Annotated in this window: 81 protein-coding genes and 3 pseudogenes (1 of these 84 cut by a window edge); 28 read left to right on the top strand and 56 right to left on the bottom strand. The window is 74.7% G+C overall.

Annotated features, from left to right (window positions below; translation table 11 throughout):
• Positions 1 to 237: 237 nt before the first annotated feature.
• The gene (locus ACFVUY_RS08190) at positions 238 to 1,023 is read right to left on the bottom strand and encodes an SDR family NAD(P)-dependent oxidoreductase (protein WP_387728206.1); all 786 of its coding nucleotides are present in this window, start codon (positions 1,021 to 1,023) and stop codon (positions 238 to 240) included.
• A 157-nt stretch (positions 1,024 to 1,180) separates the two neighbouring features.
• On the opposite strand from ACFVUY_RS08190, the gene ACFVUY_RS08185 reads away from it, so the two are divergent.
• A complete protein-coding gene (locus tag ACFVUY_RS08185) occupies positions 1,181 to 1,816 on the top strand; it encodes a TetR/AcrR family transcriptional regulator (protein ID WP_387728204.1) in 636 nt (211 codons plus the stop codon).
• A gap of 131 nt (positions 1,817 to 1,947) precedes the next feature.
• Here the strand turns inward: ACFVUY_RS08185 and ACFVUY_RS08180 are convergent, their stop codons facing one another.
• From ACFVUY_RS08180 to ACFVUY_RS08155, 6 genes are all read right to left on the bottom strand, one after another.
• The gene (locus tag ACFVUY_RS08180; RefSeq protein WP_387728202.1) at positions 1,948 to 2,949 is read right to left on the bottom strand and encodes a phospholipase; all 1,002 of its coding nucleotides are present in this window, start codon (positions 2,947 to 2,949) and stop codon (positions 1,948 to 1,950) included.
• A 255-nt stretch (positions 2,950 to 3,204) separates the two neighbouring features.
• Entirely contained in the window at positions 3,205 to 3,789 is a 585-nt protein-coding gene (locus ACFVUY_RS08175) for a hypothetical protein (protein ID WP_387728200.1), read from the bottom strand.
• A complete protein-coding gene (locus ACFVUY_RS08170) occupies positions 3,789 to 5,180 on the bottom strand; it encodes a hypothetical protein (RefSeq protein WP_387728198.1) in 1,392 nt (463 codons plus the stop codon). Before ACFVUY_RS08170 ends, ACFVUY_RS08175 begins: the two co-directional genes overlap by 1 nt.
• Positions 5,177 to 5,986 (bottom strand): ABC transporter ATP-binding protein, encoded by an 810-nt coding sequence (locus tag ACFVUY_RS08165; protein WP_387728196.1) that lies wholly within the window; start codon positions 5,984 to 5,986, stop codon positions 5,177 to 5,179. Before ACFVUY_RS08165 ends, ACFVUY_RS08170 begins: the two co-directional genes overlap by 4 nt.
• A gap of 46 nt (positions 5,987 to 6,032) precedes the next feature.
• Positions 6,033 to 6,860 (bottom strand): zf-HC2 domain-containing protein, encoded by an 828-nt coding sequence (locus tag ACFVUY_RS08160; RefSeq protein ID WP_387728195.1) that lies wholly within the window; start codon positions 6,858 to 6,860, stop codon positions 6,033 to 6,035.
• Positions 6,857 to 7,417, bottom strand: coding sequence for an RNA polymerase sigma factor (locus ACFVUY_RS08155; protein WP_350597094.1), 561 nt, complete (start codon positions 7,415 to 7,417; stop codon positions 6,857 to 6,859). Before ACFVUY_RS08155 ends, ACFVUY_RS08160 begins: the two co-directional genes overlap by 4 nt.
• 146 nt (positions 7,418 to 7,563) lie before the next feature.
• Here ACFVUY_RS08155 and ACFVUY_RS08150 point away from each other — a divergent pair, with 146 nt between their 5' ends.
• From ACFVUY_RS08150 to ACFVUY_RS08140, 3 genes are all read left to right on the top strand, one after another.
• Positions 7,564 to 8,142 carry a TetR/AcrR family transcriptional regulator gene (locus tag ACFVUY_RS08150; RefSeq protein ID WP_359898998.1) on the top strand — a complete coding sequence of 193 codons (579 nt, stop codon included), beginning with the start codon at positions 7,564 to 7,566 and terminating at the stop codon, positions 8,140 to 8,142.
• A gap of 230 nt (positions 8,143 to 8,372) precedes the next feature.
• Positions 8,373 to 9,410: an agmatine/peptidylarginine deiminase gene (locus ACFVUY_RS08145; RefSeq protein ID WP_387690079.1), complete on the top strand. Its 1,038-nt coding sequence runs from the start codon at positions 8,373 to 8,375 to the stop codon at positions 9,408 to 9,410.
• 84 nt (positions 9,411 to 9,494) lie between these two features.
• Entirely contained in the window at positions 9,495 to 10,655 is a 1,161-nt protein-coding gene (locus ACFVUY_RS08140; protein WP_387690077.1) for an agmatine/peptidylarginine deiminase, read from the top strand.
• A 94-nt stretch (positions 10,656 to 10,749) separates the two neighbouring features.
• On the opposite strand, the gene ACFVUY_RS08135 is transcribed toward ACFVUY_RS08140, so the two are convergent.
• Complete coding sequence (locus ACFVUY_RS08135) at positions 10,750 to 11,937, bottom strand: agmatine/peptidylarginine deiminase (RefSeq protein WP_387728194.1); 1,188 nt, start codon at positions 11,935 to 11,937, stop codon at positions 10,750 to 10,752.
• A gap of 142 nt (positions 11,938 to 12,079) precedes the next feature.
• Between ACFVUY_RS08135 and ACFVUY_RS08130 the strand changes: the two genes are divergently transcribed.
• Positions 12,080 to 12,748, top strand: a complete 669-nt coding sequence (locus tag ACFVUY_RS08130; protein ID WP_387728193.1) for a TetR/AcrR family transcriptional regulator — start codon at positions 12,080 to 12,082, stop codon at positions 12,746 to 12,748.
• Between the two features lie 108 nt (positions 12,749 to 12,856).
• On the opposite strand, the gene ACFVUY_RS08125 is transcribed toward ACFVUY_RS08130, so the two are convergent.
• The 9 genes from ACFVUY_RS08125 to ACFVUY_RS08085 form a co-directional block, all read right to left on the bottom strand.
• Positions 12,857 to 14,038, bottom strand: a complete 1,182-nt coding sequence (locus ACFVUY_RS08125; RefSeq protein ID WP_387728191.1) for an agmatine deiminase family protein — start codon at positions 14,036 to 14,038, stop codon at positions 12,857 to 12,859.
• Positions 14,039 to 14,139: 101 nt separating this feature from the next.
• Positions 14,140 to 15,063 carry a DUF4436 family protein gene (locus tag ACFVUY_RS08120; protein WP_387728189.1) on the bottom strand — a complete coding sequence of 308 codons (924 nt, stop codon included), beginning with the start codon at positions 15,061 to 15,063 and terminating at the stop codon, positions 14,140 to 14,142.
• A gap of 122 nt (positions 15,064 to 15,185) precedes the next feature.
• Positions 15,186 to 15,983, bottom strand: coding sequence for an ABC transporter ATP-binding protein (locus ACFVUY_RS08115; RefSeq protein ID WP_387690068.1), 798 nt, complete (start codon positions 15,981 to 15,983; stop codon positions 15,186 to 15,188).
• Complete coding sequence (locus ACFVUY_RS08110; RefSeq protein WP_387728187.1) at positions 15,976 to 16,956, bottom strand: ABC transporter ATP-binding protein; 981 nt, start codon at positions 16,954 to 16,956, stop codon at positions 15,976 to 15,978. The genes ACFVUY_RS08115 and ACFVUY_RS08110 overlap by 8 nt, the downstream gene beginning before the upstream one ends.
• Positions 16,953 to 17,807, bottom strand: coding sequence for an ABC transporter permease (locus ACFVUY_RS08105; protein ID WP_359898980.1), 855 nt, complete (start codon positions 17,805 to 17,807; stop codon positions 16,953 to 16,955). Before ACFVUY_RS08105 ends, ACFVUY_RS08110 begins: the two co-directional genes overlap by 4 nt.
• Complete coding sequence (locus ACFVUY_RS08100) at positions 17,804 to 18,763, bottom strand: ABC transporter permease (RefSeq protein ID WP_387728185.1); 960 nt, start codon at positions 18,761 to 18,763, stop codon at positions 17,804 to 17,806. The genes ACFVUY_RS08105 and ACFVUY_RS08100 overlap by 4 nt, the downstream gene beginning before the upstream one ends.
• A complete protein-coding gene (locus ACFVUY_RS08095; RefSeq protein ID WP_387690062.1) occupies positions 18,760 to 20,406 on the bottom strand; it encodes an ABC transporter substrate-binding protein in 1,647 nt (548 codons plus the stop codon). The genes ACFVUY_RS08100 and ACFVUY_RS08095 overlap by 4 nt, the downstream gene beginning before the upstream one ends.
• Positions 20,407 to 20,434: 28 nt before the next feature.
• Positions 20,435 to 21,526 (bottom strand): agmatine/peptidylarginine deiminase, encoded by a 1,092-nt coding sequence (locus ACFVUY_RS08090; protein WP_387728183.1) that lies wholly within the window; start codon positions 21,524 to 21,526, stop codon positions 20,435 to 20,437.
• A 135-nt stretch (positions 21,527 to 21,661) separates the two neighbouring features.
• Positions 21,662 to 22,873, bottom strand: coding sequence for an agmatine deiminase family protein (locus ACFVUY_RS08085; RefSeq protein WP_387728181.1), 1,212 nt, complete (start codon positions 22,871 to 22,873; stop codon positions 21,662 to 21,664).
• A gap of 158 nt (positions 22,874 to 23,031) precedes the next feature.
• On the opposite strand from ACFVUY_RS08085, the gene ACFVUY_RS08080 reads away from it, so the two are divergent.
• On the top strand, positions 23,032 to 23,685 hold the full coding sequence (locus ACFVUY_RS08080; RefSeq protein ID WP_387690057.1) for a TetR/AcrR family transcriptional regulator: 654 nt from the start codon (positions 23,032 to 23,034) through the stop codon (positions 23,683 to 23,685).
• A gap of 129 nt (positions 23,686 to 23,814) precedes the next feature.
• On the top strand, positions 23,815 to 25,629 hold the full coding sequence (locus ACFVUY_RS08075; protein ID WP_387728179.1) for a serine/threonine-protein kinase: 1,815 nt from the start codon (positions 23,815 to 23,817) through the stop codon (positions 25,627 to 25,629).
• Between the two features lie 77 nt (positions 25,630 to 25,706).
• On the opposite strand, the gene tatA is transcribed toward ACFVUY_RS08075, so the two are convergent.
• The gene (gene tatA, locus ACFVUY_RS08070) at positions 25,707 to 26,057 is read right to left on the bottom strand and encodes a Sec-independent protein translocase subunit TatA (RefSeq protein WP_387728177.1); all 351 of its coding nucleotides are present in this window, start codon (positions 26,055 to 26,057) and stop codon (positions 25,707 to 25,709) included.
• A 259-nt stretch (positions 26,058 to 26,316) separates the two neighbouring features.
• Between tatA and ACFVUY_RS08065 the strand changes: the two genes are divergently transcribed.
• The 3 genes from ACFVUY_RS08065 to ACFVUY_RS08055 all read left to right on the top strand — a co-directional run bounded on the left by ACFVUY_RS08065 (position 26,317) and on the right by ACFVUY_RS08055 (position 30,096).
• Entirely contained in the window at positions 26,317 to 27,525 is a 1,209-nt protein-coding gene (locus ACFVUY_RS08065; RefSeq protein WP_387690052.1) for an agmatine/peptidylarginine deiminase, read from the top strand.
• Positions 27,526 to 27,592: 67 nt separating this feature from the next.
• Entirely contained in the window at positions 27,593 to 28,390 is a 798-nt protein-coding gene (gene ureA / locus ACFVUY_RS08060; protein ID WP_387728175.1) for an urease subunit gamma, read from the top strand.
• Entirely contained in the window at positions 28,387 to 30,096 is a 1,710-nt protein-coding gene (locus tag ACFVUY_RS08055; protein WP_387690049.1) for an urease subunit alpha, read from the top strand. Before ureA ends, ACFVUY_RS08055 begins: the two co-directional genes overlap by 4 nt.
• 112 nt (positions 30,097 to 30,208) lie before the next feature.
• Here ACFVUY_RS08055 and ACFVUY_RS08050 read toward each other — a convergent pair whose 3' ends face one another.
• Entirely contained in the window at positions 30,209 to 32,269 is a 2,061-nt protein-coding gene (locus ACFVUY_RS08050) for a phosphocholine-specific phospholipase C (RefSeq protein ID WP_387728173.1), read from the bottom strand.
• A gap of 395 nt (positions 32,270 to 32,664) precedes the next feature.
• Positions 32,665 to 33,630: a LuxR C-terminal-related transcriptional regulator gene (locus ACFVUY_RS08045; RefSeq protein WP_387690045.1), complete on the bottom strand. Its 966-nt coding sequence runs from the start codon at positions 33,628 to 33,630 to the stop codon at positions 32,665 to 32,667.
• Between the two features lie 290 nt (positions 33,631 to 33,920).
• Between ACFVUY_RS08045 and ACFVUY_RS08040 the strand changes: the two genes are divergently transcribed.
• Positions 33,921 to 35,165: a hypothetical protein gene (locus tag ACFVUY_RS08040; protein ID WP_387690043.1), complete on the top strand. Its 1,245-nt coding sequence runs from the start codon at positions 33,921 to 33,923 to the stop codon at positions 35,163 to 35,165.
• Here the strand turns inward: ACFVUY_RS08040 and ACFVUY_RS08035 are convergent.
• The 6 genes from ACFVUY_RS08035 to ACFVUY_RS08010 form a co-directional block, all read right to left on the bottom strand.
• Positions 35,143 to 35,352 carry a DUF3050 domain-containing protein gene (locus ACFVUY_RS08035; protein ID WP_387728171.1) on the bottom strand — a complete coding sequence of 70 codons (210 nt, stop codon included), beginning with the start codon at positions 35,350 to 35,352 and terminating at the stop codon, positions 35,143 to 35,145. The two genes, ACFVUY_RS08040 and ACFVUY_RS08035, sit on opposite strands and share 23 nt — an antisense overlap.
• Before the next feature lie 27 nt (positions 35,353 to 35,379).
• The gene (locus ACFVUY_RS08030; protein WP_387728169.1) at positions 35,380 to 36,039 is read right to left on the bottom strand and encodes a response regulator; all 660 of its coding nucleotides are present in this window, start codon (positions 36,037 to 36,039) and stop codon (positions 35,380 to 35,382) included.
• Positions 36,036 to 37,244 carry a sensor histidine kinase gene (locus ACFVUY_RS08025; RefSeq protein WP_387728230.1) on the bottom strand — a complete coding sequence of 403 codons (1,209 nt, stop codon included), beginning with the start codon at positions 37,242 to 37,244 and terminating at the stop codon, positions 36,036 to 36,038. Before ACFVUY_RS08025 ends, ACFVUY_RS08030 begins: the two co-directional genes overlap by 4 nt.
• Entirely contained in the window at positions 37,244 to 38,077 is an 834-nt protein-coding gene (locus tag ACFVUY_RS08020) for a CPBP family intramembrane glutamic endopeptidase (RefSeq protein WP_387728167.1), read from the bottom strand. The genes ACFVUY_RS08025 and ACFVUY_RS08020 overlap by 1 nt, the downstream gene beginning before the upstream one ends.
• Before the next feature lie 98 nt (positions 38,078 to 38,175).
• Complete coding sequence (locus ACFVUY_RS08015) at positions 38,176 to 38,382, bottom strand: hypothetical protein (RefSeq protein WP_387728228.1); 207 nt, start codon at positions 38,380 to 38,382, stop codon at positions 38,176 to 38,178.
• Positions 38,383 to 38,564: 182 nt separating this feature from the next.
• Positions 38,565 to 39,236, bottom strand: coding sequence for a TetR/AcrR family transcriptional regulator (locus ACFVUY_RS08010; RefSeq protein WP_387690034.1), 672 nt, complete (start codon positions 39,234 to 39,236; stop codon positions 38,565 to 38,567).
• Between the two features lie 140 nt (positions 39,237 to 39,376).
• On the opposite strand from ACFVUY_RS08010, the gene ACFVUY_RS08005 reads away from it, so the two are divergent.
• Positions 39,377 to 41,626: an MMPL family transporter gene (locus ACFVUY_RS08005; protein ID WP_387728165.1), complete on the top strand. Its 2,250-nt coding sequence runs from the start codon at positions 39,377 to 39,379 to the stop codon at positions 41,624 to 41,626.
• Positions 41,627 to 41,729: 103 nt separating this feature from the next.
• Here the strand turns inward: ACFVUY_RS08005 and ACFVUY_RS08000 are convergent, their stop codons facing one another.
• Positions 41,730 to 44,210: an FHA domain-containing protein gene (locus ACFVUY_RS08000; RefSeq protein WP_387728163.1), complete on the bottom strand. Its 2,481-nt coding sequence runs from the start codon at positions 44,208 to 44,210 to the stop codon at positions 41,730 to 41,732.
• Between the two features lie 386 nt (positions 44,211 to 44,596).
• Between ACFVUY_RS08000 and ACFVUY_RS07995 the strand changes: the two genes are divergently transcribed.
• On the top strand, positions 44,597 to 47,113 hold the full coding sequence (locus ACFVUY_RS07995; protein WP_387728161.1) for a SpoIIE family protein phosphatase: 2,517 nt from the start codon (positions 44,597 to 44,599) through the stop codon (positions 47,111 to 47,113).
• Between the two features lie 22 nt (positions 47,114 to 47,135).
• Here the strand turns inward: ACFVUY_RS07995 and ACFVUY_RS07990 are convergent.
• The 7 genes and pseudogenes from ACFVUY_RS07990 to ACFVUY_RS07960 form a co-directional block, all read right to left on the bottom strand.
• Positions 47,136 to 47,645, bottom strand: a pseudogene (locus tag ACFVUY_RS07990) (transposase); the annotation flags it as partial.
• A 57-nt stretch (positions 47,646 to 47,702) separates the two neighbouring features.
• Positions 47,703 to 47,831, bottom strand: a pseudogene (locus ACFVUY_RS07985) (family 1 glycosylhydrolase); the annotation flags it as partial.
• A gap of 378 nt (positions 47,832 to 48,209) precedes the next feature.
• Complete coding sequence (gene drmB, locus ACFVUY_RS07980) at positions 48,210 to 50,045, bottom strand: DrmB family protein (RefSeq protein ID WP_387728159.1); 1,836 nt, start codon at positions 50,043 to 50,045, stop codon at positions 48,210 to 48,212.
• A 1-nt stretch (position 50,046) separates the two neighbouring features.
• Positions 50,047 to 53,316 carry a DNA helicase gene (locus ACFVUY_RS07975; protein ID WP_387728157.1) on the bottom strand — a complete coding sequence of 1,090 codons (3,270 nt, stop codon included), beginning with the start codon at positions 53,314 to 53,316 and terminating at the stop codon, positions 50,047 to 50,049.
• Complete coding sequence (locus ACFVUY_RS07970) at positions 53,313 to 55,211, bottom strand: UvrD-helicase domain-containing protein (protein ID WP_387728155.1); 1,899 nt, start codon at positions 55,209 to 55,211, stop codon at positions 53,313 to 53,315. Before ACFVUY_RS07970 ends, ACFVUY_RS07975 begins: the two co-directional genes overlap by 4 nt.
• Complete coding sequence (locus ACFVUY_RS07965; protein ID WP_387728153.1) at positions 55,208 to 59,905, bottom strand: helicase-related protein; 4,698 nt, start codon at positions 59,903 to 59,905, stop codon at positions 55,208 to 55,210. The genes ACFVUY_RS07970 and ACFVUY_RS07965 overlap by 4 nt, the downstream gene beginning before the upstream one ends.
• Before the next feature lie 863 nt (positions 59,906 to 60,768).
• Entirely contained in the window at positions 60,769 to 61,173 is a 405-nt protein-coding gene (locus ACFVUY_RS07960; protein ID WP_387728151.1) for a hypothetical protein, read from the bottom strand.
• Between the two features lie 104 nt (positions 61,174 to 61,277).
• Between ACFVUY_RS07960 and ACFVUY_RS07955 the strand changes: the two genes are divergently transcribed.
• The gene (locus ACFVUY_RS07955) at positions 61,278 to 61,658 is read left to right on the top strand and encodes a tyrosine-type recombinase/integrase (RefSeq protein WP_387728149.1); all 381 of its coding nucleotides are present in this window, start codon (positions 61,278 to 61,280) and stop codon (positions 61,656 to 61,658) included.
• Between the two features lie 191 nt (positions 61,659 to 61,849).
• Here ACFVUY_RS07955 and ACFVUY_RS07950 read toward each other — a convergent pair whose 3' ends face one another.
• The 3 genes from ACFVUY_RS07950 to panD form a co-directional block, all read right to left on the bottom strand.
• On the bottom strand, positions 61,850 to 61,969 hold the full coding sequence (locus ACFVUY_RS07950) for a family 1 glycosylhydrolase (RefSeq protein ID WP_387728147.1): 120 nt from the start codon (positions 61,967 to 61,969) through the stop codon (positions 61,850 to 61,852).
• A gap of 96 nt (positions 61,970 to 62,065) precedes the next feature.
• Positions 62,066 to 63,406, bottom strand: a complete 1,341-nt coding sequence (locus ACFVUY_RS07945) for a GH1 family beta-glucosidase (RefSeq protein ID WP_387728145.1) — start codon at positions 63,404 to 63,406, stop codon at positions 62,066 to 62,068.
• 300 nt (positions 63,407 to 63,706) lie between these two features.
• A complete protein-coding gene (gene panD / locus ACFVUY_RS07940; protein ID WP_387690000.1) occupies positions 63,707 to 64,129 on the bottom strand; it encodes an aspartate 1-decarboxylase in 423 nt (140 codons plus the stop codon).
• Between the two features lie 413 nt (positions 64,130 to 64,542).
• Here panD and ACFVUY_RS07935 point away from each other — a divergent pair, with 413 nt between their 5' ends.
• Complete coding sequence (locus ACFVUY_RS07935) at positions 64,543 to 65,715, top strand: helix-turn-helix transcriptional regulator (protein WP_387689998.1); 1,173 nt, start codon at positions 64,543 to 64,545, stop codon at positions 65,713 to 65,715.
• A 13-nt stretch (positions 65,716 to 65,728) separates the two neighbouring features.
• Here ACFVUY_RS07935 and ACFVUY_RS07930 read toward each other — a convergent pair whose 3' ends face one another.
• The 6 genes from ACFVUY_RS07930 to ACFVUY_RS07905 are packed head-to-tail and all read right to left on the bottom strand — an operon-like array spanning position 65,729 to position 74,392.
• A complete protein-coding gene (locus ACFVUY_RS07930) occupies positions 65,729 to 68,899 on the bottom strand; it encodes an amidohydrolase family protein (RefSeq protein ID WP_387728143.1) in 3,171 nt (1,056 codons plus the stop codon).
• A gap of 11 nt (positions 68,900 to 68,910) precedes the next feature.
• The gene (locus ACFVUY_RS07925; protein ID WP_387728141.1) at positions 68,911 to 69,786 is read right to left on the bottom strand and encodes a N5-glutamine methyltransferase family protein; all 876 of its coding nucleotides are present in this window, start codon (positions 69,784 to 69,786) and stop codon (positions 68,911 to 68,913) included.
• The gene (locus ACFVUY_RS07920) at positions 69,783 to 71,033 is read right to left on the bottom strand and encodes an aminotransferase class I/II-fold pyridoxal phosphate-dependent enzyme (RefSeq protein ID WP_359898889.1); all 1,251 of its coding nucleotides are present in this window, start codon (positions 71,031 to 71,033) and stop codon (positions 69,783 to 69,785) included. The genes ACFVUY_RS07925 and ACFVUY_RS07920 overlap by 4 nt, the downstream gene beginning before the upstream one ends.
• Positions 71,030 to 71,926, bottom strand: coding sequence for a prephenate dehydrogenase/arogenate dehydrogenase family protein (locus tag ACFVUY_RS07915; RefSeq protein ID WP_387728139.1), 897 nt, complete (start codon positions 71,924 to 71,926; stop codon positions 71,030 to 71,032). Before ACFVUY_RS07915 ends, ACFVUY_RS07920 begins: the two co-directional genes overlap by 4 nt.
• Entirely contained in the window at positions 71,923 to 74,034 is a 2,112-nt protein-coding gene (pabB, locus tag ACFVUY_RS07910) for an aminodeoxychorismate synthase component I (protein ID WP_387728137.1), read from the bottom strand. Before pabB ends, ACFVUY_RS07915 begins: the two co-directional genes overlap by 4 nt.
• Before the next feature lie 37 nt (positions 74,035 to 74,071).
• Positions 74,072 to 74,392, bottom strand: coding sequence for a chorismate mutase family protein (locus ACFVUY_RS07905; RefSeq protein ID WP_387690103.1), 321 nt, complete (start codon positions 74,390 to 74,392; stop codon positions 74,072 to 74,074).
• A gap of 214 nt (positions 74,393 to 74,606) precedes the next feature.
• Between ACFVUY_RS07905 and ACFVUY_RS07900 the strand changes: the two genes are divergently transcribed.
• A complete protein-coding gene (locus tag ACFVUY_RS07900; protein WP_387728135.1) occupies positions 74,607 to 76,277 on the top strand; it encodes a class I adenylate-forming enzyme family protein in 1,671 nt (556 codons plus the stop codon).
• Between the two features lie 63 nt (positions 76,278 to 76,340).
• Here ACFVUY_RS07900 and ACFVUY_RS07895 read toward each other — a convergent pair whose 3' ends face one another.
• On the bottom strand, positions 76,341 to 76,922 hold the full coding sequence (locus ACFVUY_RS07895) for a GNAT family N-acetyltransferase (RefSeq protein WP_387728134.1): 582 nt from the start codon (positions 76,920 to 76,922) through the stop codon (positions 76,341 to 76,343).
• 107 nt (positions 76,923 to 77,029) lie between these two features.
• Here ACFVUY_RS07895 and ACFVUY_RS07890 point away from each other — a divergent pair, with 107 nt between their 5' ends.
• The 7 genes from ACFVUY_RS07890 to ACFVUY_RS07860 all read left to right on the top strand — a co-directional run bounded on the left by ACFVUY_RS07890 (position 77,030) and on the right by ACFVUY_RS07860 (position 85,376).
• On the top strand, positions 77,030 to 78,268 hold the full coding sequence (locus ACFVUY_RS07890) for an MFS transporter (protein ID WP_387728132.1): 1,239 nt from the start codon (positions 77,030 to 77,032) through the stop codon (positions 78,266 to 78,268).
• A gap of 244 nt (positions 78,269 to 78,512) precedes the next feature.
• Positions 78,513 to 79,826: a phenylacetate--CoA ligase family protein gene (locus ACFVUY_RS07885; protein WP_387728130.1), complete on the top strand. Its 1,314-nt coding sequence runs from the start codon at positions 78,513 to 78,515 to the stop codon at positions 79,824 to 79,826.
• The gene (locus tag ACFVUY_RS07880) at positions 79,823 to 81,187 is read left to right on the top strand and encodes a hypothetical protein (RefSeq protein ID WP_387728128.1); all 1,365 of its coding nucleotides are present in this window, start codon (positions 79,823 to 79,825) and stop codon (positions 81,185 to 81,187) included. Before ACFVUY_RS07885 ends, ACFVUY_RS07880 begins: the two co-directional genes overlap by 4 nt.
• Positions 81,188 to 81,391: 204 nt before the next feature.
• On the top strand, positions 81,392 to 82,597 hold the full coding sequence (locus ACFVUY_RS07875; RefSeq protein WP_359898873.1) for a cytochrome P450: 1,206 nt from the start codon (positions 81,392 to 81,394) through the stop codon (positions 82,595 to 82,597).
• Between the two features lie 15 nt (positions 82,598 to 82,612).
• Positions 82,613 to 82,825 carry a ferredoxin gene (locus ACFVUY_RS07870; protein WP_387728126.1) on the top strand — a complete coding sequence of 71 codons (213 nt, stop codon included), beginning with the start codon at positions 82,613 to 82,615 and terminating at the stop codon, positions 82,823 to 82,825.
• 272 nt (positions 82,826 to 83,097) lie between these two features.
• The gene (locus ACFVUY_RS07865; protein ID WP_387728124.1) at positions 83,098 to 84,336 is read left to right on the top strand and encodes an esterase/lipase family protein; all 1,239 of its coding nucleotides are present in this window, start codon (positions 83,098 to 83,100) and stop codon (positions 84,334 to 84,336) included.
• A gap of 11 nt (positions 84,337 to 84,347) precedes the next feature.
• The gene (locus tag ACFVUY_RS07860) at positions 84,348 to 85,376 is read left to right on the top strand and encodes an alpha/beta fold hydrolase (RefSeq protein ID WP_387728122.1); all 1,029 of its coding nucleotides are present in this window, start codon (positions 84,348 to 84,350) and stop codon (positions 85,374 to 85,376) included.
• A 248-nt stretch (positions 85,377 to 85,624) separates the two neighbouring features.
• Here the strand turns inward: ACFVUY_RS07860 and ACFVUY_RS07855 are convergent, their stop codons facing one another.
• From ACFVUY_RS07855 to ACFVUY_RS07830, 6 genes are all read right to left on the bottom strand, one after another.
• Positions 85,625 to 109,870, bottom strand: coding sequence for a type I polyketide synthase (locus ACFVUY_RS07855; protein WP_387728120.1), 24,246 nt, complete (start codon positions 109,868 to 109,870; stop codon positions 85,625 to 85,627).
• 15 nt (positions 109,871 to 109,885) lie between these two features.
• On the bottom strand, positions 109,886 to 120,946 hold the full coding sequence (locus ACFVUY_RS07850; protein WP_387728226.1) for a type I polyketide synthase: 11,061 nt from the start codon (positions 120,944 to 120,946) through the stop codon (positions 109,886 to 109,888).
• A gap of 75 nt (positions 120,947 to 121,021) precedes the next feature.
• Positions 121,022 to 158,779 carry a type I polyketide synthase gene (locus ACFVUY_RS07845; protein ID WP_387728118.1) on the bottom strand — a complete coding sequence of 12,586 codons (37,758 nt, stop codon included), beginning with the start codon at positions 158,777 to 158,779 and terminating at the stop codon, positions 121,022 to 121,024.
• Positions 158,780 to 159,086: 307 nt separating this feature from the next.
• Positions 159,087 to 159,923 carry an ABC transporter permease gene (locus ACFVUY_RS07840; protein WP_380350910.1) on the bottom strand — a complete coding sequence of 279 codons (837 nt, stop codon included), beginning with the start codon at positions 159,921 to 159,923 and terminating at the stop codon, positions 159,087 to 159,089.
• Positions 159,923 to 160,930 (bottom strand): ATP-binding cassette domain-containing protein, encoded by a 1,008-nt coding sequence (locus ACFVUY_RS07835; RefSeq protein ID WP_359915576.1) that lies wholly within the window; start codon positions 160,928 to 160,930, stop codon positions 159,923 to 159,925. The genes ACFVUY_RS07840 and ACFVUY_RS07835 overlap by 1 nt, the downstream gene beginning before the upstream one ends.
• A gap of 101 nt (positions 160,931 to 161,031) precedes the next feature.
• Positions 161,032 to 162,270, bottom strand: a complete 1,239-nt coding sequence (locus ACFVUY_RS07830) for a cytochrome P450 (protein WP_387689965.1) — start codon at positions 162,268 to 162,270, stop codon at positions 161,032 to 161,034.
• Positions 162,271 to 162,533: 263 nt separating this feature from the next.
• Between ACFVUY_RS07830 and ACFVUY_RS07825 the strand changes: the two genes are divergently transcribed.
• From ACFVUY_RS07825 to ACFVUY_RS07810, 4 genes are all read left to right on the top strand, one after another.
• Positions 162,534 to 163,451, top strand: coding sequence for an ABC transporter ATP-binding protein (locus tag ACFVUY_RS07825; RefSeq protein WP_387689964.1), 918 nt, complete (start codon positions 162,534 to 162,536; stop codon positions 163,449 to 163,451).
• Positions 163,452 to 163,505: 54 nt separating this feature from the next.
• Complete coding sequence (locus ACFVUY_RS07820; RefSeq protein WP_387690099.1) at positions 163,506 to 164,234, top strand: ABC transporter permease; 729 nt, start codon at positions 163,506 to 163,508, stop codon at positions 164,232 to 164,234.
• 111 nt (positions 164,235 to 164,345) lie between these two features.
• Positions 164,346 to 165,581, top strand: a complete 1,236-nt coding sequence (locus tag ACFVUY_RS07815) for a sensor histidine kinase (protein WP_387689962.1) — start codon at positions 164,346 to 164,348, stop codon at positions 165,579 to 165,581.
• Positions 165,578 to 166,216 carry a response regulator gene (locus ACFVUY_RS07810; protein WP_387689960.1) on the top strand — a complete coding sequence of 213 codons (639 nt, stop codon included), beginning with the start codon at positions 165,578 to 165,580 and terminating at the stop codon, positions 166,214 to 166,216. The genes ACFVUY_RS07815 and ACFVUY_RS07810 overlap by 4 nt, the downstream gene beginning before the upstream one ends.
• Positions 166,217 to 166,241: 25 nt before the next feature.
• On the opposite strand, the gene ACFVUY_RS07805 is transcribed toward ACFVUY_RS07810, so the two are convergent.
• The 3 genes and pseudogenes from ACFVUY_RS07805 to ACFVUY_RS07795 form a co-directional block, all read right to left on the bottom strand.
• The gene (locus ACFVUY_RS07805) at positions 166,242 to 177,200 is read right to left on the bottom strand and encodes a type I polyketide synthase (RefSeq protein WP_387728116.1); all 10,959 of its coding nucleotides are present in this window, start codon (positions 177,198 to 177,200) and stop codon (positions 166,242 to 166,244) included.
• Between the two features lie 19 nt (positions 177,201 to 177,219).
• Positions 177,220 to 182,619, bottom strand: coding sequence for an SDR family NAD(P)-dependent oxidoreductase (locus ACFVUY_RS07800; protein ID WP_387728114.1), 5,400 nt, complete (start codon positions 182,617 to 182,619; stop codon positions 177,220 to 177,222).
• A gap of 5 nt (positions 182,620 to 182,624) precedes the next feature.
• Positions 182,625 to 198,281: pseudogene (locus ACFVUY_RS07795) on the bottom strand (type I polyketide synthase); the annotation flags it as partial.
• 280 nt (positions 198,282 to 198,561) lie between these two features.
• Here ACFVUY_RS07795 and ACFVUY_RS07790 point away from each other — a divergent pair.
• Entirely contained in the window at positions 198,562 to 199,785 is a 1,224-nt protein-coding gene (locus tag ACFVUY_RS07790) for a cytochrome P450 (RefSeq protein ID WP_387728112.1), read from the top strand.
• Between the two features lie 66 nt (positions 199,786 to 199,851).
• On the opposite strand, the gene ACFVUY_RS07785 is transcribed toward ACFVUY_RS07790, so the two are convergent.
• The 3 genes in view from ACFVUY_RS07785 to ACFVUY_RS07775 are tightly spaced (at most 48 nt apart) and all read right to left on the bottom strand, a layout consistent with a single transcriptional unit that may run on beyond the window.
• Positions 199,852 to 214,437: a type I polyketide synthase gene (locus tag ACFVUY_RS07785; protein ID WP_387728110.1), complete on the bottom strand. Its 14,586-nt coding sequence runs from the start codon at positions 214,435 to 214,437 to the stop codon at positions 199,852 to 199,854.
• A 48-nt stretch (positions 214,438 to 214,485) separates the two neighbouring features.
• Positions 214,486 to 219,354: a type I polyketide synthase gene (locus ACFVUY_RS07780; protein WP_387728108.1), complete on the bottom strand. Its 4,869-nt coding sequence runs from the start codon at positions 219,352 to 219,354 to the stop codon at positions 214,486 to 214,488.
• A gap of 30 nt (positions 219,355 to 219,384) precedes the next feature.
• Positions 219,385 to 224,288 carry the end of a type I polyketide synthase gene (locus ACFVUY_RS07775; protein WP_387728106.1) on the bottom strand. Its footprint extends 19,969 nt past the window's final position, so 4,904 of the gene's 24,873 nt are visible here — the last part of the coding sequence; its start codon lies beyond the right edge, outside the window; the stop codon is at positions 219,385 to 219,387.

Genomic DNA, 224,288 nt, shown 5'->3' with positions numbered 1-224,288 from the left:
CGGACCCTCCGGGCTTCGTTCTTTCGTGTTTCCAGCTTATCAGATGTTTTCCGCTCCGTTTTCCGGAGTTTCATTCATTCGATTCGCTTTCGCCTTTCGGCGCTCCCGAACTCTATCAGAGCTTTTCGGTCCGTTTTCCCCGGTCATTCTCGAATTCAGATTCGAACTCGTTCCGAGGGGCCGTCCCGTGGGGCAACCCGGAGAACACTACTCCCCTCCGGGTCGGAGACCAAATGCTCAGACCGCCGGGCTCGGCCGGGTGACCCGCTCGGCGACCGCAACCGTGGCGCGTCGCGGCAGGAGTCGGGGCGCCAGGGTCCCGAGACGGTTGAGGAAGCCGTCGACGACGCTCGGCCGCCCCTTCTCCAGCGCTGCCAGCGTGGTGGCGACGACCTGCTCGGGCCGCCGGCGGATGCCCACGGCGGCCTGCTCGCCGGCGACGTCGAAGAACGGGGTGTCGGTGGCACCGGGGCAGATCGCCAGGGCGCGGACGTTGCTGCCGCGGAGTTCGTTCGCCAGGGCTTCGGTGAATGAGAGCACGTACGCCTTGGTGGCGCCGTAGACGGCCATCCGGGGAATCGGCTGGAATGCGGCCGTACTGGCCACGTTCACCACCGCGCCCCGGCCGCGCTCGACCATGCCGGGCAGCAGCCGGGCGGTCAGGTCGGTGAGCGTGGCGCAGTTGAGCTGCACCTCCTCGGCCATCCTCGTCGGATCGCTCGTGGCGACGGCGCCGAAGGTCGCGAAGCCGGCGTTGTTGATCAGGACGTCGACCGTCACCTGCAGCTCCTCGACGCGGTCCTGCAGCTCCGCGGCGGCGCCGGGGCGGGCGAGGTCGAGCGGGACGACGTGCACGGTGACGCCGTGCGCCGCCCTCAGCTCCTGCTGGAGGCGGTTCAGCTTGTCCTCGCTGCGGGCGACGACGGCGAGGTCCGACCCGCGGGCGGCGAGCTCGCGGGCGAAGGCGGCCCCGATGCCGGTGGACGCTCCCGTGATCAGGGTGGTCTTGCGGGCGAAGTCCATGACTCTCCTCGATGCGACGGGGTTCGGTTGCGGTTGGCGGCCGGCGCCCGGCAGTCGGCGCTCGGCGGTCGGCGAAGACCCGGGTCCGCTCCACGGGCCCCAATGTAGACACCGCCAACAATGTTGTCAACGACTACATGCTCGTATGCTGATGCCCATGCGAACGGGCCACTACCACCACGGAGACCTCCGCGCCGCGCTACTGGAACGCGCCGAACAGACCCTGCGCGAGCAGGGCGCCGACGCGCTGTCCCTGCGCGAGCTCGCCCGCTCGCTCGACGTGAGTCACGCCGCGCCCAGCCGCCACTTCAAGGACCGGCGTGCCCTGCTCGACGCCCTCGCGCTCGCCGGCATCCAGCGGCTCACCGCCGCGGCCCGCAGCGGTCTGGCCAGGAGTGGGGACGGCTTCCGCGAGCGGGCCTTCGCCGTCGCCCGCGCGTACGTCGACTTCGCCGCCGACCACGGCGCACTGCTGGAGCTGGCCTTCGCCCGCAAGCACGACCCCGCCGTGACGGACGGACTGGAGCTCGCCTGGCAGCCGCTGAAGGACGACCTCCGCGCGCTCATCGCCCTCGGCCAGGCCCAGGGACTGATCCGGGCCGGCGACGCCGACCGGATCGGCGCCATCCTCTTCACCGCCGTCCACGGCGTGGCCGCCCAGACCGCGAGCGGTCGGCTCTCCGGCCCGGCCCTGGACGAGGTCTTCGACGACCTGCTCACCCACCTGCTCCGCGGCCTGGAGCCGGGCACTGACGACGAACCGCTGGCCGAGCCCGCCGCCCCGACCTGCTGACCGTCGCCCAGCGGCTGCCACCCCACCGACCGCCACCCCACCAGCGGCCGCCCGCCAAAGAGCGGCCGCCCCGCCGAAAGGCAGCCGACCGCACCCGGCCTGCGCCGGGTGCGGTCGGGCCGGGCCGTCTCCTACTTGAACAGGCGGTCGCCGCTGGTGGCCATGCGGTGGGTGCCGCTGTGGTGGTTCACCCAGTCCCTGACCAGGTTGACGGCGTTGGCGCACTGCCAGCTGTTGTCGTACTCCCGCACGCCGGTGAAGGCGCCGTAGCCGGCGATGATGCCGTCCACCTGCGCGTCGCCCAGCAGCTTGTCGACGTACCAGGGGTCGTTGTAGGTGGTCGTCCAGGAGAGGGTGGCCGCGAGTCGTCCGGCGGCCCGGTCGGCGGCTCCCTTCTTCAGTTCCGCGCATGTGTTGTAGGTGGCCTCCGTGCAGTTGCCGAAGCCCTTGGTGATGTCGCTGTCGCCGTAGTCCATCGCCCGGCGGCCGGCCGGGAATCCGGTGCCGGACTTGGCGAAGGCGCTCTGCACCTGGTCGCGGGTGCCGGTCGTGGTGATGCCCTCCAGCGGGCCGAGCCTGCCCTCCAGGCTCTTCCAGCCCCGGCCGCCGACGTCCGGGGTGCTGCCGCCGTGGTACTCGTAGAAGCCGTAGAGCACCTGGATGCCGGCGGCCGTCAGCCGCTGGGCCTTGTCGCGCAGTCCGGCGACGCTGCAGGTGCGGTTGGGCTCCTCGCCGCAGTAGTTGGGGTCCTTGATGTCCAGCCAGACCAGCGACAGCCGGCGCCCCGCGTTGGCGTTGGAGACGATGCGGTCGAGCATGCTGTCGAAGCTGGGGCCGAGCCGGTTCTCGCCGGCCGAGGAACAGTCGTGGTAGGCGCGCCACTCGTTCGGGTTCCACCAGGCGCAGACGTCGATCTCGATGGAGTTGGCGCCGTGGTTGATCGCGGCGTCCACGCCGTCCAGGGTGTCGACCCGGTGCGCGATGGCGTAGATCGGGTGACGCTGGTCGGCGGCGGCCGCCGCCGGGGTGGTGCCGAGCGCGGTGGCACCGACGATCCCGCACAGCGCCGCCGCCAGTACCGGGAGGGTTCGCGAGCGGGTGCCGCGCCTGGGGTGAGAGGTCAAGGGGGACACTCCTTCTTGTCGGTGTACTGACAGGACGATCCCACCAACTGCGCCTCGGCGTACGGCAAACGGGCCATGAACGACATCCGGGGGGACTCGGCCGGGACACCGGAACGGTCGTCCGTCAGCCGAGCGGCGCCAGCACCCCGTGGGCGTCGGAGGAGTACGCGTCGAGGCCGGGGTGCCGCTTGAGCAGGTCCGCCACGCCGCCGAGGGCCCGGCCGGCCGCCCGCCCGCGCCCGGAAGCCGCGGGCGGGCCCTGAGTCAGCGCCTCGGGCCGACAGCGGCGTACAGCGCGCCGCCGGTCACCAGCAGCACCACCGCGGTCCAGGTGGACGCCTCCGTGCCGGGGGGAAAGGTCATCCAGCCGAAGGCCTTCCCCACGGTGGTGGGCGGCAGCGGCGGGACGAGGACGGCGAACGCCAGCCAGCCGGTCGGCAGGGCCCAGGCCAGGTGCGCCCCGCAGAGCACCGCCCCGAGCGCGGCCAGGCCGACCAGGCCCGCACTGTCCCGGACGACGACCTCGGTGGGGACGAACGTCGGGCCCACCGCCTGGACCGCCAGCAGCGCCGCACCGGCGACCGCGCCGATCAGCACCGTGTGCGCGGCCCGGCGGGGCGCCCACCGGATCGCGGCCGTCCGGTCCAGTGCGAGGTCCTGTCCGCCGAACCCGACGGAGCCGGCCGCCACGCCCGCGGTGAGCACGTAGAACGCGGTCGGGTCCATCGCATCCGTCGCGCCCGTGCCGTAGCCCCGGGTGAGGGCCCACACCGCCAGCGCGACGAGCACGACCGCGGCGGCCGAGGCGGGCACCTGCCGTGAACGCGCGTACAGCATCAGCCACCTCATCACGACACACCTCCCACCGGCACCTCGCGCAGCCTTGCCGTGCAGGAGAGGGCCGCGGTGCGCAGCTCGGCGATCCGCGAGCGCTGCTCGGCGGGCGCCAACCCCTTCAGCGTATGCCAGAGGGCGTCGGCGTCCGCCCATGCCCTGCGCGAGAACGCGTCGGTGTCCTGCTCCGCCATCGGCCGGAGGGCGGGGTCACCGAGGGCCCAGCTCACGACGGCGCTCTGGAGGGCGATGTCGTTCTGCGACCCGCCCTCCCGGGAGGTGCGGGCGTGGCAGCTCGGTGCCAGCCCCTGGGCGACCAGCGCGCGGGTCAGGTCGTTGCCGGTCGCGTCGATGAACAGCTGATCGTCGAAGTCGACCAGCACCGCGTCGGCGGGGAGCGAGCGGGGATCGCCGAGCGCGCGCAGCGCGGTGTCCTCCCGTACCGAGGTCGGTGCCTTGTCGCCCAGGGACTCGTGCAGCACGCGCAGTGCCTCCCGGCCGCGCGGCGCGAGCTCGGCCAGGTGCGACCGGCTGGCCTGGGTCACGCACACCGGTCCGTCGCACACCATGGCCGCGGCGGCCTTGTCGACGACGTAGCTGTCGCGCGCGGCGGCCGGCAGGACCAGCAGGGCCACGGCGGCGCCGGCCAGGACGGGGGTCACCGCGAGCAGCCGGGCCCGGCGGGTGGCGGCCGCCAGCAGCGCGAGGCCGGTGGCGAGCAGGCCGAGCAGCCAGACCGTCTGGCCGAGGTGGACGGAGTCGGAGAGGGTCAGCAGCATCTGCCGCGGGTCCGCGGTCACCGGGGACAGCAGGCCGATCCGGTTCGACGTCCTGCTCTCCGGCACCTCCCCTTCGATCCGTATCCGCAGCATGCCCGTCACCGCGAGGCAGGCCACCACCAGGGCCGGCGGGGTGAGGACGGAGGGCAGCGTCCGCGCGACGCCCATGGCGAACACGGCGGCCGCGACGAGGCCCAGGACCGCCACCAGCGAGATCGGCAGCCAGCCGACGCCCATGTAGGTGGTCGGGCCGAACGCCACCTGCGCTCCGCCCACGACGACGAGGAGGCCGAAGCCCACCGCCAGCGCGAGCCCGATCGCACCCGCCGGCAGCGCCGCACGGCGCCAGGCCGGCAGCGGCGTGGTCGTCAGCAGTTCGGTCATCCGCGAGCGGGGCTCACGCAGCCCGTACACCGCCCCGATGCCGACCACGAGCGGCAGCCAGAAGACCAGCAGGGAACGGGTCCACATGGCCATGGTGGTCCACTGGGCCGTCCACCCCGCGGTGCCCCTCGACCAGATTCCGTCGTACAGGAGGAAGACCGCCAGGCTGCCGCCCAGGACGACGGCTCCGGCCCACGGGGCTGCCGAGCGCTTCAGTTCGGTTCGCAGCACACGTCGGTTCACCAGGCGCTCCCCTGCTGTCCGGAGGTGCGGAGCAGCGCCGAGTAGCCGCGCTCCAGGGGGCTGTCGCCGGGGTGCTCGGTGCTGCCCGCGGCGGCCAGTTCGTCCGGCGTGCCCTGGAAGACGAGGCGGCCGTCGGCGAACAGGACCACGTCGGAGCAGGCCGCGGCGACGTCCTCGACGAGGTGGGTGGAGACGACCACGCAGGTGTCGCGGCCCAGGTCGTTCAGCAGCTCGCGGAAGCGCAGCCGCTGTGCCGGGTCGAGGCCGGCCGTCGGCTCGTCCAGCAGCAGCACCGCCGGGGAGTTGACGATGGCCTGGGCGATGCCGGCCCGCCGCACCATGCCGCCGGACAGGGTCTTCATCCGGTGGTCGGCGCGGTCGGCCAGGCCGACCCGTTCCACGGCGCGCTGGACGGCCTCGGGGACGTCCTTCTTCGGGACCTCCTTCAACCAGGCCATGTACTCGACGAACTCGCGCACCGTGAAGCGCTTGTAGTAGCCGAATTCCTGCGGGAGGTAGCCGATGCGGCGGCGCAGGGCCCGGTGGTCGCCCGCCCTGCCCAGGGAGGTGCCGAGCATCTCCAGTTCGCCCTCGGTGGGGCGCAGCACCGTGGCCAGGGTCCGGATCAGGGTGGTCTTCCCCGCCCCGTTGGGCCCCAGGAGGCCGTGGGCGCCGATGCCCAGGGAGAGGTCGAGGCCGTCGACGGCCATCTTGTTCCGTCCGACGCGGACCTTCAGTCCGTCGGCCCGGATCTCCCAGGCGTAGGTCTTCGGCGCGGTGTCGGCCGCGCTCGTCACGGGTGTCATGCGGTGGTCCCTTTCGATGGTGGGCATTCGAGGGCGGACATGGGTTTCACAGCGTCGAGTACGCGTCCCTGCGGGCGATCACGGCGCCGGCGCCGAGCGCGAGGAGCAGCCCCCACAGGGGCAACCGGTCCGGTTGCAGGGCCAGTTGCAGGACGGAGGGGACGCGGCCGGTGAGCGACGCGGGGGCCAGGACGACGGCGCCCCAGGCGAGCGCCAGCCCGACGGCGGCGCGGGTCACCCCGATCACGCTGCCCAGTGCCAGGGCGGTGGAGGTGAAGGCCAGGGAGGGCAGCAGCCACTGTGCGGCCGTCATGGTCCCGGTCAGCCATCCCCCCAGCAGCAGCGGGGGCAGGACCACCACGAGGACCGCGGTGGTGCGCCTGAGCAGCAGGGGCAGACCGGCCCGGGCGGTCGAGGCGGTCAGTTCGTGTGCCGGGTCCAGGCCGCTGGACCACGACGCGGCGACGCCGCACAGCGGCAGCACCGGCGCGATCAGCGACACCAGTGAGGAGCCGCCGAAGCGCTCCGCCGGCGCGACCGCGTCCAGCAGCAGCGCCAGCAGGGTGACGACGGCGGTCATGGCCAGCCACGGGGTCATCACCGGCGTCAGCCAGGACGACACCCATCCGGGCCGGTACCGCCGCGGGGCCACTGCGGCGGCCGCGTCCAACTGCGGTTCCAGGCCGGCCCGGACGGTGTCGACGAGCGCGGCGATGCCGGGCACCCCGGTGGCCACGGAGGCCGCCAGCCGGCTCCGGCAGGGCGCGCAGGTCTCCAGGTGGGCCTCCAGTGCCCAGACCGTGTCCGCCGCGATCGTCGTGTCGCCACGTGCGTAGTCGTCGATCAACTGACTGGACGCGTGTTCCCTGCTCATGCGAGCGCCTCCCGCATCGCGATCCGGGCCCGACGGGCACGGGTCTTGACCGTGCCTTCGGGCAGTCTGAGCAGGACCGCGGTCTCGCGGACGGAGAGCCCGTCGAGCACCGTGGCCTGCAGTACCTCGCGGAGTTCCGGCGCCAGCCGTCTCAGGGCGTCGCCGACGTCGCCGCCGACGGTCCCGGCGAGCGCCTCCTCCTCCGCCGCGGGCACCACCGCCCGCTCGGCCGCGGCGACCGGCGGTTCGGCGTGGTGGGCGCGGCGCCGGAACGCGTCGACGAGGCGGCGTGCCGCGATCGTCCACAGCCACCCGACGGCCGTCCCGCCGACCGCGCTCCCGGCGAACGCGCCGGCCGCGCGCCACACCGCGAGGTAGGTCTCCTGCATGACTTCGGCGACGATCTGCTCGTCCGCGCAGCGGCGGCGCAGCCGCACCGCCAGCCATGGCGACGTGCGCCGGTACAGCTCGTCGAACGCCCCGCGGTCTCCCCTGGCCACCAGCCGGAGGAGGCGCTCCTCGTCCAGCTCGTCCAGTGCTCTCCTGCGTGATCTCACACCAGCCAGACGCGCGATCCGGCGCCCGGGTTCTGGATCCGGCGTGACCTGCGTCACATTCCGTGCCGGGGCCGCCGGCTCCGGCTGATCGGTCGGTCAGCCGGAGGGCGGGACCGGCGCCCGCGCCGCCGGTAAGGTGGTCGATCGTGGCCAGTCGTAAAACGTCGATCATGGAAGCAGCGGCGCGGGTGATCGCGCGGCGCGGGGTGCGCGGACTTCGGGTGGAGGAGCTCGCGGCCGAGGCGGGTGTGTCCACCGCGCTGATCTACTACCACTTCAAGGACCGTACGGGGATCCTCCGGCAGACGCTGGAGTTCATCAACGACCGGGCGGAGCGGTACACGACCGAACGTGCCGAGGACGCCCCGCCGCTGACGCCCCGCGAGGAGTTGGAGCAGACGCTGCTGCTGGAGCTCCAGGACACCCCGGAGGTGCGGGAGAACAGCACCGCCTGGGGCGAGCTGCGGGCGAGCGCGGTGTTCGACGAGACGCTGCGCGAGGACCTGGCGCGGGCCACCCGGATCTGGGTGCAGGAGGTGGCGGAACTGCTCGGCGACGTGCGGCCGATGGCCTCGGCGGTCGCGCTGGCCGGCGCGGCGGAGCGGCTGACCGCGCTGCTGGAGGGGCTGAGCACGCGCTGGCTCAGCGGCAGCCTGCCGCTGGCGCACGCCCGCACCCTGCTGACCGAGGCGATCGAGGTCGAGGTGGCCCGGCTCGGGTCCTGAGCCGTACGGACCGCGCAGGGCTTGTCACGCTGCGCGGGGATCCCGTCAAGGATGCGTTATGGCGCGCCCATGAGTTTGACTGAACTTTCAGTCAGTGCGAGCCTGAAGCCGCAGGAAGGGTGCTGCCGCCGGCCCGTCCCCGTGGTGCGCCGCCGCGTCGCGGCGCGAAGAGTGGGATCCGGCGGCCCTCGGCGCCCTTCCCGGCACCGTCGCACGATCTGGAGACCCTCATGACCCACTACCCCGACGACCGCTCCACCGGGCCGTACCCCTGGGTGCCGGCGGACGACGTGCCGCACGCGCGGACCTGGATGTCCTGGCCCTCCCGCAGGGGCGTGTGGGGACTGCGCCTGGGCGGCGTCCAGGAGGACATCGCCCTGATCGCCCGCACGATCGCCGAGTTCGAGCCGGTGGTGATGTGCGCCCCCGACGACTGGACCGCCGACAAGGCCCGGTCCCGGTGCGGTTCCGGGGTGGAGGTGATCACCGCCATCCCCACCGACGACCTGTGGATGCGCGACACCGCACCGGTGTTCCGCCGGGACGGGTACGGGGGCCTGGACGCCGTGATCCTCAACTTCAACGGCTGGGGCAACAAGCAGGTGCACCACGACGACGCCCGGGTCGCCGAGCGCCTCGCCGCCCGCCGCGGCCTGCGCCACACCTACGCGGACTTCGTCGGCGAGGGCGGCGCGATCGAGACCGACGGCGACGGCACGGTGATGGCCACCGAGAGCAGCCTGGTCAACAAGAACCGCAACCGCGGCATGAGCCGGGCCGAGATCGAGGAGTCCGTCCTGGAGGCCTACGGCGCGGACACCATGATCTGGCTGCCGGGCATCAGGGGCGAGGACATCACCGACGACCACGTGGACGTCACCTCCCGGTTCGTCCGCCCCGGCGTGGTGATGGTGCAGCTGCCGCCGGCGGACCGCAACGACTCCTGGGCGCGGGACGCCCGCGAGCAGTTCGCGATCCTCTCCGCCGCCACCGACGCCCGGGGCCGCCGCCTGCACGTCATCCCGGTGCACGGCCCGGACACCGTCCGCTCCCGCAGCTCCAAGTTCGTCGACTCCTACCTCAACTTCGTCCTCGTCAACGGGGGCGTCATCACCGCCGAGTTCGGCGACGCGTACAAGGACGCCGCCGCCCGGGAGACGCTCGCCGCGGCCTTCCCCGGCCGCGAGGTGGTGCAGATCGACGTCGACCGCCTGATGGCCGGCGGCGGCGGCATCCACTGCTCGACCATGCACGAACCGCTGCCGTAGCCACCGGGCGGCCCGCGTCGCAGCCGCGGCCGCCGTACCGCACATCCCGTCCACCGCACCGACCACCACAGCCGGAGTGCCCGTATGTCCCCTGCCCTGTCCCGCCGTACCCTGATCCGCCGCCTCGCCGGTGTCGGCGCCGGTGTCGGCGCCCTCACCCTCGGCCTCACCGCCTGCGACCCCAACGCCATCGAGGACGGCGGCGTCGTACCGCCCCCGCAGCCCGGCGGCACCCCCGGTGTGCGCCGCTTCGGCGCCGAGTGGGAGAAGCACCTGCGCACCGTGATGTCCTGGCCGGCCTCCGAGAACATCTGGGGCGAGCAGTTGCCGGACGTCCGCCGGGACGTCGCCGGCCTGGCCCAGGCCATCGCGGCACGCGAACCGGTCGTACTGATGGCCCGCCCCGAGCAGCTGGAAGCCGCCCGGAAGGCCTGCGGCTCGGCCGTCGAGGTGGTGCCGATCGCCGTCGACGACCTGTGGGCCCGGGACACCCTGCCGGTGTTCGTCGAGGAGGGCGGCACGATCAAGGGCGTCGACTTCAACTTCAACGGCTGGGGCGGCAAGCAGCAGCGCGGCAACGACGCCAAGGTCGCCCGGACGGTGCTGGCCAAGTACGGCGTGGAGCGGGTCGAGACCCGGCTGGTCGCCGAGGGCGGCTCCTTCGAGACCGACGGCCAGGGCACCCTGATGGTGACCGAGAGCTCCGTCGTCAACGACAACCGCAACCCGGGCATGACCCGGGACCAGGTCGAGGCCGAGCTGAAGCGGGTCCTCGGCGTGAGCAAGGTGATCTGGCTGGCGGGCGTCAAGGGCAAGGACATCACCGACGCCCACGTCGACTGCCTGACCCGCTTCGCCGCCCCCGGCGTCGTCCTGCTCGACCAGGCCTTCCCCGGCACCCCGCCGGACGTCTGGTCCCGCTCGGCCGACCAGGCCCGCGCCGTCTTCAAGGACGCCACCGACGCGACGGGCCGCAAGCTCCAGGTGGTGGAGCTCCAGCAGCCGGACCCGGACAAGATCACCGGGCGCGGTGACGCCTTCGTCTCCTCGTACATGAACTTCTACATCGGTACGAAGGGCGTCTACCTGCCGAAGTTCGGCGATGCCAGGGCCGACGACCGGGCCCAGCAGATCATGAAGCAGTACTTCCCGGGCAGGGAGATCGTGCCGGTCAAGATCGACGCGATCGCGGCCGGCGGCGGTGGCATCCACTGCGCCACCCACGACATCCCCGCCCTGGGCTGAGCGGGCGGCGGGCCGGCTCCCCGGGTCGTCCCGGAGGGTCGGCCCGGCGCCCGGGGCCGGGTCCGGTCGGCGGGCCGGACCCGGCCCCATCTCCTCACGCCGCGGGCTGCTGCTGGGTGACGCAGTGGATCCCGCCGCCGCCCGCGCCCAGGCTGTCGATGTTCAGCTGTTCGACGGTGCGGCCGGGGAACATCCGGGCCAGGGCGGCCCGGGCGGCACTGTCGGCCTTGGTGTCGCCGAACTGCGCCGCGATCACCGCGTTGTTGCACAGGTAGTAGTTGGCGTAGGAGCCGACGAAGTTGGGGTCGGTCGAGCGGATCAGGTTGTAGTCGGGCCCCTGGATCTGGCTGACCCCGAACGGGGTTCCCTGGGCGCTGGTGGAGGTGGTCAGGATCCGGTACTGCTGCCGTGCGTCGTTCGACCAGGCGTCGGTGTCGCTCGCCAGCGGCATCTGGACCGCGGCCGTCCCCGCGCCGAGGAAGCGGGAGGTGGCGTCCACGTGGTCGTCGGTGATGTCCTGGCCGGCGACACCGTTGAACCAGATCACCTTGGTGGCGCCGTAGGCGGCGCACATCGCGCTCTCGACCGCGGCCTGGGACATGCCGGGGTTGCGGTTGGCGTTGAGGATGCTGCTCCGGGTGGCCATCAGTGTCCCGGCCGCGTCGGTCTCGATGGCGCCGCCCTCGGCGACCAGCCCGGCGGCGGTGAACGGCAGGCCGAGGTAGGCGGCGACGCGCTGGGCGACCAGGGCGTCGTTGCCGTGCGGGTTCTGGTGGTTGCCCCAGCCGTTGAAGTTGAGGCCGATCGTGTCCAGGCCGCCCGCGCCGTCGGTGCGGAAGACCGGGCCGGTGTCGCGCATCCAGCAGTCGTCGACCGGGACGTCCCCGATGACGGTGACGGTCGAGCCGCACATCGACCGCGCCTTGGCCACGCCGGCCGGGTTGGCGCACATGGTGACCGGCTCGTACTTCGCGATGGTTCTGGCGATGAGGGCGATGTTCGACTGGACACCGCCGAGCTTGTTGCGCCAGATGGTGCTGCTGTCCGGCCAGGCCATCCAGGTGCGGGTGTGCCGGACGGTGTCCAGCGGCACCCGGAAGCCCGCGGCGAGGCCGGCGCCGGCGGCGGCACCCGTGGCGGTGCGGCGTTGCGCCGCCTGGGCCGGGCCACCGGTCGCGGCCGTCAGCGCGGTGCCGGCGACGACGATCCCGGCGGCCGTCAGGAACCGGCGGCGGCCGAGCCCCTCCGCGGCCGTCGTCTCGGTTCTGGAGCGGTCGTCCATCACTGCCTCCATGTCAATGTCCGCTGCTTGTGCAGCAGTTGACCGAAAAGGTAAAACTGGCCAAGCGCTCGGTCAATACTTTGCGCAGCCATCGTTCCCGATGCGCCCCTGCGGCACTCCCCCGGTCGTTACAGTGACGGCCATGGCGACACAGGCGACAGGCACGGCCGCACGAACGGCCTCCGCGGCGGGCGGCCCCGGCCGGACCCGCGCTTCCGCCAAGGGCGAGCAGACCCGGGCCCGGCTGATCGCGGCGGCCCGCACCCTGCTCGCGGGCGACGGCGCCGGGCGGTTCACCACCCGCAACGTGGCCGCGCTGTGCGGGGTCTCGCACGGGATGTGCCACTACCACTTCGCGGACCGCACCGACCTGATCGTCGCGGTCGTGGCGGACATCCGGCCCGAGTGGATCACGCCACTGGAGGAGGCGGTCGCCGGCCCCGGCGGCTACGCCGAGCGCTCCGAGCGGGTCCTGACGCTGCTCACCCGGCCCGAGAGCCCCGACCTGGCCCGACTGCACGCCGCCCTGCACTGGCTCGCCCTCAACGACGAACGCGTCCGCGCGAGCCTGGAGGCCGAGTACGCGCGCTGGCGGGCCTCCTTCGTGGGCCTGTTCCGCTGCCTGCTGGAGGAACGCGGCGACGACGGCGACCCGGTCCCGCTCGGGGAGGCCTTCGCCGCCGCCGTGGACGGGCTCGCCGCCATCGGGTCGCTGGACGGGACGGTGGACGCCGAACGGGTGCTGCGGACCCTGCTGGAATCGCTGTCGTCCACCCCCCGGCCGTCCACTCCCCGGCCGTCCGGCGCCTGACGGTCCGCGGAGGGACCGGACGCCGCCCGGACCCGCGTCACCCGACCGTCCGGAGCCCGATCCGCGCGGCCCGCCCCCGCGCCGCCCGACCCTCCGCAGCCCGACCGGTCACGGGGTGGAGCCGGGCGCCACGGGCTGCTGCTGGGTGGCGCAGTGGATGCCCCCGCCGCCCGAGGCGATGTGGTTGATGCCGACCTGGGTGACCTTGCGGCCCGGGTGGAGGTCGCCGAGGATGCCGGCCGCCCGGTCGTCGGTGGCCTGGTCCCCGAAGCGCGGGACGATGACGCCGCCGTTGCAGACGTAGTAGTTGATGTACGTGGCCAGGAAGTCCTTGCCCGCGCCCGGGATCAGGGCGGTGTCGGGCTCGGGGAGGTCGACCACCTTGAGCGTGCGGCCCTGGGCGTCCGTCTCCGTCTGCAGCACCTGCAGCGCCTGCGCGGAGGCGGTGGTCCAGACGTCCGGCGGGGCGTCGGCGGCGGGACGGTGCAGGACCACGGTGCCCGGCTCGGCGAAGCGGGCGAGGGCGTCGACGTGGCAGTCGGTGATGTCCTGCCCGGCGACGCCCTGGAACCAGATCACCTTCTCGACGCCGAGCAGGTCCTTGAGGCTCGCCTCGATCTGGTCGCGGGACTTGCCGGGGTTGCGGTTGCCGTTGACCCAGGAGCTCTCGGTGGCCATCAGCGTCCCCTCGCCGTCCACCTCGATGCCGCCGCCCTCGCCGGTGATCGGCGCCTGGATGCGGGTGATGCGGTAGTGGTCGAGGAGGTAGCGGGCGACCAGGCTGTCATTGGCGTGGGTCTGCTTGTCGCCCCAGCCGTTGAAGTTGAAGTCGACCCCGGCCAGCCCCTGCGGGCCGGTGACGAAGGTCGGGCCGGTGTCCCGGGCCCACAGGTCGTCGACCTTCAGTTCGAGCACCTCGACCGAGGATCCGACGGCCTGCCGGGCCTGGGCCGCCTGGTCGGGGCGGGCCAGCAGGACGACCGGTTCGAAGCCGGCGATCGCCTGGGCCAGCCCCGCGATGTCCTGCCGGACCCCGGGCAGTTGGTCGCCCCACACCTCCTCCAGCGCCGGCCAGGCCATGAAGGTGCGGGTGTGCGGGCCGGACTCGGCCGGCATGGCCCACCCCCCGGCCACCGGGCTCGTGGACGGGGCCGCGCCCGAAGCCGTACCGCTCCGGTCGGACTGCTCCTCCGGTCCGCCGTCGGAGGAGCAGCCGCCGGCCAGGGCCAGCGCGGCGAGCGCGGCCCCGGACCGCAGGAGTGAGCGGCGGGACGGCCGGGGGTGAGCCATGGGGCCTCGTTCCGGTTGTGTGTCGGGGTTCGGCTCCGCAGGCTACTGACCGGAAGGTCAGATTCCGGCGCGGCACGCACCCGCCGTTCGGGGGAATCCGCTCACGGCCCCTCGGCAGCCGCCTCCCGCTCGCGGCGCAGCCGGTGCTCGGTGCGGATGCCGGACCAGGCGGTGCAGGCCAGGCTGGCGGCGATGATGCCCTCGGCCCAGAAGAACGCCACGTAGTCGATCAGTGATCCGATCGGCGGCGACCCGGGGGCCGCGTTGCGCATGCCGATCAGGGCGAACAGGCTCGCCGCCATCCAGCCCAGGGAGGGCCAGACCAGCCCCTCGCGCTTGCGGTACAGCACCTCGGCGGCGCCGAGGACGGCCAGGGCGATGGCCCACATGGCCGCGATCATGAACCAGGAGAGGATGAAGGTGCTGCGGGACCGGGTGATCCGCGCCTCCAGGGTCACGGCACCGGAGCTCGCGGTGGTGACCTGCGGGCGCAGGACGAAGAACGGGTCGGTGTCGGTGAGGACCAGGCCGACCGGCACGGCCGCGCCCCCGCTGGTGGCGGTGAAACCGGCCTCGGCGCGGTAGCGGTCGAACGGGTAGTCCGTCTTGGTGCCGTCGTACGTCCCCACCTGGACGAGCTGGGACGCCGCGGCCTCCCCCTCGGCCGCCCGGATGGTCACCTTGGGGGTGCCGGTGACGGTGATCTCGACGGGGCGGGCGAAGGTCTGGGAGTCCGGCCCGGCGGCGAACCTGCCGTGCGGGACGGGGGTGACGTAGAGGGTCAGCTGCTGGGCGGTCGGGTCCACATCCTGGGCGGTGACGTCCAGTTCGATCCAGTCGGGCGTCGACGGGATCGCCAATTCCCTGGTCTGTTCGCGGGTGTCGCGCTCGTTGAGGTACAGCCCGATCCCCGACCCGCAGAGGGTGATGACCACCGCCAGGACGGCGGCGAACCGCCAACGGCGGCGGGGGGCTCGGTGCGCGGCCCGGTCGGTCGCGCTGGTGTCGTCGGTGGTGACCTGCACGGTCGTCCTTCCTGCGGCGGTGGCGCCGGGCCGGCAGGTTCGCTGCCGCCCGGCGTCGCCCGCCGGTGTTGCTCGGTCGCCCCGGCCCGGCGGGTCCCACCACCTGCCGGGCCGGGGCCGTCTTACAAGGCGCGGCGCGCGGCGGCGATCCGGTCGGGATCCCAGCCGGGCCGGGGGACGGACTCCAGCAGCAGCCGGGTGTAGGCGTGCTGCGGGGAGTCCAGGACGTGGGCGGTGGGGCCGGATTCGACGATCCGTCCGTGGCGCATGACGACGACCTCGTCGGTCACGCAGCGGACGACGCCGAGGTCGTGGGTGATGAACAGGTAGCCGATGCCGGTCTGTTCGCGGATGTCGGCGAGCAGGTTCAGCACCTGCGCCTGCACGGACACGTCCAGGGCGGCGACCGCCTCGTCCAGCACCAGGACGGCCGGCTGGACGGCCAGCGCCCGGGCGATGGCGACGCGTTGGCGCTGGCCGCCGGAGAGCTGCCGGGGCAGCGCGTCGGCCGCCCGGGTGCCGAGGCCGACCTGGTCGAGGAGCTCCCGGATCCGGGCCTCGTGGTCGGTGCCGGGGAAGTGCAGCCGCAGGGTCTCGCGGAGCGCGGCCTCGACGCTGGTGCGCGGGTCCAGGGAGAGGTACGGGTCCTGGAAGACCATCTGGACCTCGCGGGCGCGGGCCAGCCGCTCGGCCCTCCCCCGCACCCGGCCGCCGCGGGCCCGGCCCCGGACGGCGACCCGCCCCTCGTCGGCCTGTTCAAGGCCGACGACGATCCGGGCGGTGGTGGTCTTGCCGGAGCCCGACTCGCCCACGATACCGAGCGATCCGCCGGCGGCGAGGGTGAAGGAAACGTCGTCCACCGCCCGTACGGTGCCGAAGGTCCGGCACAGTCCGGTGACCTCCAGTGCGGCCTCAGGCATCGGCGCGGCTCCCTTCGAGCGGGTGGTGGCAGGCGACCGGGAGCGTCACCGGGGTCTCCTCGCGGCACCGGGAGGTCGCGTACCGGCATCGCGCGGCGAACGCGCATCCGGTCAACTCCTGGCGCAGGTCCGGCGGTTGGCCGTCGATCGCGGCGAGGCGGCGGCTGTCGGACTCCACCCCCGGGGTGGAGGCCAGCAGCGCGGCGGTGTAGGGGTGGCGGGGCCTCTCGAAGAGCGCTCCGGCGGGGCCCGTCTCGGCGATCCGCCCGGCGTACATGACGTAGACGCGGTCACTGATGGCGGCGGCGAGGCCGAGGTCGTGGGTGACGAACAGCAGGCCCGTGCCGAAGCGTCGGCGCAGCTCCCCGAGGAGTGCGATGACCTCGGCCTGGCTGGTGACGTCGAGCGCGGTGGTGGGCTCGTCGGCGAGCAGCAGGACCGGGTCGCCCATCAGCGCGGCGGCGATCATGACGCGTTGGAGCATGCCGCCGGACAGCTGCCCGGGGTGGCGGTTCAGCAGTTCCGGGCCGAGGCCGACGGCGTCGAGCAGTTCGGCGGCGCGCCGGTCGGCGTCCTCCCGGCCCATGGCGCCGGTGAGGCGGACGCTCTCGGTGAGGAAGTCGCCGACGCGGCGCAGCGGGTTGATGGCCGCCCGGGGGTCCTGGAAGATCATGGCGGCCCGGCCGGTGCGCAGGGCGCGCAGCCGGTCGGGGCCCATGGTCAGGACGTCCTCCCCGTCGACCAGGACGCTGCCCTCGGCGGTGGCGCCGGGCGGCAGCAGGCCGAGGGCGCTGCGGGAGGTGAGGCTCTTGCCGGAGCCGGACTCGCCGACCAGGGCGACGGTCTCCCCCGGGCCCACGGTGAGGTCGACGCCGTCGAGGACGGGTCGGGCGGTGCCGGGCAGGCGGAGCCGCAGGCCCCGGACGTCGAGGGCGTTCACACGCTGCTCCGGTTCGTGGCTGCTGCGGTTCATGGGGTCCTCCGGGCGACGCGGTCGGCCCAGCGCTCGCCGACGACGTTGAAGGCGACGACGGTGAGCACGATGAGGACGCACGGCAGGATCGCGGAGAGCGGGTAGCCGTGCTGGATCGCGGTCTGGCCGTCGAAGACCATCCGCCCCCAGTCGGGGGTGAGCGCGGGGACGCCGAGCCCGAGGAAGGAGAGGCCCGCGAGGTCCATCAGGGCGTAGCCGAAGTTGATCGTGGACTGGGCGAGGACGATCGGGGCGATGTTGGGCAGGACGTGCCGCAGGCAGATCTGCAGGGTGGAGTGGCCCTGGACCTGGTAGGCGCTGACGTAGGGGCGGGACCGTTCGGCGAGGACGAGCGAGCGGGTGAGCCGGGAGACGTACGGCAGGTAGGCGACCGCCAGGGCGACGACGGGGGCGAGCAGGCCCTCCCCGTACACCGAGACGATCAGGATGGCGAGCAGCATGCCGGGGAAGGCGAAGACGAGTTCGGTGCTGCGGGAGAGGACGGAGTCGAGCCAGCCGCCCCGCCAGCCCGCGGCCAGGCCGACGGCCACGCCCGCGACGGTGGAGAAGGCGACCACGCCGAGCGGGCCGAGCAGGGAGGTGCGGGCTCCGAGCAGGAGCCGGGAGAGGGTGTCGCGGCCGGCGGTGTCGACGCCGAGCAGGTGGTCGGGCGAGGGGCCGGCCAGGGCGTTGCCGAGGTCGACGGCGTTGGGGTCGTCCGGTGCGATCCAGGGGGCGAGCAGGGCGGCGAGCACCACCAGGGCGACGATGCCCAGGCAGGCCAGGTGGAGCGGGGCGCGGGCGGCCTTGAGACGGCCGAGACCGGGCCGGCGGGCGAGGGCGACACTCATGCGTCGGACCTCCTCGTGCCGAGGGCGACCCGGGGGTCGACCAGCGGGTGGAGCAGGTCGACGACCAGGTTCACGGTCATGAACAGGGCGACGACGAGCAGGGAGATGGCCTGGACGGTCGGGAAGTCCTTGGTGGTGGTGGACAGTTCGAGGAGCTGGCCGATGCCGCCGACGCTGAAGGCCGACTCCACCAGGATCGTGCAGACCAGCAGGGTGGAGACGATCAGGCCGCCGGTGGTCAGCACGGTGCCCAGCGAGTTGCGGAACACGTGGCGGCGGATCACCTCGCGTTCGGGCACGCCCCGGCTGCGGGCGACGGTGACGTGCTCGCCCTCCAGGGCGTCCAGCATCGCCGAGCGGGTGACCCGGGCGAGCATCCCGATCAGGTACAGCGCGAGGGCGACCGCGGGCAGGGTGAGGTGCCACAGCAGGTCGGCGAAGCCGTCGCCGGTGCCGCTGGTGGGGAACCAGCCCAGCTTGACCGCGAACAGGCCCTGCAGCAGGACGGCCGCGACGAAGGAGGGGGTGCCGACGGCGAGCGTGGTGGAGAGCAGGATCGCCGAGTCGGTCGCGCCGCCGCGCACCGCGCCGATCCAGCCGAGCGTCAGACCGATGACGACGACCACCACCAGGGCCATGGCCACCAGCGTCAGGGTCGCCGGCAGGCGGTCGGCGAGCAGCGTGGAGACGTCGGTGCGGTAGGTGATGGAGCGCCCGAAGTCCCCCTGCAGCACCTGACCGAGCCAGCGGAAGTACCGGACCAGGAACGGGTCGTCGAGGTGGTACTGGTCGTTGATCGCCTGGAGGGCGGCCGGCGAGGCCGACCGGCCCGACAGGAGGAAACTCGCCGGGTTGCCCGGCGCCAGGTACATCGCGCCGAAGACCACGAAGGAGGCGCCGAGCAGGGTCGCGGCCATCTCCACCAGTCGCCGGGCGGCGAATCTCAGGAAGTTCACCGGGCGGCCCCCACGTCGGCGGCCCACGGGTAGTACATGTACGCGATGGTGGTGGGGGCGCCGGTGATGCGCTTGTTGAGGAAGACGGCGGTCGGCCACTCGGCGACCGGGATCCAGAGCAGCTGCTGGGAGGCGGTCTGCTGGAGTTTCGCCTCGATCGCGCCGCGCCTGGCCGGGTCGTACTCGGCGGTGGCCTGGTCGACGAGGTCGTCGTAGGCCTTGTCGCTGTACCCGGCGAAGTTCTGGTAGGCGCCGGTCCGGAAGTTGACGAGCAGGTCGAGCGGGTCGGTGATGGAGTCGTAGTACGTCTCCGGGAACAGGTCGATGCCCTCGCGCGCCTTGGGGTCGGTGAACAGCGCGGTGAAGGCGTTCGGGGCGATCGTCTTCAGCTGGACGTCCAGCCCGATCCTCGCCCCGGCGGCCTGGACGGCGGTGGCGAGCAGGGAGACGTCCTGGCCGATGGTGCTGGTGGCCATGACGATCGTGCGGCCGCTCGCGCCGGCCTCCTTGACCAGGGCCTTGGCCTTGTCGATGTCCTGCGCCGTGGGGGTGAGGCCGTCGAAGGCCGTCCTGCGGACGTCGTCGGGGGCCGCGCCCCAGGCCGCCCTGGTGGTGAGGGAGCCGGTGACGGTGCCGGCGCCGGAGAGGCCGGTCTTGACGAAGCCGGAGCGGTCGAGGGCCAGGGACAGGGCCTGGCGGACGCGCAGGTCGCCGAGCGGGCCGTGCATGCTGGTGACGTTGACGTTGACGGTGCTCAGGCCCTCGCCGAAGTAGAGCGTGCCCGGGCCGTCCTTCTTCAGCCGGTCGTAGCTCTCGGTGGGGATCAGGTAGCCGCCGTCGACGTCTCCGGTGAGCATCGCGTTGGTGCGGGCGGACGCGTCGGTGAGGAAGCTGAAGACGACCTTCCCGGACTTGGCCCTGGTGCCCCAGTAGCCGTCGAAGCGCTGGAGTTCGATCGACTGGCCCTTGGCCCAACTGCCCAGCTTGAAGGGGCCGGTGCAGTCGAGGCCGCCGCTGGTGCCGTAGTCCTTGCCGGCCGCCTCCACCCCGGCCCTGGCGGCGACCACGCCGGCGGCCGTCGCCATGTACTGGGGGAACTGGGAGTCGGGCTGCTTGAGCTTGACGGTGACCTGGAGCGGGCCGGTCGCGGTGACGGAGTCGACGTTCTGGAACACCTGCGCCCAGGCGGAGGCGTTGTCCGGGTTGGTCTGCCGGCCGAGGCTGTAGACGACGTCGTCGGCGGTCATCACCGTGCCGTCGTGGAAGTGCACGCCGGCCCGCAGGTCGTAGACCCAGGTGGTCGGGTCGGGGCTGGACGCCTTCTCGGCCAGGCCGGGGGCCAGGGTGAGCTGGGGCGTCCAGCGCATCAGGCTCTCGCAGACGTTGGCGAGCACGGTGTTCTGCGGGTAGTCGAAGGCCTGGACGTAGTCCAGGGTGGGCGGTTCGGCGTAGGTGGCCCAGGTGAAGGAGTCGAGTTCGCCCTTGGCCGGCGGGGTGTCGGCGGAGAGCTGTACGGCCGACCCGCCGGCGCCGCGGGGCGGGCCGGAGCAGGCGGCGACCAGGGCCGCGGCCGAGAGCAGGGCGGTGGCGAGGACGAGCCGCCGCCGGGCCGCGGTGCGTCTCGCGGGCGCGGTGGGAGTCATGAGGGTTTTCTCCGTTCGCTGGCGAGGGTCAGGCGCGAGCAGCCGCGGACGGCGTGGCGGTGGTCTGCGTGGCATCGGTCTGCGTGGCATCGGCCTGGGTGGCGGCCGGGATCTGCTGGGTGATGCAGTGGACGCCGCCGCCGCCGTAGGCGATCACCCGGGCACGCACGCCGACGACCTTGCGGTCCGGGTAGGCGGCGGCCAGCACGGCCAGCGCCGCCGCGTCCTCGGGGTGGTCGGCGACCGGCACCACGACGCCGCCGTTGGCGAGGTAGAAGTTCAGGTAGCCGACCTCCACCTCCCGGCCGTCGACCTCGACGAAGGCGGCCTGCGGCAGGTCGACGATCTCGAAGGGCCGGCCCTGGGCGTCCGTGGAGTGCTCCAGCACGGCGCGGTTGGCCCGCATCCGCACGTAGTCCGGGTGGCCGGGATCGGCCGGGAGCTGCACCACGACCTTGCCGGGGGCGACGAAGGCGCAGACGCCGTCGACGTGCCCGTCGGTCTCGGTGTCCAGCGCCCCGCCGTAGGGCAGCCAGACGATCGTGGTGACGCCGAGCCGGGCCTTCAGCTCGGCCTCGATCTCCTGCCGGGTCATCTCCGGGTTGCGGTTGGGGTGGAGCAGGCACTGCTCGGTGGTGATCAGCGTGCCCTCGCCGTCGACGGTGATCGCGCCGCCTTCGAGGATCATCTCGGAGCGGATCGCCGGGGTGCCGAGGTGCTCCAGCAGCAGGCCGCTGATCCGGTCGTCGGCGTCCCAGGGGCTGTGCTTGCGGCCCCAGGCGTTGAAGCGGAAGTCCACGCCGGCCCGGCGGCCGTCGCCGTCCAGGACGAAGATCGGCGCGGAGTCGCGGAACCAGGAGTCGTCGGTGGGGAGTTCGACGACGGTGATGCCGGTGCCGGTGCCCGTGCCCGTGCCCGTGCCGCAGTGGGCGCGCGCCTCGTCGCCGTGGCCGGGCGGGGCCACCATGGTGACCGGTTCGAACTCCGCGATGGCGCGGGCGACCGCCGCGTACTCGCGCTTCACCTCGGCCAGGGTGTCGCCCCACAGGTCCGGGCGGACGGGCCAGGCCATCAGGCAGCCCTCGTGCTCGGTCCACTCCGCGGGCATTCGGTACGTCACGGGAAACCTCTTCTGATCGGTCCCCGGCCGGCCCGGCGCGTTCGGGGCGCGGGCCGGTCGAGGGGAGGGTGGTGGGAGCGGAAGGATCCCCGGCGGCCCGCCTCCGTGGGGTACCGGACGGGCCGCCAGGGGGTCTCAGAGCGCCGGCGGGACGGCCGGCTGGGACTGGGTGGCGCAGTGGATGCCGCCACCGCCGGAGGCGATGGTGTCGATGTTCAGCTGGACGACGTCGCGGCCGGGGAACTCGGCCCGCAGGATTCCGTAGGCCCGGGCGTCGGCGTCGGCGTCGCCGAACTGGGGGACGAACACCGCGCCGTTGGCGACGTAGAAGTTGGTGTAGCTGGACAGGAAGTCCTTGCCGCGGCCGCGGATCCGGGCGCGGTCCGGGCCGGGGAGTTCCACGACGGTCAGCGGGCGGCCCTGGGCGTCGGTCGCGGTCCGCAGGACCTGCTTGGCCTGCTCGTAGACGTCGATCCAGATCCGGTCGGTGCCGGGTCCGGGCCGGTCGAGGAGCACCCGGCCGGGCGCGGTGAAGCGCGCCAGGCAGTCGATGTGGTAGTCCGTGATGTCCTGGCCCGCCAGACCGGCCAGCCAGATCACCTTGTCCATCCCGAGCGACGCCTTCAGGGCCTGCTCGACCTGGTCCTGGGACATCCCGGGGTTGCGGTTGGGGTTCACCAGCGAGCTGACGGTGGCCAGCAGGGTGCCCTGGCCGTCCGTCTCCAGGGCGCCGCCCTCGCCGACGAAGGGGGCCCGGACGCGGTCGACGCCGTACTCGGCGAGGAGGGCGGCCGCGACCGCGGCGTCCTCGGTGTAGCGCTGGTAGTAGGGGGTGCCGGTCTTGCCCCAGCCGTTGAAGTTGGTGTCGACGCCGGCGACGGTGCCCGGTGCGACCACGAAGGTCGGGCCGAAGTCGCGGATCCACAGGTCGTCGTTGGAGATCTCGACCACGGTGATCGCGTGGTAGGCGCCGGGGCCGCAGTAGTAGCGCGCGTCGGCCGCCTGGCCGGGGCGGGCGACCACGACGACGGGCTCGTAGCGGGAGATCTCGTACGCGACGCGGGCGATGTCGTCGCGGACCGCCGAGAGCTGGGTCCGCCAGATCGAGGACAGGGCCGGCCAGGCCATGAAGGTGCGGTCGTGCCGGTCGCTCTCGGCGGGCATCCGCAGCCGCGTGGTGCTGCCCGCCGCGGCGGGGGCAACGGCGTCCGCCGCGGCGGGGGCACCTGGCGGGCCGGCGGTCGCGGCCCGGGCGGTGGCCGGAAGGGCCGTCCCCAGGGCGATCAGGGGTACGGCGGCGGCGCCCAGCCGGAGCAGGCCGCGTCGTGAGGGTGTGGGGGTGTGCATGGCGCTCCCTGGATGACGTGGGAGGTGGGGGGGTTGCCCCGCATCCTCTACCGTACTGAAAATTCAGTCAAGCTTTTGATGCAGGACTCCTCGAAAACCCTGAAACGATCATCAGGCAGCTGGCCCGACCAGCCGAGGAGCACATAGAGTGGGCGCCCATGTCGGACCGTCGGACAGAAATACTCAAGGCCGCCACCAGGGTCATCGCCCGGCGCGGCGTACGCGGACTGCGGGTGGGCGAGCTGGCGAGCGAAGCCGGGGTGTCCACCTCGTTGATCTACTACCACTTCACCGACCGGGCCGGCCTGCTGCGCCGGACGCTCGACTTCATCAGCGACCGCGCCGACCACTACACCGCCGAACCGGACCCGGTGCCCCGGACCGACGACCCCCGCGCCGACCTGGAACAGGTGCTGCTCCTGGAGCTCCAGGACACCGTCGAAGTACGGGAGAACAGCACTGCCTGGGGCGAGTTGAGAGCCACCGCGGTCTTCGACCCGGAGCTTCGCGAGGACCTCGCGCGAACCACCCACACCTGGGTGCACGACGTCGCCGAACTGCTCGCCCGGGCCGATCCGGGCGGTACCGCGCCGGCGCACGCGGCGGCCGCCGAACGGCTGACCGCACTCGTCGAGGGCCTGAGCGTGCGCTGGCTCAGCGGCTCGCTGCCGGTCGAGCACGCCCGCCGCCTGCTGCGCGGGGCGATCGACGCGGAGCTGGGCGACCCTCGCCGAGGCGCCGGGGGCGGCGGGGACGCCGGAGGCAGCGGGGGCCCCGGGCGAGCCGGCGGCGACGGATTCGGCCAATCCTGACGGAACCTCTAAACTCTGCGAGGCCGTGCCCGCCGCACGCCGTTCCGCGGCCGTCGGGTCCCGCGCCCGAGTCCCCGACCGCCGACGTCCCGCCCGCCGACGCCCCGACCGCCGAGAGAGGCAGCCCGCATGTCCGCTGACCGATCCCCTTTCGCCCTCCAGCCGGTCTTCCAGGAGCTGACCCCGGACGACCCGCGCGAGGTCGGCGGCTACCGGCTGTACGCGCGGCTCGGGGCCGGCGGCATGGGCCGGGTCTACCTCTCGTACACCCCCGGCGGGCGGCCGGTCGCACTCAAGGTGGTGCGGCCCGAACTGGCCGAGGATCCGGAGTTCCGCGCCCGGTTCGCCCAGGAGGTGGCCAGCGCCAGACGCATCCACGGACTGTTCACCGCCCAGCTCGTGGACGCCGGCGTGGAGGCCGCCCCGCCGTGGCTGGCCACCACGTACGTGCCGGGCCCGTCCCTGCAGCAGGTGGTCCGGCGCTTCGGGCCGCTCCCCGAACGGACCGTCCTGCTGCTGATCGCCGGCATCGCCGAGGCGCTGCAGGCGATCCACGCCACCGGGGTGGTGCACCGCGACCTCAAACCGGGCAACGTGCTGATCGCCCCGGACGGCCCCCGGGTGATCGACTTCGGCATCGCCCGGGCCGCCGACGCCACCGCGCTCACCGGCACCGGGCTGCGCATCGGCTCGCCCGCCTACATGGCGCCCGAACAGGCGATGGGCCGGCCCGCGACCCCGGCCACCGACGTGTACGCCCTCGGCGCCCTCGCCGTCCACGTCGCCGGCGGCAACCCGCCCTTCGGCGACGGACCGGACCCGTCGACGCTCTACCGGACCGTCCACGAGGAGCCGGACCTCACCCCGGTCCCGGCGGGCCTGCGCGAGCTGCTGCTGCACTGCCTCGCCAAGCGGCCCGAGGACCGGCCGACCACCGCCGAGGTGATCGCCGCCGCCCGGAGCCACCCGGCGGTCGGCGGGCACCTCAGGTTCGGCGACGACTGGCTGCCGCACCATCTGACCAGCCAGATGACCCGGCACGCCGAGCTGCCGCAGGTACCGGCCGAGGCCGAGCGGGGTGATGCCGGCGAGCAGGGCAGTTTCGGTGATCCGGGCGAGCGGACGGACGGGCCGGGCTGGGCCTCGGCCCGTACGGTCCTAGCCCCGGCGGCCGTCCCGACCCCCACCGTCGTCGTGTCCGGGCCGGTGCCCGAGCCCGCCGCGGCCTCCGGGCGGGTGCCGGCGCTCTCGGCGTCCGGCTCCGTCCCGGTGCCCTCGGCCGGGGGCGGCCCGGCGGGACGCGCCCGGGCCGGAGGAGGCCGCAGACGGGCCCTCGGACGAACGGCGCTGACCGCCGCCGTGGCCCTGACCGTAGGCGCCGCGGCGGCGGTGTTCCTGCTCGACGACCCGGACCACGTGGAGGCCGCCACCGAGGAGGCCCCGGTGTCCGGCACCGCCGCGCCGGTCACCCCGGCCCCGCCCGGCCCGTCGGCCCCCAGCGGATCCCCGTCCCCCACCCGGTCGGCCCCGACCGCGCCGACCGCTTCCGCATCGCCGCCCCCCGTCACCGACTACGCCACCGTCTACCGCGGGGTCGAGCTGACCTCGGCGGACTCCTCCTACGAGTTCGACCTCGCCACCGGGACCGTCGTCCCGGTGGACAGCGCGATCTGGTACGTCGGCCGCGGCGACGGCGAGTTCCTCGTCCCGGAGGCCGCCGACACCTTCATCGGCCGGGACGCCGGCCTGAGCGTCGCCGACTGCCTCAAGGGGCTCGGCTCCCGGCCGGCCGGCCGGGTGCCGTTCGGCGCCCTCGGACCGCGCGGCGCCTTCTGCGTCCGGTCCGCGGACGGCCGGGACCTCGCCGTGGTGAGGGTGCTGTCGACCGCCGGCGCGGACGGGCCGGTCAGGGTGTCCCTGGACCAGTACCGCCGCAACGGCTGAGAGCCGCCGCTCCCGCACCGACTGGTGGGGAGCGGCGGCTCTCGGGCGTCCCGGGCGGCGCGCGGCCGGCGGGACGGTCAGGGGTGCCGGGCCGGCTCGGCCGGGCCGCCGCCGACCGGACCACCACCGGCCGGACCTCCGCCGGAGGGGGCGGTGCCGGAGGGGGCGGTGCCCGACCGGCCGATACCTGACGCGGCTCCGCCCGACGGGGTCCCGCCGGAAGGGGCGGTGCCGGACGGGCCCTCGCCCGCCGGGGCGCCGCCGGGCGGGGCCGCCTCCTCCCGCAGGGCCGCCGTCTCGGACTTCAGGATCCGCATCGACTTCCCCAGTCCGCGCGCCATGTCGGGCAGCTTCTTGGAGCCGAACAGCAGCACCAGCACGGCCACCGTCACCAGCACGTGCCAGGGTTCCAGACCATTGCGCAGCATCGCCGCCTCACCCGGCCTTTCATCGTCGTGACCGGGCCGTCCGTTCGGTGGCGCGGTCGTCTCGGGGTGGTTTGGGTGACTTCACCGTAAAGCTTGACTGATTTTTCAGTCAATGCGAGAGTTCAGTCTCGGTGATGCCGGACGACCCCGTCCACCGGGACGACCTCGTCCACCGCCCAACCGGCGCCGCGCGACCGCTCCCCCGGAGCCCGCCCCTCCCGCCGAACCGGAACCACCCCCAGCCCCACCGGAGTCCAGCGTGTCCCAGTCCTCCCTCGCCCGCCGCACGGTACTGCGCTCGCTCGCCGGCGCCGGCGCGATCGCCCTCGGTGCGACCGCCTGCGCCGCCTCCGGCGACGACCCTGCCGACTCCGCGGCCCCGACGGCCTCCGGCACCCCCGGCCAGGCGCCGACGCAAGCGCCCGCACAGCCCCCCGCGTCCACCCCCGCCCCGGCTCCGGCCCGCGGACGCCGGCTCGGCGGCGAGTGGGAGAAGCACGAGCGGACCTTCATGGCCTGGCCCGCCTCCGAGAACGTCTGGGGCGAGCAGCTCGGGGCCGTCCGCCGGGACATCGCCTCGGTGGCCAGGGCCATCGGCGAGCGCGAACCGGTGGTCCTGCTCGTCCGCCCCGGTCAGGAGGCCTCGGCCCGCAACGCCTGCGGCTCGGACGTCGAGCTGCTCTCCGTCCCCGTGGACGACCTGTGGGCCCGCGACACCGTCCCGGTCTTCGTGGAGGAGGGCGGAAAGGTCCAGGGCGTCGACTTCAACTTCAGCGGCTGGGGCGGCAAGCAGGAGCACACCAACGACGGCCGGATCGCCCGCACCGTCCTGGAGAAGTACGGGATCGAGCGGATCGAGACGCCGGTCACCGCCGAGGGCGGCTCCTTCGAGACCGACGGCGAGGGCACGCTGCTGGTCACCGAGAGCTCCGTGGTCAACGAGAACCGCAACCCGGGCCGCACCCGCGACGAGATCGAGGCGGAACTCAAGCGGGTGCTGGGCCTCACCAAGGTGATCTGGCTCGCGGGCGTCAAGGGCAAGGACATCACCGACGCCCACGTCGACTGCCTCGCCCGCTACGCGGCCCCCGGGGTCGTCCTGCTGGACCGGGCCTTCCCCGGCACCCCGCCGGACGTCTGGTCCCGCTCCGCCGACCAGGCCCGCGCCGTCCTCGCCGAGGCCACCGACGCCGCCGGCCGGAAGCTCAAGGTGATCGAGATCGGCCAGCCCGACCCGGACAGGATCACCGGCCGGGGCGACGCCTTCGTCTCCTCGTACATGAACTTCTACATCGGCAACAAGGGCGTCTACCTGCCGAAGTTCGGCGACGCCAAGGCCGACGGCCACGCCCAGGAGGTCTTCAGGGACCAGTTCCCGGGCCGCGAGATCGTGCCCCTGCCGATCGACACCATCGCCGGCGGCGGGGGCGGCATCCACTGCGCCACCCACGACCAGCCTGCCGGCTGACCCCGCCGTCCCGCACCCGTCCCCCGCCGTCCCGCACCGTCCCGCACCGAGGGAGAACGGAACCCCTGTGCAGCTGACCCCCACCGAACGCGACCGGCTGCTGATCTTCACGGCCGCCGAACTCGCCCGCGCCCGCCGCGCCCGCGGCCTGCGGCTCAACGTCCCCGAGGCCGTGGCGCTCATCTCGGACACCGTCTGCGAGGCCGCCCGCGACGGCCTCCGGCTCGCCGAGGCCGTCCGGCGGGGACGCTCCGTCCTCGCTGCCGCCGATGTGCTGCCCGGCGTCCCCGACCTGGTCACCGAGATCCAGGTCGAGGCCGTCTTCGAGGACGGCACCCGGCTCGCCGTCATCGCCGACCCGTTCGGCGGCGGCACCCTCGGCACCGCCGCGCCCGGCGCCGTCCTCCACCACGGTGACCCCGGCGGCGGCACGGGCGGCGACGGCCACCGCGACGGCCGCACCGCGCCCGGGCCGGAGGCCGTACGCACCCTTGCCGTGCGCAACACCGCGGACGTGCCGATCTCGGTCACCTCGCACTTCCACTTCTTCGAGGTCAACCCGCGGCTGGCCTTCGACCGCGCCGCCGCCTACGGCACCCACCTGGCCGTACCGGCCGGCTCCTCGGTGCGCTTCGACCCCGGCGCCACCGTCGAGGTCGGCCTGGTGCCGATCGGCGGCGAGCGCGTCGCGATCGGTTTCGCGGGGCTCGTGGACGGCCCGCTGGACTCGCCGCGGGCACGGCAGGAGGCCCTGCGCCGGGCGGCCGAACAGGGCTACCTCGGAGCGGCCGAACAGGGCCGCCCCGAAGCCGCCGAACAGGGCCGCCCCGGAGCGGCCGACGACGGGCAGGAGAACCAGCCGTGAGCAGCAGCATCGAAGCGTCCGAGTACACCGCCGTGCACGGCCCGCGCGCCGGGGACCGGGTCCGGCTCGGCGACAGCGGTCTGGTCGTCCGGGTCGAATCCGACTCCCAGCGACCGGGCGACGAGTTCCTCGTCGGCTTCGGCAAGACCGCCCGCGACGGCCTGCACCTCAAGGCCGCCGCCGTCCGGGACACCTGCGACCTCGTCATCAGCAACGTGCTGGTGATCGACGCGATCCAGGGCATCCGCAAGACCTCGATCGGCATCCGGGAGGGCCGGATCGCCTCCATCGGGCGGGCCGGCAACCCGGACACCCTGGACGGCGTGGACGTGGTCGTCGGCACCGGGACGGCCATCGTCTCCGGCGAGGGCCTGATCGCCACCGCCGGCGCCATCGACACCCACGTCCACCTGATGTCCCCGCGGATCATGGAGGCCTCGCTGGCCTCCGGCGTCACCACCATCATCGGCCAGGAGTTCGGCCCCGCCTGGGGCGTCGGCGTCAACTCGCCCTGGGCGCTGCGCCACGCCTTCAACTCCTTCGACGCCTGGCCCGTCAACATCGGCTTCCTGGGCCGCGGTTCGTCCTCCCACCCCGCCCCGCTCGTCGAAGCCCTCGCCGAGGGCGGGGCCTGCGGCTTCAAGGTGCACGAGGACATGGGCGCGCACACCCGCGCCCTGGACACCGCACTGTCCGTCGCCGAGGCCCATGACGTCCAAGTGGCCCTGCACACCGACGGGTTGAACGAGTGCCTGTCGGTCGAGGACACCCTGAGCGTCCTCGACGGGCGGACCATCCACGCCTTCCACATCGAGGGCTGCGGCGGCGGACACGTCCCCAACGTGCTCAAGATGGCCGGCGTGCCGAACGTCATCGGCTCCTCCACCAACCCCACCCTCCCCTTCGGGCGGGACGCGGTGGCCGAGCACTACGGCATGATCGTCTCCGTCCACGGGCTCAAGACCGACCTGCCCGGCGACGCCGCGATGGCCCGCGACCGCATCCGGGCCGGCACCATGGGCGCCGAGGACGTCCTGCACGACCTCGGGGCCATCGGCATCACCTCCTCCGACGCCCAGGGCATGGGCCGGGCCGGCGAGACGGTGCGCCGCACCTTCGCCGTGGCCGGCAAGATGAAGGCCGAGCGCGGCCCGCTGGAGGGCGACGGTCCGGACGACGACAACGAGCGCGTGCTGCGCTACATCGCCAAGCTCACCGTCAACCCGGCCATCGCCCACGGCCTCTCCCACGAGGTCGGCTCGATCGAGATCGGCAAGCTCGCCGACATCGTGCTGTGGCAGCCGGCCTCCTTCGGCGCCAAGCCGCAGCTGGTCCTCAAGGCGGGCTTTCCCGCCTACGGCGTCACCGGCGACCCCAACGCCGCCACCGACACCTGCCAACCGCTCGTCCTGGGGCCCCTGTTCGGCGCTCACGGCGCCACTCCGGCCGACCTCTCCGTCGCCTTCACCAGCCGCGCCGCCGCCGAGTCCGGCACCCGGGACCGCCCCTACGACACCATGACCACCCGGCGCCGTCGCGTCGCCGTCCGCCACACCCGCGGGATCGGCCCGCGCGACATGGTCCGCAACACCCGCCTCGGCGAGGTCCTCGTCGACTCGCGCGAGGGTCTCGTCACCCTCGACGGCACACCGCTGCGGTCCTCCCCCGCCGAGGAAGTCCCGCTGAACCGGCTCTACTTCCTCTGAGCCGCCCGCATTCCGCCGGCCTCCGCCGGACAGCCGCCCGCCGTCCGAGGAGGGCCCGCACAGCGCCGCCCCGGGCACCAGCGTGCCCGGGGCGGCGCTGTGCGCGGTGCCGTCAGTAGGTGACGATGCCCGGGTCGGAGAGGCCGGGGGCGCCGGTCTCGACGTGGCCGGCCAGGCGGCGCACGAAGTCGGCGGTCGCACCCGAAGTGACGGTCACGTCGTACCAGTTGCGGCAGGAGCTCAGGTCGACGGTGCACGTGACGGTCGCGCCCCGGCGGACGGTGAGGGCCTGCGGCGTGCCGCCGTAGGCGTTGGTGAGGGTCAGCACGACGTCCGCGGCGCCCGCGTTGGTGAGGGTGAGGTCCAGGTCGCCGGTGGTCGCGTTGTGGCGGGCGGTGACCTCGGGCCCGGCCGTCTTGCCGGGGTTGCGGAAGCGGCGCAGGAAGCCGTTGGGGCCGAACACGGTGAGGTCCGTGACGCCCTTGGAGTACGTGGTGTTCCAGGCGTCCGCGATCGTCCGGCCCGCCTCCGTGGTGTACGTCCACGGACCGTCGGTGCGGTTGGGCGAGGTCACCAGGAACTGGGCGCCCGCCGCCGCGCCCGCGCTGAAGGTGAGACGGTACTTGCCCGCGGCGGTGTCGGCCGCCCCGTCCACGTACGGCGCGTACGCCAGCGGGCGGGTGGGCTTCGCGCCCGCCTCCTGCTTCGGCATGGTGCCGGTGGCGGGCGGGGTGGGCACGTAGTCCGGGTGGCGGTTGCGGTCCGCCGGGGCGTAGCCGGCCGTCGAGGGAAGCGCCGCCGCGGCCGTGTTCGACGCGGTGAAGTCGAAGGCGGAGGTCAGGTCGCCGCAGATGGCGCGCCGCCAGGGCGAGATGTTGGGCTCCTGGACGCCGAAGCGGCGCTCCATGAAGCGGATGATCGAGGTGTGGTCGAAGGTCTCCGAGCAGCTGTAGCCGCCGGTGCTCCAGGGCGACACGACCAGCATCGGGACCCGCTGGCCGAGCCCGTACGGTCCGGCCGAGTAGCCGATGCCGCCGCCGAAGTAGTCGGCGGTGGTCGCCACCGTCGACAGGCCCTGCGAGGCGGAGGACGGCGGGAACGGCGGCACGACGTGGTCGAAGAAGCCGTCGTTCTCGTCATAGGTGATGAACAGCGCCGTCCTGGCCCACACCTCGGGGTTGGACGTCAGCGCGTCCAGCACCTGGGAGACGTACCAGGCACCGTAGTTGGCGGGCCAGTTGGGGTGCTCGGTGAAGGCCTCGGGGGCGGCGATCCAGGAGATCTTCGGCAGGGTGCCGGCCTGCACGTCGCGCCGCAGGTGGTCGAACAGGCCGTCGCCGGCCTTGGCGTTGGTGCCGGTGCGGGCCTTGTCGTACAGCGGGTCGCCCGGCTTGGCGTTGCGGTAGTTGTTGAAGTAGAGCAGCGAGTTGTCGCCGTAGTTCCCGCGGTACGCGTCGCCGATCCAGCCCCACGAACCGGCCGCGTCCAGCCCGTCGCCGACGTCCTGGTAGATCTTCCAGGAGACCCCGGCCTTCTCCAGCCGCTCGGGGTAGGTCGTCCAGCTGTAGCCGGCCTCCTGGTTGCCGAGGACCGGGCCGTTGCCGGCGACCCCGTTGCCGGTGCAGCCCGTCCACATGTAGTAGCGGTTCGGGTCGGTGGAGCCGATGAACGAGCAGTGGTAGGCGTCGCAGATGGTGAACGCGTCGGCGAGCGCGTAGTGGAAGGGGATGTCCTGGCGGGTCAGGTAGGCCATCGTGGTGGCCGTCTTGGCGGGTACCCACTGGTCGTACTTGCCGCTGTTGAAGGCCTTGTGGCCGCCGGCCCAGTCGTGGTTGAGGTCCTGGACGAACTGCATCCCGAGGTCGCTGACCTGGGGCCGGAACGGCAGCACCTCCCGCTTGAGGCCGTCCGTCTGGTGCCACACCGAGCTGCCGCTCGGCAGGGTGACCGGGCGGGGGTCGCCGAAGCCCCGGACGCCCTTCAGCGCCCCGAAGTAGTGGTCGAACGAACGGTTCTCCTGCATCAGCACGACGATGTGCTCGACGTCCTGAAGGGTGCCGGTGCTCCCCTGCGGGGCGATGGACGCGGCGCGCGCGATGCTCTGCGACAGCGACGAGAACGCGACGGTGGCACCGGCGAGTTGGAGGAAGCGACGACGATTCAGCTCTGCCATGGGTGGATTGACCTCAGCATGTCAGGAGGGTGGAGGACGGCGCCCCCAAGGACAGCGCGCGCGGGGTACCAACCGGCGGCCCGTTCATGACCGGCCGCCGTACGGCAGACGAACGCATCAAGTTGTACGGACAAGGTGTGAAGGCGAGGCCATGACCGACCGCCGGCTCCACGACGCCGACGTGGACGACGAGGCCGACACGCCGGCGGTAGCCCTCGGCCCGTCGAACAGCCTGTCATTCCATCCGTGACGGTACTCTGCCAAGTCGTCGAGGAGAAGGTCGGCGAGCCGACCGGAGGTACGAACCGGTGACGGGCGGCGCCGGCCGAAGCGCCGCCGCGTCACGGCGCGCGCTGCCCCGGCCCAGAACCAGCCGCGACGAATCTGAGCCGGGCTCAGAGCCAGCCGCGACGGCTCGCCTGGACGCCGAGCTGGAAGCGGGTCCGCGCGCCGAGGAGCTCCTGGAGACGGGTGATGCGGCGGGCCACCGTCCGCTCGCTGACGCCGAGTTCGCGGGCGATCGACTCGTCGGTCAGGCCACCGCTGAGACAGGCGAGGAGCCGCCGGTTCTCGGCGGTGGCAGTCGTCGCGAGATCGTCCCCCGTCTCGGCGGCGGGCAGCGGGACGGCGATCTGCCAGAACGACTCGAAGATGCCGATCAGCGCGTCAAGGAGGTCCGACCGCTGCACGAGGATGTGGTGGCGGCGGTCCCAGTCGCTCGCGGGGGGACACACCAGGGCGAAGCGGTCGTCGCACACGGCCATGTTCAGCGGAACGTCGGGAAAGACCCGTGCTCGCTCGCCGAGTTCCACGGAGGTCCGGACCGCCGCCCTGGCGGCCCGGTCGCGCAGGACATGGGATCCGTAGACGACCGAACACGTGACGCCGCGCGCCAGGGCGTCCCGACTTCCCGGGGCCAGGGTGTTGGACTGCGCCGATCGGCCGGTGTAGCCGATGGTCAGGGCGCGGATCTGCTCGGTGGCCTCGTCGTAGAGCCGCCGGACGAGTGCGCTGCGGGCCGCTGCCGTCCGGGCGATCTCGATGTAGTCGGCTCCTCCGACGTGGTGGTCGCGCCAGAAGCGGGACAGCTCCTCGATGCCGCTGCGCAGCGCGGCGAGTTCTCTGCTGCGACTCTCCACCACCGCGTCGAGGGCAGCCCGCGGGGGGCGGGCGACCAGCTGCGGTCCGTCCGGTTCCACCAGGCCGAGCCCGGTCAGTTCGCCGATCGCGGTGCTCATGGCACGCGAGCTCACGCTCAGGGCGCTCGCCAGTTCGGGCATCGCCGCCGGGCCGCGCTCGACGAGGGCGAGGTAGGCATTCTCGGCCGTTTTGCTGATATCTATACCAACAATCGAATGCATATGCCAATTCTCGCACGCACGGTCCCAGCCGGGCGAGTGCCGTCGGACACAGCGCCCCGCGTCCGTTTCAGCACAGTGGGCGCGGTCGTCCGGTGCTCACCGAGGACGTGGTGGTCCGGTGCTCTCCGAGGACGCGTGGGACCTGTCTGCTTCCTGCCATGCCGGATTTCGACACAGCGAACTCTTCAGTAACAGATCTGTTCCTCGCAAACTCTGCATACGGCACGGCCGACCGTTCCCCCCCTTCGCCGGAAACCCCCATGTCGTCTCGCATATCTAGGAGTTCACTCGTGAAGAAGACCCTCGCCTGGGCCGTCACCGTGGTGACCGCGGCGACCTGCACCCTCGGTGCCGCCCTGCCGGCCGTGGCCTCCGACGCCACGACGCCCCCCGCCGCCACGTCAGCCGCCGTCACCTCCGCCGCCCCCGGCTCCACGTTCGACACCTCCCGCCTGTCCCCGGACCTGAAGGCCCTCGCCGACCAGGCCCTGGCCAAGCTGCCCGCCGACTGGCAGCAGCACCGCGATGCCGCCACGGCCGCATTCGGCATCCACGACACCCAGTGGGCCGCCGTCCGCGACAGCGTCATCAACCCCGGTGACTACCAGTGCGAGAGCAACGCGCTGAGGGACTACCAGCGCACCCTGCTCCAGGGCGCCAACTTCGAGCCGCTCTTCTTCCTCTACTTCCTGGGCGTGTTCGACATGCCCACCTACGACGCGCTGTACTTCGGCAGCGAGTCGAAGTCCAACACCTTCGGCGTCAACGGCGAGTACACCAACGAGCTGACGTCCGAGAGCAAGGACCTGAAGAGGTTCTGGGACATCCACTCCGACGACATCCAGCTCGTGCCGATGCACGGCCGCGAGCTCTTCTCCTCCCCGGAGCGGCTGGCCCCCGTGGTGAGCCTGATGTACGGCATCCCGGAGGAGAACCACGAGGTGGCGCTGGGCCTGGCCTCGCTGATCATCCACGTGATCAACCTCGACCCGGTCCTCCAGGGCGGCGACAACCCGTTCTTCACCCTCAACGCGTTCGCCTTCTCCGAGAAGGGCGCCCCGCACCCGGCGGGCATCGGCGACCGCATCGTCATGGGTGACGGCATCCTGGAGGCCATGCGGGCCATCGGTCTGGGCACCACCGCCCCGCGCGCCATCCTCGCCCACGAGTTCGGCCACCACGTGCAGTACGAGGACGACCTGATCGGCGACCGGGTCGGCACGCCGGAGGGCAGCCGCCGCGTCGAGCTGATGGCGGACGCGTACGGCACCTACTTCCTCACCCACTCGCGCGGCGAGGCCCTCAACGCCAAGCGCCTGCTGGACTCCGAGAAGTCCTTCTACCAGGTCGGCGACTGCGCCTTCTCCAGCCCCGGCCACCACGGCACCCCCAACCAGCGCTTCGCGACCGCCTCGTGGGCCGCCGGCGTGGCAAACGACGCCGCCAACCAGGGCCACATCCTGCCCTCGCTGACGTTCGACGCACTGTTCGAGACGAAGCTCCCGGACCTCGTCAAGCCGGACGCGACGAACTGAGCACCCCGAACGACCGGGTACGGCCCGGCCGGCCGCGAGGCCTGCCGGGCCGGGTGGCCGACCGGGGCGCTGTTGTCGAACAACGCCTCAACTGCAGCTCCACGCAGGCCGGCTGCCGCTGCGGGCACTTGAGCAGTGACATGAAGTCCCGGACCGCGACGACGTGGTACTCGCGGAAGGCCCGCACCCGCTCGACCGGGGACGGAACGCACGGTCAGGCGACCAGGCCGTGGCGGTAGGCATAGACGACGGCCTGGACCCGGTCACGGAGTTGAAGTTTGGTGAGGATGCGGGAGACGAAGGTCTTGACGGTCTCCTGGCTGATGACGAGGGTCGCGGCGATCTCGCGGTTGGAGAGGCCGTCGGCGATGAGGCGGAGAACTTCCAGTTCGCGAGGAGTGAGCGGGAGGTCTCGGTGGGTCTTCTCGGCGGGGCGGATGCGGGCGGCGTAGCGCCCGACGAGGCGGCGTGTCACGTCGGGGTCGAGGAGGGCCGCTCCGGTGGCCACGGTCCGGATGCCGTGGAGCAGTCGGTCCGGAGGGGCGTCCTTGAGGAGGAAGCCGCTGGCGCCGACGCGCAGTGCCTCGTAGACGTATTCGTCCAGGTTGAACGTGGTCACCACGAGGACTTTGGCCGGGTGGGGCACTCCGACGCCGGCCAGCAGGCGGGTGGCTTCGAGGCCGTCGAGGACCGGCATGCGGATGTCCATCACGACGACGTCGGGTCGTACCTTGCGGGCGAGGTCGACCCCGGTCCGTCCGTCTCCGCACTCGCCCGCCACCTCCATGTCGGGCTGGGCACCGATGATGGTGACCAGGCCGGTGCGGACCAGCATCTGGTCGTCGCAGACCAGGACCCGGATCGGTGCGCTCACGAGGTGCCGTCGGCGGGGATGCGTGCCCGGACCGTGAAGCCGCCGTCCGGGCCGCGGCCGGCGCTGAAGTCGCCGCCCAGAACGTCGACGCGCTCGCGCAGGCCCGCCAGGCCCCGTCCGCTGCCGGCGGCGACGGCGGTGGCGGTGGCGGTGGGTGAGCCGGTTCCGTCCGTGCTGACCTCCACGGTGATCTCCCTCTCGCAGCGCTGAACCTGCACGGAAGTGCGGCTGCCGTGAGCGTACTTGAGGGCGTTGGTCAGTGCTTCCTGCACCACCCGGTAGGCGACGAGGTCGGCGCTGCCGGTCGAGGCCGGCGGTGTGCCCCGCTCGGTGAAGTCCACGGGCTGTCCGGCCCGGCGGGTCTGCTCGACGAGCGTGAGGACCCTGCCGACGGCCGGTGTCCTGGCCTGCGTGGCCTCCACCGGGCCGACGCCGTGGTCGGTGCCGCGGTCGGTGCCGTGGCCGGGGTTGAGCAGGTCCAGCAGGTGACGCAGGTCGGTGAGGGCGCGGCGGCCGGTGTCGCTGACAGCGGTCAGGGACTGCTCCAGCCGCTCGGGTGCGGCGGTCAGGTAGCGGGCGGCTTCGGCCTGGATGACCATCGCGGTCACGTGGTGGGTCACCACGTCGTGCAACTCGCGGGCGATGCGGCCGCGTTCGGCAGTACGGGTCTCGGCGGCCACACGCTCGCGGCGTGCGGCCTCCGCGGCCCGCGCGGAACGCAGCCACGCCCCGGCTCCCCAGGCCAGGGCGAGCGCCAGGTAGAACGTCACGAACCCCGTCGCCGTCTCGCCGCCCGAACCGAGCCGGGCGAGCGCGATCGCCAGCGGCACGTACGCCACGGACAGCAGGACCACGGTGGTGCGCCGGCGCTGTTCCAGATGGAAGCCGGCACTGATCAGCGCGACGGGCAGGGCGGTGCCGGCGGCCGAGTGGTAGCCGCACAACTGGTCGATCGCGAATCCGCACGCCACCAGCGCGAGACAGCCGACCGGCCACCGCCGGCGCACCACGAGGGAGAGGCATTCGAGCGCGAGGGCCACGACGGCCAGCGCGTCGAAGGGGCGGGTCGGCAGATCCCCGACCTGCGTCCCGTGGCCGCTCAGACCCGGCAGGAACGACGCGACCAGGAACAGCGTCCCGAGAGGGAGGTCGCGGAGGGTGACGTCGAGCCGGCGCCACACCTGACCGGCCCCCTGAAGGCTCATCACCGGGCGAGTGTAGCCAGGGCGTCGACGCGCTCGGCACGCCGGCGGGGAACGATGTGACCGCGCCGACGGGCCAGCCACAGGAAGACGACCGTGAGCAGCGCGCCGAACAGCGTCGCGTACACGCTGGCCTCCGGGCCGAACTCGCCGCCGGTGATCAGCCTGGCCCCCGACGTCGAGGCGTCCAGTAGTCCGTGCGTGTCGCCGTTGCCCGAGACCTCGGTGCCGAAGATGCCGGACTCCGCGAAGTTCCAGCCGAAGTGCAGGCCGATCGGCAGCCACAGGGAGCGGGTGGCGGCGTACGCGGCGGCGAGCATGCCGCCGGCCTCGATGGCGATGGCGACGCCGCCCAGCAGGGTGGCGTCCTTGTTGAGCAGGTGGGACGCACCGAACACGGTGCCGGACAGGGCCAGCGCGATGTAGGTTCCAAGGCCGCGCTCCACGAGACGGAAGAGCAGGCCGCGGAACATCAGTTCCTCCGTGACGGCGGCGCCCGCCATGAAGCCGACCAGCCCGATCGCCCCGGTCGGCGAGCCGAAGCCGTGGACCTTGTAGCCCCCGAGGAAGTAGATGTTCGCGATGACGGATCCGAACATCGCGACCCCGATCACCAGGCCCCGCAGGAGCGACCCGGGCGCTCCCTCGCGGGCCAGTTCCGTGACCGGGCGCCGCTCGGTACGGCCCACGACCCATCGGTAGACGAGCACCGAGAGCACGACCGTCAAGCTGCCCAGGAGGAGCGAGAGCCACGGGTTGTCCTGGACCGCGGTGGCACTTCGACCGCAGACCGCACCGACCAGGACCACGGCCAGGACCTGCCACACCGGTTTCATGACGACTCCTTCTTCGGTTCCGTTTCCGGTTCCCAGTCCGGCCGCGACCGAGGCGCCGCGGCTGAACTGAACGCTAGGGAAACGGTGATCAGGAATCGTCACCTCACAGGGGACACCTGCACGTAGCTCTCACGGGGGACAGAGCCCCGGTTCCGGCCCGCTACCGCGCCGCGAGCTTCGCCCGGTGGGCGGCGATCAGGTCGCGGTACCAGGCCGAAGCACTGGTGGTAGCCCTCCGCCCGTCCGCGTCGCCCCTCGGCGGCATCCGGCATGTCGGTGCCGTACAGCACCGCCGGTGCACGCAGGACGAGGGAGGACAGCCGGGTCCCGTCGTCGAGGGCGTGCGAGTCACCGATGCGTGCGAGTCACCGAGGAGGCGAGCGGCGAGCACAGGCAGTGGCTCGCCATCGGCCGGGAGTGCGGCCAGGACGGCCAGCGCGGCCCGCGCCGCCCGAGCCATGGCCGTCTGCCGCGCGGGTTGTGGTCATCACCGGTCCACGGCCGGCGACAGGCCTGCGGTGCGCGCGGCGACGCCCGCCTGGACGGCGAAGAGGCGGTCCCGCGCTTGCTGGTCGAGCGCGTGGAAGTGGCCGTGCGCCTCAAGGGTGACGAAGCCGTGCACGGTGGCCCAGGCCAGCATCAGGGCTTCCGCCGCGTCCGGCACCGGCGGGCTGCCGAGCCGGCCGCGTTCGGCCGTGTCGGCGACGAGTTCGACCATGTGCTCCATCGCCCGCCGGCCGGCCGCCACGGTCGGTCCGTCCGGTGGGGCCGCGTACCCGGGCACGGGGGCGCCGAAGATGAGGGCGAAGCGCTCCGGATTCCGCTGCGCCCAGGTGCGGTAGCCGATGCAGGTGGCCATGAAGCGTCCGTCCAGGTCGTCCGGCGGCACGGTCTCGCGGGTCGCCGTCAACGCGTCCGACAGGCTGTCGTACGAGTCGGCGACCAAGGCGGTGAGCAGCTCGTCCCGGTCGGCGAAGTAGCGGTACAGCGCGGGCGGGGTCATCCCCATGCTGCGGGCGATGTCGGTGAAGCGGAGGTTCGCGGCGCCGCGCTCGACGATCAGGCTCAGAGCCGCGCGCTTGATCTCCTCCACCGTGTCGGCGCGCAGGCGCTCACGGCGGCTCCGCCCCCCGCTCCCGTCGGTCGCCCCATCCGTCATCGCCTCTCCATCCGCTCGCCGCGCCAGTCACCGCGTTGACAATCCGTACCCGTCGAGGAAAACGTTACGCTTCGTAAGGCACGTTATGAAGCGTAACGCTTTGCCCGGGGCGGAGCCCCTGACGACGCACGGAGGACCACATGTCCCAGGGACTGCGCGAGGATCGGCGGACAGCCGCCGGGGAGAGCGGGCCGCACAGGCCCGGCCCGCTCGGCCGAATAGCCGGTTGGAGCTTCCGGAACCGGGGCCGCACGGTGCTGCTCTGGCTGCTCGCCGCCGGCGCGGCCTTCGGCCTCTCGGCCGGCCTCGGCGCCAAGTACAGCGCCGACTACACCGCACCCGGCTCGGACTCCAAGCAGGCCCAGCAGCTGCTGGCACGGGACTTCCCCGGGCTGGGCGGTGAATCGATCAGCCTGGTGCTGACCTCGGACGGCAGCGTGACCGACGCCGCTACCCGCGGCCGGGTCGAGGACCTGCTCGCCCGGATGGCCGAGGTGCCGCACGTCAGCGGCATCGACGACCCGTACGGCCCGCGCGGCAAGGTGTCGGCCGACGGCCGCACCGCCCTCGGGCAGATCCACCTGGACGTCGCCGTCGCCCCCGACATGCCCGAGGCGGACACCCAGCGGCTGCTCGACCTCGCCCGCCCCGTCGACGGCGGCCTGCGAGTCCACCTCGGCGGCATGGCGGTCCAGCAGGCCGAGCAGGGCGCGATCGGCTCGGAGGGCATCGGCATCGCGGCCGCCGCCCTGATCCTGGTGATCACCTTCGGCTCGGTCGTGGCCGCCGGCCTGCCGCTGCTCACCGCGCTCGGCGGGCTCGCGGTCAGCAGCGCCCTGCTGCCGGTCCTCGCCGCGATCATGCCGGTCCCGGACTGGTCGACCTCGCTCGCCGCGATGCTGGGCATCGGCGTCGGCATCGACTACGCGCTGCTGCTGGTAACCCGGTTCCGCGAGTGGCGCGCCGAGGGGCTCGAACCCGAGGCCGCCACGGTCGCCGCGCTGGACACCGCGGGCCGCGCGGTCGTGGTCGCCGGAATGACCGTGGTGGTCAGCATGCTCGGACTGTTCGCGATGGGCCTGTCGTTCATGCGCGGCGCCGCGGTCTCGGCGATCCTCTCCGTGTTCGTCGTGATCGCCGCGTCCGCCACGCTCTTCCCCGCCCTGCTCGGCTACCTCGGCCGACACATCGAACGCCTCCGGCTGCCCCGGCGCCGCGCCGCCCGGCGCGAGAGCTCGGTGAGCGCCGGCTGGCTGCGCTGGAGCAGGCTCGTCGAGCGTCACCGCGTCCTCGGTGCCGTCACCGGGGTCCTCGTCCTGCTGGCGCTCGCGGCGCCGTTCCTGGGCGTGCGCTTCGGCTTCCCCGACGCGGGCAACGACCCCGCCGGGCGCTCGAACCGGCTGGCGTACGACGCGGTGGCCGCCGGCTTCGGACCGGGCAGCAACGGACCGCTGGTCCTGGTCGCCGAGTTGGCGCCGGGCACCCCCGCCGAGGCGACGGCCGCGCTGCCCACCGCGCTGAAGGCGGTGCCCGGCGTCACGGCCGTGACCCCTCCGGTGCCCGGCTCCGACGGCCGCTCGCTGCTGCTCACCGTCGTCCCGGACAGCGGTCCGCAGTCCAGCTCCACCAAGACCCTGGTCCGCGACCTCCGCGATCACGTCATCCCGGCTGCGGTCGGCCCCGGCGTCCGGGTGCACGTCGGCGGGGCGACCGCCAGCGCGATCGACAGCACCGACAACATCGCCCGCCGCATCCCGCTGCTGGTCGGCGGCGTGGTCACGGTGTCGATGCTCCTGCTCCTGGTGGCCTTCCGCAGCCTCGCCGTCGCCCTCAAGGCCGCTGTGATGAACCTGCTCTCCGTCGGCGCCGCGTACGGCGTGGTCGCCCTCGTCCTTGAAGGGGGCACCGCCGGCCGGTTGATCGGCATCGACAGCCCCACCCCGCTGCCGGCCTTCGTGCCGGTGCTGACCTTCGCCGTCCTGTTCGGCCTCTCGATGGACTACGAGGTCTTCCTGGTGAGTCGGATGCGGGAGGCCTGGCTTCGCACCGACGACAACGCGGAGTCCATCGTCAGCGGACTGGCGGGCACCGCGCGGGTGATCACCGCGGCGGCGGCCATCATGGTCGCCGTGTTCGCGGCCTTCGTCCCGGCGCCCGACCTGCCGATCAAGGTCATCGGCGTCGGCATGGGGTCGGCCATCCTGATCGACGCCACGCTGGTCCGACTGCTGCTGGTACCGGCCGTGATGCACCTGCTCGGCCGCGGCAACTGGTGGCTGCCGGCCTGGCTCGACCGCCGTCTGCCCCACCTCCACGTCGAAGGACGCACCGAGCTCTACCAGCCGGAGCCCGCCCCCGAGGCCCCCCGCTCCCCGGCGGTGGTCGGCTAGCGGCACCAGCGGACCGCAGGCGCCCCACGACGCCGCGGTCCGCCGGTCACGGCGGAAGGCGGCGACGCAGCGCCCGGATCGGTCCGGCTGACGAGCGGGTCCGTCAGCCGACCTTCCGGGCCCGACGCATGACCGCCGGCTCGGTCCGCCGCAGCAGCCAGTAGACCACCAGGCCGTAGGCCAGGCTGAGCACCAGCAGCATTCCGGTACTCAGCAGCCAGGTCCCCGCGCTGTGCCGGAACAGCGGATCGGCCGCCAGGTTGTTGCCGGGCGAGATGGCGTGCAGATCGACGGTGGCGGCCATCGCCGCCATCGCCCAGCGGGACGGCATCAGCCAGGAGAGCTGTTCGAGTCCCAGCACCCCGTACAGGCGCAGCTGGGTGCCGGTGAAGACGACCTGCACGATGGCCAGCAGCACCAGCAGCGGCATGGTGGCCTCTTCCTTGCCGACCAGCGCCGAGATCAGCAGTCCCAGCATCATTCCGGCGACGGCGAGCAGCGCCATCACGATGACGATCTCGGCGAGCGGCGGCAGGAAGACCCCGCTGCCACCCTCGGGTCTGAGCCGCACTCCCGCCAACGCGACCATGGTGAGCACCACGGCCTGAACCACCGTGACCGTGCCGAGCACCACCACCTTCGAGCAGAGGTACGCCGATCGGGAGAGCCCGACGGCGCGCTCCCGCCGGTAGATCACCCGCTCCTTGACCAGCTCGCGGACCGCGTTGGCGGCACCGGTGAGCACCCCGCCGACGCAGAGGATCAACAGCGCACTGAACACACTGCTGTCGGTGAGCCTGCCGCCGGCCAACGCCCGGGCCAGCACGCCCATCACGAACGGCAGCGCGATCATGATCACCGCGAAGGTGCGGTCGGCGGCCAGTGCGGCGGTGTAGCGGCGCACCAGGGTGCCCAACTGGCGGTCCCAGCGCTGCGGCTGAGGGGGCGGCTCGACCGGTACGGGCCAGGCACGGCGTCGCGCGGGCCGCGGGGACCTCGGGCTGCGCTGCCCGGACGGTGCAGAGGGCACACCACTGCGCCCGGCCGCCCCCGATGGCGGCATTCCGTCCGACTCGGCCGGCCCCGACGGCGCGACCGGGGCTCGGGGCCGTTCCACGGGGTCGATGTACCGGCGGTACGCGGGCGAAGCCCGGTACTCGCCCATCCAGTCGCGGTCCTCCTGGGTCTCGAAGTTCTCGAACACTTGCGGCCACTGCGAGCACCCGAAGTACTCCAGAGCGTCGCCGGGCGGCCCGTAGTACGCGGTGCGACCGCCCGGGGCGAGCATCAGCAGACGGTCACAGAGATCGAGGCTCAGCACGCTGTGCGTCACCACGACGACGGTGCGACCGTCGTCCGCCAGGTCCCGGAGCATCTGCATCACCGAGCGGTCCATCCCCGGGTCCAGGCCGGAGGTCGGCTCGTCGAGGAAGAGCAGCGACGGCTTGGTGAGCAGTTCCAGTGCCACACTGACCCGCTTGCGCTGGCCGCCGGAGAGGCTGGCGACCCGCAGGTCGGCCCGCTTCTCCAGGCCCAGTTCGGCGATCACCTCGTCGACCCGGGCGTTCCGCTCGGCCGCCCCGGTGTCGCCGGGGAAGCGCAGTTCGGCGGCGTAGCCGAGCGCGCGCCGGACGGTCAGCTGAGTGTGCAGGATGTCGTCCTGCGGCACCAAGCCGATCCGGTGGCGCAGTTCGGCGTAGTCGCGGTAGAGGTCGCGACCGTCGTAACGCACCGTGCCACCGTCGGCGGGCCGCAGCCCGGTGAGCGCGTTCAGCAGGGTCGACTTGCCCGAGCCGCTCGGACCGGTGACCGCCAGCAGGCAGTCCAGGCCGACCGGAAAGCTGATCCCGTCGAGCAGCCGGGCGTCGCCGACCGTGACCACCAGATCGGCCACGTCGAGGGTGATGTCGCCGGTGTCGACGAACTCCTGGAGTTCGCCGTCGACCAGGCAGAACTCCGAGTGGCCGATGCCCAGCAGGTCTCCCGGGCCGATCACGGCCTCCACCACCGGTTGACCGTTGAGGTAGGTGCCGTTGTGGCTGTGCAGATCGGTGATCGCGTACCGGCCGTCGGCGGTGGTGTGCAGTTCGGCGTGGTGGCGGGAAACCTCGATGTCGGCCAGGACCAGGTCGTTGTCGGGTGCGCGGCCGATCCGCAGGGTGCGGGCGATCAGCGGATGGATGCCGGTGGGCGGCCGGTACGAGCCGGTGATCGCAGTCAGCGCAGTGGGACGCGGGACGGCTGACTGCTGCGGGGGTGCCAAGGCGAGCTCCACCTCCGGGCCGTCGCCGGGGCTGCCGAACCGGATGACACTGTCGGTGCCGAGGTCACCGAGATCGAGGCGCGAGATCCGGTGGCCCCCGGACCAGGTGCCGTTGTCGCTGTCCAGATCGTCCAGCATCCAGTGTCCGTCGCCGAGGTGCAGCACCGCGTGGTGCCATGACACCCGGGGGTCACTGAGCGGGATCTCGCTGACCGGGTCGCGGCCAACGTGGTACGAGCGGCTCGGGGTGAGGACCCGCGAGCCGCCGGCAGTCGTCATTACCAGGTCCGGCGCAATGGGTGCGACCTGTCGCTCTCCCATGTATTCGACCATAGCCCCTCCGGCCCGCGGAGGGCTTCCACTGGTCGAGGGGCCCGTCGGGCGCCGGGCAGGCACCGCCCCGGTCGGGCCGGCACCACCGTCGCGGGTACCGCACGGGCCGGCCGTCCGGGCCCCGAACGGTGCCCCGCGACGACGTCCTCCGTCGTTCCATGATCATCACCCGGTCGGCCTTGACAGCGGCGCCGTCGGGACGTAGATCGGGAAGCATGAGTCGGCACGAGCCGGTGGACCCGCCGGCGCCACCCGTCGGGAGCGACGCGGCGCCGTACCCGAACACGGGAGCCACCACGGATTCCGGACGACGCGGACCGGCGGCCAGGGCCGGGGCGGCCGACGGTGCGGCGGCGGACCGCGAAGACGCCCTGGTGACTGCCGTGGTCAGGGCCATCGAGGAGACCGCCGCCCATGCCGGGAGCGTCTTCCTGCGCTCCCGGGACGGCCGTTCGATCGTGCTGGCCGCCACCTGCGGTGCGCCGCCGTCCCTGCTCGGCGGCTGGCGGCTCATCCCGGTCAACAGCCCCATTCCGGTGGCGGTCGCCCACCGGTCGGGCCGGACAGTCCATCTGGCCGGCGCCGACGAGACAATGCGACGTTATCCGCAGCTCGCGGTGGCCCTGCCGTACGCATTCGGCTCGGCGTCGGTGCCGGTGAGGGCCGGGCAGGAGAGTCTGGGAGCACTGGCGGTGGTATGGCCGGCGCCACCCGGGCACGCAGGGCTGTCGAGGGCCCAGCTCCGCCACCTGCGGGCCATCGCCAACCGGCTCGGCGCAGCCCTCGCCGACGTTCGAGCCCGTGGGGTCGCCTTCGCGTACGACGCCGCGACGGTGCCCATCGAGGTCCCGGCGCCCACCGCGCCGGCAGTGCGGGTCGGCCTGTTCGACTGGCAGCTCGACACCGGGACCGTGGTCGCCGACGACGAGCTCTGCGCGATCTTCGGTCTCACGCCCGCCGCCTTCGACGGACGGGCCGAGACGCTGGCTTCCCGGCTCCACCCGGGCGACCGGGTCTCGCTCCGGGCCGCGGCCCGGGCGGCCGGCGCGGACGGCAGAGTGGTCGCCCGCCGACTGCGCATCCGCACCGCTGACGGGTACCGCATCGTCGAGCTGTGGGGGCGCGTGCCGGAGGCGCCCGGGAAGGAGGTCCGGACCCACCTGGTCGGCAGCGTGCTCGACGCCGGAGCCGGCGCCGCAGCCGTCACCGCCGTGGAACGGCTCCGGGACGGACTCTTCTCCCTCGATCCGGACGGACGTGTCGCGTACGCCAATCGCAGCCTGGAGGTGTTGCTGGGGGCGCCCGGCGGGGAACTGCTCGGCCGCTGCCTGTGGGATGTCCTCCCATGGCTGTCCGATCCCGTCTTCGAGGACCGGCACCGAGCCGCGATGGTCTCCCAGCAGCCCACTGCCTTCCTGGTCAGGCGCCCACCGGACCGCTGGCTCGCCTTCTCCCTCCACCCCGATGCGAACGGCGTGACCGGCAGGGTGACGTTCTCCGGACCGCCCCACGCGTCCGGACCACCGAAGGGATCCTGGGCAGCACGGGGTTCCGGGGCAGCGGAGGGGGCCTGGGCAGCGGAGGGGTCCTGGGCAGCGACCACCCCTTCGTCCGCTCCCGGACCCGGGTCGACCGCGCCGAGCCCGCAGCCGGGCCACGCGGAGCCCGCGCGTCTGGGCGCCATCTACCGGGTACTGCAGCTCAGCAGCGCGCTGACCGAAGCGGTGAGCACGATCGAGGTGTGCGACGTCGTCGCCGACCAGCTCCTGCCGACCTTCGACGGACAGCACCTGGCCATCTACGTGATCAACGACGGCCGTCTGCACCTGCTCTTCCACACCGGCCACCATGACCGCTTCCTGCACTGGCTGGAAGGCAAACCGCTCGATACTCCGCTGCCCGGAACGGAGACGCTCGCCTCCGGCGTCCCCCTGTTCCTCGAGTCCCGGCAGGACTTCACCGGTGCCTGTCCGGCTCACACCATGGACGACGTCGGGGCCTGGGTCTACCTACCGCTGATCGCCTCCAACCGCCCAGTCGGCACCTGCATCCTCGGCTTCGACGAGATCCACCGATTCACCGCCAAGGACCAGGGCATCCTGACGGCGCTCAGCGGTCTGATCGCCCAAGCACTCGAACGCGCCCGACTCTACGACGCGAAGTCCGCCCTCGCCCACGGCCTGCAACACGCACTCCTGCCCCACCGCCTGCCCGCCCTGCCGGGCATCCGCACCACCGGCCGTTACCTGCCCGGCACCAGCGGGATGGACATCGGGGGCGACTGGTACGACGTGATCCCCACCGGGAACGCCGTAGCCCTCGTGATCGGAGACGTCGAGGGCCACAGCGTCGCCGCAGCCGGCACCATGGGCCAGATGCGCAGCGCCGTGCGGGCCTTCGCCACGGCCGGTCACTCACCGAGCGCCGTCCTGGCCGGAACCAACCGGCTCCTGGTCGACCTCGGTCCCGACCTGCTCGCCAGCTGCTGCTACATCCGTATCGAGCCCGACAACGACCGCGCCCGCGCCGTCCGCGCCGGGCACTGTCCGCCCTTGCTACGCCGTCCCGATGGCAGCACCGAGGTGCTCGAGTTGGAAGGCGGCCCGCTCCTCGGCGTCGACGGCACCAGCAGCTATCCGGAGACGGAGCTGTACCTTCCCCGAGGGTCGGTCCTCGCCCTCTACACCGACGGCCTCGTCGAGGAACGCGACAGGGACATCGATCTGGGCATCGACGACCTGCGCACCTCACTGGCCCACGCCCGCGCCGGAAGCCTCGACGAACTGGCCGATCAACTCCTGCGCAAAGCCCGGCGCTCCCCGCACCGTTCCGACGACATCGCCCTACTGCTCACCGCCTACCACCCCGGCCGGGCCCTGCAGACCGACTGACGGCCCAACGCACGGGGCTTCGCCGGTCCTGCCCGCCTGATCCCCGCCGATGGGGCTTGCGACGGGCACGGCCGCTGCGCAGGGCTCCCGCCAGTTCGCGGCGGAGCTTGCCGCGTCCTTGGACGTAGAGGGCCTGGTAGACCGTCTCGTGGACCGCGTGCATCTCCGGCCGTTCGGGAAAGGTTTCCCGCAGAGCCTGGCAGATCTGCTCCGAACTCCACGTCCGGTCCAGGTGGTTCTGGATGAAGTCCCGCAGCCGCGGGTTCCTCGCGATCTTGCCGGGCTTGAGCCGAGGCCGACGGGCATCGGCGCACGCCTGCGCGGCATGGGGCCGGTAACTGCCGTTGCCCGGAGGGCTGTTGCGTCTGATTTCACGGCTGACCGTGGACGGGCTGCGGCCCAGCTCGCCGGCGATCGCCCGAATCATCGCCTTCTCGCGCAGCCGGTCGGCGATGTGGATCCGCTCGTCCTCGCGCAGGTACCGGGACACGGCGGCGGGCGCCCGCTCGGGTCGAGCGGGCGCCCTGAACCTGATGGCCTCTCGGCCGACGCCGAGGGACCGCACGTCCCGCAGCAGTTGAAGGACCAACTACATTGAGCGACGCGCCCGGTGGGCGGCGATCAGGTCGCGGTACCAGGTGTACGAGGCCTTCGGGGTGCGCCGCTGCGTCGCGAAGTCGACGTGGACGAGGCCGAAGCGCTGGTGGTAGCCCTCGGCCCGTCGAACAGGGTGTCATTGTAGTCGCGACCCTCTGCAGCCCCACTGCCGCCCGACAACCTGCGCCTCGCAGCGGACCCAGCAGCAACGTGAAGCAGAGGCGCCCCGGCCGCCAGCGCGGCGGAACTGAACCCGTTGCCCCCCAGATCGCGCCGGAACCCATCTTCGCAGCCCAGAGCCCTCCAACTGCACAGCAAAGGAGCCGACTTGGCGCCCGCCGCCCCTGCCCGCTCACAACGTGTGGTCCCGCTCTGGTCCCGCGCGGCGGCCCACTCTAGGGTTAGCCACCCCACCGCGCCGAGTCGGTGCCCTTGGCCACGCGCGAATACATGGCCGTGGCGTCTTACTGCCGCGATGGCACGTGCACACAAGTCGAGTTCAAGCCCAGTAGCCTGGGAAGTCGCCTTCCTGCGCGCCAATGAGGTGGGCACGATCGAGAAAGGTGTTGTTCATCTCGCAGCTTGTCTCCGGCAGGAGAACACAGGTGTGGCACGCGGCGAGGTTCAGGCCACGGACGCCGCCTACCTCGGTTTCCATGCAGAGGGGGTCGGAGGAACACCAGGAAGCGCGTTCGAGGGCCTGGGCGAGGGAGTCCGCGAGACGGGACCGTTCGCCCTGGGCGACGATGCCGCCGAGGCTGCCTGCCGAGTCGCTCGATGCGGTATAGATCAGGACGCCACACATGTCGTCGTTGACGTAGAGGCGTTCGCGCAGGGAGGCCGCGGGGTAGCCGCAGTCGAGGCTCCATTCGTTGATGAGGACGTGTGCGAGGGTGTGGATCAAGACGAATCGTGAGCTCAAAGGTGACCGTGGGTCGTCCCACTCCTGGTCGCGCAGCGTCTGCTCGTGGGCGGCGCGCAGGCGGGTGATGCGTTTGTCCTCGGTGCGGGCGAGTTTGGTTTCCCATCTCTCGAGTTGGGCCGGGTTCAGGGTTAGAAAGACGCCCTCGCCCACGACATCGATTGCCGGCAGCCATTCGAGGTCGGGATTCTTGCTCAGGCTGCCGATTCGGTCACTGTCGGCCTTCGAGCCCTGCGGGGGGCGGAGGCGGGTGAAGCCGGTGAGGGCGCGCACCTCACGGAGTCGCTTGACCAGCATCACTTGGTCGAGGCCCGGAATGTCGGTTCCGTCGCCCTTGGCTGGCTCGCACACGAAGTGTTTGTTCTCGGGGGTGTCCTCTGTGATCTTTCGGAGCTGCTCGTACTCCTCCTGGCGGAGGAGCTCGCTCGCGGCGAACCGGACCTCGTCCTCGGCGTCCTCGGTGGGTTCGGGCCGGGTCGCGTTCTCGATGGTGCGGACAGTCCGGAGCACCTGTGACAGCGAGTAGCGGCCATCGGTAAGCCAGCCCTCGTCCTCGGCGTACTCCTCGACCCGTTCATCGCTCTTGCCGACGAGGTGCTTGCGGTCGGCCTCTACCAGTTCCATCAGTTCCGTGTGCCACGGTGGGATGGACAGGGCCGATTTCAGGTCCGCGAACCATGATGCCGAGGAACCACGTTGGAGTGTCCGCAGCGGTCGAGTGCATCCTCTCTCGGCGGCGTCGCGTCCGAGCCAGGGGCGGGTGCCGCGGCACCGGATGCGCAGGCGGGGGAGGGCCGTCTTACCGAAGGCACCCTCCATGGAAGCCTTCCGGCCGCAGCTGCAACCGATGACGATGCTCCGCAGGCTTGCGGTGCGTCCGTCGGTCTCGAGGGTCAGGTCCTCCGAGGTCCGTGAGCAGGAGTGGCCAGCGCTCCTCGGGTTCTGCGGGTCGGCGTGGACCCAGTCCCAGTAGGGGAACTCGTCGAGGTGCCCATTGTCGCAGGCGACCATGAAGCGGGAGGGCACCAGCGGGACGCCGCAGTGCGCACACCTGTTGTCGTCCGGCCGGGCAGTGAGGTCGCGGAAGGGCCCGAGGGCGTGGCACTTCGAGCAGGAGTACGTCATCGGGAAGCGTCGTACCCGGACGCCCCGCCCCGTGGGGACGCGCGTCGCAGGTGGACGACGGAAGCCGTGGACGTACAGCATCGGTTCGAGTCGCCGGTCTCTCAGGTCGGGTTCACCGGTGACGTCCCAGGTGTCCAGGCCGCTGACGATGTAGGACTGGTCGGCGACGGCGATCAGGCCGCCGACGCCGTACGTGGTGATCTGTTGGGCACGGCGCACGGACCCGACGGAGGGGCGCTTGCGCTCGTCGCCGGCGGATGCCGCGTCGGAGGTGGTTCTGCGAGGCATATCAGCTCTCCAGGTACAAGTGGGACTCGACGTCCACGTCGCGCAGGCTCCAGAGGGTGGGGCGGGCCTTGGTGAGGTCATGGTCCTCGTGGGTGCGCAGCAGCGCGCGGTCGGGCCTGCGGCGGGGGTTGGCCGTGAATTCGAAGGGTGCCTCGTAGAGCAAGTCGTCGTTGGTTTCGACGAGTTTGTGCCAGTGGTCGACGAAGGCACGGATCTCGTTGTCCGCGTGGTCGGCTTCGGAGGGTGTGAGGCGTCGGATGCGGCGCACCAGCTGCTCGCGAACGGAGTCGAATTGGCGGGTGAAGGCCGCTACATCCTTGGCGTCCGAGTTGTCCCTGATCTCCGGGTGGGTGAGGCGGAGAAGTCCGACGAATACGGCGTGCAGGGCCTTGTCCCGGGCGCGGGCTGCGAAGGGTGTCACGCTGGTCGATTCGACCTGGCGGTAGAGCGCGGAGTGGTAGCTGACGAAGTTCTCGTAGTGGGACAGGTCTCTGGAGCGAGCGGCGTTGAACAGGGTGACGACGAGTCCGGGGTGGGCTCGGCCGACGCGGCTGGTGGCCTGAATGTATTCGGCGGTGGTCTGTGGTTGTCCGGTGACGGCCATGAGGCCGAGGCGGTCGAAGTCGACACCGACGGAGATGATGTTGGTGGCGAGCGGGACGTCCAGGGCCTGCCCGGTGTCGAGTGAGCGGCCGAGTGCGGCAAGAAGTCCCGGGAGATCGCTGGAGGGCACTCGGCTCGTGATCTCGGTGGGAAGGACTTGCCGTGGTGTCGCCTGGTCCCGAACGGCCAGGGTCCGAAGTCGTTCGTTGACGTCGGCGTGGACCTGCAGTTCGGCGGCGCCCAGCAGCCGAAGGCTGTTGAAGTAGCCGAGCAGGGTCCAGTAGGTGTCACGCACCGCTTCGTCATGGCACTGGAGGTGCTGGGCGTTGTGGAGGAGGGATGCGTAGGCCCGGATCAGGAGTGTCGCCTGGGACAGGCCGGGTGCGAGCAGCCCGACGTAGAGGCGTGAGGGCTTCCGGTCACTGGAGGCCTCGACGGCGAACCACGAGTCGCGTGCGTCGAGACCGGACGGCGGGAACTGTGCCACAGTGCGGTCGAACAGTGCTCTGCCCTGATCCTGGGCGCGGCGGATGGTCGCGGTCGAGGCGATGATCTTCGGGCGTGCACATGCGATGTCGATGGCTGCCTCGTAGAGACCGGCGAGCGTGCCGAGCGGTCCGGAGATCAGGTGGAGTTCGTCCTGGATGATCAGTTCCGGCGGAGGACATTTCTGGGCGCGCCGTCGCTCGTCCAGGTTGAACAGGGCGGCGACGTCGTCGCGCCAGGCGATGCGGGCGAACTTGTCGGCGGTGGCGATCACCAGTGAGGGCTGGACCCGGTAGAGCTCGGTGTCGACGACGTGCACGGGGAGCCCGTCGGCGAAGTCGCAGTCGTGGTTGTCGCAGTGGATGACCATGCCCTTGCCACGCGCGTCGACCTTGTGGTTGCGGACCAGCAGGGGGGTGGCGCACCAGGGACAGTGCTTGAGCTGGACCGGGTTCTCGTCCTGGAGTGCCTCGCCTCGTTCCAGTTTCCGCAGCGCCTTGGCGGCGTCCTTGAGGCTGTTCGGGGTGGCCGCCTTTCCCACCCACATGCCGATCGAGATCGGTTCACGGCCCAGACGGTCCTTCTGTTGGCCGCGCACGGTGTCCATCGCACAGATCAGAAGGGCTGCGCGTTCGAACTGCTGGAGGGTGAGCAGTCGCAGGGTGTACCGCATGAGTACGGCCACCCCGGCGCCGGCGTCGGGGTGGCCGTTCGCGGAGTGGGACCGAAGTCTGCGGTGGAAGACGGTGAAGGCGATCAGTCCGAGATACGCCTCCGTTTTACCGCCACCGGTCGGGAACCAGAGAAGGTCTGCGAGGTCCCGCTCCGGGTGCGCGGCATCCACAACACTGTTAAGGCACAGCAAGATGAAGCCGAGTTGGAAAGGACGCCAGGTGCCTTCGGGCACGGGAGTGCCCGCCCTGCCCTTCTTGATCCACTGACTTCTGCCGCGTTGCAGCGCCATGACACGGTTGGCGAGCCGAAACGCCTCGAGCGCCAGCGGGTCCCGTTCGAGCAGGTCGATCCCGGCGCTCATCCGCCGCTGCACGGTCCTGCAGCGATCGAGCTGCTCCCCGGCAAGGCGCATGGAGGTGGGGTCCCCGTGGATCCCGCCGCGCAGCAGCTCGGCGTCGGCGGCGCGCCCGCCGATCCACACCTCGTATCTGCCCACGAACTCCCGTAGGGAGCACAGTAGTTCCGGCAGCGGCGCCTGCTCGAGGCGCTGCATCCCTAGGTCCGCCACTGGTACGGACGGGTTCGAGTCAGCCAGCAGGACCTCGCTCACAGGGACGTGCTCCGTCCACACCGAGCTGACACCTGCGGGGGTGTTGTGCCGTTCGGGGCTGCCGACTGGCGAGGGGGTCCAGGACCAGGCGGCAGCGCAGCCGTGGCCAGCCGCGAACGTCGGGGCGTGGCGGTGGAGCAGCAGCGTGAGGCGGCTCTCGTCGTCGAGGTCACGGGCGGTCGGCCGCTCGACGAGCGCGGGACTTCCGTCGGGCACGGTGATGCGCAGCCTGACCTGGAAGAAGCATTTGGGGTCCTTGATCTCCTGCTGCTCCGCGGTGTGTGTGTTGACGAGGGTGACCGTCACGGCAACCGTTCCCCGCGGGCCTCGAGGCGGTCGGACCTGCAGACGGAGCACCAGGCCGTTCTCGAGGAGGCGCCGGGCGCCGGTGGGAGAAGAGGAGAGGACGTCCACGTCGGTGGGTGGCAGCTGCAGGGGGCGGCGGCGCCAGCGCAGGTCGGGTTGTTCGGTGCTTCGCTGCTCGACGCGTTCGGGTACCACCCGTTCGCCGGCGGCGTTCACCGGCTCGTAGACGGCGGCGAAGGCTTCCACGCGCACGTGCCGGCTGCGGGCGGGGTCGACGGCGAAGGTAATTCCGGTGGCCGAGGGGCGGGAAGACTTGGCGAGTGCAATGCCGGGGTCCGGGCTCCCGTCGACGGCCACCGTGGTGTCGATGTCATCGAAGTCCTGCTCCTGGCGGTCCGTGTCGTCCAGCTCCGCGGCCGGGGGGTACTCAACCTGTGGGAACAGGACGCCGGTGGCGTAGGCGGTGACCGGCCAGTCGTCGATGATCTCGATGTCCTCGCGGTGGTCGCCGTGGGGACCCAGCAGGTCGGTCGTGAGCCGCTCGGTCAGCCGGGAGCGGAAGTCGTAGTGCCGGGCGTGGTCGTCCGTCATGCGTCCTTGTCCTTGCGGTCGTACTCAAATCTGCCAATCCCGATCGGCCGTGGAGCCAGCCACAGTCCGAGCGGGGGGAGGCCTGCTCGGGCGGCGGCAGTGTCCTCGCCCGCCACGGTCTCGACGAGGTCGATCCGCATCCCGTGGATGGTGCGGGGCCAGCTGGGAGGTTGGTGTCGGGGCCACTTCTGCATGTAGCGGTAGAGGTCGCGGCGGAAGGTCTGCGAGGCGACGCCGATCGGCCGGTCGTCGTGGAGGAGGGCGTATCCGGGGGCGGTGCGACTCTCGTGGTCCACCGGCACGTCGTCGAGTCGGCTCCAGAGGACCTCGTCGCCGGGGGCGACCCGACGTGCCAGGTAGTCCTGGGTGCCTGGCGGGTCGAAAGCGAGGTGCTCCAACCCTGCGGGGTGTTCGCGATGGACATCGCCGACGAGGGCCGACAGGCCCAGGCACTGGTGGGCTTTGTAGCCGTAACGGCCCCACCGTTCGGTGCCTGGGACCTTGCGCACTGCGGCGAACCCGCGCGGCCGTGTGACGTACTCGTCCGGGGGTACCAGGCGGTAGATTTCCTCGCGGGCCCGGGTCATGGCCACGTACAGTGCACGGGCCGCGTCGCAGCGGTCGGCGTCGACCTGGTCGGGCCGGTCGTCCAGCGGCCCCGGGTCGATGATCAGCACCCGGTCGAACTCGAGTCCCTTGGCGCGGTGGAACGTCGAGACGACCAGGGCTTGCGGGTCCTGCACAGTGAGGGTGTCCGGCAGATCGCCCCTCACGACCGCCTGCCGGAGCCGACCCAGGTCGACGCTCCGACGGCTGCGGTCACCGGCGGTGTGCAGCAGCAGCTGCCAGGCCCGCTTCCCGGCGTCCGGTTCGGCGGCTCCGGGCAGCGCGTTCCATGCCCTGTCGAACTTCCCCTCGGTCACGGCCGTGGCACCGTCCAGGTGCGGGACGATGCCAGCGATCCAGGCGGGAGCCGCATGCTCGCCCGCGCTGCGACGGACGACGTGCTCGATTTCGAGGTCGGCGAACCAGCGCGAGACGAGCAGTGCGTCCCCGCTCGTGGCGCACAGTACGGCCGTTCGCACAGTCCCGTCGTCGAGCAGCCTGCGCATGTACGACACCTGCGGGTCGAGATCGAGCAGAGCAGCCAGTTCGAGTCGCAGCTCATCATGGATGGCGTGGGCCTCGGCGGACGTGCCGGCGACGCGCAGTCGGGTTTCGTAGGAGCGTGCACAGCCGGCCTCGGCCGAGGCCACGCGGAAGTTCTCGTCCAGCGTGAACTCGGCCAGTTCACCAGCGAACCGGATACGGAGCCAGGAGAAGAACCTGCCGGTCTCGGCAGCCCGCTCCGTCGGGTCGGTCACCTGGAATCCGTAGATGGCCTGGGCGGCGTCACCAACGACGGTGAATCCGCACTCGTAGGCCTCCAGAAAGGCCTGCACGAGTCGTCGGCGGTCGCCGACGAGGTCCTGGACCTCGTCGACCAGGACGTGGACGATGTCCTCGAGCGATTCAGGGGCGGTCTGCTCGTTCTCGATCAGCGTGGTGGCCGTCCGGACCCTTTCGTCGAACGTTCTGCCGATCCACGCCTCGTCCCCCGCGGCCTCGCGGAGCAGTTGAAGGGCCCACGCGTCGAAGGTGGCGACCCGCACGTGACGCGAGCGGCCCCCGAGCAACCGCAGGCGCTCTCGGAGTTCCACGGACGCGGCGCGGGAGAAGGTGAGGACGAGCAGCTCGCTGCTTCCGAGCCCCTCGGCGACAAGGTGCTCGATTCGGCGGACAAGCGTGAAGGTCTTCCCGGTGCCCGCACCGGCGGTCACCAGCGACTTTCGGTCCGCAGGCCGGTCGATCACCCGCAGCTGTGCGCCGGTCGGCGCCGTCGATGTCCCGGTCATGCCTCGCGCCACAGGTGTTCCATTCGCGTGTGGGCCAGTCCGCGGCCGAAGTTCTCGATGTTGTCGGCGACATTGAGGATCAGACAGGAGTCCTTGCCGCCGTTGAGCCTGCCGCGCAGTCCGCGGCCGATCATCTGGATGTACGTGTTCGGGCTAAACGTCGGACGGGCGACCACCACGGCGCGGACGGCCGGGGCGTCGAAGCCCTGCGTCAACACCTTGAAGTTCGTGAGTACCCGGATACGGCGGTCCTTGAAAGCGGCGACACGTCGCCGCCGGGTGCTCGGAGGCGTCTGTCCGTCGATCGACGCCGCCCTGATGCCGCGGTCCTCCAACAACGCCGCGAGGACCTGTGCGTGCTCAACCGATGTGGCGAAGACCAGCACGGGCCAGTCGGCGGGGAGTTGCTCGATGCGGTCCACAATGCGCCGCGTTCGCTCGACGTTCTGTGCAAGGCTCCTGACAGCCTCCGCAGGCAGCGCCATCGCATGCGTCTTCTGCATTTCGGCCACCTCTGCGCGACTCAGGACGTAGGAGCCGCCCATGAGTTCCTCGTGCTCGACCTGGGCAAGGACACCGATCGACTGCAGGTGGCCGTAGGCGTCGTCGTTCTCGAACACGCCGTAGTCGAGTCGCTTGCGTCCGAACCGGGCGGCCAGGGCGCGGGTCTCCTCCTCGCTGTCCCCACGGAAGGCAGTGGCCGTCAGACCCACGAGGTGGCGGGCGGTCCGGTGCTGGCTGATACCGAGCGCGTCGAGTATGCGGGTGTAGGTGCGAGGCACCGCGAAGTGGGCCTCGTCGACGACGACCAGGGAGCAGTCGCGCAGCCAGGCGTAGTTCTCCGTGGGCAGGCGCCTGACGGCCGTGTCGTCGATGGCGACCACGACCTGAGGCCCGTCCGTGACGGGCACGGCGTCGGGGATGCCGCCCCACATGCGGGTGATTCGCAGCGGCTGCGGGGAGCCTGAGACCTGCCACACGTAGACCCAGGTTTCGATCGCTTGCTCTGCGAGTTCCCGACTCTGCGTGATCCATAGCACCGGTCCGGTGAGGAGGCCGTCGCGGATCGCCCGGACGCCGGCCTCGGCGGCAATACGTGTCTTGCCCGAGCCGGTGGGGATCTGCAGCATGGCACGCTTATCGTCGTCCTGGGCCAGGTGCGCGTACATCCGGTCCACCAGGGTGGCCTGATACAGGTGCAGCTCCAGTGGCCGCCGCGGGCCAGGAACGGTCTCGTACGGGGCCGGGGAGCTGGAGGTCTGAGGATCACCCGCCCATGACTCCGGGAAACCGTAGATACGAACGAACCGCCGGGCCGCATGTCCACCGGTCCAGGTGTGCGGGACATCGAAACCAGCCTCGGTGAGCGCGGACGAGAGCACCCGCAGGACGTCCTCGCCGTGCGCCGCGATTAGCAGCTGTGCAGCCCGAAGACCGTCCGTCCGGGCACCGCGAATCGTCGCGTCCGCGAGCGCGAGACCCGGAGGCAACTCGGCGACCAGCCCGCTCTCGCCCAGAGCGAGCAACAACTTGCGCGCCGGGTCGCTCTCCCAGCGCACACGGACGAAGCGCTCCTCCTCACGGTCCTTTGCCTGCTGGTCCAGCAGGTCGCGGCAGCCGTCGGGGCCGAGGCGAAGCCCCAGCAGGCGGTCGACGGCGAGCAGCGTCGTCTCCTGGTCCTGCTCGCCCGCCAGCAACACGGTGTACCCGTCGAGCGCCTCGGAAAGAGGCTCCTCCCTGCGGCCCCGCCCCTCGGGCAGGCGGACAATCTTGACCAGGTCGGAGCAGTGGGCCAGCTTCCAGGCCGTACCACGGGGCAACACCTGACGAAGGCGTGGAAAGACGTCCGTCAACGGGACCGGCGTTTCGAGCGGCACGGAGTGGATCTCCTCGACCAGCAGGTCGGACGGCGCACGGAACCGGTGGCGGTCGATCAAGAACTCTGCGTCCGCCTCGGAGGGCACGAGCAGCGCCGGGACCCGCTCGTGCAGGAGCACCCGGTACTGCTCCCGGTCGGCGGTGACGGCCACACCCTCGCTCGTCGTGTTGTCCCAGTCGTCGCCCACACTGCAGCGGAAAAGGTGACCCCCGCTGTCCAGGCCGCCGGACGGCGCGGACCGCAGGAGAAAGGTGTAGGCGCCTCCGACAAATGCGGTGTCGGTACCCGAATCGGCACGCTCGACGAGCTCGCTCCACAACCCCGCCGGCACCTGCTTGACCTCCGAGGGCAGGCCGAGGGCCCGCGCGTACTGGACCCGGATGTCGGCGATAGGAAGGAACGCACCGTCCACGTCCAGCTCGGGACTGACGGCCTCCTCAGGACGCCGGTGCCCCAACGTGGTCGCCAGCACACCCTCCTCGCGGAGCATCCAGATGAGCGGCGAATCGACCGCCATACGTCCCTCGGGACCGGAGGTACGCGCGCACACCCATTCATCTGTGGCCCCGGCCAGGGGGAGCTCCCGCGCGAAGGCCGCCTTTCCCTCCTGGGAGAGTTCACGGATCAGGTCGAGAGGACCCGGTGGGGGCGTCCCGAGGAGACATACCGACGTCGCCCGGGGACGCGTGCTGTCTGCGGGAAGCGAGGCGCAGTACGCGTTGTACATGACCTTGCCGTACGCCTCGAAGCACGCCTCAGCCTGGGGAGCCATGCGTGCCACGGGTCGGTCGGTCGCGCCGACGGCCCGCATTAGGTCCGTGTCCGCGGCATGGAAGACCGGGTCGACCAGAACGGTCAGGTCCCGTCGGGCGTCCGCGGGCACGACCGGACCCGCGAGGAGGGCGGCGTGCACGGCACGGAACATGCCCGATGCGGTGCGCACCTTGAGTGTCCTGAGCGGGTCGGGCACGAGCTCCTTGATGATCTCGGCGGCGGCGTCGGTCTCCACCGCACGGACCAAGCGCCAGAAGTCCTCCCAGTCGCCGTTGCGGTAGCGCGAGAACCCGGTGCGCAGAGCAGCTCGGAGGCGCCCTGCCGGATTTGCCTCCTGCACGCCCAACTGCTGCAGCGCGTCGCGCATGCCGGGATCCTCGGCGATCAACTCGTGCAGGTAAACGATGTTCTCGTCCGGCAGGCGGCCGCCGCCGTGCGGGCGGAACACTGACCCCTCGTCGGCCGAGCGGAAGTCGCCCCGATCGGTGAGAAGGATCTTCGCGGCCCTCACCTCGCAAGCCTGCTGCTGACTGCCCTTTTCAACGACGGACGCCGCGATCGTCAACGCATGCTTGGCACCGTCGACGGAGCGGTCCTCGACCAGGGCCTCCAGCCAGGTCCGCAACGATGCCACCGTGCCGCCAGCCACGAGGAGGATCTCCCTCGCCCGAGAACGCCGCTCACGGCTCTCGACGCCGTGGTGGCACCAGTTCCTGGGACGCCCCGGGTGCTTCGCCCACTCCTCCAGCCAGCCGGGATTGAGGCCCTCGGGATGGAGCTTGAGCTCCTTGGGAAGTCTCAGGACCCCGTTCTGATCCGGCAAGGACCGCCGGCGGGCCGCCGTCTCGAGGACGTGCTTGCTTAGCATGGCATCACCCCACTGGGACGCCTCGCGGCCGCGCGCGGTGAGAAGGGTCAGATGGGAACCGGGGTCCTCGGCCTCCAGGAGGCCGGGGATCGATCCGACGATGAGCTCCGCAGCCTTCTCGACCAACTCTTCGTTGAACGTGCTCTTGGTGAGATTCTGACGATCCTCGGGGGTTCGCCACGGCGCGTTGATGATTCCAGTCAACGTGGTGTCGTAGTGGGTCGGGAAGTAGGCCCAGAAGTTGCCGCGCTCCCGCCGCAGCGGGTTCGCCTTGTCGGGCACAGCCCAGGAGATGGTGACGACCGGGCGGTCGTGCAACTCGCCTGCAGCCTCCGCGGCTTGCTTGCTCGGTTCGTGGTCGAGGCTGAAGACGGTCCAGTGCTCACTGCGAAGGAGATCGCCGTTCCTGCGTTCGAGCAGGTGACGACGGTCACCGTCGACCTCCTGCGTGAGCTCCCTGCGGACTCCGCGCTCCGAGCGAGCGTCCTCGAGCACCAGCTCGTCGACGTGGGCGGAGAAGAGCATGAAGTGTGCGGGGAAGTTCAGGATGTCCTTCCCGAGCCGGTCCGCCGCGCCCTGCTGCAGCGGCAGCACGACGGTTGTCGACGCCCACGACATGAGCTCGTCGAGACGGCCGTCCTGACAACGATCCGTCTCCTGGTCCAGCTGCTGTGCCATCCGCAGGACGGGAGTGGGGTCGAAAGCCGTGAGTTCCGGCACGGTCTCGCGGATGATCCGTGCCGACCATTCCTTGTCAAACCCGAACGACCCCGAAGTGCTGTAGAAGCGTGGCGTGTCCGAAACGCTCAACACTGACTTGACGCCGACACCGAAGCGTCCGATCTTCCCGGTGCGCTTGCGTGACACTGCCATGCGCAGGATGGTGTCGGCGCCTTCCGGCGTCATCGCAGCCCCGGTATTCGCACAATAGAGGTGCGTCTCCGTCAGCAGTACGTGGATCTTTCCGTCCGCGCCCGGCGCGCGCTCCAGATTCTCGTCGGCACCGTTCTGGACCAACTCATAGAGCTGACGCTCGCCGTACCCGCCCTGCGTGATGCGCCGCTCATTGTTCGCATGCTCCAGAACATGGCCTGGGTCCGCACGGTAAACATTCAGTACACGGCGCGAGAGGTCTTCCACAACGGCAACGACGCCGTGGGGATCCGGTGGCACGGCAAACAAGGGTGAACGACCCCCAATGGATGGTGCGGAATATCGGAATCTCCTGGAGACCAACCGGCATGTCATGAACCTGCGATCGACGCGCCTTCAACCCGCGAAGAATTCAACAGGAGAGCCGAGCTCTTGGGCGTGAACCCTAGCGAGGTCCTTTGAGCCCCGCAAGCAAACTTGACAAACAGACAGGTGCACATTCCCTGCCGGTCGAGGGGACCGGAGCTCAACCGATGCGCATTTTGCGGTGAACAGGTACATCTGTCGGAGATGCCACGACTCGATACATTAGTTCCTTCTGGCGTGATTGAAGCGATCTGCGACGCATGGCCGCCGTTGCAACGAAGCACTTCCCGAGAGCATCCGCCAGCAGAGCGCGTCACGCCACGACTCCAGAGGCCGCTCGATCTCGATAATCAGAGCTAAGTCGACAGGTGCTCAAAAGATCAGGAATTGATTGCACTCGAAGGGTAGATCAATAACATGACAGGCGCCACGGCGAGAAGCCTTACCACATCTGGGTGAGATTGCAGCTTGAAAACCATCTCCGAGGATGCCTCGCGTCAACCCGTGGAATGTTCCGGCGAGCGACCTCTGGCCTACTTCGGAGCAATCGGTGCACGTGAGTGTTGTTGCGCTGGGCACGCCCCACGCGCCCAGCACGCCTCCCGGATGGCGCTTCGGCGCCGCGCGGACGACCGACGCACGTCTTCCCTATCGTGATGGCACATCAGCCGAACAAGATCTCTTCGGGCCTCCGGTTGAGCACATCGACAGGTCTCCGCCATGGTCCTCGCCAGCGGTCTCGCGGAGTTCCTTCACGAGGTCCTGACCATTGATCAGGACGACGGGATACTGGGTCCTCAACCATCTCGAGCTGGGCCGCTTCCGAGTAGGCTCCGGTGGCCACGTAGACACCGATCCATCCGCGGCGGAGCCTGGCCACGACCCGGGCGATCTGCTCGGCCGAGACCAGGCTGTCCGGCTTGACGCACTTGGCCTGCCCGAGGACCACGGGTTCGGTGCCGGCCAGGCCGCTGCCGAGGTCGAGACGTCCCTCCGTCGCCGGACCTCCGGGTGAGCCAGCCCTCCCTGCTCCAGGCGACACGGCGGCGCACCCGCGGCAGCACGGAGTGCCCGCGCCTCACCCACTCCCGCCACGCGGCAGGGGCCAGCTCGAACGCGTGGGCGTTGGAGCGGCCGGGTTCACGGCGGGCCGTGATCCAGTCCCAGTTGAGCTTGTCGTCTTCGGCGGATAGATCGATCACCGCGAGGTCGAGGACGTAGTTGGTAAGGGTGGTGCGGGCCCGGCCAGCCCACTGAACGACGCGTTACGCGCGGCTGGCAGACCACGACTGGGCCCGGCGGGCTGGTGGACAAGGGGACCAAGGGCAAGCGGCGCCGGACCGTGCCGGTGATCCCAGAGATCCGCGACCTGCTGACCTGGCGCCTGGACGTGATCGACCGGGACCCGATGGCGCGGCTGTTCACCGGGCCACGGGGAGGGAGGATCACCATCGTCGTCTTGCGGGACGCGACGCACTGGGACGAAGTGGTGGTCACGCTCGGCTTCGAGCACCTGCGCCGCCACGACCTCCGCCACACCAGGCTGACATGGATGGCCGACGCGGGGGTCCCGCTGCACGTCCTGCGGAAGATCGCCGGGCACGGATCGCTCACGACGACTCAGCGGCACCTGCACCCGGATAGGCGCTCGATCGAGCTGGCCGGCGAGGCGCTGACGCCCACCTGAGCGTGCCCCGCGAGGTCCCTGGTCCCGCTAGACTCCCCCGCGCGCCACCTGCGGCTTGTGCGCTGACCCACCCTCGGAAACGGAAAAAGCCCCGCCGACCTAAACTTCCGTCCAGTCAGCGGGGATCCGATATCACTGTCGGGACGACAGGATCTGAACTGCAACCCCTTGACCCCCAGCCGCCGCAAGGCCTACCTCGCATGCAGGGCCCGATGGGCCGCGATGAGCTGGCGATACCAGGCGTACGAGGCTTTCGGCGTGCGGCGTTGGGTGGTGAAGTCGACGTGCATGAGGCCAAATCTTTGAGTCAACCCTCAGCCCGTCGAACAGACTGTCATTATAGGGCGACCGTAACTACCAGTCACGACCTTTCTCAAGTCGACGATCTCACAAGAAAGTTACCGCCCCTACTTCGCATTCCGCGCCCGGTGGGCGGCGATCAGGTCGCGGTACCAGGTGTACGAGGCCTTCGGGGTGCGCTGCTGGGTCTCGAAGTCGACGTGGACGAGGCCGAAGCGCTGGTGGTAGCCCTCGGCCCACTCGAAGTTGTCGAGGAGGGACCAGGTGTAGTAGCCGCGGATGTCGATGCCTTCGGCGGTGGCGCGGGCGAGGGCGTCGAGGTGGGCGGCCATGAAGTCGATGCGGGGCTGGTCGGGAACGGCCTCCTCGGTGACGGAGCAGCCGTTCTCGGTGATGGTGATCGGCGGGAGGGCCTTGCCGTAGGTGTCCCGCAGGCCGAGGAGGAGTTGGCGGAGGGCGTCGGGGACGACGGGCCAGCCGAAGGCGGTGTGGGGGACGTCGGGGATGTCGACGAGGTCGAAGGGCAGGCCTGGTTCGGTGGGGGCGGCGACGCGGGTGGGGTTGTAGAAGTTGAGGCCGAGGCCGTCCAGGCCGGGGGTGTGGATGAGGTCGAGGTCTCCGGGGTGGACGGCGCCGAAGATGTCGTCGGGGACGCCGAGGGCGGAGAGGTCGGGGTAGCGGCCGAGGAGGACGGGGTCGGTGAACAGCCGGTTGTGGAGGGCGTCGTAGGCGGCTGCGGCGGCGAGGTCGGCGGGGTCGGAGGAGGCCGGCTCGACGGGGGTGAGGTTGTTGGAGAGCATCGCCTCCAGGCCGCGGTCGTGGAGGACGGAGGCGGCCAGGCCGTGGGCGAGGAGTTGGTGGTGGGCGGCGGGGAGGGCTTCGAACATCAGGGTGCGGCCGGGGGCGTGGGTGCCCAGGGCGTAGCCGAAGACGGTGTGGACGAAGGGCTCGTTGAGGGTGATCCAGGCGGGGACGCGGTCGCCGAGGCGGTCGGCCACGACGGTGGCGTACTCGGCGAAGCGGTACGCGGTGTCGCGGTTCAGCCAGCCGCCGCGGTCTTCGAGGGCCTGCGGGAGGTCCCAGTGGAAGAGGGTGGGCAGCGGGGTGATGCCCGCGTCGAGCAGCGCGTCCACCAGGCGGTCGTAGAAGGCGAGGCCGGCCTCGTTGACGGCGCCGGCGCCGGTGGGCAGGACGCGGGACCAGGCGAGGGAGAAGCGGTAGCCGTCCAGTCCGAGGCCCTTCATCAGGGCGATGTCCTCGGGGTACCGGTGGTAGTGGTCGCAGGCCACCGCGCCGGTGTGGCCGTCGCGGACGGCGCCGGGGCGGACGGCGAAGGTGTCCCAGACGGACGGTCCGCGGCCGTCCTCCTCCACCGCCCCCTCGATCTGGTAGGCGGCGGTGGCTGCACCCCAGCGGAAGTCCGCCGGCAGGTCGAAGCGGTCGGGCATGACAGCCTCCTGAGGAGAACATGAGGGGCTGTCATATTACTGACGACGCGTCGGAACACCAGAGAGGGCGACCCCGGACTTCGGCGGTCGGCCCCCTATTCGGCCGGAGCCGTGCGCGGCGGCCGACCGGTGCCGGCCAGTGCCGGCCGACGGGTGCCGGCCGACGGGTGCCGACCGGTGCCGGCCGGCCGGCGCCGGCCGGGGCGATCGCGGCGCCCGCGATCACCCCGGCCCGGCCCGGCCCGGCCCGGCCGGCCGCCGTGGCGAAATCCCGTGGATCCGTTCTACGGTGACCCCGGCTCAGCTCCCGTTCGCGAGGGTGTCACCGCGGACCAGGCCGGAATCCGCCGGCACGTCGGCCGGATCGGAGCCCTCGTGCAGGATCCGGTTGTTCTCGTCGACGAAGACCACCCGGGGTTCGAGCTTGCCGAGTTCGTCCTGGTGCACCTGCGCGTAGGCGATGATGATCACAAGGTCGCCGACGCCGATGAGCCGGGCGGCGGCGCCGTTGATGCCGATCACACCGCTGCCGCGCGGCCCCTCGATCACATAGGTGGACAGCCGCTGCCCGTTGTTGATGTCGACGATGTCGACCTTCTCGCCGGCCACCAGGTCGGCGGCCTCCATCAGGTCGGCGCAGATGGTCAGCGAGCCGACGTAGTGCAGGTCGGCCTGCGTCACCGTGGCCCGGTGGATCTTCGACCGCATCAGGGTGCGATACATGACTGCTCCTTCTTTGACGGGGTGTACTGGCACCGTGACGCCCTCGGCGAACACGGGAGACCTCTCCGCGGCTCCGGCTGACGCTCCGTCACGATCAGGGGCCCGCGGCGGGAAGTGCGGTGGTCAGGGGTCACAAATGCGGGTTGACGCGTTCGCGGCGTGATGTGACCATCGAACGGGTTCACGCCCGGGGACACTGTGGCCGGCGGGAATCGTTGGGGAGGTTCTGCTCGCGTCCGGGGAATCGCCCTCGGCACTGTGGCCTGTCCGCGCGCTGCCACCGGGATCGCCGTCGACTCCGGTTCGAGCAGGCCGTGGCGTGGTGCCGATCGGGCACCCGTCGACGGCAGGGAGGCGCCTTCGCGCGCGGTCAGCGAGTTATATCTGCACAAGGGGGAAAAATGATCGCTGCCTTGACGGATCCTCGACAACTCGGTGAGTCCGAGCACCGCGTGCTCGACGCGTACCGCGCCAGAATGGGCGACGCGGACGTCATGCTGGACGTTCCGGCGGGCCACGACCGCTCGCTCACCGGGCTGCTGGTCGCCGGTCACGCGCTCGAACGGGGACGCAGCGTGGCCTACTTGACCGACGACAGCGACCGGGTGCTCTCGCACGCGAGCGTGCTGCCGGAGCTGCCGGCGGTGCGCCGGCTGCACGGGCAGAGCTCGCTGAGCGACATCGTCGCCTACTACAACGCGCAGGCGCTGGGCGTCATGGACTTCGCCACCTACTTCAACACGAGCCCCAAGGTCGAGCTGGCCGAGGTGGTGGTGTTCGACGACTGGCACACGGCCTGCGAGATGGTCGGAAGCCTGTTCACGCTGCGGGTGGACCGCCGGCTGCAGCGCCGGGCCTACGACGGCATCTGCGACCTCGCGCTGTCGCTCGGGGACGAGAGCTACGCCACGGTGGCGCGGATGCGGCACGAGGGCGCCGACAGCCTGCTCTCGCCGCGGCAGCTCGACCTGGCGGACTGGGCACGGATCGCCGACCGGGCCGCCGAGGTGCTCACCCCGGAACTGTGCACGGAGGACGACAGGTTCACCTGGCCGCGGCTGCAGCCCTGGCTGCACCAGTGCCGGGTGCTGATCGCGCCCGCCGGTATCGAGATCCGTCCCCCGCACCAGCTCATCCGGACGCTGCCCGGCTACCGCCACGCCGACCAGCGGGTCTTCCTCACCCGGCAACCGGTCGAGCCGGCGGTCGAGCCCGCGAAGGTCGGACGGGACCTGCGGCTGCCGGACACCGACCGGCTCACGCTCTCGCCGAACATGCGGGCCGCCGTGGCGTACCTGCGGGGGAACTACGCGGACAGCGGTCTGACACTCGGTCGTGTCGCGCGCAGTGCGTACATGAGCCAATATCACTTCTCCCGCCGCTTCAAGCAGGAGACCGGCTGGCGGTTCATCGACTTCGTCACCGCGCTGCGGCTGACCGAGGCCGGACACCTGCTGCGCAACACCACCATGTCGATCACCGATGTCTCCCGTACGGTCGGCTATCAGGAACTGAGTCACTTCCAGCGCACGTTCAAGAAGTGGTTGGGCACCTCCGCGTCGGGCTACCGGGGCGTGTCCCGGTAGCCCGACCGCACGGTCAGTGCTGGCAGCACTGACGCATGCTCCACTCCGGACGGTGCCAGTAGTGAGCGGGGTCCTGCGAGGCCGACGGCGCGGCCGGGCGAACGGTCACGACGGGCGCCCCGGCCGCCTCCGCCGCCTTGGCCGCCTTGGCCGGCCGGAACGGCGCGAGGATCTCCGGCACCGTGCGGGTGACGCCGGCCACCATGACCGACCGCACCGCGGCCGCGGCGCGGATGTCGGTCAGCGGGTCGCCCTCGACCATGACCAGGTCGGCGATCCTGCCCGGCGCCACCGCGCCCAGCTGGTCGCCGTAGCCCAGCGCCCTGGCGGCGTTGCCGGTCGCGGTCATCAGCGCCTCGCGCGGAGTGAACCCGTACTTCACCAGCACGCGCAGGTTCTGGTGCGCGCTGACACCGATGTCGTCCAGCGGCGCGTCGGTGCCGAAGACGACCAGGCCGCCCCCGCGGTGCACCCGCAGCAGCGCGTCCACCATGCCCCTGGTGATCCGCTGGTCGAGCTCGCTCTCCGGACCCGGCTGCGCGGCGCCGTCGGCCTTGGCCACCAGGCGCCGGTAGTCCCAGTCCGGGAACAGCACCTTGGTGCGCTCGTCCTCCACCAGCGACCGGTCGCCGGCGTACAGCTCGCTGGCGAAGATCATGGTCGACGACACCCACATGCCGCTGGCCACGAGCAGGTCCACGGCGTCCTGGGACATCCGGAAACCGGCGTAGCTCAGCGTGCGCGAGTAGTTCAGCCGGTGGCCGCCACCGGGGTGCTCCATGCCGTCCAGGCCGGTGTGCGCCGCCGGGTACAGATAGTGCGAGGTGACCGGCACGCCCATCGCGTGCGCCCTGGCCACGATGCGCTGCTCGAAGGCCACCGGCATCCGCATGTACGACTTGATCTGGTCGTAGTCCAGCCCTTCGGCGCGGTCCAGTTCCCGCTCCAGCTGCTGGGCGGTGTGGACCGGCCGCATGCAGTTGTAGAAGGCCCGGCTGCCGTCCAGCGCCTGTCCCGAGCCGAGGTAGCGGGGGCCGACCCTGGTGCCGGCCTCCATCGCCTCCCGGTTCTCCACCATCTGGTACGCGAGGTCGCCGGGCGACTTGCTCGTGGTCACGCCGTAGGACAGCCACAGCCGCCCCTGCCGGTCGCCCCACTGCTTGCCGCGCATGTTCCAGTGGTTGTGGGTGTCGATCAGGCCGGGCATCACCGTCAGCCCGGAGGCGTCCACGATCCGCGCGCCGCTGGGCACGCCGCCGCCCCTGGACAGCACCGCCTCGATCGTCGTGCCGCGCACCACGATGTCGACATCGCGGCGCAGTTGCTCGCAGCTGCCGTCCCAGAGCGCGCCCGCGCGCACGACCGTGGGCTCGCTGACCCGTGCCGGGCGGTAGGTGAGGTCGGCGGTGATCGTGCGGGCCGGGCCGCCGTCGGGCCCGACGGTGCGCAGCACGCCGTTGCACAGGTAGACGACGGTGCCGTCCGCGCTGATCGACAGCGAGTCGGTGACCTCGTCGGTCAGCTGCTGCGGCTCGCCGGTGATGGTGCCGTCGGCGGCCACCGGGACCCGCCAGGCGAGGCTCTCCGCGCCGAACACCAGGTGCCGGCCGTCGGAGGTCCACAGCGGGCCGTCGTTGTCGCGGGTGCTGATCGACCGGTCCGGCCCGATCTCCTGGTACCGGACCTTGTTGTCGGTCAGGTCCACGGTCAGCACCTGGTTGTTGCCGTTCGAGGTGCGCTTGGAGTACGGCATCAGCGCGGCCAGCGCGATCCTGCCGCCGTCCGGCGACCAGGTCGGCCGGCCCGGCTGGTAGAGCGCGGGCAGCACCTGGCGCACCGAGCGGTCGGCGACGTCGAACACCCAGGTCTGACCGGACTCGTCCTGGTAGGCGATCTTCGCGCCGTCCGGGGAGAACCGCGGCGCGAGCTGGCCGCCGGGCAGATCGGTGAGCCGGTCGGAGCGCCCGGTCGCCAGGTCCAGCCGCCACAGGTTGGCGGTGCCGGCGCGGTCGCTGACGTAGACCAGGGACTTGCCGTCGGGCGCGAAGTCCGGATCGGCCGCGAAGAACCCGTCGTCCACGACCTTGCGGGGCCTGCCGCCGATCGGCAGCAGCCACAGCGCGTTCAGCGCGCGGAACGCCACCTGCTTGCCGTCCCGCGACACCGCGGGGTCGGCCATGCCCTTCGCCCGGCGCGACGCGTCCGACACGAGGTTGCGCCGCTTGCGCTGGTAGTTCCGCCCCGAGTACGGCAGTTCGGCGGTGAACGGGATCTCCCGCACGGCCCCGGAGAGCGAGCGGCGGCGCAGCCGGCCGCCGGAGCTGTAGACGAACTCCTGCGCCGAGGTCCACGACACCGGCAGCGGCGGCAGGTCCTCGCCGGTCACGATCGCCTTGGCCCCGAGCATCATCGTGGTCCCGGTGCCGCCCGCGCTCAGGTAGCTGACCTGGCCGTCCGGCGCGTAGACCGGCGAGTACACCAGGGCGTCGGCCGGTGCGCCGAGCAGTTGCCTGCGCACGCCCGAGCCCAGGTCCAGCTCCTCGATGGCGCCGTCACCGACGACGTAGGCCAGCTTCGTGCCGTCCGGGGACCACACCGGGGCCGCGTGCACCTCGTCGGCGTCGGTGACGGCGCGCTGCTGCCCGCTGGCGAGGTCCAGCACCCAGATCCGGCTGACGTGGTCGCGGTCGGAGGCGAAGGCCACCTGCTTGCCGTCGGGCGAGAACCGCGGCTCCAGGTCGAAGCCCCAGCCGGTGGTGAGCCGGGTGAGCCCGGTGCCGTCGGCGTTGATCATCCACACGTCGTAGGCGGTGTCGAGGAAGGACTGGAACACGATCCGGCGCCCGTCCGGCGACCAGTGCGGCCGGGTCGCGTCGTGCTCCTCCGGCGTGATCCGCTGGGCCCGGCCGCCCGCGGCCGGCAGCAGCCAGATGCCGCCGGCGATGTCCACCGCGAGCCGGCGGCCGTCCGGGGACACCGCGACCCCGACGTTGGCGCTGTCCCGCACGGTCACGCTGCCCTCGCCGGGACGGCCGTCCGGCTGCGGCGTCTGCGCGGACGCGGGCACCGCGCCGGCGGGCACCGTGCCTGCGGTCAGCCACAGCGCGCCCGCGCCCGCGACGACCGCGCCGCCGCGCAGCACCTGCCGGCGGGAGAGCCTCTCGGATGGTGACGTGTGTTCCATGGTCTTCCTCGTTACTTTCTGCGCGCGGTGGTGTACCGGGGGGTGCCCCAGTGGTCCACGCCGTAGCTGATGCCGGTGAAGGCGTCCTGTTCCCGCAGCAGGGACATGACCACGTCGGCCTGCTCGTCGTCGTGCTCGATCGCGACGCCGCCGCCGGAACGCAGCAGCCGGGTGGCGGCCGCCACCACCGCGCGGATCACGACGAGTCCGTCCTGGCCGCCGAACAGCGCGGGCCACGGCTGGTGCTCCTGCCATTCCGGCGGCAGCACGACGCCGTCCACCACGAACGGCGGATTGGCCAGCAGCAGGTCCACCGTGCCGTCCAGGTCGGCGAACATCGCGGGGTCGGTGACATTGCCGGCGTGCAGGATGATCGGGGTGTCGCCGAGTTCCGCCTGCCGCGCGGCGTTGCGGCGCGCCCACGTCAGGGCCACCGGGTCGAGCTCGATGGCGTGCACGGTCGCGTCCGGCCGGGCGTGCGCGACCGCCAGGGCGATCGCCGCCGATCCGGTGCACAGGTCCACCGCGAGCGGCTTGGACACCTCGCCCACCACGTCCAGCCCCCAGGCCAGCAGCGGCTCGGTGTGCTTGCGGGGCACGAAGACGCCCGGGCCCACCGCGACCTCGACACCGCCGAGCACGGCACGGCCGGTCAGGTACTCCACCGGCGTGCGGTCGGCCCGGCGGGCGACCAGGTCCCGCAGCCGCGCCAGATCCTCCCGGCCGAGCGCGGCGTCGAGGGACAGCCGCTCCACGGCGCGGCCCAGCACGTACTCGGCCAGCTTCTCGGCGTCCCCGCGCGGCTGCCAGGCGCCGGCCTCGGCGAGGGTCTTCTCGGCGTCCGTCAGGAACGCACCCAGCGTCGGTTCACCAGTGTCGGCGGTCATCCGTTCCGGACTCCTTCCAGGATGTTCGCGGCCGTCTCCAGATGGCCGCGTTCGTGCAGCGAGGACAGGGCGAAGCGGATCAGACCGGTGCCCTTGGCCACGGTGGGGAAGAAGGCCGGCAGGATGAGCACCCCGGCCTCCTTCAGCGTGGTGGCCGCGCGGAAGGCCGCCTCCTCGGTGTCGAAGTGCGCACCGCGCACCGGGGACCGCAGACCGGCGTTGACGAGCCGGTTGCCGGTCAGCTCGTCGAACACCTCGGTGTTGCGCCACAGCCGCTCCTGCAGCGCGGCGACCTCGCCGTCGAGGTGCAGCCGGGCCGAGGCGACGTTCGCGGCCAGCATCGGCAGCATGATCGAGTGCCCGAAGACCAGCGGGTTCGCGAACTTGCGCAGCACCCGCACGTCGTCCTCGCTCGGCACCACGGCGAACCCGCCGCAGCCGCCGAACGCCTTGGACAGCGAGCCGGCGATGACCACGTTGGGCGGCAGCCGGTCGCCGAGCGCCTCGAAGGCGTAGCCGGCGCCGTGCTTGCCCGCGACGGAGATGCCGTGCGCGTCGTCGATGTAGAGGTGTCCCCCGTGGGGCGCCAGCGCCTCCAGGATCCCGGCGACGTCGATCAGACCGCCCATCGAGCCGACGCCGTCGATCAGCACGATCGGCGTGCGCCCGTCGCGACGGGCGTCGCGCAGCGCGGACTCCAGCGAGTCGGGCGTCTCCAGGTCGAACCGGCGCGCGGGGCCGATCTGGTCGAGGACCCCCCGCAGCACCTGCATCGAGGAGTGCGCGGTCCGGTCCACCAGGAAGGTCGCGCCGCCGGGCGCGATCGGGTAGCTGGGCAGCGCGCCGGCGCCGAGCAGCGGCAGCAGTCCCAGGTGGACGGTTCCGACGGAGGTGAAGGGGACGACCTTGTTGCCGCGGTACACCGTGGAGAGCAGGTCCTCCAACTCGCCCAGGTAGTGCGGGCGCATCCGGTTGCGGGAGGTCGACAGGTGGACGCCGAAGCGGCGCAGCGCCTCCTCGGCGGCCGTCACCAGCGCGGGGTGCTCCTCGAGACCCAGGTAGGAGCAGGACACGAACTCCAGCGCCTCGGTGCCGTCCGCCAGGCAGACCACCTTGCCGGGCTTGCGGCCGGTGACCACGTGCCCGGTCAGGCCCTGCTCGAACGCCACGTCCAGGGAGTCGGACGTCTTGTTGATGCGGGACTCGACCCAGTTGGCCGGCTGTGTCTCCTGCTGCGGATGGATCATGTCGCCTCGATTCGGGTGGACGCGGACAGGGCGTCGAACAGGTGGGCACAGGTGTCGCGGTGCTCGTCCAGGGCGGTGCCGAAGAGGTCGCGCAGCCGGCCCTGCGCCGCGGCGAACCCGGCTTCGTCGCCGCCGTCGATCAGGTCGGCCAGTCGGCGCACGGACGCGGCCAGCGCACCGCGGGCCCGCGCGGCGTCGGGATTGGCGACCTGGATGTCCCAGTACACCTCCGGTGTCCCGGAGGCGATCCTGGCCAGCAGGGCCAGCAGGGTCGCGTGCGGCGGCGGGGCGATCTCGCCGAGTTCGCCGATGTCGGTGCCGAGTTCCTCCAGCGCCAGCCCGAAACCGAGCACGCTGGCGTGGGTGAGCACCTGCGCGGCGGCGGTGAGCCGGTCGTGCCGCTCGGCGTCGAGCAGCACCGGTCGGCCGCCCCACTCGGCGAGCAGCCGCAGCAGTTCGGCCGCGGCCGGCCCGTCGTGCACCACGACGGTGGCGACCGGCTTGCCGGGCATGCCCAGGGCCGGCGCGAACATCGGGTTCAGGCTGACGGCCTGCACGCCTTCGACGCCCTGGAGCGCGGTCACCACGGCGTCCTTCACGGACAGCGTGTCCACCAGCAGGGCACCGGGACGCAGGTGCGGAGCGATGAGCGGGATCGCGGCCAGCCCCGTGCGCTCGGGCACCGCCAGCAGCACCAGATCCGCCTTGCCCAGCTCCGCGACCAGGGCGTCACCGGGCGCGGTGATGTCCCCGGCGATGTCGCCGCCGGCCGGGTCCACCACGACGACCTCGGCGCCCGAACCGGCCAGCAGCGAGGCGAACATGCCGCCGACCGCGCCGGCGCCGCCCGCCACCAGACAACGCCGCAGCGACCGAACTCCGGCCCCGCTCATGCCAGTCCTCCCAGCGCGGGGCGCAGCGCCGTCGCCGCGACCGCGGTGAGCACCGCGCGCGATTTCACCACGGTCTCCTCGTACTCCTCGTCGGGGTCCGACAGCGCCACGATCGCGCCGCCGACGCCGAAGCTCATCCGCTCGCCGGTGGCGACCAGGGTCCGTATGACGATGCTCAGGTCCGCGGCGCCGGACAGGGCGAACCAGCCCAGCGAACCGCTGTAGACGCCGCGCGGCCCCTCCTCCAGTCGGTCGATGATCTCCATCGTGCGCACCTTCGGCGCACCGGTCATGGAGCCGCCGGGGAACGCCGCGCGCACGCAGCCGACCGCGCTCTCCTCCGCCCGCAGCGTGCCGCGGACGGTGGAGACCAGCTGGTGCACCGGCGCGTACGTCTCCACGTCGAACAGCACCGGGACGTGCACCGAGCCGATCTCGCACACCGTGTTCAGGTCGTTGCGCACCAGGTCGACGATCATCAGGTTCTCCGCGCGGTCCTTCTCGTGCGTGGAGAGGTCCAGCTTGAGCAGCTCGTCCTGGTCGGGAGTGCCGCCGCGGGGCCGGGTTCCCTTGATGGGCTTGGACTCCACGACGCCGTCGGCGCCGATCCGCAGGAACCGCTCCGGCGACGCGCTGAGCACCGCGACCTCGGCGAAGTCCAGGAAGGCTCCGTAGGGCACCGGGCTGATCCGGCGCAGCCGGGAGTAGGTGTGCCGGGGATCGATCCTCTCGTCCACGGTGACCGTGTTGGTCAGGCAGATCTCGTAGGACTCGCCGAGCCGGATCTCGTCGAGGCACTCCTCGATCCGCTTGAGGTAGCCCTCGCGGTCGTGGCGCGGACGGGCGGTCTCCCAGCCGGCCATGTCGGCGGCCTCGGCGCCGGCCAGCACGCCCGTCCGGCCCGAGTCGTCCGCGGCGGACCCGTCGAGCCGGGACAGCCGGGCCGCCGTTTCGTCCAGCCAGTCGAGCGCGGCCGCCTCGTGCTCCGGGGTGCTCAACGCCAGCAGGTACGACCGGTGTTCCGCGTGGTCGACGACCAGCGCGCGGTCGGCGAACAGCAGGGCGGCGTCGGGGGTGTCGGCCCGGTGCACCCGGGAGCCACCGGTCTCGGCCTTCAACTCGTAGCCCAGGTAGCCGACGTAGCCCAGGTTGAAGTCGAACGGCAGACCGTCCGGGGCCGGCAGCGACCGCGCGGCCAGACTGTCCTGGAGGTAGCCGAAGAAGTCCTGGTGGACCTCCTCGACCCGGCCGTCCGAGTGGGTGACGGTGACCAGCCGCCGGCCGACGTCGTAGGAGACGTACTCGGCCAGCGGTCCGCTGTCGTCGCCCATGATCGAGAACCGCGAGCGTTCGTGGCGGGTCTCGCTGCTGTCCAGCCAGAAGCTGCGGGTGGAGCCGGAGAACAGTTCCCGGTGCGCCGCGTCCGGGTCCGGCTCCTGCGCCGCCTCGCGCACGTGCAGGCGCAGATCCGACGTGGCGTCACCGCGCGCCGGCCGCGCGGCCGGTGGGGGCGGGGCGACGGCCGGAGCGGGGCGCGCGTCCATCGCGAGGTCGCGGAAGTTCGCCAGCAGCAGCCTGCCGTGCTCGCTGCTGATGGATTCGGGGTGGAACTGGACGCCCCACAGCGGGTCCGTCCGGTGGCGCAGGCCCATCAGCACGCCGTCCTCGGTCCACGCGGTGCGTTCGAGCACCTCGGGCAGGTCGGTGACGGTCAGCGAGTGGTAGCGCACCACCGAGAACGGCGTGGGCAGCCCGGCGAAGACGCCGTCGCCGGTGTGGTGCACCAGCGAGCTGCGGCCGTGCATGGGCTCGGGCGCGAGGCCGACCTTGCCGCCGAACAGGTTCGCGATGCCCTGGTGGCCGAGGCACACGCCGAGCACCGGCCGTCCCGACTCGAGGACGGCGCGGGAGCTGATGCCGAAGTCACGGGCCCGGTCGGGCCGGCCGGGTCCGGGGGACACCACGATGCCGTCGAACTCGGCCATCCGCTCCGCCGGGAATTCGGCGTCGTTGCGCACCACGACCGGCGCCCGGCCGGTCACCTCGCCGAGCAGCTGGTACAGGTTGTAGGTGAACGAGTCGTAGTTGTCGATCAGCAACATCCGCATTGCCCGGTCTGTCCTTCCTTCAGTGTGGCCGTGGTGCCTAGCTCGCCGGGGTGTTGCCGATGACCAGGTCCTCGACCCGGCAGGTCTCGGCGATGATCAGGTCGTACAGCCGGCGCAGGAAGTCCTGGTCGATCCCGTTGCGCTCGCCGTACCGCGCGGCCCGCTCCTGCACGATGCCGATGCGGTGCGGCTGCATCATCGGGACGCCGTGCTCCCTCTTGTGGTGGGCGACGCGCACACAGACGTCGATCCGGTCGCGCAGCACGTCCAGCAGACGGGCGTCGATGCCGTCCAGTTCGCCCCGCAGTTCCTCGAGTTGACGGTCCGCTTCGCCGGATCGTGCCGCCGAATCCCCCATGGTCACCTGGAATCTCCTCGTGATCGTCTCGCCCGCCGAAGGGCTCTTCCAGATGTACCTGCCAACGGCGGTCCGCAGGAGCCCGCGCGGCGGTTGCGGCAACAAACGCGGTCTCGCGCAACAACCGAGGTCCACATGCGCAAGAAAGACCTTGTCGCTTCCGGCAGGCCCACGGACGATCGGTTCCCGGAAACCATCACCGGAAGGCGCGCCGATGACCTTGTCCGCTCGAACCCTGCTGTCCGCCGAGTCACGTGCGAAACTCGCCGCGGATCCCCGTCTCGGGGGCGGGAACGTCCTGGAGTCGGCGCTGGCCGTCAGCCCGAACCCGGACCTGCCGTTCATCGCCACCGGCCGGCCGGTCGCCACCTGCGACGGCGGGACGACGACCGAGTTCAGCCTCCGCGGGCTGGACCGGCTCGTGCAGAGCTGGTCGGTCTGGTACCTCGACCGGGGCGTGCGGCCCCGGGACCGGGTCGCGGTCCACATCGAGGACTCCTTCGCGTACTCGGTCCACCTGCACGCGCTGGCGACCATCGGCGCGATCGCGGTGCTGATCAACAGCAAGGCCACCAAGGAGAACGCGCTCGAACTGATCCGGCGCACCGAGCCGGTCGGCGTGTACACGACCCGCGGCCGGCGCGACCTCCTCGGCCCCGAGCTCGCCGAACTGCCGGGCTCACGCTGGGTCGTACTGGCCGAGGACGTGCCCGCGCCGCCCCGGGCCGAGCTGGACGCCGGCGCGCGGTTCCGGCACGCGCCCGACGACCCGGTCTCGATCCTGCATTCCTCGGGCACCACGGGCTTCCCCAAGCCGGTGGTGCAGACGCACGCGTCCAGCGTCGCCGGCCCGCGCTTCCGGCTCACGAACTACCTGGACTCGCCCGACGACCTGATGATGGCCGCGCAGCCGCAGTCGCACCTGGGCTCGGTGGTGTACGTCAACTACGCCGTCCTGGCCGGCACGCCCATGGTCGCCCACTACGACCCCACCGGCGCCGACCTGGTCGACGCCATCCGCCGGTACCGGCCGACCACGGTGATGGCCTTCGCGCACGCGTTCACGGAACTGGCCGACGTCGAGGTCGCCGACGGCGCGGTCGACTCGGTGGACAGCTGGGTGACCATGGGCGACGCCATCCACGAGGCCCACCTCAAGGCCATCCTGGGCAAGCGCGACCCCGAGCTGCCCTCCGCGGTGTTCTACGACCGCTTCGGCGCCACCGAACTGGGCTGGGGCCTGATGGTGCAGCCGCGATCGCTGGCCTCGCAGCGCAACGACCGCTGCATCGGCCGTCCCGACGCGCTGTCCGAGGTCGTCGTGCTGCGCCGGGACGGCACCGTGGCCGACCGCGGCGAGATCGGACTGCTGGGCGCCAAGGGCCCCACCATCACCGCGGGGTACTGGAACGACTCCGACACCACCTACCGCAGCCGGCTGTCCGGGTACTGGCTGTCCGGCGACCTGGCGTACCAGGACGAGGCCGGCGACTTCTACCAGGTGGACCGGGCGGTGGACACCATCGAGACCGCGGCGGGCCCCGCGCACTCGGTGCAGATGGAGGAACTCCTGCTCAACGAGCTGCCGGTGATCGTGGACTGCACGGTCGTGGCCGGCCGGCACGGCGGGAACACGGTCGCGGTGGCGCTGGTCGCCGCCCACGGCGAGCACCTCGACCCGTCGCAGTTGCTCGCCTCGGCCAACACCGTGCTCGGCGCGGCCGGCCACCCGACGCTGGCCGTGCTCGAACTGACCCGCTCCGTCACCGACATCCCGCAGGGCGTGACCGGCAAGGTGCTCAAGCGTCAGCTCCGTGAGCGCTACGACACGCTCGCGGACTACCTCCTCGCGAGCGACCCCGCCGCGGTGGCCACCACCCTCTAGGCGAGCGGCCCCGTCGTGGTGGCCACCACCCTCCGGGCGGGCGGCCACCACGACGTGCGGACGTCATCCCCGGGCGACCTGAGTTCCCTCGGCGACGACGTCCGCGCCGGCCCACTCGGTGCCCAGCATCGCGTACACGGCCAGGTCCGCCCGCTGGCCCTTGAGCATCTCGCCCTGCACGAAGAACGCCTCCCGACGCATGCCGAGACGCTCCATCAGCCGCATCGACGAAACGTTGTTCCCGTTGCACATGCCGACCACCCGGTGGAAGCCGTACCGCTCGAACGCCAGCCGCAGCACCTCGCGGCCGGCTTCGGTGGCGTACCCGCGGCCGCCGTGGTCGGGGTTCATCACGAAACCGATCTCGGCGCGGCCCAGTTCGGCGCTCAGCCAGTCCAGGTTGAACTCGCCGATGAGCCGGCCGGACTCGCGCAGCTCCACCGCGACGGCCAGGTTGTCGCCCTCCCCCGCCAGCTCGGACTCCGAGATCCTGGTGGCCAGCGCGGTGCGCGTCTCCTCGCGGGTGCGGGCGTCCCACAGCAGGTACCGGGTCACGTCCGGACGGCGCTGGATGTCGTGCAGGTCGTCGATATCCGCCTCGGTGAAGGAACGCAGCACCAGCCGGTCAGTGACAACAGGATCCACGGGTGAGACTCCGAATTGGATTATTCGATGAATGGTCCAGCGGATACTAGCATCCGAATATCGGCATTTAGGGGAATCGTGAACACCTTGTTCCGCGGAGTACGCCGGTGATCCGTCGGCTGCCGTTGATCGCACTCGTCGCCGCGTGCGGCGTGTCCTCGTGCGGCGCGACGATGACGATGATCGCCCTTCCCTGGTTCGTGCTGTCCAGAACCGGCAGCGGCCTCCAGACCGGGGCCGTGGCCGCCGCCGAAACGCTCGGGCTGGTCCTCTCGGTGGTGCTGGTCGGCCCGCTGCTGGACCGGTACGGCGCGTGGCGCGGCAGCATCATCGCCGACCTGGCGGCCTCCCTCGCGGTCATCGCGATCCCGGCCGCGGAGGCACTGGACCTGCTGTCGCTGCCGGTGCTCGTGGTCCTGGTGTTCGGGATCGGCGCCGGCCGAGCGCCCTCCCGCAGCGCCAAACAGGTGCTGCTGCCCGCCGTGCTGGCCGCGACCGGCGTCCGCGTCGAGCGGGGCACCAGCGCGGAGGAGTCCGCGCTGCGCACCGGAGACCTGCTCGGCGCGCCGCTCGGCGGCATACTGATCGGGCTGATCGGACCCACCTGGGTGCTGCTGGCCGACGGCGCGGCACTGCTCACCGCGGCGGCGCTGGTGGGCCTCCTGGTCCGGCCCGCGGCCGCCGCCGGACGCGAACCGGCCGGCGGTGCGCACGGCTACCTGCGGGAGCTCAAGCAGGCCGCCGAGCACTTCCGGCGCGACCGGTTGCTACTGGTCATCGGCGTGCAGTGCGCGGCCTTGAACGCCCTCACCGTCGGACTGCTCTCGGTGCTGCTGCCCGCCTACGGACTGACCGTGTGGCACGACAGCACACTGGTCGGCGTGCTGATCGCCGCGTCCAGCGGCGCCAGCATCCTGGGCACGGCGCTGTACGGCTGGCTGGGCGACGGCGGCCGCCGATGGCGGGTGTTCGCGATCTGCTCCCTGGTCTCCGGCGCGCCCGTCTTCCTGGCCGTGGCGGCCGACCCGCACCCGGTGCTGCTGGTGCTGGTGGTCTCGGCCTGCATGATGGCGAACGGCCCGATCAACCCGGTGATCGCCGCGGTCAAGTACGCCCGGGTGCCCGAGGGGCTGCGCGGCCGGGTGTTCGCGGCGTTCCACGCCTCGGCCAACGCGGCCATGCCGGTGGGACTGCTGCTGGCCGGGGTGCTGCTGGACGCGGTCGGGCCGACCGCCGCGGTGCTCGTGCTCGGCGGGCTCTGCCTGCTCGTCTCGCTGTGGCCGTTCGTGTTCCGGGTTTGGCGGGAGTTGGACGAACCGGAACGCCTCCCGTCGACGGTCGGATAATTCGCGCAACAAATGCCGCCCTCAGCAAGAAATACCGCCCCATAACGCAAAGAAGCCGGTCGTCCGGTCGTCCGGCGGAATCTAGTGTTCGGGCGTCGACGGAATGGGAATGGGACCACGCGAATGCCCGGTGCGGCCGGCCCGTCGGCGCCGGGGCCGCGCGGGCGAGAACGCGCCGCGCGGAGCCGTCCCGGCAGGCACGGTGATCGTGCGCGACGAGATCAGCACACAACGGAGGTTCCCGATGAACACCGGCATTCGGCTCGCCGCCGACCTGGACGCCATCAGCCGGGAGGAGATCGAGCGACTGCGGGCGCACAACTTCACGCGGTTGGTGACCGCGGCCCGGCGCACACCCGCGGTGCTGCGCCGCTGGCCCGGGCTCGACTCCGTGCACAGCCTGGACCGGTTGCCGGAACTGCCCGTGCTGACCCCGTCCGCGCTGGCCGACGGCTGTCCGCCGCACTCGGCGGAGTTCCTGATCGACGGCGACCAGCCCGGCATGGTGCTTCGTTCGAGCGGGACCTCCAGCAAGGTCAAGATGATGTACCACTCCTGGGCGTTCAACGAGCAGGTGTCCGCGCTCGGCGCGCGCGGGCTGCGCGCGACCCTGCCCGAGCCGCCCCGCCGGGTGGCGAACTGCCTCTACGGGGCCGAACTCAACGGATCCTTCCTGTTCACCCAGGAGGTCGCTCGGCTGCTCGGCGCGCGGGTGTACCCCCTGGGCAACGTCACCAGCGTCGCGGAGACGGCGAGGATGATCTCCGAGCACGCGATCGACACCTTGGCCGCGCCGCCGGGGTACGGGGTGGACCTGCTCACCGGAACACCCCCGGACCTGCTCGCCTCGATGCGGACCTACCTCTACATCGGGGAGAGCCTCGGCGCCAGCCGCACCGCGGCGCTCACCGCCGCCCTGCCCGGACTGACGGTGCGCTCGCTGGCCTACTCCACCACCGAGACCGGGCCCATCGGCTACCAGTGCCAGTGGCTGTCCGGCAACGACCACCACGTGCACGAGGACGCGATGGTGGTGGAGATCGTCGACGAAGAGACCGGGCTCGCCGTGGCCGCCGGCGAGGAGGGCGAGGTCCTGGTCACGCCGCTGAGCGACACCGGCATGGCCCTGTTCCGCTACGCCATCGGCGACCGGGGCCGGCTGAGCACGCAGCCGTGCCGCTGCGGCAGCCAGGCCTCCGTGCTCACCCTGCTCGGCCGGGCCCGGCAGTCGCTGAACGTGGACTCCGAGACCGTCTCCGCCGACCAGTTGATGTCGCGGCTCGCCCGGTTGGGCATCACCGATCCCGCCGACTGCCAGTTGCAGGTGCTCTGGACCGTCAACCGGTACCGGGTGCGGCTGCTGCTGTCACCGAGCACACCCGCGGACATCACCGTCGACGCGGTGGTCGCGGCCTTCGCGGACACCGTGGAGCTCAACCAGATCGTCACCGGCCCGCGCTGCCTGGGGTTCACCGTGGAGCACGTCGAGCGCGGCGACTTCGAGCGCACCGAGCGCGGCAAGGTGCCCACCCTCTACCAGCGAACGGTCACCGCATGAACCGGAACCCCTGCCCCGTCACCCAGTCCTACCTGGACGAATGCGCCGCCGAGGGGCGCGACGGCCTGCGCGGGGTCGTCGACCACCTGCGGTTCCCGCCGCACTTCACCGCGGCCTTCGACGGGCGGGTGCTCGGCCGGCCGCTGTTCGTCGAGGAGACCGCGATCCGCGGCGTCGCCGACCGGCTCATGCGGTTCCACGACCTGATCGTCTCCCTGCCCGGCAGGCTCCACGGCGGCGACGTGTTCGCCTACGGCGAGGCGCTCGGGCTCGACCGCCGGTCGGTGGAGATCGTCCGCCGGAACGGACTCGTGCCGCCGATCCCGTACGGCCGGGCCGACCTGCACCGCGACGGCGACTCCTGGCGGCTGCTGGAGTTCAACATCGGCGCCGACCTCGGCGGCATGGAGCGGACCGGCGACATCCCGCGGGCGCTGATGGACGTGCCCAGGTTCCGGGAGTTCGCCGAGAAGCACCGGCTGACCTACCCCGACATCGGGGCGGGCATCGCCCGCATGCTCACCCGCTGCGCCGAGAGCGTGTCCGCCGCCGGCACGCCGGTGGTCGTGATGCTGGAGAGCAACGGCCGGGTGGCCCAGTACCGGAAGTACATGCTGCCCTTCCAGGAGTACATGCGGGGCAAGGGAATCGACCTCCGGCTGGCCGAGGTGGGCGAGTTGAGCTCGCCGGGCGGGAAGATCCACCTGGACGGCACCCCGGTGGACGTGATCCTCCGCTACGTGTCGGTGGACCAGATCCTCGCCGACCCCGAGGTCGCCGCGGCCATGGAGCCGGTCTTCCGCGCCCACGAGGAGGGCCGGACCGTGCAGCTGACCCCGATCTGTACCGACCTGCACGGCAACAAGGGCATCCTGCCGATGCTGCACGACCCCCGGTTCCGGGCCGCCCTGGCCGAGGACGAGCTGGCCCTGATCGACGGAATGCTGCCGTGGACGCGGTCGATGGCCGAGGGCACGGTCGAGGTGGACGGCGACGTGGTCGATCTGATCGATTACTGCCGCGCCCATCGGGAGGACCTGATCCTCAAGCCGAACAACGACGCGCGCGGCGGCGGCATCGTCGCCGGCTGGGAGACGTCCGACGGGGACTGGCGGCGGGCCCTGACGGAGTGCGACCGGCGACGGTTCCTGGTGCAGCGCAAGGCCCCGGCGCAGCCGGAGCCGGTGCAGGACGCGGAGACCGGCGAGGTGCGGGACTGGCTTGCGACCTGGGGCGTCTACCTGACCGACGAGGGGTACGCGGGCACCTACATCCGCGCGCTGTCCGAGTCCGCCGGCAGCGCGGTCGTCGGCTGGGACGCGCTGCCGCAGCTCACCGCCGTGTTCAGCTACCCGGCCTGATCCGTACGCGCGGGCGAGCCCGGGCGCGGTATTGCCTTAACCTTCATCCATTGCAACGCCCCATTGCGTTCGAGTTCAGCGTCATTGCATCAATTTACCGTCGCTGAGCTGGAAAGAAGCGTTCCATGTGATTGACGTCGAGTCAGAAACGACCGTAGCTTTCCAGTTGTCCGAACGTTCGGCAACGCGAAACGAGGAACGGCCATGGGTGAATCCCCGCACACCGTCACGACCATGCCGGTGGCACGCCGCCCCGGCTGTCCCTTCGACCCGCCCGCCGAGCTGACCGACGCCCGCCGGCACGCGCCGATGAGCCGCTACACCTTCCCCGGCGGGCAGCCCGGCTGGCTGGTCACCGGATACGACCTGGTCAGGGCGGTGCTGGCCGACACGAGGTTCAGCTCGCGCAAGGACCTGATGCTCCACCCGACCATCGACTACGGCGACTTCCAGATCCCGCCGGCGCCGCCCGGGGAGTTCGTCCTCATGGACGAGCCCCAGCACAGCCGCTACCGCAAGCCCCTGACGGGCAGGTTCACCGTACGGCGGATGCGGCTGCTCACCGAGCGCATCGAGCAGGTCACCACCGCCCGCCTGGACGCCATGGAGGCGGCCGGGCCCCCGGCGGACCTGGTGACCGCGTTCGCCAAGCCCATCCCCGCCATCGTGATCTGCGAGCTGCTCGGGGTGCCGTACGAGGACCGGGGCTCCTTCCAGGAGCAGGTCGACTCGTTCATGAACGGGGAGACGAGCGACGAGGACATGATGGCGGCCTACGCCTCGACCCAGGAGTACCTGGCCGAGCTGGTGGCCGCCAAGCGCGCCGACCCCACCGACGACGTGCTCAGCGACCTCACCGACAGCGATCTGACCGACGAGGAGCTGAAGGGGATCAGCCTGATCCTGCTCGCGGCCGGTCTCGACACCACCGCGAACATGCTGGCCCTCGGAACCTTCGCGCTGCTGCGCAACCCGGACCAACTGGCCGCACTGCGGGGCGATCCCGCGCTCGCCGACCGGGCCGTGGAGGAACTGCTGCGGTACCTGAGCGTCGCCAAGACCTTCATGCGGACGGCCCTGGAGGACGTCGAACTCGGCGGCCGGACCGTCAGGGCCGGCGAGCGGCTGATCCTCTCGTTCAACACCGCCAACCGCGATCCCGAGCGCTTCCCCGATCCCCATGTGCTCGACCTGCGCAGGCAGGACGGCGGACACCTGGCCTTCGGCCACGGCATCCACCAGTGCCTGGGCCAACAGCTGGCCCGCATCGAGATGCGGGTCGCCTTCCCCGCGCTGCTCGACCGCTTCCCCACGCTGCGCCTGGCCGTACCGCCCGAGGAGGTCGCCCTGCGCCCGGAGATCGCGGACATCTACGGGGTCAAGAGCCTCCCCGTCACCTGGGACGCGTGATCGATGAGGATCACCGTGGACGCCGAACGCTGCATCGGCTCCGGAATGTGCGTCCTGACGGCCGGCGAGGTCTTCGACCAGCGCGAGGACGACGGCACGTCGTTCGTGCGGCAACCCGAGCCTGCGGCCGGGGCGTTGGACGCGGTTCGCGAGGCGGTCGCGCTGTGCCCCGCGTCGGCGATCAGCCTGTCGGCCGACCCGCGGCACCAGGGCGGGTCCGACTCATGACCGTCCGGTGCATGACCGTCCGGTGGAAGAACGGCGAGGTCCTCCGCCCGGCGGGTGCGGACCTCGGCGGCGACCGGTCTCCGTGAAGAGTGGAGCCGGGTCCCGCCTCCGGCCAGGTGGTGGACACCCATACCGGAACGCCGGAGGTATGTGACGCCTCCATAGGGACGGCACTGCGGCGTCCGTAGCGTGTCGCGCACTTGGCCCCCGGTGTGGAGGAGTGAACGCGTATGCGAAGGAACGGGCGTGGCAGGCGAAGAGGATTGGGCTGGGTGCTCGCGGGCGTCCTGGCGCTGGCCGGTGCGGCCGTCCCGGCGGGTCCGGCCGCGGCCGCGGTGCCGGCCAACCTGACCCTGGAGGCGACCTACAGCACCGTCGCCAACGGCTGGGACCGGGTCGAGCGCTACCTCGACACCACCACCGGCTTCCGGCAGGAGCAGTACCCGCCGGACGGCCGCGGCGACCAGGACGGCCAGCGGCTCACCTTCTTCGGCGGCGTCAAGCAGCCCTTCTCCGGCCGCTTCCTGCTCTACTCGGCCCCGGGCTGGAACACCGGCGCGCACCAGGTCCCGGTGCTGCTGGTGCACGGCGCCAACGACAACCCGGACCGGGCCTGGGCCAACCCCGGCGAGTCCGGCGGCTACGGCTGCGGCTCCATGTCCTGCCCGAACACCGGGCTGATGCAGAACCTGGCCGGGCAGGGCTACCGGGTCTTCGCGATCGGCTTCGCGCACAAGCAGGGCGACAACCTGATGCAGGCCCAGGAGGTCGGCGACGCCGTCGCGCTGATCCGCGCCAAGCTCGGCGTCCCGCAGGTGGACGTGGTGGGCTGGAGCAAGGGCGAGATGTCCTCGCGGGCCTACGTGTCCTCGGTGAAGCCTTCCTGGGGTCGCCCGTACGCGGGCGACGTGCGCAAGCTGATCACCCTCGGCGGCCCGAACGGCGGCTACGACTACCCGTTCGCGCACGGGTGGGCGCACGACTTCTCGATCTGGCCGCAGTGCGGCGGTGCGGTCAACGCCCCGTCCCCGCACCTGCGCATGACCTGCTACGGCACCTACACCGCGCACCCGGAGTTCTCCTTCACCCCCTCGGGCGGCTACGACAACTACCCGGGGCAGCGGCAGATGCTGGCCCGCTGGGACTCGGTGTTCGGCATCGACCAGACCCAGCAGGACTGGTACACGACCTACTACGGCGGCCAGGGCTTCTACACCGACGGCGGCGGCATCCAGGCCGCGATCAACGCCGGCTCGCTGATCGCCCCGCTGCACCAGGCCGGGGTGCCCTCCTCGGTGACGGCCTACCTCCTGGCCGGCGGCACCCCCAGCATCGTCGGGATCTTCAACGAGAACCGAGGGCCCAGCGACGGCGTGGTCTTCGTGGCCAGCGCGCTGGACAAGACCGGCTACGGCACCGTCGGCGGCACCGCGCTGATCGCCCTCGCCAACCACCTGCAACTCGGCTGGGACAGCGCGGCGAGCGCGCAGGTCGCCAGTTGGCTGAACTGAGGACATCCCGGATGATCACCGATCGACTGATCCCCACCGACCGGCTCACCGTGGGCTACGCCGAGATCGAGGGCCGCACCGGGGAACCCGTGGTCCTGGTGCACGGCAACGTCTCCTCCGGCGTCTTCTGGCACTCGACCATGACCGGGCTCCCCGCCCGCTACCGCCCGCTGGCCCCCGACCTGCGCGGCTTCGGCCGCACCGAGCCGCTGCCGGTGGACGCCACCCGGGGCCTGCGCGACCACAGCGAGGACCTGCTCTCCTTCCTCCGGGCGCTGGCCCTGGGCCCGGTCCACCTGGTCGGCTGGAGCATGGGCGGCGGTGTGGCGCTGCAACTGCTGCGCGACCACCCGGAGCTGGTCCGCTCGCTCACCCTGGTCAACCCGGTCTCCCCGTACGGCTTCGGCGGCACCCACGGGGTGGACGGGCGGCTCAACTCGCCCGACGGGGCGGGCTCCGGCGCCGGCGGCGCGGCCCCTGATTTCGTCCGGCTGCTGGGCGAGGGCGAGACGGGCGCCGAGTCGCCGTTCGCGCCGCTCTCGGTGCTGAACACCACCTACGTCAGCGAGCCGCTGGCGGAGCCGGACCCCTACGTGGCGGCGATGCTGACCACCCGGACCGGGGAGGACCACTACCCGGGCGACAGCCGCACGAGCGACGCCTGGCCGGGCTTCGGCCCCGGCGAACGCGGGGTGCTCAACTCGATGGCGCCGACCCACTTCCGGATCGACGACCTGGAACTGGTCGAGCCGAAGCCGCCGATCCTGTGGATCCGCGGCACCGCCGACGTGATCGTCTCCGACACCTCGCTCTTCGACCTGGCCCACCTGGGCGCCATCGGTGCCGTCCCGGGCTGGCCCGGCGCGGACACCTGCCCGGCGCAGCCGATGGTGGCCCAGACCCGCGCCGTACTGGACCGCTACGCCGCCGCCGGCGGGCGGGTGCGCGAGGTCGCGGTCGAAGGTGCCGGGCACAGCGTGCAGTTGGAACGGCCGAAGGAGTTCCTGACCGCGCTGGTGGAGGTGCTGGACGGGGCCTGACGGCGGGACGGCCCCCTGCGGGTCGAGCAGTCCTGACGGACGGGGAAGGGCGGCCGGAGCGATGTGCTCCGGCCGCCCTCCTCGTGTTTCGGCCGCCCTCTTCGTGTTCCGGCCGCTCTCCTCGTGTTCCGGCCGCTCTCCTCGTGCGCCGTTCGACGGGTCCGGCGCGGCGCGGTGCCACCGATCGACTCGGTGGCACCGCGTTCCGGCACGTCCGGCCGCCCGCCTACGGCGCCGGGCGGGACCGCTCAGCCCAGGTCGCTGTTGCCCAGCTCCTCCCGGACCAGGTTGAGCAGTTCCTCGTCGTCCGCGGCGTCGAGGAGGTCCGCGATGGTGTCCTCCTCCGCCGGGGCACCGGCGGACCAGCGGGCCAGGAAGGCCTGGAGCCGCACGGTCACCCTGGAGCGGGAGAGCTCGTCCAGCGGGTTGACGGTCATCGCCGCCTCCAGCCCGTCGAGCATCCCGAGCAGCGGCTCGACGTCCGCGGCCGGCTCGGCGCCGCCCGGGAGCGCGCCGTGCAGGTGGCCTGCCAGCGCGACCGGGGTCGGGTGGTCGAAGACGATCGTCGCCGGGAGCGCGACACCGCACTCCCGCGCCAGCCGGTTGCGGAACTCGACGGCCGTGAGCGAGTCGAAGCCGAGGTCGCGGAACGGCCTGGTCTCGTCGATCTGTTCGGCCGCGGAGTAGCGGAGCACCTCGACCAGCACGTCCCGGACCAGCTCCAGCAGGACGGCCGTCCGCTCCTTGGCGTCCAGCCCGGCCAGCCGGGCGCGCAGCGCCCCGCCGTCCGCCCCGCCGTCCGCCGCCGGAGTCCCGGCCGAAGCCGCGGCCCCGGCCGGGGACCGGCCGTCGGCCGCCTCGGGCAGGTCGCCCAGCAGCGGGCTCGGCCGGCCCGAGGTGAAGGCGGGCGCGAACCGGGTCCAGTCCACGTCGGCGACGGTCAGCGCGCTCGCGCCGCCGTCCACGGCCGCCGCCAGGGCGGTGAGCGCGAACTGCGGGTCGAGCGGCGTCAGTCCGCGGCGGCGCAGGTACTCCTCCGCCCCGTCGGCCGCCATCCCGGCGCCCGCCCACGGGCCCCACGCGACCGACGTCCCGACGAGACCGCGGTCCCGCCGGTTCCGGGCCAGGGCGTCCAGGTAGGCGTTGCCCGCCGCGTAGAGGGCCTGCCCGCCGCTGCCCCAGGTGGCGGCGATGGAGGAGAAGACCAGGAACAGCTCCAGGTCCGCCTCCGCGGTGAGCTCGTCCAGGTGGGCGGCACCGTCGACCTTGCCCCCGGTGATCCTCGCGATGTCCTCCACGCCGGTCTGCGCCAGCATCGCCGACTGGGCGACACCGGCCGCGTGCACGACGCCGATCAGCGGGCGGTCGGCCGGGACCGCGGCCAGCGTCGCCGCCAGCGCCTCCCGGTCGGCGGCGTCGCACGCGGCCACCGTCACCCGGGCGCCGGCCGCCGTCAGTTCGGCGGTCAGCTCCTCGGCGCCCGGGGTCCGGGAGCCGCGGCGGCCGGTGAGGACCAGGTCGGTGACGCCCCGGCCGACCAGCCAGCGGGCGACGACCGCGCCCAGCGCGCCGGTACCGCCGGTGACCAGCACCGTGCCGGGCCGCGACGGCCGCCAGGGCTCCGCCGGGGCCGCTCCCGCGTCGGTGCGGACCAGGCGGCGGGCGAGCACCCGCTCACCGCGCAGGGCGAGCTGGTCCTCCCCGGTCGCCCCGTCGAGCACCGCCGCGAGCGCCGCGAGGGTGCCGGCGTCCGGCTCGGCGGGCAGGTCGACCAGCCCGCCCCAGCTCCGCGGGTGCTCCAGCGCCGCGGCCTGGCCGAAGCCCCACAGCTGCGCCTGCTCGGGGCGGGTGACCCGGTCCGCCGCGTCCACCGCCACCGCGCCCCGGGTGACCATCCACAGCGGCGCCTCCAGCTCCGCGTCGCCGAGGGCGTGCAGCAGCACGAGGCCGCGGTCCAGCCCGGTGGGCAGGTAGGCGATCCCGCGGGCCTTCTCGGCCAGCTCGCGCAGCCGCTCCGCCAGTTGCTCCCGGTCGAGGTCGCCGACGGCGAGTCGGACCGGGGCGGTGTCGGCGGGCAGTCGCGTGAGCAGGGTGTCCGCGAACGCGCCGTCGTCCTCGGTGTCGGTGACCAGCAGCCAGCCGCCGTCGAGCCGCGCCGGCGGGACCTCGACCGGCTTCCAGTCGATCCGGTAGAGGCAGTCGTCCAGGACCGCGGCGGCACCGTCGGCCCGGCCGGACGCCGCGAGCGGCAACCGCGGCCAGTACCGGTCCCGCTGGAAGGCGTACGTCGGCAGGTCCACCCGGCGGCCCTCCGGCAGCACGGCCGACCAGTCGACCTCGGCGCCCGCCGTCCAGAGCCGGGCCAGCGCCTCCAGGGCGGTGTCCCGCTCCTCGCGGCCCTTGCGCAGCAGCGGAGCGAAGGTGCCCGCCGCGACCGACTGCTGTGCCAGCCCGCAGAGCACGCCGTCGGGGCCGAGCTCCAGGTACCGGGTGACGCCCTGCTCCGCCAGGCGGGTGACGCCCTCGGCGAAACGGACGGCCTCGCGGACCTGGCGCACCCAGTAGTCCGGTGTGGAGAGCAGCCCGGGTTCGGCGAGCGTCCCGGTCAGGTTGGAGACGACCGGGATGCGCGGCTCGGCGAAGGTCAACTCCGCCAGCACGGAGGCGAATTCGGTGAGCATCGGCTCCATCAGCGCCGAGTGGAAGGCGTGCGAGACGGTCAGCCGGCGGATCCGGCGCCCCTCGGCCTTCCACCGGGCGGCGAACTCCTCCACCGCCTCGACCGAACCGGAGACCACCAGCGAGGCCGGACCGTTGACGGCCGCGACGTCCAGGCGGTCGCCGATCGCCTCCCGGATCTCCGCCTCGGCGGCCTCGACCGCCAGCATCGCCCCGCCGCTCGGCAGCGCCTGCATCAGCCGGCCCCGCGCCGCCACCAGGGCGCACGCGTCCGGCAGCGAGAGAACGCCCGCCGCATGGGCCGCGGCGATCTCACCGATCGAGTGCCCGAGCAGGAAGTCGGGCGTCACGCCCCAGGATTCGAGCAACCGGAACGAGGCCACCTCGACCGCGAACAGCCCGGCCTGCGCCCACACCGTCCGGTCCAGCTCCTCCGCCCCGTCGAACACCACGTCCTTCACCGGCCGGTCCAGCAGCAGGTCCAGCTCCCCGCAGACCGCGTCGAAGGCGTCCGCGAAGGCGGGGAAGGCCTCGTACAGCTCCCGGCCCATCCCGACCCGCTGCGCACCCTGACCGGTGAACAGGAACGCCGTCCGCCCCTCGGCCACGACGCCCGACACCAGAGTGCCGGACGGTCGGCCCGCGGCCAGGGCCGCCAGCGGGGCGTCCCGGTCGGCGCCGAGCACCACCGCGCGGTGTTCCAGCCCGGCGCGGGAGAGCAGCGACCGGGCCACGTCCTGCGGCCGCAGCTCGGCCCGCCGCGCCGCGAAGGAGCGCAGTCGCCCGGCCTGGGCGGCGAGCGCCGCAGCCGAGCGCCCGGACAGCAGCCAGGGCAGCGCGTCCGCCGTGACGGCGGCCGTGGCCTCCGCCGCGTCCGGCTCGACGGCGGAAGCGGCCTCCACCGCGTCCGGCTCGACGGCGGCCTCCAGGATGACGTGGGCGTTGGTGCCGCTGATCCCGAAGGAGGACACACCGGCGCGGGCCGGCCGGTCCACGGCGGGCCACGCCCGGCGCGCCGTCACCAGCTCCACCGCGCCCGCCGACCAGTCCACCTGCGGGGTCGGCTCGCCGACGTGCAGGGTCGGCGGCACGATGCCGTGCCGCAGGGCCAGCACCATCTTGATCACCCCGGCGACGCCGGCGGCGGCCTGGGTGTGGCCGAGGTTGGACTTCACCGAGCCCAGCAGCAGGGGCTCCGCGGTGCGCTCCCGGCCGTAGGTGGCCAGCAGCGCCTGCGCCTCGATCGGGTCGCCGAGCCGGGTGCCGGTGCCGTGCGCCTCGACCACGTCCACGTCGGCGGCCGACAGTCCGGCGTCCGCCAGCGCCTGGCGGATCACCCGCTCCTGCGACGGGCCGTTGGGGGCGGTGAGGCCGTTGGACGCGCCGTCCTGGTTGACCGCGCTGCCCCGCACCACCGCGAGCACCCGGTGGCCGTTGCGCCGCGCGTCGGACAGCCGCTCCAGCAGCAGCACGCCCACGCCCTCGCCCCAGCCCGTACCGTCCGCCTCCGCCGAGAAGGCCTTGCAGCGGCCGTCCGCCGCGAGGCCGCCCTGGCGGTCGAACTCCGCGAACACCACCGGGGTCGACATCACCGAGACGCCGCCCGCGAAGGCCAGTTCGCACTCACCGCGGCGCAGCGCCTGGGCCGCGAGGTGCAGGGCGACCAGCGAGGAGGAGCAGGCGGTGTCCACGGTCATCGCCGGGCCCTCCAGCCCGAACGCGTAGGAGATCCGGCCGGAGAGCACGGAGGCGGCGTTGCCGGTGGCCACGTGGCCGTCCACGTCCTCCTCCGAGGCGGCGAGCACCAGCGGGTAGTCCTGGCCGTTGGTGCCGGCGAAGACGCCGACCGGCCGGCCGCGCATCGAGCGCGGGTCCACTCCGGCGGACTCGAAGGCCTCCCAGGAGGCCTCCAGCAGCAGCCGCTGCTGCGGGTCCATCGCCAGCGCCTCGCGCGGCGAGATCCCGAACAGGCCCGCGTCGAACTCGGCCACGCCTTCCAGGAATCCACCCCGGGCGGCCGCGTCCACGCCGGTCCAGCCGGCCTCCCAGCCGCGGTCGGTCGGGATGCCGGTCATCGCGTCGACGCCGTCGGACAGCAGCTCCCAGAGCGCGTCCGGGGAGCCGGCGCCGCCCGGGAAGCGGCAGGCCATGCCGACGATCACGATCGGCTCGTCCTCGGCCCGGGTGCGGTCCGCGACCTCGGCGGCCGCGGCCGGTTCGGCCGCGCCGAACAGCTGCTCGCCGAGGTGGCGCGCCAGCGCGGCCGGGGTCGGGCGGTCGAAGACCAGGGTGGCCGGCAGCGCCAGCCCCGTCCGGGCGCTCGCCAGGTTGCGGAACTCCACCGCCGTCACCGAGTCGAATCCGAGGTCGCGGAACGCCTGCTCGGCGCCGACCGCGTCCGGCGAGCCGTGGCCGAGCACCGCCGCGGTCCAGGACCGCACGGCGTCCAGCAGCAGCCCGGAGCGCCTGCTCCCGGGTGCCGCCGCCAGCTCGGCCCGGAACTCCTCGGCCGGTCCGGCGCCGCGGGTGCCGGCCGTGGCCGAGGCGGCCTCCGGCAGGTCGGCCAGCAGGGCGCTGGGCCGCAGCCCGCCCGCAGCGGCCGCGAACAGCGACCAGTCGACGTCGGCGACCACCAGGGCGGCCCCGTCGTGGCCGATCGCCCGGGCGAGTGCCGTGACAGCGAGCGCCGGGTCCATCGGCGGCAGGCCGCCGCGCCGCAGCCGCTGCACCAGGGCCGGGTCGGCCGCCATGCCCTCGTTCGCCCACGGGCCCCACGCGACCGAGACGCCCGGCAGGCCGCGCTCGCGCCGCCCCTCCATCCAGGCGTCCACGAAGGCGTTGGCGGCGGCGTAGTTGCCCTGGCCGGCGCTGCCGACGGCGCCCGCCAGCGAGGAGAAGGCGACGAAGAACTCCGGCTCGTGGCTCCGCGTCAGCTCGTCCAGGACGACCAGGCCGGCCGCCTTCGCGGCCAGCACCGTCCTCAGGCGCTCCGGCGTGAGCGCGTCCAGCGCCCCGTCGTCCAGCACGCCGGCGGCGTGCACCACGCCGATCAGCGGGCGGTCCGCCGGCACCGCGTCGAGCACCGCGGCCAGCGCGGTCCGGTCGGTCACGTCGCAGGCGGCGACCACGGCCTCGGTGCCGCGCGCCGCGAGCTCCGCGACCAGGTCCGCCGTGCCCGGCGCGGCCGCCCCGCGACGGCCGGTCAGCACCACCCGGGCCACGCCGTGGTCGGCGAGCCAGCGGGCGACCTCGGCGCCCAGCGCGCCGGTCCCGCCGGTGACCAGGACGGTCCCCCCGGCGGTCGGCGACCAGGACGGCGCACCCGCGCCGGCCGTCGCCCGGACCAGTCGGCGGCCGTACGTGCCGGAGCCGCGCACGGCCACCTGGTCCTCGCCGCCACCGGCCAGCACGGCGGCCAGCCGGGTGCCGGCCCGGGCGTCCGGCGTGGACGGCAGGTCGATCAGACCGCCCCAGCGGTCCGGGGACTCCAGCGCGGCGACCCGGCCGAGGCCCCACACCTGCGCCTGTCCGGCGTCGGCGGCCCGGTCCGAGCGGCCGACGGAGACCGCCTGCGCGGTCAGCGCCCAGAACGGGGCGGTGACGCCCGCGTCGCCGAGCGCCTGGAACAGGGCCAGGGTCAGTTCCAGGCCCGGCGAGACCGCCGGGTCCGGGTCCGGTTCCCCGGCGAGCGCGGCCAGCGACACCACACCGGCGAACGTGCCCGGGCCCGCCTCGGCGAGCTGCGCGGCCAGGGCCGCCCGGTCGGTGCCGACGGGCCCGAAGCGGACCACCTCGGCGCCCGCCGAGCGGATCGCCGCCGCCACGGCCTCGGTCAGCGGGTGCTCGGCGGCCGCCCGCGGGACGGCCAGCAGCCACCGGCCGGTCAGCGCCGGGGCGCCGGCCGGGGTGCCGAGCGGCCGCCACATCACCCGGTAGCGCCAGGAGTCGACCACCGAGTCGACCTTGCGCCGCTGCCGCCACGAGGAGAGCACCGGCAGGGCCGCGCCGAGCAGCTCGGCGGGGTCCGGGGTGTCCAGGAGGTCGGCGAGATCGCCGAGGTCCTCGCGCTCCACCGCGTCCCAGAACCTGGCCTCCAGCACGTCGCCGACGGGCTCGGCGGCACCGGCCCGCGGCCAGAACCGCTGCCGCTGGAAGGCGTACGTCGGCAGCTCCACCCGCCGGCCCTCGGGCAGCACCGCGGACCAGTCGGCCTCGGCGCCGTCCGCCCACAGCCGGGCCAGCGCCCGCAGCGCGGTCCGGGAGTCCTCCCGGCCGCGGCGCAGCAGCGGCGCGAACACGCCGTCCGCCACGCTCTGCTGCGCCAGCCCGCTCAGCACGCCGTCGGGGCCGAGCTCGGCGAAGCGGGTGACGCCCTCGCGGTGCAGGGTCTCGACGCCGTCGGCGAAGCGGACGGCCTCGCGGACCTGGCGGACCCAGTACTCGGGGGTGGTGAGGAGACCGGGTTCGGCGATCCCGCCGGTCAGGTTGGAGACGAGCGGGATGCGCGGTTCGTTGAAGGTCAACTCCGCGAGGACGGAGGCGAATTCGGCGAGCATCGGCTCCATCAGCGCCGAGTGGAAGGCGTGCGAGACCGTCAGCCGGCGGGTCTTGCGGCCCTCGGCCGACCAGCGCGCCGCGTACTCCTCGATCGTTTCGACCGGCCCGGAGACCACGAGGGAGGTCGGGCCGTTGACGGCCGCCACGTCCAGGCGGTCGCCGATCGCGTCGCGGACCTCGGCCTCGGTGGCCTGGACCGCGAGCATCGCGCCGCCCTCGGGCAGCGCGTCCATCAACCGCCCGCGCGCCGCCACCAGGGCGCACGCGTCCGGCAGCGGGAACACCCCGGCGACGTGGGCGGCGGCGATCTCGCCGATCGAGTGCCCGAGCAGGAAGTCGGGCGTCACGCCCCAGGATTCGAGCAGCCGATACGAAGCCACCTCGACCGCGAACAGCCCGGCCTGAGCCCACACCGTCCGGTCGATGCCGATGCCCTCGAACACCGCGTCGGTGAGCGGCCGGTCGAGCCGGAGGTCCAGCTCGGCGCGGACCGCGTCGAAGGCCTCCGCGAACACCGGGAAGGCCTCGTACAGCCCCCGCCCCATGGCGGCGTACTGCGAGCCCTGGCCGGTGAACAGGAAGGCGGTCCGACGGTCGGCGACCGCGCCGCGGACCACCGCCGCATCGGGTTCGTCGTCCGCCAACGCGGCCAGGCCGCGCAGGAGTTCGGCGTGGTCCGCGCCGACGATCACGGCCCGGTGGTCGAGCGCCGCCCGGGTGCCGGCCAGCGACCAGGCGACGTCCCGGACGTCCGCGCCGGGCTCGGCGAACGCCCGCAGGCGCCGCGCCTGCTCCCGCAGGCCCTCGGCGGTCTTCGCCGAGACGGCCCAGACGGGCAGCACCGGCGCCGCCTTCGGCTCCTCCACCGGGGCCGACGGCACACTCTCCAGGATGACGTGGGCGTTGGTCCCGCTGATGCCGAAGGAGGACACCGCCGCGCGGCGCGGCCGGTCCAGCTCGGGCCAGGGGCGCGCCTCGGTGAGCAGTTCCACCGCGCCCGCCGACCAGTCGACCTTCGGGCTGGGCCGCTGCGCGTGCAGGGTGGCCGGGAGCAGGCCGTGGCGCATCGCCTGCACCATCTTGATGACACCCGCGACGCCCGCGGCGGCCTGGGTGTGGCCGATGTTGGACTTGATCGAGCCGAGCCAGAGCGGCTCGCCGTCGCGGTCCCGACCGTAGGTGGCCAGCAGCGCCTGGGCCTCGATCGGGTCGCCCAGCACGGTGCCCGTGCCGTGCGCCTCGACGGCGTCCACCTCGGCGGCCGACAGCCCGGCACTCGCCAGGGCCTGGCGGATCACCCGCTGCTGAGCGGGGCCGTTCGGGGCGGTCAGGCCGTTGGAGGCGCCGTCCTGGTTGACCGCGCTGCCGCGCAGCACGGCCAGCACCCGGTGCCCGTGGCGGCGGGCGGTGGAGAGGCGCTCGACCAGCAGGACGCCGACGCCCTCGCCCCAGCCGGTACCGTCCGCCTCCGCGGCGAAGGACCTGCAGCGGCCGTCCGAGGACAGCCCGCCCTGGCGGTCGAACTCGGCGAAGGCGGCCGGCGACACCATCACCGTCACACCGCCGACCAGCGCCGTCTCGCAGTCGCCCTCGCGCAGCGCCTGCGCCGCCCAGTGCAGGGCCACCAGCGAGGAGGAGCAGGCCGTGTCCACAGTGACGGCCGGACCCTCCAGACCGAAGACGTACGACACCCGGCCGGAGATCACACTGTTCGCCGAGCCGGCCAGGACGTGGCTCTTCGCCTCCTCCAGGCCGCCGACCGCGTTGTAGCCGGAGTTGGAGGCGCCGACGAAGACGCCGATCTGCTCGCCGCGCACCGAGCGCGGGTCGATCCCGGCATCCTCGAAGGCCTCCCAGGACGCCTCCAGCAGGATCCGCTGCTGCGGGTCCATCGCCAGCGCCTCGCGCGGCGAGATCCCGAACAGCCCGGCGTCGAACTCCGTCACTCCCTCCAGGAAGCCGCCGCGCGCCGCCTCGGCCGCGATGCCCTCGACCGACCAGGCGCGGTCCGCCGGGAAGCCGGTGACGCCGTCCGCCCCGGCGGCCACCAGGTCCCACAGCCCGGCGGCCGAACGCACCCCGCCCGGGTAGCGGGCGCTCATGCCCACGATCACCACCGGGTCGTCCGAGACGGCCACCGCCGCACCGGTCTCCTCCGCGGCCGCCACCGTCACCGGTACCGACTCCAGCAGTTCCCCGGCCAGATGGGCCGCCAGCACCGCCGGCGTCGGATAGTCGAAGGCCAGCGTCGCCGGAAGGGCGAGCCCGGTGTCCTTCACCAGCAGGTTCCGCAGGGCCACCGCCGTCAGCGAGTCGAAGCCGAGGTCGCGGAACGCCTGACCGGCGTCCACCGCCTCCACCGACGTGTGGCCCAGCGCCGCCGCCGCGGACGACCGGACCAGGTCCAGCAGCATCCGCTCCCGGCGCCCGGCCGCGGCTGCGGCCAAGGTGTCCAGGAAGCCCGAGGCCCCCTCGACCGCCGCCACCGGCGCCGACCCGCGGCCGGCCTCCGGCAGCTCCGCCAGCAGCCGGCTGGTGCGCACGGCGGTGAAGGCCGGCGCGAACCGCTGCCAGTCCACGTCCGCGACCGTCACACAGCCCTCGTCCCCGTCCACCGCGCGGGCCAGCGCCAGCACCGCGAGACGCGGGTCCATCACGGCCAGACCACGGCGGCGCAGCTGCTCGGCGGCCTCGCCCTGGGCGGCCATGCCTTCACCGGCCCACGGCCCCCAGGCCACCGACGTGCCCCGCAGACCCCGCGCCCGGCGCCGCAGCACCAGCGCGTCCAGGTGGGCGTTGGCCGCCGCGTAGACGCCCTGACCACCACTGCCCCAGGTCGCCGCGACCGAGGAGAAGACCACGAACAGATCGAGGTCCAGACCGGCGGTCAGCTCGTCGAGCAGTTCGGCGCCGGCGGCCTTGCCGTCGAGCACCCGGGCGATCTCCGCCTCGTCGGTGTCCGCCAGCGGCGCGGCGCCCTGGCCCACCCCGGCCGCGTGCACCACGCCGGTCGGCCTGTGCTCGGCGAGCAGCGCGGCCAGCGCCTCCCGGTCGGTCGTCGCGCAGGCGGCCACCACGACCTCGGCGCCCGCCTCGGTCAGCTCGGCGGCCAACGCGGCGGCGCCCGGCGCGTCCGCGCCCCGGCGGCTGGTCAGCACCAGCTTCGGCACTCCCCGGCCGACCAGCCAGCGGGCCGTCTCCGCGCCCAGCGCGCCGGTGCCGCCGGTGATCAGGACCGGGCCGGACGGCGTCCACGGCGCGGCGGGCGCGGCACCGGAGGCGGCGCGCGCCAGGCGGCAGCCGTACGCCCCGGCGCCGCGCACGGCCACCTGGTCCTCGCCGGTGCCGCCGCCGAGGACGGCGACGGCACGCTCGGCCGACTGCGGGTCGAGGACGGCCGGGAGGTCGATCAGACCGCCCCAGCGCTGCGGGTGTTCGAGCGCCGCGACCCGTCCCAGGCCCCAGAGCTGGGCCTGGACGGGATCCCGCAGCGGGTCGGAGCGGCCGATCGACACGGCACCGCTGGTGACCAGCCAGAGCGGGGCGTCGACGCCCGCCCCGCCCAGTGCCCGCAGCAGCGCGACCGCACCGGACACCGGGGCGTCCGAGGGCAGCAGCGCCACGACGCCGGCGATTCCGGCCACCCCGGCCGGGACGGCGTCGAGGGCGAACGGGAGCACCTCGGCGCCGGCCTCCCCCAGCGCGGCGGCCAGCGCGGCCCCGGGCTCGGAGCCCTCCGGCGCGGCCAGCAGCCACGTCCCGGAGAGGCCGGTCCCGACGAGGCCGGCGAGCGGCTTCCAGGTCGCCCGGTAGCGCCAGGAGTCGATCACCGCGTCCTGACGGCGCGACCGCCGCCAGGCGGTGAGCACCGGCAGCACGGAGTCCAGGCCCTCGGGCGCCCGGTCGGCGTCCAGGGTGGAGGCGAGGCCCGCCAGGTCCTCGTTCTCGACCGCCGCCCAGAACCGGGCCTCCGCCGGGTCGGCCGCGACGCTCGTCGGCTCGGCCGCCTCCGGCCAGTAGCGCTCGCGCTGGAAGGCGTAGGTCGGCAGCGGCACCCGCCGGGAGGCGGGCAGCAGCGCGGACCAGTCGATCGCGGCGCCCGCCGTCCAGAGCGCGGCCAGCGCGGTCAGGACGGTCTCGCGGCCGTCCCGGTCTTTGCGCAGCAGCGGCACGCCGACCACATCCGGGGCGCTCTGCGCGGCCAGCGCAGTCAGCACACCGTCCGGGCCCAGCTCCACGAGACGGGTCACGCCCTCGCGGTGCAGAGCCTCGACGCCGTCGGCGAACCGGACGGCCTCGCGGACCTGCCGCACCCAGTACTCGGGGGTGGCGAGCAGCCCGGGTTCGGCGATCCCGCCGGTCAGGTTCGACACGATCGGGACCTGCGGCTCGGCGAAGGTCAACTCGGCCAGCACAGCGGCGAATTCGGCGAGCATCGGCTCCATCAGGGCCGAGTGGAAGGCGTGCGAGACCGTCAGCCGGCGGATCTTGCGGCCCTCGGCCTTCCAGCGGGCCGCGAACTCCTCCACCATCTCCGCCGGACCGGAAACCACCACGGAGGTCGGGCCGTTGACGGCCGCCACGTCCAGCCGGTCGCCGACCGCGTCACGGATCTCGGCCTCGCTGGCCTGCACGGCGAGCATCGCCCCGCCGCTCGGCAGCGCGTCCATCAGCCGGCCCCGCGCCGCCACCAGGGCGCACGCGTCGGCCAGCGAGAACACGCCCGCCACATGAGCGGCCGCCACCTCACCGATCGAGTGCCCGAGCAGCACGTCCGGGAGCACGCCCCAGGACTCCAGCAGCCGGAACGACGCCACCTCGACCGCGAACAGCCCGGCCTGCGCCCACACCGTACGGTCCAGATCCTCGACGCCGTCGAGGACGACCTCGCGCACCGACCGCCCGAGCCTCCCGTCCAGCTCCGCACAGACCGCGTCGAACGCCGCCGCGAAGGCGGGGAAAGCCTCGTACAACTCCCGGCCCATGCCGACCCGCTGCGCGCCCTGCCCCGTGAACAGGAACGCCGTCCGTCCCTCGGTCGCGATCCCGGTGACGACCCCGCCCGAGGGGCGGCCGTCCGCCAGCGCGGCCAGGCCGTCCAGCAGCGCCGCCCGGTCGTCGCCGAGCACCACCGCACGGTGGGCCAGCCCGGTCCGACCGGTCGCCAGCGACCACGCCACGTCCTGCGGACGGGCCCCGGACTCCATCGCCCCGGACTCCGGCGCCTCGGACTCCAACTCCCGTGCCAGTCGGGCCGCCTGGGCCTTCAGCGCCCCGGCGCTCTGCGCCGACACCACCCACGGTGTCGGCCCCGTCGCGTCTCCGACCGACGCCGTCTCCTCGGCCGGCGCCTGCTCCAGCACCACATGGGCGTTGGTGCCGCTGATCCCGAAGGACGACACACCCGCCCGGCGCGGACGGTCCGCCTCCGGCCACGGCCGGGCCTCGGTGAGCAGTTCCACCGCGCCCTCCGACCAGTCCACCTCGGAGGTCCGCTGCTCGGCGTGCAGGGTGGCCGGGAGCGTCCCGTGCCGCATCGCCTGCACCATCTTGATCACCCCGGCGACGCCGGCCGCCGCCTGGGTGTGCCCGATGTTGGACTTGATCGAGCCCAGCCAGAGCGGCTCGTCACCACGGCCCCGGCCGTAGGTGGCCAGCAGCGCCTGCGCCTCGATCGGGTCCCCGAGCCGGGTCCCCGTCCCGTGCGCCTCCACCGCGTCCACCTCGGCCGCCTCCAGCCGCGCGTCGGCCAGTGCCTGCCGGATCACCCGCTCCTGCGCGGGCCCGTTCGGCGCGGTGAGGCCGTTGGAGGCGCCGTCCTGGTTGACCGCGCTCCCCCGCACCACCGCCAGCACCCGGTGCCCGTTGCGACGGGCGTCCGACAGCCGCTCGACCAGCAGCAGGCCGACCCCTTCGGACATCCCGGTGCCGTCGGCGTCGGCTGAGAAGGCCTTGCAGCGACCGTCCGAGGCCAGGCCGCCCTGGCGGTCGAACTCCGTGATCACGCCGGGCGTGGCGAGGGTGGTCACACCGCCCGCCAGCGCCAGGTCGCACTCGCCGCCGCGCAGCGCCCGTACCGCGAGGTGCAGGGCGACCAGCGAGGAGGAGCAGGCGGTGTCGACCGTCATGGCCGGGCCCTCCAGCCCGAACACGTAGGCCAGTCGGCCGGAGGCGATGCTGGTCGCGCTGCCGGTCATCAGGTGGCCGAGCGCGCTGTCCGGGATCCGCATGCCGAGGCCGTAGTGGGACGCCGCCGCGCCGACGAAGACGCCGGTGGAACGGTTGCCGAGGTCGGCGGTCACGATGCCGGCGTCCTCGAAGGCCTCCCAGGCGGTCTCCAGCAGCAGGCGTTGCTGCGGGTCCATCGCCAGCGCCTCGCGCGGGGAGATCCCGAACAGGCCGGCGTCGAACTCGGTGGCGCCGTCCACGAATCCGCCTCGGGCGGCCTCTCCGTGCGCCACGTCGAGGGGCCAGCCGCGGTCGGTCGGGAAGGCGGCGGTGCCGTCCTCGCCGGCGGCCACCAGCCGCCACAGGTCGGCCGGGGAGGCGACGCCGCCGGGCAGGCGGCAGGCCATGCCGACGATCGCGATCGGCTCGCCGGGGTCGGCCGTCGGCGACGGCGCGGCGACGGCGGGGGCCGGTGCGCTCTCGCCCAGCAGCCTGGTGGCCAGGTGGTCGGCGAGCGCGGTCGGGTTCGGGTGGTCGAACACCGTGGTGGCGGGCAGCCGCAGGCCGGTCGCGGCGTTGAGCCGGTTGCGCAGTTCGACCGCGGTCAGCGAGTCGAAGCCGAGGTCGCGGAAGGCCTGCCGGGCGCCGATCGCCTCGGCGTCCGCGTAGCCGAGCACGGTGCCGGCGTTGCCGCGGACCAGGTCGAGCAGGATCTGCCGGCGCCGGCTCGCGGAGGCGTTGCGCAGCTGTCCGGCCAGGGTGCCGGTGTCGCCGGCCTCTCGCTCGGCGGCGCGGCGCACCGCGGGCCGGATCAGGCCGCGCAGCAGTGCCGGGACCTCGCCGCCACCGGTGCGGTCCAGGGCGACCGGCACCAGGTGCGGGGCGGGCAGGGCGGTGGCCGCGTCGAAGAGGGCGAGGCCCTGTCCGCTGTCCAGGGCGGTGCCGAGCTTGTCGGTCCGCGCCTCGGCGCCCGGGTTCAGGTGCCGGGTCATCTCGCTGGCCTCCTGCCACAGGCCCCAGGCCAGTGACTGGGCGGGCAGCCCGAGGGCGCGCCGGTGGGAGGCGAGGGCGTCCAGGAAGGCGTTGGCCGCCGCGTAGTTGGCCTGGCCGCCGGTGCCGAAGGTGGCGGAGGCGGAGGAGTACAGCACGAACATCGCGAGGTCGCGGTCGGCGGTCAGCTCGTGCAGGTTGACGGCGGCGTCGACCTTGGGCCGCAGGACGGCCTCGACCCGTTCGGGGGTCATCGCGTCGAACACGCCGTCGTCCAGGGTGCCGGCCGCGTGGATCACGCCGGTGAGCGGGTGCTCCGCGGGGATCGCGGCGAGCACCGCGGCCAGCGCCTCCCGGTCGGCGGCGTCGCAGGCCGCGACGGTCGTCTCGGCGCCCAGGTCCCGCAGCTCAGCGACGAGTTCGGCCGCGCCCGGGCCGTCGGCGCCGCGCCGGCTGAGCAGCAGCAGGTGCCGCACGCCGTGCTCGGCCACCAGGTGCCGGGCCAGCAGCCCGCCCAGGGTACCGGTGCCGCCGGTGATCAGCACGGTGCCCTCGGGGTCGAGCGGCGCCGGGACGGTGACCACGTTCTTGCCGACGTGCTTGGCCTGGCTGATGTGCCGGAACACGGCGGGCGCCTCGCGGACGTCCCAGGCGGTGATCGGCAGCAGCCGCAGCGCACCGGACTCGAACAGGCCGATGATCTCCGCCGTGATCTCCCGGACCCGCTCCGGGCCCGCCTCCGCGGGGTTGAACGCGCGGTAGCGCACGCCGGGGTGGTCGGCGGCGACGCTCTCGGCGTCGCGCGGGTCGGCCTTGCCCATGTCGGCGAAGCGCCCGCCCTCGGCGAGCAGCCGCAACGAGGCGTCGACGAATTCACCGGCCAGCGAGTTCAGCACCACGTCCACGCCGCGTCCGCCGGTGGCGGTACGGAACGACTCCTCGAAGGCGAGGTCACGGGAGGAGGCGATATGGGCGTCGTCCAGACCGGCGGCGCGCAGCGCGTCCCACTTGCCGGGGCCGGCGGTGCCGTACACCTCCAGGCCCAGGTGGCGGGCGAGTTGGACGGCGGCCATGCCGACGCCGCCGGCCGCCGCGTGCACCAGCACCGACTCGCCGGGCCGGGCCGCGGCCACGTCCACCAGCCCGTAGTAGGCGGTCAGAAAGGCGACGGGCACCGAGGCGGCCTCGGCGAACGTCCAGCCGGCCGGGATCCGGGCCAGCAGCCGCCGGTCGGTGACCGCCCGGTCGGCGAGGCCGCCGCCGTCGAAGTGGCCGAACACCCGGTCGCCGACGGCCAGATCGGTGACGTCCGCGCCGACCTCGGTCACCACACCGGCGGCCTCGGCGCCCATCACGGCCCGGTCGGGGTACATGCCGAGCGCGAGCAGCACGTCGCGGAAGTTCACGCCGGCCGCGCGGACGGCGATCCGCACCTGGTCGGCGCCCAGCGGGGCGTCGGCCTCGGCGGCGGGCACCAGGGCGAGGGCCTCCAGGGTGCCCTCCTCGGTGACGTCCAGGCGCCAGGCGCCGGGCCCGTCGGGGGCGGTGAGGCCGTGGACGGCGCTCTGCCGGACGAGCCTGGGGGCGCGGGCCCCGCCCTCGCGCAGGGCGAGCTGCGGTTCGTCCTGGACGGTGGCCCAGGTCTGCCAGTCGGCGTCCTGGCCGGCCGGGTCGCGGTCCAGCAGCAGCACGCGGCCGGGGTGCTCCGACTGGGCGGAGCGCAGCAGGCCCCACACGGCCGCGCCGGCCAGGTCGGTCACCGGCTGCCCGGGGGCGGCCGGGACGGCGCCGCGGGTGACGACCACCAGCCGGGTGTCGGCGAAGCGGTCGGCGGCGAGGAACTCCTGGACGGTGCGCAGGACTTCGGTGGTGGTCCGGCGGACGGCCCGGGCCGGTTCGCCGTCGGACGCGGCGGGCGGCAGGGTCAGCACGACCACCGGGGGCGTCGCGCCGTCCTCGACGGCGTCGATCTCCCGCCACTGCGAGGTGTCGGGCCGGGCCGGGTCCCGCTGCGGCAGCGGGGTCCAGTCGACGGTGAACAGGGCGTCGTGGACGGCGCGTTCGCCGGCCCGCCGCAGCGTCGCGGCGGCGATCTCGCGCAGGGTCAGCGAGGCGATGTCGATCACCGGCGCGCCGGTGGGGTCGGCGGCGTGCAGGGCGACGCCGTCCGCGCGGACGGTCAGCGCGACCCGGAGCACGGTGGCCCCGGTGGCCCGGAGGTGGACGCCGTCGAAGGAGAACGGCAGCCGGGTGCCGGTGGCGGGGTCGGCGGCGAGGCCGATGGCGTGCAGGGCGGCGTCCAGCAGCGCCGGGTGCAGGCCGAAGCCCTCGGCCCGGACGTCCTGCGGCAGGGCGACCTCGGCGTAGACCCGGTCGCCGTCGCGCCAGGCGGCGCGCAGCCCCTGGAAGGCGGGGCCGTAGCCGTAGCCGGCCTCGGTGAGCGCCTGGTAGAAGCCCTCGACCTCGACCGGCCGGGCCCCGACGGGCGGCCAGACCGCGAGGTCGGGGCCGTCCTTCGGGGTGGTGGCGGCCGGGGCGAGGAGGCCGGTGGCGTGGCGGACCAGATCGGTGCCGGTGGCGTCGGGGCGGGAGAACACCTCGAAGGTCCGGCTGCCGGTGTCGTCGGCGGTGCCCACGCTCACCTGGACCGCGACGCCGCCCTGGGCGGGCAGCACCAGCGGCGCCTGGAGCACCAGTTCGGACAGCAGGGCGCAGTCGGCCCGCTCGCCGGCGGTCAGCGCCATCTCCACGAAGGCGGTGCCCGGCACCAGCACGTCGCCGTGCACCGCGTGGTCGGCCAGCCAGTCCTGGCCGGCCGCGCTCAGCCGTCCGGTCAGAATCAGGGCTCCGCCGGGCAGCGGGACGGCGGCGCCCAGCAGGGCGTGTTCGGTGACGACCTGGCCGACCGTGCTCAGGTCGCCGGCGGCGACCACGGCCCGCGGCCAGTAGCGCTCGCGCTGGAAGGCGTAGCTGGGCAGCTCGACCCGGCGGCCGGCGGGCACGACCGGGGTGAAGTCGACGGACGCGCCGGCGGTCCAGGCCTCGGCCAGGGCGGTGAGCAGCTGCTCGGAGCCGCCCCGGTCGCGCCGCAGCGTGCCCAGCGCGGCCGCGTCGGCGCCGGCGGCGTCGGCGCTCTCCTGCACGCCGACGGTCAGCACCGGGTGGGGGCTGCACTCGACGAACACCGAGCGGCCGTCGGCCAGCAGGGCCCGGGTGGCCTGCTCGAACAGGACGGTGGAACGGAGGTTGTCGTACCAGTACCCGGCGTCCATCCGCGCGGTGTCGATCGGGGTGCCGGTCAGCGTCGAGTAGAGCGGCACCACGGACGTGGTCGGGCTGATCCCGGCCAGCTCCGCCAGGACCCGCTCGCGCACCCGCTCCACCTGGGCGGAGTGCGAGGCGTAGTCCACCGGGATCCGGCGGGCCCGCACCCCGCTCTCCTCGCAGAGCACCAGCAGCTCGTCCAGCGCGCCGGGCTCGCCCGACACCACCGTCGAGGACGGGCCGTTGAACGCGGCCACCGAGATCCGGCCACCGAAGCCGGCGATCAGCCCCTCGGCGGCCTCCTGGCCGACCGCCAGCGACACCATGCCGCCGTCACCGGCCAGTTCGATCAGCGCCCGGCTGCGCAGCGCCACCACCTTGGCGCCGTCCTCGACGGACAGCGCACCGGCCACCACGGCCGCGGCGATCTCACCCTGCGAGTGACCGATCACCGCCGAGGGCTCCACACCGTGCGCCCGCCACACCTCGGCCAGCGACACCATCACCGCCCACAGCACCGGCTGGACCACGTCCACCCGGGACAGCAGCTCCTCGTCGTCCAGGGCCTCGGTGAGCGACCAGTCGGTGTACGGCGCCAGCGCCGCCTCGCACTCGGCCAACCTGGCCGCGAACACCGGTGCGGCGGTGGCCAGTTCACGCCCCATGCCGAGCCACTGCGAACCCTGGCCCGGGAAGACGAACACCACGTCGCCGGGCACCGCCCGGCCCTTCACGACGCCCTCGCCGTCGAGGGTGCCCAGGCCGTCCAGCAGGGCGGCCCGGTCGGCGCCCAGCACCACGGCGCGGTGCTCCAGGGCGGCCCGGGACAGCAGCGAGCGGGCCACCTCCGGCCCCGCGAGCTCGGGGCGCCCGGCCGCGAACTCCCGCAGCCGCTCGGCCTGCTCGGTGAGCGCGGCCGGGGTGCGGCCCGACAGCAGCCAGGGCTGGGGGCCCTCGGCGGCCTCGGACTCCACGGTCCCGACGACCGGCACGGACTCCAGGATGACGTGGGCGTTGGTGCCGCTGATCCCGAAGGAGGACACCGCCGCCCGGCGCGGCCGGTCGAGCTCCGGCCACGGCCGGGCCTCGGTCAGCAGCTCCACCGCCCCGGCCGACCAGTCCACGTGCGGGGACGGCGCGTCCACGTGCAGGGTCGCGGGCAGCAGGCCGTTGCGCAGCGCCTGCACCATCTTGATCACGCCCGCCACGCCGGCGGCGGCCTGGGCGTGGCCGATGTTGGTCTTCACCGAGCCGAGCCAGAGCGGCTCACCGGCGCGCTCCCGGCCGTAGGTCGCGAGCAGCGCCTGCGCCTCGATCGGGTCGCCGAGCCGGGTGCCGGTGCCGTGCGCCTCGACGGCGTCCACCTCGGCGGCGGTCAGTCCGGCGTTGGCCAAGGCCTGCCGGATCACCCGCTGCTGAGCCGGACCGTTGGGCGCGGCGAGGCCGTTGGAGGCGCCGTCCTGGTTGATCGCGCTGCCACGGATCACCGCGAGCACCTGGTGGCCGTTGCGGCGCGCCTCGGACAGCCGCTCCAGCACCAGGATGCCGACGCCCTCGGCCCAGGAGGTGCCGTCGGCGGCGGCCGCGAAGGCCTTGCACCGGCCGTCGGCCGCCAGGCCGTTCTGCTTGTCGAACTCGGCGAACACCCCCGGGGAGACCATCACGGCGACACCGCCGGCCAGCGCCAGCTCGCACTCGCCGCGGCGCAGCGACTGGGCGGCCAGGTGCAGGGCGACCAGCGAGGAGGAGCAGGCCGTGTCCACGGTGACCGCGGGGCCCTCCAGGCCGAAGGTGTACGCGATCCGGCCGGACAGCACGCTGCTGACGGTGCCGGTGAGCAGGTGGCCCTCGACGTTGGCGGGCATCTCCATGCCGAGGCCGTAGCCGGAGGCGGAGGCACCGATCACCACGCCGGTGGACGAGTGGCCGAGGGAGTACGGGTCGATGCCGGCGTTCTCGAACGCCTCCCAGGCCGTCTCCAGCACCAGGCGCTGCTGCGGGTCCATCGCGAGGGCCTCGCGCGGCGAGATGCCGAACATGCCGGCGTCGAAGTCGGTGGCGTCCTCGACGAAGCCGCCGCGCCGGACGTAGCCGCCGCCCTCGGGCCAGCCGCGGTCGGTGGGGAAGCCGGTGACACCGTCCCGGCCCTCGGTGACCATCGCCCACAGCTGCTCGGCCGAGCGGACCCCGCCCGGGTAGCGGCAGCTCATGCCGACGATCGCGATCGGCTCGTCGTCCGCCGCGGCCGCCACCGGGCGCGCCGGCCGGGCCTCGTCGGGGGTGCCGAACAGCTCGCCGAGCAGGTACTCGGTCAGCGCGGCCGGCGTCGGGTGGTCGAAGACCAGTGTCGCCGCCAGCTTCAGGCCTGTCTCCGCGCCGAGCCGGTTGCGCAGCTCCACGGCGGTCAGCGAGTCGAAGCCCAGGTCGCGGAAGGCGCGTCGCGGCGCCACCGCCTCGGTCGTCGGGCGTCCCAGCACCAGCGCGGTGCGGTCCCGGACCACCTCCAGCAGCAGCCGCGACCGCTCGCCCTCGGGCGCGGCGGCGAGCGAGTCCCGCAACTCCGAGGAGGGGGCGGACGATCCGGTGTCCCCGGCCGTGTCGGCCCGGTCGGCCAGGCCGCTCAGCAGCGGGCTGGGCCGGCCGGAGACGAAGGCGGGCCCGAACCGCTCCCAGTCGACGTCCGCGACGGCCACGCAGCCCTCGTCCCGGTCGACGACCCCGGCCAGCGCCCGGATCGCCGCCGTACGGTCCAGCGCGGACAGGCCGCGGCGGCGCAGGTAGTCCTCAAAGCCGGCGTCCGCGGCCATGCCGGCCTCGGCCCACGGGCCCCAGGCGACCGAGGTCCCGGCCAGGCCGCGGGCCCGCCGGGCCTCCACCAGCGCGTCCAGGAAGGCGTTCCCGGCCGCGTAGGCGCCCTGGCCGCCGCTGCCCCAGGTGGCGGCGATGGAGGAGAAGACCACGAACAGGTCGACGTCGCCGGCCAGTTCGTCCAGGAGCGCGGCCCCGGCGGCCTTGCCGCCGATCACCTCGGCGACGGCCTCGGCGTCGGTGTCCATCAACGGGCCCGGCGCGCCGACCCCGGCGGTGTGCACCACGCCGCTCAGCGGGTGCTCGGCCGGGATCCCGGCCAGCAGCCCGGACAGCGCCTCCCGGTCGGTCACGTCGCAGGCGGCGACGGTCACCCGGGTGCCCAGCGCGGTCAGTTCGGCCACCAGCTCGTCCGCTCCCGGCGCGGCCGGGCCGCGGCGGCTGGTCAGCAGCAGGTGCGGCACGCCCCGCCCGGCCAGCCAGCGCGCCACGTCCCCGCCGAGGGCGCCCGTGCCGCCGGTGATCAGGACGGTGCCGTCGGTGCTCCACTCCGCCGCGGGCGCCCCGGACAGCGGTGCCCGGACCACCCGGCGGCCGAGCACCCGCGCCCCGCGCAGGGCCAGCTGGTCCTCCCCGCCCGCACCCGCGAGCAGCGCCGCCAGCCGGCGGCCCTCCTCGGCGCTGACGGTCTCCGGCAGGTCGACCAACCCGCCCCAGCGGCCGGGGTGTTCGAGTGCCGCGACCCGGCCGAGGCCCCACAGCAGGGACTGCTCGGGGGCCGGCGACCGGTCCTCGTCCCCGGTCGACACCGCGCCCCGGGTCAGGCACCAGAGCGGAGCCTGCGAGCCCGCGTCCCCGAGTGCCTGGACCAGCAGCAGCAGGGCGCCGAGGTCGGCGGGCACCGGAAGGTCCGCGGCGGACGAACCGGCCACGAACACCACGCCGGCGAAGTCCTCGGCGGCCAACCGCCCGGCGAGGGCGGGCCGGTCCCCGGTCAGCGGCAGCCGGGTGACCCGCGCACCGGCGGCCAGCAGCGCGGCGGCCACGTCCTCGGCGGCCGCGGACTCGTCCGCGGTGGCGAGCAGCCAGCTTCCGTTCGGCCCGGCGGCGTCCGGCAGCGGCAGCGGCTGCCACTCCACCCGGTAGCGCCAGGAGTCGACCACCGCCTCCTGGCGGCGCGAGCGCCGCCACGCGGAGAGCGCCGGGACGACGCCGTCCAGCACCTCCGGGGTGTCCGACAGCCGCAGGGTGGCGGCCAGCTCCGGGACGTCGGCGCGCTCCACGGCCGCCCAGAAGCGGGCGTCCTCGGCCGAGCCGGGCGCGTCGAGCGGGGCGTCGGGCCAGTAGCGCTCGCGCTGGAAGGCGTACGTCGGCAGGTCGAGCCGGCGCCCGGCCGACAGCACGGACCGCCAGTCGAGTTCGGCGCCGGTCGTCCACAGGGTGGCGAGCGCGGTCAGCGCGGTCTCGGACTCCGCGCGGTCACGGCGCATCAGCGGGGCGACCACGCCCTCGGCGAGCTGCTGCCCGACCAGGCCCGACAGCACGGCATCCGGGCCCAGCTCCACGAACCGGGTCACGCCCTCGCGGTGCAGGGCGTCGACGCCGTCGGCGAAGCGGACGGCCTCGCGGACCTGCCGGACCCAGTAGTCCGGCGTGGACAGCAGGCCGGGATCGGCGAGTTCGCCGGTCAGGTTGGAGACGACCGGAATCTGCGGCTCGGCGAAGGTCAACTCCGCGAGCACGGCCGCGAATTCGGCGAGCATCGGCTCCATCAGCGCCGAGTGGAAGGCGTGCGAGACCGTCAACCGGCGGGTCTTGCGGCCCTCGGCCTTCCAGCGCGCCGCGAACTCCTCGACCGCCTCGGTCGGGCCGGAAACCACCACGGAGGTGCGGCCGTTGACGGCCGCGACGTCCAGCCGGTCGCCGATCGCGTCACGGACCTCGGCCTCGGTGGCCTGCACCGCCAGCATCGCGCCGCCCTCGGGCAGCGCGTCCATCAACCGGCCGCGCGCCGCCACCAGGGCGCACGCGTCGGCCAGCGAGAACACGCCCGCCACATGAGCGGCCGCCACCTCGCCGATCGAGTGCCCGAGCAGGAAGTCGGGCATCACACCCCAGGACTCCAGCAGCCGGAACGACGCCACCTCGACCGCGAACAGCCCGGCCTGCGCCCACACCGTCCGGTCCAGGTCCTCGACGCCGTCGAGGACAACCTCGCGCACCGACCGCCCGAGCCTCGCGTCCAGCTCCGCACAGACCGCGTCGAAAGCCTCCGCGAAGGCGGGGAAAGCCTCGTACAACTCCCGGCCCATCCCGACCCGCTGCGCGCCCTGCCCCGTGAACAGGAACGCCGTCCGCCCCTCCACCGCGACACCCGCGACCACGCCGCCGGTCGGACGACCGTCCGCCAGCGCGCCGAGGCCGTCCAGCAGCCCCTCACGGCCACCGGTGCCCAGCACCACCGCGCGGTGGGCCAGCGCGGCCCGGGTCGTCGCCAGGGACCACGCCGCGTCGCCCGCGTCCACGTCCGGCCCGAACCGCTCGGCCAGCCGCGCCGCCTGGCCCCGCAGCGCCTGCGCGGTCTGCGCCGACACCGGCCACGCCACCGGGCGGACGCCCTGCCCGGGCGCCTCCGGTTCCGTCCGCGGCTCGGCCCCGGCCTCGGCCGGGCTCTCCTCGATGAGCACATGGGCGTTGGTACCGCTGACGCCGAACGCGGAGACACCGATCCGCCGGGTCCCCTCCGCCTGCGGCCAGGGCCGGGCCTCGGTCAGCAGCTCGACGCCGCCGCCCGTCCACTCGACGTGCGGGGTGGGCGCGTCCACGTGCAGGGTCGCCGGGAGCACGCCGTTGCGCAGCGCCAGCACGCTCTTGATCACGCCGACCGCGCCGGCGGCGGCCTGGGTGTGGCCGACGTTGGACTTCAGCGAGCCGAGCAGCAGCGGCCGGTCGGCCGTGCGGCCCCGGCCGTAGACGGCCTGCAGCGCCTCGGCCTCGATCGGGTCGCCGAGGCGGGTGCCGGTGCCGTGCGCCTCCACGGCGTCCACGTCGGCCGCCTCCAGCCGGGCGTTGGCCAGCGCCTGCCGGATCACCCGCTCCTGCGAGGGCCCGTTCGGCGCCGTCAGCCCGTTGGACGCACCGTCCTGGTTGACCGCGCTCCCCCGGACCACCGCCAGTACCTCGTGCCCGTTGCGGCGGGCGTCGGAGAGCCGTTCCAGCAGCAGGACGCCGACGCCCTCGGACCAGCCGGTGCCGTCCGCCGCCGCCGCGAAGGACTTGCAGCGGCCGTCGGCGGCCAGGCCGCCCTGCTTGCCGAACTCGGCGAAGGCGGCCGGGGTGCTGATCACCGCGACGCCGCCGACCAGGGCCAGGCCGCACTCTCCCTGGCGCAGCGACTGGACCGCCAGGTGCAGTGCCACCAGCGCGGAGGAGCACGCGGTGTCCACGGTGACCGCCGGGCCCTCCAGCCCGAACACGTACGAGAGCCGGCCGGAGAGCACCCCGCTCGCGGTGCCGGTCAGGTGGTATCCCGCGGTGTTCTCGGGGAGCCGGCCGGCTCCGTCGTAGCCGGACGGGGAGGCGCCGACGAAGACGCCGGTCGCCGTGCCGGCCACCGAGTGGGGATCGATGCCCGCCCGTTCGAAGGTCTCCCAGGCGACCTCCAGCAGCAGCCGCTGCTGCGGGTCCATCGCCAGCGCCTCGCGCGGGTTGATGCCGAACAGCTCGGCGTCGAACCCGGTCGCGTCGCCGAGGAAGCCGCCCCGGCGGGCGTAGTCGCGGCTGCCGGGGAAGGACTCCTCCCAGCCGCGGTCGGTCGGGAACCCGCCGATCGCGTCGGTGCCGTCCGCGACCAGCCGCCACAGGTCCTCGGGGCCGGTGACGCCGCCCGGCAGCCGGCAGCCCAGCGCGACGATCGCGATCGGCTCGCGGGCCGCCGCCTGGATCTCCCGGTTCTGCCTGCGCAGGCGCTCGACCTCCTTGAGGGAGGCCCGAAGTGCTTCGACCGCCTTGTCACCGCGGGTGTTCATCGATTTCTCCATGGCTCAGGCGTCGTCTCGTTCGGTGTTCAGGGCCATCTCGATCAGCGCGTCGGCGTCCAGATCGTCCAGGTCGTCAAGGTCGTCGTCGTCCGGCACGTGCGCACCGTCCGGACCGTCCAACTGGTCCGGGCCGTCGGGCCCGTCGGGTGTGCCGGGTGTACCGGGTGTGCCCGACGGCGCCGGGTCCGCCAGGCTCAGCAGGGTGTCCATCAGTCCGGCCTCCCGCAGCCGCTCGATCGGGATGGCCGCCAGCGCCGCGCGGACCGCCGCCTCGTCCGGCCCGGCGGGCCGCTCCTCGGTCAGGACGCCCAGCTCCTCACCGAGGAAGGCGGCCACCCGCTGGGGGGTGCGGTGGTTGAACACCAGGCTCGGCGGCAGGCGCAGGCCGGTCACCCGGCTCAGCCGGTTGCGCAGCTCGACCGCGGTCAAGGAGTCGAAGCCGAGGTCCTTGAACGCCTGGCCGGCCGCGACGGAGCGGCCGTCCTGGTAGCGCAGCACGGTGGCCGCCTCGGCCCGCACCACGTCGACCAGGATCTGCGGGCGCCGGCGCGGCGGCGCCGCCGCCAGCCGGGCGGCGAGGGCGGACGCCTCGTCGGCGTCCTCCGCCGCGGCCGGCTCCGCGCTCGCGGCCGCCGCCGGCTCCTCCAGCAGTTCGTGCAGCAGCGGGCTGGGCCGGACGGAGGTGAACGCCGCGCCGAAGACCTCCCAGTCCACGTCGGCCACGGTCAGACCGCTCTCCGCCCGGTCGACGGCCTGGGCGAGGGCCTGAACGCCGAGTTCGGGATCCATCGGGGTGACGCCGCGGCGCAGCAGGCCGCCGGTGTCCCCGCTGACGGCCAGTCCGGCGCCCGCCCACGCCCCCCAGGCCACCGAGGTGCCGGCCAGGCCGCCGGCCCGACGGTGCTCCACCAGGGCGTCCAGGAAGGCGTTGCCCGCCGCGTACGCGCCCTGTCCGCCGCCGCCCCAGACCGCGGCGATCGAGGAGAAGACGACGAACTGCTCCAGGTCGAGCCCGGCGGTCAGCTCGTGCAGGTGCACCGCTCCCCCGAGCTTCGCGGCCAGCACCGCGTCGAGCCGGTCGGTGTCGGCCTCGTCCAGCCGGCCCAGGCCGTCGACCCCGGCGGCGTGCAGCACGGCGGTCAGCGGCAGGTCCTGCGGCACGGCGGCCAGCACGCGGGCCAGGGCGGCGCGGTCGGCCACGTCGCACGCGGCGAGGGTGACCCGGCTGCCGTACCCGGCCAGTTCGGCCGCGAGCTCCCGCGCGCCGGGGGTGTCCGCCCCGCGCCGGCCGAGCAGCACCAGGTGCGCGGCGCCGCGCCGGGCCAGCCACCGGGCGGAGTCCGCGCCGAGCGCGCCAAGCCCGCCGGTCACCAGGACCGTTCCGGTGGGCCGCCAGCCCTCGGGCGCCGGAACGGCGGTGTCCAGCGGGGCGCGCACCAGCCGGCGGGCCAGCAGGCCCGTCCCGCGAATCGCGACCTGGTCCTCGCCGGTGTCCTCGCCGAGCAGGACGGTCAGCAGGTCGGCGGCACGGGCGTCCACGGTGACCGGAAGGTCGACCAGGCCGCCCCAGCGCTCCGGGTTCTCCAGCGCGGCCACCCGGCCGAGGCCCCAGACCGACGCCTGGGCCGGGCTGTCCAGCGGATCGTCCCCGCCGGTGCGGACGGCGCCCCGGGTGGCCACCCAGAGCGGCGCCTCGATCCCCGCGCCGCCGAGCGCCTGGAGCAGGGCCACGGTGGCGGCGGTGCCCTCGGGCAGCGCCGATCCGGGCAGCGCGGAGCCGACGGCGGCGGTCAGCGACAGGACGCCGGAGACCTCACCCACCGCTCCGGCCGCCTCGGCGAGCAGGGCGGCCAGCGCGTCCCGGCCGGTGCCCGGGTCGACCACGACGGTGACCTCGGCCCCGGCGGACCGGAGCGCGGCGGTGGCCCACTCGGTCAGCTCGGAGTCCTGCGGCGCGACGACCAGCCAGCCGCCGTCAAGCAGCCCCGTGGCGGGCAGACCGGTCAGCGGCGTCCAGTCGACGCGGTAGCGCCAGCCGTCGATCGTCGCGTCCCGGCGGCGCCGGGTCCGCCACGCGGCGAGCGCGGGCACGACCGGGTCCAGCGCCTGCGGGCCGAGGTCCAGCGTGTCGGCCAGCTCCGCCAGGTCGCCGCGCTCCACGGCGGCCCAGAACCCGGCCTCCGCCGGGTCCGCCGGGTCGGCGTCCTGCGGCTTGCCGGCCGGGGCCTGGACCGGGTCCGGCCAGTAGCGGTCCCGCTGGAAGGCGTAGGTCGGCAGCGGAAGGTGACGGGCCGTGGGCAGCAGCGCGGACCAGTCGATCGCGACACCCGCCGTCCAGAGCGCGGCCAGCGCGGTCAGGACGGTCTCGCGGCCGTCCCGGTCCTTGCGCAGCAGCGGCACGCCGACCGCGTCGGGGGCGCTCTGCGCGGCCAGCGCGGTCAGCACACCGTCCGGACCGAGCTCCACGAGACGGGTGACGCCCTCGCGGTACAGGGTCTCGACGCCGTCGGCGAAGCGGACGGCCTCCCGGACCTGCCGCACCCAGTACTCGGGGGTGGCGAGCAGGCCCGGCTCGGCGATCCCGCCGGTCAGGTTGGAGACGAGCGGGATCCTGGGCTCGGCGAAGGTCAACTTCGCGAGGACGGCGGCGAATTCTTCGAGCATCGGCTCCATCAGGGCCGAGTGGAAGGCGTGCGAGACCGTGAGCCGGCGGGTCTTGCGACCCTCGGCCGACCAGCGCGCGGCGAACTCCTCGACCACCTCGGTCGGACCGGAAACCACCACGGAGGTCGGGCCGTTGACGGCCGCCACGTCCAGGCGGTCGCCGACCGCGTCACGGACCTCCGCCTCGGTGGCCTGCACGGCGAGCATCGCCCCGCCCTCGGGCAGCGCCTGCATCAGCCGGCCCCGCGCCGCCACCAGGGCGCACGCGTCCGGCAGCGGGAAGACCCCTGCGACGTGGGCGGCGGCGATCTCGCCGATCGAGTGCCCGAGCAGGAAGTCGGCCGTCACGCCCCAGGATTCGAGCAACCGGTACGAGGCGACCTCGACCGCGAACAGCCCGGCCTGCGCCCACACCGTCCGGTCCAGCTCCTCCGCCCCGTCGAACACCACGTCCTTCACCCGCTGGTCCAGCAGCAGGTCGAACTCCGCGCAGACCGCGTCGAAGGCCGCCGCGAAGGCGGGGAACGCCTCGTGCAGCTCCCGGCCCATGCCGACCCGCTGCGCACCCTGCCCGGTGAACAGGAACGCCGTCCGCCCCTCCGCCGCGACACCGGAGACGACCCCGCCCGCGGAGCGCCCGTCCGCCAGCGCGGCCAGACCGTCCCGCAGTGCCGCCCGGTCGTCGCCGAACACCACCGCACGGTGCTCCAGCGCGGCCCGGGAGAGCAGCGTCGACGCCACCTCCACCGGCCCGAACTCCGGCTCCCCGCCGAGGAATTCGGCCAGTCGCCCGGCCTGCGCCGCAAGCGCGCCGGCCGAGCGTCCCGACACGAGCCAGGGCAGCACGCCCTGTGCGGTCTCCGGCTCCTCGACCGCCACCGCCGGAGCGGCCTCCAGGATCACGTGGGCGTTGGTGCCGCTGATCCCGAAGGAGGACACGCCCGCGCGACGCGGGCGACCGGCCTCCGGCCACGGCCGGGCCTCGGTCAGCAGCTCGACCGCGCCCGCCGACCAGTCCACCTCGGAGGTCCGCCGCTCCGCGTGCAGGGTGGCCGGCAGCACCCCGTGCCGCAGCGCCTGCACCATCTTGATCACACCCGCCACACCGGCCGCGGCCTGGGTGTGCCCGATGTTCGACTTGATCGAGCCGAGCCAGAGCGGCTCGCCGTCGCGGCCCTGCCCGTAGGTGGCCAGCAGCGCCTGGGCCTCGATCGGGTCGCCCAGGCTGGTGCCGGTGCCGTGCGCCTCGACGGCGTCCACCTCGGCGGCCGACACCCCGGCGCTCGCCAGCGCCTGACGGATCACCCGTTGCTGAGCCGGACCGTTCGGCGCGGTGAGGCCGTTGGACGCACCGTCCTGGTTGACCGCGCTGCCGCGCACCACGGCCAGCACCTGGTGCCCGAGCCGCCGGGCGTCCGACAGCCGCTCGACCACCAGCACGCCGACGCCCTCGCCCCAGCCCGTACCGTCCGCGCCGGCCGCGAAGGGCTTGCAGCGGCCGTCCGCCGCCAGCCCGCCCTGCCGGGCGAACTCGGTGAACACCCCGGAGCCGGTCATCACCGTCACCCCGCTCGCGAGGGCCAGGTCGCACTCGCCGGAGCGCAGCGCCTGCGCCGCGAGGTGCAGCGCGACCAGCGAGGACGAGCAGGCCGTGTCCACGGTCATCGCCGGGCCCTCCAGCCCGAACGCGTACGCCACCCGGCCGGACAGGACGCTGGTCGCGCCACCGGTCAGCCGGTGCCCCTCGGTGTCCTGCGGCAGGTCCACGTCGACGCCGTAGTAGGACGGCGCGGCGCCGGCGAAGACGCCGATCGGCTCGCCCTTGAGCGCCCGGGGATCGAGGCCGGCGGATTCGAAGGCCTCCCAGGAGGCCTCCAGCAGCAGCCGCTGCTGCGGGTCCATCGCCAGCGCCTCGCGCGGCGAGATCCCGAACAGCCCGGCGTCGAAGTCCGCGACGCCGTCGACGAAGCCCCCGAGGGTGGCGTAGGCGCCGGACTGCCCGGTGAGGTCCCAGCCGCGGTCGGCCGGGAACCGCACGATCCCGTCCCCGCCCGTGGAGACCAGTCGCCACAGGTCGGCCGGGGAGGCCACGTGGCCGGGGAAGCGGCAGGACATGCCGACGATGGCGATCGGCTCGCCGGGGTCGGCGACGGCAGCCGTCGCGCGGGGCCGGGCGGCCTCCTCGGCCGCGCCGAGCAGCAGGGTGGCGAGGAAGTCCGCGAGGGCCGCGGCCGTCGGGTAGTCGAACACCAGGGTGGCGGGCAGCCGCCGGCCGGTGGCGGTGTTCAGCCGGTTGCGCAGTTCCACCGCGGCCAGCGAGTCGACGCCGAGGTCCTTGAACGCCTGCTGCGGCCCGACCGCCTCGGCACCCGCGTGGCCGAGCACGGTGGCCGTGTTCGTCCGGACCAGGTCGAGCAGCAGCTGCCGCCGCTCGCCGTCCTCCAGGCCCCGGAGGCGGCGTTCCAGCGTGGCCTGCCCGCCCGTCACCGGGCCGTCGGCGGCCTGCCGCAGGGTGGGGCGGACCAGGCCGCGCAGCAGGGACGGCGGCTCGGCGCCCGAGGCGCGGGCGGCCGCGAGGTCGAGCGGGACCGGCAGCAGGTGCGCGGCGGGCAGGGCGGCCGCGCGATCGTGGAGGGCGAGTCCGAGCTCGGCGGTCAGCGTGCCGGAGAGCCGGTCGCCGCTGGTCACGGTGGCACCCTCGGCGAGGTGTCCGGTGAGGGCGCTGGCCTTCGCCCACAGGCCCCACCCGAGCGACTGCGCGGGCAGGCCGTGCGCCCGGCGGTGCGCGGCGAGGGCGTCCAGGAAGGCGTTCGCGGCCGCGTAGTTGGCCTGGCCGCCGGTGCCGAAGGTCCCCGCGGCGGAGGAGTAGAGCACGAACGCGGCCAGGTCGGCGTCGGCGGTGAGCTCGTGCAGGTTGACGGCCGCGTCCACCTTGGGGCGCAGCACCGCGTCGAGCCGGGCCGGGGTGAGCGCGCCGAACACGCCGTCGTCCAGGACGCCCGCGGTGTGCACCACGCCGGTGAGCGGGTGCTCGGCGGGGATCGCGGCGAGCACCGCGGCCAGCGCCTCGCGGTCGGCGGCGTCGCAGGCCGCGACGGTCGCCTCGGCGCCCAGTTCCCGCAGTTCGGCGACGAGTTCGGCGGCACCGGGCGCCTCCTGGCCCTGACGGCTCAGCAGGAGCAGGTGCCGTACGCCGTGCTCGGCGACCAGGTGGCGGGCCAGCAGCCCGCCCAGGGTGCCGGTGCCGCCGGTGATCAGGACGGTGCCCTCGGGGTCGAGCGGCGCCGGGACGGTGAGGACGTTCTTGCCGATGTGCTTGGCCTGGCCGATGTACCGGAAGGCCTCGACGGCGTTGCGCACGTCCCAGGCCGTGGTCGGCAGGTCGTGCAGCGCGCCGGCGTCGAACAGCGCGATGACCTCGGCGAGGATCTCGCCCATCCGCACCGGTCCGGCCTCGCCGAGGTCGAAGGCTCGGTAGCGCACGTCCCCGCGCGGGAGGTCGGTGCGGACGTCGGCCTTGCCCATCTCCAGGAAGCGGCCGCCGGGCGCGAGCAGGCGCAGCGAGGCGTCGACGAACTCGCCGGCCAGGGCGTTGAGCACGACGTCCACGCCGCGTCCGCCGGTGGCGGCCCGGAAGGACTCCTCGAAGTCCAGGTCGCGGGAGGAGGCGATGCGGGTGTCGTCGAGGCCCTGGGCGCGCAGCACGTCCCACTTGCCGGCGCTGGCCGTGCCGTAGACGTCGAGGCCCAGGTGCCGGCCGAGCTGGACGGCGGCCATGCCGACGCCCCCGGCCGCGGCGTGCACCAGCACGGACTCGCCGGGCCGGACGTCGGCCAGGTCGCGCAGCCCGTAGTAGGCCGTCGCGAACACCAGCGGGACGGCGGCGGCCCGGCCGAAGGTCCAGCCGTCGGGGATGCGGGCCAGCAGGTCGCGGGCCGTGACCGCGGTGGCGGCGATGCCGCCGGAGAAGAAGCCGAACACCCGGTCGCCGGGGGCGAGGTCGGTGACGCCGGGGCCGGTCCCGACCACCACGCCGGAGGCCTCGGCGCCCATCGGCGCGCGCTCCGGGTACATGCCGAGCGCGAGCAGCACGTCGCGGAAGTTCACGCCGGCGGCGCGGACGGCGACCCGCACCTCGCCGGGGCCGAGCGGCCGGTCGGCGTCCGGAGCGGGGACCAGGGCGAGGTTCTCCAGCGTCCCGGGGCCGAGGGTGTCCAGGCGCCAGGCCTCCCGGCCGGACGGTACGGCGAGCGTGTCCGAGGGCCGGGCCAGCCGGGCGGCGAGGACGGCGCCGTCGCGGACGGCCAGCACCGGCTCGTCGCCGTGGGCGGCGACCGGGCACCAGTCGTCGGCCGGGGCCTCGCCGTCCAGGTCGACCAGCACGATCCGGCCGGGGTTCTCGGTCTGCGCGGAGCGGACCAGGCCCCGGACCGCGGCGGCGACCAGGTCGACCGGCTCCTGGCCCACGGCGACGGCGCCGCGGGTCACGACCACCAGCCGGGTGTCCGCCAGCCGCTCCTCGGCCAGCCAGGCCTGGAGGTCCGTCAGGAGGCGGCCGGCCGTCTCCCGCACCCTGGCCGGCAGGTCGACGGCCTCGGCGGCGGTGACGGGGACCGGCAGCACGACGGCCTGCGGCGCCGGGCGTCCGCCGTCGAGCGCGGCGACCAGCTCGGCGAGCCCGGCGTACCGGGGCGCGTCGAGCGGCGGGACGGCGGGCGCGGGGGTGTCCGCGCCGCCCGGGGCGGGCGCACCGAGCACGGCCCAGGTCGCGGGCCCGGCACCGGCGGCGCCCGCCGGCGTGACCGCGGTCCAGTCCAGCGCGAACAGCGCCTCGGCGACGGCCGGGCCGACGGCGGGGCGCAGCTGCTCGGCCTCGACCTCCCGCAGCACCAGGGACTCGATGGTCATGACGGGCGCCCCGGTGCCGTCGGCGACGCTCAGCGCCACGCCGTCGGCGGTCACGGTCAGGGTGACCCGCAGCACTGCGGCACCGGCCGCGTGCAGCCGGACGCCGGTCCAGGCGAACGGCATCCGGGCGGCCCGGTGGGCGTCCACGGCGGCGGAGAAGCCGACCGCGTGCAGTGCGGCGTCCAGCAGCGCGGGGTGCAGGCCGTACGCCTGCGCCTGACCGGCGGCGGCCTCGGGGAGCAGCACCTCGGCGTGGACGCTGTCACCGTCGCTCCAGGCCGCGTGCAGGCCCTGGAAGACCGGTCCGTAGCCGTAGCCGACGGCCGTCAGGCGGTCGTAGAAGCCGTCGAGGTCGACGGGCTCGACCCCCACCGGCGGCCAGGTTCCGGCAGCGGCGGAGCCGTCGGCGGCCGGGGTGGCGGAGCCCGCCGGGGAGAGCACCCCGGTCGCGTGGCACACCCACGCGGCGTCCTCCGCCTCGGAGCGCGACAGGACCTGCACGGTGCGGTCCCCGGCCTCGTCGGCCTCGGAGACGCTCACCTGGACGGCGACGCCGCCCTGCTGCGGCAGCACCAGCGGCGACTGGATCACCAGCTCGCGCAGCACCTCGCAGCCGGCCTCGCGGCCCGCCCTCAGCGCCATCTCCACCAGGGCGGTGCCGGGGACGAGCACGGTCTCCAGGACGGCGTGGTCGGCGAGCCAGGGGTGCACGGCCAGGCTCAGCCGCCCGGTCAGCACCAGTCCCCCGCCGTGCAGGGCGACGACCGCGCCCAGCAGCGGGTGCCGGGCCCCGGTCTGGCCGAGGGCCTTCACGTCGCCCGCCCCGGCGGTCGGCTTCGGCCAGTACCGCTGCCGCTGGAAGGCGTAGGTCGGCAGGTCGAGCCGGCGTCCGCCGGTGACGACCAGGGACCAGTCGAGTTCGATGCCGCTCGTCCACAGGGTGGCGATCGCGGTCAGCGCGGTCTCGGACTCCGCGCGGTCACGGCGCATCAGCGGGGCGACCACGCCCTCGGCGAGCTGCTGCCCGACCAGGCCCGACAGCACGGCGTCCGGGCCCAGCTCGACGTAGCGGGTGACGCCCCAGCCGTGCAGCGCTTCGACGCCGTCGGCGAAGCGGACGGCCTCGCGGACCTGACGGACCCAGTAGTCCGGCGTGGACAGCAGGCCGGGATCGGCGAGTTCGCCGGTCAGGTTGGAGACGACCGGAATCTGCGGCTCGGCGAAGTTCAACTCCGCGAGCACGGCGGCGAATTCGGCGAGCATCGGCTCCATCAGCGCCGAGTGGAAGGCGTGCGAGACCGTCAGTCGACGGGTCTTGCGGCCCTCGGCCGACCAGCGGGCCGCGAACTCCTCGACGACCTCCGCCGGTCCGGAAACCACCACGGAGGTACGGCCGTTGACGGCCGCGACGTCCAGCCGGTCGCCGATCGTCTCACGGACCTCGGCCTCGGTGGCCTGGACGGCGAGCATCGCCCCGCCGCTCGGCAGCGCGTCCATCAACCGCCCGCGCGCCGCCACCAGGGCGCACGCGTCGGCGAGGGAGAACACGCCAGCCACATGAGCGGCCGCCACCTCACCGATCGAGTGCCCGAGCAGGAAGTCGGGCATCACACCCCAGGACTCCAGCAGCCGGAACGACGCCACCTCGACCGCGAACAGCCCGGCCTGCGCCCACACCGTCCGGTCCAGGTCCTCGACGCCCTCGAGGACGACCTCGCGAACCGACCGCCCGAGCCTCCCGTCCAGCTCCGCGCAGACCGCGTCGAACGCCCCGGCGAACACCGGGAACGCCTCGTACAGCCCCCGGCCCATCCCGACCCGCTGCGCGCCCTGCCCCGTGAACAGGAACGCCGTCCGGCCCTCCGCCGCGACACCGGTCACTACCCCGCCCGAGGGACGACCGTCCGCCAGCGCGGCCAGGCCGTCCAGCAGCGCCGCCCGGTCGGACCCGAGCAGCACCGCGCGGTGCTCCAGCGCGGCCCGGGAGAGCAGCGTCCCCGCCACCTCCACCGGTGCGAACTCCGGCTCCCCGCCGAGGAATTCGGCCAGTCGCCCAGCCTGTGCCGCCAGCGCCTCGGACGATCCGCCCGACACCGGCCACGGCGCCATGCCGTTCGGCGCCGGGGGCTCCTCCACCGGAGCCCCCTCCGCCGAAGCCCCCTCCACCGAAAGCTCCGGCGCCGACTCCAGGATGACGTGGGCGTTGGTGCCGCTGATCCCGAAGGAGGACACACCCGCGCGGCGCGGACGGTCCGCCTCCGGCCACGGCCGGGCCTCGGTCAGCAGCTCGACCGCGCCGGTCGTCCAGTCGACGTGCGGGGACGGCGCGTCCGCGTGCAGGGTGGCCGGAAGGACGCCCTGCCGCATCGCCTGCACCATCTTGATGACGCCCGCGACACCGGCCGCCGCCTGGGTGTGCCCGATGTTCGACTTGATCGAGCCCAGCCACAGCGGCCGCCCCTCGGGGCGCTCCTGCCCGTAGGTGGCCAGCAGCGCCTGCGCCTCGATCGGGTCGCCCAGGCTGGTGCCGGTGCCGTGCGCCTCCACGGCGTCCACCTCGGCCGCCTCCAGCCGGGCGTTGGCCAGCGCCTGCCGGATCACCCGCTCCTGCGAGGGACCGTTCGGCGCCGTCAGCCCGTTGGACGCGCCGTCCTGGTTGACCGCGCTCCCCCGCACCACCGCCAGCACCTGGTGCCCGAGCCGCTGCGCGTCCGACAGCCGCTCCAGCACCAGCACGCCGACGCCCTCGCCCCAGCCCGTGCCGTCCGCGCCGGCCGCGAAGGCCTTGCAGCGGCCGTCCGCCGCCAGCCCGCCCTGCCGGTTGAAGCTGGCATACCCGCCGGGGGTGGACATCACGGTGGCGCCGCCCGCGAGGGCCAGGTCGCACTCGCCGGAGCGCAGCGCGTGCGCCGCGAGGTGCATGGCGACCAGCGAGGACGAGCAGGCCGTGTCCACGGTGACCGCCGGGCCCTCCAGCCCGAACACGTACGAGAGCCGGCCGGACATCACGCTGGCGGTGGTGCCGGTGGCGATGTGCCCCTCCAGGCCCTCCGGGGAGGCGAGCGCGACCAGGCCGTAGTCCTGGCCGTTGGTGCCCGCGAACACCCCGGTTCGGCTGCCGCGCAGCGCGCGCGGGTTCAGGCCGGCGGCCTCGAAGGCCTCCCAGGAGGCCTCCAGCAGCAGGCGCTGCTGCGGGTCCATGGCGGTGGCCTCGCGCGGGCTGATGCCGAAGAACGCGGCGTCGAACTCGTCGGCGTCGTGGAGGAAGCCGCCCTGCCGGGCGTAGTCGTCGTCCTCGTCCTCGGCCCAGCCCCGGTTGGCCGGGAAGTCGCCGACCGCGTCGGTGCGTTCGGCCACCAGCCGCCACAGCTCGGCGGGCGTCCGCACCCCGCCGGGGAAGCGGCAGCCCATGCCGACGATGGCGATCGGCTCCTGCGCGCGGTCCTCGATGGTGCGGATCCGGCGGTGCGCCTGGCGGAGCTCGCCCGTCACCCACTTCAGATGGTCGAGCAGCTTCTGGTCATCCGCCATGGATCTTCCCCTTCACGAACGGTGCCTCGACGACGATCAAGCCGGGCCCCCGAATTCCTTCCGGATGAGGTCGAGGACCTCATCGGCGCTGGCGTCGTCCAGCGCGTCGTCCGATTGCGTCTCGCCCGTGCCCGCCAGGCGGGCCAGCAGGCCCTGGAGCCGGGCGGCGACGTCCGCCCGTTCCCGCTCGTCGGCGTCGAGCCGCAGCAGCCTGGCCTCCAGCCGGTCCAGGTCCGCCACCAGGTCGACCGTCCGGTCGGCCTCCTCGGGCAGCAGCAGGCTGCCGAGGTGGGCGCCGAGCGCGGTGGGCGTCGGGTGGTCGAACACCAGCGTGGCCGGCAGGTTGAGACCGGTCTCGTGGTGCAGCAGGTTGCGGAACTCCACCGCGATCAGCGAGTCGAACCCGATCGAGCGGAACGCCTGGTCCGGTGCGACGGCCTCGGCGCTGTCGCGGCCGAGGACCGCGGCGGCGCGGGCGCGGACCAGGTCGAGCAGCATCCGCTGCCGCTGCGGGGCGGGCAGCGCCGCCAGTTCCCGGCGCAGCCCGGCGGAGCCGTCGAGCACGACCGTCTCGGCCACCGACGGGACCAGCGCCGCGAACTCCGCCAGGTCGCGCATCAGCGGGTTCGGCCGCGTCCCGGCGAACCGGGGCGCGAAGGTGGGCCAGTCGATGTCCGCGACCACCAGGTTCGGCCGGTCCCCACCGATCGCCCGGGCCAGGGCCCGGACCGCCGAACGCGGGTCCATCGCCGGGACCCCGCTGCGGCGCAGCCGGTCCGTCACGACCTGACCGGTGGCCATGCCGTCCTGCGCCCACGGGCCCCAGGCCACCGACACACCGGGCAGGCCCCGGTCGTGCCGGTGCTCCATCCAGGCGTCCAGGAAGGCGTTCGCCGCGGCGTAGTTGCCCTGTCCGGCGCTGCCGATGGTGCCGGCCAGCGAGGAGAACGCCACGAAGAAGTCCAGGTCACCGGTGAGTTCGTCCAGGTGCACCAGTCCGGACGCCTTCGCCGCCAGGACGGTGGCGAACCGCTCCGGGGTGAGGGCGTCGAGCGTGCCGTCGTCCAGGACCCCGGCCGCGTGCACCACGCCGATCAGCGGGGCGTCGGACGGGACCTGCGCCAGCACCGCCGCCAGCGCGTCGCGGTCGGCGGCGTCGCAGGCCGCGACGGTCGCCTCGGCGCCCAGTTCGGTGAGTTCCGCGACGAGTTCGGCGGCGCCGGGCGCCTCCGGGCCGCGGCGGCCGGTCAGCAGCAGCCGGGTGACGCCGGACTCGGCGAGCCAGCGGGCGACCACCGCGCCCAGCGCGCCGGTTCCGCCGGTGACCAGCACCGTGCCCGGGCCGGACGGCGCCCACGAGGGCTCCGCCGCACCGTCGGTGGCGTCGACCCGGACGAGGCGCCGCACGAGGGCCTGGCCCGCGCCGCGAAGCGCGACCTGGTCCTCGCCCGGTGCGCCGCCCAGCACGCCGGCCAGGGTCCGGCCGGCCGCGGCGTCCACGGTCTCCGGCAGGTCGACCAGGCCGCCCCAGCGCTGCGGGTGCTCCAGCGCGGCGGCCCGGCCGAGGCCCCACACCTGCGCCTGCGCCGGGTCGGCGAGCAGGTCGCCGGGGCCGGTCCGGACGGCGCCGCGGGTGAGCGTCCACAGCGGCGTCTTCAGGTTGGCGTCGCCGAGCGCCTGCACTGTCACCAGGGTGGCGGCCACGGCCGGCGACACGGCGCGGTCGGCGTCCGGGCCGTCGTGGGCGGCGGCCAGCAGCACCGCGCCGGCCACGTCGGGCACGCCCTCGACCGCGGCCAGGAGGCGGGCCGCCAGAGCGGCCCGGTCGAGGTCCGCCGGGTCCAGTACGAGGTCGACGGTGAGCGCCCCGGCGGAGCGGATCGCCGTGCGCACGCCCTCGGCCGGGTCCCGGTCGGTCCCGTCGAGGACCAGCACCAGCCAGCTCCCGTCCAGTTCGGGCTCGGCGACCGGCGCCGGGACCGGCTTCCAGGTGACCTCGTAGCGCCAGCTGTCGAGCATCGAGTCCCGGCGGCGCAGCCGGCGCCAGGAGGAGAGCGCGGGCAGGATCTCGCCGAGCACCTCGGACCGCTCGCCGAGGCGCAGCGTGCCCGCCAGTTCGGCCAGGTCCTCGCGCTCGACGGCCTCCCAGAACCGGGACTCCACGGCGTCCCCGGACGGCAGCGGCGCGGGCGCCGGGGTCGGCCAGAACCGCTCGTGGTGGAAGGCGTACGTCGGCAGGTCGACCCGCCGGCCGCGCGGCAGGACCGCCGGCCAGTCCACCTCGGCGCCGGCCGTCCAGAGCCGGGCCAGCGCGTGCAGCGCCGTCCCGGCCTCGTTCCGGTCGCGCCGCATCACGGGGGCGAACACGGCCTTGGCGACGGACTGCTGGGCCATCGCGCAGAGCACGCCGTCGGGGCCGAGCTCCACGAAGCGGGTCACGCCCTCACGGTGCAGGGCCTCGACGCCGTCGGCGAAGCGGACGGCCTCGCGGACCTGGCGCAGCCAGTACTCGGGGGTGGTGAGGAGACCGGGTTCGGCGATCCCGCCGGTCAGGTTGGAGACGACCGGGATCCGCGGCTCGGCGAAGGTCAACTCCGCGAGGACGGCCGCAAATTCGGCGAGCATCGGCTCCATCAGGGCCGAGTGGAAGGCGTGCGAGACGGTCAGCCGGCTGGTCTTGCGGCCCTCGGCCTTCCAACGCGCCGCGAACTCCTCGACCACCTCGATCGGACCGGAAACCACCAGCGAGGTCGGGCCGTTGACGGCCGCGACGTCCAGGCGGTCGCCGATCGCGTCGCGGACCTCGGCCTCGGTGGCCTGCACCGCCAGCATCGCCCCGCCGCTCGGCAGCGCCTGCATCAGCCGGCCCCGCGCCGCCACCAGGGCGCACGCGTCCGCCAGCGAGAACACGCCCGCCGCATGGGCGGCCGCGATCTCACCGATCGAGTGCCCGAGCAGGAACTCCGGTGCCACACCCCAGGATTCGAGCAGTCGGAAGGACGCCACCTCGACCGCGAACAGCCCGGCCTGCGCCCACACCGTACGGTCCAGATCCTCGACGCCCTCGAACACCACGTCCTTCACCCGCCGGTCCAGCAGCAGATCGAACTCCGCGCAGACCGCGTCGAAGGCCGCCGCGAACACCGGCTGCGCGTCGTACAACTCCCGGCCCATGCCCGCGCGCTGGGCGCCCTGGCCGGTGAACAGGAAGGCCAGGCGGCCCTCCCGCACAGTGCCGGTCACCACGTCCGCCGAGAAGGCCGCCGAGGCGAGGGCCCCGGCGCCGGAGCGCAGCGCGTCCCGGTCGGCGCCGAGCACGACGGCGCGGTGCGCCAGCCCGGCCCGTCCGGTCGCCAGCGACCAGGCCGCGTCCACCGGGTCGTGGCCGGGTTCGGCGTCCAGGTGCGCGGTGAGCCGCTGTGCCTGGGCCCGCAGCGATTCGGCGCTCTGCCCGGAGAGCAGCCACGGCAGACCGCCCGCCGGCACGGCGGTCGGGGGCTCCACCGCTTCCGCCGCTTCCGCCGACTCCACCGGGTCCGCCGGGGCGGACTCCAGGATGATGTGGGCGTTGGTGCCGCTGATGCCGAAGGAGGAGACACCGGCCCGGCGCGGCCGGTCCAGCTCGGGCCACGGGCGGGACTCGGTGAGCAGTTCCACCGCGCCCGCCGACCAGTCGACCTGGGGCGACGGCTCACCGACGTGCAGGGTGGCCGGCAGCACGCCGTGCCGCAGCGCCTGCACCATCTTGATCACACCCGCCACACCGGCCGCGGCCTGGGTGTGGCCGATGTTGGACTTGATCGAGCCGAGCCAGAGCGGTTCGCCCGCACGCTCCCGGCCGTACGTGGCCAGCAGCGCCTGCGCCTCGATCGGGTCGCCGAGCCTGGTGCCGGTGCCGTGCGCCTCGACGGCGTCCACGTCCGCGGCCGTCAGTCCGGCGTTGGCGAGTGCCTGGCGGATCACCCGCTGCTGAGCAGGGCCGTTCGGGGCGGTCAGGCCGTTGGAGGCGCCGTCCTGGTTGACCGCGCTGCCCCGCACCACAGCCAGCACCCGGTGCCCGTTGCGGCGCGCGTCCGAGAGCCGCTCGACCAGCAGGACGCCGACGCCCTCGCCCCAGCCCGTACCGTCCGCGTCCGCCGCGAAGGCCTTGCAGCGGCCGTCGGCGGCCAGGCCGCCCTGGCGGTCGAACTCGCTGAACACGCCCGGCGTGGACATCACGGTGACACCGCCGGCCAGCGCCAGTTCGCACTCGCCGCGGCGCAGCGCCTGCGCCGCGAGGTGCAGGGCGACCAGGGAGGCGGAGCAGGCCGTGTCCACGGTCAGCGCCGGCCCTTCGAGACCGAAGGCGTACGCCACCCGGCCGGAGAGCACCGCCGCCGCGTTGCCGGTGGCGACGTGCCCCTCGACCTTGTCCTCGGCGGCGGCGAGCAGCGTCGGGTAGTCCTGGCCGTTGGTGCCCGCGAAGACGCCCACGGACCGGCCCCGCGCGGACCGCGGGTCCATTCCGGCGGACTCGAAGGTCTCCCAGACCGTCTCCAGCAGCAGGCGCTGCTGGGGGTCCATCGCCAGCGCCTCGCGCGGCGAAATGCCGAACAGCGTGGCGTCGAACTCCGCGACGCCGTCGAGGAAGCCGCCGACGGCCGCGTACGAGCCCGACCGGTCGGCGAGGTCCCACCCGCGGTCGACGGGGAAGCCGGTCATCGCGTCCCCGTTGCCGGAGAGCAGCGCCCACAGGGCCTCCGGCGTCCGGGCGCCGCCCGGGAACCGGCAGGCCATGCCGACGATCGCGATCGGCTCGTCCTCGGCGGCGACGGACGCGGTGTCCGGCGTCGGCACCGGGTCGGCCGAGCCGTACAGCTCGGCGAACAGGAACTCGCCCAGGGCGATCGGCGTCGGGTGGTCGAAGACCAGGGTGGCCGGCAGCCGGAGGCCGGTGCGGGCACCGATCAGGTTGCGGAAGGCCACCGCGGTCAGCGAGTCGAAGCCGATGTCGCGGAAGGCCCGGCCCGGTTCGACGCTCGCGCTCGACGCGTGCCCCAGCACCGCGGCCGCGCAGCTGCGGATCAGGTCCAGCAGCGCCCGGTCGCGCTGGGCGGGGGGCAGCTCCGCGAGCCCCTGCGCCCCGGTCGCTTCCGCCCCGGCGTCGTCGGCCCGCTCGGCCCGGTCGGTCCGGGCCGCTTCGGGCAGCTCGGCCAGCAGCGGGCTGGTCCTGGCCCCGGCGAAGGCGGGCAGCATCCGCGCCCAGTCGACGTCGGCGATCGCCACGAGGTCCTCGCCGTGGTCGACGGCCCTGGCCATCGCCTCCATCGCCAGCCGTGCGTCCATCGGTGTCAGTCCGGCGCGCCGGACCCGGTCGGCCACCACGTCCTCGGTGGCCATGCCCTGCTCCGCCCAGGCGCCCCAGGCGATCGAGAGTCCGGGGAGACCGCGGTCGCGGCGCCGCTGGATCCAGGCGTCCAGGAAGGCGTTCGCCGCCGCGTAGTTGCCCTGCCCGGCACTGCCCAGAGTGCCCGCCAGCGAGGAGAACACCACGAACAGGTCCAGCTCCAGCCCGGCCGTCAACTCGTCCAGGTGCAGCAGTCCGCCGACCTTGCCCGCGAAGACCGTCTCGAAACGCTCCGCCGACTGCGCGTCCAGCATCCCGTCGTCCACCACACCCGCGGTGTGCACCACACCGCTCAGCGGCAGCTCAGCCGGAACCCCCGCCAGCAGGGACACCACCGCGTCACGGTCCGCCACATCACAAGCCACCACCGTCACCCGGGCACCCAGGCCCGCCAGTTCCGCCACCAACTCGCCCGCACCCGGCGTCTCGATGCCCCGACGACCGGTCAGCACCAGATGCGGCACACCACGCCCGGCCAGCCAACGAGCCACCGACGCACCCAGCGCCCCCAGACCACCGGTCACCAGCACCGTCCCGGACGGCGTCCACCCGTCGACCCGGCCGACGGGCTGAACGGCCCGGACGAACCTGCGACCGTACGCACCCGAGGAGCGCACCGCCACCTGGTCCTCGTCGCCACCCAGCACCGCCACCAGCCGACGACCGGCCCGCTCGTCCACCACCGGCGGAAGGTCGACCAACCCGCCCCACACATCCGGCAGTTCCAGCGCCGCCACCCGGCCCAGACCCCACACCTGCGCCTGCCACGGACTCACCAACCGGTCCGCCCGGCCGATCGACACCGCACCGGATGTCAGGGACCACAACTTGGCGCGCACGCCGGAGTCGGCGAGGGCGTGCAACAGGGTCAGCGTGCCGGCCACCCCGGCCGGGAGCAGCGAGCCCCCGGTGTACGGCTCGGCGTGCGACTCGGCGTCGGCAGCGAGCAGCGAGACCACGCCCGCCAGCCCGCCCCCGGCGGCCGACTCGCGGATCCGGTCGGCCAGTTCCCCCCGGCCGGCGCCGTCGACGGCCAGCGGAACGACCTCCGCACCGGCGGCCAGCAGCGCGCTCTCCACGCCCTCCACCGACGCACCCGCACCCGCACCCGCACCCGCACCAGTCACCAGCAGCCAACGGCCCGACAGCCGCCCCTCCACCGAACCGGCCAACGGCTTCCACGTCACCCGGTACCGCCAGGAGTCCACCACCGAATCCACCCGGCGCCGCTGCCGCCACGAGGACAGCACCGGCAGGACGGAGCCCAGTTCCTCGGGCGCCCGGTCGATGTCCAGGGCCGCGGCGAGTTCGCCGAGGTCCTGGCGCTCCACGGCCTGCCAGAAGCGCGCCTCGTCCGGGTCGGCCACGACGGCCGTTCCGGGCGCGGCCTTCGGCCAGTAGCGCTCCCGCTGGAAGGCGTAGGTCGGCAGCTCGGTCCGGCGGCCGGCGGGCAGCAGCCCGGACCAGTCGATCTCCGCCCCGGCCGTCCACAGCGTGGCGAGCGCCCGCAGGGCCGTGTCGTGGTCGTCCCGGTCCTTGCGCAGCAGCGGCGCGCAGACCGCGTCGGGGAGCATCCGGCCGGCCAGCGCGGTCAGCACGCCGTCCGGGCCGAGCTCCACGAAGCGGGTGACGCCCCGGCCGTGCAGCGCCTCGACGCCGTCGGCGAAGCGGACGGCCTCACGGACCTGCCGCACCCAGTACTCGGGGGTGGACATCAGTCCGGGCCCGGCGAGTTCGCCGGTCAGGTCGGAGACGATCGGCAGCTGCGGCTCCGAGTAGGTCAACTCCGCCAGCACGGCGGCGAATTCTTCGAGCATCGGCTCCATCAGGGCCGAGTGGAAGGCGTGCGAGACCGTCAGCCGGCTGGTCTTGCGGCCCTCGGCCCGCCAGCGCTCGGCGAGCTCCTCGACGGCCTCCGCCGGGCCGGAGACCACCAGCGAGGTCGGGCCGTTGACGGCCGCGACGTCCAGGCGGTCGCCGATCGCGTCGCGGACCTCGGCCTCGGTGGCCTGCACCGCCAGCATCGCCCCGCCCTCGGGCAGCGCGTCCATCAGCCGGCCGCGCGCCGCCACCAGGGTGCACGCGTCGGCGAGCGAGAACACGCCCGCCGCATGGGCGGCGGCGATCTCGCCGATCGAGTGGCCGAGCAGGAAGTCGGCCGTCACGCCCCAGGATTCGAGCAACCGGTACGAGGCGACCTCGACCGCGAACAGCCCGGCCTGCGTCCACACCGTACGGTCCAGATCCGCCGCCCCGTCGAACACCACGTCCTTCACCGGCCGGTCCAGCAGCAGGTCGAACTCCGCGCAGACCGCGTCGAAGGCCGCCGCGAACACCGGGAACCGCGCGTACAGCCCGGCCCCCATCCCGGCCCGCTGCGCGCCCTGACCGGTGAACAGGAAGGCCGTACCCCCCTGCGCCGTGACGCCCGAGACCACCCGGGCCGAGGGCTCGCCCGCCGCCAGCGCGGCGACACCGGAGCGCAGCTCGTCCCGGTCGCCGCCGAACACCACCGCGCGGTGGTCCAGCGCGGCCCGGGAGAGCAGCCCTGCGGCCACCTCCGCCGGTGCGAACTCCGGTGCGGCCGCGAGGAATCCGGCCAGCCGCCCGGCCTGCGCCGCCAGTGCGGGGGCGGTCCGCCCCGACACCGGCCACGGCAGCACACCCTCGACGGCCACCGGCTCCTCGGCCGCCACCGCGGGCGCGGACTCCAGGATGATGTGGGCGTTGGTGCCGCTGATGCCGAAGGAGGAGACACCGGCCCGGCGCGGCCGGTCCAGCTCGGGCCACGGGCGGGACTCGGTGAGCAGTTCCACCGCGCCCGCCGACCAGTCGACCTCGGAGGTCCGCTGCTCCGCGTGCAGGGTGGCCGGCAGCACCCCGTGGCGCAGCGCCTGCACCATCTTGATCACACCCGCCACACCGGCCGCGGCCTGGGTGTGGCCGATGTTGGACTTGATCGCGCCGAGCCAGAGCGGCTCACCGGCCCGCTCCTGGCCGTACGTGGCCAGCAGCGCCTGGGCCTCGATCGGGTCGCCGAGCCTGGTGCCGGTGCCGTGCGCCTCGACGGCGTCCACGTCGGCGGCCGACAGCCCGGCGCTCGCCAGCGCCTGCCGGATCACCCGCTCCTGCGAGGGACCGTTCGGGGCGGTGAGGCCGTTCGACGCGCCGTCCTGGTTGACCGCGCTGCCCCGGACCACCGCCAGCACCTCGTGCCCGTTGCGGCGCGCGTCCGACAGCCGCTCCAGCACCAGTACGCCGACGCCCTCCGACCAGCCGGTGCCGTCCGCCTCGGCCGAGAAGGCCTTGCAGCGGCCGTCCGAGGCCAGGCCGCCCTGCCGGGCGAACTCGGCGAAGGCGGTGTTGGTGGACATCACGGTGACACCGCCGGCCAGGGCCAGTTCGCACTCGCCGCGGCGCAGCGCCTGCGCCGCGAGGTGCAGGGCGACCAGGGAGGCGGAGCAGGCCGTGTCCACGGTCAGCGCCGGTCCTTCGAGGCCGAAGGCGTACGCGACCCGGCCGGAGAGCACCGACGCGGCGTTGCCGGTGAGCACGTGCCCCTCGACCTCCTCGTCGGAGGCGGCGAGCAGGGTGCCGTAGTCCTGGCCGTTGGTGCCGACGAAGACGCCGACGGGGGCGCCGTGGACGGACAGCGGGTCGGTGCCCGCCGATTCGAAGGCCTCCCAGGAGGCCTCCAGCAGCAGCCGCTGCTGGGGGTCCATCGCGAGGGCCTCGCGCGGCGAGATGCCGAACAGGCTCGCGTCGAAGTCGGTCGCGTGCTGGAGGAAGCCGCCCTCGGGCGCGTACGTCCCGGCGTCGCGGTCGAGGTCCCAGCCGCGGTCGGTCGGGAACGGGCCGACGCCGTCCGCGCCGTCGGTCAGCAGCTGCCACAGTTCGGCGGGCGTGCCGACGTCGCCGGGGAAGCGGCAGCTCATGCCGACGATCACGATCGGCTCGTCGGTCCCGGCCGGTGCGGGCGCCATCGCCTCGGTCAGCACGGCCCGGTCACCGAGCATCAGGCCGAGCAGGTGATCGGCGAGCCGGGTGGGCGTCGGGTGGTCGAACACGAGCGTCGTCGGCAGCCGCAGCGCGGTCTCGGCGCCGAGCCGGTTGCGCAGTTCGACGGCGGTCAGCGAGTCGAAGCCCAGCTCCCGGAAGGCCCGGGCGGGCGCCACCGCGTCGACCGAGGCGTGGCCGAGCACGGACGCGGCCTGGGCCCGGACGAGGTCGAGCAGCAGCTGACGGCGCCGGCCGGCCGGCGCCGAGGCCAGCTCGGAGCCCATCGGCACGGGGGCCTCCGCCCCGGCGGGCGCGGGCCGCGCCGCGGCTTCCGGCAGGTCCGCGAGCAGGGTGCTCGGACGGGAGCCGGTGAAGCCGCCGAGGAACTGCGGCCAGTCGATGTCGGCGACGCTCACCTCGGTCTCGTCGTGGTCGACGGCCCTGGCCAGGGCCTGTATCGCGAGTTCCGGGTCCATCGGCAGCACGCCGCCGCGCCGCAGCCGCTCGACGACGACCTCGCCGGTGGCGAGGCCGTCCTGCGCCCAGGCTCCCCAGGCGATCGAGAGTCCGGGGAGACCGCGGTCGCGGCGCCGCTGGATCCAGGCGTCCAGGAAGGCGTTCGCCGCCGCGTAGTTGCCCTGCCCGGCACTTCCCAGCGTCCCCGCCAGCGAGGAGAACACCACGAACAGGTCCAGCTCCAGCCCGGCGGTCAACTCGTCCAGGTGCAGCAGCCCGCCGACCTTGCCCGCGAAGACCGTCTCGAAACGCTCCGCCGACTGCGCGTCCAGCATGCCGTCGTCCACCACACCCGCGGTGTGCACCACACCGCTCAGCGGCAGCTCGGCGGGGATCCCCGCCAGCAGCGCCGCCACCGCTTCATGGTCCGCGACATCACAGGCAGCGACCGTCACCCGGGCACCCAGGGCCGTCAGTTCGGCCACCAGCTCGCCCGCGCCGGGCGTCTCGATGCCCCGACGACCGGTCAGCACCAGATGCGGCACACCACGCCCGGCCAGCCAACGAGCCACCGACGCACCCAGCGCCCCCAGACCACCGGTCACCAACACCGTCCCGGACGGCGTCCACCCGTCGACCCGACCGACGGGCTGAACGACCCGGACGAACCTGCGGCCGTAGACGCCCGAGGGGCGCACCGCCACCTGGTCCTCGTCGCCACCCAGCACCGCCACCAGCCGACGACCGGCCCGCTCGTCCACCACCGACGGAAGATCGACCAACCCGCCCCACACATCCGGCAGTTCCAGCGCCGCCACCCGGCCCAGACCCCACACCTGCGCCTGCCACGGACTCACCAACCGGTCCGCCCGGCCGATCGACACCGCACCGGACGTCAGGGACCACAGCTTCGCCCGCACGCCCGCGTCACCGAGCGCCCGCAACAGCGCCAGGGTGGCCGGCACCCCGGTCGACACCGGGGTGTCCTCGTCCTGCGGCTCCTCGACGGCGAGCAGTGAGACCACTCCCGCGAACTCGCTATCGGCGTTCAACTCGCTGATCTGCGCGGCCAGTTCCTCCCGACCGGCGCCGTCGACGGCCAGCGGAACGACCTCCGCACCGGCGGCCAGCAGCGCGCTCTCCACGCCCTCCACCGACGTACCAGCACCAGCACCCGTCACCAGCAGCCAACGACCCGACAGCCGCCCCTCCGCCGAACCGGCCAACGGCTTCCACGACACCCGGTACCGCCAGGAGTCCACCACCGAATCCACCCGGCGCCGCTGCCGCCACGAGGACAGCACCGGCAGCAGCGAGCGCAGCGCGCCGTCCTCGTCCAGCTCCAGGGACTCCGAGAGCTCGGCCAGGTCCCCGCGCTCGACGGCGTCCCAGAACCGGGCCTCGGTCGGGTCGCCCTCGGCCGCCACGGCGGCCGCCTCCAGCCAGTAGTGCTCGCGCTGGAAGGCGTAGGTCGGCAGCTCGACCGGGCGACCGGCGGGCAGCAGCGAGGCGAAGTCGACGGGCGCACCCGCGGTCCAGGCCTCCGCCAGCGCCAGCAGCACCTGCTCGGGGCCGCCCCGGCCGCGCCGCAGCGTGCCCAGCACGGCCGCCTCGGCCTCGACCGCGTCGGCGGTCTCCTGCACGCCGACCGTCAGCACCGGGTGGGGGCTGCACTCCACGAACACCGACCGGCCACCGGCCAGCAGCGCCCGCGTCGCCTCCTCGAAGCGCACCGGGGAGCGCAGGTTGTCGAACCAGTACCCGGCGTCCATCCGGGCGGTGTCGATCGGGGTGCCGGTCAGCGTCGAGTAGAGCGGCACGGTGGAGGTCACCGGGGCGACCTCGGCCAGCTCCGCCAGGATGCGCCCGCGCAGCCGGTCGACCTGGGCGGAGTGCGAGGCGTAGTCCACGGGAATGCGGCGGGCCCGTACGTCCCGCTCCTCGCAGAGCGCCATCAGCGCGTCCAGCGCGTCCGGTTCGCCCGAGACCACCGTCGAGGACGGCCCGTTGTACGCCGCCACCGAGATCCGGCCCTCGAACGAGCCGATCAGCTCCTCGACCACCGCGCTGCCCGCCGCGACGGACACCATCCCGCCACCACCGGCCAGTTCGACGATCGCCCGGCTGCGCAGCGCCACCACCTTCGCGCCGTCCTCGACGGACAGCGCACCCGCGACCACCGCCGCGGCGATCTCACCCTGCGAGTGGCCGATCACCGCCGAGGGCTCCACACCGTGCGCCCGCCACACCTCGGCCAGCGACACCATCACCGCCCACAGCACCGGCTGGACCACGTCCACCCGGTCCAGCTCCGCACCCTCGCGCAGCACCTCGGTCAGCGACCAGTCCGTGAACGGCGCCAACGCCGCCTCACACTGCGCCAACCTGGCCGCGAACACCGGTGAGGCCTCGGCGAGCTCCCACGCCATGCCCACCCACTGCGAACCCTGACCCGGGAACACGAACACCACGTCACCCGGAACCACCCGACCCCGGACCACACCCTCGCCGCCGAGCACCGCGAGGCCGTCCAGCAGCGCCTCCCGCTCCGCACCCAGCACCACCGCACGGTGCTCCAGACCCGCCCGCGACAGCAGCGCGGACCCCACGTCCGCCACCCCGAGCTCCGGACGCCCCAGCACGAACTCCCGCAACCGCTCCGCCTGCGCACCCAGCGCCGCCGGCGTCCGGCCCGACAGCAGCCACGGCACCGGGCCCGCGCCCGGAACGGCGGGCTTCGAAGGCCGCGTCTCGGGCACGGATTCGAGGATCACATGGGCGTTGGTGCCGCTGATCCCGAAGGAGGAGACACCCGCGCGACGCGGCCGCTCCGCCTCGGGCCACGGCCGGGCCTCGGTGAGCAGCTCCACCGCACCGGCCGTCCAGTCCACGTGCGGGGACGGCGCGTCCACGTGCAGGGTCGCCGGCAGCACGCCGTGCCGCATCGCCAGCACCATCTTGATCACACCCGCCACACCGGCCGCGGCCTGGGTGTGCCCGATGTTCGACTTGATCGAGCCCAGCCAGAGCGGCCGGTCCGCGAACCGGTCCTGACCGTACGTCGCCAGCAGTGCCTGGGCCTCGATCGGGTCGCCCAGCTTGGTGCCCGTGCCGTGCGCCTCCACCGCGTCCACCTCGGCGGCCGACAGCCCGGCGTTGGCCAGTGCCTGCCGGATCACCCGCTCCTGCGACGGGCCGTTCGGCGCCGTCAGACCGTTCGACGCACCGTCCTGGTTGACGGCGGTGCCCCGCACCACCGCGAGCACCCGGTGCCCGTTGCGGCGGGCGTCGGAGAGCCGCTCCAGCACCAGCAGGCCCACGCCCTCCGACCAGCCGCTGCCGTCGGCCGCGGCCGAGAAGGCCTTGCAGCGCCCGTCGGCCGCCAGCCCGCCCTGGCGGCTGAACTCGGTGAACACCGAGGGCGTGGCGAGCACGGTGACACCGCCGGCCAGCGCCAGGTCGCAGTCTCCGGAGCGCAGCGCCTGGGCCGCCTGGTGCATGGCGACCAGGGAGGAGGAGCAGGCGGTGTCCACGGTGACCGCCGGGCCCTCCAGACCGAAGGTGTAGGAGACCCGGCCGGAGGCGACGCTGCCCGCGTTGCCGGTGCCGAGGAAGCCCTGGACCTCGTCCGGGACGGCTCCGCCGCCGGTCGCGTAGTCGTGGTACATCAGTCCGGCGTAGACGCCGGTCCGGCTGCCGCGCAGCGCGGTCGGGTCCAGGCCGGCGCTCTCGAAGGCCTCCCAGGAGGCCTCCAGCAGCAGCCGCTGCTGCGGGTCCATCGCCAGCGCCTCGCGCGGGGAGATCCCGAACAGGCCGGCGTCGAACCGGGCGGCGTCGTGCAGGAAGCCGCCCTCGAAGACGGTCGCGGCGCCCGCGCTCTCGCCGGCGTACACGGCGCCGACGTCCCAGCCGCGGTCGGTCGGGAAGGCGGTGATGCCGTCCCCGCCGGAGGCCAGCAGCTCCCACAGCCGGTCCGGGTCGGTGACGCCGCCGGGGTAGCGGCAACTCATGCCGACGATCGCGATCGGCTCGTCGGGGGCGGCGACCGTGGCGGAGGGCCCGGTGGCGGCCGGGGCGGCCGGGCGCCGGCCGAGCAGCTCGGCGCGGACGAACTCGGCCAGCACGGCCGGGGTCGGGTGGTCGAACACCAGGGTGGCGGGCAGCCGCAGCCCGGTGACCTCCTGGAGCCGGTTGCGCAGCCGGACCGCGAGCAGCGAGTCGAAGCCGAGGTCCTTGAAGGCCCGGCCGGGCTCGACGGCGGCCGCGCTGGCGTGGCCGAGGACGGCGGCGACCTCGGCGGCGAGCAGTTCCCCGACCGTCCGGGTCTGCTCGGCCTCGGTGAGCCCGGTCAGCCGGTGCGCGAGCGAGCCGGTGGCGGTCTCGGCGGCGGCGGCGCGCCGCGGGGCCGGGCGGACCAGTGCGCGCAGCAGCGGCGGCACCTCGCCGTCCGGGCCGACGGCCGAGCGCAGCCGGATCGGCAGCAGGTGCGGGCGGGCGGAGCCGACGGCCGCGTCGAACAGGGCGAGTCCGTCGGCGTCGCCGAGCGACTCCGCGGTGCGGGAGGCCCGGGCGACCTGCTCGGTGGAGAGGTGGCCGGTCATCCCGCTGGCGCCGGCCCACAGGCCCCAGCCGAGCGAGACCGCCGCGAGGCCCGCGGCGGCGCGGCGGGCGGCCAGCGCGTCCAGGGCCGCGTTCGCCGCCGCGTAGGCGGCCTGGCCCTCCGGGCCGAAGGTGCCGGCGGCGGAGGAGAACAGGACGAACAGGCCGAGGTCGCGGTCGGCGGTCAGCTCGTGCAGGTTGAGCGCCGCGTCCACCTTGGGCCGCAGCACCCCGGCCAGCCGGGCGTCGTCGTACGAGCCGACGGTGCCGTCGTCGATCACGCCGGCCGCGTGGACGATGCCCGTGACCGGGTGTTCGGCCAGCACGGCGGCGAGCGCGTCGCGGTCGGCGGCGTCGCAGGCGACGACCGTCGCCTCGGCGCCCAGTGCCCGCAGCTCGTCGACCAGTTCGGCCGCGCCGGGGGCGTCGGCGCCCCGCCGGCCGAGCAGCACCAGCCGGCGCACCCCGTGCCGGGCGGCCAGGTGCCGGGCGACCAGGCCGCCCAGTGTTCCGGTGCCGCCGGTGATCAGTACCGACCCGGGCAGCGCGGGCGTGTCCGCGGCCGGGGTGCGGACCAGGCGCGGGAGCAGCACGGCGCCGTCGCGCAGCGCGGTGCGGGGCTCGGTGTCCACGGCGGACGGCCAGGGGCCGCCGTCCCCGGCCGGGTCGCGGTCGACCAGGACGAAGCTGCCGGGGTGCTCGGCCTGGGCCGAGGCGACCAGGCCGTGCACGGCGGCGCCCGCGAGGTCGGCGCCCGTGCCGACGGCGCCGCGGGTGAGCAGCACCAGCCGGGAGGTGCCGAGCCGCTCCTCGGCGAGCCAGTCGCGCAGCAGGCCGAGGACGGCGGAGGTGGTGGCCAGCACGGCCCGTGCGTCGTCGCCGGACGGGACCGGCAGGACGACGACGGCCGGGGTGGGCGCGCCCGCGTCGAGGGCCGCGGTCAGTGCGGCGAGGTCCGGGTGGCGGACGGCCCGCGGCAGTCCGGCGTCCTCGGCGCCGAGCACCGCCCAGCCGGTGGTGTCGGGGGTCGCGGTCGGGTCGGTCGCGGGCACCCAGTCCAGGGCGAACAGGGCGTCGTGGACGCCGCGCGCGGCGCTGCCGTCCAGGGCCTCGGGGGTGACCTCCCGGGCGGCCAGCGCGTCGACGGCGAACACGGGTGCGCCGGTGGGGTCGGCGGCCCGCACGGTGGTTCCGCCGGGGCCGCGGGTCAGGGCGACCCGCAGCGTGGTGGCGCCGACGGCCTGGAGCGAGACGCCGGTCCAGGCGAAGGGCAGCCTGGTTCCGGCCTCGGCGTCGAGGGCGTCCGCGTGCAGGGCGGCGTCCAGCAGTGCGGGGTGCACGCCGTAGCCGTCGGCCTGGACGTCCTGGGGCAGGGCGACCTCGGCGTAGACGGTGCTGCCGTCGCGCCAGGCGGCGCGCAGGCCCTGGAAGGCGGGGCCGTAGCCGTAGCCGGCCTCGGTGAGCGCCTGGTAGAAACCGGCCAGGTCGACGGGCCGGGCGCCGTGGGGCGGCCACTGGGCGTGGTCGAAGCCGGCGGCGGGCGCGTGCGCGCCGAGCAGACCGGTGGCGTGGCAGGTCCACGGCGCGTCGGCGGCGGCCCGGGAGGAGACCTCCACGGTGCGGTCGCCCGCGCCGTCCGCCGGGCCGACGGCGACCTGGACGGCCACCGCGTCGGCCGCGGTCAGCACCAGCGGGGCCTGGAGCACCAGTTCCCGCAGCAGGGCGCTGCCGGCCTGTTCGCCGGCCCGCAGGGCCATCTCCACGAAGGCCGCGCCGGGCACCAGGGTGCGGCCGAGCACGGTGTGGTCGGCCAGCCACGGGTGACCGGTCGTGGACAGCCGTCCGGTCAGGACGACGCCGTCGTGGGCGAGCGGGACGGCGGCCCGCAGCAGCGGGTGGCCGGCCGTCACCTGGCCGACGGCGGCGGCGTCGTGCGCCGCGAGGGGCTTGGGCCAGTAGTACTCGCGCTGGAAGGCGTAGCCGGGCAGGGCGACGCGGCGGGCGGGCGGCAGCACCCCGGTGGCGTCCACCGGCACGCCGGCCGTCCAGAGTTCGGCGAGGACGGTCAGGAAGCGCTCGGCGCCGCCGTCGTCGCGCCGCAGGGTGCCGACCGCGGTGAGCGCGGTGCCGGCGTCCTCGGCGGTCTCCTGGAGGGCGACCGAGACCACGGGGTGGGGGCTGCACTCGACGAACACCGAGCGGCCGTCGGCCAGCAGGGCCCGGGTGGCCTGCTCGAACAGGACAGTGGAACGCAGGTTGTCGTACCAGTACCCGGCGTCCATCCGCGCGGTGTCGATCGGCTCACCGGTCAGCGTCGAGTAGAGCGGCACCACGGACGTGGTCGGGCTGATCCCGGCCAGCTCCGCCAGGACCCGTTCCCGCACCCGCTCCACCTGGGCGGAGTGCGAGGCGTAGTCGACGGGAATGCGGCGGGCCCGCACCCCGCTCTCCTCACAGAGCACCATCAGCTCGTCCAGCGCGCCGGGCTCGCCCGACACCACCGTCGAGGACGGGCCGTTGAACGCGGCCACCGAGATCCGGCCGCCGAAGCCGGCGATCAGCTCCTCGGCAGCCTCCTGGCCGACCGCCAGCGACACCATGCCGCCGTCACCGGCCAGTTCGATCAGCGCCCGGCTGCGCAGCGCCACCACCTTGGCGCCGTCCTCGACGGACAGCGCACCGGCCACCACCGCGGCGGCGATCTCACCCTGCGAGTGGCCGATCACCGCCGAGGGCTCCACACCGTGCGCCCGCCACACCTCGGCCAGCGACACCATCACCGCCCACAGCACCGGCTGGACCACGTCCACCCGGGACAGGTCCGCGCCCGAACGCAGCACCTCGGTCAGCGACCAGTCGGTGTACGGCGCCAGCGCCGCCTCGCACTCGGCCAACCTGGCCGCGAACACCGGTGACCAGTCGGCGAGTTCCCGCGCCATGCCGACCCACTGCGAGCCCTGGCCCGGGAAGACGAAGGCCACCGAACGGCCGTCGCGCTCCTCCGCGACGCCGGTGACCACCCCGGCCCGGGCCGTGCCCTCGGCGAGTGCCGCCAGCCCGTCCAGCAGGTCGGTCCGGTCGGCGCCGAGCAGCACCGCGCGGTGCTCCAGGTCGGCCCGGGACAGCAGGGACCGGCCGATCTCCGCCGGGGTGAGCTCGCCGTGTCCGGCCGCGAACTCGCGCAGCCGCGCGGCCTGCGCCGCCAGTCCGGCCCGGGTGCGGGCCGACAGGAACCACGGGAGGACTCCGGAGCCGGTCTCCGGGGCCGCGGCGGTCTCGGTGACGACCGGGGCGGCCTCCAGGATGACGTGGGCGTTGGTGCCGCTCATGCCGAAGGAGGACACGCCCGCGCGGCGCGGCCGGTCCACGGCCGGCCAGGGGCGCGCCTCGGCCAGCAGTTCCACGGCGCCCGCCGCCCAGTCCACGTGACCGCTCGGCGCGGCGACGTGCAGGGTGGCCGGGAGCGTCCCGTGCCGCATCGCCTGCACCATCTTGATCACCCCGGCGACGCCGGCCGCGGCCTGGGTGTGGCCGATGTTGGACTTGATCGAGCCGAGCCAGAGCGGCTCGCCGTCGCGGTCCCGGCCGTAGGTGGCCAGCAGCGCCTGGGCCTCGATCGGGTCGCCGAGCCGGGTGCCGGTGCCGTGCGCCTCGACGGCGTCCACGTCCGAGACGGTCAGCCCCGCGTTGGCCAGCGCCTGGCGGATCACCCGCTCCTGCGAGGGCCCGTTGGGGGCGGTGAGGCCGTTGGAGGCGCCGTCCTGGTTGATCGCGCTGCCGCGCACCACGGCGAGCACCCGGTGGCCGTTGCGGCGCGCGTCGGAGAGCCGCTCCAGCACCAGCACGCCGACGCCCTCGGACCAGCCGGTGCCGTCCGCCTCGGCGGAGAACGGCTTGCAGCGGCCGTCCGCGGCGACGCCGCCCTGCCGGCTGAACTCGGCGAAGATCTCCGGTCCGGCCAGCACCGTGACACCGCCGGCCAGCGCCATCGCGCACTCGCCGCCGCGCAGCGCCTGGGCCGCGAGGTGCAGGGCCACCAGCGAGGAGGAGCAGGCGGTGTCCACCGTGAGGGCGGGGCCCTCCAGGCCGAAGGTGTACGACACCCGGCCGGAGATCACGCTGTTCGAGGTGCCGGCGAGGACGTGCCCCTCGGCGGTGGTGGACAGGTCGGTGCCGATCCCGTAGTACGAGGTGCCGGCGCCGAGGAAGACGCCCACCTGCTCGCCGCGCACCGCGGTCGGGTCGATGCCGGCGTCCTCGAAGGCCTCCCAGGCGGCCTCCAGCGAGAGCCGCTGCTGCGGGTCCATCGCCAGCGCCTCGCGCGGGGAGATCCCGAACAGGGTGGCGTCGAAGCCGGTGGCGTCCGCGAGGAAGCCGCCGCGCAGCGCGTACGGCGCGTCCGCGACCTCGGCCTCCCAGCCGCGGTCGGCGGGGAAGTCGGTCATGCCGTCGCCGCCCTCGGCGAGCAGCCGCCACAGCCGCTCCGGGCTGTCGGCGCCGCCGGGCAGGCGGCAGCTCATCCCGACGATCACGACCGGGTCCTGGTCGGTGGCCGTCGCGGCGGCCAGGACGGGCGCGGGCAGGTCACGGCCGCCGAGCAGTTCGCCGAGCAGGTACTCGGCGAGCGCGGCCGGGCTCGGGTGGTCGAAGACCAGGGTGGCGGGCAGCCGCAGGCCGGTGGCGGCCTGCATCCGGTTGCGCAGTTCCACCGAGGTCAGCGAGTCGAAGCCGGCCTCCTTGAAGGCGCGGCCGGCCGCGACGGCGTCCGGGGAGGCGTGGCCGAGCACCAGGGCGGTCTGCTCCCGGACCAGGTCGACCAGCAGCGGGAGCCGGCCGTCCGGCCGCACCCCGGCGAGCCGCTGGGTGAGGCTCGCGGCGGTCGGGGCGTCGCTGGCCCGGCGCAGCGCGGCGCCGGCCAGCGAGCGGAGCACCGGCGGCGGTCCCGCCGGGTCGTTGCGCAGCGCGGTCACGTCGAGGTTGGAGGTGACCAGGTGCGCGCGGGGCACGGTGCGGGCGACGTCGAACAGGGCCATGCCCTGCGCGGTGGTCAGCGGGGCGCCGACCCTGGCCGCCCGGGCCAGGTCGGCGCCGGTGAGGTGGCCGGTGATGCCGCTGGACTCGGCCCACAGGCCCCAGGCCAGCGAGACGCCGGCCAGGCCGCGGGCCCGCCGCTGGGCGGCGAGGGCGTCCAGGAAGCCGTTCGCGGCGGCGTAGTTGCCCTGCCCGGGCGGGCCGAGCACGGCGGCGACGGAGGAGAACAGCACGAACATCGCGAGGTCGCGGTCGGCGGTCAGCTCGTGGAGGTGGAGCGCGGCGTCCGCCTTGGGGCGCAGGACGGTGGCGAGCTGTTCGGCGGTGAGGGCGGTGACCACGCCGTCGTCGACCACGCCGGCGGTGTGGATGACGCCGGTGAGCGGGTGTTCGGCGGGGATCGCGGCGAGCACCGCGGCCAGCGCCTCGCGGTCGGCGGCGTCGCAGGCCGCGACGGTGGCCTCGGCGCCCAGTTCCCGCAGTTCGGCGACGAGTTCGGCCGCGCCCGGGCTGTCGGCGCCGCGCCGGCTGAGCAGCAGCAGGTGCCGCACGCCGTGCTCGGCGACCAGGTGGCGGGCCAGCAGCCCGCCCAGGGTGCCGGTGCCGCCGGTGATCAGGACGGTGCCCTCGGGGTCGAGCGGCGCCGGGACGGTGACCACGTTCTTGCCGACGTGCTTGGCCTGGCTGATGTGCCGGAACACGGCGGGCGCCTCGCGGACGTCCCACGCGGTGATCGGCAGCAGCCGCAGCGCACCGGACTCGAACAGGCCGAGCACCTCGGTGAGGATCTCGCCCATCCGCTGCGGGCCGGCCTCGGAGGGGTCGAAGGCGCGGTAGCGCACGCCGGGGTGGTCGGCGGCGACGCTCTCGGCGTCGCGCGGGTCGGCCTTGCCCATGTCGGCGAAGCGCCCGCCCTCGGCGAGCAGCCGCAGCGAGGCGTCCGTGAACTCGCCGGCCAGCGAGTTGAGCACCACGTCCACGCCGCGTCCGCCGGTGGCAGCCCGGAAGGACTCCTCGAAGGCGAGGTCGCGGGAGGAGGCGATGCGGGCGTCGTCCAGACCGGCGGCGCGCAGCGCGTCCCACTTGCCGGGGTTCGCGGTGCCGTACACCTCCAGGCCCAGGTGGCGGGCCAGTTGGACGGCGGCCATGCCGACACCGCCGGCCGCCGCGTGCACCAGCACCGACTCGCCGGGCCGGGCCGCGGCCACGTCCACCAGCCCGTAGTAGGCGGTCACGAAGACGACCGGCATCGAGGCGGCCTCGGTGAAGGTCCAGCCGGCCGGGATCCGGGCGAGCCGGCGACGGTCGGCGACGGCGACGGGGCCGAAGCCGCCGGGGAACAGGCCGAAGACCCGCTCGCCGGGGGCGAGGTCGGTGACCTCGGCGCCGACCTCCAGGACGACGCCGGCGCCCTCGGAGCCCAGCTCGGCGCGCTCGGGGTACATGCCGAGCGCGAGCAGCACGTCGCGGAAGTTCACGCCGGCCGCGCGGACGCCGATCCGCACCTCGCCGGGGCCGAGCGGCCGCTCGGCGGTGTCGGCGGGCAGCAGCCGCAGGCTGGTCAGGATGCCGGGCTCGGTGGGGTCGAGGGTCCAGGCGGCGGCGTCCTCGGGGACGGTCAGCGCGGCGGAGGCGGGCACGCGCACCAGCCGGGGCGCGTACAGGGCGCCGCCGCGCGCGGCGAGCTGGTTCTCCCCCAGCTCCACCGCCCGGCGGACCTGCGCCCAGTCGGCCGAGCCGTCGTCGTCGAGCAGCAGGACGCGGTCCGGGTGCTCGGACTGGGCCGAGCGCAGCAGGCCCCACACCGCGGCGCCCGCCGGGTCGGCGGGCTCCTCGCCCGGGTGGACGGCCGCGGCACCGCGGGTGACGACCACCAGGCGGTCGGCCTCGTCCCGGTCGCCGGCCAGCCAGCGCCGGGCGGCGTCGAGCGCCCCGGCGGTGGCGGTGCGGGCCCGGGCGGCGTCGTCCGCGCCGGTCGCCTCGACCCGGTGCAGCACCAGGGCCGCGCGGGCGTGGCCGGCCTCGACGGCGGACAGCTCCGCCACCGGGCACTCCTCGGCGGCGGCGCCGGTCGGCAGGGCGCTCCACTCGACCGCGAACAGCGCGTCGCCGGCCTCGGCGCGGCGGCCGTCCGGCTGACCGGTGGGCGCCGCCCGCAGGGTCAGCGAGCGGACGTCGGCCACCGGTGCGCCGGTGGCGTCGGCGACCCGGATCGAGATCGCGTCCCGGCCCGCGGGGGCGAGCCGGACCCGGGCCACGGAGGCGCCGGTGGCGTGCAGGGTCACCCCGGACCACGCGAACGGCAGCGGCGTCGCGCCGGCGTCGTCGAGGAACCCGCCGACGGTGGTGGCGTGCATGGCCGCGTCGAGCAGCGCCGGGTGGACGCCGTAGCCGGCGGCCTCCTCGGCGGCGCCCGCCGGGAGGGCGATCTCCGCGTAGACGGCGCCCTCGGCCCGCCAGGCCCGGCGCAGCCCGCGGAAGACCGGCCCGTAGCCGTAGCCGGCCTCGGTCAGCCGCTCGTAGTAGCCGTCCAGTTCCACCGGCTCGGCGTCGGCCGGCGGCCAGGCGGAGAGGTCGTACGGTTCGGCGTCCGTCCCGGCGGCCAGGGCGCCGGAGGCGTGCCGGGTCCAGCCGGCCGCGCCGTCGGGCTGGGCGTGGACGGCCACCGGACGGTCGCCGGCCGCGTCCGGGTCGCCGACCCGCACCTGGATGCGGACGCCGCCGGTGGCGGGGACGGCCAGCGGGGCCTCGACCATCAGCTCGCGCAGCGCGGTGCAGCCGACCTCCCGGCCGGCCCGCAGCGCCAGTTCCACGAAGCCGGTGCCGGGCAGGATCGCCGTGCCGCGCACGGCGTGGTCGGCCAGCCAGGGCTGGGCGGCGAGCGACAGCCGGCCGGTGAGCAGCGCGCCCTCGCCGTCGGCGAGCGGCACGGCGGCGGTCAGCAGCGGGTGCTCGGTCCGCAGCAGGCCGGCGCCGGTCACGTCGGCGCCGGACCGGCCGGGGCGCAGCCAGTAGGGCCGGCGCTGGAAGGCGTACGGGGGCAGGGTGATCCGGCGGGCGCCGCGGTCGGCGAGGACGGCGGACCAGTCCACCGCGGCGCCCCGGGTCCAGGCGGTGGCGACGGCGGCCAGCAGGGTCTCGGCCTCGGGCCGCTCGCCCCGGGAGGCGGGCACCAGTGCGGCGTCGTCGCGGCCGGTGGCGTCCAGGGTGAGGCGCGCCATGGCGGTGAGCACCGCCTCCGGGCCGAGCTCCAGGAAGCGGGTCGCGCCCTGGCCGGCGAGCCAGCGCACGCCGTCGGCGAAGCGGACGGCCCCGCGGACGTGCCGCACCCAGTAGTCGGGGGTGCAGATCTCCTCGGCGCCGGCGGCGGTGCCGGTGAGGTTGGAGACCACCGGCAGGCGCGGCGGGTGGTAGGCGAGGCCCTCGGCGACGGCGCGGAACTCGGCGAGCATCGGCTCCATCAGCGCCGAGTGGAAGGCGTGCGAGACCCGCAGCCGGCTGGTCCGGCGGCCCTCGGCGCGCCAGTGCCCGGCCAGGTCGGCGATCGCGTCCTGCGGTCCGGAGACCACGATCGCCCGCGGGCCGTTGACGGCGGCGACGTCGACCCCGTCGTGGGTGGCGAGCGCCTCGGCGGCCCCGGCCTCGTCGATCTCGACGGCCAGCATCGCGCCGCCGGCGGGCAGCGCCTGCATCAGCCGGCCGCGCGCGGCGACCAGGGTGCAGGCGTCGTCCAGTGAGAGCACGCCCGCGACGTGGGCGGCGGCGATCTCGCCGATGGAGTGGCCGAGCAGGAAGTCGGGGCGCACGCCCCAGTCCTCCAGCAGCCGGAACAGCGCCACCTCGAAGGCGAACAGCGCGGCCTGGGTGTGGACGGTCCGGTCCAGCAGGGCCGCCTCGGGGGTGTCCGCCTCGGCGAACATCACCGCGCGCAGCGGGTGGTCCAGCTCGGTGTCGAGCCGGGCGCAGACGGCGTCCAGGGCGTCGGCGAACACCGGGAAGGCGGTGTAGAGGGCGCGGCCCATGCCGGGGCGCTGGGAGCCCTGGCCGGAGAACAGGAACGCCGAGCGGCCGTCGGCGCTCTCGCCGCGCAGCACGCCGGGCGCCTCGGCGCCGGTGGCCAGCGCGCCGAGGCCGGCGAGCAGGCCGGTACGGTCGGCGGCCAGGACGACGGCGCGGTGCGCCAGGCCGGTGCGGCCGGTGGCCAGTGCCAGGGCGATGTCGGCCGGGTCCGGGTCGGTGCCCGTCCCCGCGTCGGCGAAGCCGTGCAGCCGCTCGGCCTGGGCGGCGAGCGCGGTGGGGTCGGCGGCGGACAGCAGCCACGGCAGCGGCGCCCCGGTGGCGGGTGCCGCCGGGCCGCGGGCCGCCGTCTCCTCGACGGGGGCGCTCTCCAGGATGACGTGGGCGTTGGTGCCGCTGACGCCGAAGGAGGAGACGCCGGCCCGCAGCGGTCGGCCGTTCTCGGGCCAGGCCCGCGTGGCGGTCGGCAGCTCGATCGCGCCGGCCGACCAGTCCACGTGCGGTGAGGGCGCGTCCAGGTGGAGCAGGCCGGGCAGCTCGCCGTGGCGCATCGCCATGACCGTCTTGATCACCCCGGCGACGCCGGCGGCGGCCTGGGTGTGGCCGATGTTGGACTTCACCGAGCCGAGCAGCAGCGGCCGGTCGGCCGGCCGGTCCTGGCCGTAGGTGGCCAGCAGGGCCTGGGCCTCGATCGGGTCGCCGAGCCGGGTGCCGGTGCCGTGCGCCTCGACGGCGTCGACGTCGGCGGCCGTCAGTCCGGCGTTGGCGAGCGCCTGGCGGATCACCCGCTGCTGGGCGGGGCCGTTGGGCGCGGTGAGGCCGTTGGAGGCGCCGTCCTGGTTGACCGCGCTGCCGCGCAGCACGGCGAGCACCCGGTGCCCGTTGCGGCGCGCGTCGGAGAGCCGCTCGACCAGCAGCATGCCCACGCCCTCGGCCCAGCTGGTGCCGTCCGCCGCCGCCGAGAACGGCTTGCAGCGGCCGTCGACGGCGAGGCCGCGCTGCCGGCTGAACTCGATGAAGGAGTCGGGCGACACCATCACCGTCACGCCGCCCGCGAGGGCGATGCCGCACTCGCCGGAGCGCAGTGCCCCGGCCGCCATGTGCAGGGCGACCAGCGAGGAGGAGCAGGCGGTGTCCACCGTGATGGCGGGGCCCTCCAGGCCGAAGGTGTACGCGAGCCGGCCGGAGGCGACGCTGGTCGTGGTGCCGGTCAGCACGTGGCCCTCGACGCCGTCCGGCAGCTCCGCGCCCTGCCCGTAGCCGGAGGAGGTCATGCCGACGAAGACGCCGCCCTGGCTGCCGCGTACGGCGGTGGCGTCGATGCCGGCGTCCTCGAAGGCCTCCCAGGCGGCCTCCAGCAGCAGCCGCTGCTGCGGGTCCATCGCCAGGGCCTCGCGCGGGGAGATCCCGAACAGGCCGGCGTCGAACTCGCCCGCGCCGGAGAGGAAGCCGCCGGAGCGGACATAGGTGTGCCCCTGCCGGTCGGGGTCCGGGTCGTAGAGGCCCTCGACGTCCCAGCCGCGGTCGGTCGGGAAGCCGACGATCGCGTCCCCGCCGGCCGCGACCAGCCGCCAGAGGTCCTCGGGGCCCTCGACGCCGCCGGGGAAGCGGCAGCTCATGCCGATGATCGCGATCGGCTCGTCGGTGGCGGCGGTGGCCGTCGCGGCCGGGCCGGAGTCGAGCCCGCCGACCAGGTAGCGGGTCATCTCGCCGATGGTCGGGTGGTCGAACACGGCGGTGGCGGGCACCGCGGTGCCGGTGCCCGCCGCCAGGCGCTTGCCCAGCTCGACGGCGGTCAGCGAGTCGAAGCCGAGGTCCTTGAAGGTCCGGCCGGTCTCCAGGCCGCTCGGGTCGGCGTGCCCGAGCACCGCGGCGACCTCGGCGCGGACGACGGCCAGGGTCTCCCGCTCGCGCTCGGCGGCGGACAGTGCGGCGATCCGGCCGCCGAGGGCGGCCGCGCCGTCGGTGCCGGCGGCGGCCGCGGCGGTGCGCGGGCCGGGCAGGTCGGCGAGCAGCGGGCTGGGCCGGGCGGAGGTGAAGGAGGCGATGAAGGTCGGCCAGTCGACGTCGGCGACGACGACGGTGCTCTCGTCCCGGTCGACGGCCCGGTCCAGCGCGGCCAGGGCCAGCCCCGGGTCCATGGCCGGGATGCCGCGGCGGCTCAGGAAGTCCGCGCCGCGGCCGTCCGGGCCACCGGACCACGGGCCCCAGGCGACGGAGGTGGCCGGCAGGCCGAGCGAGCGGCGGTGCTCGGCCAGGGCGTCGAGGTAGCTGTTGCCGGCCGCGTAGGCGGCCTGGCCGCCGCTGCCCCAGACCCCGGCGATCGAGGAGAACAGCACGAAGGCGTCCAGCGGCACGTCCGCGAGCGCGGCGTGCAGCCGGGCGGCACCGGCGGTCTTGGCGGCGAGGACGGCCGCGAACTCCGCCGGACCGGTCAGCTCCAGGGCCTCGGTCGGGCCGACCTCGGCGGTGAGGACCACGCCCGCGACGGGGTGCTCGGCCAGCAGCGCGGCGAGCGCGTCGGCGTCGCCGAGGTCGCAGACGGCCACGGTGGCCGGGGTGCCGGCCCCGGTCGACTCGGCGGCGAGGTCGGCGAGTTCCCCGGACGGTGCGGAGGCGACCAGCAGCAGGTGCGCCGCGCCGCGGCCGGCCGCCCAGCGGGCGGCCTGGCGGCCGAGGGCACCGTCGGCTCCGGCGACCAGGACGGTGCCGGTCAGCCGCCGGCCCTCGCCGGCGGGCGCGGGCTCGGGGGCGCGCAGCAGCCGGGCGGCGTAGGTCCCGGAGGAGCGTACGGCGCTCTGGTCCTCACCGGTGGCACCCGAGAGGAGGGCCGCGAGGCGCCGACCGGCGCGCTCGTCGAGCACCGGCGGCAGGTCGATCAGGCCGCCGGTGCGCTCCGGGTGCTCCAGCGCCAGCGACCGGCCGAAGCCCCAGAGCTGGGCCTGCACCGGGTGGTCCAGCCGGTCGGCCCGGCCGGTGGAGACGGCGCCCCGGGTCAGGGTCCACAGCGGGGCGGTGATCCCGGCGTCCCCGAGCGCCTGCACCAGCGTCAGCGACACCGCCAGGCCGGCGGGCAGCACCGTCCCGGGCAGCGGCTCCTCGGCCAGGCCGGCCAGCGAGACCACGCCGGCGAACGGCTCGGCCGCGGGAAGCGCCGGGCGGAGGGTGTCGGCCAGCGCCGTACGGCCGACGGCCGGGTCGGCCACGACCAGGGTCACGGTCTGCGCACCGGCGGTGCGGATCGCCGCGACCACCTCCTCGGCGGCGGTCTCCTCGGCGGCCACCACCAGCCAGGTGCCGGTCAGGGCGACCGCCCCGCGCGGGGCGTCCACCGGCTTCCAGCCGATCCGGTAGCGCCAGGAGTCCAGCGTCGAGCGGTCCCGGCGGCGGCGCCGCCAGTCGGCCAGCGCGGGCAGCACCGAGCCGAGCAGCTCCGGCGTGTCGTCCAGCCGCAGCGCCTCGGAGAGCTCGGCCAGGTCCTCGCGCTCGACGGCGTCCCAGAACCGGACCTCGGCCGGGTCGCCCTCGGCCACCGGGGCGGCGGCCTGCTCCAGCCAGTAGCGCTCGCGCTGGAAGGCGTAGGTCGGCAGCTCGACCGGGCGGCCGGCGGGCAGCAGCGTGGTGAAGTCGACGGCCACGCCGGCGGTCCAGGCCTCGGCCAGGGCGGTCAGCAGCTGCTCGGGGCCGCCCCGGCCGCGCCGCAGCGTGCCCAGCACGGCCGTCGCGGCCTCGACCGCGTCGGCGGTCTCCTGCACGCCCACCGTCAGCACCGGGTGGGGGCTGCACTCGACGAACACCGCGCGGCCGCTGCCGAGCAGCGCGCGGGTGGCCTCCTCGAAGCGCACCGGGGAGCGCAGGTTGTCGAACCAGTACCCGGCGTCCATCCGGGCGGTGTCGATCGGGGTGCCGGTCAGCGTCGAGTAGAGCGGCACGGTGGAGGTCACCGGGGCGACCTCGGCCAGCTCCGTCAGGATGCGCTCGCGCAGCCGGTCGACCTGGGCGGAGTGCGAGGCGTAGTCGACGGGAATGCGGCGGGCCCGCACATCCCGCTCCTCGCAGAGCGCCATCAGCGCGTCCAGCGCGTCCGGTTCGCCCGACACCACCGTCGAGGACGGCCCGTTGTACGCCGCCACCGAGATCCGGCCCTCGAACGAGCCGATCAGCTCCTCGACCACCGCGCTGCCCGCCGCGACGGACACCATCCCGCCACCACCGGCCAGTTCGACGATCGCCCGGCTGCGCAGCGCCACCACCTTCGCGCCGTCCTCGACGGACAGCGCACCCGCGACCACCGCCGCGGCGATCTCACCCTGGGAATGGCCGATCACCGCCGAGGGCTCCACACCGTGCGCCCGCCACACCTCGGCCAGCGACACCATCACCGCCCACAGCACCGGCTGGACCACGTCCACCCGGTCCAACTCCGCACCCTCGCGCAGCACCTCGGTCAGCGACCAGTCCGTGAACGGCGCCAACGCCGCCTCACACTGCGCCAACCTGGCCGCGAACACCGGTGAGGCCTCGGCGAGCTCCCACGCCATGCCCACCCACTGCGAACCCTGACCCGGGAACACGAACACCACGTCACCCGGAACCACCCGACCCCGGACCACACCCTCGCCGCCGAGCACCGCGAGGCCGTCCAGCAGCGCCTCCCGCTCCGCACCCAGCACCACCGCACGGTGCTCCAGACCCGCCCGCGACAGCAGCGCGGACCCCACGTCCGCCACCCCGAGCTCCGGACGCCCCAGCACGAACTCCCGCAACCGCTCCGCCTGCGCGCCCAGCGCGGCCGGCGTGCGGCCCGACAGCAGCCACGGCTGCACACCGCCGGCCTCCGCCGGCTCCTCGGCCGCCGTCGCGGGCGCGGCCTCCAGGATCAGGTGCGCGTTGGTGCCGCTCATGCCGAACGAGGAGACGCCCGCCCGGCGCGGGCGACCGGCCTGCGGCCAGGGACGCGCCTCGGACAGCAGCTCCACGGCGCCCGTCGCCCACTCCACGTGCGGGGACGGCGCGTCCACGTGCAGGGTCGCCGGCAGCACGCCGTGCCGCATCGCCAGCACCATCTTGATCACACCCGCCACCCCGGCCGCGGCCTGGGTGTGCCCGATGTTCGACTTCACCGAGCCCAGCCAGAGCGGCCGGTCCGCGAACCGGTCCTGACCGTACGTCGCCAGCAGTGCCTGGGCCTCGATCGGGTCGCCCAGCTTGGTGCCCGTGCCGTGCGCCTCCACCGCGTCCACCTCGGCGGCCGACAGCCCGGCGTTGGCCAGCGCCTGGCGGATCACCCGCTCCTGCGACGGGCCGTTCGGCGCCGTCAGACCGTTCGACGCACCGTCCTGGTTGACGGCGGTGCCGCGCACCACCGCGAGCACCCGGTGCCCGTTGCGGCGGGCGTCGGAGAGCCGCTCCAGCATGACCAGGCCGACGCCCTCGGCCAGCCCGAAGCCGTCCGCACCCGAACCGAAGGCCCGGCAGCGGCCGTCCTCGGACAGTCCGCGCAGTCGGCTGAACTCGATGAACAGGCCCGGGGTGGACATCACGGCGGCGCCGCCGGCCAGGGCGAGGTCGCACTCGCCGCCCCGCAGCGACTGGACCGCGAGGTGCAGGGCGACCAGCGAGGAGGAGCAGGCGGTGTCGACGGTGACCGCCGGGCCCTCCAGGCCGAGCGCGTACGCCACCCGGCCGGAGGCGACGCTGCCCGCGCTGCCGGTGACCCGGTAGCCCCCGTAGTTCTCCAGGGCGTGGTCCATCCGCGGGCCGTACTCCTGGGTGGCGACACCGGTGAACACGCCGGTGGCGCTGTGCCGCAGCGTGGCCGGGTCGATCCCGGCGCGCTCGACGACCTCCCAGGCCGTCTCCAGCAGCAGCCGCTGCTGCGGGTCCGCGGCGGCCGCCTCGCGCGGCGAGATGCCGAAGAACGCGGCGTCGAACAGGTCCGCGTCGTACAGGAAGCCGCCCTCGCGGGTGTACGAGCGGCCCGGCTCGTCGGGGTCCGCGTGGTACAGCCGGTCGAGGTCCCAGCCGCGGTTGGCGGGCAGGGTGGAGATCATGTCGCCGCGTTCGGCGACGACCTGCCACAGCTCCTCGGGCGAGCCGATGCCGCCGGGGAAGCGGCAGCCCATCGCGACGATCGCGATCGGCTCGCCCGGGGCGGCGGTCGCGGCCCTGGCCGCGGTCGGCGCCGGGCCGGTGCCGGTGGCGTCGGTCAGCAGGGCGAGCAAGTGGTCGGCGAGCGCGTTCGGCGTGGGGTGGTCGAAGGCGACGGTGGTGGGCAGCCGCAGGCCCGACGCCGCGTTCAGCCGGTTGCGGAACTCCACCGCGATCAGCGAGTCGAAGCCGAGCGCCTTGAACGCGCCGTCCACCGCGATCCCGGCCGGGTCGGCGTGGCCCAGCGCGGTCGCGGCACTGGAGCGGACCAGGTCCAGCAGGGTGCGGCGGCGGTCGGCGGCGGGAAGCACGGTCAGCCGGTCGGCCAGGCCGCTCGCCGCCGCGGCGGCCGACGCCCGGCGCAGCGGGGTGCGGATCAGGCCGCGCAGCACCGCAGGGACGGCCTCGGCGCGGCCGGCCGCCTCGGCGACGGCGATCCGGGCCGGGGCGATCAGCGGGCGGCCGTCGGCGAGGGCCGCGTCGAAGAGCGCGAGGCCCTGCTCGGCGGTCATCGGTGCCAGGCCGCCGCGGACCAGGCGGGCCCGGTCGGCCTCGCCGAGCCGGCCGCCCATGCCCTCGCCGTGCGCCCAGAGGCCGGAGAGCAGCGCCTGGGCGGGCAGTCCGAGGGCGTGCCGGTGCTGGGCGAGCGCGTCGAGGAAGCCGTTGGCGGCGCCGTAGCTGCCCTGGCCGGCGGCGCCGACGGTGCTGGCCAGCGAGGAGAAGAGCACGAACGCGCTCAGGTCGAGGTCGCGGGTGAGCCGGTGCAGGTTCCAGGCCGCGTCGGCCTTGGGGCGCAGCACCGCGTCCAGCTGTTCGGGGCGCAGCCGCTGCACGGAGGCGTCGTCGACCACGCCGGCGGCGTGCACCACGGCGGTGAGCGGGTGCTCGGCCGGGACGGCGGCCAGCAGGGCGGCCAGGGCGGCCGGATCGGCCGCGTCGCAGGCGGCGGCGGTGACCTCGGCGTCCAGCCCGGCGGTCAGCTCCGCGAGTTCCGCGGCGGGCAGGCCGCGGCGGCCGACCAGCAGCAGGTGGCGGACCCCGTGCGCGGTGACCAGGTGCCGGGCCAGCAGGCGGCCGATGGCGCCGGTGCCGCCGGTCAGCAGGACGGTGCCGTCCGGGTCGAACGGGGTGCGGGCGGGCTCGGCCCCGGCGAGCGGGGCGGGTCCGGCCTTGACCAGCCGCGGCGCCAGCAGGCGGCCGGCGCGCAGCGCGAGCTGCGGCTCGTCGCCGGCGAGGGCGTCGCGCAGGGCCTCGTCGGTGGGCCGCTCGCCGTCGTGGTCGAGGATCAGGATGCGGCCGGGGTGCTCGATCTGGGCGCTGCGGGCCAGGCCGAGGACGGCGGCCGCGGCGAGGTCGCGCACCTCCTCGTCCGGGCCGGCGGCGAGGGCCTGCCGGGTGAGCAGGACGAGTCGGGAGTCGGCCCGGCCCTCCTCGGCGAGGAAGGCCTGGATCAGTCCGAGGGCGCTGCGGGTCAGGGCGTGCGCGCTCTCGGCGGGGGCGTCGGGGTCGCCGGTGACCGGGACGAGGACGGCCTCGGGCGCCGGGCCGCCGTCGAGCGGCGGCAGGCCCTGGGCGAGGTCGGCCGGGGCGGTCCGGACGGCGCCACCGGTGGCGGTGGCCGCGGTGGCGGCGGGGATCCAGTCGAGCCGGTGGAGCGGGTCGGCGGTGCTCCGGCCGGCGGCCGACCGCTCCGGGTCGACGGCCCGCAGGACGAGCGCGTCGACGTCCAGGACGGCGGCGCCCGCCGGGTCGCTCAGCGTGACGGCGTAGCCGCCCTCGGGGCCGGCGGGCGCGGCGTGCACCCGGACGGCGGTGGCTCCGGCGGCGTGCAGCCGGACGCCGGCGAACGAGAAGGCGAGCCGGGTGGTCGCCGGGTCGCCGTCGAGCAGCAGCACGTGCAGCGCGGCGTCCAGCAGCGCCGGGTGGATGCCGAAGCCCTCGGTCGGGAGCGTCTCGGGGAGGGTGATCTCGGCGAACAGCTCCTCGCCGCGCCGCCAGGCGGCGGTCAGGCCCTGGAAGGCCGGGCCGTAGGCGTAGCCGCGCCCGGCCAGGCCGGGGTAGGCGTCCTGGACCGTGAGCGGGACGGCTCCGGCGGGCGGCCAGGCGCCCTGCGGTGCGGGCGCGGCGGCCGGCCCGGCGATCAGCGCGCCGGTGGCGTGCCAGGTCCAGGGGCGGTCCTCGGCGGCGGCCCGCGGGCGGGAGTGGACGGTGACCGGGCGGCGGCCCGCCTCGTCCGGCGGCAGCAGCACCACCTGGATCTGGACGGAGCCGTCGGCCGGGAGGACCAGCGGGCTCTGGAGGGTGAGCTCCTCCAGGTGCGGGTGCCCGCAGCGCAGGCCCGCGTGCAGCGCGAGGTCGACGAGCGCGGAGCCGGGCAGCACGACCGCGCCGTTGACGACGTGGTCGGCGAGCCAGGGCTGGTCGGCGGTGGCGAGCCGGCCGGTGAGGACGAAGGTGTCGTCGCCCGCGAGGGTGACGGCGGCGCCGGCCAGCGGGTGGTCGGCGGGGTCGAGGCCGAGACCGGTGGCGTCGGTCGAGGCGGTGCCGGGCGCCAGCCAGTACCGCTCGCGCTGGAAGGGGTAGGTGGGCAGCGGGACCCGCCGGGCGGAGCCGGGGAAGGCGTCCGCCCAGTCCACCGCGACGCCGGCGACGTACGCCTCGGCGAGCGCGCCGAGGAACCGCTCGGGGCCGCCGTGGTCGCGGCGCAGGGTGCCGAGGGCGGCGCCGCCGCGGCCGTCGGCCTCCAGCGTCTCCTGGACGCCGACGGTGAGCACGGGGTGCGGGCTGGACTCGACGAAGGTGCGGTGGCCGGCCGCGAGCAGCGCCCGCACGGTGGGCTCGAAGCGCACCACCTGGCGCAGGTTGCGGAACCAGTAGTCGGTGTCGAGTGCGGTGGTCGCCAGCAGGCCGCCGGTGACGGTGGACCAGAAGGCCGTGTGGCCTTCGCGCGGCTCGATCCCGGCGAGGGCCTCGGCCAGCTCCTCGCGCAGCGGGTCGACGGCCGGCGAGTGCGAGGCGTAGTCGACCGGGACGCGCCGGGCGCGGATGTCCTGGGCCTGGCACTGGGCGACGAACTCGTCGAGGGCCTCGGCCTCCCCCGCGACCACGGTGGCGGACGGGCCGTTGTGCGCGGCGACGGTGATCCGGCCGTCGAAGCGGGCGATGCGCGCCTCGACCTCGGCGGTCGGCAGCGGGATCGACGCCATGCCCCCGGTGCCCGCGATGGCGCGCAGGTAGCGGCTGCGCAGGGCGACGATCCGGGCGGCGTCGGCCAGGGTGAGGCCGCCGGCGACGTGCGCGGCGGCGATCTCGCCCTGGGAGTGGCCGATCACGGCGGCGGGGACGACGCCGGAGTGCCGCCAGAGCTTCGCCAGCGACACCATCACGGCGAACAGCGCGGGCTGCACCACGTCGACGCGCTCCAGCGAGGGGGCGCCGGGGGCGCCGTGCAGCACGTCGATCAGCGACCAGTCGGTGTGGGGGGCGAGGGCCTCGGCGCACGCGGTGAGCTCGGCGCGGAAGACCTCGGAGGAGGCGTACAGCTCGGCGGCCATGCCCTCCCACTGGGAGCCCTGGCCGGGGAAGACGAACACGGGGCCGTCGGGGGCGCCGGCCGTGCCGGTAGTCAGGTTGGCGGCGGGCAGTTCCCGGGTCAGCGCGTCCAGGCCGGTCAGCAGTTGCTCGCGGTCGGCGGCGACCACCACGGCGCGCCGGTCGAAGGCGGCCCGGGCGGTCAGCGACAGGCCGAGGTCGGCGAGGGAGGCGGCGGCGGCCGGCCCGGCGCCGGTGCGGACGGCCTCGGCCAGCCGGGCGGCCTGGGCGCGCAGCGCGGCCTCGCCGTGGGCGGAGAGCGGGAAGGGCAGCGGGCCGGTGGCGGCGGGGGCCGCCGGGGCGTCCTGCGGCACGCTCTCGACGATCATGTGGGCGTTGGTGCCGCTGATGCCGAAGGAGGAGACCGCGGCGCGGCGCGGACGTCCGCGCTCGGGCCAGTCCCGGGCCTCGGTCAGCAGCCGGACGCCGCCGGCGCTCCAGTCCACCCGGCTGGAGGGGGTGTCCGCGTGCAGGGTGGCCGGGAGCGTCCCGTGCCGCATCGCCTGCACCATCTTGATGATCCCGGCGACGCCGGCGGCGGCCTGGGTGTGCCCGATGTTGGTCTTCACCGAGCCGAGCCAGAGCGGGTCCTCGGCGGCGCGGTCCCGGCCGTAGGTGGCCAGCAGCGCCTGGGCCTCGATCGGGTCGCCGAGGGCGGTGCCGGTGCCGTGCGCCTCGACGGCGTCCACGTCGGCGGCGGCGAGTCCGGCGCCGGCCAGCGCCTGGCGGATCACCCGCTCCTGGGAGGGGCCGTTGGGTGCGGCGAGGCCGTTGGAGGCGCCGTCCTGGTTGATGGCGCTGCCGCGGATCACCGCGAGCACCGGGTGGCCCAGCCGCTCGGCGTCGGAGAGCCGCTCCAGGGCCAGTAGGCCCACGCCCTCGCCCCAGCCGGTGCCGTCGGCGCCCTCGGCGAAGGCCTTGCAGCGGCCGTCGGCCGACAGGCCCTGCTGCTTGCTGAACTCGATGAACATGCCGGGCGTCGCCAGCACGGTGGCGCCGCCGGCCAGGGCCATGTCGCACTCGCCGAGGCGCAGCGACTGGGCGGCCAGGTGCAGGGCGACCAGCGAGGAGGAGCAGGCCGTGTCGACGGTGACCGCCGGGCCCTCCAGACCGAGCACGTAGGCGATCCGGCCGGAGGCGACGCTCGCGGTGTTGCCGGTCAGCAGGTGGCCTTCGAGGTCGGCCGGGGCCTGGTGCAGCCGGGGGCCGTAGTCCTGGGCGGTGGCGCCGACGAACACGCCGGTGCGGCTGCCGCGCAGCACGGCCGGGTCGGCGCCGAGGCGCTCGACGGCCTCCCAGGCGGTCTCCAGCAGGAGCCGCTGCTGCGGGTCCATGGCGAGGGCCTCGCGCGGGGAGATGCCGAAGAACGCCGCGTCGAAGCGGGTCGCGTCGGTCAGGAACGCCCCGGCGGGGGTGAGCGTGCCGGTCGGGTTGCGGCCCTCGTCCGCGTAGACGCCCGCGATGTCCCAGCCGCGGTCCTCGGGGAAGCCGGTGACCAGGTCGCGGCCGTCGAGGACCGCCTGCCACAGCGCCTCGGGGGTGTCGATGCCGCCCGCGTAGCGGCAGCTCATCGCGACGATCGCGATCGGCTCGTCGCTCACGGCGCCGGGGGCGGGCGTCGCGGGCGCGACGGCGGCGGGCTCGCCGTAGAGCAGGCCGGACAGGTGCTCGGCCAGGCGCAGCGGGGTCGGGTGGTCGAAGACCAGGGAGTCCGGCAGCCGCAGCCGGGTGGCCGCGGCGAGGCGGTCGCGCAGTTCCACGGCGGTGAGCGAGTCGAAGCCCAGGTCGCGGAAGGTGAGCCGGGCGTCCACGTCGCCGGGGGTCTCGTAGTCGAGGACGGCGGCGACCTGGGCGCGGATCTGGTGCAGCAGCGCCCGCTCGTCCCGCCGCTCGGCGGCGGGTCCGGTCGGGGCCTCGGCCGGGGCCGGCGCGGCAGGAACGGGTTCGACGGCCGGACGGGCGGCCGTGTCCAGCCAGAAGCGGCGGCGCTGGAAGGCGTAGGTGGGCAGGTCGACCGGTCGGGGGGCGTGGCCCGCGAAGACGGCGTCCCAGTCCAGCGGCGCGCCGGCGGTGTACAGCCGGGCGACGGCGCCGAGCAGGGTCTCCGCGTCGTCGCGGTCCTTGCGCAGGGCCGGGGCCAGCAGGCCCTCGGCGCCGGCCTGCCGGGCCATCGCGCAGAGCACGCCGTCCGGGCCGACTTCGAGGAAGCGGGTGACGCCCTCGCGGTGCAGGGTTTCGACGCCGTCGGCGAAGCGGACGGCGTCGCGGACCTGCCGAACCCAGTACTCGGGGGTGGCGAGCAGGCCCGGCTGGGCGATCCCGCCGGTCAGGTTGGAGACGACCGGGATGCGCGGCTCGGCGAAGGTCAACTCCGCGAGGACGGCGGCGAATTCGGCGAGCATCGGCTCCATCAGGGCCGAGTGGAAGGCGTGCGAGACCGTCAGCCGGCTGGTCTTGCGGCCCTCGGCCTTCCAGCGCGCCGCGAACTCCTCGACCGCCTCGGTCGGGCCGGAAACCACCAGCGAGGTCGGGCCGTTGACGGCCGCCACGTCCAGCCGGTCGCCGATCGCGTCACGGACCTCCGCCTCGGTGGCCTGCACCGCCAGCATCGCCCCGCCCTCGGGCAGCGCGTCCATCAACCGCCCGCGCGCCGCCACCAGGGCGCACGCGTCCGCCAGCGAGAACACGCCCGCCACATGGGCGGCCGCCACCTCGCCGATCGAGTGCCCGAGCAGGAACTCCGGTGCCACGCCCCAGGATTCGAGCAGCCGGAAGGACGCCACCTCGACCGCGAACAGCCCGGCCTGCGCCCACACCGTACGGTCCAGATCCTCCGCACCCGCGAAGACGACCTCGCGCACCGACCGCCCGAGCCTCGCGTCCAGCTCCGCGCAGACCGCGTCGAACGCCGCCGCGAAGGCGGGGAACGCCTCGTACAGGCCCCGGCCCATGGCGACCCGCTGCGAGCCCTGCCCGGTGAACAGGAAGGCCGTGCGGCCCTCGTCCGTCTCCCCCGAGAGCACCCCGCGCACCGGCTCGCCGGCGGCCAGCGAGCCGAGGCGGCGCAGCAGTTCGTCCCGGCCGCGGCCGAGCACGGCGGCCCGGTGGCCGAAGGCCGCGCGAGTGGTGGCCAGCGAGTGGCCGATGTCGGCCGGGTCGGCGGCGGGAGCGGCCTCCAGGTGGGCGCGCAGCCGGGCGGCCTGCTCGCGCAGCGCGTCCTCGGTGCGGCCCGACAGCGGCCAGAGCACCGGCGCGTCGGCGTCGGCGGTCCGCTCGCGCGGGTCCTCGGCCCGGCCGGGCCACTCCGTGAGCACGACGTGGCAGTTGGTGCCGCCCATGCCGAAGGAGCTGACACCCGCGATCCGCGGGCCCTCGGGCCAGGGTTCGAGGGCGGTCTGCACCCGCAGGCCGAGGTCGTCCAGGGGGATGCGCGGGTTGGGCCGTTCGAAGTTGAGGCTCGGCGGGAGCTGCCGGTTGGCCACCGACAGGACGGCCTTGAGCAGGCCGGCCGCGCCGGCGGCGCCTTCGAGGTGGCCGATGTTGGTCTTGGCGGAGCCGACCCGCAGCGCGGCGTCGGGGGTGCGGCCGGCGCCGAGGACGGCGCCGAGGGCCGCCGCCTCGACCGGGTCGCCGACGGCCGTTCCGGTGCCGTGCAGTTCGACGTAGCGCACCGCGTCGGGGGCGATCCCGGCGCGCCGGTAGGCGGCGCCGAGCACGTCGGCCTGGGCGTCGCGGCTGGGGGTGGTCAGGCTGTCGCCGCCGCCGTCGTTGTTGACGGCGCTGCCGCGGATGACGGCGTAGATCCGGTCGCCGTCGGCGACGGCCCGGGCGACGGTCTTGAGGGCGACGACCACGCCGCCCTCGCCGCGGACGTAGCCGTTGGCGCGCTCGTCGAAGGTGTAGCAGCGGCCGTCCGGGGAGAGCGCGCCGAAGCGGGCCGCGCCGACGGTGCTCTCCGGGGCCGCGATCAGGTGCACGCCGCCGGCCAGGGCGAGGGTGGCCTCGCCGCGCCGCAGGCTGTCGGCGGCGACGTGCACCGCGACCAGGGAGGAGGACTGTCCGGCGTCGACGGTCATGCTGGGGCCGCGCAGGCCGACGGCGTAGGAGACCCGGTTGGCGATCAGGCCGCGCTGCAGGCCGGCCAGCGAGTGCGGGCCGATCTGCGCGGTGCCGCCGCGCTGGGCGAGGGTGGCGTAGTCGGAGGCCATCACGCCGACGAAGACGCCGGTCCGGCTGCCGCGCAGGGCGTCCGGCACGATCCGGGCGTCCTCCAGCGCCTCCCAGCTCAGCTCCAGCATGAGCCGCTGCTGCGGGTCCATGGCGGTGGCCTCGCGCGGCGAGATGCCGAAGAAGCCCGGGTCGAACCCGTCGATCCGGTCGAGGAAGCCGCCGCGGCGCGGGACGTCCCGCTCGGCGAGGTCGCCCCGGTCGAGGGGGACGTCACCGATCGCTTCCACGCCGTCGCACAGCAGCTCCCAGAAGGCGCGCGGGTTCGCGGCGCCCGGCAGTCGGCAGGCGAGTCCTACGACGGCGATGGCAGCGTCATCGGCATGGACCTCAGGCATGGGACACCTCAACACGTAATGCGCCGGAAATAGCCGAACGGAATTCACGGGTGGAATTGCCCACCCGTCGACCTGGGCGGATTGGCGTTTCGCAAGGGCCACCGCGGTCCGCCGGGTGGAATTCCCCGGCGTACCCGATGGCGCGTCATCCGCGAGCTTAGGGAGCGAACCGACCGGCACCAACCCCTAAGCAGGGCGGATGCCGGCCCCCGGTGCCGGCCCCACAGTTAGGGGTGCCGGTCCGGGGACTTCCGGCCGGGGACCCCGGTCCCGGGGATTCCCACCGGGCGGTGCGGGGTTCGCCGGGTCAGCGGTTCTTGCGCTGGAACGAGCGCACCGACAGCGGCACGAAGACCACCAGGAGGCCCACCGACCACAGCAGCGTCGCGGCCACCGGGTGGTCCACCGGCCAGGCGTGCGAGCCGGTCACCGTCCCCGGGTTGCCGAACAGCTCGCGGCAGCCGGCGGTCAGGGCGCTGAGCGGGTTCCACTCGGCGATGAACCGCAGCCAGGCGGGCATTCCGTCGGTCGGCACGAAGGCGTTCGACAGCATGGTCACCGGCATCACGAGCAGCGTGAGCTGCTGCGCCATCTGCTCGTTGGGGACCTTCAGGCCGAAGAAGCAGCCGACCCAGCTGAGCGCGTAGCGCATCAGCACCAGCAGCCCGAAGCCGGCCAGGGCGTTCAGCAGCCCGTCGGACGCGCGCCAGCCGACCAGCAGGCCGGCCACCGCCATGATGGCCACGCTGAGCAGGCCGCCGACCATGTCGGAGGCGGTGTGCCCGAAGGCGACCGCGACCCGCGACATCGGCATCGAGCGGAACCGGCTCATCAGTCCGCGCGAGACGTCGGCGGCGACCCGCTCGATCACCGCCACCACCGAACTGGCCGTCACCATGGCGAACAGCCCGGGCATCAGGTAGGCGCGGTAGTCACCGCCGCCCGGAATCCGGATGGCGCTGCCGAAGACGTAGCCGAACAGCAGCACCATCACGGCGGGGAAGATCAGGGCGGCGATCAGTGAGCCGGGCTCCTGGCGCAGCCGGCTGAACTCGCGCCCGACGAGGACGAAGCCGTCCGACAGCGCCCAGCGCAGGCGGGTCACCGGGGTCCGGCGGGCAACGGGGGTGCTCTGGACGGTCATCAGGCGTGGTCCTTGACTCTGTCGTCGGCTCGGGCGCCGGCCGGGGCGTCGCCGTCGGTTTCGGTGTCGGCCGGGGCCGAGCGGTCGGTCAGGCGCAGGAACACCTCGTCGAGGGTGGGGCGGCGCAGGCTGACGTCGGCGACCTCGATCCCCGCCCGGTCCAGCTCCCGGACGAGTGCGGAGACCCGCACGGTGCCGTCCGCGGACGGCACGCTCAGGCTGTTCTCGCCGGTCCCGGTCGGCTCGGCCCCGGTCAGCCGGTGCAGCACGGCGGAGGCCTGCGGCAGCAGCGCCGGGTCCTCGACGACCACGTCGAAGCGGTTGCCGATCGTCGACTTGAGTTGGTCGGGGGTGCCGTCGGCGATCACCCGGCCGTAGTCGACCACCGCGATGTCGTCGGCCAGTTGGTCGGCCTCGTCCAGGTACTGGGTGGTGAGCAGCACGGTGGTGCCCTCGGCGACGAGCTCCCGCACGCAGTCCCAGATCTCGCCGCGGCTGCGCGGGTCGAGGCCGGTGGTCGGCTCGTCCAGGAAGAGCACCTGGGGGCGCAGGATCAGGCTGGCGACGAGGTCGAGCCGGCGGCGCATGCCGCCGGAGTAGCCGCGCACCTGCCGGTCGGCCGCCTCCATCAGGCCGAAGCGCTCCAGGAGTTCGTCGGCCCGCTGGTGCACCTGCCGACGGGGCAGGTGGTAGAGCCGGCCGAACATCCGCAGGTTGCCGCGGCCGGTCAGCTTCTCGTCCACCGCGGCGAACTGCCCGGCCAGGCCGATCACCGAGCGCACCCGGTCGGCCTCGCGGACCACGTCCAGCCCGGCGATCCGGGCGTGCCCGGCGTCCGGGTCCATCAGGGTCGCGAGGATGTTCACCGCGGTGGTCTTGCCGGCGCCGTTGGGGCCGAGCACCCCGCAGACCGTCCCGGCCGGGACGGCGAGGTCGAGCCCTCGTAGGGCGTGGACCTCGCCGAAGTGCTTGTGCAGTCCTTCGGCGAGGATGATCGGGTCCGCCATGATCCCTCCACTGGGAAGTGCCGTGTGCGCGGGTCGCGCCGTACGCGGTCGTGGTGCGGTCGCGGCCGACCCGCGCCGGGGAGCCGTGCGCCGACGACGGGTCAGCTCGCCGACAGCGGGAACTCCCGCAGGCCGCGAATGATGAAGGAGCCCCGCCGGCGCACCGGCCCGGCCTGCCGCAGCCCGGGCATCCGGGAGATGAGGGTCCGGTAGGCCACCTCGGCCTCGAACCTGGCCAGCGGCGCGCCCAGGCAGTAGTGGATGCCGGCCGAGAACGCCAGGGTGTCGTTGCGGCTGACCCGGGTGATGTCGAAGCGGGCGGGGTCGGGGAAGACCTGCGGGTCCCGGTTGGCCCCGGCGGCCACGATCGCCAGCTCGCTGTCCACGGGCAGCACGACGCCGCCCAGCTCGACCGGCTCGTGGGCGATCCGCCGGTAGGTCTGCACCGGCGGGTCGTGGCGCAGCGTCTCGTTGACCACGTTCTGGGCCAGTTCCGGGTCCTCGGCCACCATCCGCCACTGCTCGGGGTGGCGCAGCAGCGCCAGGATGCCGTTGCCGATCAGGTTGACGGTGGTCTCGGTGCCGGCCAGCGGCAGGAACATGCACAGCGGCAGCAGTTCGTCCATGCTCAGGCTGCCCTCGTCGACCAGCGGCAGCATCCGGCTGATCATGTCCTCGCGCGGCTCGACCCGGCGCTGCTCGACGATCCGGGTGAACAGCTCGGTCATCCCGGCGATGGCGGCGTCCACGCTGCGCGCCTTCTCGTAGGTGACCACACCGTCCAGCAGCGGGACGATCTCCCGGCTGAGGTGGTGGAAGTGCTCCCGGTCCTCCTCGGGGATGCCGACCAGGTCGCCGATCACCGCGGTCGGCAGGTGGTGGGCGAAGGCGGTCATCAGGTCGAACCGGTCGCCCTGGGCCAGGATGTCGTCGATCAGCCGGTGGCAGATCTCCTCGGCCCGGCCGCGCCAGCGCTCGACGACGCGCGGGTTGAGGGTGGGCATGGTCATCCGGCGCAGCCGGGTGTGCTCCGGCGGGTCGAGGCCGAGCATGGAGTTGTCGAAGTTCATGAACTCCGGCACCTTCTCGCCGTCGGCCTTGCGCACGCCGAAGCGCTTGTCCCGCAGCACCTGGTTGGCGAGTTCGTGGTCGGTGGTGACCCAGGTGCCCAGCGGGCTGCGGTAGACCCGGCCCCGCGCCCGGATCTCCTCGTACGCGGGGTAGGGGTTGTCCGGCGCGCTCAGCACCTTCGCGTAGGGATCGCCCTGGGCGGCGAGCTTGCGCACCAGGTCGTGGAAGAAGCGCATCTGCGCCCGGAGTTGCCGCTCACTCGACTCCATCGTCCCGTGCCCCTTCAGCCTCCGCGAATGGGGCCGAGCGTAGACACGGCCGTAACAGGGCCGACACCCCTATCCGGGGCCCGGGCAGGTGATTAGGGGCCGGGCCCGGGACCCGGTCGCGACGTCCGGGGACGCGCGGGGCGGATCCGGGTGTCAACCGTTCGATCGCGGGAAGTTCCACCGGATGGATATCACCAGGTCGATCCGGGCACGGCGGTGCCGGCCGGACACTGGTGGGACCTCGGAGATCGGAGACCAAGACCGTGCCAGCGATCGTCGTTTCGAACCTGCGGATGCAGTACGGCCAGAAGGTCGTCGTCGACGACATCTCGTTCGAGGTGCAGGAGGGGGAGATCTTCGGCATCCTCGGCCCCAACGGCGCCGGGAAGACGACGACGGTCGAGTGCATCGCCGGGCTGCGCAAGCCCGGCGGCGGGAGCATCTCGGTGCACGGCCTGGACCCCCAGCGCGACGCCGCCAAGCTGCACCGCATCCTGGGCATGCAGCTGCAGAAGAGCGAGATGCCGGACAAGCTGCGGGTCGCCGAGGCGATGGAGCTGTACGCCTCCTTCTACGACGACCACGCCGACTGGCGGGAGCTGCTCGCCGAGCTGAACCTGCTGGACAAGATGAACAGCCCGTTCGCCAGCCTGTCCGGCGGCCAGAAGCAGCGGCTGTCCATCGCGCTGGCACTGGTCGGCAACCCGAAGGTGGCCGTGCTGGACGAGCTGACCACCGGTCTGGACCCGGCGGCCCGGCGGGACACCTGGGAGCTGATCGAGCAGGTCCGCGCCCGGGGCATCACCGTCGTCCTGGTCACCCACTTCATGGAGGAGGCCGAGCGGCTCTGCGACCGGCTGGCCCTGATCGACGGCGGCCGGATCGTCGCGCTGGACACCCCTGCCGGCCTGGTGGCCGGGGTGGGCGCCGAGCAGAAGGTGCGCTTCCGCCCGACCTCCCCGCTCGACGACCACATCCTGACCTCGCTGCCCGAGGTGACCTCGGTCCAGCGGCACGGCTCCCAGGTGGAGGTCACCGGCACCGGAAACCTGGTGTACGCCGTCACCTCGGCGCTCGCCCGCAACCAGATCGTCGCGGCCGACCTGCGCGCGGAACTGGCCAGCCTGGAGGACGCGTTCCTCGCCCTGACCGGCCGCCGGTTCGACCACCCCTCCCACTGATCCCCGGCCCGTAGCCGACCCCCGACCCCTAGAAGGAGAACCCCCGTGCGGGCGATGAACCGGCTCACGGCCGTGGAGTTCAAGCTCTTCCTGCGAGACCCGGCCGCGTACTTCTGGACGCTGCTCTTCCCGGTCGCCCTGGTGGTGATCATCGGCAGCATCCCGTCCTCCCGCGAGTTCAAGGCCGAGATCGGCCAGCGCGCCATCGACTCCTACACGCCCGTCACCGTGGTGCTGGCCTTCGCGATGACCGGCCTGTTCATCACCCCGGGCTACCTGGTGGGCTACCGGGAGAAGGGCATCCTGCGCCGGCTGTCGACCACGCCGGTGGGCCCGGCCCGGGTGCTGATCGCCCAGTTGGTGGTCCAGATCACCGTGGCGATCGCCACCACCCTCCTGGTGCTCGCGACCGCGCGCCTGCTGTGGGACGTCAAGCTGCCGAGCAACCCGCTCGGCTTCGCGCTGACCTTCCTGCTCTCGGCCACCGCGGTGCTGTCCATCGGACTGTTCGTCGCCTCGGTGCTCAAGACCACCAAGGCCGCCACCGGAGCGGGCAGCATGCTGTTCTTCCCGCTGATGTTCTTCGCGGGCCTGTACGTGCCCCGTGACCAGATGCCCGCCGCGGTCAACCGGATCGGTGACTTCACCCCGCTCGGCGCCTCCGTCCAGGCCTTCGGCGACGTGGCCAAGGGTCACCTGCCGGGCGCCACGGCGCTGTTGGTCCTCGTCGGCTACACGGTGGTCTTCGGTGTCGCGGCCGCACGGCTCTTCCGCTGGGAGTAGGCCCGGGACGGAGGATCGCGCCGGGAGTAGGCCTAGGCTGGAGGTCCGCGGTCACGGGCGGTCGCGGCGGGGCGGGAGCCGGGGAAGCAGCGGGGGCCGAGGAGCAGCACCATGAAGAGCGACGAACCGATCAACCTGCGCCGCTTCCTCACCCCGCTGCCCGTCGTGCTGCTGGGCGTGGCCACCGTGCTGTGCGTGGTGCAGCCGGAGGAGGGCGCGGCCACCGCGCGGGTCACGGTCTTCCCGCTGGTCGTGGTGACCGCCGCGTGGACGCTGGCGATGTACACCCTGCGGTCGCCGCAGTGGACGGGCCGCACCGGCCCGATGCTGACCTACGTGGCGGGCCAGCAGGTGCTGGCCGCACTGCTGATGACCCAGCACCCGATCTTCTTCGTCTTCGCCGTGGTCGGGTTCGTCCAGGCCTACGACCTGCTCCCGCCGCAGTGGGCCTTCGTCAGTGTCGGCGCCACCTCGCTGATCATCAACCTGATCCCCGGCGGGGTGCCGGACAGCTCCCGGCGGATCGCCATCGCGGCCGCCTCGGTCTGCCTCCAGACCTGCCTGATCGGCCTGTTCGGCAACCTGTCGCACCGCTTCAACGAGCGCAGCGAGGAACGCTGCCGGCTGGTCACGGAGTTGAAGACGGTGATCGGCGAGAACAACGGCCTGCACGCCCAGTTGCTGATCCAGGCCCGGGAGGCGGGCATCCAGGACGAACGCCAGCGGATGGCCCGGGAGATACACGACACCATCGCCCAGGGGCTGGCCGGCATCATCACCCAGCTCCAGGCCGCCGACCGGGCCCGGCCGCAGTCCGAGCAGCGCGAGTGGCACCTCGAACAGGCCCGGGGGCTGGCCCGGGAGAGCCTCACGGCGGCCCGGCGTTCGGTGGCCGCGCTGCGGCCGGCGGAGCTGGAGGAGGCGCATCTGCCGAACGCGATCCGGGAGCTGGCCCAGCGCTGGTCGGCGCGTGCGGACGTGCCGGCCTCGGTGGAGGTCACCGGTGATCCCGTCCCGCTGCTGACGGAGATCGAGGTCGCCCTGTTCCGTGCCGCCCAGGAGACCCTGGCGAACATCGCGAAGCACGCCGCTGCCAGTAAGGTCAGACTGACCATTTCCTACCTGGAGGACACGGTCATGCTGGACGTTCACGACGACGGGGTCGGCTTCACCGTGACCGACCTCGACGGGCCGCCGCCCGCCGACGGCGACAGCGGTTACGGGCTGGACGGCCTGCGCCGACGGCTCGACCGGGTGCTCGGGACACTGACCGTGGAGAGCGCCCCGGGCTCGGGCACCGCGGTGAACGCGAGCGTGCCGGCGATCCGCCGGGGCGGCACCGCATGAGCGAACAGTCCGCCCCCGTACGGCTGCTGATCGTCGACGACCACCCGATCGTCCGGGACGGCCTGCGCGGCGCGTTCGCCAACAGCCCGGAGTTCGAGGTCGTCGGCGAGGCCGGCAACGGCGCCGAGGCGCTCGACCGGGTCGCCGAGCTGAAGCCCGACCTGGTGCTGATGGACCTGCGCATGCCGGTGATGGACGGTGTCACCGCGATCCACCGGCTCGGCGAGAGCGCGCCCGGGGTGCGGGTGCTGGTGCTGACCACCTTCGACACCGACAACGACGTGCTGCCCGCGATCGAGGCCGGCGCCACCGGCTACCTGCTGAAGGACGCGCCCACCGAGGAGCTGCTGCGCGCGGCCCGCGTCGCGGCCCGGGGCGACGCGATGCTCTCCCCCGCCATCACCAAACGGCTGATGGACCGGGTGCGCCGGCCCAGCCTCGGTGTGCTGAGCGCCCGTGAGCTGGAGGTGATGCGGCTGGTCGCCCACGGCTCCTCCAACAAGGAGGTCGCCGGCAAGCTGTTCATCACCGAGGCCAGTGTCAAGACGCACCTGCTGCGGATCTACGACAAGCTCGGGGTCCGCGACCGGGCGGGCGCGGTCGGCGAGGCGTTCCGGCGCGGTCTGGTGACCTGACCCGGAACGCCCCGCCGGCCCGCCGTCAGCTCCCCAGCTCGTCGTCGATCAGGGCGAAGATGTCCTCGGCCGTCGCGGACTCCAGGTCGCTGTCGTCGTGCTCCGGCTGCGGCCCGTCGGCGTCCCGCAGCCGGTCGAGCAGCTGCTCCAGCCTGGCGCGGGCCCCGGCCCGTTCCGCCCCGGCCAGCGCGACCAGGTCGGCCTCCATTCCGGCCAGCCGGCCGAGCAGGTCCTCCACCGGGTCGGCCTGCGGCAGCAGGCTCTCCCGCAGGTGGCGGGCGAGCGCGGCCGGGGTCGGGTGGTCGAAGACCAGGGTGGGGGGCAGCCGCAGGCCGGTGGCGGTGTTCAGCCGGTTGCGCAGCTCGACCGAGGTCAGCGAGTCGAACCCGAGGTCCTTGAACGGCCGGTCGGCCGCGACGGCGTCCGTCGAGCCGTGTCCGAGGACCACCGCGGCGTTCCCGGTGACCAGGTCCAGCAGGGCCGCTTCGCGCTGGGCGTCGGCCATCACGGCCAGCCGCTCGGCCAGCGCCGGGCCGTCCGGGCGCCGGTTGTCGGCGGCCCGGCGGACCGGCTGGCCGACCAGCGCCCGCAGCAGCGCGGGCACCGGGTGGGCGGCGGCGCGCAGCACGCCCAGGTCGATGTCCACCGGCACCAGGTGGGAGCGGCCCGTGGTGCGCGCCCGGTCGAACAGGGCGAGCGCCCGGGCGGTGGACAGCGGCGCGCTGAGGCTGCCGGCCCGGGCCTGGTCGACCTTCCCGAGGTGGCCGGTGAGCCCGCTGGCCTGCTCCCACAGGCCCCAGGCCAGCGACTGGCCGGCCTGGCCGGAGGCCGTCCGCCGGGCGGCCAGGGCGTCCAGGAAGGCGTTCGCGGCCGCGTAGTTGGCCTGCCCGCCGGAGCCGAAGGTGCCCGACACCGAGGAGTACAGCACGAACATCGACAGGTCGAGGTGCGCCGTCAGCTCGTGCAGGTTGAGCGCCGCGTCCACCTTCGGGCGCAGTACCCGGGAGAGGCGCTCCGGCGTCAGGGTGCCGAACACCCCGTCGTCCAGCACGCCGGCGGCGTGCACCACGCCCGTCAGCGGGCGGGCGAGGCCGTCGAGCACCCGGGCCAGGGCGGTGCGGTCGGCCGCGTCGCAGGCGACGACCTCCGCCCGGGCGCCCGCCTCGCCCAGCTCGACGAGGAGTTCCCGCACGTCCGGGCCGTCCGCGCCCCGGCGGCTCAGCAGGGTCAGGTGGCGCACGCCGTGCACGGCCGCCAGGTGCCGGGCCAGCAGTCCGCCCAGCGTCCCGGTGCCGCCAGTGATCAGCACCGTGCCCTCGGGGTCCGGCTCCACCGGCAGCGTCAGCACGTTCTTGCCGACGTGCCGGGCCTGGCTGACGTGCCGGAAGGCGCCGACCGCGTCCCGGACGTCCCAGGCGGTGATCGGCAGCATCCGCAGCGCACCGGCCTCGAACAGCTCGATCACCTCGTGCAGGATGCCGCCCATCCGGGCCGGTCCGGCGTCGCCGAGGTCGAAGGCCCGGTACCGGAGGCCGGCCGGCTGCCGGACGTCGGTCTTGCCCATCTCCAGGAAGCGCCCGCCCTCGGCGAGCAGCCGCAGCGAGGCGTCGGTGAACTCCCCGGCCAGCGAGTTCAGCACCAGGTCGACCCCGCGCCCGCCGGTCGCGGTGCGGAACCGCTCCTCGAAGGCGAGGTCGCGGGAGGAGGCGATGTGCGCCTCGTCCAGCCCCAGTTCCCGCAGCGTGCGCCACTTGCCCGGACTGGCGGTGCCGAACACCTCCAGGCCGAAGTGGCGGGCGAGTTGGACGGCCGCCATGCCGACGCCGCCGGCCGCGGCGTGCACCAGCACCGATTCGCCCCGCTGCGCGTCGGCCAGGTCGCGCAGCCCGTAGTAGGCGGTGGCGAACACCAGCGGTACGGAGGCGGCCTGGGCGAAGGACCAGCCCTGCGGGACGCGGGCCAGCAGCCGCCGGTCGGTGACGGCCCGGACGGCCGCGCCACCGGCGACGAAGCCGAAGACCCGCTCGCCCGGGGCGAGGTCGGTCACTCCGGCGCCGACCTCCAGCACGACGCCGGAGGCCTCGGAGCCCATCGCGGCCGTCCGGTCCGGGTACATGCCCAGACCGATCAGCACGTCCCGGAAGTTGACGCCCGCCGAGCGCACCGCGACCCGGACCTCGTCCGCGCCCAGCGGCGCGTCGGCGTCGGGCGCGGGGACCAGCGCCACGTCCTCCAGTCCGGCGCCCCGCCCCGCGAGGCCGAGCCGCCAGGCGCCCGCGGGCTCCGGCGGGGTCAGCCGGGCGACGGTGGCCTCCCGGACCAGTCGCGGCACCCTGATGTCGCCGCCGCGGACCGCGAGTTGGGGCTCCTCGCCGCCCACCAGCGCGGGCCAGCCGGCCCACGGGTCGGCCGCGCCGCCCTGCGGTTCGACGTCCACCAGCACGATCCGGTCCGGGTTCTCGGTCTGCGCGGAGCGGACCAGTCCCCACACGGCGGCGCCGGCCGGGTCGGCCTCGCCACCGGTGCCGGATCCGGCCGGGGTCGCCCCGCGGGTGAGCACCACCAGCCGGGAGTCGGCGAACCGCTCCTCGGCCAGCCAGGCCCGTACCTCGCCGAGCACCCGGGCGGTCGCCCCGTGCACGGCCTCGGCCCCGAGCGCACCGGCGGCGGCGTCGACACCGGCGGCACCGGCGGCACCGGCGGAGACGGCAGAGACGGCCAGGACGGTCACCGACGGTACGGCCGCGCCCTGTTCCAGGGAGGCGACCAGGGCCGCCAGGTCGGTGTGGCGGCGGGCCGGTCCGCCCTCGGGCGCCGTCTCGCCGACCGCGGCCCACGCGGTCAGGTCCGGCTCGGCCGCACCGGCCGCCGGGGGCACCGGCCGCCAGTCCACCGCGAACAGCGCGTCCGGTCCGGCGTCGGCGGTGGCGCCGAGCGCCTCCGGGGACACCTCGCGCATCACCAGCGAACGCACGGTGGCCACCGGGCTTCCGGCGCCGTCGGCCAGTTGCAGCGCGACGCCCTCGGCGGTCCGGGTGATCCGCGCCCGCAGCACCGAGGCGCCCACCGCGTCCACCCGCACGCCGGTCCAGGCGAACGGCAGGGCGGTGCCCTCGACCTCGCTCCCGCCGGCGAAGCCGACGGCGTGCAGCGCCGCGTCCAGCAGCGCCGGGTGCAGGGCGAAGCCGGCCGCTTCGTCCGCCGCCTCCTCGGGCAGCGCGACCTCGGCGTAGACCGCGTCCTCGGCCCGCCAGACGGCGCGCAGGCCGCGGAAGGCCGGCCCGTAGCCGTAGCCGCTGTCGGCCAGGGTGTCGTAGAAGCCGTCCAGCGGCACCGGCTCGGCGGCCGGCGGCGGCCAGGCCGCCAGTTCGAAGGGCTCGGCCGGTGCGGCCTCGGTCAGCAGGCCGGTGGCGTGGCAGGTCCAGGGCGTCCGGTCACCGGTGTCGGGCCGGGCGTGGATCTCCAGCCGGCAGTCGCCGCCGTCGTCGGGCGCGGTCACCCGGACCTGGACCTGGGCCTCGCCCCGTTCGGGGAGGGCGAGCGGGGACCGCACCACCAGTTCGTCCAGCACCGTACGGCCGACCTGCTCGCCGGCCCGCAGCGCGAGTTCGACCAGCGCGGTGCCGGGCACCACGGTCCGGCCCAGCACCGCGTGGTCGGCCAGCCACGGGTGGCTCGCCGTGGACAGCCGTCCGGTCAGCACCGCGCCGCCGTCCCCGGCCAGGGCCAGGACGGCGCCCAGCAGCGGGTGCCCGGCGGGCAGTTGCCCGAGCGCCGCGACGTCGCCGGCGCCGGCGACCGGCCGGGGCCAGTAGCGCTCGCGCTGGAAGGCGTAGGTGGGCAGTTCCGCGTGCGGACCGGCCGGCAGGGCCTCCGCCCAGTCGACCTGGGCACCGGCCGTCCAGAGCCGGCCGAGGCCGTGCCAGAGCGTGTCCACCTGGTCCCGTCCGGCCCGCTGGAGCGGGGCGAGCACGGCGTCGGGGAGGGTCTGCTGGGCCAGCCCGCAGAGCACGCCGTCGGGGCCCAGCTCAAGGAGGCGGGTCACGCCGTGCTCGCCGAGGTGGGTGACGCCGTCGGCGAAGCGGACCGCCTCGCGGACCTGGCGCAGCCAGTAGTCGGGGGTGGTGAGCAGCCCTGGTTCGGCGAGCGTCCCGCTGACGTTGGACAGCAGCGGAATGCGCGGCTCGGCGAAGGTCAACTCCGCCAGGACGGCCGAGAATTCGGCGAGCATCGGCTCCATCAGCGCCGAGTGGAAGGCGTGCGAGACGGTCAGCCGGCGGATCCGGCGGCCCTCGGCCTTCCACCGCCCGGCCAGCTCCTCCACTGCCTCGACCGGCCCGGAGACCACCACGGAGGTCGGACCGTTGACGGCCGCGACGTCCAGGCGGTCGCCGATCGCGTCCCGGACCTCGGCCTCGGTGGCCTCGACCGCCAGCATCGCGCCGCCCTCGGGCAGCGCCTGCATCAGTCGGCCGCGCGCCGCCACCAGGGCGCACGCGTCCGGCAGCGGGAACACCCCGGCGACGTGAGCGGCCGCCACCTCGCCGATCGAGTGCCCGAGCAGGAAGTCGGGCGTCACGCCCCAGGATTCGAGCAGCCGGAACGAGGCCACCTCGACCGCGAACAGCCCGGCCTGCGCCCACACCGTCCGGTCCAGGTCCTCGACGCCCTCGAACACCACGTCCTTCACCGGCTGGTCCAGCAGCAGGTCCAGCTCCGCGCAGACCGCGTCGAAGGCGTCCGCGAAGGCGGGGAAGGCCTCGTACAGCTCCCGGCCCATGCCGACCCGCTGCGCACCCTGCCCGGTGAACAGGAACGCCGTCCGCCCCTCGGCGGCCGTACCGGTGACCGCGCCCGCGCCGGGCTCGCCGGCGGCCAGCGCCGCCAGCTCCCGGTCCTGCTCGGCCCGGTCCGCGCCGACCACCACCGCGCGGTGCGCCAGCGCCGTCCGGCCGGACAGGGCCCGGGCCACCTCGGCCGGTCCGTCCTCCGGGTAGTCCGTCAGGTGCTCGGCCAGCCGGGCGGCCTGGGCCCGCAGCGCCGCCGGGGTCTGCCCGGACAGCGGCCACGGCAGCGGACCGTGCGGCCGACGCCCGGCGGGCTCGGCCGGGGCGGGCTCGCCCTGCTCGATGATGACGTGGACGTTGGTGCCGCTCATGCCGAACGAGGAGACGCCGGTGCGGCGCGGCCGTCCGGCCCGCGGCCACGGCCGGGCCTCGGTCAGCAGCTCGACCGACCCGGTGGACCAGTCGACGTGCGGGGTGGGCCCGTCCACGTGCAGGGTCGCCGGAAGCGTGCCGTACCGCATCGCCATGACCATCTTGATGATCCCGGCGATGCCGGCGGCGGCCTGGGTGTGCCCGATGTTGGACTTGATCGAGCCCAGCCAGAGCGGCTCCCCGTCCCGGCCCTGCCCGTAGGTGGCCAGCAGGGCCTTCGCCTCGATCGGGTCGCCGAGGCGGGTGCCGGTGCCGTGCGCCTCCACGGCGTCCACCTCGGCGGCCGACAGCCCGGCGTTGGCCAGCGCCTGCCGGATCACCCGCTCCTGCGAGGGACCGTTCGGGGCCGTCAGACCGTTGGAGGCGCCGTCCTGGTTGACCGCGCTGCCGCGCACGATGCCGAGCACCCGGTGCCCGTTGCGCCGGGCGTCGGACAGCCGCTCCAGCAGCAGGATGCCGACGCCCTCGCCCCAGCCGGTGCCGTCGGCCGCGGCGGCGAAGGCCTTGCACCGGCCGTCGGCGGCCAGGCCCAGCTGGCGGCTGAACTCCACGAAGGCCGACGGGGTCGCCATCACCGTGGCGCCGCCCGCGAGGGCCATGGTGCACTCGCCGCGGCGCAGCGCCTCGGCCGCCGAGTGCAGGGCGACCAGGGAGGAGGAGCAGGCGGTGTCCACCGTCATGGCCGGGCCCTCCAGCCCGAACACGTACGAGATCCGGCCGGAGAGCACGGCGGCCGCGGTGCCGGTGCCCCGGTGCCCCTCGCTGTCGGAGGGGCCGGAGAGCAGCGCCGCGTAGTCCTGGCCGTTGGTGCCGATGAACACGCCGGTGCGGCTGCCGCGCAGCGAGCGCGCGTCCACCCCGGCCCGTTCGAACGCCTCCCAGACGGTCTCCAGCAGCAGCCGCTGCTGGGGGTCCATGGCCAGCGCCTCGCGCGGGGAGATGGCGAACAGCGCCGGGTCGAAGTCGGCGACGCCGGACAGGAATCCGCCGGCCCAGGTGGCGTCCGCGCCCGCCTCGCCGGAGGGCGCGCCGAGCGGCGGCCAGCCGCGGTCGCCGGGCAGCCCGGAGACCGCGTCCACCCGGTCGGCGACCAGCCGCCAGAGCTGTTCGGGGTTCTCGACCCCGCCGGGGTAGCGGCAGCTCATCGCGACGATCGCGATCGGCTCCTCCACGGCGGTGGCCTCGGCCCGCACGGTCTCGGCCGCCGCCGCGGTGCCGAGCAGCTCGCCGCGCAGCTGGGCGGCCAGTTCGCGCGGCGTGGGGTGGTCGAAGACCAGGGTGGCGGAGAGCCGCAGCCCGGTCTCGGCCGCCAGGGCGTTGCGCAGTTCGAGCGCGGTCAGCGAGTCGAAGCCGAGGCCCTTGAACGGGACCTCCGGCGGGACGTCGCCCGCCTCGCGGTGGCCGAGCACGGCCGCCGCCAGCCGCCGGACCAGGTCGAGCAGGGTCCGTTCCTGCTCGGCGGGCGGCAGCGCGGCGAGCTTCCCGGCCAGCGGGGACGCGCCCTCGGCCGGCTCGGCGGCCGGGGCCTCCAGGGCCCGGAGCACCTCCGGCAGGTCCTCGATCAGCGGACGGCGGCGGCTGGCCGTGAACGCGGGGGCGAAGCGCTCCCAGCGGACGTCCGCCACCGCCACGCAGGCCTCGTCCCCGGCGACGGCCAGGTCGAGCGCCCGCACGGCGAGGGCCGGGTCCAGCAGGGCGAGCCCGCGGCGGCGCAGGAAGTCCTCCGACTCCCCCTGCACGGCCATGCCGGCCTCCGCCCACGGGCCCCAGGCGACGGCCAGCGCGGCCAGGCCGGCCGCCCGGCGCTGTTCGACCAGCGCCTCCAGGTAGGCGTTGGCGGCGCCGTAGACGGCCTGGGCGCCGGAGCCCCAGGTGGCCGAGATCGAGGAGAAGACGACGAACAGCTCCAGGTCCAGCCCGGCGGTCAGCTCGTCCAGGTGCGCGGCACCGTCGGCCTTCCCGCCGAGCACGGCGGTGATCTCCTCGGCGGCGGTGTCCATCAGCAAGGTCGCCTGGCCGACGCCGGCCGCGTGCACCACGCCGGTCAGCGGGAACTCGGCCGGGATCGCGTCGAGCACCGCCGCCAGCGCCGCCCGGTCGGCGGCGTCGCAGGCGGCGACCGTCACCCGGGCACCGAGCCCGGTCAGCTCGGCCACCAGCGCGTCCACGCCCTCGGCCGCCGAACCGCGCCGACTGGTCAGCACGAGACGGGGAACGCCCCGACCGGCCAGCCAGCGCGCCACCTCCGCGCCCAGCGCCCCCGTTCCACCGGTCACCAGCACCGTGCCCGAGGGCGGCCCGAGCGGTTCGGCACCGTCCGGTCGGGCGGCCCGCACCAGACGGCGGACGTACGTGCCGGCGCCCCGGACGGCGACCTGGTCCTCGGTGCCGGTCAGGACGGCGGCCAGCCGGGCGGCCGTCCTGGCGTCCTCGGCGGGCGGCAGGTCGACCAGCCCGCCCCAGCGTTCCGGCAGCTCCAGGGCGGCGGCCCGGCCGAGGCCCCAGAGCTGCGCCGCCACCGGGTCGGACGGACCGTCGGAGCGGCCCACCGACACCCCGCCCCGGGTGGCCAGCCAGAGCGGGGCGTCGATGCCCGCGTCGCCGAGCGCCTGGATCAGCGCGACGGCCGCCGGGACCGGCTCGGGGTGCCGGGCCGGGCAGGCGACCACGCCGGCCGGGGTGGCCGCCAGCTCGCGCAACCGGGCGGCCAGGGAGGCCCGGGTGGCCCCGGGGCCGAACTCCAGCAGGACCACGTCGGCGCCGGCGGTGGCCAGCAGCCGCTGGGCGTCGGTGTCCCCCTGGGCCGCGACGACCAGCCAGGTGCCGGTGAGCGTGCCCGCGGCGGGCGCGTCGGCGAGCGGCTTCCAGCGGACCCGGTAGCGCCAGGAGTCGATGACGGCCTCGTCCCGGCGGCGGCGCCGGAAGGAGGACAGCGCGGGCAGCACGGCCCGCAGCTCCCCCTGGTCCGCGTCCACGCCGAGGGCGCCGGTCAGTTCGGACACGTCCTCGCGCTCGACGGCGGCCCAGAACCGGCCCTCGGCGGTGCCCTCCGCTCCCTCGGCCACGGCGGCGGGAGAAGGGGCGGGACGGGCCCAGTAGGACTGGTGCTGGAAGGCGTAGGTGGGCAGCGCGACCCGCCCCTCGCCACGGCCCGCGAAGGCCGCCGGCCAGTCCACGGCGGCACCCGCCGTCCAGAGCGCGCCGACGGCGGCGTGGAAGGTGCGCACGCCGTCGTGGCCGGAGCCGCGCAGCAGCGGCGCGAAGGCGCCCTCGACGCCGGCGTGCTGGGCCATCCCGCACAGCACGCCGTCGGGGCCGAGCTCGGCGAAGCGGGTGACGCCCCGTCGGCCCAGGGCGTCGACGCCGTCGGCGAAGCGGACCGCCTCGCGGACCTGCCGCAGCCAGTAGTCGGGGCTGGTGAGCAGGCCGGGCTCGGCGATCTCGCCGGTCAGGTTGGAGACGACCGGGATCCTCGGTTCGTTGAAGGTCAACCCGCCGAGTACGGAAGCGAATTCGTCGAGCATCGGCTCCATCAGGGCCGAGTGGAAGGCGTGCGAGACCGTCAGCCGACGGGTCTTGCGGCCCTCGGCCGACCAGCGCGCGGCGTACTCCTCGACCGCGTCCGCCGGTCCGGAAACCACCACGGAGGTAGGGCCGTTGACGGCCGCCACGTCCAGGCGGTCACCGATCTCCGAACGCACCTCCGCCTCGGTGGCCTGGACGGCGAGCATCGCCCCGCCCTCGGGCAGCGCGTCCATCAGCCGGCCCCGCGCCGCCACCAGCGCACAGGCGTCCGCCAGCGAGAACACCCCGGCGCAGTGCGCCGCCGCCACCTCACCGATCGAGTGCCCGAGCAGGAAGTCGGCCGTCACACCCCAGGACTCCAGCAGCCGGAACGACGCCACCTCGACCGCGAACAGCCCGGCCTGCGCCCACACCGTCCGGTCCAGCTCCTCGACGCCGTCGAGGACGACCTCCCGCACCGACCGCCCGAGCCTCCCGTCCAACTCCGCACAGACCGCGTCGAACGCCCCGGCGAACACCGGGAACGCCTCGTACAGCCCCCGGCCCATCCCGACCCGCTGCGAGCCCTGCCCGGTGAACAGGAACGCCGTGCGGCCCTCGGTCGCCGCCCCGGTCAGCACGTCCTGGGCGGAACGCCCCTCGGCCAGCGCCGCCAGCCCCTCGCCGAGGCCTGCGGCCGAGTCCCCGAGGACCACCGCGCGGTGCTCCAGCGCCGCCCGGGTGACGGCCAGCGCGTGCCCAGCGGCCGCCGGGTCGGGCCCGGTCGCCGCGAACTCGGCCAGCCTCGCCGCCTGTCCGCGCAGCCCCTCCGGGCTCTTGGCGGACACCGGCCAGAGCACCGGGCCGCCGTTCTCCACCGGTTCCGCTGCGGGCAGCGGGTCGCCCTGCTCCAGGATGACGTGGGCGTTGGTGCCGCTGATGCCGAAGGAGGAGACGCCCGCCCGGCGCGGACGGTCCGCCTCCGGCCACGGCCGGGCCTCGGTCAGCAGTTCCACCGCGCCCGCCGACCAGTCCACATGCGGCGTCGGCTGCTCGGCGTGCAGGGTGGCGGGCAGCAGGCCGTGCCGCATCGCCTGCACCATCTTGATGATGCCCGCGACACCGGCCGCCGACTGGGTGTGGCCGATGTTGGACTTGATCGAACCCAGCCAGAGCGGCTCGTCGCCGCGGTCCCGGCCGTAGGTCGCCAGCAGCGCCTGCGCCTCGATCGGGTCGCCGAGCCGGGTGCCGGTGCCGTGCGCCTCCACCACGTCCACCTCGGACGGGGCGAGCCGCGCGGAGGCCAGCGCCTGCCGGATCACCCGGCGCTGCGAGGGGCCGTTCGGCGCGGTCATCCCGTTGGAGGCGCCGTCCTGGTTGACCGCGCTGCCGCGCACCACCGCCAGCACCTCGTGCCCGTTGCGGCGCGCGTCCGACAGCCGCTCCAGCAGCAGCAGTCCGACACCCTCGCCCCAGCCGGTGCCGTCCGCGCCGGCGCCGAAGGAGCGGCACCGCCCGTCCGAGGCCAGGCCCTGCTGGGCGCTGAAGGCGTGGAAGACCTCCGCGTTGGTCAGCACGGTCACCCCGCCGGCCAGCGCCAGCGTGCACTCGCCGGTGCGCAGCGCCTGGACGGCCAGGTGCAGCGCCACCAGCGAGGAGGAGCAGGCGGTGTCCACGGTGACCGCCGGGCCCTCCAGCCCGAACACGTACGCCACCCGGCCGGAGAGCACGCTGGTCGCTCCGCCGGCCAGGACGTACCCCTGGTCGGCGTCGGCCGCACCGACCCCGTAGCCGGAGGAGGTCGCGCCGACGAACACCCCGGTCCGGGTGCCGCGCACGGTGTCCGGCGCGATCCCGGCCCGTTCGAAGGCCTCCCAGCCGCTCTCCAGCAGCAACCGCTGCTGGGGGTCCATGGCGAGGGCCTCGCGCGGGGAGATCCCGAAGAACGCGGCGTCGAAGCGCTCGGCGCCGTCCAGGAACCCGCCCTGGGCGGCGAGGTCGCTCGCCGCGGCGTCCGCGCCGAGCCCGTCCGCCCTCCAGCCGCGCTGCTCGGGGAAGGGCGCGATCGCGTCGCCGGCCCGTTCGACCAGCCGCCAGAGGTCGTCCGGCGAGGAGACGTCGCCGGGGTAGCGGCACGCCATCGACACGATCGCCACGGGTTCGCTGACCGCGGCGGTCAGTTCACGGTTTCGGGCGCGAAGCTTCTCCGTCTCCTTGAGGGAAGCTCGCAACGCTTCGACATAGTCCTGGGTAGAGGCCATCGCAAGCTCCGTACTGCGGTCAGGAATCACGTTCGCCGAGGGCCAGCCTCAGCAGGCTTTCGCCGTCCATCTCGTCGATCGACTCGATGGCGGTCACGGGTGCGGCGTCCTCGGCGGCGGGCGCGGACTCCTGCGAGGCGAGCCGCAGCAGCGGCTCCAGCAGTCCGGACTCGCGCAGCCGGGACACCGGGACGGTGAGCAGGGCGCGGCGCGCCTGCTCCGCCTCGTCGGCGTCGAGGGCGTCGTCGCCGAGCAGTTCGGCCGTGATCTGCTCGGCCAGCGCCCTCGGGGTGGGGTGGTCGAAGATCAGGGTGGCGGGCAGGGCCAGCCCGGTGGCCGCGGTCAGCCGGTCGCGCAGTTCGACCGCGGTCAGCGAGTCGAACCCCAGGTCGCGGAAGGCCTTGTCGGCGACGACCGACCCGGCCGCGCTGTGGCCGAGGACCAGCGCGGCCTGCTGCTGCACGGTCTCCAGCAGCAGGGCGAGGCCGTCCTCACCGGACAGCCCGGCGAGGCGCTCGCGCAGCGCGCTGCCGTCCTGCGGACCGCCGGCGGCGCCCCCGGCGAGGACCTGCCGCACCTCGGGGACGTCCTCGATCAGCGGCTGCGGGTGGTACGCGGTGAAGCCGGGCACGAAGGCCTGCCAGTCCACGTCCGCGACGGTCACGCAGACGTCGCCGGTCCGGATCGCCGTGTCCATCGCCTCCAGGGCGAGGTCCGGGGCCATCGCCCGCAGGCCGCGGCGGCGCAGGAACTCCTCGGCGTCGGCGCCGCCGGCCATGCCCTCGCCCGCCCACGGGCCCCAGGCCACGGAGGTGGCCGCCAGCCCGCGGGCCCGGCGGTCGACGGCGAGGGCGTCCAGCGCGGCGTTCGCCACCGCGTACGCGGACTGCCCGCCGCTGCCCCAGACGCTGGCGACGGAGGAGAAGAGCACGAAGTAGTCGAGGGGGGTGTCCCCCAGCAGCTCGTCCAGGCAGACCGCGCCTTCGGCCTTGCCGTCCACGATCGCCGCGAACCCGGCGCGCGCGGTGCTGCCGAACGGCGTCGGGTCGCCGACGCCGGCCGCGTGCACCACGCCGCTCAGCGGGAACTCCGCCGGGACGGCGGCCAGTACCCCGGCCATCCCTTCCCGGTCCGCCGTGTCGCAGGCGGCGACGGTCACCCGGGCGCCCAGCGCCTCCAGTTCCGCGACCAGCTCCGCCGCCCCCGGCGCCGTCCGGCCCCGGCGGGAGACCAGCACCAGGTGGGGAACGCCCTGACCGGCCAGCCGGCGCGCCACGGCGGCGCCCAGCGCTCCGGTACCGCCGGTGACCAGGACGGTTCCGGTGGCGGGGGCGGGATCGGCCGTCACCGGCCCGGTTCCCGCCGGGACCAGCCGGCGGGCGAAGGTCCCGGTGGCCCGGACGGCGACCTGGTCCTCGGTTCCGGACAGCACCTCGGCCATCCGGTCACCGAGCACCGGCCCCGCCGGACCGCAGACGTCCACCAGCCCGCCCCACAGGCCGGGCAGCTCCAGGCCGACCACCCGGCCCAGGCCCCAGATCCGGGCGTGTCCGGGCCGGACGGTCTCCTCCTCGCGCACGGTCACCGCGCCGGAGGTGACCCACCAGAGCGGCACCCTCAGGTCCAGGGCGGTGAGCGCGTCGATCAGGTCCAGGGCGTCGGCGACGGGGTCGGCGTCCGGGGCCGTGCCGGGGAAGGCCAGCACCCCGGCCGGGTCGGCGATCCGGGCGAGGTCGTCCGCCAGCCGCTCGGTCGTGGTCCGCACCACCCGGGCGCCCGCCCGCTCGACGGCGGACAGGCAGGCCTCGGCCAGGCCGAACCCCGGTTCGCCGGACTCCGCCGCCCCGGCGGGCAGCACCGCCAGCCAGCTGCCGGTCAGCAGCGGCGGAACGGCCGCGGTGGGCACCGGCTTCCAGGTGATCCGGTAGCGCCAGGCGTCGGATCGCTCCTCCGGCCGGGCGGGGTGACGCGCGACGGGCGGCTGCGCCCAGTAGTGCTGCCGGTCGAAGGCGTACCGGGGCAGCAGCGCCCGGTGCCCGCCCCAGTCGGCGTAGACGGCCGGCCAGTCCACGGCCGTCCCGGCGGTCCAGAGCGCGCCGAGCGCGGCCAGGGCGCTCTCCGTCTCGTCCCGCCCGCGGCGCAGCAGCGGCGCGAAGGTGCCCTTGGCGTCGGCCTGTCGGGCCAGGGCGGACAGCACGCCGTCGGGGCCGAGTTCGGCGAAGCGGGTCACGTCCTCGCCGCCCAGGGTGGCGACGCCGTCGGCGAAGCGGACGGCCTCGCGGACCTGGCGCAGCCAGTAGTCGGGGGTGGTGAGCAGGCCGGGCTCGGCGATCCCGCCGGTCAGGTTCGACACGATCGGGACCTGCGGCTCGGCGAAGGTCAACTCTGCAAGCACCGCGGCGAATTCTTCGAGCATCGGCTCCATCAGGGCCGAGTGAAAGGCGTGCGAGACGGTCAGTCGACGGGTCTTGCGGTCCTCGGCCGACCAGCGGGCCGCGAACTCCTCCACCACCTCGACCGGTCCGGAAACCACCACCGAATGCGGCCCGTTGACGGCCGCCACGTCCAGCCGGTCGCCGATCTCCGCCCGCACCTCGGCCTCGGCGGCCTGCACCGCCAGCATCGCCCCGCCCTCGGGCAGCGCGTCCATCAGCCGGCCCCGCGCCGCCACCAGGGCACACGCGTCCGCCAGCGAGAACACCCCGGCGCAGTGCGCCGCCGCCACCTCACCGATCGAATGCCCGAGCAGGAAGTCGGGCATCACACCCCAGGCTTCCAGCAGCCGGAAGGAGGCCACCTCGACCGCGAACAGCCCGGCCTGCGCCCACACCGTACGGTCCAGATCCTCGACGCCGTCGAGGACGACCTCCCGCACCGACCGCCCGAGCCTCCCGTCCAACTCCGCACAGACCGCGTCGAAAGCCCCGGCGAACACCGGGAACGCCTCGTACAGCCCCCGGCCCATCCCGACCCGCTGCGCACCCTGACCCGTGAACAGGAACGCCGTCCGCCCCTCGCCGGCCGGGTCGCCCGCGGCCAGCGCGTCGAGCGCGGCGGTGAACGCCTCCCGGTCGCCGCCGAGCAGGACCGCGCGGTGCTCCATGACGGTACGGGCGAGCAGCCCGCGCCCGACGTCCACCGGTCCGGCCTCCGGCGTGGCGGCCACGAAGGCCCGCAGCCGGCGTGCCTGGGCCCGCAGGCCGTCGGCCGTCCGGGCCGAGAGCGGCCAGGGCACGAGGGCCGGGGCGCTCGCCGGTTCGGGGGCCACGAGGGCCTCGCCCTGCTCGATGACCACGTGGGCGTTGGTGCCGCTCACCCCGAAGGAGGAGATCGCCGCCCGGCGCGCCCGGTCCGCCTCCGGCCACGGCCGGGCCTCGGTCAGCAGTTCCACCGCGCCCGCCGACCAGTCCACCAGCGGTGTCGGCTCGTCCACGTGCAGGGTGGCCGGCAGCACGCCGTGCCGCATCGCCAGCACCATCTTGATCACGCCCGCCACCCCGGCCGCGGCCTGGGTGTGGCCGAGGTTGGACTTCACCGAGCCGAGCAGCAGCGGACGGCCTTCGGGCCGGCCCTGGCCGTACGTGGCGAGCAGCGCCTGGGCCTCGATCGGGTCGCCGAGGCGGGTGCCGGTGCCGTGCGCCTCCACCGCGTCCACCTCGGCGGGCGAGAGTCCGGCGGCGGCCAGGGCCTCCCGGATCACCCGCTGCTGGGACGGCCCGTTGGGGGCCGTCAGCCCGCTGGAGGCGCCGTCCTGGTTGACCGCGCTGCCCCGCACCACCGCGAGCACCTCGTGCCCGAGCCGCCGGGCGTCGGAGAGCCGTTCCACCAGCAGCACGCCGGCGCCTTCGGCCCAGCCCATTCCGTCGGCGGCGGCGGCGAAGGACTTGCAGCGGCCGTCCGCGGCCACGCCCTGCCCGCCGCCCAGCGAGCCGAACACCTCGGGCGCGGCCATCACGGTCACCCCGCCGGCCAGCGCCAGGTCGCACTCCCCGCCCCGGAGGGCCTGCACGGCCAGGTGCAGGGCGACCAGCGAGGAGGAGCAGGCGGTGTCCACGGTGACGGCGGGGCCCTCCAGGCCGAAGGCGTAGGCCACCCGGCCGGAGACCACGCTGCCCGCGGTGGCGGTGCCGAGGTAGGCCTCGGCGCCCTCGCCCCCGCCGGGGAGGTAGTCGTGGTACATCATCCCGGCGAACACCCCGGTCCGGCTGCCGCGCAGCCGCTCCGGGTCCAGTCCGGCGTACTCGAAGGCCTCCCAGGAGGCTTCGAGGAACAGCCGCTGCTGCGGGTCCATCGCCAGCGCCTCGCGCGGCGAGATCCCGAAGAACGCCGGGTCGAACCAGCCCGCCTCGTGCACGAAGCCGGCCTGCCGCGTGCCGTCGCCGCCCAGGGCCGCGAGGTTCCAGCCGCGGTCGGTGGGCAGTCCCGACTGGCCCTCGCCGCCGGTGGCGACCAGCCGCCACAGCTCCTCCGGGGTGGCGATCCCGCCGGGCAGCCGGCAGGCCATCCCGACGATCGCGATCGGCTCCCGGGCCTTCTCGTGCACCTCGCGCAGCTCCTGGCGGGCCTCCTGCAACGCGGCCGTGGCCTGGCGCAGGTACCGGAGCAGCTCTTCTTCCCTGGTCACGCTCATGTCGTCTCCCCCGGATCTCACTGCGACTGGTCGAGGATCTGGAACAGCTCCTCCGCGGTCGCCGTCTCCAGGCTCGCCGCACTGTCGGTGGTGCCGAACTCGCCGAATCGGGCGGCCAGTTCGCGTAGCCGTCGGCCGACCTCGGCCCGCTCGGAGCCGTCGGTTCCGACGTTCTTCAGGACTTCCTCGAACCTGGCCAGCTCGTCCAGGGCGCTCGCGGCCGGGGCGGCCGGCGCCGGGGCGAGCTCGTCCCGGAGGTGACGCGCCAGGTCCAGCGGCGTGGGGTAGTCGAAGATCAGCGTCGCCGGCAGCCGCAGCCCGGTGGCCAGGGCCAGCCGGTTGCGCAGCTCGACGCCGGTGAGCGAGTCCATGCCGACCTTCAGGAAGCCCCGCTCGGCACCGACCGAGCCCGCCGAGTCGTGGCCCAGCACCGTGGCGGCCTGGGTGCGCACCAGGTCGAGCAGCGCCTCCAGCCGCTCCCGGTCGGAGAGGCCGGCCAGCCGCTCGGGCAGGTGCGCGTCGCGGGCCGCGGCCCCGGTCCGACCGCCCGCCCCGGACGCCGTCGGCGCCGCGGGGATCAGACCGCGCAGCAGCGGGGGCAGCAGCCCCTGGGTCCGCAGCGCGGCGGTGTCCAGGTTGATCGGCACGACCACGGCGGTACCGGCGGCCAGGCCCGCGTCGAACAGCGCCAGGCCCTCCGCGGTGGACACCGGCGTCATGCCGAGCCGGCGCACCCGGTTGACGTCCAGTTCGGTCAGGTTCCCGGTCATCCCGGTCGGCTGCGCCCACGGGCCCCACGCGAAGGAGACCGTGTCGAGCCCCTCCGCCCGGCGGGCCTGGGCGAAGGCGTCCAGGAAGGCGTTGGCCGCGGCGTAGTTGGCCTGGCCCGCGCCGCCGAAGGTGCCGGCCGCCGAGGAGAAGAGGTGGAAGCCGGACAGTCCGGTGCCGCGGGTCAGCTCGGCCAGGTGCAGCGCACCGCCGACCTTGGCGTGCAGGACCCGGTCGACGCGCGCCGGGTCGAGCCCGACGAGCACGCCGTCGTCCAGTTCGCCGACCGCGTGCACGACAGTGCGCAGCGGGGCGTCGGCCGGGATGCCGGCCAGCAGCGCGGCCGCCGCCGTGCGGTCGCCCACGTCGCAGGCCGCGATCTCGGCCTCGGCGCCCAGGTCGGCCAGTTCGGCGACCAGTTCGGCGGCGCCGGGGGCCTGCGGCCCGCGCCGGCCGGCCAGCACCAGGTGCCGGACGCCGTGCTCGATCACCAGGTGCCGGGCCAGCGCCTGGCCCAAGGTGCCGGTGCCGCCGGTGATCAGCACGGTGCCGTCCGGGTCGAACACCGGGGTGTCCGGCCGGGCCGGTACGGCCAGTCGGGCCAGCCTCGGCACCCGCACGGCGCCGGACCGCAGCGCGGCCTGGGGCTCGTCGGTGCCCAGCGCGGCGAGCAGGGCCGCGGCGGTGTCCTCGTGGCCGTCCTCGTCGAGCAGCACGAACCGGCCGGGGTGCTCGGACTGGGCGGACTTCAGCAGGCCCCAGGCCGCCGCCGCGGGCAGGTCGGCGGGGGCCTCGGCCGGGTCGGCCGCGACGGCGCCCCGGGTGACCAGCACCAGGCGGGAGGAGCCGAAGCGGTCGTCGGCGAGCCACTGCTGGGCCAGCGCCAGCGCCGTGTGGGTGGCGGTGCGGACCGCCTCGGCCGGGTCGCCGCCGGTGGCGCCGGCGAGCGGGACCAGGACGGTCGCGGGCTCGTCGGTGCCGGTGAGCGCCGCCGCCACCGCGGCGAGGTCCCGGTGGCGCTCGGGCGGGGCGCCGGCGGCGGTGAGCCGCTCGGCGAGCCCGGACGGGTCGTCACCGGCCAGCAGCAGGCGGCCGGGCCGGGTGTCCCCGGCCGGGGCGGCCCCGGTCCACTCGACCTGGAACAGCGACTGTCCGGGGGCCGGGGCGGTGCCGAGGCCGTCCGGCACCGGCCGGGAGACCAGCGCCTCGACCGAGGCGACGGCGAGCCCGGTGTCGTCCGCGGCCTGGAGGGTGATCCCGTCCGCCTCGGCGAAGGCCAGCCGGACCCGCAGCGAGGTGACGCCCCGCTGGTGGCAGCCGACCCCGCGCCAGGCGAACGGCAGCTCGGCCCGGGCCCGTTCGCCGCGCTCGGACTCGTGCAGCGCCCGCAGCATGCCGATGCCGTGCAGCGCCGCGTCCAGCAGCGCCGGGTGGACGCCGAAGCGCTCGGCGTCCGGGCCCGGCTCCGGCAGGGACACCTCGGCGAAGATCTGCTCGTCCCGGCGCCAGGCGGCGCGCAGGCCCTGGAAGGTCGGGCCGTACGCGTAGCCGCGCGCCTCCAGCTCCTGGTAGAAGCCGCCGAGGCCGATCGGCTCGGCGTCCCGCGGCGGCCACTGGGCGAGGTCGAACGCCGGGGCGGGCGGCTCCGGGGCCAGGGTCGCGGTGGCGTGCCGGGTCCAGCCGTCGGTGCCGGCGGCGGCCGTGCCGTCGTCCGGCCGGGAGTAGACGCTCAGCATCCGGCGTCCCGCGGCGTCCGGGGCCTGGACGACGGCCTGCAGGCGTACCGCGCCGTGCTCCGGAAGGAGCAGCGGGGTCTCCAGGGTGAGCTCCTCGACGTGGTCGCAGCCGACCTGCGCGCCGGCCTGCACCGCGATCTCGACGAAGGCGGTACCGGGCAGCAGGACGGTGCCGAGCACGGCGTGGTCGGCCAGCCAGGGCTGGGAGCGGCGGGAGAGCCGGCCGGTCATCAGGACGGCGTCCAGCCCGGCGAGGTCGGCGGCGGCGCCGAGCAGCGGGTGCCCGGTGACGCCGAGCCCGGCCGTGGCGGCCTCGGCCGCGCCGGAGCCGGCCCCGGAGCCGCCGAGCCAGTAGCGCCTGCTCTGGAAGGCGTAGGTGGGCAGGTCGACGGTGCGGGCGCCGAGGCCGCCGAGCAGCCGCGCCCAGTCCACGGCGAGGCCGCGCACGTGCGCCTCGGCGGCGGAGGTCCACAGCCGGTCCAGGCCGCCCTGGTCGCGCCGCAGCGAGCCGACCACGGCGCCGCCGCCGGTGACGGCCTCGTCCAGGTCGTCCAGGGTCTCCTGGATGCCGACGGTGTGCATCGGGTGCGGGCTGGCCTCGACGAAGTGCCGGTAGCCCTCGGCCGCGACGGCGCGCACGGCCTGCTCGAAGCCGACCGTGTTGCGCAGGTTGCGGTACCAGTACCCGGCGTCCAGCTCGGCGGAGTCCGTCCAGCGGCCGAGCGCGGTGGAGTAGAAGGAGACCGCGGAGGAGCGCGGGGTGATCCCGGCGAGTTCCGCGGCCAGCCGCTCCTCGACGGCCTCGACCTGGGCCGAGTGCGAGGCGTAGTCGACCGCGATCCGGCGGACCCGGACCCCGTCCGCCTCGCAGCCGGCGAAGAACTCCTCCAGGGCCCCGGTCTCGCCCGAGACCACCACGGAGGAGGGCCCGTTGACGGCGGCGACGGAGAGCCGCCCCGTCCACGGGGCGATCCGTTCCCCGGCCTTCGCGGCGGGGAGCGCGACCGAGACCATGCCGCCCTTGCCGGACAGCGCGGTGATCGCCCGGCTGCGCACGGCCACCACCCGGGCGGCGTCCTCCAGCGACAGCGCGCCGATCACGCAGGCGGCCGCGATCTCGCCCTGCGAGTGGCCGATCACCGCGTCCGGTTCGACGCCCCAGGAGCGCCAGACCGCGGCGAGCGAGACCATCATCGCCCACAGGGCCGGCTGGACCACGTCGACCCGGTCCAGCGCGGCCGCGCCCTCGACGCCGCGCACCACGTCCACCAACGACCAGTCGGTGTACGGGGCGAGCGCCTCGTCGCAGGCGGCGATGTGCTCGGCGAAGACCTCCGAGGAGTCCATCAGCCCGGCGGCCATGCCGGCCCACTGGGCGCCCTGGCCGGCGAACACGAACACGGTGCGGCCGTTCACGGCCGAGCCGGTCGGGGTGCCTTCGGGGGTCTGCCCCGCGGCCAGCCCGGCGAGGCCGCCGCGCAGCTCGGCCCGGTCGGCGGCGAGCACCACGGCGCGCTCGGCGAACGGGGTGCGGGTGGTCGCCAGCGAGTAGGCGAGGTCGCCGAGGTCCGCCGCGGGCTCGGCGTCCAGGTGCGCCAGCAGCCGTTCGGCCTGCTCGCGCAGGGCCTGCGGGCCGCGGGCGGAGAGCACGAAGGGCAGCGCGCCGGCCTCGCGCTCCGCGCGCGGCTCCTCCTCGGGCTCCGGGGCCTGCTCCAGGACGGCGTGGGCGTTCGTGCCGGTCCCGCCGAAGGAGGAGACGCCGGCCCGGCGCGGGCCCTCGGTGCTCGGCCAGGGGCGGGCCTCGGTCAGCAGCTCGACCCGGCCCGCGCTCCAGTCGACGTGCGGGGTCGGCTCCTCGGCGAACAGGGTCGGCGGCAGGACGCCGGCGCGCAGCGCCATCACGGTCTTGATCACGCCGGCGACGCCGGAGACGGACTGGGTGTGCCCGATGTTGGACTTCAGCGAGCCGAGCCCGACCGGCCGGTCCTCGGGGCGGTCCTGACCGTACGTCGCGATGACGGCCTGGGCCTCGATCGGGTCGCCGAGCGAGGTGCCGGTGCCGTGCGCCTCGACCAGGTCGATGTCGCTCGGCCGCACCCCGGCGCTGGCCAGCGCCTGGCGGATGACCCGCTGCTGGGACGGCCCGTTGGGTGCGGTCAGGCCGTTGGAGGCGCCGTCCTGGTTGGTCGCCGATCCGGTGTACAGGGCGAGCACGGGGTGGCCGTTGCGGCGCGCCTCCGAGAGGCGCTCCAGGACCACCACGCCGACGCCCTCGCCCCAGTTGGTGCCGTCGGCGTCGGCGGCGAACGCCTTGCAGCGGCCGTCCGGCGCCAGGCCGCGCTGGCGGCTGAACTCGGTGAAGGAGACCGGGGTGGGCAGCACGGTGACGCCGCCGGCCAGGGCGAGCGTGCACTCGCCGTTGCGCACCGCCTGCCAGGCGAGGTGCAGCGCCACCAGCGAGGAGGAGCAGGCGGTGTCCACGGTGACCGCCGGGCCCTCCAGGCCGAGCGTGTACGCGAGCCGCCCGGACACCGCGGCGGTGCCCGTCCCGGCCAGGAAGAAGCCCTCGGAGGCGGCGATGCCGTCCTGCGCGTCCACGCCGTAGCCCTGGAAGGAGGTGCCGACGTAGACGCCGGCCTTGGCGCCGGCCATCGTCGCCGGGTTGATCCGGGCCCGCTCCAGGGCCTCCCAGGCCGCCTCCAGCAGCACCCGCTGCTGGGGGTCCAGGGTGATCGCCTCGCGCGGGCTGATGCCGAAGAACTCGGCGTCGAAGTGGCCGGCGCCCTCCAGGAAGCCGCCCTCGCGGACGTAGGTGGTGCCGGGCCGGTCCGGGTCGGGGTGGTAGAGCGCGTCCAGGTCCCAGCCGCGGTCGGTGGGGAACGGGGTGACGGCGTCCTGGCGGGCCAGCACCAGCTCCCACAGGTCCTCCGGGGAGCGGACGCCGCCGGGGAAGCGGCAGCCGATGCCGACGATGGCGATCGGGTCGTCGTCCGCGGGCGCCGCGCCGTGCTCCGGCGCGGGGGCCGCGGTGGCCGGGGCGCCGAGCAGCAGGGTGGCCAGGTGGTCGGCGACGGCGGCCGGCGTCGGGTGGTCGAAGACCATGGTGGCCGGCAGCCGCAGCCCGGTGGCGGTGCGCAGCCGGTTGCGGACCTCGACCGCCATGATCGAGTCCAGGCCGACCTCGCGGAACGCCCGGGCGGGCTCGACGTCCCCGGGCCCGGGGTAGCCGAGCACGGCGGCGGTGTGGGTGCGGACCAGGTCGAGGACGACCCGGCCGCGCTCGCCCGCGGGGAGGGCGGCCAGCCGCTGGGCGAACTCGCCCTCGCCCGCGGGCGCCGCGGTCGGCGGCCCGGAGTCGGCGAGCGCCTCCCGGGCCTCGGGGATCTCGTCGACCAGCGGCCGCTCGCGGGCGGCGCTGTAGGCCGGGGCGAAGGCGGCCCAGTCGATGTCGGCGACGGTCAGCAGGGTCTCGTCGTCGGCGAGCGCCTGGCCGAGCGCGGTGACCGCGAGCTGCGGGTCCATCAGGGCCAGGCCCCGCCGGCCGAGGACGGCCATCGCCTCGTCGGTGGCCATGCCGCCGCCGGCCCAGCCGCCCCAGGCGACCGAGGTGGCGCGCAGCCCGAGCGAGCGCCGGTACTGGGCGAGCGCGTCCAGGCGGGCGTTGGCGGCCGCGTAGGCGGCCTGGCCGCTGCCGCCCCAGACGGCCGCGCCGGAGGAGAACAGGACGAAGGCCTCCAGGCCGTCCCCGGCGAGTTCGTGCAGGTGGACGGCGCCGGCGACCTTGGCCTCCAGGGTGGCGGCCAGTTCCGCGACGTCGGTGTGCAGCACGGGCGTGCTCTGGGCGACGCCGGCCGCGTGCACGACGGCGGTGAGCTCCGGCAGCCGCGCCAGCAGGGCGGCGACGGCGGAGCGGTCGGTGACGTCCACGGCCTCGATCCGGACCTCGGCGCCGAGCGCGGTCAGCTCCGCGGCCAGTTCCGCGGCGCCGGGGGCGGCCGGTCCGCGCCGGCCGGCCAGCACCAGCCGTTCGGCGCCGGCCCGGGCCAGCCAGCGGGCCACGTGGCCGCCGACGGCGCCCGTCCCGCCGGTGACCAGGACGGTGCCGCGGGGCTGCCAGCCGTCCGGGCCCGCGGCGTCCTCGCGCGGGGCCCGGACCATCCGGCGGCCGAAGACACCGGCGGCCCGCAGGGCCACCTGGTCCTCGCCGGTGGCGCCGTGGAGCACGGCGGCCACCCGGGCGAGGGTGCGGTCGTCCGGGTCGGCGGGCAGGTCGAGCAGGCCGATCCGACGGCCGGTGAGCTCCAGTCCGGCGGTCAGGCCGAGGCCCCAGGCGCCGGCCTGCTCCGGGCGGGTCAGCGGGTCGGCGGCCCCGACCGAGACCGCGGCCCGGGTGGCGATCCAGAGCGGTGCCGTGCCGCCGGCCGCCTCCACGGCCCGGACCAGGGCGAGGGTGCGGGCCAGCCCGCGGGAGAGCACCGGGTGGTCCGGGTGGGTCTCCTCGTCCAGGGCCAGCAGCGAGAGCACGCCGGCCGGCCCCTCGGCCACCGCCTCGGCGATCCGCTCGCCGAGGCCGTCGCCGGACGGGTCGTCGGCGGCGGGCGAGACGGTCACCACGCGGGCCCCGTGCTCGCCGAGCGCCCGGGCGCAGAACGCGGCGGTCCCGTCGTCCTCGCCGCCCGGGACGACCAGCAGCCAGGTGCCGGAGAGTTCGGCGCCCTCGGTGCGGGCGATGCGCCGCCAGCGCACCCGGTAGCGCCAGTTGTCGATGGTGGAGCCGTCCCGGCGGCGTGCCCGCCAGGAGGAGAGCACCGGCAGCGCGGGCGCGGCGGCGGCCAGCGCGGCGCGGGCGTCCGGGTCGTCCACGCCGAGCGCCTCGGCCAGCCCGGCCGGGTCTGCCTCGGAGACCGCCGCCCAGAACCGCTCCTCGGCCGGGTCGCGCAGGGCGTCGCCGGCCGCGGCGCCGTGCGCCGCCGGCAGGTCGAGCCAGTAGCGCTGCCGCTGGAACGCGTAGGTGGGCAGCTCGACGGGGGTGGCCGGGGCGCCGCCGAGGACTGTGGACCAGTCCGGGCGGGCGCCGTGGACGTGTGCCTCGGCGAGCGAGCGCAGGAACCGGGCCGGGCCGCCCTCGTCGCGGCGCAGGGTGCCGACCACGGTCACCTCGCCGGTGCCGGGGAGTTCCTCGGCGGCCTCCTGCACGCCGGGGCCCAGCACCGGGTGCGGGCTGGACTCGACGAAGGTGCGGTAGCCGTCCTCCAGCAGGGAGCGGACGGCGTGGGCGAACCGGACCGGCTCGCGCATGTTGCGGTACCAGTAGGCGGTGTCCAGCTCGGTGGTGTCGAGCGCGCCGCCGGTCACGGTGGAGTAGAAGGCCGTCCGGGCGGGCTGCGGCTCGATGCCGGCCAGCGCCTCCAGCACGGCCTCGCGCAGCGGCTCGACCTGCGGCGAGTGGCCGGCGCCGTTGACCCGGACCTTGCGCACCCGCACGTCCTCGGCGGCCAGCGCCTCGACGAACCCGTCGACCGTCCCCGGGTCTCCGGCGACCACGATCGAGCGCGGGCCGTTGACGGCGGCGATGTGCAGCTCGCCCGGCCAGGCCTCGATCCGGGCGGCCACCTCGTCCTCGGGCAGCGAGACCGATGCCATGGCGCCCTGTCCGGCGAGCGCCAGGAGCATCCGGCTGCGCAGCGCGACGATCCGCATCGCGTCGGACAGTGTGAGCGCGCCCGCGACGTGGGCCGCCGCGATCTCCCCCTGGGAGTGCCCCACCACGGCGGCGGGGGTGATGCCGTGCGAGCGCCAGAGCGCGGCCAGCGACACCATCATGGTGAACAGCACGGGCTGGACGACGTCCATCCGCTCGATCGGCGGGGCGTCCTCGGCGCCGCGCAGCACGTCCTCCACCGACCAGTCGGCGTACTGGGCCAGGGCGGTGTCACAGGCCCGGACGGAGTCGCGGAAGACCTCGGAGGCCTCCAGTAGACCGGCGGCCATGCCGGCCCACTGGGTGCCCTGGCCGGGGAAGACGAACACGGTGCGGCCCCCGGCGGCGGCGACGCCGCGCACCAGGCCCTCGGCCGTCCGGTCCTCGGCGAGCGCCGTCAGCAGCTCGGTGAAGGACTCCCGGTCGTCGGCGAGGAGCACCGCGCGGTGGTCGAAGGCGGAGCGGCCGGACGACAGCGCTCCGGCGATCTGACCGTCCGTCAGTTCCGGCCGGGTGGAGAGGTGTTCGCGCAGCCGTGCGGCCTGCGCGCGCAGCGCGGCCTCGCCGCGGGCGGACAGCAGCCAGGGGGTGGGGGCGCCGTCCAGGGACGGGGCGGCCGGCCGCGCCGGGGCCTCGGCCCGCTCCGGCGCCTCCTCCAGGATCACGTGGACGTTGGTGCCGCTCATGCCGAACGAGGAGACGCCCGCCCGGCGGGTGCGACCGCCCCGCGGCCACGGCACCGGTTCGGTGAGCAGGCGCAGCGCGCCCGCCGACCAGTCCACGTGCGGGGTCGGCTCGTCCACGTGCAGGGTGGCGGGCAGCAGGTCGTGCCGCATCGCCTGGACCATCTTGATCACGGCGGCGACGCCGCCCGCGGACTGGGTGTGCCCGATGTTGGACTTGACCGAGCCGAGCCACACCGGGCGGTCGGCCTCCCGGTCCCGGCCGTAGACGGCCTGGAGCGCCCGTGCCTCGATCGGGTCGCCCAGCTCGGTGCCGGTGCCGTGCGCCTCGATGGCGTCGACGTCGCCGGGGGCGAGCCGGGCGGCGCTCAGCGCCTGCCGGATGACCTTCTGCTGGGCCCGGCCGCTGGGGGCGGTCAGCCCGTTGCTGGCGCCGTCGTGGTTGACGGCGGTGCCGCGGACCAGGGCCAGCACCCGGTGGCCGTTGCGGCGGGCGTCGGAGAGCCGCTCGACCAGCAGCATGCCGGCGCCCTCGCCCCAGCCGGTGCCGTCGGCGGCGGCGGCGAAGGCCTTGCAGCGGCCGTCGGTGGAGACCGCGCCGCCCTGGGTGCCCTCGACGAACATGGTCGGCACGACCATCAGGGTCACGCCGCCGACCAGGGCGAGCGAGCAGTCGCCGCGCCCGAGCGCCTCGCCCGCCGTGTGCAGCGCCACCAGCGAGGAGGAGCAGGCGGTGTCGATGGACAGCGCCGGGCCCTCCAGGCCGAGGCTGTACGCGACCCGGCCGGAGGTGACGGAGGCGGCGGTGCCGAGCATCAGGTGCGGGCCGATGCCCTCGGGCACCTCGGTGGCGCCGACGCTGTAGCCGGTGGTGGCGTTGCCGACGAAGACGCCGGTCGGGCTGCCGTGCAGCGTGGTCGGGTCGATCCCGGCGCTCTCGATCGCCTCCCAGGCCGTCTCCAGCAGCAGCCGCTGCTGCGGGTCCATCGCCAGGGCCTCGCGCGGGCTGATGCCGAAGAAGGCGGGGTCGAAGTCGGCCAGGCCGTCGACGAAGCCGCCGTCGAGGCCGTCCGCGAAGCCCTCCGGGAAGGCTCCGAGGTCCCAGCCGCGGTCGGTGGGCACCGGGGTCATGGCGTCCACGCCCTGGCTGACGATCCGCCACAGCCCCTCGGGGGTGTCGGCGCCGCCGGGCAGTCGGCAGCTCATGCCGATGATCGCCAGCGGGTCGTCGGCCGGGCCGGTGGCGGCCACCGGGGCCGGGCCGGCGGTGGCGGTCCCGGACGCGGGCTCGGCCTCGGTCTCTCCGAGCAGTTCGCGACCGAGTTCCTCGGCGAGCAGCGCCGGGGTCGGGTGGTCGAAGACCAGGGTGGCCGGCAGCCGCAGCCCGGTGACGGCGGAGAGCCGGTTGCGCAGCTCGACCGCGGTCAGCGAGTCGACCCCGAGCTCCTTGAACGCCCGGTTCGGGTCGACCGGTTCGGGCCCGGCGAAGCCGAGCACGGCGGCGGCCTGGCCGCGCACCTGCTCCAGCAGCAGCCGGAGCCGGTCCTCCGCGCCGAGTCCGGCCAGCCGGCGGCCGAGGGTCGAACCGGCGGCGGCCGGGTCGGCGCCGGAGACGCGCCGGGTGCCGCCGCGGACGAGTTCGCGCAGCAGCGGCGGCAGCGACCCCGCGCCGGCGGCCAGGGCGGCCTGGTCCAGCCCGGTGGCGACCAGCGCCGGGTGGGGCAGGGCGAGCGCCGCGTCCAGGGCCGCGAGGCCGCGCTCGACGGAGAGCGGCGGGAAGGCGGAGCGGGCGATGCGCTCGCGCTCGGCCCCGGTGAGCCGGCTGGTCATGCCGGCGGTGTCCTGCCACGCGCCCCAGGCCAGCGACAGCGCGGGCAGCCCGGCGGCGCGCCGGCGGTGGGCGAGGGCGTCGAGGTAGGCGTTGGCGGCGGCGTAGCCGGCCTGCCCGGCGCTGCCCAGGGTGCCGGCGGCGGAGGAGTAGAGCACGAAGGCCGCCAGGTCGGCGTGCCGGGTCAGCTCGTCCAGGTGCGCGGCGGCGTCCGCCTTGGCGCGCAGGACGGCGGCGGCGCGCTGCGGGGTCAGGCCGGTGACCACGGCGTCGTCCACCACGCCGGCCAGGTGGAACACCCCGGTCAGCGGGCGGGCGAGCCCGGCCAGCACCGCGGCGAGCGCGTCCCGGTCGGCGGCGTCGCAGGCGAGCAGTTCGACCTGCGCGCCCCGTTCGGCCAGCGCCTCGGTGAGCGCGGCGGCGCCCTCGGCGGCGGGCCCGGTACGGCTGAGCAGGGTGAGGTGGCGGACGCCGTGGGCGGTCGCCAGGTGCTCGGCGAGGACCCGGCCGAGGCCGCCGGTGCCGCCGGTGACCAGGACGGTGCCGTCCGGGTCGAAGGCGCGCGGCAGGGTGAGGACGACCTTGCCGATCTGGCGGGCCTGGCCGACGTGGCGGAACGCCTCGGGGGCGGTGCGCACGTCCCAGGCGCGCAGCGGCGGCAGCCGCAGCTCGCCGGCGCGGAACAGCTCCAGCAGGGTGGCGAGGATCTCGCCGATCCGCTCGGGGCCGGCCTCGATCAGGTCGAAGGCCTGGTAGCGCACGCCGGGGTGGCGGGCGGCGACCTCGCCGGGGTCGCGGACGTCGGTCTTGCCCATCTCGATGAAGCGGCCGCCGCGCGGCAGCAGGTCGAGCGAGGCGTCGACGAACTCGCCGGCCAGGGCGTCCAGCACCACGTCCATGCCGCGGCCGTCGGTGGCCTCGGCGAAGCGCCGGGCGAAGCCGGTGTCCCGGGAGGAGGCGATCCGGTCGGCGGCGACGCCCAGGGCGCGCACCGCCTCCCACTTGGCCGGGCTGGCGGTGCCGTAGACCTCGGCGCCCAGGTGCCGGGCGACCTGGACGGCGGCGGTGCCGACGCCGCCCGCGGCGGCGTGGATCAGCACCGACTCGCCGGCCCGCAGGCCGGCCAGGTCCACCAGGCCGTAGTAGGCGGTGGCGTAGGCGATCGGGACGGCCGCGGCCTCGGCGAAGGACCAGTGCGCGGGCATCGGCGCGAGCAGCCGGTGGTCGGTGACGGCGACGGGGCCGAACGCGGCCGGGCAGAGGCCGAACACCCGGTCGCCCGGGCGCAGGCCCTCGACGTCCGGTCCGACCTCCAGCACCACGCCGGCGGCCTCGCCGCCGAGCACGACCTCGCCCGGGTACATGCCGAGCGCTCCCAGCACGTCGCGGAAGTTCAGGCCCGCCGCGCGCACGCCGAGCCGCACCGCGCCGGAGGCCAGCGGGGCGGCCGGGTCGACCGGCAGCAGTTCGAGGGCCTCCAGGGTGCCCGGGTCGCGGGTGTCCAGCCGCCAGGCCGCGGCTCCGGCCGGGGCCTGCAGGCCGGCGGGCACGGCCGCGCGGACCAGTCGGGCGGCGGCGAGTTCGCCGTCGCGCAGCGCCAGTTGGGGTTCGCCGCAGGCGACGGCGGCGGTCAGCACCTCGGTCGGCACCGGCACCCCGGCGGGGGCGTCCAGCAGGACGAAGCGGTCGGGGTGCTCGGTCTGCGCGGTGCGCACCAGGCCCCAGGCGGCGGCGCCGGCCGGGTCGGCGACCGGGTCGCCGGGGGCGGCGGCGACCGCGTCGCGGGTGAGCACCACCAGGCGGGCGGGTGTGAAGCGGTCGTCGGCCAGCCAGTCCTGGAGCACCGTCAGCACCCAGGCGACGGCCTCCTGGGCCGAGCCGGCCGGGCAGGGCAGCACCACGATTCCGGGCACGTGGCCGTCCTCGTCGACGGCCGCGGCCAGGGCGTCCTCGGCGTCCAGCAGCGCGAGGTCCGCGGGCACGGCGACCTCGGTGCCGCCGTCCGCCGGGCGCCGCCAGTCGACCCGGTACAGCCCGGCCGGGTCGACGGACGGACCGGCGGGGGCGGCCGCGCGCAGCACGAGGCGCTCGACGGTGACGACCGGCCGGCCGTCGCCGTCCCAGGCCACCAGGGAGAGCGCGTCCTCACCCAGCGGGGTGATCCGGGCGCGGAGGCCGGGGGCGCCGGAGGCGCGCAGGGCGACCCCGGTCCAGGAGAACGGCAGTCCGGCGGTGAGCGGGGTGCCGTCGGCTCCCCCGTCGGCCGTCGAACGGACCGCGAGGGCGTGCAGGACGGCGTCCAGCAGCGCCGGGTGCAGGCCGTAGCGGCGGGCCTCCTCGGGGTCTTTGGCCCGGGCCTCCAGCAGGATCGCGTCACCGTGGCGCCAGGCGGCGGCCAGGCCGCGGAAGGCCGGGCCGTACGCCAGTCCGGCCGTGTCCAGCAGCTCGTACACGGCGTCCACGTCGGCCGGGGCGGCGTCGGCGGGGGGCCACTGCTGCGGCGCCGGTTCGGCCGCCGCGCCGTCGGCGGTGGGGGCCAGCACGCCGGTCGCGTGCCGGGTCCAGGGCCGGTCCGGCCAGTTGTCGTCGGCCCGCTCCTCGGGCCGGGCATGCACCGTGACGGTGCGGCGGCCGTCCGGGCCGGCGGCGCCGACCGCCACCTGGACCTGGACCGCGCCGCGGTCGGGCAGCGCCAGCGGGGCCTCCAGGACCAGTTCGTCGAGGTCCCCGCAGCCGGCCTGGTCGCCCGCGTGGACGGCGAGTTCGACGAAGGCGGTGCCCGGAACGACGACCCGGCCGTGCACCCGGTGGTCGGCCAGCCACGGGTGGGCGTCGGCGGACAGCCGTGCGGTGAACAGCAGTTCGTCCCCGCCGGCGAGCGAGATCCCGGCGCCGATCATCGGGTGGCCGATGGCGCTCAGGCCCGCCGCGGTGACGTCGCCGCGCCAGGAGGCGGTGTTGGGCCAGTACGGCGCGGTCTCGAAGGCGTAGGTCGGCAGGTCCAGCAGGCGTCCGTCACCGAAGACGGCGGCCCAGTCGACGGCGCCGCCGTGCACGTGCAGGCCGGCCAGCGCGGTGGCGACGCTCAGCGGCTCGGGCCGGTCGCGGCGCAGCAGCGGGGCCAGGAAGACGGTGTCCTCGCGGTGGGCGAGGCTCTCCCGGGCCATGGCGGTGAGCACGCCGTCGGGCCCGAGTTCGAGGTAGCGGGTGACGCCCTGCCCGTCGAGGTGCCGGACCCCGTCGGCGAACCGGACGGTCTCGCGGACCTGCCGGACCCAGTGGTCCGGGTCGGCCAGCTGCTCGGCGCCGACGGGGGCGCCGGTGAGGTTGGAGACCACCGGGATCACCGGCGGCCGGAACGCGAGCCCCGCGACGACCTCGCGGAACTCCGCCAGCATGCCGTCCATGTGCGGCGAGTGGAAGGCGTGCGAGACCCGCAGCTCGCGGGTGCGCAGGCCGCGTTCGCGCCAGGTGGCGGCGAGCGCCAGGACCGCTTCGCGGTCGCCGGAGACGACCGTCGAGGCCGGCCCGTTGACGGCGGCGACGGCGACCCGGTCGGCCACCGCGGCCAGGTCCTCGCGGACCCGCGCCTCGTCCGCGCCGACGGCGAGCATCGCGCCGCCCTCGGGCATCGCCTGCATCAGCCGGCCGCGCGCGGCGACCAGGGTGCAGGCGTCGTCCAGCGGGAGCGCGCCCGCGACGTGGGCGGCGGCGACCTCGCCGACCGAGTGGCCGAGCAGGAAGTCGGGGGCCGGGCCGAAGGCGGTCGCCAGGCGGTACAGCGCCACCTCGACGGCGAACAGCGCGGCCTGGGTGTAGGCGGTCCGGTCGAGCAGCGCGGCGGTGTCGCTGCCGGGCTCGGCGTCGAGCACGGCGCGCAGCGGCGGGTCGAAGTGCGGGTCCAGCCGTTCGCACACCTCGGCCAGGGCCTCGGCGAACACGGGCTGGGCGGCGGCCAGTTCGGCGCCCATCCGGGCACGCTGGGCGCCCTGGCCGGTAAACAGGAAGGCCAGCTTGCCGCTCCTGCGGGCGGCGGCGCCGCGCACCACCCGGCCGCTCTCGGTGCCGTCCTCCAGCGCGGCCAGGCCGGCCAGCAGGCCGGCGCGGTCGGCCGCGACGACCACCGCGCGGTGGCTCAGCGCGGCGCGGGTGACGGCCAGCGAGCGGCCGAGGTCCGCCGGGCGCACCTCCGGGTCGGCCGTCAGCAGGGCGCGCAGCCGCGCGGCCAGGCCGCGCAGCGCGGCCTCGCTCTTGGCACCGAGGACGAAGGGGAGTTCCCCGCCGGCCGGGCCTGCCACGGCCTCCGCCGACCCGGGCTCCGCGGCCGCCGGCTCGTCGGCCGCGGGCTCGTCGGCCTCCTCCAGGATGATGTGGGCGTTGGTGCCGCTGATGCCGAACGAGGAGACGCCCGCGCGGCGCGGCTCGGCGCCGCGCGGCCAGGGCCGGGACTCGGTGAGCAGTTCCACCGCGCCGGCCGACCAGTCCACGTGCGGGGTCGGTCCGTCGACGTGCAGGGTGGCCGGCAGCACGCCGTGCCGCAGGGCCATCACGGCCTTGATCACGCCGGCCACGCCGGCCGCGGCCTGGGCGTGCCCGATGTTGGACTTGACCGAGCCGAGCCACAGCGGGCGGTCCTGCGCCCGGCCCTGGCCGTAGGTGGCCAGCAGGGCCTGGGCCTCGATCGGGTCGCCCAGCTCGGTGCCGGTGCCGTGCGCCTCGACCAGGTCGACGTCCCCGGTGGACAGCTTGGCGCCGGCCAGGGCCTGCATGATGACCCGCTGCTGGGACGGCCCGTTGGGGGCGGTGAGCCCGTTGGAGGCGCCGTCCTGGTTGGCCGCCGAGCCGCGCACCACGGCGAGCACCGGGTGCCCGAGCCGGCGCGCGTCGGAGAGCCGCTCCACCAGGAGCACGCCGACGCCCTCGGACCAGCCGGTGCCGTCGGCCGCGGCGGCGAAGGACTTGCAGCGGCCGTCCCCGGCCAGCCCGCGCTGCTTGCTGAACTCGGTGAACACGCCCGGGGTGGCCATCACGGTGACGCCGCCGACCAGTGCCAGCGAGCACTCGCCCTGGCGCACCGAACGGGCGGCCAGGTGGAGCGCGACCAGGGAGGAGGAGCAGGCGGTGTCCACGGTGATCGCGGGGCCCTCCAGGCCCATCGCGTAGGAGACCCGGCCCGAGATGACGGCGCTGGCGCCGCCGGTGAGCAGGTAGCCCTCGCCGCCCTCGTGCGGCGCCCCGGCGACCAGCGCGGTGTACTTCTGGTCGCCGGCGCCGATGAAGACGCCGGTGTCGCTGCCGCGCAGCGAGGTGGGGTCGAGGCGGGCGCGCTCGACGGCCTCCCAGCACGCCTGGAGCAGCAGCCGCTGCTGCGGGTCCATCGCCAGCGCCTCGCGCGGCGAGATGTCGAAGAACCCGGGGTCGAACTCGGTGGCCCCGGTGACGAAGCCGCCCTCGCGCACGTAGCTGGTCGCGGCCCGGTCCGGGTCGTCGTCGAAGAGGTGGTCGAGGGCCCAGCCGCGGTCCTCCGGGAAGGGGCCGATGGCGTCGGCGCCGTCGGCCACCAGCCGCCAGAGGTCCTCCGGTGAACGGACGCCGCCGGGGAACCGGCAACTCATCCCGATGATCGCCAGCGGTTCGGCGTCCGCCGCCTCGAAATCGGCCAGACGCTGCCTGGTCCGGTGGAGATCGGCGGTGACCCGCTTCAGATAATCGCGAAGCGTATCCTTATCAACCATCTGGTGAAACCCTCTTCCACGGATGGCGCGACGAATAGACGGAGACGACCGGCCGGCCCGTTACGGGAATTCCTGGACTTTCGCCGCCGCCGCGTGCACCAGCCGCCCAATTCACCGGTCCCGCCCGACGCAGGCTAATCGCGGCCCGGCACCGTCAACCACCCCTAGCCTCAAGGATTCCCCCTTAACCAGCACGCCGCCGGGAAGGATAGGGGTTGACCCCTCATCACCGTCCGCCGGAGCCTGGGGGAAAAATTTCCTCGCGATGATTGGCCGGGTCATGGTGGAGCGGCAAAGGACCAGGGTTCTCTTCGACCTCAACGATCCGCAGCTCCATAGGAACAGATACGCCTACTATCGGCGGCTGCGCGAGACGGAACCCATTCACCATTCGCCGTACGGATTCTGGACGCTCAGCCGGTACGACGACGTGGACGCGTTCCTGCGCTCCCCGCAGGCGTCCTCCAGCGTCACCACGGATCCGGCGTTCGCGGAGCAGCGCGGCGGTCCCGACAGCCCGGCGATGCGCAGCCTGAGCCGCTGGATGCTGGTGAAGCACGGCGAGGAGCACCGCAAGCTGCGCCGCATCATCGCCCGGGCGGTGACGCCGCGCGCCGTACAGCGCCTGGAGCCGGAGATCCTGCGCATCGTCAACCGGCTGATCGACGACATGGGCGAGGGCGAGGTCGACCTGATCGAGCAGCTCGCCGCCCCCGTCCCGGTCGCGGTGATCTGCGGTCTGCTGGGCATTCCGATCGAGGACGCGGACAAGTGCCTCAAGTGGACGAACGCGATCGCCAACATCATCGACCCGCTGATCACCCCGCGGATGCGGGACGCGATGAACCAGGCCGAGCCGGAGTTCAGCGCCTACATCCGGCACCAGATGGAGCTGCGCCGGGCCGAGCCCCGGGACGACGTCCTGACCATGCTGATGGCGAAGGACGAGGACGGCGAGGGGCTCAGCGACGAGGACGTGATCGCCCAGGTGCTGCTGCTGTTCAACGCCGGGCACGAGACCACGATCAACGTCATCGGCAACAGCCTGCACGCCCTGCTGACCAACCCCGACCAGCTGGAGCTGCTGCGGGCGAACCCGGGGATGATGGGCGACTGCTTCGAGGAGCTGGCCCGCTACAACTCCACGGTGCAGGTCATCCTGCGGCACCTGACCGACGACCTCGTCCTCTCCGGGCAGCGCATCCCGGCCGGCGACGTCGTCCTGGCGATCCTCGGCGCCGCCCACCGCGACCCGGCGAGGTTCCCCGACCCGGACCGCCTGGACCTGCGCCGCGAGGGCGTGAAGTCGCTCGCCTTCGGCTCCGGGCCGCACTACTGCATCGCCGCGATGCTCGGCCGGACCGAGGTCTGCCTGACCATCACCGAACTGCTGCGGCGCTACGGGAGGATCGAGCTGGCCTCCACGGAGCTGGAGTGGCACACCCGGTTCAACTTCGTGCTGGGCCTCAAGCGCCTGCCGCTGCGGGTCGCGTACCGCGCCTGAGCCGGCGGCCCGCGGACGGAACCGCCCGGGAGCGTACGAGACGCTCCCGGGCGGTTCCGCGTCCGGTCACCCTTCGGCGGCCCGCGCACCACCGGGCTCGACCAGGGTGTCCAGCCACTCCCGGACGGCCGCGGCGGTCGTGGCGCCGTGCTCCATCATCACCGTGAAGTGGTTGCCGGGGACGTCCACCGTACGGTGCGGCCGGTCCCAGGTGGCGCGCCAGTCGTCCTCCCGGGTCCACTCGCCGATCGGGTCCGAGGCCCGGACCACCAGGGTGGCGGCGGCGACCTCCTCGGCCCGGAAGCCGAGGTACATCCGGCCGTACCAGGCCTGCGCGGTGAGCCGGGTGTCGGTCATCGGCACGGCCAGCTCCTCACGCCCGAAGGTGCCCTCGGTCAGCTCCGACAGCCACTCCTGGTGCATCGGACGGTCCATCGGATAGGTGTCCACCAGGACCACGCCGGCCACCGGCACGCCCATCGCCTCCAGCCGGCGGGTCAGCGCGTGGGCGAGCAGCCCGCCGCCGGAGTGCCCGAGGAGCACGAACGGAGCGTCCCCGGCGACCTCGACCAGTGCCCTGGCCTGCCAGTCCAGCGAGGCCTCCAGGCCGGCCGGCAGCTGCTCCCCGTCCCGGTAGCCGGGCAGCGGCAGCGCGATCACGTCGTGGCTGCCGTTGAAGGAGGCGGCGAAGCGGGCGAACTCGTGCACGCCGCCCAGCGCCGACATGCCGGTGTGGCAGACCACCCGCGGCCGCTTCGGCCCGCGCGCCAGGAAGACCGGCGCGGGCGGCTCGGTGACCTCCTCGGGCGAGTCGAACATCGGCCGGTAGGAGGCCGCGTCGGACAGGAACTCCATGTACTTGTGGAGCTTGTTCTGCCGCATCGACTCGGCGTACAGGGTCCGCAGGATCCCGGTCCGCTCCTGCGGCTCGGCGGCGGCGGACCCGCCGAGGGCCGCCAGGACCCGCCGGGCCAGCTCGGCCGCGGTCCCGCTGTCGAACACCACGGTGCTCTCCAGCGGCACCCCGACGGCCGTCCGGAGCCGGTCGCGCAGCTCGATCGCACTGAGCGAGTTGACGCCCAGTTCCAGGAACGGCCGCTCCGGTGCGACCGCCTCGGCGCCGTCGTGCCCGAGCACGCCGGCGGCGTGGGCGCGGACCAGGTCGAGCACGGCCCGGTGCCGCTCCTCGTCCGGCAGCCCGGCGAGCCGCTCGCGCAGCGCCGCCGCGTCCGCCGGCACGGGCTCGTCGGCCGTACCGGCGGTGCGCCGTGCGGCCGGGACCCCGTCCAGCAGCCGGCGCGGCCGGCTGAGCGTGTACGAGGCGGCGAAGCGCTCCCAGTCGACGTCCGCGACGGTGAGGCAGGCCTCCCGGGGCAGACGGGCGAGCAGGTCGAGCGCCGCGTCCGGGTCCAGCGCCCGCAGCCCGGTGCGGGCCAGCAGGCCGGCGGCGTCGGCGGTCAGCCCGTCGGCGGCGGCCCACGGCCCCCAGGCGATCGAGGTGGCCGCCAGGCCGGCGGCCCGGCGGGCCTCGGCCAGCGCGTCCAGGTAGGCGTTGGCCGCCGCCCGGGCGGGCTGGGCGGCACCCCAGACCCCGGCCACCGAGGAGAACAGCACGAAGGCGCTCAGGTCCAGACCCGAGGTCAGCTCGTGCAGGTGGCGGGCGCCGTCCACGGTGGGCCGCAGCACCTCGGCGATCCGCTCCGGGGTGAGCGCGTCGGCCGTGGTGTCGTCGCCGACCCCGGCCGCGTGCACCACCGCGGTGAGCGGGTGCTCGGCGGGGACCGCGGCGAGCAGCCCGGCGAGCGCCGCCCGGTCGGCGACGTCGCAGGCCGCCACCGTCGCCTCGGTTCCGGCCGCCCGCAGCTCGGCGAGCAGGTCGGCGACGCCGGGCGCCCGCTCACCGCGCCGGCCGACCAGCAGCAGGCGCGGCACGCCCAGGTCGGCCAGCCGGCGGGCGACCCGCCGGCCGAGCGCCCCGGTGCCACCGGTGATCAGGACGGTGCCGGTGTCCGGCCACCGCACCTGCCCGGCCGCCGCCCCGGCCGGGGCCGGGACCAGCCGGCGGGCGAGGACCCGCCCGTCGCGGATCGCGGCCTCCTGCTCCGGTCCGGTGAGCGTCTGCGCGAGGCGGTCCCAGGCGGCGGCGTCCCGGCGCACCGGGAGGTCGACGATTCCGCCCCAGCAGTCCGGACCGGCCAGGTCGAGGCCGCGGCTGAGGCCCCAGACGGTGGCCTGGCCCGGGTCGGCCGGCGGGTCCGCCGGGCCGGTCGACACCGCACCGGCGGTGATCGCCCACAGCGGGGCGGTCAGACCGGTGTCGTCCAGGGCCTGGGCGAGCGTCGCCAGCTCGGCGACCCGGTCGCCGGGCACCGCGAGCACGCCGGCGAGCGCACCGGCCCCGTCGAGCACGGTCCGCAGCCGCGCGGCCAGCGCCGCGCGGTCCGTCCCGTGGGTTCCGTGGGTTCCGTGGGTTCCGTGGGTTCCGTGGGTTCCGTGGGCTCCGTCGCCCGCGTCGCCCGCGTCGCCGTCGACGGCCAGCCGCAGCGTCCGGGCCCCGGCGGCGACCAGGCTGCTCTGCGCCTCGGCCGCCAGCTCCTCGCCCTCCGGGGCGACGACCAGCCAGGTCCCGTCCAGCACGGCCCGGCCGGACGGCGCGGCGGCCGGCTGCCACAGCACCCGGTGGCGCCAGGCGTCGGTGCGGGCGTCCTGGCGACGGCGGCGACGCCAGGAGGACAGCGCGGCCAGCGCCGTCCCGACGGCCTCCGGCCGGGCGTCCAGAGTCTCGGCCAGCTCGCCGAGGTCCTCGCGCTCGACCGCCTCCCAGAACCGTTCCTCCGCCGGGTCGACGGGCTGCGCCGCCGCCGTCGGCTCCGGCCAGTAGCGGTCCCGCTGGAAGGCGTAGGTCGGCAGGTCCACCCGCCGGCCACCGGGCAGCACGGCCGCCCAGTCCACCGGCACGCCGGCCGTCCAGAGCCGCCCGACGGCGGACGGCACGTGGTCCCGTCCCTCGCGCAGCAGCGGCACGCCGACGGCGTCCGGGACGATCCGGGCCACCAGCGCGGACAGCACGCCGTCGGGGCCCAGTTCGGCGAACCGGGTCAGGCCCTGGCCGTGCAGGGTCTCGACGCCGTCGGCGAAGCGGACGGCCTCGCGGACCTGGCGCACCCAGTAGTCGGGGGTGGTGAGCAGGCCGGGCCCGGCGATCCCGCCGGTCAGGGCGGAGACCACCGGGATGCCCGGCTCGCTGAAGGCCAGGCCCTTCAGGACGGCCGCGAAGTCGTCCAGCATCGGCTCCATCAGGGCCGAGTGGAAGGCGTGCGAGACGGCCAGCCGGCGCGTCCTCACCCCGGCCGCCGACCAGCGCGCGGCGAACTCCTCGACCACCTCGACGGGTCCGGAGACCACCACGGCGGCCGGGCCGTTGACGGCCGCGACGTCCAGGCGGCCGCCGATCGCCTCGCGGACCTCGGCCTCGGTGGCCTGGACCGCCAGCATCGCGCCGCCCTCGGGCAGTGCCTCCATCAGCCGGCCGCGCGCGGCCACCAGGGCGCAGGCGTCCGGCAGCGGGAAGACCCCGGCGCAGTGCGCCGCGGCGATCTCGCCGATCGAGTGGCCGAGCATCGACTCCGGCACCACGCCCCAGGATTCGAGCAGCCGGAACAGCGCCACCTCGACCGCGAACAGCCCGGCCTGCGCCCACACCGTACGGTCCAGGTCCTCGGTGCCCTCGAACACCACGTCCTTGACCGAGCGGTCCAGCAGCAGGTCGAACTCCGCGCAGACCGCGTCGAAGGCCTCCGCGAACACCGGGTGGCGGGCGTGGAGGTCACGTCCCATCCCGGCCCGCTGCGCACCCTGGCCGGTGAACAGGAACGCCACCCGGCCGTCGCCCGCGCGCTCGGAGACCACGGCCGCGCTCGGCGCGCCGTCGACGACGGCGGCCAGCCCGCGCAGCAGTTCCTCACGGTCGGAGCCGACGACGACCGCCCGGTGCTCCAGCGCGGCGCGGGTGGTGGCCAGGGCGCGGCCGACGTCCCGGAGGTCCGTCGTCCCGTGCTCCCGCACGTGCTCGCGCAGCCGTTCGGCCTGGCCGCGCAGCCCCTCGGCGGTGCGGGCGGACAGCGCCCACGGGACGGGGCCGGAGCCGGCCCCCGCCACCGGCGCGGGCGCGGGCACCGGCCCGGGCTCGGGGCGCTCGATGATCACATGGGCGTTGGTGCCGCTGATGCCGAAGGAGGACACGCCCGCGCGGCGCGGCCGGTCCAGCTCGGGCCAGGAGCGCGCCTCGGTGAGCAGTTCCACCGCGCCCGCCGACCAGTCCACCTCGGCGCTGGGCTCGTCCACGTGCAGGGTCGCCGGGAGCACCCCGTGGCGCATCGCCTGCACCATCTTGATCACGCCCGCGACACCCGCGGCGGCCTGGGTGTGGCCGATGTTGGACTTCACCGAGCCGAGCCAGAGCGGCTCGCCGTCGCGGTCCCGGCCGTAGGTCGCCAGCAGCGCCTGGGCCTCGATCGGGTCGCCCAGCACGGTGCCCGTGCCGTGCGCCTCGACCGCGTCCACCTCGGCGGCCGACAGCCCGGCACTCGCCAGCGCCTGCCGGATCACCCGCTGCTGAGCCGGACCGTTCGGCGCGGTCAGGCCGTTGGACGCGCCGTCCTGGTTGACCGCACTGCCCCGCACCACCGCCAGCACCTCGTGCCCGTTGCGGCGCGCGTCCGAGAGCCGCTCCAGCACCAGAAGACCGACGCCCTCGCCCCAGCCCGTACCGTCCGCGCCGGCCGCGAAGGCCTTGCAGCGGCCGTCGGCGGCCAGGCCGCCCTGGCGGTCGAACTCGCCGAACACCCCGGGGGTGGCCAGCACGGTGACACCACCGGCCAGCGCGAGCCCGCAGTCGCCCTCGCGCAGCGCCTGCGCCGCCCAGTGCAGGGCCACCAGCGAGGAGGAACAGGCCGTGTCCACGGTGACGGCCGGACCCTCCAGACCGAAGGCGTACGCCACCCGGCCGGAGATCACACTGTTCGCCGTCCCGGCCAGCACATGGCCCTGGACCTCCTCCAGGCCGCCGGCGGCACCGTAGCCGGAGCTGGAGGCTCCGACGAAGACGCCGATCTGCTCGCCGCGCACCGAGCGCGGGTCGATCCCGGCGTCCTCGAAGGCCTCCCAGGAGGCCTCCAGCAGGATCCGCTGCTGCGGGTCCATCGCCAGCGCCTCGCGCGGCGAGATCGCGAACAGCCCGGCGTCGAACTCCGTGACGCTCTCCACGAAGCCGCCGCGCGCCGCCGCGGCGCCGACCGCGTCGAGCGGCCAGCCGCGGTCGGTCGGGAAGCCGGTGACCCCGTCGGCTCCGGCCGCGACCAGGTCCCACAGCCCGGCCGCCGACCGCACCCCGCCCGGATAGCGGGCGCTCATGCCCACGATCACCACCGGGTCCTCAGCGGCGGACACCGCCGCGCGCGGCAGCTCCGCGGCCACCGCCGCCTCGGGCACCGACTCCAGCAGTTCCTCGGCCAGATGCCGCGCCAGCACCACCGGCGTCGGATAGTCGAACACCAGCGTGGCCGACAGCGGGAGCCCGGTCTCCTTCACCAGCAGGTTGCGCAGGGCCACCGCCGTCAGCGAGTCGAAGCCGAGGTCGCGGAACGCCTGACCGGCGTCCACGGCCTCCATCGAAACGTGCCCGAGGACGGCGGCCGCACCGGTCCGGACCAGGTCCACCAGCATCCGCTCCCGGTGCCCGGCCGCGGTCTCCGCCAGCCGCTCCCGGAACTCCGAGGACCGCCCCACGGCCTCGACCACCGGCGCCTGCGCGCCGACGGCCTCCGGCAGCTCCGCCAGCAGCCGGCTGGTGCGCACGGCCGTGAAGGCCGGCGCGAACAGGTGCCAGTCCACGTCCGCGACGGTCACACAGACCTCGTCCGCGTCCACCGCCCGTGCCAGGGCCGACACCGCCAACTCCGGGTCCATCACGGCCAGGCCACGACGGCGCAGCTGGTCGGCGGCGTCTCCCTGGGCGGCCATGCCCTCACCCGCCCACGGCCCCCAGGCCACCGACGTGCCCCGCAGACCCCGCGCCCGGCGCCGCTGCACCAGGGCGTCCAAGTGGGCGTTGGCCGCCGCGTAGGCGCCCTGACCACCACTGCCCCAGGTCGCCGCGACCGAGGAGAAGACCACGAACAGATCGAGCTCCGGACCGGCCGTCAGCTCGTCCAGCAGATCGGCGCCGCCGACCTTGCCGGCGAAGACCGGCTCGAACCGCTCGACCGTCTCGCCGTCCAGCACGCCGTCGTCCACCACGCCCGCGGTGTGCACCACGCCCGTGAGCGGCAGCTCGGCGGGCACCGCGGCCAGGACGGCGGCGACCGCGTCACGGTCCGCCACGTCACAGGCGGCGACCGTCACCCGGGCACCCAGACCGGTCAGTTCGGCCACCAGCTCGGCGGCGCCCGGCGTCCGCTCGCCACGACGGCCGGTCAGCACCAGGTGCGGCACCCCGCGCCCGGCCAGCCAACGCGCCACCTCCGCACCCAGCGCACCCAGACCGCCGGTCACCAGCACCGTCCCGGACGGGGTCCAAACGCCGCCGCGGCCGCTCCGCTGCGCGGCCCGCACCACCCGGCGCCCGTAGACGCCCGAGGAGCGCACGGCGACCTGGTCCTCGGCACCGCCGAGCACCGCCACCAGCCGGCGGCCGGCCCGCTCGTCCAGCACCGGCGGAAGGTCGACCAACCCGCCCCACAGGTCCGGCAGTTCCAGTGCGGCCACCCGGCCCAGACCCCAGATCTGCGCCTGCGCCGGGCTCACCGACCGGTCCGCCCGGCCCACCGACACCGCACCGACGGTCGCCGACCAGAGCCTGGCCCGGACGCCCGCGTCGCCCAGTGCCTGGACCAGCGTCAGCGTCCCGGCCACGCCGGAGGACACCTGCGAGCCCGGGCCCTGCGGCTGCTCGGCCACGGCGAGCAGGGAGAGCACGTTCACCGGCTCGCCCTCGGCGGCCGACTCGCGGACACGGTCGGCCAGTTCCTTCCGGCCGAGGCCCTCGCCGGCCAGCGTCACCACGTCCGCGCCGGCGGCCCGCAGTGCCGCTTCGACGGCCTCCACGGGTGCCCCCTCGGCCGTCACCAGCAGCCAGCGCCCCGACAGGAGGGTCTCCGTGAGGCCGGTCAGCGGCTTCCAGACCACCTCGTAGCGCCAGGAGTCCACCACCGAGTCGACCTGGCGGCGCTGCCGCCACGAGGACAGCACCGGCAGGACGGACTCCAGCTCCTCGGGTGCCCGGCCGATCTCCAGCGCCTCGGCCAGCCCGGCCAGGTCCTGGTTCTCGACCGCCCGCCAGAACCGGGCCTCGGCCGGGTCGGCCACGAGGCTCCCCAGGTCGATGGACCGGGGCCAGTAGCGCTCGCGCTGGAAGGCGTACGTCGGCAGGGCGACACGCCGGCCGGCGGGCAGCACCGCGGACCAGTCGATCGCGGCGCCCGCCGTCCAGAGCGCGGCCAGGGCGGCCAGAGCGCTCTCGTGCTCGTCCCGGTCCCTGCGCAGCAGCGGCGCGCCCACGGCGTCGGGTACCAACGGGGCGGCGAGAGCGGTCAGTACGCCGTCCGGGCCGACCTCCAGGAAGCGGGTCACGCCCCGGCCGTGCAGGGCCTCGACGCCATCGGCGAAGCGGACGGCCTCGCGGACCTGGCGCACCCAGTACTCCGGCGTGGTCAGCAGACCCGGCTCGGCGGGCGAGCCGGTCAGCGTCGACACGATCGGGACCTTCGGCTCGGCGAAGGTCAAGTCGGCCAGAACGGAGGCGAATTCGGCGAGCATCGGCTCCATCAGGGCCGAGTGGAAGGCGTGCGAGACGGCCAAGCGACGGGTCTTGCGGCCCTCGGCCGACCAGCGCGCCGCGAACTCCTCGACCACCTCCGCCGGCCCCGAAACCACCACCGAGGCAGGCCCGTTGACGGCCGCAACGTCCAGCCGGTCGCCGATCGCCTCGCGGACCTCGGCCTCGCCGGCCTGCACCGCCAGCATCGCCCCGCCGCTCGGCAGCGCGTCCATCAAACGGCCGCGCGCCGCCACCAGGGCGCACGCGTCCGGCAGCGAGAGGACGCCCGCCACCTGGGCCGCCGCCACCTCACCGATCGAGTGCCCGAGCAGCACGTCCGGGACCACGCCCCAGGACTCCAGCAGCCGGAACAGCGCCACCTCGACCGCGAACAGCCCGGCCTGCGCCCACACCGTACGGTCCAGGTCCTCCGCACCCACGAAGACGACGTCCTTCACCGGACGGTCCAGCAGCAGGTCGAACTCCGCGCAGACCGCGTCGAAGGCCTCGGCGAACACCGGGAACACCTCGTACAACCCGGCACCCATGCCGACCCGCTGCGCGCCCTGACCGGTGAACAGGAACGCCGTCCGGCCCTCGGCCGTGACGCCCGCGACCACCCGCGCCGACGGCTCGCCCGCCGCCAGCGCCGCCAGACCCTCCAGCAGCGCCGCCCGGCCGTCGCCGAGCACCACCGCGCGGTGGGCCAGCCCGGCCCGCCCGGTCGCCAGCGACCACGCCACGTCCTGCGGACGGGCGTCGGTGTCCAACGCCCCGGCCAGCCGCGCCGCCTGGGCCTTCAACGCCCCGGCGCTCTGCGCCGACACCACCCACGGCGTCGGCCCGGCGGCCTCCTCGACCGGCGCCGTCTCCTCGACGGGCGGCGCCTGCTCCAGCAGGACGTGGGCGTTGGTCCCGCTGATCCCGAAGGCGGACACGCCCGCCCGGCGCGGGCGTTCGCCCGGCGACCACGGCCGGGCCTCGGTGAGCAGTTCCACCGCGCCCGCCGACCAGTCCACCTGCGGCGTCGGCTCGTCCACGTGCAGGGTGGCCGGCAGCACGCCGTGCCGCAGCGCCTGCACCATCTTGATCACACCCGCCACACCGGCCGCCGCCTGGGTATGCCCCAGGTTGGACTTCACCGAGCCCAGCCAGAGCGGCTCACCGGCCCGGTCCCGGCCGTAGGTCGCCAGCAGTGCCTGCGCCTCGATCGGGTCACCCAGCCGGGTGCCGGTGCCGTGCGCCTCCACCGCGTCCACGTCCGATACCGCCAGCCCCGCGTTGGCGAGGGCCTGCCGGATCACCCGCTCCTGCGAGGGGCCGTTCGGCGCGGTGAGGCCGTTCGACGCGCCGTCCTGGTTGACCGCGCTGCCCCGCACCACCGCGAGCACCTGGTGCCCGTTGCGCTGCGCGTCGGAGAGCCGCTCCAGCACCAGCACACCGACGCCCTCGCCCCAGCCCGTACCGTCCGCACCGGCCGCGAAGGCCTTGCAGCGGCCGTCCGAGGCCAGGCCGCCCTGCCGGTTGAACTCGCCGAACGCGCCGGCGTTCACCATCACGGCGACGCCGCCGGCCAGCGCCATGCCGCACTCGCCCACCCGCAGCGCCTGCACCGCGAGGTGCAGCGCCACCAGCGAGGAGGAACAGGCCGTGTCCACCGTGACCGCCGGACCCTCCAGGCCGAACACGTACGAGACGCGGCCCGAGATCACGCTGTTGGCGGTGCCGGACAGCACGTGCCCCTCGACCCCGTCGAGCAGCTGGCCGTGGCCGTAGCCCGAGGACGAGGCGCCCGCGAAGACGCCCGTCCGGCTGCCGCGCACCTCGTGCGGATCGATGCCGGCGTCCTCGAAGGCCTCCCAGGAGGCCTCCAGCAGCAGCCGCTGCTGCGGGTCCATCGCCAGCGCCTCGCGCGGCGAGATGCCGAACAGCCCGGCGTCGAACTCGGTGGCGTCGTCCACGAAGCCGCCGACGGCGCTGTCCACGCCCGGCACCCGGTCCGGCCAGCCGCGGTCGACGGGGAAGGAGGACAGCGCGTCGGCGCCGTCGGCCACCAGGGTCCACAGGTCCTCGGGCGAGCGGACGCCGCCGGGGAAGCGGCAGCCGATGCCGACGATCGCGATCGGCTCGTCCAGGCCGGCCGGGACCGCCGCCGGCTCGGCGCCGGCCGGGACCGCCTCGGCACCGAGGTCCAACTCCCGTTCCAGGTAGGCCACCAGGGCGGTCGGCGTCGGGTGGTCGAACACCATGGTCGCGGGCAGCCGCAGGCCGGTCTCCCGGTTCAGCCGGTTGCGCAGCTCGACCGCCGTGAGCGACTCGAAGCCCAGGTCCTTGAACGTCCGCGCGGCCTCGACGGCCCGGACGTCCGGGTGCTTGAGCACCGCGGCGACCTCGGTGCGGACCAGGTCCAGCAGGATCTGCCGGCGCTGCGCCTCGGGCAGCGGGGCGAGCCGGCGGCCGAGGTCCGGGCGCCGGTCCTCCCCGGCCGGCTCCTCGTCCGCCGTCCGCGCCTCGGGGAGGTCGGCCAGCAGCGGGCTGACCCGGGTGGCGGTGAAGGTGTCGACGAAGCGGGGCCAGTCGATGTCGGCGACGGTCAGGCAGTCCTCGCCCGCGTCGACGGCCCCGGCCAGCGCCTCGATCGCCAGGTCCGGGTCCATCGGCACCATGCCGCGCTCGCGCAGGTGGTCGCGGACGGCGTCGGTCGACACCATGCCCACCTCGCCCCAGGCGCCCCAGGAGACCGAGGTGCCGGGCAGGCCTTCGGCCCGGCGCCGGAGGACCAGCGCGTCCAGGTAGGCGTTCGCGGCCGCGTAGGCCGCCTGGCCGCCGCTGCCCCAGATGCCGGCGCCCGAACCGAAGGTGACGAACATCCGCAGGTCCAGGCCCCGGGTCAGCTCGTCCAGGTGCAGCGCGCCGGCGACCTTGCCGCCGAGCACCTCGGCCAGCTCCGCCGGGCCGGTGCGGTCCAGCATCATGGCCTGGCCGACGCCGGCCGCGTGCACCACGCCGACCAGCGGGAACTCCGCCGGGATCCGCGCCAGCACGCCGGCCAGCGACTCCCGGTCGGTCAGGTCGCAGGCGGCCACGGTCACCCGGGTGCCCAGTGCGGTCAGCTCCGCGACCAGGTCCGCCACGCCCGGCGCCGCCGTGCCGCGCCGGCCGAGCAGGGTCAGGTGCGGCACGCCGCGGCCGGCCAGCCAGCGGGCGACGACCGCGCCGAGCGCGCCGGTACCGCCGGTGACCAGCACCGAGCCGGGCAGTTCGAGCGTCGTCCCGGCCGCGCGCGGGGCGCGGGCCAGGCGGCGGGCGAACACCCCGGAGCCGCGTACGGCGAGTTGGTCCTCGCCCCCGGCGGCGCCGCCGAGCAGCGCCACCAGCCGGGCTCCGGCCCGGGCGTCCAGGACGGCCGGAAGGTCGATCAGACCGCCCCAGCGGCGCGGGTACTCCAGCGCGGCGACCCGGCCGAGGCCCCAGGCCAGCGCCTGGACGGGGCTGCGCAGCGGGTCCGCCCGGCCGATCGACACCGCGCCGCCGGTGAGCGACCAGAGCGGCGCGTCGAGGTCGGCGTCGCCGAGGGCCTGGAGCAGGGTGACGGTCGCGGCCGGCCCGGCCGGGGCCTGCGGTGCGTCCCCGGCGCTCGCCAGCAGCGAGACCACACCCGTGGCGGAGCCGGCGGCGCCCAGCCGTTCGGCGAGCTCCGTACGGTCGGCGTCGGCGGCGACGGTCAGCTCGACCACCTCGGCCCCGGCCGAGCGCAGCAGCTCGGCGACCTCCCCGCCGTTCCCGCCCGCCGGGAGGGCGAGCAGCCAGCGGCCGCCCAGCCGGGGGTGCGCGGGCAGGTCGGGGACGGGGGTCCAGGTGACCCGGTAGCGCCAGGAGTCGACGGTCGCGCCCCGGCGGCGGCCGCGGTGCCAGCCGGCCAGCGCGGGCAGCACCGCGTCCAGGACCCCGGGCGCCTCGTCCAGCCGCAGGGTGGCGGCCAGTTCCTCGGCGTCGCCGCGCTCGACGGCGTCCCAGAACCCGCTCTCGGCGGGGTCGCCGCCCCCGGCCGCCCGCGCCGGGGCGGGCAGCGGGTCGGGCCAGTAGCGGCGGCGCTGGAAGGCGTACGTGGGCAGCGCGGTGCGCGTGCCGCCGGCGAAGGCCGCCGACCAGTCGACGGCGACCCCGGCGGTCCACAGCTCGGCGGCGCCCGCCAGGAGGCGGTCCGGGCCGCCGTCCTCGCGGCGCAGCGTGCCGGTGACCGTCACCGGGGTGCCCACCTGGTCCGCGGTGTCCTGGATGCCGATGGTGAGCACCGGGTGCGGGCTGCTCTCCACGAACACCGAGCGGCCGTCGGCCAGCAGGGCGCGGGTGGCCTGCTCGAAGCGGACGGTGGAGCGCAGGTTGTCGTACCAGTAGCCGGCGTCCATCCGCGCGGTGTCGATGGGCGCGCCGGTGACGGTCGAGTAGAAGGCGATGCCGCTGGAGCCGGGGGTGATCGGCGCGAGGTCGGCGAGGATGCGCTCGCGCAGCTCCTCGACCTGCGGGGAGTGCGAGGCGTAGTCCACCGGGATGCGACGGGCGCGCACCTCCCGGGCCTCGCAGAGCGCCAGCAGCTCCTCGACGGGGCCGGCCTCGCCGGAGACCACGGTGGAGGCGGGGCCGTTCTCCGCCGCGACGCAGAGGCCCTCGCCCCAGGGGGCGATCAGCTCGGTGGCCCGCTCCCGGCCGACGGGCAGCGAGACCATGCCGCCGCGGCCGGCGAGGGCGGCGAGCGCCCGGCTGCGCAGCGCCACGACCCGGGCGCCGTCCTCCAGCGTCAGGCCACCGGCGACGCAGGCCGCCGCGATCTCGCCCTGGGAGTGGCCGACGACCGCGGCCGGGCGGACGCCGACCGAGCGCCAGGCCTCGGCCAGCGACACCATGACCGCCCAGAGCACCGGCTGGACGACGTCCACCCGGCTCAGGTCGGGGGCGTCCGGCGCGCCGCCCAGCACCTCGGACAGCGACCAGGGGACGTACGGCGCGAGCGCCGCCCCGCACTGCTCCAGCCGTTGCCGGAACGCCGGTGAGGCGTCCAGGAGTTCACGGGCCATCGCGGCCCACTGGCTGCCCTGGCCGGGGAAGACGAAGACCACCCCGGTGCCGCCGGCGGCCTCGCCGCGCACCAGGTTGGCCGCCGACTCCCCGTCGGCCAGCGCCTGCAGGCCGGCCAGCAGTTCCGCGCGCTCGGCGCCGAGCACCACGGCGCGGCTGGGCAGCGCGGCCCGGGTCAGCAGGGAGCGGGCGACGTCCACCGGCCGCGGGGCGTCGTCCGCGGTCATGGCGTCGCGCAGCCGGACGGCCTGGCCGCGCAGCCCGTCCGCCGTCTTCGCGGCCAGCGGCCACGGCAGCGGGCCGGCGGTGAGCGCGGGCCCGGTGCCCTCGGCGGGGGCGGTTCCCTCGGCGGGTGCGGCGGCGGGCTCGACGGGCTCGGGCTCCGGGGCCTGCTCCAGGATGACGTGGGCGTTGGTTCCGCTCATCCCGAACGAGGAGACCGCCGAGCGGCGGGGCCGGTCGGCGGCCGGCCACGGCCGCGGCTCGGTCAGCAGCCGGACCGTGCCGGGCGACCAGTCGACCTGGGCGGACGGCCGTTGCGCGTGCAGCGTGGGCGGCAGGGTGCCGTCGCGCATCGCCATGACCATCTTGATCACGCCCGCCACCCCGGCGGCGGACTGGGTGTGGCCGATGTTGGACTTGATCGAGCCGAGCCAGAGCGGGCGTTCGGCGGATCGGCCGCGCCCGTAGGTCGCCAGCAGCGCCCGGGCCTCGATCGGGTCGCCGAGCCGGGTGCCGGTGCCGTGGCCCTCCACGGCGTCCACGTCCTCGACGCTCAGCCGGGCGTTGGCCAGCGCCCGTCGGATCACCCGTTCCTGCGCCGGGCCGTTCGGGGCGGTGAGGCCGTTGGAGGCGCCGTCCTGGTTGATCGCGCTGCCGCGGACCACCGCGAGCACCTGGTGGCCGCGGCGCCGCGCGTCGCTGAGCCGTTCGACCAGCAGCAGGCCGATGCCCTCGGACCAGCCCGCGCCGTCGGCCTCGTCGGAGAACGCCTTGCAGCGGCCGTCCGAGGCCAGACCGCCCTGGCGGCCGAACTCGACGATCTGCATCGGGGTGGTCATCACCGTGACGCCGCCGACCAGCGCCAGGTCGCAACCGCCCTCGCGCAGCGACTGGACAGCCAGGTGCAGCGCGACCAGGGAGGAGGAACAGGCGGTGTCCACGGTGACCGCCGGGCCCTCCAGGCCGAAGGTGTACGACACCCGGCCGGAGGCGATGCTGGAGGCGGTGCCGGTCATCAGGTGGCCGGCCACGTCCTCCGGCAGGTCCATCCCGGGGCCGTAGCTGACCGAGGTGACGCCGACGAAGACACCGGTGCTGGAGCCCCGCAGCGACAGCGGGTCGAGCCCGGCGTCCTCGAAGGCCTTCCAGGAGGTCTCCAGCAGCAGCCGCTGCTGGGGGTCCATCGCCAGCGCCTCGCGCGGCGAGATGCCGAACAGGTCCGCGTCGAACTCCCCGGCGTCCTCGACGAATCCGCCCGCCCAGGACGGCTCGTCGGCCGGCGAGAGGTCCCAGCCGCGGTTCGCGGGCAGCGGACCAATCGGGTCCTGGCCGGTGCTGACCAGCCGCCACAGGTCGTCCGGGGAGCGCACGTCGCCCGGGTAGCGGCAACTCATCCCGACGATGGCGATCGGTTCGCCCGCCGCGGACTCCAGGTCCCGGACCCGCCGGCGGGTGTGTTGCAGCTCGGCGACCACCCGGGTGAGGTAGTCGCGGAGCCGCTGGGCGTCGTCCGCCATCGGCCGCGCATCATCTGCCATCGAAACTGCCGCCTTCCAAGATTGTCCCCGGCCACCACGCACCCCTGCTCACGAGAGGCCGAGATCCCGGTCGATCACGTCGAAGAGCTCTTCGTTGCTGGCCCTGCTGAGCTGGTCCCGCAGGTCGTCGAAGGCGACCGGGTCGTCGCCGCCCGCGCCCCGGTGGCGGGTGAGCAGCGCCTCCAGCCGCAGGACCACCCGGACCCGGTCCACGTCGTCCTCCGCCCGGGCCAGCAGCACCTCTTCGAGCAGGTCCAGCTCCGCCGTGGAGGGCAGGGCCGCCGCCGCGTCGTCGGGCAGCGCCTCGCCCAGCAGGTGGGCGGCCAGCATCGCGGGCGTCGGGTGGTCGAACACCACGGTGGCGGGCAGCGGCAGGCCGGTGGCCTCGCCGAGCCGGTTGCGCAGTTCGACGGCGGCCAGCGAGTCGAAGCCGAAGTCCCGGAACGGCCGGTCGACGTCGATCGCGGCCGGGCCGTCGTGCCCGAGCACCACGGCCGCGTGGGTGCGGACCAGGTCCAGCAGGACGGGCTCGCGGTCGGCGCCCGGCAGGGCGGCCAGCCGCTCGCGCAGGGCGGCGAGCCGGTTCCGGTCCTCGCCCTCGGTGACGGTGACCGCGGCGAGCGCCCGGACCTCGGGCAGTTCGGCGAAGAACCGGTTGGGCCGCAGCGCGGTGAACGCGGGGACGAACTGCTCCCAGGCGATGTCGGCGACGGTGACCGCTCCGGTGTCCAGGTCCAGCGCCCGCTGCAGGGCGTGCATCGCCCGGTCCGGCGCCAGCAGCGAGATGCCGCGCCGGCGCATCGGCTCCTTGATCGCCTGGTCGACCATGCCGCCGCCGTCCCACGGCCCCCAGGCGACGGCCAGCGCGCGCACGCCCTCGGCGTCGCGCCGCTGCGCCAGGGCGTCGAGGTAGGCGTTGGCGGCCGCGTAGCAGGCCTGTTCGCCGACGCCCCAGACGCCCGCGATGGAGGAGAAGTGCACGACCGCGTCCAGCCGGCGCTGGTCGAGCAGTTCGTCCAGGTGCCGGGCGCCCGCGACCTTGCCGGCCGCGGTCCGGTCGAGTTCCGCGAAGGTGGTGTCGGCGAGCGGCGCCGAGGCGCTGACCCCCGAGGCGTGCACGACGGCCCTCAACTTCGGTTCCATCGCGTCGAGTTCGGCGACCAGCCGGGCAGCGTCCGCGCGGTCCGACAGATCGCAGGCGACCACCGTGACCCGGGCGCCGAGCTCCGTCAGCTCGGCCTCCAGCCCGGCCAGCCCGGGGGCGCCGCGGCCGCCCCGGCTGACCAGCACCAGGTGCTCGGCGCCGCCGGCGGCCAGCCACCGGGCCACCTGCCCGCCGAGCGCGCCGGTGCCGCCGGTCACCAGGACGGTGCCGCGCGGCTGCCACGCGGGCGCCTCCGGGTCGGCCGTCGGGGCGGGCAGCAGCCGGCGGGCGAAGACGCCCTCCGGGCGGACCGCCAGCTGGTCCTCGCCGTCGGCGGCGGTCAGCAGGCCGGCCAGCGCGTCGAAGTCCTCCTCCTCGGCCCCGGCGGGAAGGTCGATCAGACCGCCCCACAGCTGCGGGTGCTCCAGGGCGGCGACCCGGCCCAGGCCCCAGACCGGCGCCTGGCCCGGCTCGGCGGGCGGCTCGTGGTCGCCGGTGGACACCGCGCCCTCGGTCACGCACCACAGCGGGCCGTCGATCCCGGCGTCCAGCAGCGCCTGGACGAGCAGCAGCGTGGTGGCCGTGCCCCCGGGGAGCGCCGGCACCTCGGGGTGCGGCCCGGTCTCCAGCGCCAGCAGGGAGAGCACTCCGGCGGGCCGCCGCCCGTCGCCGACGGCCTGCCGCAGCCGGACGGCCAGGTCGGTCCGGTCGGCGGCGTCCGCCGCGACCGGCACCGTCACCACCGTGGCGCCGTGCCGGGTCAGGCCGTCCCGGTGGGCGCGCACCCGCTCGTCGTCGGCCGGCGCGGCGGGCACGACCAGCAGCCAGTCGCCGGTGAGGGCGGGGGCCGGGGCGTCCGGAACGGGCTCCCAGCCGACGTGGTAGCGCCAGCCCGCGACCTCGGCCTCCTCGCGGTCGCGCCGGTGCCAGTCGGACAGCAGCGGCAGCGCGGTGCGCAGCGAGGCCCGGACCCCGGGGTCGGTCACGTCGAGCCGGTCGGCGATCGCGTCGGCGTCCTCGCCGGCCAGCGCCGCCCACAGGCCCGGGTCGACGGGCCCGCCGGCCGGCGCGGCCACCGGGTGGAGCCAGTACTTCTCGTGCTGGAAGGGGTAGACCGGCAGCTCAACCCGGCGGCCGTGGCCGTCGAAGAGCACCTGCCAGTCGACCGCGGTGCCGCGGGTCCACAGGTCGGCGAGCGCGGTGACGAACACCCCGGTGTCGTGCCAGCTGCCGCGCAGCGCCGTCGTGGTGAGCGCCGACTCGGGCAGGCTCTCGCGGGCCATCGCCGTGAGCACGCCGTCGGGGCCGAGTTCCACGAACCGGCCGACCCCCTGGGTCTTGAGGCATTCGACGCCGTCGGCGAAGCGAACGGTCTCGCGGACCTGCCGCGCCCAGTAGTCGGGGGTGCGCAGCAGCTCGTCCTCCACCGCGCCGGTGAGGGTGGAGACGATCGGGATGCGGGGCTCGGCGAAGGAGAGCGTCGCGAGGACGGCCCGGAACTCGTCCAGCATCGGCTCCATCAGGGCCGAGTGGAAGGCGTGCGAGACCGTCAGCCGACTGGTCTTGCGGCCCTCGGCCGTCCAGTGGGCGGCGAGTTCGTCGATGGTGTCCGCCGTGCCCGAGACCACCGCCGAGCCGCGGCTGTTGAGCGCGGCCACGTCCGCGGTGCCGGTGACGGCCGCGAGGGCCGCCGCCACCTCGGGCTCGGTGGCCTGCACGGCGAGCATCGCCCCGCCGGCCGGGAGCGCCTGCATCAGCCGGCCGCGCGCGGCGACCAGCGCGCAGGCGTCCGCCAGGGTCAGCACCCCGGCGCAGTGCGCCGCCGCCACCTCGCCGATCGAGTGGCCGAGCAGGAAGTCCGGCAGCACCCCGAAGGACTCGAACAGCCGGAACAGGGCCACCTCCAGCGCGAACAGCCCGGCCTGGGCCCACACCGTCTGGTGGAGGTCCCGGCTCCCGCCGAACACCACGTCCTTGACGGAGTGCTCCAGGCGCGGGTCCAGCTCGGCGCAGACCGCGTCGAAGGCCCGCTGGAACACCGGGAAGGCCTCGTACAGCTCGCGGCCCATCCCGGTCCGCTGGGCGCCCTGGCCGGTGAACAGGAAGGCGCTGCGGCCCTCCCCCGCCACCCCGGTGACCACGGCCTTGTCGGGCAGGTCCCCGGCCAGCGCGGCGAGCGCGTCGGCCAGGCGGTCCCGGTCGGCGCCGAGCACGACGGCGCGCCGCTCCAGCGGCGCCCGGGAGAGCAGCGAGCGGCCGACGTCGACCGGGTCGGGCTCGGTGTCGGCGACGAAGGCGTGCAGCCGACCGGCCTGGGCGCGCAGCGCCTCGGTGGTGCGGGCCGCCAGCAGCCAGGGCACCACGCCGGGGGCCGGCTGCCCGGGATCGGCCGGGGCCTCGGCCTCCGGGGCCTGCTCCAGGACGACGTGGGCGTTGGTGCCGCTGATGCCGAAGGAGGAGACGCCGGCGCGGCGCGGCCGGTCCAGCTCGGGCCAGGGCTCGGCCTCGGTCAGCAGCCGCACCGCGCCGGCCGACCAGTCGACCTGCGGGGTCGGCTGCTCGGCGTGCAGGCTGCGCGGCATGGTGCCGTGGCGCATCGCCTGCACCATCTTGATCACGCCCGCCACGCCGGCGGCGGCCTGGGTGTGGCCGAGGTTGGACTTCACCGAGCCCAGCCGCAGCGGCCGGTCCTCGGGCCGGTCCTGGCCGTAGGTCGCCAGCAGGGCCTGGATCTCGATCGGGTCGCCCAGCCGGGTGCCGGTGCCGTGGCCCTCGACGACGTCCACGTCCAGCGTGGTGAGCCGCGCACTGGCCAGCGCGTCCTCGATGACCCGCTGCTGGGCGGGGCCGTTGGGCGCGGTCAGGCCGCTGGAGGCGCCGTCCTGGTTGACCGCGCTGCCCCGGACCACCGCGAGCACCTGGTGGCCGAGCCGCCGGGCGTCCGAGAGCCGCTCCAGCAGCAGCATCCCGACGCCCTCGGCCCAGCCGGTGCCGTCCGCGCCGGCGCCGTAGGACTTGCAGCGGCCGTCCGAGGAGAGCCCGCCCTGCCGGGCGAAACCGGTGAAGGTGTCCGGGGAGGCCATCACGGTGGCGCCGCCCGCGAAGGCCATCGTGGTCTCGCCGGAGCGCAGCGACTGGCAGGCCAGGTGCAGGGCGACCAGCGAGGAGGAGCAGGCGGTGTCGATGGTGACCGCCGGGCCCTCCAGGCCGAGGGTGTAGGAGATCCGGCCGGTGGCGACGCTGCTCATGTTGCCGATGCCGAGGTAGGCGTCCACCCCCTCGGGGACGTCGATCATGCGGGCCGCGTAGTCCCGGTACATCAGCCCGGCGAACACCCCGGTGCGGCTGCCGCGCAGCGCGTACGGGTCGACGCCGCCGCGCTCGCACGCCTCCCAGCAGGCCTCCAGCAGCAGCCGGTGCTGCGGGTCCATGGCGGTCGCCTCGCGCGGCGAGATGCCGAACAGCGTCGGGTCGAAGCCGTCCGCGTCGTGCAGGAAGCCGCCGCTGCGGGCGAATCCGGCGTCCTCGCCGACGTCCCAGCCGCGGTCCTCGGGGAAGGCGGAGACGGCGTCCACGCCCTCGGACACCAGCCGCCAGAGCGCGTCCGGGCCGTCCACTCCGCCGGGCAGCCGACAGGCCATGCCGACGATCGCGATCGGCTGGCGGTCGGCCGCCTCGGCGGACTGCAGCCGTTGCCGGGCCTGGTGCAGTTCGGCCGTGACGCGCTTGAGGTAGTCGCGCAGTTTCTGCTCGTCCGCCATGTCAGGCCTCACAGGGTGTCGGGTAGGGGTTCGGCAGCAGGGTCACGAGGCGCCCAGTTCCTTGTCGATGAAGTCGAAGAGGTCGTCGTCGGTGGCGGTGTCCAGACCGGCCACCACGTCCGGCGACCCGGCCGCGGGAGCGCCGTCCTCGAAGCGGGCCAGCAGCGCCTGGAGGCGCCGGACCACCGTGATCCGCTCCGCCTCGGCCGCCTCCGCCAGCTCGGCCTCGATCCGCTCCACCCGGTCGGTGAGCGAGGCGGCCGAGGTGCGCGGCGGGGCGATCCGCCCGGTCAGGTACTCGGCGACCCGGGCGGCCGACGGCTGGTCGAACACCAGCGTCGCGGGCAGCCGCAGCCCGGTGCGGGCGGACAGCCGGTTGCGCAGTTCGACCGCGGTGAGCGAGTCGAAGCCGAGGTCGACGAAGCCCCGGTCGGGCGCGACGGCCTCCGCCGTGGCGTGCCCGAGGACCTGCGCGACGTCCGCCCGGACGGCGTCCAGGACGATCCGGGCCTGCTCCGCGGGGGTGCGGCCGGCCAGCTGCCGCGGCAGCGAGGGGCCGTCGGCGGCCGCGCTCGCCCGGCGCGGGCCGCCGGGCAGCAGTCCGCGCAGCAGGGCCGGGACGGCGCTGTCGGCGGTGCCCGGCCGGGCCGGCAGGTCGAGCCGGACCGGCACCAGGTGGGCGCGGTCGGTGGCCAGCGCCGCGTCCAGGAGCGCGAGGCCCTGTTCCGCGGTCAGCCCGTCGCCGAGCCGGGCGGCCCGGTCGCCGAGGTGCCCGGTCATCGCGCTGGCCTCCGCCCAGACGCCCCAGGCGAGCGAGAGGCCCGGCAGCCCGAGCGACCGGCGCCGCGCCGCGAGGGCGTCCAGGAAGGAGTTGGCCGCCGCGTAGTTCGCCTGGCCGGGCGAGCCGAAGGTGCCGGCCGCCGAGGAGAACAGCACGAACAGCTCCAGGTCCGTCCCCGCGGTCAGCTCGTGCAGGTGCACGGCCGCGTCGGCCTTGGGACGGAACACGGTGGCGACCCGGTCGGGCGTCAGCGACTCGACGACGCCGTCGTCCAGCACACCGGCGGTGTGCACCACCCCGCGCAGCGGGCGCTCCGCCGGGATCGCGGCGAGCACCCGGGCCAGCGCGTCGCGGTCGGCGGCGTCGCAGGCCACCACCTCGGCGCGAGCGCCGAGGGCGGCCAGTTCCGCCGTCAGTTCGGCGGCTCCGGGGCTGTCCGCACCGCGCCGGCTGAGCAGCAGCAGGTGCCGCACGCCGTACTCCGCGGCCAGGTGGCGGGCCACCAGTCCGCCGAGCACGCCGGTGCCGCCGGTGACCAGGACGGTGCCCCCGGGCTCGGCCGGCGCTCCCGGGCCGGGGCGCGCCGCGGTGTCGGCCTGCGCCCGGGCCAGACGGGGCACCAGCACCCTCCCGTCCCGGACCGCCAGCTGCGGTTCGGCACCGGTCGCGTACGGGTGCCAGGCGTCGTCCCCGGGGTCCGCGTCGACCAGGACGAACCGGTCCGGGTGCTCGGACTGGGCCGAGCGCAGCAGGCCCCAGACCGCCGCGCCGGGCAGGTCGCGCACCCGGCCGGCCGGGTCGACGGCGCCGGAGGTCAGCACCACCAGCCGGGAGGAATCGAACCGCTCGTCGGCGAGCCACTGCTGGACGGTCGCCAGCGTCTCGGAGGCTGCCCGGAGCGCGGCACCCGCGTCGCCGACGGTGTCGGCGGCATCGGTGTCGGTGTCGGCGGCGGGACCGGCCACCAGGGGCAGCACCACCACCGGGGGTGCCAGCGCCCCGGCGGGCAGTCCCGCCAGCGAGTCGATCCGCTCGCCCGGCACCCCGGCCACGGCCGGCGTCCCGTCCCCGGCGAGCACCCACCACGCGGAGGCGTCCACCGGCGCCAGGGCCGGCACGGGCGTCCACTCGACCGCGAACAGCCAGTCCCGGCCGGGCTGTCGACCGGTCTCCGGCAGCTGTTCGACGGCGGTCTCGCGGAGCACCAGCGAGTCGACGGAGGCCACCGGCGCGCCGATCCCGTCGGCGGTCCGGATCAGCACGCCGTCCTCGGTCGGGGTGACCGCGACGCGCAGCACCGTGGCGCCGGTGGCGTGCAGCCGGACCCCGGTCCAGGCGAACGGCACACGGGGCACCGGGCCGCCGGCCTCGACGAAGCCGATCACGTGCAGCGCCGCGTCCAGCAGCGCCGGGTGCAGCCCGAACCCGGGCGCGGCCGCGGCCGCCTCCTCGGGCAGTGCCACCTCGGCGTAGACCGTCGCGCCGTCGCGCCAGGCCGCCCGGACCCCCTGGAAGGCCGGCCCGTAGCCGTACCCGCCCTCGGCGAGGGCCGGGTAGAAGCCGTCCAGCGCCAGTGGTTCGGCGCCCGGCGGCGGCCAGGCCGCAAGGTCGTACTCCTGCGCGGCGAGGTCGTGTTCCCGCACCGCGCCCCCGGCGCCCAGGACGCCGGTCGCGTGACGCACCCACGGCGCCTCGCCCTCGTCCGGCCGGGCGTGGATCTCCACCCGGCGGTCGCCGTTCTCCTCCGGGGCGGCCACCCGCACCTGGACCTGCACCCCGCCGGTGGCCGGCAGGGGCAGCGCGGACTGCACGAGCAGTTCGCGCAGGATCGTCGAGCCGACCTGCTCCCCGGCCCGCAGCGCCATCTCCACGAACGCCGTCCCGGGCACCAGCACCCGGCCGAGGACGGCGTGGTCCGCCAGCCAGGGCTGGGTGGCGAGCGACAGCCGTCCGGTCAGCAGCACCTCGTCCCCGCCGGCCAGCGCGACCGTCGCGCCGAGCAGCGGGTGGTCCGCCGCGCTCTGGCCGACGCCGCCCACGTCGCCCACGCCGGTGGCGGGCTCCAGCCAGAACCTGGTCCGCTGGAAGGCGTAGGTCGGCAGCGGCACCCGGCGTCCGGCCGGCAGCACGGCCGGCCAGTCGACCTCGACGCCGGCCGCCCAGAGCCGGCCGAGCGCGCGCAGCGCCGTCCCGGCCTCCTCGGGTTCGCCGCGGCGCAGCACCGGGACGAACACGCCCTCGGTGACGGACTGCTGGGCCATGCCGCAGAGCACGCCGTCCGGGCCGAGCTCCAGGTGGCGGGTGACGCCCCGGCCGAAGAGGTACGCGATGCCGTCGGCGAACCGGACGGTGCCGCGCACATGGCGGGCCCAGTACCCGGGCGTCCGGATCTCCTCGGGGTCGACCACCGCGCCGGTCAGGTTGGAGACGATCGGGATCCGCGGCTCGTTGAAGGTCAACCCGGCCAGCACCTCGGTGAATTCGGGCAGCATCGGCTCCATCAGGGCCGAGTGGAAGGCGTGCGAGACGGTCAGCCGGCTCGTCCGACGGCCCTCGGCCGCCCAGCGCCCGGCGAACTCCTCGACCACCTCCGTCGGACCCGAAACCACCACCGAGCTCGGGCCGTTGACGGCGGCGACATCCAGCCGGTCGCCGATCTCCGCCCGCACCTCGGCCTCGGCGGCCTGCACGGCGAGCATCGCGCCGCCCTCGGGCAGCGCCTGCATCAGCCGGCCGCGCGCGGCCACCAGGGCGCAGGCGTCGGCCAGCGAGAACACGCCCGCCGCGTGGGCGGCGGCCACCTCGCCGATCGAGTGGCCCAGCAGGAAGTCCGGGACCAGGCCGCAGGACTCCGCCCAGCGGTACAGGGCGACCTCGACGGCGAACAGGCCGGCCTGCGCCCACATCGTCCGGTCCAGGTCGACGCCCTCGAAGACCACGTCCTTGACCGGCCGGTCGAGCCACCGGTCCAGCTCCGCGCAGACCGCGTCGAAGGCCGCCGCGAACACCGGGGAGGCCTCGTACAGCCCCCGGCCCATCCCGGCCCGCTGCGCGCCCTGCCCGGTGAAGAGGAAGGCGAGTCGCCCGGGGCCGCCCGCGGCCGCCGGTGCCTCCTCCTCGGCCGCGAGCCGGTCGAGCTGGCGCAGCAGGTCCGCGCCGTCCCGTCCGACGGCGACGGCCCGGTGCTCCAGTTCGGCCCGGGTGGTCGCCAACGACCAGGCCACGTCGGCCGGTTCGGGTGCGGACGCCGCCGCCAGGTGGGCGCGCAGGGAGCGCGCCTGCTCACGCAGGGCGGCCTGGGTCCCACCGGAGAGCGGCCACACCACCGGGCCCTCGCCCGTGGTCGTCGGGCCCGCCGGTCCGCGGCCCGCGCCGATCGGCTCCATCGGGCCGTGGCCCGTGGTGGTCGGCCCGGCCGGGCTCGGGGCGGACTCCAGGATGATGTGCGCGTTGGTGCCGCTGATGCCGAAGGAGGACACGCCCGCGCGGCGCGGCCGGTCGGCCTCGGGCCAGGGGCGCGCCTCGGTCAGCAGCTCGACCGCCCCGGCCGACCAGTCCACGTGGTGGGTCGGCTCGTCCACGTGCAGGGTGGCGGGCAGGACACCGCGGCGCATCGCCTGCACCATCTTGATGACGCCCGCGACACCGGCCGCGGCCTGGGTGTGGCCGATGTTGGACTTGATCGAGCCCAGCCACAGCGGCCGGTCGGCCGGCCGGTCCTGGCCGTAGGTCGCCAGCAGCGCCTGGGCCTCGATCGGGTCGCCCAGACTGGTGCCGGTGCCGTGCGCCTCGACCACGTCCACCTCGGCGGCGAGCAGCCGGGAGTCGGCCAGCGCCTGGCGGATCACCCGCTGCTGGGACGGCCCGTTGGGGGCGGTGAGCCCGTTGGAGGCGCCGTCCTGGTTGACCGCGCTGCCGCGGATCACCGCATGGATCTCACGGCCGTTGCGCAGCGCGTCGGAGAGCCGCTCCAGCACCAGCACCCCGACGCCCTCGGACCACGTGGTGCCGTCCGCCGCCGAGGCGAAGGGCTTGCACCGGCCGTCGGAGGCCAGTCCGCCCTGCCGGTCGAACTCGGCGAAGATGTTCGGACCGGCCAGGACGGCCACGCCGCCGGCCAGCGCCAGCTCGCACTCGCCGCGCCGCAGCGCCTGCGCGGCCAGGT

The sequence above is a fragment of the Kitasatospora sp. NPDC058063 genome (assembly GCF_042885395.1).
GTDB lineage: Bacteria > Actinomycetota > Actinomycetes > Streptomycetales > Streptomycetaceae > Kitasatospora > Kitasatospora lactacystinica.
This window is presented reverse-complemented; position numbering and strand designations above follow the sequence as displayed.

Excerpts from the sequence above, each read along its gene's own strand:
- ACFVUY_RS08190 (WP_387728206.1), bottom strand. The coding sequence starts at position 1,023 with ATGGACTTCGCCCGCAAGACCACCCTGATCACGGGAGCGTCCACCGGC.
- ACFVUY_RS08185 (WP_387728204.1), top strand. The coding sequence starts at position 1,181 with ATGCGAACGGGCCACTACCACCACGGAGACCTCCGCGCCGCGCTACTG.
- ACFVUY_RS08175 (WP_387728200.1), bottom strand. The coding sequence starts at position 3,789 with ATGAGGTGGCTGATGCTGTACGCGCGTTCACGGCAGGTGCCCGCCTCG.
- ACFVUY_RS08165 (WP_387728196.1), bottom strand. The coding sequence starts at position 5,986 with ATGACACCCGTGACGAGCGCGGCCGACACCGCGCCGAAGACCTACGCC.
- ACFVUY_RS08160 (WP_387728195.1), bottom strand. The coding sequence starts at position 6,860 with ATGAGCAGGGAACACGCGTCCAGTCAGTTGATCGACGACTACGCACGT.
- ACFVUY_RS08145 (WP_387690079.1), top strand. The coding sequence starts at position 8,373 with ATGACCCACTACCCCGACGACCGCTCCACCGGGCCGTACCCCTGGGTG.
- ACFVUY_RS08140 (WP_387690077.1), top strand. The coding sequence starts at position 9,495 with ATGTCCCCTGCCCTGTCCCGCCGTACCCTGATCCGCCGCCTCGCCGGT.
- ACFVUY_RS08135 (WP_387728194.1), bottom strand. The coding sequence starts at position 11,937 with ATGGACGACCGCTCCAGAACCGAGACGACGGCCGCGGAGGGGCTCGGC.
- ACFVUY_RS08130 (WP_387728193.1), top strand. The coding sequence starts at position 12,080 with ATGGCGACACAGGCGACAGGCACGGCCGCACGAACGGCCTCCGCGGCG.
- ACFVUY_RS08125 (WP_387728191.1), bottom strand. The coding sequence starts at position 14,038 with ATGGCTCACCCCCGGCCGTCCCGCCGCTCACTCCTGCGGTCCGGGGCC.
- ACFVUY_RS08115 (WP_387690068.1), bottom strand. The coding sequence starts at position 15,983 with ATGCCTGAGGCCGCACTGGAGGTCACCGGACTGTGCCGGACCTTCGGC.
- ACFVUY_RS08110 (WP_387728187.1), bottom strand. The coding sequence starts at position 16,956 with ATGAACCGCAGCAGCCACGAACCGGAGCAGCGTGTGAACGCCCTCGAC.
- ACFVUY_RS08105 (WP_359898980.1), bottom strand. The coding sequence starts at position 17,807 with ATGAGTGTCGCCCTCGCCCGCCGGCCCGGTCTCGGCCGTCTCAAGGCC.
- ACFVUY_RS08095 (WP_387690062.1), bottom strand. The coding sequence starts at position 20,406 with ATGACTCCCACCGCGCCCGCGAGACGCACCGCGGCCCGGCGGCGGCTC.
- ACFVUY_RS08085 (WP_387728181.1), bottom strand. The coding sequence starts at position 22,873 with ATGCACACCCCCACACCCTCACGACGCGGCCTGCTCCGGCTGGGCGCC.
- ACFVUY_RS08080 (WP_387690057.1), top strand. The coding sequence starts at position 23,032 with ATGTCGGACCGTCGGACAGAAATACTCAAGGCCGCCACCAGGGTCATC.
- ACFVUY_RS08075 (WP_387728179.1), top strand. The coding sequence starts at position 23,815 with ATGTCCGCTGACCGATCCCCTTTCGCCCTCCAGCCGGTCTTCCAGGAG.
- tatA (WP_387728177.1), bottom strand. The coding sequence starts at position 26,057 with ATGCTGCGCAATGGTCTGGAACCCTGGCACGTGCTGGTGACGGTGGCC.
- ACFVUY_RS08050 (WP_387728173.1), bottom strand. The coding sequence starts at position 32,269 with ATGGCAGAGCTGAATCGTCGTCGCTTCCTCCAACTCGCCGGTGCCACC.
- ACFVUY_RS08045 (WP_387690045.1), bottom strand. The coding sequence starts at position 33,630 with ATGCATTCGATTGTTGGTATAGATATCAGCAAAACGGCCGAGAATGCC.
- ACFVUY_RS08025 (WP_387728230.1), bottom strand. The coding sequence starts at position 37,244 with ATGAGCCTTCAGGGGGCCGGTCAGGTGTGGCGCCGGCTCGACGTCACC.
- ACFVUY_RS08020 (WP_387728167.1), bottom strand. The coding sequence starts at position 38,077 with ATGAAACCGGTGTGGCAGGTCCTGGCCGTGGTCCTGGTCGGTGCGGTC.
- ACFVUY_RS08010 (WP_387690034.1), bottom strand. The coding sequence starts at position 39,236 with ATGACGGATGGGGCGACCGACGGGAGCGGGGGGCGGAGCCGCCGTGAG.
- ACFVUY_RS08005 (WP_387728165.1), top strand. The coding sequence starts at position 39,377 with ATGTCCCAGGGACTGCGCGAGGATCGGCGGACAGCCGCCGGGGAGAGC.
- ACFVUY_RS08000 (WP_387728163.1), bottom strand. The coding sequence starts at position 44,210 with ATGGGAGAGCGACAGGTCGCACCCATTGCGCCGGACCTGGTAATGACG.
- drmB (WP_387728159.1), bottom strand. The coding sequence starts at position 50,045 with ATGCCTCGCAGAACCACCTCCGACGCGGCATCCGCCGGCGACGAGCGC.
- ACFVUY_RS07975 (WP_387728157.1), bottom strand. The coding sequence starts at position 53,316 with ATGACGGACGACCACGCCCGGCACTACGACTTCCGCTCCCGGCTGACC.
- ACFVUY_RS07970 (WP_387728155.1), bottom strand. The coding sequence starts at position 55,211 with ATGACCGGGACATCGACGGCGCCGACCGGCGCACAGCTGCGGGTGATC.
- ACFVUY_RS07945 (WP_387728145.1), bottom strand. The coding sequence starts at position 63,406 with ATGCCCGACCGCTTCGACCTGCCGGCGGACTTCCGCTGGGGTGCAGCC.
- panD (WP_387690000.1), bottom strand. The coding sequence starts at position 64,129 with ATGTATCGCACCCTGATGCGGTCGAAGATCCACCGGGCCACGGTGACG.
- ACFVUY_RS07930 (WP_387728143.1), bottom strand. The coding sequence starts at position 68,899 with ATGGAACACACGTCACCATCCGAGAGGCTCTCCCGCCGGCAGGTGCTG.
- ACFVUY_RS07925 (WP_387728141.1), bottom strand. The coding sequence starts at position 69,786 with ATGACCGCCGACACTGGTGAACCGACGCTGGGTGCGTTCCTGACGGAC.
- ACFVUY_RS07920 (WP_359898889.1), bottom strand. The coding sequence starts at position 71,033 with ATGATCCATCCGCAGCAGGAGACACAGCCGGCCAACTGGGTCGAGTCC.
- ACFVUY_RS07915 (WP_387728139.1), bottom strand. The coding sequence starts at position 71,926 with ATGAGCGGGGCCGGAGTTCGGTCGCTGCGGCGTTGTCTGGTGGCGGGC.
- pabB (WP_387728137.1), bottom strand. The coding sequence starts at position 74,034 with ATGCGGATGTTGCTGATCGACAACTACGACTCGTTCACCTACAACCTG.
- ACFVUY_RS07905 (WP_387690103.1), bottom strand. The coding sequence starts at position 74,392 with ATGGGGGATTCGGCGGCACGATCCGGCGAAGCGGACCGTCAACTCGAG.
- ACFVUY_RS07900 (WP_387728135.1), top strand. The coding sequence starts at position 74,607 with ATGACCTTGTCCGCTCGAACCCTGCTGTCCGCCGAGTCACGTGCGAAA.
- ACFVUY_RS07885 (WP_387728130.1), top strand. The coding sequence starts at position 78,513 with ATGAACACCGGCATTCGGCTCGCCGCCGACCTGGACGCCATCAGCCGG.
- ACFVUY_RS07880 (WP_387728128.1), top strand. The coding sequence starts at position 79,823 with ATGAACCGGAACCCCTGCCCCGTCACCCAGTCCTACCTGGACGAATGC.
- ACFVUY_RS07875 (WP_359898873.1), top strand. The coding sequence starts at position 81,392 with ATGGGTGAATCCCCGCACACCGTCACGACCATGCCGGTGGCACGCCGC.
- ACFVUY_RS07860 (WP_387728122.1), top strand. The coding sequence starts at position 84,348 with ATGATCACCGATCGACTGATCCCCACCGACCGGCTCACCGTGGGCTAC.
- ACFVUY_RS07855 (WP_387728120.1), bottom strand. The coding sequence starts at position 109,870 with ATGAACACCCGCGGTGACAAGGCGGTCGAAGCACTTCGGGCCTCCCTC.
- ACFVUY_RS07845 (WP_387728118.1), bottom strand. The coding sequence starts at position 158,779 with ATGCCTGAGGTCCATGCCGATGACGCTGCCATCGCCGTCGTAGGACTC.
- ACFVUY_RS07840 (WP_380350910.1), bottom strand. The coding sequence starts at position 159,923 with ATGACCGTCCAGAGCACCCCCGTTGCCCGCCGGACCCCGGTGACCCGC.
- ACFVUY_RS07835 (WP_359915576.1), bottom strand. The coding sequence starts at position 160,930 with ATGGCGGACCCGATCATCCTCGCCGAAGGACTGCACAAGCACTTCGGC.
- ACFVUY_RS07830 (WP_387689965.1), bottom strand. The coding sequence starts at position 162,270 with ATGGAGTCGAGTGAGCGGCAACTCCGGGCGCAGATGCGCTTCTTCCAC.
- ACFVUY_RS07820 (WP_387690099.1), top strand. The coding sequence starts at position 163,506 with ATGAACCGGCTCACGGCCGTGGAGTTCAAGCTCTTCCTGCGAGACCCG.
- ACFVUY_RS07815 (WP_387689962.1), top strand. The coding sequence starts at position 164,346 with ATGAAGAGCGACGAACCGATCAACCTGCGCCGCTTCCTCACCCCGCTG.
- ACFVUY_RS07810 (WP_387689960.1), top strand. The coding sequence starts at position 165,578 with ATGAGCGAACAGTCCGCCCCCGTACGGCTGCTGATCGTCGACGACCAC.
- ACFVUY_RS07805 (WP_387728116.1), bottom strand. The coding sequence starts at position 177,200 with ATGGCCTCTACCCAGGACTATGTCGAAGCGTTGCGAGCTTCCCTCAAG.
- ACFVUY_RS07790 (WP_387728112.1), top strand. The coding sequence starts at position 198,562 with ATGGTGGAGCGGCAAAGGACCAGGGTTCTCTTCGACCTCAACGATCCG.
- ACFVUY_RS07785 (WP_387728110.1), bottom strand. The coding sequence starts at position 214,437 with ATGGCAGATGATGCGCGGCCGATGGCGGACGACGCCCAGCGGCTCCGC.